The 218,484-nt window shown below is 39.1% G+C and carries 197 protein-coding genes, 3 tRNA genes, 2 other RNA genes and 1 pseudogene; 82 read left to right on the forward strand and 121 right to left on the reverse strand.

Annotated elements, in window-relative coordinates; translation table 11 throughout:
• Window positions 1-165: 165 nt before the first annotated feature.
• Complete coding sequence (locus F968_RS13650) at window positions 166-1,275, forward strand: META and DUF4377 domain-containing protein (RefSeq protein WP_004793936.1); 1,110 nt, start codon at window positions 166-168, stop codon at window positions 1,273-1,275.
• 54 nt (window positions 1,276-1,329) lie between these two features.
• Here the strand turns inward: F968_RS13650 and gdhA are convergent, their stop codons facing one another.
• Window positions 1,330-2,733 (reverse strand): NADP-specific glutamate dehydrogenase, encoded by a 1,404-nt coding sequence (gene gdhA, locus F968_RS13655; protein WP_081399550.1) that lies wholly within the window; start codon window positions 2,731-2,733, stop codon window positions 1,330-1,332.
• Window positions 2,734-3,005: 272 nt separating this feature from the next.
• Here gdhA and F968_RS13660 point away from each other — a divergent pair, with 272 nt between their 5' ends.
• Window positions 3,006-3,797 (forward strand): RnfABCDGE type electron transport complex subunit B, encoded by a 792-nt coding sequence (locus F968_RS13660; RefSeq protein ID WP_004793938.1) that lies wholly within the window; start codon window positions 3,006-3,008, stop codon window positions 3,795-3,797.
• A complete protein-coding gene (nth, locus tag F968_RS13665) occupies window positions 3,798-4,487 on the forward strand; it encodes an endonuclease III (RefSeq protein ID WP_002117539.1) in 690 nt (229 codons plus the stop codon). It abuts the gene before it with no gap.
• A 37-nt stretch (window positions 4,488-4,524) separates the two neighbouring features.
• Here the strand turns inward: nth and F968_RS20830 are convergent, their stop codons facing one another.
• The 4 genes from F968_RS20830 to F968_RS13680 form a co-directional block, all read right to left on the reverse strand.
• On the reverse strand, window positions 4,525-4,662 hold the full coding sequence (locus F968_RS20830; RefSeq protein WP_004793939.1) for a hypothetical protein: 138 nt from the start codon (window positions 4,660-4,662) through the stop codon (window positions 4,525-4,527).
• A 71-nt stretch (window positions 4,663-4,733) separates the two neighbouring features.
• On the reverse strand, window positions 4,734-5,387 hold the full coding sequence (gene adk, locus F968_RS13670; RefSeq protein WP_004793940.1) for an adenylate kinase: 654 nt from the start codon (window positions 5,385-5,387) through the stop codon (window positions 4,734-4,736).
• An 86-nt stretch (window positions 5,388-5,473) separates the two neighbouring features.
• Complete coding sequence (locus F968_RS13675) at window positions 5,474-6,787, reverse strand: DUF445 domain-containing protein (protein ID WP_004793941.1); 1,314 nt, start codon at window positions 6,785-6,787, stop codon at window positions 5,474-5,476.
• A 61-nt stretch (window positions 6,788-6,848) separates the two neighbouring features.
• Entirely contained in the window at window positions 6,849-7,367 is a 519-nt protein-coding gene (locus F968_RS13680; RefSeq protein ID WP_004793942.1) for a hypothetical protein, read from the reverse strand.
• 235 nt (window positions 7,368-7,602) lie between these two features.
• Between F968_RS13680 and mrdA the strand changes: the two genes are divergently transcribed.
• Together mrdA and rsmD are read left to right on the forward strand one after the other, a co-directional pair.
• The gene (mrdA, locus tag F968_RS13685; RefSeq protein WP_004793943.1) at window positions 7,603-9,624 is read left to right on the forward strand and encodes a penicillin-binding protein 2; all 2,022 of its coding nucleotides are present in this window, start codon (window positions 7,603-7,605) and stop codon (window positions 9,622-9,624) included.
• Entirely contained in the window at window positions 9,624-10,169 is a 546-nt protein-coding gene (rsmD, locus tag F968_RS13690; RefSeq protein WP_004793944.1) for a 16S rRNA (guanine(966)-N(2))-methyltransferase RsmD, read from the forward strand. Before mrdA ends, rsmD begins: the two co-directional genes overlap by 1 nt.
• Before the next feature lie 74 nt (window positions 10,170-10,243).
• On the opposite strand, the gene F968_RS13695 is transcribed toward rsmD, so the two are convergent.
• The 9 genes from F968_RS13695 to F968_RS13735 all read right to left on the reverse strand — a co-directional run bounded on the left by F968_RS13695 (window position 10,244) and on the right by F968_RS13735 (window position 16,518).
• Entirely contained in the window at window positions 10,244-10,699 is a 456-nt protein-coding gene (locus tag F968_RS13695) for a hypothetical protein (protein WP_034596341.1), read from the reverse strand.
• Window positions 10,700-10,757: 58 nt separating this feature from the next.
• Window positions 10,758-11,327 (reverse strand): HupE/UreJ family protein, encoded by a 570-nt coding sequence (locus F968_RS13700; protein WP_004793947.1) that lies wholly within the window; start codon window positions 11,325-11,327, stop codon window positions 10,758-10,760.
• Between the two features lie 9 nt (window positions 11,328-11,336).
• Window positions 11,337-11,951: an urease accessory protein UreG gene (ureG, locus tag F968_RS13705; RefSeq protein WP_002117800.1), complete on the reverse strand. Its 615-nt coding sequence runs from the start codon at window positions 11,949-11,951 to the stop codon at window positions 11,337-11,339.
• Window positions 11,952-11,975: 24 nt separating this feature from the next.
• Window positions 11,976-12,641 (reverse strand): urease accessory protein UreF, encoded by a 666-nt coding sequence (locus F968_RS13710; RefSeq protein WP_004793948.1) that lies wholly within the window; start codon window positions 12,639-12,641, stop codon window positions 11,976-11,978.
• Window positions 12,628-13,110, reverse strand: coding sequence for an urease accessory protein UreE (gene ureE, locus F968_RS13715; RefSeq protein WP_004793949.1), 483 nt, complete (start codon window positions 13,108-13,110; stop codon window positions 12,628-12,630). Before ureE ends, F968_RS13710 begins: the two co-directional genes overlap by 14 nt.
• A 71-nt stretch (window positions 13,111-13,181) precedes the next feature.
• Window positions 13,182-14,882: an urease subunit alpha gene (gene ureC / locus F968_RS13720; protein ID WP_004793950.1), complete on the reverse strand. Its 1,701-nt coding sequence runs from the start codon at window positions 14,880-14,882 to the stop codon at window positions 13,182-13,184.
• A gap of 37 nt (window positions 14,883-14,919) precedes the next feature.
• Window positions 14,920-15,228 (reverse strand): urease subunit beta, encoded by a 309-nt coding sequence (locus tag F968_RS13725; RefSeq protein WP_004793951.1) that lies wholly within the window; start codon window positions 15,226-15,228, stop codon window positions 14,920-14,922.
• An 11-nt stretch (window positions 15,229-15,239) separates the two neighbouring features.
• A complete protein-coding gene (gene ureA / locus F968_RS13730; protein WP_004793952.1) occupies window positions 15,240-15,542 on the reverse strand; it encodes an urease subunit gamma in 303 nt (100 codons plus the stop codon).
• Between the two features lie 100 nt (window positions 15,543-15,642).
• Window positions 15,643-16,518: an urease accessory protein UreD gene (locus F968_RS13735; protein WP_034596342.1), complete on the reverse strand. Its 876-nt coding sequence runs from the start codon at window positions 16,516-16,518 to the stop codon at window positions 15,643-15,645.
• A 201-nt stretch (window positions 16,519-16,719) separates the two neighbouring features.
• On the opposite strand from F968_RS13735, the gene F968_RS13740 reads away from it, so the two are divergent.
• On the forward strand, window positions 16,720-17,043 hold the full coding sequence (locus F968_RS13740) for a hypothetical protein (RefSeq protein ID WP_004793955.1): 324 nt from the start codon (window positions 16,720-16,722) through the stop codon (window positions 17,041-17,043).
• Window positions 17,044-17,230: 187 nt separating this feature from the next.
• Window positions 17,231-17,701 (forward strand): copper resistance protein NlpE, encoded by a 471-nt coding sequence (locus F968_RS13745; protein WP_004793957.1) that lies wholly within the window; start codon window positions 17,231-17,233, stop codon window positions 17,699-17,701.
• Window positions 17,702-17,759: 58 nt separating this feature from the next.
• On the opposite strand, the gene F968_RS13750 is transcribed toward F968_RS13745, so the two are convergent.
• Window positions 17,760-19,364 carry an isocitrate lyase gene (locus tag F968_RS13750; RefSeq protein ID WP_004793960.1) on the reverse strand — a complete coding sequence of 535 codons (1,605 nt, stop codon included), beginning with the start codon at window positions 19,362-19,364 and terminating at the stop codon, window positions 17,760-17,762.
• Window positions 19,365-19,951: 587 nt separating this feature from the next.
• Between F968_RS13750 and F968_RS13755 the strand changes: the two genes are divergently transcribed.
• The 3 genes from F968_RS13755 to F968_RS13765 all read left to right on the forward strand — a co-directional run bounded on the left by F968_RS13755 (window position 19,952) and on the right by F968_RS13765 (window position 24,286).
• Complete coding sequence (locus tag F968_RS13755) at window positions 19,952-20,941, forward strand: LysR family transcriptional regulator (RefSeq protein WP_004703082.1); 990 nt, start codon at window positions 19,952-19,954, stop codon at window positions 20,939-20,941.
• Window positions 20,942-21,053: 112 nt separating this feature from the next.
• A complete protein-coding gene (locus tag F968_RS13760; protein ID WP_004793961.1) occupies window positions 21,054-22,379 on the forward strand; it encodes a polyamine export protein PaeA in 1,326 nt (441 codons plus the stop codon).
• Between the two features lie 569 nt (window positions 22,380-22,948).
• Window positions 22,949-24,286 carry a CitMHS family transporter gene (locus F968_RS13765; RefSeq protein WP_004793962.1) on the forward strand — a complete coding sequence of 446 codons (1,338 nt, stop codon included), beginning with the start codon at window positions 22,949-22,951 and terminating at the stop codon, window positions 24,284-24,286.
• A 41-nt stretch (window positions 24,287-24,327) separates the two neighbouring features.
• Here F968_RS13765 and F968_RS13770 read toward each other — a convergent pair whose 3' ends face one another.
• Window positions 24,328-24,840: a hypothetical protein gene (locus F968_RS13770; RefSeq protein WP_004793963.1), complete on the reverse strand. Its 513-nt coding sequence runs from the start codon at window positions 24,838-24,840 to the stop codon at window positions 24,328-24,330.
• Window positions 24,841-25,062: 222 nt separating this feature from the next.
• On the opposite strand from F968_RS13770, the gene F968_RS13775 reads away from it, so the two are divergent.
• Window positions 25,063-25,611, forward strand: a complete 549-nt coding sequence (locus F968_RS13775; RefSeq protein ID WP_004793964.1) for a DUF2239 family protein — start codon at window positions 25,063-25,065, stop codon at window positions 25,609-25,611.
• A gap of 52 nt (window positions 25,612-25,663) precedes the next feature.
• Here F968_RS13775 and cysN read toward each other — a convergent pair whose 3' ends face one another.
• The 5 genes from cysN to lysS form a co-directional block, all read right to left on the reverse strand.
• Window positions 25,664-27,277 carry a sulfate adenylyltransferase subunit CysN gene (gene cysN, locus F968_RS13780; protein WP_004793965.1) on the reverse strand — a complete coding sequence of 538 codons (1,614 nt, stop codon included), beginning with the start codon at window positions 27,275-27,277 and terminating at the stop codon, window positions 25,664-25,666.
• A gap of 30 nt (window positions 27,278-27,307) precedes the next feature.
• Entirely contained in the window at window positions 27,308-28,216 is a 909-nt protein-coding gene (cysD, locus tag F968_RS13785; protein ID WP_000140408.1) for a sulfate adenylyltransferase subunit CysD, read from the reverse strand.
• Entirely contained in the window at window positions 28,209-28,340 is a 132-nt protein-coding gene (locus tag F968_RS19900) for a hypothetical protein (protein ID WP_002117520.1), read from the reverse strand. The genes cysD and F968_RS19900 overlap by 8 nt, the downstream gene beginning before the upstream one ends.
• 254 nt (window positions 28,341-28,594) lie before the next feature.
• Window positions 28,595-30,049 carry a capsule assembly Wzi family protein gene (locus tag F968_RS13790; protein ID WP_004793969.1) on the reverse strand — a complete coding sequence of 485 codons (1,455 nt, stop codon included), beginning with the start codon at window positions 30,047-30,049 and terminating at the stop codon, window positions 28,595-28,597.
• A gap of 186 nt (window positions 30,050-30,235) precedes the next feature.
• Window positions 30,236-31,765 (reverse strand): lysine--tRNA ligase, encoded by a 1,530-nt coding sequence (gene lysS, locus F968_RS13795; RefSeq protein WP_004793971.1) that lies wholly within the window; start codon window positions 31,763-31,765, stop codon window positions 30,236-30,238.
• A 258-nt stretch (window positions 31,766-32,023) separates the two neighbouring features.
• Here lysS and F968_RS13800 point away from each other — a divergent pair, with 258 nt between their 5' ends.
• Entirely contained in the window at window positions 32,024-32,512 is a 489-nt protein-coding gene (locus F968_RS13800; RefSeq protein ID WP_004793973.1) for a YqiA/YcfP family alpha/beta fold hydrolase, read from the forward strand.
• Window positions 32,513-32,564: 52 nt separating this feature from the next.
• Here F968_RS13800 and F968_RS13805 read toward each other — a convergent pair whose 3' ends face one another.
• Window positions 32,565-33,005, reverse strand: a complete 441-nt coding sequence (locus F968_RS13805) for an SRPBCC family protein (protein WP_004793974.1) — start codon at window positions 33,003-33,005, stop codon at window positions 32,565-32,567.
• A 435-nt stretch (window positions 33,006-33,440) separates the two neighbouring features.
• Here F968_RS13805 and rubA point away from each other — a divergent pair, with 435 nt between their 5' ends.
• From rubA to oxyR, 4 genes are all read left to right on the forward strand, one after another.
• On the forward strand, window positions 33,441-33,605 hold the full coding sequence (rubA, locus tag F968_RS13810; RefSeq protein ID WP_000760495.1) for a rubredoxin RubA: 165 nt from the start codon (window positions 33,441-33,443) through the stop codon (window positions 33,603-33,605).
• Between the two features lie 94 nt (window positions 33,606-33,699).
• Window positions 33,700-34,881 carry a rubredoxin reductase RubB gene (gene rubB, locus F968_RS13815; RefSeq protein WP_004793976.1) on the forward strand — a complete coding sequence of 394 codons (1,182 nt, stop codon included), beginning with the start codon at window positions 33,700-33,702 and terminating at the stop codon, window positions 34,879-34,881.
• Window positions 34,882-34,934: 53 nt separating this feature from the next.
• Window positions 34,935-35,879 (forward strand): esterase EstB, encoded by a 945-nt coding sequence (gene estB, locus F968_RS13820; protein WP_004793978.1) that lies wholly within the window; start codon window positions 34,935-34,937, stop codon window positions 35,877-35,879.
• A gap of 6 nt (window positions 35,880-35,885) precedes the next feature.
• The gene (gene oxyR / locus F968_RS13825; protein WP_004793979.1) at window positions 35,886-36,794 is read left to right on the forward strand and encodes a LysR family transcriptional regulator OxyR; all 909 of its coding nucleotides are present in this window, start codon (window positions 35,886-35,888) and stop codon (window positions 36,792-36,794) included.
• Between the two features lie 30 nt (window positions 36,795-36,824).
• On the opposite strand, the gene F968_RS13830 is transcribed toward oxyR, so the two are convergent.
• Entirely contained in the window at window positions 36,825-37,415 is a 591-nt protein-coding gene (locus F968_RS13830) for an SPOR domain-containing protein (protein ID WP_051075350.1), read from the reverse strand.
• A gap of 57 nt (window positions 37,416-37,472) precedes the next feature.
• On the opposite strand from F968_RS13830, the gene F968_RS19905 reads away from it, so the two are divergent.
• Window positions 37,473-37,616 carry a hypothetical protein gene (locus F968_RS19905; protein WP_081399552.1) on the forward strand — a complete coding sequence of 48 codons (144 nt, stop codon included), beginning with the start codon at window positions 37,473-37,475 and terminating at the stop codon, window positions 37,614-37,616.
• A 44-nt stretch (window positions 37,617-37,660) separates the two neighbouring features.
• Here the strand turns inward: F968_RS19905 and ppk1 are convergent, their stop codons facing one another.
• Entirely contained in the window at window positions 37,661-39,742 is a 2,082-nt protein-coding gene (gene ppk1, locus F968_RS13835; protein ID WP_004793981.1) for a polyphosphate kinase 1, read from the reverse strand.
• 105 nt (window positions 39,743-39,847) lie between these two features.
• On the reverse strand, window positions 39,848-40,525 hold the full coding sequence (mtgA, locus tag F968_RS13840) for a monofunctional biosynthetic peptidoglycan transglycosylase (RefSeq protein ID WP_004793982.1): 678 nt from the start codon (window positions 40,523-40,525) through the stop codon (window positions 39,848-39,850).
• A gap of 76 nt (window positions 40,526-40,601) precedes the next feature.
• On the opposite strand from mtgA, the gene F968_RS13845 reads away from it, so the two are divergent.
• Window positions 40,602-41,411, forward strand: a complete 810-nt coding sequence (locus F968_RS13845) for a rhomboid family intramembrane serine protease (protein ID WP_004793983.1) — start codon at window positions 40,602-40,604, stop codon at window positions 41,409-41,411.
• A gap of 1 nt (window position 41,412) precedes the next feature.
• On the opposite strand, the gene F968_RS13850 is transcribed toward F968_RS13845, so the two are convergent.
• Together F968_RS13850 and F968_RS13855 are read right to left on the reverse strand one after the other, a co-directional pair.
• The gene (locus F968_RS13850; protein WP_004793985.1) at window positions 41,413-43,875 is read right to left on the reverse strand and encodes an ABC transporter permease; all 2,463 of its coding nucleotides are present in this window, start codon (window positions 43,873-43,875) and stop codon (window positions 41,413-41,415) included.
• 3 nt (window positions 43,876-43,878) lie between these two features.
• Window positions 43,879-44,571, reverse strand: coding sequence for an ABC transporter ATP-binding protein (locus tag F968_RS13855; protein WP_004793986.1), 693 nt, complete (start codon window positions 44,569-44,571; stop codon window positions 43,879-43,881).
• A 44-nt stretch (window positions 44,572-44,615) separates the two neighbouring features.
• Here F968_RS13855 and F968_RS13860 point away from each other — a divergent pair, with 44 nt between their 5' ends.
• On the forward strand, window positions 44,616-45,239 hold the full coding sequence (locus F968_RS13860; protein ID WP_004793988.1) for an arylesterase: 624 nt from the start codon (window positions 44,616-44,618) through the stop codon (window positions 45,237-45,239).
• A 35-nt stretch (window positions 45,240-45,274) separates the two neighbouring features.
• On the opposite strand, the gene F968_RS13865 is transcribed toward F968_RS13860, so the two are convergent.
• Window positions 45,275-45,889: a carbonic anhydrase gene (locus F968_RS13865; RefSeq protein WP_004793989.1), complete on the reverse strand. Its 615-nt coding sequence runs from the start codon at window positions 45,887-45,889 to the stop codon at window positions 45,275-45,277.
• Between the two features lie 285 nt (window positions 45,890-46,174).
• Here F968_RS13865 and F968_RS13870 point away from each other — a divergent pair, with 285 nt between their 5' ends.
• Both F968_RS13870 and F968_RS13875 read left to right on the forward strand, forming a co-directional pair.
• Window positions 46,175-47,200 carry an alpha/beta fold hydrolase gene (locus tag F968_RS13870; protein WP_004793990.1) on the forward strand — a complete coding sequence of 342 codons (1,026 nt, stop codon included), beginning with the start codon at window positions 46,175-46,177 and terminating at the stop codon, window positions 47,198-47,200.
• A 26-nt stretch (window positions 47,201-47,226) separates the two neighbouring features.
• Window positions 47,227-48,234, forward strand: a complete 1,008-nt coding sequence (locus F968_RS13875; protein WP_004793991.1) for a hypothetical protein — start codon at window positions 47,227-47,229, stop codon at window positions 48,232-48,234.
• A gap of 23 nt (window positions 48,235-48,257) precedes the next feature.
• On the opposite strand, the gene F968_RS13880 is transcribed toward F968_RS13875, so the two are convergent.
• Together F968_RS13880 and nfuA are read right to left on the reverse strand one after the other, a co-directional pair.
• Window positions 48,258-50,522, reverse strand: a complete 2,265-nt coding sequence (locus tag F968_RS13880) for a TonB-dependent siderophore receptor (protein WP_004793992.1) — start codon at window positions 50,520-50,522, stop codon at window positions 48,258-48,260.
• 169 nt (window positions 50,523-50,691) lie between these two features.
• Entirely contained in the window at window positions 50,692-51,330 is a 639-nt protein-coding gene (nfuA, locus tag F968_RS13885; RefSeq protein WP_004793993.1) for a Fe-S biogenesis protein NfuA, read from the reverse strand.
• Between the two features lie 157 nt (window positions 51,331-51,487).
• Here nfuA and F968_RS13890 point away from each other — a divergent pair, with 157 nt between their 5' ends.
• The 5 genes from F968_RS13890 to F968_RS13915 all read left to right on the forward strand — a co-directional run bounded on the left by F968_RS13890 (window position 51,488) and on the right by F968_RS13915 (window position 57,330).
• Complete coding sequence (locus F968_RS13890) at window positions 51,488-52,105, forward strand: rhomboid family intramembrane serine protease (RefSeq protein ID WP_004793994.1); 618 nt, start codon at window positions 51,488-51,490, stop codon at window positions 52,103-52,105.
• A gap of 170 nt (window positions 52,106-52,275) precedes the next feature.
• Window positions 52,276-53,952, forward strand: a complete 1,677-nt coding sequence (locus F968_RS13900; RefSeq protein ID WP_004793995.1) for an arylsulfatase — start codon at window positions 52,276-52,278, stop codon at window positions 53,950-53,952.
• Window positions 53,949-54,953, forward strand: coding sequence for an SUMF1/EgtB/PvdO family nonheme iron enzyme (locus F968_RS13905; RefSeq protein WP_004793996.1), 1,005 nt, complete (start codon window positions 53,949-53,951; stop codon window positions 54,951-54,953). The genes F968_RS13900 and F968_RS13905 overlap by 4 nt, the downstream gene beginning before the upstream one ends.
• Window positions 54,954-55,062: 109 nt before the next feature.
• Window positions 55,063-55,227, forward strand: a complete 165-nt coding sequence (locus F968_RS19910; protein ID WP_004793999.1) for a hypothetical protein — start codon at window positions 55,063-55,065, stop codon at window positions 55,225-55,227.
• A 555-nt stretch (window positions 55,228-55,782) separates the two neighbouring features.
• A complete protein-coding gene (locus tag F968_RS13915) occupies window positions 55,783-57,330 on the forward strand; it encodes a hypothetical protein (RefSeq protein WP_004794001.1) in 1,548 nt (515 codons plus the stop codon).
• A gap of 46 nt (window positions 57,331-57,376) precedes the next feature.
• Here F968_RS13915 and F968_RS13920 read toward each other — a convergent pair whose 3' ends face one another.
• Both F968_RS13920 and F968_RS13925 read right to left on the reverse strand, forming a co-directional pair.
• Complete coding sequence (locus F968_RS13920) at window positions 57,377-58,711, reverse strand: D-serine ammonia-lyase (RefSeq protein WP_004794002.1); 1,335 nt, start codon at window positions 58,709-58,711, stop codon at window positions 57,377-57,379.
• A gap of 164 nt (window positions 58,712-58,875) precedes the next feature.
• Window positions 58,876-60,507, reverse strand: coding sequence for an inorganic phosphate transporter (locus F968_RS13925; RefSeq protein WP_004794004.1), 1,632 nt, complete (start codon window positions 60,505-60,507; stop codon window positions 58,876-58,878).
• Window positions 60,508-60,970: 463 nt separating this feature from the next.
• Here F968_RS13925 and metH point away from each other — a divergent pair, with 463 nt between their 5' ends.
• Window positions 60,971-64,657 (forward strand): methionine synthase, encoded by a 3,687-nt coding sequence (gene metH / locus F968_RS13930; protein ID WP_004794005.1) that lies wholly within the window; start codon window positions 60,971-60,973, stop codon window positions 64,655-64,657.
• An 80-nt stretch (window positions 64,658-64,737) separates the two neighbouring features.
• Here the strand turns inward: metH and F968_RS13935 are convergent, their stop codons facing one another.
• The 4 genes from F968_RS13935 to F968_RS13950 form a co-directional block, all read right to left on the reverse strand.
• Complete coding sequence (locus F968_RS13935; RefSeq protein WP_004794006.1) at window positions 64,738-65,742, reverse strand: transketolase family protein; 1,005 nt, start codon at window positions 65,740-65,742, stop codon at window positions 64,738-64,740.
• 10 nt (window positions 65,743-65,752) lie between these two features.
• Window positions 65,753-66,598: a transketolase gene (locus F968_RS13940; protein WP_079748303.1), complete on the reverse strand. Its 846-nt coding sequence runs from the start codon at window positions 66,596-66,598 to the stop codon at window positions 65,753-65,755.
• 20 nt (window positions 66,599-66,618) lie between these two features.
• Window positions 66,619-67,920: an MFS transporter gene (locus F968_RS13945; protein WP_034596344.1), complete on the reverse strand. Its 1,302-nt coding sequence runs from the start codon at window positions 67,918-67,920 to the stop codon at window positions 66,619-66,621.
• Window positions 67,921-67,998: 78 nt separating this feature from the next.
• Window positions 67,999-68,748 (reverse strand): SDR family NAD(P)-dependent oxidoreductase, encoded by a 750-nt coding sequence (locus F968_RS13950; protein WP_004794009.1) that lies wholly within the window; start codon window positions 68,746-68,748, stop codon window positions 67,999-68,001.
• A gap of 184 nt (window positions 68,749-68,932) precedes the next feature.
• On the opposite strand from F968_RS13950, the gene F968_RS13955 reads away from it, so the two are divergent.
• Window positions 68,933-69,808: a LysR substrate-binding domain-containing protein gene (locus F968_RS13955; RefSeq protein ID WP_081399678.1), complete on the forward strand. Its 876-nt coding sequence runs from the start codon at window positions 68,933-68,935 to the stop codon at window positions 69,806-69,808.
• Between the two features lie 12 nt (window positions 69,809-69,820).
• On the opposite strand, the gene F968_RS13960 is transcribed toward F968_RS13955, so the two are convergent.
• Window positions 69,821-70,267, reverse strand: coding sequence for a hypothetical protein (locus F968_RS13960; RefSeq protein WP_004794012.1), 447 nt, complete (start codon window positions 70,265-70,267; stop codon window positions 69,821-69,823).
• A 172-nt stretch (window positions 70,268-70,439) separates the two neighbouring features.
• Here F968_RS13960 and F968_RS13965 point away from each other — a divergent pair, with 172 nt between their 5' ends.
• A complete protein-coding gene (locus F968_RS13965; protein ID WP_004794013.1) occupies window positions 70,440-71,585 on the forward strand; it encodes an aldose epimerase family protein in 1,146 nt (381 codons plus the stop codon).
• Window positions 71,586-71,652: 67 nt separating this feature from the next.
• Here F968_RS13965 and F968_RS13970 read toward each other — a convergent pair whose 3' ends face one another.
• A complete protein-coding gene (locus F968_RS13970) occupies window positions 71,653-72,873 on the reverse strand; it encodes an MFS transporter (RefSeq protein ID WP_004794014.1) in 1,221 nt (406 codons plus the stop codon).
• Window positions 72,874-72,978: 105 nt separating this feature from the next.
• Here F968_RS13970 and F968_RS13975 point away from each other — a divergent pair, with 105 nt between their 5' ends.
• On the forward strand, window positions 72,979-73,767 hold the full coding sequence (locus tag F968_RS13975; protein WP_004794015.1) for an AraC family transcriptional regulator: 789 nt from the start codon (window positions 72,979-72,981) through the stop codon (window positions 73,765-73,767).
• On the opposite strand, the gene F968_RS13980 is transcribed toward F968_RS13975, so the two are convergent.
• Together F968_RS13980 and def are read right to left on the reverse strand one after the other, a co-directional pair.
• Entirely contained in the window at window positions 73,734-75,056 is a 1,323-nt protein-coding gene (locus F968_RS13980; RefSeq protein WP_004703144.1) for a glutaminase, read from the reverse strand. The genes F968_RS13975 and F968_RS13980 overlap by 34 nt on opposite strands.
• A 177-nt stretch (window positions 75,057-75,233) precedes the next feature.
• Window positions 75,234-75,716: a peptide deformylase gene (gene def / locus F968_RS13985; RefSeq protein WP_004794016.1), complete on the reverse strand. Its 483-nt coding sequence runs from the start codon at window positions 75,714-75,716 to the stop codon at window positions 75,234-75,236.
• A 235-nt stretch (window positions 75,717-75,951) separates the two neighbouring features.
• On the opposite strand from def, the gene F968_RS13990 reads away from it, so the two are divergent.
• The gene (locus F968_RS13990; protein WP_004794017.1) at window positions 75,952-77,250 is read left to right on the forward strand and encodes an MFS transporter; all 1,299 of its coding nucleotides are present in this window, start codon (window positions 75,952-75,954) and stop codon (window positions 77,248-77,250) included.
• Window positions 77,251-77,308: 58 nt separating this feature from the next.
• Here the strand turns inward: F968_RS13990 and F968_RS13995 are convergent, their stop codons facing one another.
• The 14 genes from F968_RS13995 to F968_RS14060 form a co-directional block, all read right to left on the reverse strand.
• Window positions 77,309-78,505 carry a hypothetical protein gene (locus F968_RS13995; RefSeq protein WP_004794018.1) on the reverse strand — a complete coding sequence of 399 codons (1,197 nt, stop codon included), beginning with the start codon at window positions 78,503-78,505 and terminating at the stop codon, window positions 77,309-77,311.
• A gap of 155 nt (window positions 78,506-78,660) precedes the next feature.
• On the reverse strand, window positions 78,661-80,301 hold the full coding sequence (locus F968_RS14000) for a thiamine pyrophosphate-binding protein (protein ID WP_004794020.1): 1,641 nt from the start codon (window positions 80,299-80,301) through the stop codon (window positions 78,661-78,663).
• 40 nt (window positions 80,302-80,341) lie between these two features.
• Window positions 80,342-81,808, reverse strand: a complete 1,467-nt coding sequence (locus F968_RS14005) for an aldehyde dehydrogenase (protein ID WP_004794021.1) — start codon at window positions 81,806-81,808, stop codon at window positions 80,342-80,344.
• Window positions 81,809-81,821: 13 nt separating this feature from the next.
• Window positions 81,822-82,613: an aspartate dehydrogenase gene (locus F968_RS14010; RefSeq protein ID WP_004794023.1), complete on the reverse strand. Its 792-nt coding sequence runs from the start codon at window positions 82,611-82,613 to the stop codon at window positions 81,822-81,824.
• 15 nt (window positions 82,614-82,628) lie between these two features.
• Window positions 82,629-83,423, reverse strand: coding sequence for an SDR family oxidoreductase (locus tag F968_RS14015; RefSeq protein ID WP_000009973.1), 795 nt, complete (start codon window positions 83,421-83,423; stop codon window positions 82,629-82,631).
• Window positions 83,424-83,438: 15 nt separating this feature from the next.
• On the reverse strand, window positions 83,439-84,263 hold the full coding sequence (locus F968_RS14020) for an alpha/beta fold hydrolase (protein ID WP_004794025.1): 825 nt from the start codon (window positions 84,261-84,263) through the stop codon (window positions 83,439-83,441).
• 36 nt (window positions 84,264-84,299) lie between these two features.
• Window positions 84,300-84,821: a cupin domain-containing protein gene (locus F968_RS14025; RefSeq protein ID WP_004794027.1), complete on the reverse strand. Its 522-nt coding sequence runs from the start codon at window positions 84,819-84,821 to the stop codon at window positions 84,300-84,302.
• A 23-nt stretch (window positions 84,822-84,844) separates the two neighbouring features.
• Complete coding sequence (locus F968_RS14030) at window positions 84,845-86,068, reverse strand: MFS transporter (RefSeq protein ID WP_004794029.1); 1,224 nt, start codon at window positions 86,066-86,068, stop codon at window positions 84,845-84,847.
• A gap of 42 nt (window positions 86,069-86,110) precedes the next feature.
• Entirely contained in the window at window positions 86,111-87,322 is a 1,212-nt protein-coding gene (locus F968_RS14035) for an NAD(P)/FAD-dependent oxidoreductase (protein ID WP_004794031.1), read from the reverse strand.
• Between the two features lie 28 nt (window positions 87,323-87,350).
• Window positions 87,351-88,280: a VOC family protein gene (locus F968_RS14040; protein ID WP_004794032.1), complete on the reverse strand. Its 930-nt coding sequence runs from the start codon at window positions 88,278-88,280 to the stop codon at window positions 87,351-87,353.
• Between the two features lie 11 nt (window positions 88,281-88,291).
• Complete coding sequence (locus F968_RS14045; RefSeq protein WP_004794034.1) at window positions 88,292-89,056, reverse strand: SDR family oxidoreductase; 765 nt, start codon at window positions 89,054-89,056, stop codon at window positions 88,292-88,294.
• A complete protein-coding gene (locus F968_RS14050; RefSeq protein ID WP_004794035.1) occupies window positions 89,049-90,116 on the reverse strand; it encodes an aromatic ring-hydroxylating oxygenase subunit alpha in 1,068 nt (355 codons plus the stop codon). Before F968_RS14050 ends, F968_RS14045 begins: the two co-directional genes overlap by 8 nt.
• Window positions 90,117-90,132: 16 nt before the next feature.
• The gene (locus F968_RS14055) at window positions 90,133-90,432 is read right to left on the reverse strand and encodes a recombinase-like helix-turn-helix domain-containing protein (RefSeq protein ID WP_004794036.1); all 300 of its coding nucleotides are present in this window, start codon (window positions 90,430-90,432) and stop codon (window positions 90,133-90,135) included.
• 27 nt (window positions 90,433-90,459) lie between these two features.
• Window positions 90,460-90,765, reverse strand: coding sequence for a non-heme iron oxygenase ferredoxin subunit (locus F968_RS14060; protein ID WP_004794037.1), 306 nt, complete (start codon window positions 90,763-90,765; stop codon window positions 90,460-90,462).
• Between the two features lie 273 nt (window positions 90,766-91,038).
• On the opposite strand from F968_RS14060, the gene F968_RS14065 reads away from it, so the two are divergent.
• Window positions 91,039-91,851, forward strand: coding sequence for an IclR family transcriptional regulator (locus F968_RS14065; protein ID WP_004794038.1), 813 nt, complete (start codon window positions 91,039-91,041; stop codon window positions 91,849-91,851).
• A gap of 46 nt (window positions 91,852-91,897) precedes the next feature.
• Here the strand turns inward: F968_RS14065 and F968_RS14070 are convergent, their stop codons facing one another.
• Window positions 91,898-92,197 carry a hypothetical protein gene (locus F968_RS14070; RefSeq protein WP_004794039.1) on the reverse strand — a complete coding sequence of 100 codons (300 nt, stop codon included), beginning with the start codon at window positions 92,195-92,197 and terminating at the stop codon, window positions 91,898-91,900.
• Between the two features lie 14 nt (window positions 92,198-92,211).
• Window positions 92,212-92,793, reverse strand: a complete 582-nt coding sequence (pnuC, locus tag F968_RS14075; protein ID WP_004794040.1) for a nicotinamide riboside transporter PnuC — start codon at window positions 92,791-92,793, stop codon at window positions 92,212-92,214.
• A 407-nt stretch (window positions 92,794-93,200) separates the two neighbouring features.
• On the opposite strand from pnuC, the gene F968_RS14080 reads away from it, so the two are divergent.
• On the forward strand, window positions 93,201-94,145 hold the full coding sequence (locus F968_RS14080; protein WP_004794044.1) for a DMT family transporter: 945 nt from the start codon (window positions 93,201-93,203) through the stop codon (window positions 94,143-94,145).
• Between the two features lie 197 nt (window positions 94,146-94,342).
• Window positions 94,343-95,131: a crotonase/enoyl-CoA hydratase family protein gene (locus tag F968_RS14085; RefSeq protein ID WP_004794045.1), complete on the forward strand. Its 789-nt coding sequence runs from the start codon at window positions 94,343-94,345 to the stop codon at window positions 95,129-95,131.
• A 109-nt stretch (window positions 95,132-95,240) separates the two neighbouring features.
• Here the strand turns inward: F968_RS14085 and pgaD are convergent, their stop codons facing one another.
• From pgaD to F968_RS14110, 5 genes are all read right to left on the reverse strand, one after another.
• The gene (gene pgaD / locus F968_RS14090) at window positions 95,241-95,660 is read right to left on the reverse strand and encodes a poly-beta-1,6-N-acetyl-D-glucosamine biosynthesis protein PgaD (protein ID WP_004794046.1); all 420 of its coding nucleotides are present in this window, start codon (window positions 95,658-95,660) and stop codon (window positions 95,241-95,243) included.
• Between the two features lie 89 nt (window positions 95,661-95,749).
• Entirely contained in the window at window positions 95,750-97,006 is a 1,257-nt protein-coding gene (gene pgaC, locus F968_RS14095) for a poly-beta-1,6-N-acetyl-D-glucosamine synthase (RefSeq protein ID WP_004794047.1), read from the reverse strand.
• A gap of 13 nt (window positions 97,007-97,019) precedes the next feature.
• Complete coding sequence (gene pgaB / locus F968_RS14100) at window positions 97,020-99,014, reverse strand: poly-beta-1,6-N-acetyl-D-glucosamine N-deacetylase PgaB (protein ID WP_004794049.1); 1,995 nt, start codon at window positions 99,012-99,014, stop codon at window positions 97,020-97,022.
• 244 nt (window positions 99,015-99,258) lie between these two features.
• Complete coding sequence (locus F968_RS14105) at window positions 99,259-99,597, reverse strand: FKBP-type peptidyl-prolyl cis-trans isomerase (RefSeq protein ID WP_002117532.1); 339 nt, start codon at window positions 99,595-99,597, stop codon at window positions 99,259-99,261.
• An 87-nt stretch (window positions 99,598-99,684) separates the two neighbouring features.
• Window positions 99,685-100,215: a YaeQ family protein gene (locus tag F968_RS14110; protein WP_004794050.1), complete on the reverse strand. Its 531-nt coding sequence runs from the start codon at window positions 100,213-100,215 to the stop codon at window positions 99,685-99,687.
• Between the two features lie 188 nt (window positions 100,216-100,403).
• Between F968_RS14110 and dctA the strand changes: the two genes are divergently transcribed.
• Window positions 100,404-101,666: a C4-dicarboxylate transporter DctA gene (dctA, locus tag F968_RS14115; protein ID WP_004794051.1), complete on the forward strand. Its 1,263-nt coding sequence runs from the start codon at window positions 100,404-100,406 to the stop codon at window positions 101,664-101,666.
• 42 nt (window positions 101,667-101,708) lie between these two features.
• Here dctA and F968_RS14120 read toward each other — a convergent pair whose 3' ends face one another.
• A complete protein-coding gene (locus tag F968_RS14120) occupies window positions 101,709-102,707 on the reverse strand; it encodes a CobW family GTP-binding protein (protein ID WP_004794052.1) in 999 nt (332 codons plus the stop codon).
• A gap of 499 nt (window positions 102,708-103,206) precedes the next feature.
• On the opposite strand from F968_RS14120, the gene F968_RS14125 reads away from it, so the two are divergent.
• Window positions 103,207-103,407 carry a hypothetical protein gene (locus F968_RS14125; RefSeq protein ID WP_000761577.1) on the forward strand — a complete coding sequence of 67 codons (201 nt, stop codon included), beginning with the start codon at window positions 103,207-103,209 and terminating at the stop codon, window positions 103,405-103,407.
• Window positions 103,408-103,538: 131 nt separating this feature from the next.
• Here F968_RS14125 and F968_RS14130 read toward each other — a convergent pair whose 3' ends face one another.
• From F968_RS14130 to F968_RS14145, 4 genes are all read right to left on the reverse strand, one after another.
• Window positions 103,539-104,054, reverse strand: a complete 516-nt coding sequence (locus F968_RS14130) for an acyl-CoA thioesterase (RefSeq protein ID WP_004794053.1) — start codon at window positions 104,052-104,054, stop codon at window positions 103,539-103,541.
• Window positions 104,055-104,307: 253 nt separating this feature from the next.
• Window positions 104,308-104,922 (reverse strand): MarC family protein, encoded by a 615-nt coding sequence (locus F968_RS14135; RefSeq protein ID WP_004794054.1) that lies wholly within the window; start codon window positions 104,920-104,922, stop codon window positions 104,308-104,310.
• Window positions 104,923-104,933: 11 nt separating this feature from the next.
• On the reverse strand, window positions 104,934-107,000 hold the full coding sequence (locus F968_RS14140) for a choline transporter (protein WP_004794055.1): 2,067 nt from the start codon (window positions 106,998-107,000) through the stop codon (window positions 104,934-104,936).
• Window positions 107,001-107,120: 120 nt separating this feature from the next.
• The gene (locus F968_RS14145; RefSeq protein ID WP_004794056.1) at window positions 107,121-108,743 is read right to left on the reverse strand and encodes a BCCT family transporter; all 1,623 of its coding nucleotides are present in this window, start codon (window positions 108,741-108,743) and stop codon (window positions 107,121-107,123) included.
• Between the two features lie 265 nt (window positions 108,744-109,008).
• Between F968_RS14145 and betI the strand changes: the two genes are divergently transcribed.
• The 7 genes from betI (at window position 109,009) to F968_RS14180 (ending at window position 117,999) form a co-directional block, all read left to right on the forward strand.
• Window positions 109,009-109,632, forward strand: a complete 624-nt coding sequence (gene betI / locus F968_RS14150; RefSeq protein WP_004794057.1) for a transcriptional regulator BetI — start codon at window positions 109,009-109,011, stop codon at window positions 109,630-109,632.
• Entirely contained in the window at window positions 109,625-111,097 is a 1,473-nt protein-coding gene (betB, locus tag F968_RS14155) for a betaine-aldehyde dehydrogenase (RefSeq protein WP_004794058.1), read from the forward strand. Before betI ends, betB begins: the two co-directional genes overlap by 8 nt.
• 95 nt (window positions 111,098-111,192) lie before the next feature.
• Window positions 111,193-112,851, forward strand: a complete 1,659-nt coding sequence (gene betA / locus F968_RS14160; protein ID WP_004794061.1) for a choline dehydrogenase — start codon at window positions 111,193-111,195, stop codon at window positions 112,849-112,851.
• 510 nt (window positions 112,852-113,361) lie between these two features.
• Complete coding sequence (mqo, locus tag F968_RS14165) at window positions 113,362-115,002, forward strand: malate dehydrogenase (quinone) (RefSeq protein WP_004794062.1); 1,641 nt, start codon at window positions 113,362-113,364, stop codon at window positions 115,000-115,002.
• A 91-nt stretch (window positions 115,003-115,093) separates the two neighbouring features.
• On the forward strand, window positions 115,094-115,564 hold the full coding sequence (locus F968_RS14170) for a hypothetical protein (RefSeq protein ID WP_034596352.1): 471 nt from the start codon (window positions 115,094-115,096) through the stop codon (window positions 115,562-115,564).
• A 216-nt stretch (window positions 115,565-115,780) separates the two neighbouring features.
• Window positions 115,781-116,659, forward strand: coding sequence for a homocysteine S-methyltransferase family protein (locus tag F968_RS14175; protein WP_004794064.1), 879 nt, complete (start codon window positions 115,781-115,783; stop codon window positions 116,657-116,659).
• A 5-nt stretch (window positions 116,660-116,664) separates the two neighbouring features.
• Window positions 116,665-117,999 carry a basic amino acid/polyamine antiporter gene (locus F968_RS14180; protein WP_004794065.1) on the forward strand — a complete coding sequence of 445 codons (1,335 nt, stop codon included), beginning with the start codon at window positions 116,665-116,667 and terminating at the stop codon, window positions 117,997-117,999.
• Between the two features lie 51 nt (window positions 118,000-118,050).
• Here the strand turns inward: F968_RS14180 and F968_RS14185 are convergent, their stop codons facing one another.
• The 3 genes from F968_RS14185 to F968_RS14200 all read right to left on the reverse strand — a co-directional run bounded on the left by F968_RS14185 (window position 118,051) and on the right by F968_RS14200 (window position 123,162).
• Complete coding sequence (locus F968_RS14185; protein ID WP_004794066.1) at window positions 118,051-119,964, reverse strand: esterase/lipase family protein; 1,914 nt, start codon at window positions 119,962-119,964, stop codon at window positions 118,051-118,053.
• A 149-nt stretch (window positions 119,965-120,113) separates the two neighbouring features.
• Complete coding sequence (locus F968_RS14190) at window positions 120,114-120,821, reverse strand: YoaK family protein (RefSeq protein WP_004794069.1); 708 nt, start codon at window positions 120,819-120,821, stop codon at window positions 120,114-120,116.
• A gap of 2,071 nt (window positions 120,822-122,892) precedes the next feature.
• A complete protein-coding gene (locus tag F968_RS14200; protein WP_004794071.1) occupies window positions 122,893-123,162 on the reverse strand; it encodes a hypothetical protein in 270 nt (89 codons plus the stop codon).
• Window positions 123,163-123,571: 409 nt separating this feature from the next.
• Here F968_RS14200 and F968_RS14205 point away from each other — a divergent pair, with 409 nt between their 5' ends.
• Window positions 123,572-123,847, forward strand: coding sequence for a hypothetical protein (locus F968_RS14205; protein WP_004794072.1), 276 nt, complete (start codon window positions 123,572-123,574; stop codon window positions 123,845-123,847).
• A gap of 13 nt (window positions 123,848-123,860) precedes the next feature.
• On the opposite strand, the gene F968_RS14210 is transcribed toward F968_RS14205, so the two are convergent.
• Window positions 123,861-124,751, reverse strand: a complete 891-nt coding sequence (locus F968_RS14210; RefSeq protein WP_004794075.1) for a LysR family transcriptional regulator — start codon at window positions 124,749-124,751, stop codon at window positions 123,861-123,863.
• Between the two features lie 187 nt (window positions 124,752-124,938).
• Between F968_RS14210 and F968_RS14215 the strand changes: the two genes are divergently transcribed.
• From F968_RS14215 to F968_RS14235, 5 genes are all read left to right on the forward strand, one after another.
• On the forward strand, window positions 124,939-125,883 hold the full coding sequence (locus tag F968_RS14215) for a dihydrodipicolinate synthase family protein (protein ID WP_004794076.1): 945 nt from the start codon (window positions 124,939-124,941) through the stop codon (window positions 125,881-125,883).
• A 172-nt stretch (window positions 125,884-126,055) separates the two neighbouring features.
• Window positions 126,056-127,441 carry an MFS transporter gene (locus F968_RS14220; protein WP_004794077.1) on the forward strand — a complete coding sequence of 462 codons (1,386 nt, stop codon included), beginning with the start codon at window positions 126,056-126,058 and terminating at the stop codon, window positions 127,439-127,441.
• Between the two features lie 77 nt (window positions 127,442-127,518).
• Window positions 127,519-128,865 carry an OprD family outer membrane porin gene (locus tag F968_RS14225; protein ID WP_004794078.1) on the forward strand — a complete coding sequence of 449 codons (1,347 nt, stop codon included), beginning with the start codon at window positions 127,519-127,521 and terminating at the stop codon, window positions 128,863-128,865.
• 646 nt (window positions 128,866-129,511) lie between these two features.
• The gene (locus tag F968_RS14230) at window positions 129,512-129,796 is read left to right on the forward strand and encodes a hypothetical protein (protein ID WP_004794079.1); all 285 of its coding nucleotides are present in this window, start codon (window positions 129,512-129,514) and stop codon (window positions 129,794-129,796) included.
• A gap of 256 nt (window positions 129,797-130,052) precedes the next feature.
• On the forward strand, window positions 130,053-130,958 hold the full coding sequence (locus F968_RS14235; RefSeq protein ID WP_004794080.1) for a hypothetical protein: 906 nt from the start codon (window positions 130,053-130,055) through the stop codon (window positions 130,956-130,958).
• A 142-nt stretch (window positions 130,959-131,100) separates the two neighbouring features.
• Here F968_RS14235 and F968_RS14240 read toward each other — a convergent pair whose 3' ends face one another.
• The gene (locus F968_RS14240; protein ID WP_004794081.1) at window positions 131,101-132,051 is read right to left on the reverse strand and encodes an APC family permease; all 951 of its coding nucleotides are present in this window, start codon (window positions 132,049-132,051) and stop codon (window positions 131,101-131,103) included.
• 297 nt (window positions 132,052-132,348) lie between these two features.
• On the opposite strand from F968_RS14240, the gene F968_RS14245 reads away from it, so the two are divergent.
• The 3 genes from F968_RS14245 to F968_RS14255 all read left to right on the forward strand — a co-directional run bounded on the left by F968_RS14245 (window position 132,349) and on the right by F968_RS14255 (window position 135,127).
• Entirely contained in the window at window positions 132,349-132,807 is a 459-nt protein-coding gene (locus F968_RS14245; RefSeq protein ID WP_004794082.1) for a very short patch repair endonuclease, read from the forward strand.
• Between the two features lie 147 nt (window positions 132,808-132,954).
• On the forward strand, window positions 132,955-134,046 hold the full coding sequence (locus tag F968_RS14250) for a DNA cytosine methyltransferase (RefSeq protein WP_004794084.1): 1,092 nt from the start codon (window positions 132,955-132,957) through the stop codon (window positions 134,044-134,046).
• A 1-nt stretch (window position 134,047) separates the two neighbouring features.
• Window positions 134,048-135,127, forward strand: a complete 1,080-nt coding sequence (locus tag F968_RS14255) for an HpaII family restriction endonuclease (RefSeq protein WP_004794085.1) — start codon at window positions 134,048-134,050, stop codon at window positions 135,125-135,127.
• A gap of 224 nt (window positions 135,128-135,351) precedes the next feature.
• Here the strand turns inward: F968_RS14255 and F968_RS14260 are convergent, their stop codons facing one another.
• The 8 genes and pseudogenes from F968_RS14260 to F968_RS14290 all read right to left on the reverse strand — a co-directional run bounded on the left by F968_RS14260 (window position 135,352) and on the right by F968_RS14290 (window position 144,730).
• On the reverse strand, window positions 135,352-136,344 hold the full coding sequence (locus F968_RS14260; RefSeq protein ID WP_004794086.1) for an FRG domain-containing protein: 993 nt from the start codon (window positions 136,342-136,344) through the stop codon (window positions 135,352-135,354).
• Window positions 136,345-136,465: 121 nt separating this feature from the next.
• Window positions 136,466-137,176 carry a hypothetical protein gene (locus F968_RS14265; protein ID WP_228128906.1) on the reverse strand — a complete coding sequence of 237 codons (711 nt, stop codon included), beginning with the start codon at window positions 137,174-137,176 and terminating at the stop codon, window positions 136,466-136,468.
• Window positions 137,142-138,300, reverse strand: a pseudogene (locus F968_RS14270) (tyrosine-type recombinase/integrase). The gene F968_RS14265 and the pseudogene F968_RS14270 overlap by 35 nt, the downstream one beginning before the upstream one ends.
• A gap of 175 nt (window positions 138,301-138,475) precedes the next feature.
• Window positions 138,476-138,834: a transfer-messenger RNA gene (gene ssrA / locus F968_RS19920) on the reverse strand.
• 160 nt (window positions 138,835-138,994) lie between these two features.
• Window positions 138,995-140,977 carry a gamma-glutamyltransferase gene (gene ggt, locus F968_RS14275; protein WP_034596674.1) on the reverse strand — a complete coding sequence of 661 codons (1,983 nt, stop codon included), beginning with the start codon at window positions 140,975-140,977 and terminating at the stop codon, window positions 138,995-138,997.
• 303 nt (window positions 140,978-141,280) lie between these two features.
• Window positions 141,281-142,807, reverse strand: coding sequence for a DHA2 family efflux MFS transporter permease subunit (locus tag F968_RS14280; protein WP_004794097.1), 1,527 nt, complete (start codon window positions 142,805-142,807; stop codon window positions 141,281-141,283).
• 6 nt (window positions 142,808-142,813) lie between these two features.
• Complete coding sequence (locus tag F968_RS14285) at window positions 142,814-143,965, reverse strand: EmrA/EmrK family multidrug efflux transporter periplasmic adaptor subunit (protein WP_004794098.1); 1,152 nt, start codon at window positions 143,963-143,965, stop codon at window positions 142,814-142,816.
• 267 nt (window positions 143,966-144,232) lie between these two features.
• Window positions 144,233-144,730 carry a thioesterase family protein gene (locus tag F968_RS14290; RefSeq protein WP_004703260.1) on the reverse strand — a complete coding sequence of 166 codons (498 nt, stop codon included), beginning with the start codon at window positions 144,728-144,730 and terminating at the stop codon, window positions 144,233-144,235.
• A 142-nt stretch (window positions 144,731-144,872) separates the two neighbouring features.
• Here F968_RS14290 and hemB point away from each other — a divergent pair, with 142 nt between their 5' ends.
• Both hemB and F968_RS14300 read left to right on the forward strand, forming a co-directional pair.
• Window positions 144,873-145,886: a porphobilinogen synthase gene (gene hemB / locus F968_RS14295; protein ID WP_004794101.1), complete on the forward strand. Its 1,014-nt coding sequence runs from the start codon at window positions 144,873-144,875 to the stop codon at window positions 145,884-145,886.
• Window positions 145,887-145,911: 25 nt separating this feature from the next.
• Window positions 145,912-147,027 (forward strand): NAD(P)/FAD-dependent oxidoreductase, encoded by a 1,116-nt coding sequence (locus F968_RS14300; protein ID WP_004794102.1) that lies wholly within the window; start codon window positions 145,912-145,914, stop codon window positions 147,025-147,027.
• On the opposite strand, the gene F968_RS14305 is transcribed toward F968_RS14300, so the two are convergent.
• Complete coding sequence (locus F968_RS14305; protein WP_004794104.1) at window positions 147,019-147,924, reverse strand: TIGR01777 family oxidoreductase; 906 nt, start codon at window positions 147,922-147,924, stop codon at window positions 147,019-147,021. The genes F968_RS14300 and F968_RS14305 overlap by 9 nt on opposite strands.
• A gap of 86 nt (window positions 147,925-148,010) precedes the next feature.
• Window positions 148,011-148,460, reverse strand: coding sequence for an ABZJ_00895 family protein (locus tag F968_RS14310; protein ID WP_004794106.1), 450 nt, complete (start codon window positions 148,458-148,460; stop codon window positions 148,011-148,013).
• Between the two features lie 381 nt (window positions 148,461-148,841).
• On the opposite strand from F968_RS14310, the gene F968_RS14315 reads away from it, so the two are divergent.
• Window positions 148,842-149,219: a VOC family protein gene (locus tag F968_RS14315; protein ID WP_004794108.1), complete on the forward strand. Its 378-nt coding sequence runs from the start codon at window positions 148,842-148,844 to the stop codon at window positions 149,217-149,219.
• A 67-nt stretch (window positions 149,220-149,286) separates the two neighbouring features.
• Here the strand turns inward: F968_RS14315 and F968_RS14320 are convergent, their stop codons facing one another.
• Window positions 149,287-149,760, reverse strand: a complete 474-nt coding sequence (locus F968_RS14320) for an OsmC family protein (RefSeq protein WP_004794109.1) — start codon at window positions 149,758-149,760, stop codon at window positions 149,287-149,289.
• A 163-nt stretch (window positions 149,761-149,923) separates the two neighbouring features.
• On the opposite strand from F968_RS14320, the gene F968_RS14325 reads away from it, so the two are divergent.
• Together F968_RS14325 and F968_RS14330 are read left to right on the forward strand one after the other, a co-directional pair.
• Window positions 149,924-151,192 carry an exonuclease SbcCD subunit D gene (locus F968_RS14325; protein WP_004794111.1) on the forward strand — a complete coding sequence of 423 codons (1,269 nt, stop codon included), beginning with the start codon at window positions 149,924-149,926 and terminating at the stop codon, window positions 151,190-151,192.
• Between the two features lie 9 nt (window positions 151,193-151,201).
• Window positions 151,202-154,798, forward strand: coding sequence for an AAA family ATPase (locus F968_RS14330; protein ID WP_004794113.1), 3,597 nt, complete (start codon window positions 151,202-151,204; stop codon window positions 154,796-154,798).
• 120 nt (window positions 154,799-154,918) lie between these two features.
• Here F968_RS14330 and F968_RS14335 read toward each other — a convergent pair whose 3' ends face one another.
• Both F968_RS14335 and F968_RS14340 read right to left on the reverse strand, forming a co-directional pair.
• Window positions 154,919-155,761 carry an undecaprenyl-diphosphate phosphatase gene (locus F968_RS14335; RefSeq protein WP_004794114.1) on the reverse strand — a complete coding sequence of 281 codons (843 nt, stop codon included), beginning with the start codon at window positions 155,759-155,761 and terminating at the stop codon, window positions 154,919-154,921.
• Window positions 155,762-155,868: 107 nt separating this feature from the next.
• Window positions 155,869-156,561 carry a YggS family pyridoxal phosphate-dependent enzyme gene (locus tag F968_RS14340; RefSeq protein WP_004794116.1) on the reverse strand — a complete coding sequence of 231 codons (693 nt, stop codon included), beginning with the start codon at window positions 156,559-156,561 and terminating at the stop codon, window positions 155,869-155,871.
• A 126-nt stretch (window positions 156,562-156,687) separates the two neighbouring features.
• Here F968_RS14340 and F968_RS14345 point away from each other — a divergent pair, with 126 nt between their 5' ends.
• Both F968_RS14345 and F968_RS14350 read left to right on the forward strand, forming a co-directional pair.
• The gene (locus tag F968_RS14345) at window positions 156,688-157,725 is read left to right on the forward strand and encodes a type IV pilus twitching motility protein PilT (protein ID WP_003653239.1); all 1,038 of its coding nucleotides are present in this window, start codon (window positions 156,688-156,690) and stop codon (window positions 157,723-157,725) included.
• 19 nt (window positions 157,726-157,744) lie between these two features.
• Entirely contained in the window at window positions 157,745-158,863 is a 1,119-nt protein-coding gene (locus F968_RS14350) for a PilT/PilU family type 4a pilus ATPase (RefSeq protein WP_004794117.1), read from the forward strand.
• A gap of 69 nt (window positions 158,864-158,932) precedes the next feature.
• Here the strand turns inward: F968_RS14350 and fur are convergent, their stop codons facing one another.
• Window positions 158,933-159,370 (reverse strand): ferric iron uptake transcriptional regulator, encoded by a 438-nt coding sequence (fur, locus tag F968_RS14355; RefSeq protein WP_004794120.1) that lies wholly within the window; start codon window positions 159,368-159,370, stop codon window positions 158,933-158,935.
• 111 nt (window positions 159,371-159,481) lie between these two features.
• On the opposite strand from fur, the gene F968_RS14360 reads away from it, so the two are divergent.
• Window positions 159,482-159,880, forward strand: coding sequence for an outer membrane protein assembly factor BamE (locus tag F968_RS14360; RefSeq protein ID WP_003653245.1), 399 nt, complete (start codon window positions 159,482-159,484; stop codon window positions 159,878-159,880).
• A gap of 64 nt (window positions 159,881-159,944) precedes the next feature.
• On the opposite strand, the gene F968_RS14365 is transcribed toward F968_RS14360, so the two are convergent.
• From F968_RS14365 to F968_RS14410, 10 genes are all read right to left on the reverse strand, one after another.
• A complete protein-coding gene (locus F968_RS14365) occupies window positions 159,945-160,259 on the reverse strand; it encodes an RnfH family protein (RefSeq protein WP_004794121.1) in 315 nt (104 codons plus the stop codon).
• Window positions 160,259-161,326, reverse strand: a complete 1,068-nt coding sequence (locus tag F968_RS14370) for a hypothetical protein (protein ID WP_004794123.1) — start codon at window positions 161,324-161,326, stop codon at window positions 160,259-160,261. Before F968_RS14370 ends, F968_RS14365 begins: the two co-directional genes overlap by 1 nt.
• A 151-nt stretch (window positions 161,327-161,477) precedes the next feature.
• Window positions 161,478-161,933, reverse strand: coding sequence for a bacteriohemerythrin (locus F968_RS14375; protein ID WP_034596359.1), 456 nt, complete (start codon window positions 161,931-161,933; stop codon window positions 161,478-161,480).
• 251 nt (window positions 161,934-162,184) lie between these two features.
• Entirely contained in the window at window positions 162,185-163,033 is an 849-nt protein-coding gene (locus F968_RS14380) for a class II glutamine amidotransferase (RefSeq protein WP_004794127.1), read from the reverse strand.
• Window positions 163,034-163,140: 107 nt separating this feature from the next.
• A complete protein-coding gene (locus F968_RS14385; RefSeq protein WP_004794129.1) occupies window positions 163,141-163,923 on the reverse strand; it encodes a GNAT family N-acetyltransferase in 783 nt (260 codons plus the stop codon).
• A 122-nt stretch (window positions 163,924-164,045) separates the two neighbouring features.
• Window positions 164,046-164,951 carry an acetylglutamate kinase gene (gene argB, locus F968_RS14390; protein ID WP_004794131.1) on the reverse strand — a complete coding sequence of 302 codons (906 nt, stop codon included), beginning with the start codon at window positions 164,949-164,951 and terminating at the stop codon, window positions 164,046-164,048.
• Window positions 164,952-164,970: 19 nt separating this feature from the next.
• Complete coding sequence (locus tag F968_RS14395) at window positions 164,971-166,389, reverse strand: phosphomannomutase/phosphoglucomutase (protein WP_004794134.1); 1,419 nt, start codon at window positions 166,387-166,389, stop codon at window positions 164,971-164,973.
• A gap of 197 nt (window positions 166,390-166,586) precedes the next feature.
• A complete protein-coding gene (gene dut, locus F968_RS14400; protein ID WP_003653255.1) occupies window positions 166,587-167,039 on the reverse strand; it encodes a dUTP diphosphatase in 453 nt (150 codons plus the stop codon).
• 24 nt (window positions 167,040-167,063) lie between these two features.
• Window positions 167,064-169,103, reverse strand: a complete 2,040-nt coding sequence (locus F968_RS14405) for a UvrD-helicase domain-containing protein (RefSeq protein ID WP_004794135.1) — start codon at window positions 169,101-169,103, stop codon at window positions 167,064-167,066.
• Window positions 169,104-169,296: 193 nt separating this feature from the next.
• Window positions 169,297-169,950 (reverse strand): YiaD family glycine zipper/OmpA-like lipoprotein, encoded by a 654-nt coding sequence (locus F968_RS14410; protein ID WP_004794137.1) that lies wholly within the window; start codon window positions 169,948-169,950, stop codon window positions 169,297-169,299.
• 245 nt (window positions 169,951-170,195) lie between these two features.
• Between F968_RS14410 and F968_RS14415 the strand changes: the two genes are divergently transcribed.
• The 6 genes from F968_RS14415 (at window position 170,196) to F968_RS14440 (ending at window position 174,561) form a co-directional block, all read left to right on the forward strand.
• Window positions 170,196-171,122: an acyltransferase gene (locus F968_RS14415; protein WP_004794139.1), complete on the forward strand. Its 927-nt coding sequence runs from the start codon at window positions 170,196-170,198 to the stop codon at window positions 171,120-171,122.
• A 16-nt stretch (window positions 171,123-171,138) separates the two neighbouring features.
• Window positions 171,139-172,185 carry a hypothetical protein gene (locus tag F968_RS14420; protein ID WP_004794140.1) on the forward strand — a complete coding sequence of 349 codons (1,047 nt, stop codon included), beginning with the start codon at window positions 171,139-171,141 and terminating at the stop codon, window positions 172,183-172,185.
• A 121-nt stretch (window positions 172,186-172,306) separates the two neighbouring features.
• Window positions 172,307-173,035 (forward strand): septum site-determining protein MinC, encoded by a 729-nt coding sequence (minC, locus tag F968_RS14425; protein ID WP_004794142.1) that lies wholly within the window; start codon window positions 172,307-172,309, stop codon window positions 173,033-173,035.
• A 66-nt stretch (window positions 173,036-173,101) separates the two neighbouring features.
• Complete coding sequence (gene minD, locus F968_RS14430; protein WP_004794144.1) at window positions 173,102-173,914, forward strand: septum site-determining protein MinD; 813 nt, start codon at window positions 173,102-173,104, stop codon at window positions 173,912-173,914.
• Between the two features lie 2 nt (window positions 173,915-173,916).
• The gene (minE, locus tag F968_RS14435) at window positions 173,917-174,189 is read left to right on the forward strand and encodes a cell division topological specificity factor MinE (protein WP_000896934.1); all 273 of its coding nucleotides are present in this window, start codon (window positions 173,917-173,919) and stop codon (window positions 174,187-174,189) included.
• 84 nt (window positions 174,190-174,273) lie between these two features.
• A complete protein-coding gene (locus F968_RS14440) occupies window positions 174,274-174,561 on the forward strand; it encodes a PA4642 family protein (protein ID WP_003653274.1) in 288 nt (95 codons plus the stop codon).
• 40 nt (window positions 174,562-174,601) lie between these two features.
• Here the strand turns inward: F968_RS14440 and rhtC are convergent, their stop codons facing one another.
• Window positions 174,602-175,222 (reverse strand): threonine export protein RhtC, encoded by a 621-nt coding sequence (gene rhtC / locus F968_RS14445; RefSeq protein WP_004794146.1) that lies wholly within the window; start codon window positions 175,220-175,222, stop codon window positions 174,602-174,604.
• A 156-nt stretch (window positions 175,223-175,378) separates the two neighbouring features.
• Window positions 175,379-178,420 carry a DNA translocase FtsK gene (locus F968_RS14450; RefSeq protein WP_004794147.1) on the reverse strand — a complete coding sequence of 1,014 codons (3,042 nt, stop codon included), beginning with the start codon at window positions 178,418-178,420 and terminating at the stop codon, window positions 175,379-175,381.
• Between the two features lie 269 nt (window positions 178,421-178,689).
• Here F968_RS14450 and trxB point away from each other — a divergent pair, with 269 nt between their 5' ends.
• The 3 genes from trxB (at window position 178,690) to F968_RS14465 (ending at window position 181,326) form a co-directional block, all read left to right on the forward strand.
• Window positions 178,690-179,637 carry a thioredoxin-disulfide reductase gene (gene trxB / locus F968_RS14455; RefSeq protein WP_004794149.1) on the forward strand — a complete coding sequence of 316 codons (948 nt, stop codon included), beginning with the start codon at window positions 178,690-178,692 and terminating at the stop codon, window positions 179,635-179,637.
• A 123-nt stretch (window positions 179,638-179,760) separates the two neighbouring features.
• Window positions 179,761-180,492, forward strand: coding sequence for a leucyl/phenylalanyl-tRNA--protein transferase (gene aat / locus F968_RS14460; RefSeq protein WP_004794152.1), 732 nt, complete (start codon window positions 179,761-179,763; stop codon window positions 180,490-180,492).
• 18 nt (window positions 180,493-180,510) lie between these two features.
• Window positions 180,511-181,326, forward strand: a complete 816-nt coding sequence (locus tag F968_RS14465; RefSeq protein ID WP_004703325.1) for an arginyltransferase — start codon at window positions 180,511-180,513, stop codon at window positions 181,324-181,326.
• Here the strand turns inward: F968_RS14465 and rimI are convergent.
• The 8 genes from rimI to F968_RS14505 form a co-directional block, all read right to left on the reverse strand.
• Window positions 181,312-181,773 carry a ribosomal protein S18-alanine N-acetyltransferase gene (gene rimI / locus F968_RS14470; protein ID WP_004794154.1) on the reverse strand — a complete coding sequence of 154 codons (462 nt, stop codon included), beginning with the start codon at window positions 181,771-181,773 and terminating at the stop codon, window positions 181,312-181,314. The genes F968_RS14465 and rimI overlap by 15 nt on opposite strands.
• 107 nt (window positions 181,774-181,880) lie before the next feature.
• The gene (locus tag F968_RS14475) at window positions 181,881-182,756 is read right to left on the reverse strand and encodes a metal-dependent hydrolase (protein ID WP_004794157.1); all 876 of its coding nucleotides are present in this window, start codon (window positions 182,754-182,756) and stop codon (window positions 181,881-181,883) included.
• A 239-nt stretch (window positions 182,757-182,995) separates the two neighbouring features.
• On the reverse strand, window positions 182,996-183,877 hold the full coding sequence (locus tag F968_RS14480) for a metal-dependent hydrolase (RefSeq protein WP_004794158.1): 882 nt from the start codon (window positions 183,875-183,877) through the stop codon (window positions 182,996-182,998).
• Window positions 183,878-184,081: 204 nt separating this feature from the next.
• On the reverse strand, window positions 184,082-185,272 hold the full coding sequence (gene tuf, locus F968_RS14485) for an elongation factor Tu (RefSeq protein WP_004794160.1): 1,191 nt from the start codon (window positions 185,270-185,272) through the stop codon (window positions 184,082-184,084).
• A 94-nt stretch (window positions 185,273-185,366) separates the two neighbouring features.
• On the reverse strand, window positions 185,367-187,505 hold the full coding sequence (gene fusA, locus F968_RS14490; RefSeq protein ID WP_004794161.1) for an elongation factor G: 2,139 nt from the start codon (window positions 187,503-187,505) through the stop codon (window positions 185,367-185,369).
• Window positions 187,506-187,682: 177 nt separating this feature from the next.
• Window positions 187,683-188,153 carry a 30S ribosomal protein S7 gene (gene rpsG / locus F968_RS14495; protein ID WP_004638185.1) on the reverse strand — a complete coding sequence of 157 codons (471 nt, stop codon included), beginning with the start codon at window positions 188,151-188,153 and terminating at the stop codon, window positions 187,683-187,685.
• Window positions 188,154-188,313: 160 nt separating this feature from the next.
• Window positions 188,314-188,688, reverse strand: coding sequence for a 30S ribosomal protein S12 (gene rpsL, locus F968_RS14500; protein WP_002050319.1), 375 nt, complete (start codon window positions 188,686-188,688; stop codon window positions 188,314-188,316).
• 200 nt (window positions 188,689-188,888) lie between these two features.
• Complete coding sequence (locus tag F968_RS14505; protein WP_004794164.1) at window positions 188,889-190,208, reverse strand: EcsC family protein; 1,320 nt, start codon at window positions 190,206-190,208, stop codon at window positions 188,889-188,891.
• 300 nt (window positions 190,209-190,508) lie between these two features.
• Here F968_RS14505 and F968_RS14510 point away from each other — a divergent pair, with 300 nt between their 5' ends.
• From F968_RS14510 to F968_RS14530, 5 genes are all read left to right on the forward strand, one after another.
• Window positions 190,509-191,738: a beta-ketoacyl synthase N-terminal-like domain-containing protein gene (locus F968_RS14510; RefSeq protein ID WP_004641618.1), complete on the forward strand. Its 1,230-nt coding sequence runs from the start codon at window positions 190,509-190,511 to the stop codon at window positions 191,736-191,738.
• A gap of 18 nt (window positions 191,739-191,756) precedes the next feature.
• Window positions 191,757-192,209, forward strand: a complete 453-nt coding sequence (locus F968_RS14515) for a CopD family protein (protein ID WP_004794166.1) — start codon at window positions 191,757-191,759, stop codon at window positions 192,207-192,209.
• A gap of 117 nt (window positions 192,210-192,326) precedes the next feature.
• Window positions 192,327-192,887: a hypothetical protein gene (locus F968_RS14520; RefSeq protein WP_004794167.1), complete on the forward strand. Its 561-nt coding sequence runs from the start codon at window positions 192,327-192,329 to the stop codon at window positions 192,885-192,887.
• Window positions 192,888-193,272: 385 nt separating this feature from the next.
• Complete coding sequence (locus tag F968_RS14525; RefSeq protein ID WP_004794169.1) at window positions 193,273-194,898, forward strand: NAD+ synthase; 1,626 nt, start codon at window positions 193,273-193,275, stop codon at window positions 194,896-194,898.
• Entirely contained in the window at window positions 194,891-195,919 is a 1,029-nt protein-coding gene (locus tag F968_RS14530; protein ID WP_004794171.1) for a hypothetical protein, read from the forward strand. The genes F968_RS14525 and F968_RS14530 overlap by 8 nt, the downstream gene beginning before the upstream one ends.
• 43 nt (window positions 195,920-195,962) lie before the next feature.
• On the opposite strand, the gene F968_RS14535 is transcribed toward F968_RS14530, so the two are convergent.
• The 7 genes from F968_RS14535 to F968_RS14565 all read right to left on the reverse strand — a co-directional run bounded on the left by F968_RS14535 (window position 195,963) and on the right by F968_RS14565 (window position 203,645).
• Window positions 195,963-196,039: transfer RNA gene (locus F968_RS14535), tRNA-Met, on the reverse strand.
• Between the two features lie 157 nt (window positions 196,040-196,196).
• Entirely contained in the window at window positions 196,197-197,153 is a 957-nt protein-coding gene (gene cntB / locus F968_RS14540) for a carnitine monooxygenase, reductase subunit CntB (protein WP_004794173.1), read from the reverse strand.
• 47 nt (window positions 197,154-197,200) lie between these two features.
• A complete protein-coding gene (locus F968_RS14545) occupies window positions 197,201-198,652 on the reverse strand; it encodes an NAD-dependent succinate-semialdehyde dehydrogenase (RefSeq protein ID WP_004794175.1) in 1,452 nt (483 codons plus the stop codon).
• A gap of 63 nt (window positions 198,653-198,715) precedes the next feature.
• The gene (cntA, locus tag F968_RS14550) at window positions 198,716-199,831 is read right to left on the reverse strand and encodes a carnitine monooxygenase subunit alpha (protein WP_002120432.1); all 1,116 of its coding nucleotides are present in this window, start codon (window positions 199,829-199,831) and stop codon (window positions 198,716-198,718) included.
• A gap of 42 nt (window positions 199,832-199,873) precedes the next feature.
• Window positions 199,874-200,848: an alpha/beta hydrolase gene (locus F968_RS14555; protein WP_004794177.1), complete on the reverse strand. Its 975-nt coding sequence runs from the start codon at window positions 200,846-200,848 to the stop codon at window positions 199,874-199,876.
• An 11-nt stretch (window positions 200,849-200,859) separates the two neighbouring features.
• Window positions 200,860-202,512 (reverse strand): BCCT family carnitine transporter, encoded by a 1,653-nt coding sequence (locus tag F968_RS14560; protein WP_081399556.1) that lies wholly within the window; start codon window positions 202,510-202,512, stop codon window positions 200,860-200,862.
• A 20-nt stretch (window positions 202,513-202,532) separates the two neighbouring features.
• Window positions 202,533-203,645 (reverse strand): tartrate dehydrogenase, encoded by a 1,113-nt coding sequence (locus F968_RS14565; protein ID WP_004794180.1) that lies wholly within the window; start codon window positions 203,643-203,645, stop codon window positions 202,533-202,535.
• Between the two features lie 103 nt (window positions 203,646-203,748).
• Between F968_RS14565 and F968_RS14570 the strand changes: the two genes are divergently transcribed.
• On the forward strand, window positions 203,749-204,729 hold the full coding sequence (locus F968_RS14570) for a LysR family transcriptional regulator (RefSeq protein ID WP_004794182.1): 981 nt from the start codon (window positions 203,749-203,751) through the stop codon (window positions 204,727-204,729).
• Window positions 204,730-204,782: 53 nt separating this feature from the next.
• Here the strand turns inward: F968_RS14570 and F968_RS14575 are convergent, their stop codons facing one another.
• The 5 genes from F968_RS14575 to coaD form a co-directional block, all read right to left on the reverse strand.
• The gene (locus F968_RS14575; protein WP_004794183.1) at window positions 204,783-205,967 is read right to left on the reverse strand and encodes a porin; all 1,185 of its coding nucleotides are present in this window, start codon (window positions 205,965-205,967) and stop codon (window positions 204,783-204,785) included.
• Between the two features lie 148 nt (window positions 205,968-206,115).
• Window positions 206,116-206,192, reverse strand: a tRNA-Met gene (locus F968_RS14580).
• 63 nt (window positions 206,193-206,255) lie between these two features.
• An RNA gene (gene rnpB, locus F968_RS19460) (RNase P RNA component class A) lies at window positions 206,256-206,611 on the reverse strand.
• A gap of 27 nt (window positions 206,612-206,638) precedes the next feature.
• A complete protein-coding gene (locus tag F968_RS14585; RefSeq protein ID WP_004794186.1) occupies window positions 206,639-206,902 on the reverse strand; it encodes a YfhL family 4Fe-4S dicluster ferredoxin in 264 nt (87 codons plus the stop codon).
• A gap of 1 nt (window position 206,903) precedes the next feature.
• Window positions 206,904-207,395, reverse strand: a complete 492-nt coding sequence (gene coaD / locus F968_RS14590; RefSeq protein WP_004794188.1) for a pantetheine-phosphate adenylyltransferase — start codon at window positions 207,393-207,395, stop codon at window positions 206,904-206,906.
• Between the two features lie 134 nt (window positions 207,396-207,529).
• Here coaD and smpB point away from each other — a divergent pair, with 134 nt between their 5' ends.
• A complete protein-coding gene (gene smpB, locus F968_RS14595) occupies window positions 207,530-208,006 on the forward strand; it encodes an SsrA-binding protein SmpB (RefSeq protein ID WP_004641603.1) in 477 nt (158 codons plus the stop codon).
• Window positions 208,007-208,055: 49 nt separating this feature from the next.
• Here the strand turns inward: smpB and F968_RS14600 are convergent, their stop codons facing one another.
• The 3 genes from F968_RS14600 to rluD form a co-directional block, all read right to left on the reverse strand.
• Window positions 208,056-208,607, reverse strand: a complete 552-nt coding sequence (locus tag F968_RS14600; RefSeq protein WP_004794190.1) for a flavodoxin family protein — start codon at window positions 208,605-208,607, stop codon at window positions 208,056-208,058.
• Window positions 208,608-208,830: 223 nt separating this feature from the next.
• Window positions 208,831-209,568, reverse strand: a complete 738-nt coding sequence (gene pgeF / locus F968_RS14605) for a peptidoglycan editing factor PgeF (RefSeq protein WP_004794191.1) — start codon at window positions 209,566-209,568, stop codon at window positions 208,831-208,833.
• A 10-nt stretch (window positions 209,569-209,578) separates the two neighbouring features.
• Window positions 209,579-210,631 carry a 23S rRNA pseudouridine(1911/1915/1917) synthase RluD gene (rluD, locus tag F968_RS14610; protein WP_004794192.1) on the reverse strand — a complete coding sequence of 351 codons (1,053 nt, stop codon included), beginning with the start codon at window positions 210,629-210,631 and terminating at the stop codon, window positions 209,579-209,581.
• A gap of 71 nt (window positions 210,632-210,702) precedes the next feature.
• Between rluD and F968_RS14615 the strand changes: the two genes are divergently transcribed.
• Together F968_RS14615 and F968_RS14620 are read left to right on the forward strand one after the other, a co-directional pair.
• The gene (locus F968_RS14615; RefSeq protein ID WP_004794193.1) at window positions 210,703-211,866 is read left to right on the forward strand and encodes an outer membrane protein assembly factor BamD; all 1,164 of its coding nucleotides are present in this window, start codon (window positions 210,703-210,705) and stop codon (window positions 211,864-211,866) included.
• A 157-nt stretch (window positions 211,867-212,023) separates the two neighbouring features.
• Window positions 212,024-213,898 carry a DNA primase gene (locus F968_RS14620; protein WP_004794194.1) on the forward strand — a complete coding sequence of 625 codons (1,875 nt, stop codon included), beginning with the start codon at window positions 212,024-212,026 and terminating at the stop codon, window positions 213,896-213,898.
• Here F968_RS14620 and hemA read toward each other — a convergent pair.
• Window positions 213,895-215,178 (reverse strand): glutamyl-tRNA reductase, encoded by a 1,284-nt coding sequence (gene hemA / locus F968_RS14625; protein WP_004794195.1) that lies wholly within the window; start codon window positions 215,176-215,178, stop codon window positions 213,895-213,897. The genes F968_RS14620 and hemA overlap by 4 nt on opposite strands.
• Window positions 215,179-215,266: 88 nt before the next feature.
• Between hemA and F968_RS14630 the strand changes: the two genes are divergently transcribed.
• The 4 genes from F968_RS14630 (at window position 215,267) to F968_RS14645 (ending at window position 218,484) form a co-directional block, all read left to right on the forward strand.
• Window positions 215,267-216,976 (forward strand): tetratricopeptide repeat protein, encoded by a 1,710-nt coding sequence (locus tag F968_RS14630; RefSeq protein WP_004794196.1) that lies wholly within the window; start codon window positions 215,267-215,269, stop codon window positions 216,974-216,976.
• 4 nt (window positions 216,977-216,980) lie between these two features.
• On the forward strand, window positions 216,981-217,559 hold the full coding sequence (gene lolB / locus F968_RS14635) for a lipoprotein insertase outer membrane protein LolB (protein ID WP_004794197.1): 579 nt from the start codon (window positions 216,981-216,983) through the stop codon (window positions 217,557-217,559).
• Window positions 217,560-217,577: 18 nt separating this feature from the next.
• Window positions 217,578-218,411, forward strand: a complete 834-nt coding sequence (gene ispE / locus F968_RS14640) for a 4-(cytidine 5'-diphospho)-2-C-methyl-D-erythritol kinase (protein ID WP_004794198.1) — start codon at window positions 217,578-217,580, stop codon at window positions 218,409-218,411.
• A tRNA-Gln gene (locus F968_RS14645) sits at window positions 218,410-218,484 on the forward strand. Before ispE ends, F968_RS14645 begins: the two co-directional genes overlap by 2 nt.

Consider the following 218,484-nt stretch of genomic DNA (forward strand, 5'->3'; position numbering starts at 1 on the left):
TTAGCAAATACCCCGTTTCGCGGGGTATACCATTATTTTTGTTGAAAATTAGAATAACTTACAAACTTATACATTTTAAAAACCGAAACAATCAAATGTTTACATTTTCTTTTTTTAAGAATGTTTTAAGCTTATTGCTGTTGTTTTTTTACTTGAAGTTTTTAAATGAAAATTAAATATTTAATTCTTGCGTTATTACCTTTTTCTTTGATGGCGTGTCAAACAGTTACTAATACTCCTGCTCCAATTGTATCTGAGCAACAACAAAACCTTGCAGCCACTTTAGGTGAATATGCTTGGACTTATCAAAATGTAAAAGCTTCTAAACCACTTATCCTTAACTTTAATGCAGATGGCAAATTAGCAATCAATACAGGTTGTAATGGCCAAGGCGGTACTTGGAAAGTTGAAGGTAACCAACTTGTTACATCTAACCTTGTTTCAACAATGATGGCTTGCCAAGATGATTTAATGAAACAAGAACAATTGTCGAATAGCATCTTTAGTGACGCAAAATTACCAATCGAAATTAGTAACAATAATGGTCAGGTGATTTTAAGCGTGACAGACAAAACTGGTCAAAAGCATATTTTCCAAGGTCAAAAAGCAGTGAATACTCAAGCTTTAACAGACTACTCTTGGTCTTATCAGCCTGAAAATACAAAAAAACCTATCGTTCTTAACTTCACCAACGACCGTTTATCAATCGCAACAGGCTGTAACCGCCAAGGAACAACTTGGAAAGTTGAAAACAACACCATCGTAACTGCTGATGTAATGTCAACAATGATGGCGTGTGAACCTGCTTTAATGAAACAGGAACAATTTTCTAGCAGTCTTTTCCAAAAACGTGCGATTCCATTTGAACTCAATACCACAAACGTTGATCAACCAACACTAACGGTATCTGATGCTCAAGGTCAAAAATATACCTTTACTGGTAAAATGACACCTGAAGCAAAATATCAATCTGAAGGAAAAACTGTTTTCCTAGAAGTTGCTCCACAAACTAAATCATGTACTGGTGTTGCCCCACAAACTTGTATGCAAGTTCGTGAAATTAAATATGATGACAAAGGCGTTAAAACTTACGCTGACAAAAACTGGTCATTATATTATGGCCAAATTGAAGGTTTTGAACACAATCCAGATCAACGCGTAATTTTACGTGTAAAACGTTTTGAAGTGAAAAACCCAGCAGCAGACCAATCTAGTCAAGCTGATGTATTAGATATGGTTGTTGAGCAAGAATTAGTTAAAAAACCTAAAAAATAAGTTTTTAGACTAAAAAAATCCGATGCTTTTGCATCGGATTTTTTATTTCTATTTTTAGAAAATACCTTGAGCAAGCATTGCATCAGCCACTTTTACAAAACCTGCAATATTGGCACCATCAACATAATTAACAGTGCCGTCTTCTTTAGTACCATATCTTACACAATTCGCATGAATGTCTTTCATAATTGCATGTAAACGTTCATCGACCTCAGCATGCGTCCAGCTTAAACGTATTGCATTTTGAGACATTTCTAAACCAGATGTTGCTACCCCACCCGCATTAGATGCTTTTCCTGGTGCATACAAAATTTTAGCTTCGATAAAGTGTTCAACTGCTTCAAGTGTAGATGGCATATTAGCGCCTTCAGCCACACAAATTACACCATTTGCAATAAGCGTTTTAGCATCTTCACCTGTTAATTCATTTTGCGTTGCACATGGTAAAGCAATATCGACAGGAATATGCCAAGGCGTTTTTCCTTCAAAATATTCAAAACCATGTTTAGAAGCAAACTCGGAAATACGACCGCGCTTAACGTTTTTCAGCTCCATAACTTCAGCTAGCAACTCATCTGTAAAACCATTTTTTACATAAACCGTGCCGTTAGAGTCAGACAAAGTAACAACTTTTGCCCCTAAGAACATCGCCTTCTCTGCTGCATATTGTGCAACGTTACCAGAGCCAGATACTGAAACAGTTTTACCAGCAAAAGATTGTCCACGTGCTTTGAGCATTTCCTCTGCAAAATAAACCGTACCATAGCCAGTTGCTTCAGGACGCATTAAGCTACCACCAAATGAAATTCCCTTACCAGTAAAGACACAAGCAGTGTCATTACTCAGCTTTTTCATCATGCCTGCCATATAACCGACTTCACGCGCACCCACACCAATATCTCCCGCAGGAATATCCGTATTTGGTCCTAAATGGCGATAAAGCTCAATAATTAGTGCCTGACAGAATCGCATAATTTCAGCATCAGATTTACCTTTAGGATCGAAATCTGAACCACCTTTTCCCCCACCCATGGGTAAGGTGGTAAGTGAGTTTTTAAAAGTCTGCTCAAAACCTAAAAATTTTAAAATTGATAAATTGACTGAAGGATGGAAACGCATTCCCCCTTTGAATGGACCAATTGCTGAATTGTATTGAACACGGAAAGCTCGGTTAACTTGAGTCTGACCTTGATCATCCATCCATGAAACACGAAATTGAATCACACGCTCAGGTTCAACTAAGCGTTCTAACAAACCCTGCTCTGCATATTCCGGATTTTTTTCAATAAATGGCCACAAACTCGTCATTACTTCTTCGACAGCTTGTAAGAACTCAGGTTGATGCGGATCACGCGCTTGCACGTAATTCAGGAATTCATTCAGGTTGTTATATTTCAATGCACGGTCCTCAGCATAGTAATGAATTAAATTGGTGCAATACATTATTAAATGCATCATTTAGCAGCAAAATATTAAATCCCTTTCCATCAATTTTAACAATAGTTATTTTAAATTATTTTATTCACCTTAATTATCAAAAAGTTATTTTTAGAAAAACTACTCAAAAATAAGAAATAGTCATTTAACTTTTCATTTTTATTGATCTATTATTGTGCAGAATTAGCGACATTTTAGGTCAATTAAAAACCCGATAAATTCGTTAAAATCCATTGACCTTACTTAGGTTTTTCTTCATTATCGCATCGTTTTAACCAAGCTATTTGCCCACTATGAATTCATCTATTTCTCTCATACGCGAGATTGATGCGTTATTACCACAAACACAATGTGGTCTATGTGGACATCGTGATGGATGTCTACCCTACGCAAAGTCGATTGCTGAAGGTGAAGAAGCAAATAAATGTGTTCCAGGTGGACAACCTGTTGCTGATGCACTCGCAAATCTATTAAATCGCTCTCCATTAACTGCTGAAAGAAGCGTATGGCCTGTACAAACAGATGGTCGTCCACAGCGAATGAAAGCAATTATTCGTGAAGATGAATGCATTGGCTGCACCAAATGTATTAGTGCTTGCCCTGTAGATGCTATTATTGGCAGTGGTAAGCTCATGCACACCATCTTGACTGACTTATGTACAGGTTGTGAGTTATGCATTCCACCGTGTCCCGTAGATTGCATTGATTTGGTTGAAGACACGCAAGCTTTACCAAATGAACAACAACGTACTGCAGAGCAAAATGATTTAAGACAACGTTATTACGCTCACATTCAGCGTGAAGAAAAGCGTCGCAGTCACCGTAAAGGTCCAGTGGTACGTGCTGAAATTGATACTCAACTGTTTGCGCAATTTTCTCAGGCACTTGATGAATTACCTTCAATTGAACTCATTGAGAAACCTAAAGAGACTGTGCCAACTGATGCTAAAACTACAATTGAGTTAGCTAAAATTCGTACACAAATTAAGAAACTGGAAAAACAGTTAAGTGTACGTGAAGATGCTAAAAAACGTCTTCAACTCGAAGAACTACAACAGCAACTCATGCAACTACAGGAGGTCTGAATGGCCGTCAAGAATATGACGAAAAAGCAGATTCAAATTTTCTTTGAACGTCTTCGCGAACAACGACCTTCACCTCAAACCGAATTAAAATATTCCTCTCCATTTGAGCTACTTATTGCAGTTATGTTGTCAGCTCAAGCGACCGACGTAAGTGTTAATAAAGCAACAGATAAGCTCTACCCTGTGGCGAATACCGCCGAAAAAATCTATAACTTAGGCGTAGATGGATTAAAGGAATATATTAAAACAATTGGCCTTTACAACGCTAAAGCCGAAAATGTCATTAAAACCTGTAAGATTTTAATGGAACAATTTAACGGCGAAGTTCCAAGCAACAGAAAAGACTTGGAAGCTTTACCTGGTGTCGGGCGTAAAACCGCAAATGTTGTTTTAAATACAGCTTTTGGACAACCGACTATGGCTGTTGATACCCATATTTTCCGAGTGGGAAATCGAACTGGTTTAGCCGTAGGTAAAAATGTACTTGAAGTTGAGCACCGCTTAATTAAGGTCATTCCTAAAGAATTTATTTTAGATTCCCATCACTGGCTTATATTGCACGGTCGTTATTGTTGTATTGCCCGTAAACCTAAATGCGCTGAATGTGTAGTTGCAGATGTTTGCAACTGGCCTGATCGCTTTGAATTTGGTGCACAAAAGCAAATTGCTATTAAAAATATTGAAGCCTAAAAATATGGTTGGGTATAGGGATCATACCCAATCAAATCTACTTTAGACGTTTTTTCTCATTACGCTCTTCTTTTGCTTGTTTTTGTACCTGCCTAAGCATTTTATAGCTCTGATAACTTAAAAATATGACGAGTGCCAGACTTAGCAATACCACCAAAATCAATATGATTTTCATATCGTTCTCCTGCACTGAATGAAAGAAAAGAGCCCTCACAAAGAGGGCTCATTATCACAAATAATATTAAATTATTTGTCTAAGATGTTGAACAAATCTTTTTGTACATCTTCAATTGTACGCAGGCCATCAAGCTTGTCATAAGTCGGTGCATTCTCACCAGATGCAGCACGGCTTTGATAGAATCCAACCAATTGCTCAGTTTCTGTATGATAAGACGCTAAACGCTTACGGATTGTTTCTTCTTGGTCATCTGGACGTTGAACAAGATCTTCACCAGTTTCATCATCTTTACCTTCCACTTTAGGTGGATTGTAAACTGTATGATAAACACGGCCAGAAGCTGGATGCTGACGACGACCTGAAAGACGTTGTACGATTTCTTCGTCAGGAACATCAATTTCAATCACGTGATCAATGCTAATCCCTTCTTTTTCCAAAGCTTCAGCTTGTGGAATAGTACGTGGGAAACCATCGAAAATGCAGCCATTTACACAGTCAGGCTGAGCAATACGTTCTTTTACTAAACCGATAATAAGTTCATCTGAAACCAAACCACCAGATTCCATTACACTTTTAGCTTTTAGACCTAATTCAGTACCTTCACGAATTGCAGCACGGAGCATATCACCGGTTGAAATTTGTGGGACATTGTAGCGCTTACAGATCAACTGAGCCTGAGTCCCTTTGCCTGCTCCAGGTGGTCCGAGTAAAATAATGCGCATAAAAAACATCCTCATTTAAAACAATGAATATGAAGTCCGGCAGAAAAAGTCTCGTTAATCTTCAATAGATCCTGCCCGACATCGAATTATAAGAAAGCCACAAACAAATGTATTGTACCAGCAATAAATCCGGTTACCCCACCTAGTACAATAAGAATCCACTCATCCTCCTGAAATGCAGGACGCAATAAATTCTGAAACTCTTTTGGTGTCAGTTCGCGAATACGCTCTTTAAACATTTGAAAAATCTTCTGTGCCCGGCTTGCGTTCAGCGCTGGGTCACATACGGGTCCCATCGTAATTTCAATTGAACGATCAATCAAGTCCGTCTTTAATCTTGCGTACTCTCTTGGCCCTAAAGAAAGCTGTAAAGATGTACGAACTAATGGTGTTTCCATAATTTCGTTAATATGACGCTTCACAATGCGGCGGGTCTTATCTTTACGCGGCCCATACATCATTTCGGTCATAATCGATTTTAACGTAATTAAATCTTCTGTTACTACGCTTGAAAACACGTCAGAGACTTCCTCTTGACGCTTCATGAACGCACCTTGGAAATTATAAGTCCCAATTCGAAGAACGGGTACAATCCAAGGGAACTTACGATCTTTTGTTAATCTAAAAATCTGTGGGTAACGAATATAATGTGGTTCAATCGGATTAAATACCATCCAGATCGCAATCCAGTTCGTTAAAAAGCCCCAAATTGAAGCCCAAAACGGTACAGTCCAGTGCCAAGGTACGACAAACCAAACAATCATTTGGAAAATACCAAAGAACATTCCAATTAAAGCACTAATATGCCAAATAAAGTTGATTTCTTTTTGCCCAACTTTTAAGAACATGCGTACCATTAAACGGCGGTCACCTTCCATCTGGCTCACTACCATTTCACGCATATTAACCAGTGACTCAACGTTCATGGTCAGCTCAGTCACTAATTCTCTTAATACACCTGGTAATTGTTTATGCGCCTGAGCATAAATACGGCGTTTAATTGAATAAGGTAAATTTTCCCAAAGTACGGCATTACGATCGATCATGACTTCATCAATCAGATGTTCAAGTTCAAATCCAACCTGCTCACCAATAATACGTGCCATATCTTCAGGATCCATTGCCTCTAAAAATTCACGCAATGAACCTAACTTAGATAATGTATTGTCGGTAATAATACCCGAGATACGTCCAGCTTTACGTGGCACAATACCTTGCCAACCTACGGGTAATGGACCTAAATGGAATCCCCAAAATTTAATTGGGTAAAACACCATTTTTAAAGCCATCCACACGTGTGCCCATGTAACAAAGGCAGTGACTGGAATGATACTCAAAACGGCCCAAAAATCAGGTCTGTGTAAAAAGGTCTGCCACAATCCGCTGACGTACTCTAACATGTAAGACTCTCGTATTTATTTGTGCTCTGCTTATGGCGAGTTAAAGATAAACTGCTTTGTTTTATAAACCAAAACTTAGAGAATAAGAAAATTGAATTTGTGGTTTAGTATCCGCAGCAACTGCCCCATTCTGGTCAGTTAGTTTTTCCGCCGCGCCAATACCCACACTAAAAGTACTAATTCTTTCTGAATTCAACAATACATAGGCCAAATCGACACCAGCGCCTAAACGGGATTTATAATCACCATCGACCTCTTTACTATCGAGATGCCCAGCATAAAAACCAATATAGTAACCATTTTTATCTGTGCCGGTAAGATAATAAGGATATCGAAACCCGACTTGGCCACCAGCAGTTTTGTCACCATTCAAAAATGCGCCAACTTTGGCATAGGCAATACCATAAGGGTTTACCCATTCGCCGTTTAAATGTAATAGTTTTTGTGTAAAACCAGCACCCACATTCCACGTAGATGCAGTATGTCCTGCTAATTTTGCTTCTGGAAGGAACGAATAATCTTGAGCATGAGCCCAACTACTTACCGTCAGAACTGCAAGTAAGGGATAAATTTTTCTCATTATTTTCTCCATTTTCCCTAATCGTATGGTGAGAACAACCCTATTCTATTGAATGAGAGACTTTAACAGAATTATTTTGCTTCTTATATACAAGTATCTACAATTTTGTTGTCTGCAAAGTCAAAACGTATCTTATCGAAATGCACGGAAACTTTGAAAATTATGCAATATTTTAAGCGCTCTTGCGTTAGAATAAGCAGCTATTTTTCTACCCTATGTCACTAAGTCGATCCTTATGAAGCAGCACTTTCCTTTAAAAGATATCCAGCAAGAAAAGCGCATTTATCGAGGACGAATCTTTTTTGCCGTAGGTCTTGTTATCGTTTGTTTATTAGTGCTGATTAGCCGATACGCTTATCTGCAAATTTTTCACTATGACGAATTTTCTACAGCATCTGATAAAAACCGAATTCGCTTGCAACCACTTCCACCTGCTCGTGGTTATATCTATGATCGAAATGGCGTATTACTGGCAGATAATTATCCTGTTTTTACAGCAACTTTAAGTAAAACAGATGTAGAAGATGTGGATGGTGTTGTTGAGCAGCTACAACCTATTTTAGATCTAACACAAGAAGATATTGACCGTTTCAAAAGTCGTATAAAAACTGCTCGAAAAACTGAACGTGTCGCAATCAAACTTAATCTAACTGAAGCCAATATTGCCAAGTTCAGTGAAGCTAAATATAAATTTCCCGGCGTAAGAATCGAAACACAAATGACTCGTTACTATCCACACGGTGAGTTATTTGCTCATGTGATTGGTTATGTAGGGCGTATTAACGATAAAGAATTAAAAAGTATTGATAAAGATTTATATGCTGGGACCAATTTAATTGGAAAGATTGGTGTTGAGAAAAGCTATGAAGATTTGCTGCACGGAACACCAGGTTATGAATCTGTTGAAGCAGATGCTCACAGTAACATATTGCGCCATTTAGGTCGTAAAGATCCTACTCGTGGCAATGACCTCTATTTATCTCTAGATTATGGTTTACAGGTTGTTGCATCTCAACAGCTCGCAGGCCGTCGTGGTGCCATTGTTGCTATCGACCCTCGTACGGGTGAAATTCTGGCTTTAGTATCTAGTCCAAGCTTCAACCCTAATTTATTTGTGACTGGTATTAACCATAAAGATTATAGTTCTTTACGTGATAATTTAGATCAACCGCTTTATAACCGTGCGGTACAAGGTGCATACCCTCCAGGTTCTACCATTAAACCAATGGAAGCGATGGGCGGCTTACACTACGGTATTGTAAACTGGTCAACAGCCATTTCTGACCCAGGCTATTTCCACTTACCTGGCGATTCGCATAAGTTCCGCGACTGGAAAAAAACCGGTCATGGTATCGTAAACATGCATAAAGCCATCATTATGTCATGTGACACCTATTTTTATATTCTTGCCCATCAAATGGGGATTGATCAAATGAACCAATGGATGCGTCAATTTGGGTTCGGTCAGAAAACAGGTGTCGATCTACCAAGTGAAAGCGAAGGACTTTACCCAAATCCTGAATGGAAAATGCGTACTCGCAAAGCCAAGTGGATGAAAGGTGAAACGATTTCTGTGAGTATTGGTCAAGGTGCATTTACAGCTACACCTTTACAACTTGCTATGGCGACTGCAATTACAGCCAATCATGGTTCTCATGTCACCCCTCATGTTTTACGTGCAACGCATGGTGCAAAACCATTTACTGTACGTAATGCACCTGATGGCAAAATCGACTTCAACGGAACAGATGAAGACTGGATTCAAATGCGCGATGCTATGATTGATGTAATTCAATCAGGTACTGGTCGAGGCATTCGTACACCTCTCTATCAAATTGCAGGAAAGACAGGAACTGCGCAGGTTAAAAGTATTGCACAGGGTAAACGCTATAATGAAGCAGCCCTGAGCGAACGCCAACTTGACCATGGTTTATTTGTTGGATTTGCACCTGCTGATAAGCCAGAAATTGCGATTGCCGTGATTTGGGAAAATGGTCGTCATGGTGGTTCTGCTGCTCAACTTGCAAGACCTATTTTTGATTACTGGTTATTAACTCGTAAGAAAAACCCAGTCCGACCAGCAAACCACCAAGTCAATGGTGGACTAATGACCGCTGGAATTAAGCCAGGTGAGCTATCAAGCGGCGGCGAAGTTGCGAGCTCTACTCCAGCAGCATCAGCTACTTCAACTGCACCCGCAGCCTCAACACCACAGGCTACACCAGCTCGCCCTGCAACCAATGAGGTCGATGAATAATGAAGAATCAATTACGCATTATTGGTGGCGAATGGAAAAGACGAGTACTTCCCTTCGCTAGCATTGAGGGCTTACGCCCAACGCCAGACAGAGTGCGTGAAACTCTATTTAACTGGCTCATGTGGGATATTCAAAATGCGCATGTCCTCGATGTTTGCACAGGCTCTGGCGCATTAGGTTTTGAAGCGTTGTCACGTGGTGCTGCGTCAGTTTATATGATTGAACCAGACAAAACTCAGGCACGTTTCTTAAAAGATAATGTTGAGCTATTAAAAGCCAAAAACTGTCATTTAATCAATGCGACTGCTCAGCAAGCTTTACCCCGTTTAAAAGAACAGTTTGATGTTGTGTTTTTAGATCCACCTTATAGTCTAGACTTATGGCAAGAACTTTCGAACTTGGCAGAACCCCATATTAAAAAGAATGGGTATGTTTATGTTGAAGCTGATCGAGATTTATCTCAACTTCTCCTCCCTTCAACATGGCAACAAGTTAAAACAACGAAAGCTGGAACTGTTCACGCAGGGCTTTATCAGAAGATATAATCATGTAGTTTTTTTATCAAAAATTAATTTACCTGATCTATTTATTTGAATTAGATTATTTTAATTTTGTATTTTCAGAATAAATAGATCGTAAAAAATCGTATGAGTTGACCTCGATCATAAGGAAAACTCGAAATATATTCATAACCAATTTTCAGTCTTGGATTAACACTATAATTAAATCCATACCCAACTGAAATGGATAAATCTTGAATATTAATATGATTCGTTAAGCCATTAATGTTTTTATTCTGAAGTTGCCCTGTATCATAGGCTGTATAATTATAAATCACCCAACGCTCATTTGAATAAAACTCATTTTTGAGCACATTATAGTTATTAACTTCATCATCATGCTCAATGGCTAACCGCCTTTGTTCCAAGTTTAAATCTGATTGATCCAACAACTGGTCTGTATTTAGTAAAGTAGAATCACTTTCTGATTGAAAAAAATCATAGGCTTGAACATATCCACTATAAAAGATAATCAGAGCTGTAAAAATAGTATAAATATTCTTATGCACACACATTTTATTTTGCAAATCCAAAAAGGTAGCCTAGTGCTACCTTTTACTCTCGAAATGATGACTAACTTAATCCAATCACTGCAACAACTGCTGCACAGGCGCCAACAATTTTTTTGCCATATGGCACATATCGTGTAAGTGCAGCACCCAATGCTAAACCACCACAATAAATTAAAGCCATAGCTGAAACCATACCCATTACTAATGCAACGACATGGCCTGAGTGTGCTAATTCAACACCATGTGCTATACCATGAAAACTCGCAAGTAATGCCGCAGCGATAGGTAAAATTCGATTTGATTTTGTCCATAGTGCAATTGCTGTAACGACTAAAGAAGCAATAATTCCATATTCAGCAACATTTACAGGGACTAAGCCTTGAGCACCGATTAAAAAGCCAATAATGAGGGTTACACTTAAACTTATGACACCTGCTATTTTCCATTGCTTAGCTGCTGACCAGAGTAGAACACCAAAAGCCAAAGCCATGACTAAATGATCTAAACCAGTAAATGGATGAATAAAACCCGCTATAAAACCAGAATGTTCATGATCATGTCCTGGGTGTGCCATTGCAAGTGCCGGCAATAATGCAAGGAGCCCTATGCCCCATTTTTTAATGAAGTTCATAATCTCTCCTTAAGCTTTAAACAGCCCTTGTTTCTCAATAAATTGAATAATTTCTTCAAGACCATCTTGGGTTTTCATATTTGAAAATAAGAATGGCTTTTCTCCGCGCATGCGTTTCGCATCTTGATCCATCACATCAAGATTTGCACCGACCATTGGTGCAAGGTCTGTTTTATTAATAATAAGTAAATCTGATTTGGTAATGCCGGGCCCACCTTTACGAGGGATTTTTTCTCCGCCTGCGACATCAATCACATATAGAGTTAAATCAGAAAGCTCCGGACTAAATGTTGCAGCCAAATTATCACCACCGCTTTCAATGATAATAAGTTCTAAGCCTTCGAATTTTTCACACAAATCATCAATTGCAGCCAAGTTAATTGAAGCATCTTCACGAATTGCTGTATGAGGGCAACCACCTGTTTCTACACCCACAATACGATCTGGCGACATCGCTTCGTTACGGGTTAAAAAGTTTGAATCTTCTTTGGTGTAAATATCATTTGTCACCACAGCCATATTGTATTTATTACGCAAGGCTAAACATAAATTAAGTGTAAGCGCAGTTTTACCCGAACCTACTGGTCCGCCAATTCCAACTCGTAATGGACTACGTTCTGTCATGATTTTTATCCTTCTTTCCTAAACTTAAGATCTGAATAACCGTGAATATTGTGTTTCATGTTTCATACTCAGCATTGCATAACGAGGTAAAGCGCTACTCAATTGCTCATCAACAAGTTGCAAGGCTTTTTCCACAGCTTGGGGCACTAAACCATGTAAGTGCCATAAAATTCTTTGTCCGGCCATTTGCCCTAAAGGAACAGTTTTTACCGCAGCCAGAACCTGATTTTCTAAAACGGTAAAGGTATAAGCTGTGAGCACGTCAATGTCGGCAAGCCCAAGTCGCCCACAGAGTTGTGCATAAACAGGCACAAAACCAAACTGCTTTTTAACTTCAACAGGTTTTTTTAAAACATCTCTAATCCACGCATTTAAAGAAAATGCCAGCTGTTGAGACTCAGCTAAAAGCTCTTTAGTTTCTCGACTCGCCTTATATAAATTTGCCCAAACCAGAAACTGATCTTGGTCATCATGATATTGCATAAGACGTTTTAATACTGGTAGCTCAAACCGCACTAACAGCATCTCAAGCACTTCTTCGAAATAAGCAATCGCCGAAGTTTCATCATGTATTAAGCCAATATCAAGGGCTGTTTCTACACCTTGTGAATAACAATATGCTCCAACTGGCAATGCCGTAGAAGACAATGTCAGCAATTGAAGTAATTGCGTTGCGTTATGAGTGGACATGATGCAAAGCTTTGATTGGGCTTAAACGGTGGTCATGACTATGCTGTGCATAGGCACCGCTTTCAGGTTCAAACGGATGATCGGTTTCTGAGACTGTAAGCCCCAACCCTTCTACCATTTCTGCAAGCACATGATCAGGTTCAAAATATAAAGCTCTAGGCGTCAACATTAATGGCACATGTCTGTTACCTAAGTGATAAGCCGCTTTAAGCAAATCAAAATCACTTGCTGCACTGACTTGCATCAGACGTTCAGGCTTAGCATCTACACGTAGTACATCACCTTGTTGAGTTGCAATATATGAACCACTACGCAAAATGCCAGTACGAGGTAAGTCAACACCAATATCTACACCACTCGCTAAAGTCGCCCGAAAGCGGGATTTTTGACGTGTATCAAAAGTCAGTTCAACCGTTTCAAATGCTTGATCAGGAGAAATATCTTCAAGGCGTTGTGTATAGATTTTCATTTAGCTTCTCTCTCCTTATTTATTTCATATCTACAAATACAGCAATGAGGCAAATCACCTCTATAAAATCATCAAAACAAAAAATAACGCTGTGCCATTGGCAATACTTCAGCAGGTTCACAGGTTAATAACTCACCATCTGCCCTCACCTCATAAGTCTCAGGATGAACCTGCATGACAGGACAATATGTATTGTGTTTCATATCAGCTTTGCTAATGGCGCGGGTGTTTTTACATGGACTAATTAACTTTTTAAGGTTTAGTTTTTCAGCAACATTTGCATCAATCGCTGCTTGAGATAAAAAGGTAATGCATGTGTTGTGTACACCACGTGGATAAGCACCAAACATTGGACGGTAATGCACTGGTTGAGGTGTCGGAATTGAGGCATTAATGTCGCCCATCGGTGCTGCTGCAATCATGCCGCCTTTAATAATCATGGATGGTTTCACACCAAAAAAGGCAGGCTTCCATAACACTAAATCAGCAAGTTTTCCGACTTCAATTGAACCGATTTCATGACTTAGACCATGGGTAATTGCTGGGTTAATCGTATATTTAGCAATGTAGCGTTTAACGCGATTGTTATCATGAAATTCATTGTCACCCTCTAAAGGACCACGTTGAATTTTCATTTTATGGGCAGTTTGCCAAGTACGTAAAATCACTTCACCTACACGCCCCATCGCCTGAGAGTCCGAAGACATCATGGCAATCGCGCCTAAGTCTTGTAAAATATCTTCAGCGGCAATGGTTTCACGGCGAATACGGCTTTCTGCAAAAGCGATATCTTCAGCAATTGCAGGGTCTAAGTGATGGCAAACCATGAGCATATCTAAATGCTCATCAATGGTATTAATCGTATAAGGTCGCGTTGGGTTGGTCGAAGACGGTAATACATTACTTTGCCCAATCGCTTTTAGAATATCAGGCGCATGCCCACCACCCGCACCTTCGGTATGGTAGGTATGAATCGTACGATTTTTAAATGCAGCTAGAGTTTCTTCTAAAAAACCGCTTTCATTTAAAGTATCTGTATGAATTGCCACCTGCACATCAAACTCGTCCGCAACACTCAAGCAGTTATCAATAGCTGCCGGTGTTGAACCCCAATCCTCATGCAGCTTTAAGCCAATTACTCCAGCTTTAATTTGCTCACGAATGGGGTCAGGTAAACTCAAATTTCCTTTGCCTAATAGACCAATATTCATAGGCAAATCATCAATCGCCTGTAACATGGTCGCAATATGCCAAGGACCGGGAGTCACTGTCGTTGCAGAGGTTCCAGCTGCTGGCCCTGTACCGCCACCGACCATAGTTGTTGTCCCTGACATTAACGCAGTTTCAACTTGCTGAGGGCAAATCCAGTGAATGTGGGTATCAATACCGCCTGCAGTTAAAATTTGTCCTTCACCCGCAATCACTTCTGTTGCAGCCCCTAAAGGAATCGTAATGTCTGGTTGAATATCTGGATTTCCAGCTTTTCCTATTTTCCAAATTCGGCCATTTTTTAAGCCCACGTCAGCTTTAACAATTCCCCACCAATCCACAATTAGAGCATTGGTAATGACCGTGTCAGCAACTTCATCAGCTAAAAGCTGTGATTGCCCCATCCCGTCACGAATAACTTTTCCGCCACCAAATTTAACTTCTTCACCATAGGTCGTTAAGTCTTGCTCAACTTCAATAAAGAGCTCTGTATCTGCCAAACGAATACGATCACCAACCGTTGGACCAAACATCTCAGCATATGCACGACGTGACATTTTCATAACTTATTACTCATCTCTTTCATTATCGTTGTTATGTTTAATCCAACTTACCCATGACGCGACCTGCGAAACCATAAACTTCTCGTTTACCGACCAAAGCAACAAGCTCCACTTCTCGAGTTTGTCCCGGTTCAAAACGAATTGCTGTACCAGCTGCAATATTCAGTCGAAAACCTTTGGCTATTTCGCGATCAAACTGTAATGCATCATTTGCTTCATAAAAATGAAAATGAGAACCCACCTGAATAGGTCGATCACCAATGTTGGCAACTACAACTTTTAAAGTTTGTCGCCCAACATTCAGTTCAATATCAGCATCTGGAGTAATGATTTCACCGGGGATCATAAGCGTTCCTTTTATATGATTGGCTGATGGACTGTGACTAATTTCGAGCCATCTGGAAAAGTTGCCTCGACCTGAACCTCAGCAATCATTTCTGGTACACCCTCCATCACATCTTCGCGCTTTAATAAAGTAGTACCGTAATGCATCAAGTCACTGACCGTCATACCGTCTCGTGCACCTTCAAGTAAAGCTGCTGAAATAAAAGCAATAGCTTCTGGATAATTCAGTTTCAATCCACGCGCTTTACGACGCTCAGCCACTAAACCTGCAGTAAAAATGAGTAACTTATCTTTTTCTGTTGGATTGAGTTCCATTTCTCTTTCCTAAATTGCATTTATATTCTTTAAGCAAAATACGTGCTCAAAAGTAGCATACTTGTTTTAACTGTTTTTTAAATACGCAATTTAACGTAACTTAAGTCTTCCAAATTCTTGGAAATTCTTCATCTAAATCAAACCAATAACGTCTTAATTTTGCTCGTATAGCTGCAAAAGCATCATGACAATGTCGAACATCATTTCCCAAGAAACGCGCACAAACCACATCATCTAATAGTGTTAAAGTTACAGGCGCTTGCATACGCATCATTAATTCACGAATGAGCTCTAGCTGTTGTTCTAAATAAAATGAAGACCGATATTTCTCTGGTGGCACAGCCCAAAAGCTTCCCATCACGGCTTGATTATTCATACCTAAACATGAACGAAGCCAGCGATCTTCGCCTTCAAAAAACAGTGTGTCTGCGACCAATAATTTTTGCTCTCGCCACAACTTAAATTGGTTGTGGTAGCTTCCCTGCACAAAACGCTCTGCACGTGCCTGCCGCCCAAGTACCAACATATCCCAACCAATAAAACTCGCAGCATTATCAAGATGAATATGAGTTTCTGAATGTGCTAAAGCTCCATTAAATAGCATCGTTTCTTGTGGAACCCACTCTAAAATGGACTGATCTTTCACGTGCAAATGAATATGTTGAAAAGCTTGCTTACCATTGGTTTTGTACCATTTCCCTGCGCCCGGAGTAGTTACTACCGCATGAGCTTGGTCTTTGGTTTCAATTTCAAAAGTAAGATGATCTCCTCCTGCAATTCCTGCTGGAGGATGAACAATAATGGCATGACATACACCCGTTCTTTCAGGCCAGAGCATTTTTTGCACCCTAACAGGGCCATGATGCTTTCTATGACTCATTATGGTGCGTGAATTTTCAAAACAAAATCCGAGCTCTAATCGTGCATACCAAAATGGTGCTAAAGAGTTTTTTGAAAACGTTTGTACCTGATTCATTCTGGTTCATATGTTCAAAATAAGTGCTTAAAGTTATAAGCAAAATACGCACCAAATATGAAAATAAGCCAACCGATAAAATTAGATACAATTTTTCGATTTTAATGAGTTAAAAAATCATCAATGTCTAACATAAAACCACAGTAACTTATGGAATTGTTTATACAATAGCGCCCACCGTTGCTTCCATACTTGCTCTCCATGAAACTTTTTTTCGTGTTAACCCCACTTGTCTTTTTAACTGGGTGTATTTTTGGCCAATCTAATGAGGTCAAACGTGCAGAAAAAATCCTGCACAATTTCGAATGTAAAAATGTTGAGACAAGCCAGCTTGCAACAAGCTCGATTAATTCTTATTACCAGCAATCTTTAGCGGTAAGCAAAGAAAAAGCAACTTCATACGTAGAAAGCTACAAAAATGGTGAAGAATTATTCGACATGCCATTAGATGAAGTTTTAAAGCAACAATACCAACTCTATAAATCAGCATGTGACTCTCTAGGCGGAGTTTCAGCGCAACCCTAATTTATAAGGTATTCATTAAATCGTTTTAATGAATGCCTCCTTTTTATTTTTGTTTTAATAATTATTCCAAAATTTACTCACTTTACCTTTTGTTAAAATTAAATTACATACTTAAACTTTTATTAAGCTCTCATATTTCATAGCCTGTTATTTGCTTTTTTATTTATTTTCCGAGGTTTAGATCATCATGAAAAAAACATTATTATCAGTTGCACTTGTAAGTGCCCTTCTTGTTGCTTGTAGCAAAAACGAAAATAAAGCCGATACAACAACACAAGCCTCTGCTCCAGCTCAAACCACTGAAGCGAATAACAATGCAGTAGATACTGCTCATACAGCTGAAAACTCACTAGATTGGAATGGCACATATAAAGGCACTCTTCCATGTGCAGACTGTGAAGGCATCAAAACTGAGTTAGAGTTAAAAGATGATAAAACTTATGAATTGACCGAAACTTATCTCGGCAAAGGTGATAAGAAACCATTTGAAACCCATGGTACATTTACTTTTGACAAAGATAATACTTCAGTCATTACGTTAGATGATAAAGGACAAAACCGTAAATTCTTTATTGGTGAAAATACGGCAACTGCTTTAGATATGGAAGGTAAGAAAATTGAAGGCTCTTTAGCTGAGCATTATGTTTTGAAAAAATAATTATTTTTAATATAAAAAAACCCGCTCATGTGAGCGGGTTTTCTTTTGAAATCAATTCTTAGTGAGCTGCGAATTGGTTCATTGTGTTCTTAGCATCATCATGTGCTTTAAGAGCGTTGTCACCAGAGAAGATTTCTTTGTGATCATCACCGATGTCAGAACCAGCCATTGCTTGGTGTTTAACACAAGCGATACCACCACGGATTTCTTTACGTTGTACGCCAGCAACATAAGCCAACATACCTTCAGAACCGAAGTAACCTTGTGCAAGCTCATGTGTAGAAAGAGCAGCAGTATGGTAAGTCGGAAGTGTGATCAAGTGATGGAACACACCCGCTTCACGAGAAGCATCTGCTTGGAATGTACGGATCTTAGCATCTGCATCAGCAGCTAATTCAGTATTATCATATTCAGCGCTCATTAATTTAGCACGGTCATATGCAGAAACGTCTTTACCTTCAGCAACCCAACGGTCGTAAGCTTGTTGACGGAAGTTTAAAGTCCAGTTGAATGATGGGCTGTTGTTATAAACAAGCTTAGCATTTGGAACAACTTCTTTAACACGGTTAACCATGTGTGCAATTTCTTCTACGTTTGGAGTCGCAGTTTCGATCCAAAGAAGGTCAGCACCATTTTGAAGGCTAGTCACACAGTCAAGTACAACGCGATCAATTTGTGTGTCAGCACGGAACTGATATAAACCAGAAGGTAAACGCTTAGGACGGTGTAATTTACCATCACGTTTGATCAAGATTTCATCTTCTTGAGCATCAGCAATGTCAATTTCAACAGTGTCTAAGAAACCGATATATTGAGAAGCAATATCACCTGGCTCTTTAACTACTGGAATTTTTTGAGTCAAGTCAGCGCCTTCAGAGTCAGTACGCGCAACGATGATACCGTCATCAAGACCCATTTCTAAGAATGCATAACGTAATGCATGGATTTTAGAGATGAAATCTTCATGTGGAACAGTTACTTTACCAGCTTGGTGACCACATTGTTTAGCATCAGATACTTGGTTTTCGATTTGAAGCGCACAAGCACCAGCTTCAATCATTTTACGAGCAAGTAAGTAAGTCGCTTCTTCGTTACCGAAACCAGCATCGATGTCAGCAATAATTGGCACGATGTGAGTTTGGAAGCCGTCGATTTGAGCAGTGATTTCAGCAGCTTTAGCAGTATCACCCGCTTCTTGCGCTTTTTTAAGCGCACGGAATAAATCGTTTAATTCTTTTGCGTCAGCTTGACGTAAGAAAGTGTAGATTTCTTCGATTAATGCAGGTACTGAAGTTTTTTCGTGCATAGATTGGTCAGGAAGTGGACCAAATTCTGAACGAAGAGCAGCAACCATCCAACCAGAAAGGTAGATATAGCGACGTTCAGTAGTACCGAAGTATTTTTTGTTCGCAATCATTTTTTGTTGTGCGATAAAACCGTGCCAGCAACCTAATGATTGAGTGTATTTGCTAGAGTCAGCATCATAAGCAGCCATATCACGACGCATAATCGCAGCTGTATATTTAGCAATATCTAAACCAGTTTTGAATTGGTTTTGCATTTGCATACGTGCAGCATCTTCTGGGCTAATATCGCGCCAAGTGCTACCGAATTTTGCTTTTAGTTCGCGGATTGCATCAATCGCTGTTTGATATGTAGTCATGATATTGTCCTGTATTCATTTTAGGATTTCATCGATTGAAGCGTAGAGTCATGTACTTAAATTTCTTATGACACCAGCTGCTTCGTCATGAACACAGCTTAGACTTAGCCAATCAATTAATCCAATATCCTTTATTAATCTTCAGTATTTATTTAAAAAATATACCGATAAATCGATATTATAGATAAAACCAAAAACATTAACACTTTGTTTATAAAAATAAAATTATTCTAAAGGAGTATAGAATTTTATTCTAAAAACCGAGTAAGTCTTATTTTTATACATTTTTTGAAGTTTTTCTAGCCATTTTTAATTTAAAAAGTCAATTGTAAATTAGGCTATTTTCGCCAATGTAAAAAGTCAATTTACATGCTAGAAAGTAATGAGTTATATATAAATATATTCTATTTATCACCTTCATACTTAAAAACGTAGCAAAGACAATAAAATCGAGCCTTTAAAGCACCTCTCACTCCTACTTAATTCCTACAAAAAATGTCGTTTTTCTCATCATTTTTTCACACAATAGTTATTAGATATGGCATAATTTGAAACAATTTCAGGGTTTTATTTTCGGTATTTTTTTTATGAATCTGGAGCGAGTAGATCTTAATCTATTAATATATCTTGATGTACTTCTTCGTGAAAAAAATGTTACACGCGCAGCCGAACAGCTTGGGGTAACTCAGCCTGCAATGAGTAATATTTTACGTCGTTTGCGTAATTTATTTAATGACCCTCTTCTTATCCGTTCATCTGAAGGGATGACACCAACAGAACGTGCACTTGAATTACAGCCTCGTATTCGTGATGCCCTTTCTGATCTCTCCATGATTTTGGAACCCCGTACCGAATTCCGCCCTTATACAAGTAATCGCGTTTTCCGCATTATGACATCTGACTATGCTGAGGCAACTTTAGTTCCTCGTCTTGTCAAAGCGCTCCGCTCTGAAGCTCCAAACGTTGTTCTTGATTTTCTTACACCGAGTGATGTGTCTTATAGAGATATGGAACAAGGTAAAGTTGATCTTGCAATTAATAGATTTAATGAAATACCGCAAAGTTTCCATCAGGTTTTAGTTTGGCGTGATAGTTTCAGTTGTATTCTGAACGACAAACATCCTGCTGTGACGCATTTAAATTTAAAAAGCTATTTAGATGCACAACACATCTGGGTTTCTAAAACAGGTATGGGTGTAGGTTTTGGGGTAAACCCAGATAAACAAGGTGGTTTAGGTTGGATTGATCAGGCATTAGAACGTATTGGTCAACGTCGTAAAATTTCTGTATTTACTCGCCACTACCAAATGCCTGCATTACTTGCTCAAAATGTAGATCTTATTGCCACATTACCAACACGCATGGCACGCCTACAAACACAGAACCCTAAACTGGTTATAAAGGATCCTCCTTTTTATATTCCAGAGTTCGAACTTAAAATGGCTTGGTGTCCGTTGTTACATCATCACCCTGCTCATCGCTGGCTGCGCCAACTTATCTTATTTGTTGCTCGTCAAATGATTGAAGAAGAAAACCGTGAATTTCTAACCAATAATTCACAATTTTCTCACTATTAAATAAATTTTAATTTAATTGTCCTATCTTCAAGCGCTGAGCAATCAATCTGATTACCTCAGCGCTTTTTTATGTTAAAACATAGTCATAATAATGATGAACCTCAGGTGATTTGTGAGTCTCTTTCAAAATATCATTATCATCGTACTGCTTATCATCGGAGCAGGCTTTTTATCTTTAACTGAAATTGCACTAGCAGGTGCCAGAAAAGTTAAGCTAAAAATTCTAGCCGAAGCGGGTGAAGAACGGGCCCAACAAGTACTAGATTTACAAGAACAATCTGCTGACTTTTTTGCAGCCTCTCAAATTGGTCTAAATGCAGTTGCGATTTTAGGCGGTATTTTGGGTGAAGCTGCTTTTCGTCCTTATTTCGTCACTTTAGTAGACCGCTTTTACACAGGCCCTTGGACACAAACGATTGGCTTTGCCCTTTCCTTTACCCTAGTGACCTCACTCTTTATTTTATTTGCCGATCTTATGCCAAAACGTTTGGCTATGATTGCACCTGAAAAAATTGCAATTAGTGTTATTAACCCAATTCAAGTTTTTATTAAGATTTGCAAACCTTTAGCTTGGGGAATTAACGCAATTGCCAACTTGCTATTCCGTTTGTTTAAAGTGAATACAACGAGAGAAGACAATATTACTTTTGATGATATTTCAGCAGTCATGGATGCAGGTGCTCAAGCGGGCGTACTTCAGAAACAAGAACATCACTTTATCGAGAATGTTTTTGAATTAGAAGAACGTAACGTACCTTCGAGCATGACCACACGTGAAAATGTTGTTTATTTCACTTTAAATGAACACGAAGATAGCATTCGCCAAAAATTAGCAGAGTATCCATATTCAAAGTTTTTGGTATGTAATGAAAATATTGATCAAGTCATTGGTTACGTCGATGCCAAAGACTTTCTTGTTCGCATTTTAAATAACCAATCCCCAACTCAATTGAATGAATCAACCATTCGTACTGTCTTGATGATTCCTGACACACTCACTCTCTCGGAATTACTTGATCGTTTCCGTTCTACAAAAGAAAAGTTTGCGGTTGTGATAAACGAATATGCGCTTGTCGTAGGTGTTATTACTTTAAGCGATATTATGATTACGGTTATGGGCGACTGGGTAACACCAATTGATGAAGAACAACAAATCATTAAACGTGACAATAACTCATGGTTAATTGATGGCAGCACACCGATTGATGACTTAAGACACGCACTTGAAATTGACGAAATGCCTGATGAAGAAAATTATGAAACTTTAGCAGGCTTCATGATGTACCGCCTGCGCAAAATTCCACGTCCAGCAGATTTTGTAGAATTCGGTGGATACAAGTTTGAAGTAGTCGATGTCGATCATTTTAAAATTGACCAACTTCTTGTAACTCGAATTTTAGAACAGACAGAAGTACATTCATCAATTGATGACAACTAATTTATATTAATTTAAATACCTCACAATTTTATGTGGGGTATTTTTTTAATCTAAATAAATATTTCAAATATGTGTAATAATTATTTTAGATTCATAAATTCAAGTTGCTCTTTTAATCTAAAAGCAATATTATTTAAATCATCATTTATATTAAATCTTAAATACTGAAAAATAATAGAATAATCTATATATCTCAATTATCACTAAGCAGTTAAGTCCCGATTTACATTACCTCAGAACTTATGCAACTTAGTTCAAAGCAAGTATTTAAATGGTTCTTCTTCTCATTTCCCCCATCAAACCATATATAATTTTAAAAAATATCATATAATTTTTATTTTTATAAAACCTTTATAATCTAATATAATGAATAATATTTATTATATGCTTACTATAATCTTAATATATATGTTCAGTATTTCGCTTAAATATACCTCTCCAACTGAATATATATTAACCAAATAAACTAAATATATTATTTGTCTTTTTAATAAAAATTAATAAGAATAACCAAGGTCAGAGTTTTGAATAAACTTGTTCAGTAAAACTATAGGCAAAGGATTGATTGTATGCTGACATTACTTGGTGTTGGCATGATTTTGTGCTTCATGTACTTAATCATGTCCAAACGTTTAAGCCCTATTATTGCTTTAATTCTCATCCCATTTATTTTTTCACTTGTTGCTTGGGGCCTAGGTCACTACTTTGAAAGTTTAAGTCACATTGAACTCAAAGGTCTCAGCGAGATGATGCTGGATGGCATCAAAAAATTAGCGCCAACTGGCGTAATGCTTTTATTCGCAATTTTATATTTTGCCTTAATGATCGATGCAGGTCTTTTCGATCCACCGGTTAAATGGATTTTAAAAAAGGTTAAAGGTGATCCTCTAAAAATCACACTAGGAACTGTGTTCTTAACCACAATGGTTTCTTTAGATGGCGATGGTTCAACAACCTATATGATCTGTGTAGCTGCAATGCTGCCACTTTATCAACGGTTAGGAATGAATACTCTCATCATGACTGCACTTATGCTGTTATGTAGTGGTGTAATGAATCTAACACCATGGGGCGGCCCTACAGCTCGTGCTGCAAGCGCCCTGCAAGTTGACCCAAGCCACATTTTCGTACCAATGATTATCCCGATGGTCATTAGTATTGGCTGGTTATTCTTCTTGGCGTACCTATATGGTCGTTACGAGCAAAAACGTTTAGGCGTTATTGAACTTGAAACTCACCATGGTGACAACATTACCGTATCGAAAGATCCTGAAGCGACTCGCCCACATTTACGCAAAGTAAATATGGTGCTTACAATCCTTCTTATGATTGCTTTGATCAAAGGCATTTTGCCTATGTCTGTGTTGTTCATGATAGCGTTCTGTATTGCAATGCTCATTAACTATCCAGATGTTGATATGCAGAAAAAACGTATTGCAATGCATGCAGACAGTGTCTTAGCTGTTGTGGGTTTAATTTTCGCAGCAGGTATTTTCACAGGTATCTTATCTGGCACAGGTATGGTTGAGGCGATGTCTAAAGAATTCGTCGCAATGATTCCTCCAAGCATGGGTCCATACCTTGCACCGATCACAGCTTTAGTGAGTATGCCTTTGACCTTCTTTATGTCAAATGATGCTTTCTTCTATGGCGTTTTACCTATTCTTGCTGAAGCTGCTTCACATTATGGTATTAGTGCAGAAGCGATAGCTCGCGCTTCGATTGTAGGTCAACCTGTACACTTGCTATCACCTCTTGTTCCATCAACCTATTTGTTATGTGGTCTTGCTAAAGTCGATTTTGCCGACCATCAAAAGTTCACTTTAAAGTGGGCATTCATAACTTGTATGGTATTAATGGGTACTGCTTTAGTGATTGGTGTTTTCCCACTTTTTAGCACGCTTTAATTACTCTTCCACAATAAAAAAAGCCCCAATCGGGGCTTTTTTTATTTCTGTACATATTCAATTAAGTGATCTAACACAATTTGAAAATGCAATGTAATGTCTTCTTCTAAAATTTTATAAGCATTATCAAACTGAACCATTGGCCAACCTTCTTTCCAAAATGGAAAAATATTGTGTAGGCCTTCAGTCACGATCGCATCTTCACGACTAATCGCTTGAGCAACTTGGGCTAAAACCTGAGCGGTTTCTGCACCATCAATAGCTAAATAATCAATACCACGTGCTTTAAAAATACGGATACGGTCTTTTTTATAACGAATTTTTTTCGCCTGACCTGAATTCAAGCCTAATGCCAGCGTAGCAGCTTCTACAAACTTTTCTTCAAAGTTTGCATTCAATGCAACTAAAGCCTGTTTATGTGCTTCTTGACGCCCAGCTTTCCCCCCATTACGGATAATCTCATTTGCTTCCGTATCCAGCTTATCTTTTTTCATAGACTGTAAAATGTCTAAAATTTCGATATCGCTTAAAGATTCAGGAGATTGCTCAATCATGGGAGTCCTAATACACAAAAATAAAAAAACATTGTCTCATAAAAGCGATATCAAAGCAGAATAAAATTTTAAATAGCCTATTATCTTGACTATTTTTATAGTCCTAACTTCATAGACTACACTCATAAAATCAAATAATTCTTTGGTTATAATTTTAATTATTTGCCGAATTAATTTTACCCTGATAATATTATTTTACCCAGATAAAAATATACGGCTAAAATGAATACTAAAATCACCTATACTGCTTTCACTGGAAGCACGCTTATTGCGAGTGACTCCCTAATTGAACTTGCAAAAAAACTTAAAGATCTTCCGAAAACAACGGAAAATATTCTGATTTTTAATGATCAAACAGGTCAACAAATTGATCTTGATCTTTCTGGTTCGGAACAAGAATTTCAACAACGTTATGCTGAACCGGAAGAAATTAAAAAAGTTGGACGGCCTAAACTCGGAGTAATTTCGCGTGAAATCACTTTACAGAAAAAACATTGGGAATGGTTAGATCAACAAAGTGCGAGTGCATCAGCAGTAATTCGTAAGTTAATTGATAAAGAGTTAAATAACCCAAGTTCTGAAGGCAATATTATGCTGGCCAAACAAGCCATCGACCGTTTTATGTCTGCCATGTTGGGTAATATGCCAAATTACGAAGAAGCAACACGCGCCTTATATCAAGGCGATCGAGATATATTTTTAAAGATGATTCAGAGCTATCCTAAAGATTTAAGGGAATATTTAACTTTAAAAACTCAAAATATTTTCTGAACCCAATAAAAAAACCCGCTTACGCGGGTTTTTTCAAAATTAATTCAGTCTATTAAAGACGGACTAATTCCACAACTTTTTCAACTGCTTCTTCAACGGTTTCAGCAGTAACTTCTGTATCTGTGCCATCCACAGCCGTAGTGATAACCACAACACCTGTCTCACGCAATAAAGTAATTTGCTCAGCAGTTAAGTTAGCTTTTGCAATCGCAACTACACCTTGTTGGATCAATAAGCTTTCTAAAACTTGAGCTTTCTCGATTAACTGTGCAGAAATTCCAATCACCGCAGGTTTTTGACCTAAACGTGCAGCACGATCTTCAGCAGTAACAGGATTGCTATGTGCAGTCCACTCTACCGCAGACTCAACCATACCCGCACCAACCGTTACATTACTTAAACGATCAATGAAAATAAATGAACCTGTGTATCGTGAATCTTGATATTGATCAAATACGACTGGTGCATCAAACTCAACCACAACGTCCGCAATTGCATTTAACTCAAGCTCTTCAACCTGAGTATGCTCAAGCGTATTCACATTCACACGATAGTGAATGTTAGTTACTTTGGCAGGAACAGTCTGTGTACCAATCTTAACGTTGTACAGCTTACCCTTCACCAATGGATGTTCATTCATCCATACTACTGAAGCACGAACACTACGTGAAATTAATGGCTGTTCACCAGCACGTACCAATACATTGCCGCGGCTAATATCAATTTCATCGTTCAATGTTAATGTAACAGCTTGACCCGCAACAGCTTGGTCTAGATTTCCATCGAATGTTACGATTTCTTTAACTGTTGAGCGCTTACCTGATGGTAATGCAACAATTTCATCACCAACATTGATTTCACCTAAAGCAACAGTACCAGCGAAACCACGGAAGTCGAGGTTTGGACGGTTCACATATTGAACAGGGAAACGGAATTCGTGTTTGTTTGATTCACGACTAATTTCCACAGATTCAAGAATGTTCATCAAGGTTTGACCCTTGTACCAAGCTGTATGCTCAGAAACATTTACTACGTTATCGCCATTTAAAGCAGAGATCGGTACAAACTGAATATTGGCTGGACGACGGTCACCTAACTGACTTACGAAAGCATCATATTCAATCTGAATTTCAGTGAAACGTTCAGGAGAGTACTCAACCAAGTCCATTTTATTGATAGCAACAACGATATTTTTAATACCAAGTAAACTAGCAATAAACGTATGGCGACGAGTTTGAGTTTGTACACCGTAACGTGCATCAATCAAGATAATTGCCAAGTCCGCAGTTGATGCACCAGTTGCCATGTTACGCGTATATTGCTCATGTCCTGGGGTATCAGCAATAATAAACTTACGCTTTTCAGTTGAGAAATAGCGGTAAGCCACATCAATGGTAATACCTTGCTCACGCTCAGCTTGTAAACCATCTACAAGTAATGCCAAGTCTGGTGCATCACCCGTGGTTCCTACTTTTTTACTATCGCGCGTTACAGCTTGCAATTGATCTTCATAAATCAATTTTGAATCGTAGAGTAAACGTCCAATAAGTGTACTTTTACCATCATCTACATTACCGCAAGTCAAAAAACGCAGAAGGTCTTTTTGTTCATGTTGCTTCAAATAGGCCAAGATATCTTGACTGATTAATTCTGATTGATGAGACATTGCTCAAACTCCACAAATTTAGAAATTGTCTTAGAAATAGCCTTCTTGCTTTTTCTTTTCCATTGAGCCCGCTTCATCATGGTCAATCATACGACCTTGACGCTCAGAACTCGTGGCTAAAAGCATCTCTTGGATAATTTCAGGTAACGTATCTGCTTCAGACTCAACTGCACCAGTTAATGGATAACAGCCAAGCGTACGGAAACGTACAGACTTCATCTGTGGAACTTCACCTTCTTTTAAACGCATACGTTCATCATCAACCATGATTAATGTACCGCTACGCTCTACTACTGGACGAACAGCAGAGAAATAAAGAGGAACGATTTGAATATTTTCTAAATAGATATATTGCCAGATATCCAACTCAGTCCAGTTAGATAAAGGGAATACACGAATACTTTCACCTTTGTTCACTTTACCATTGTAAAGATTCCAAAGTTCAGGACGCTGGTTTTTAGGATCCCAACGGTGTTTACTATCACGGAATGAGTAAACACGTTCTTTCGCACGTGATTTTTCTTCATCACGACGTGCACCACCAAAAGCAGCATCAAATTGATATTTATCCAAAGCCTGTTTCAGAGCTTGGGTTTTCATAATATCTGTATATTTTGAACTACCATGATCAAATGGATTAATTCCAGCTTCACGGCCTTCTTTGTTCTGGTGAACAATTAAATCAAAACCATGTGTTTTTGCCATGTTATCGCGAAACGCGATCATGTCTTTAAATTTCCAGCCCGTATCTACGTGTAATAATGGGAATGGAAGTTTAGCTGGATAAAATGCTTTTAACGCAAGATGAAGCATGACAGCTGAGTCTTTACCAATTGAGTAAAGCATGACTGGATTTTCAAATTCAGCAGCAACTTCACGGATAATATGAATACTTTCAGCTTCAAGTTGCTTGAGATGTGTGAGTCTTGATTCAGTCATGAACACGTCCTTCTCTATCCATTTTGCCCATAAAATCTAGAAGTAGTATTAAACCACCACCTAGAAGACCATGTGGAGGAACGAGTGCCATAACAACTCCAATTTTTCGTGATAGATAATCCAACCATAAACCTATATATGGCTTATAGCATTAGTTATGCATTATAGTGATTTAAAACCGATTTCTTTTGCTTGTTTTTTCATATTGATATTCGATTTCATCATATACATATAATATGCTGATTCACTTGCACAACTTTGCAATCGTAGCTTGTGTAGCGAACTTAAGCAAATTATGTTCTAGCCTTTAGATTTCTCTAAAAACCATAAAAAAAGAGAAGCTTTGATCGCTTCTCTTTTCTAAAACATGATCTATTCTTAGAAACCGAACATTTTACGTTCTAATGGAATTTCAATCCCAATAGATGCACCTGCGTCATTACCTTCTAGATCAGAATCACTTACCCAACCATTAATTTTTAACGGAAGATCAGGTTTGATGAAATGTGACCAAGTTAAATCAAGCGCTTTAATTTCATCGTCTTTAGGGAATGCTTTATTGATTGCCAAGTTAGATTGATTAACCTTAACCACCATAGCACGGCCACTTAAACGGTTCATGACATCAAAGCGGATATTACCACCCACTGAGTACATTTGTCCATCACCACCCATCGCATGGCCTAATGGGTAACCATGTTGGTAATAGCCATCTGTATATTGGTGGTGATTATATGAAATTCCTCTTACATCACCATTGGTACGTGTATCAGCCCATTCAGCATAGAGTTGATAAGGCATATTATTAACTATTGAAGAATAATCAGCACCAGCCAAATACATTTTTTTAGATGGCAAACCACCTGCCTCATCTTCCCCTACATATTGCCCGTAAACACTGGCTGGGATATTAAACAACGGTTGTAATTGCAAACGAGCATCAAAACCTGCTAACTGATTAGATGCATTATCTTCGCCTACACAACTATTTTCAGTACAACCATTATCTTTACCGATAATCGCATTCCAATAAGCTTTAAAACTATTTGGCTGCCCATCTCCACCAATTTGAATCGCTCTAGAAGCACCAAGTTCTAAAGCAGGAAATGGTTGTGCCGTTAAACGCATCCCAATTAATTTTGCATTATGTATTTTATAATCATCTAACTGACCAGCAAAAGCTTGATATTGCCAAGGTCCAATCCAAGATAACCATTTTGTATCAAACGCATTTTGCACAGCACGTTGTGCCGTTACACCATAAACTGGGCGACTAGCATCCCCACGAATTAAGCTACCATCATGGCCAGGACCCCACCATGTTGGAATTTGACCCGCAACTATCCACTGATTCCAAAGTTTACCAGCGACATATGAGCCTTCAACATTCACATCTTGCCCATTATCAATTTGTGGATCTTTTTCTGCATTTACTCGGATTTTTGCATCCCAGTTTTCACCACCAGCATTAAACTCTAAAGAACCTTGATATTGAGCTTTTTGGTTATCACCGAATGCTTGCGGAATATTTTTGCTATCGGTCTCAGCAAAAGCGCCCACTTTAACCGTATTGTTATCTGCTTTTAATGCATCAAGAACTGAATTAATAACTTTTTGTTGAGCTGGATGCGTCACTTGTGCTTGAGAGAGTGCTCTCTGGATTTCATCACCACTTAACGGCCAAGTTGAGGTGCTAATCTTGATAACACCTTGTTGATTTAACCAATTTAAGTCTGTACGTAAGTCCTCATTATTTAGCACTAAACCTTGTGCAAAAATAGCGGATGAAGCAGTTGCCAATATTGCAATCGAAAGTGTTTTTCTTAGAAACATGCCAGCCAATTCTCAAAGTTATTTATGAGCAACACCTTAAATTTTTTATCACAACTTTGCAATTGTTAAACTGTGCAATTACATTTTTTAACGCTATTTTAAGATTAGTATAGATAGGTAAGTTTTTGAGATATAAAAGTAATAAAAAAAGGCAGTATAAATACTGCCTTTTTTACCTTTAGAAGATTAACCTTCTTTACGGCGCATATGAGGGAATAAAATTACATCACGAATACTTGGAGCATCTGCAAATAACATAACCAAACGGTCAATACCAATACCTTCACCTGCGGTAGGTGGTAAACCATACTCAAGCGCTTCAACGAATTCTGCATCGTAATGCATTGCTTCATCATCACCAGCGTCTTTTTCAGCAACCTGAGCTTGGAAACGTTCAGCTTGATCAATTGGATCATTTAACTCGCTGAAACCATTTGCCAATTCACGGCCACCAATGAAAAACTCAAAACGATCAGTAATATGTGCATTGTCATCATTACGGCGAGCGAGTGGAGAAGTTTCAGCTGGATATTCAGTAATAAATGTAGGCTGACGAAGTTTGGTTTCAACAGTTTCTTCAAATACAATCGTTTGAAGCTTACCTAAACCAAAACCTGGCTTAACTTGTTCTTTTAATTCTTCACGAATAAATTGAGCAAGGAACTCACGATCACCAACATTTTCAGGCGTAAATTGTGGGTTATTCTCTAAAATCGCATCAAACATAGAGATTTTCTTGAATGGCCCTTTGAAGCTAAACACTTCACCTTGATAAGGGACATCAGTTGTACCCAAAATATCCAAAGCCAACTTTTCAAGCATGTTTTCAGTTAATTGCATCAAGTCTTTATAATCAGCATAAGCTTGATAAAACTCGATCATCGTAAATTCAGGGTTGTGACGCGTTGATACCCCTTCATTACGGAAGTTACGGTTAATTTCAAACACACGTTCGAAACCACCAACAACCAAACGTTTTAAATAAAGCTCAGGTGCAATACGTAAGAATAAAGGCATATCCAAAGCATTATGATGTGTTTCAAACGGACGCGCAGACGCACCACCTGGAATTACATGCATCATTGGCGTTTCAACTTCCATGAAACGTTCATTGTTTAAGAATGCTCGAATACCAGCAACGACTTTGGCACGGATTTCAAAAGTTTTACGTGTTTCTTCATTCACAATTAAGTCTAGGTAACGTTTACGGTACTTAACTTCTGTGTCATTTAAGCCATGGAATTTATCTGGTAACGGACGAAGAGATTTTGTAAGAAGTTCAAAACCTTCAAGATGAACATATAAGTCACCTTTTCCTGAACGTCCGATATAACCTTCAGCAGCAATAATGTCACCAAGGTCTAAACCTTTAATGGTCTCAAGAATATCTTTTGGTAAACCTTTACGGTCAACATATAGCTGAATACGACCTGTCATATCTTGAATAACCATGAAAGAACCACGGTTTAACATGACACGGCCAGCCACTTTTACATAGACATGTTCAGCGCTTTCAATTTGTTCTTTCGACTGATCTTTAAATTGTTCTTGTAGATCAGCTGCGTAGTGTTCACGCTTAAACGTATTCGGCCAAGGACTCTTTCCAGTTTCCTTCGCAACATCTTGGATTTGCTTTAATTTGGCATGACGCTGTGCAATTAAATCGTTTTCGGAAATAGTTGGTTCAGAAGTCGATTGAGCGTTTTGTTGCGTCATCTCTGCCTCGATTAAGTAAAAATTAAGTGCTATATCCTAACAGATTGCGGGAGTTTTTCGAATGATTTCAATCAAACAAAAATGAAAAAAGACAATTTTATAGAACAAAACACCACTTTTTAAAGGCAAAGTGACTTAGACCAATCGCTAAGATCATTTTTTAAAGCATTTAGTAAAATATAAAAAAATCCAAATAACCTCGATATTCAAAAGGCCCGATTTGCCTTTTATTTTATCAATGAGATTGTGTCGTAAATAATGAAAATTCTATTTTTACATGGCTTGGATTCTTCCCGGGAATCGACAAAGTTCCATGCCATTTTACATCCTGAAAAATTTTGTATTGACGTCGATTATCGTAACTTAAGTTATGCATCTGTTGAGTATTTTTACCATCAGGCTATTCAGACGATCAAACCCGATTTATTGGTAGGTCATAGCATTGGAGGCTATTGGGCCCTAAAAACTGCTGCTCAACATAAATTAGCGGTGATAGTGGCAAATCCAAGTCTCACCCCTAATTTTCGGGCAGACTACCCTCAGCTTTCTGAAGATGAACTCATGCTCTCTAATCCTAAAATGGCCTATTTAGAATTAGGAGATGAGCAACTTGATATGTATCAGGTTCAAGAAAAACTTGCACCCTACATGAATATTGAAACGTTTGAAGGTGGACATCATCGCTTGGCCTATCCTTCTCGAATTAATGATCTGATTATAAAAATTTATAAAAAATATTTGGCCTAGATTTATATCGCTTGATTATAAAAAACTGGTTTATATCTGATGTAAAGAAGCTTTATTTTGCTTCTGCCATTTTTTTAACCACATCAAAACCTTGAACGAAGCCACTTTTCAACATACCCATATATTCGGGCAAGGTGGCCAATTCAACTTTCAAAGTGGTTATATTATCTTTTTGGTTTAGAAAATATTTTTCTTGAGAACCACTCCAACCTTTAACTTCTTCACTTTCTAAATCTTCTTTACCCTCCTTAATCATGCCTAAATGTTTAAAAATCAATATTTCCGGTTTTTGCATTTGTTCAATGGTAGAAACCATCCCATTTCCTTCACCATCAAGAAAATAAGTTTTTCCACCTACTTGCCAGTCGGTACGCATAGAAGAATCTGGCGCAAAGAATTTCGTCCAAGCGTTATATGTCTCACTATTCCAAAGTATGTTCCACACTTTTTCTATAGGAGCATCAATTTCCACTTCATATACTAAATTTTCCATATTTCACTTCCCTGATTTATACCGTCTTAATGCCAGCAAATTTTAATTTTCGGTTTTAATAATGACATTCTGTAGCAACGTAGTTTGTTGTTATTTAGCTTTCGTATGAAGTGAATCTTTTAACTGATGAGGTAATCTTTATTTCATGATATTTTCACAAATAAAATTAATTGTAAGAATGCATTAGTTATTATTAATTTATGGCGAAGTTTTGCCTAAATAACCACTTATTTGTCCTAACCTGCCATTCATCTTTGCTTACGAATGATTAAACTCCGTTATTTACTTTACTTTGAATGTAGAACTGCGTAAAAATTTGATATCCGATCAAAGGCACATTGGTTATTATTGACCGGATCGTAGTTACATTATTAATAGATGGAATAGTTTTACTGAAAGGCAGCTTTGAGCAAACTTATCAGTGCGGAGAGTCTCATGAAAAAATATCAATGTATCGTTTGTGGATGGATTTATGACGAAGCGGAAGGTTGGCCACAAGACGGCATTGCAGCTGGAACAAAATGGGAAGATATTCCTGATGACTGGACTTGCCCTGATTGCGGCGTTTCAAAAGCTGACTTCGAAATGATCGAAATCTAAGAATGCAAAGTAAAAGGCCATGATCGACATGGTCTTTTTTACGAATATTACCAATCACTGTATTAAATAAATAATTCTAACTCTGGAGAAAAAAATGCATCCTATCGTCATTATCGGATCAGGCATGGCGGGTTATACCTTGGCACGTGAGTTCCGTAAGCTTAGCCCAGAGCAAGAACTTGTGATGATTTGTGCGGATGATGCAGTGAACTATGCAAAGCCAACATTATCAAATGCATTTGCAGGTAAAAAAGCACCAGAACAAATTCCTTTAGGTGATGCTGCTAAAATGAGTACTCAACTCAATATGCGTATTGAGTCTTTTACTTTTGTAAAAGAGATTTTAGCTGAACGCCATGAACTTGTTTTAGAAAAGGATGGTGTAACTTCCCAGCAACCCTATTCAAAACTGATTTTAGCCGTAGGTGCTAACCCAATTCGCCTTGCAATTGCAGGTGATGGTAGCGATGACATTCATGTCGTGAACTCATTGATTGATTACCGCGCTTTTCGTGAAAATCTAGCTCAGCGTAAAGATAAACGTGTTGTTATTTTAGGTGCTGGTTTAATTGGTTGTGAATTTGCTAACGACTTACTGCATAGTGAATATGACATCACTGTGATTGATTTGGCTCCTCAACCATTAGGCCGTTTACTTCCAGGACATATTGCTTCTGCTTTCCAACAAAATCTTGAGGAAGCTGGAGTAAAATTTGCACTTGGAACCACGGTTGAAAAAGTAAGCAAAATTAATAATGGCGAAGACTATGCGATAACACTCGCAAACGGACAAACATTGGTTGCAGACCTTGTTCTTTCTGCAATTGGTTTACAGCCAAATATTTCACTTGCTAAAAGTGCGGATATTCAAACTAGCCGTGGAATTATTACCAATGGCTTATTGGAAACAAATCAAGCAGACATCTACGCAATTGGGGATTGTGCAGAGGTAAACGGTACTTTACTTCCATATGTAATGCCGATTATGCAACAGGCTCGTGCTCTCGCTAAAACACTCAGCGGACAACAAACAGCTGTGCACTACCCTGCTATGCCAGTTGCAGTAAAAACGCCAGCTGCTCCACTTACAGTTTTGCCAGCGCCGGTTGATGTAGAAGTGAACTGGGAAACAGAAGAGTTCGACGATGGTATGCTTGCCAAAGCAATTGACAATGAAGGAACATTGCGTGGTTTTGTATTGTTAGGTGCAACCGCAGGTAAACAACGCTTAACTTTAACAAAGCTTGTTCCAGATCTTATTCCAGCCCAAGCATAAGGTTTGTATCAGGAATACTCAGTTAGAGAGTATTCCTTTAAGGAATGAATAACATGAATAGCGCCTTACAGTTTAACATTTCACCGTACACATCTTTCATGCAAGAAACCAAAGTCAACTTAGGCAATGGAATTGAGTTGCATGTAGAAGTCGGTGGAAAGCCAGAGCATCCAACCATTTTGCTGATTATGGGTCTTGGCGCCCAGATGCTTTTTTGGCCAGATTTTTTCTGTAAATCGCTGATTGATCAAGGATTTCGTGTTATTCGTTTTGATAACCGTGATATTGGCCTTTCTTCAAAAGTACGCCACGAAGGTAAACGCTTAAATACTGTCAAATTGATGGGCCGCTTCGCACTGGGACTAGCTAATCAGGGTGCACCTTATACGCTGCATGATATGGCAGATGATGTATCTATGCTGATTGATCGTTTAGGTGTGAACAAAGCGCATGTAATTGGTGCATCAATGGGCGGGATGATTGCTCAAATTCTTGCAGCAAAATATCCAGAAAAGGTTGAGAAGTTAGGGCTTATGTTTACAAGCAATAACCAGCCTTTTCTACCACCTCCTTTTCCGAAACAACTTTTGAGTTTAATTGGTAAACCCGAGTCACGTGACGAAGAAGGTATTGTTAATCATAGTTTAAAACTATTTCAATTGATTGGTTCACCTGGTTATATCAACCAAATTGAAGCAATACAAACAGCGCGTAGACTTTATCAACGTAGCTACTATCCTGCTGGTGTACTTCAACAGTTTTTAGCAATATTATGTACAGGCTCTTTACTACAACTCGACCGTGAAATTAAGCAACCCGCTTTAGTCCTACATGGCTCTCGCGATCGCTTACTTCCGCCTAGCCACGGTAAGGCTGTAGCAAAAGCAATTTCCGGTGCTAAGTTTGAATTAATTGATGGAATGGGGCATGATATCCCTGCACATTTTATTCCACAGCTTAGCGGTTTATTTGCGCATCATTTTAAATCATCAGACTAGGACACTATGGCTGCATTACCCTCATTAAGACAGCTATCATATTTAGTTACGTTGTCGGAAACTTTGCATTTTACTGAAGCAGCACGCCGCTCTTTTGTCACTCAATCGACTTTATCAGGCGGCATCATGGAGCTTGAACGGTTATTAGGTGGCGTTTTGGTAGAACGTGATCGCCAGAATGTGCGTTTAACACCTTTAGGTGAACAAGTCGTTGCTCGCGCCCGTGTACTACTAGCAGATGCTCAAGATTTAATGCGTTTGAGCCGTGAAATGAGTGAGCCGTTAACAGGTGATTTGCATTTGGGTGTTATTCCAACAATTGCACCTTTTATCCTGACACGGTTACTTGATGAAGTGCATCAGCAGTTGCCTAAAATTCAGCTGCATTTGCATGAAGCACAAAGTGAAAAAATTGTAGAGCGTTTAGAACACGGTAATCTAGACATGATCGTTCTTGCTCTACCATTTGACACTAGAGGCCTAAAAGTAGCTGAAATCTCGAAAGAAAACTTGTACCTTGTATGTAGTAAGCAAGATACAAATGCTCTTCAAGCAAACTCTCTAGATGATCTTGATTTATCAAGATTAATTTTGCTTGAAGAAGGTCACTGTTTACGTGACCACGTTTTAAGTGCGTGCCCTATCGGTGAGCGTAAAAACGACAACCGTTTAAAAGCAAGCTCTTTACCAACGTTAGTTGAAATGGTTTCTTCTGATTTAGGCTTTACGCTTTTACCAGAAATTGCAATTGAAAATAGTATGATCAAGTTTAATGATCAGATTACTGCAAAACCAATTGAAGATGCTCCAAGCCGTACTTTAGCTTTAGTGACTCGTAAAAGTACACCATTGCAAAGTGAGTTCGATGTATTACTGCAAATTATGCAGAAAATCACTACAAGAATACATGAATAAAAAAAAGGAGTCTTCGGACTCCTTTTTATTTTATTGCGGCGTTAAGGATGCCCACTTAAACACCCAAGCAGATGGCATATTCAAACTATTATCAGCAATAATTTTTTCTCTAATAATTTGTGCAATGGCATAGTCATTTGCAGGGTCTACCATGACTCGTATGCCTTTAGTCGTTGCACTGGTTACAACCTTGTACCCTTTTGCTTCTAACTGCGACTGAACCGTATTTGCTTTATTTTGATTAGATGCTAGCGCAACTTGTACCATCCATTTCTTTTCACCATTTTCCAAGATTTCTTTAGCGACAGCTGCATCAAGTTGCTTTTTACTGTCAAAATTTTTCTTTTCTTCTATTTTCTTGGTGTGGACATCTTCAACTTTCTTTTGGGCTAAAAACTCATCTTGTTTTGGTTTTCTTTTTTGGATGATTATTTTTTTATTTTTCTCTCCACTTTTGTTAGCTTTATCATTAGAAGGATTTACAAAATAAGGATATATCGCTTGATCATTAAATCTTTGAAATACGATTATATCTCCATAACACTTCTGATCTGCGTAAGCGGTCACTGGTATTATCCCCAAAAGTATTTTAATAAGTAAACTTCTAATAAAGCATTGCATCTTATTCATTTACCAAAGTTAAGTATATTTAATGCGGCGTATTAAAGTAGATTTCTCGTGATTTGTATATTTTTAAAATTCAATGTTTTATGTAAAAAATCACATATTTTCCAAACATATTGCAGTACTTCAAATTATTATCGTTTATCCAGCAACCATTTAGAAAAACTAACTAAATTACTTGGAATTTCAGTCAATTAAAAAAGCCGACAAAATGTCGGCTTTTATTTAGTCTTGAAAGTTCATTATTTAATGATTTCCAATAATGCTCTTTGAGCATTATGCAATTTTTCACCCTCTGCTGGCTCAGCACGAATCCACGTACCATCACCTTGAAGCAACCAAGCCTGTTGATTATCTTGTAAGTAGTTCACTAAACCTTGTTGATAAATTCGTTTTTTCAATGCTGGGTCTTCAACAGGGAAACACGCTTCTACACGATTAAATAAATTACGGTCCATCCAGTCTGCACTTGAACAGTAAATACGTGCATCGCCATTATTACTGAAGTAATAAACACGAGTATGCTCAAGGAAACGTCCTACAATTGAACGCACCCGAATATTCTCCGACAGGTTCGGCAAACCTGGACGTAAGCAGCAAATCGAACGGATAATCAGGTCAATTTGAACACCCGCCTGAGAAGCTTCATACAATTTATTGATTAACTGGACTTCGGTTAATGCATTTACTTTAACAATGATCTGAGCTTTACGGCCTGCTTTAGCATTGGCAATTTCTTCATCAATAAAGTTAATAAGCTGAGCATGTAGGGTAAACGGTGCATGTAATAGCTTTTTCAATTTCGCCATTTTGCCCATGCCGGTCAACTCTTGGAATATACGGTGTACGTCTTCACACAGATCTTTATCTGTAGTCATGAGACCATAATCGGTATAAATTCGGGCATTCATCGCATGGTAGTTACCCGTTCCTAAATGAACATAACGCACCAATTTATTATTTTCACGGCGCACCACCATAATCATTTTGGCGTGAGTTTTATAACCTACAATACCGTAAACAACGACTGCCCCTGCTTCTTGTAAAACGTTTGCTACTTCAATATTTGATTCTTCATCAAAGCGAGCACGTAATTCAATAACGGCAATAACTTCTTTTCCATTACGCGCCGCTTCTGCCAAAATTTGCACAATCTCAGAATCAGCACCACTACGATATAACGTCTGCTTAATTGCTAATACTTGCGGATCGCGAGCAGCTTCACGAAGTAGCTGAATTACAGGAGCAAAAGATTCAAACGGATGATGCAGTAAAATATCTTGCTTCTGCATTGCCGAGAAAATGCTCTCGGTCTTTTTAAACACTTTAGGCACAACCGGCGTATGCGAGTCATAACGCAAATGAGGACGTTTAAAGTTTGAAACCAGACGAGCTAAATTTACTGGGCCATCAACTTTATATAATTGTTCATCAGTTAAATCGAACTCTTCAAGTAAGTACTCATAAATATGCTGCGGGCAGTTATGGGTTACTTCCAAACGAACTGCACGGCCAAAACGTCGAGAACTTAATTCACCTTTTAATGCTTTAGCTAAGTCTTCAACATCTTCATTCAGTGCCAAATCTGCATTACGTGTAACACGGAATTGATAACATCCAGTTGCTGTCATTCCTGGGAATAAATCAGACACATGTTCATGGATAATTGCCGACAACATCACATGATGTTCTTTTCCACCTGTTAATTCGTCTGGTAAGCGTACAACGCGAGGTAATGAACGTGGTGCAGGCACAACAGCCAAATCAATTTGACGACCAAAAGCATCTTTACCTTCAAGCGTAATAATGAAGTTCAAGCTTTTATTAACAAGTCGAGGAAACGGATGTGCTGGATCTAGACTAATTGGTGTTAAAACAGGTGCGACTTGTTCCTGAAAATATTTTTTCACCCAAGCAGATTGGGCTGGAGTTAACTCACCACGACGTAGGAAACAAATATCTTCTTCACGTAACTTAGGTAAGATTTCTTCATTTAAAATTCGATATTGACGCTCAATCGCAGCATGAGCAGTTTCAGAGATTTTTTGTAAAACCTGTCTTGGGGTAAGACCATCTGGGCTACGACTTTCGTTGCCCAGAGAAAATTGTTCCATTACCCCAGCAACACGAATTTCAAAGAACTCATCGAGATTACGCGAGAAAATGAGCAAGAAATTCATTCGCTCAAGCAATGGATGTAAAGGGTCTACCGCTTGCTCCAATACACGCAAATGGAAGTCAAGAATAGACAATTCACGATTTATATAACGGTCATTATAACTATATTCTATTGGGGTCGTTGTTGCTGTAATCGCTGTATTCATGTCTAACTCTATTCTCTATCCAGCCAAAATCTCTATAAACCAGTATGCTGCAAAAATATGACAATTTGGTAAAAACTAAAAAATTTACACATCTTTAAAACAGCTTTATTCAGGAATCTGGGTGCTATTCATATAACGTAAAATAACGCGTTTTCTATATTGTAGTTTATGATCGTTACGATGATCTTGATAATATTTCGGATCAGGCAATAACGCAGCTAAGAAAGCGGCTTGTTCACGCGTTAAGCTTTTAGCACTTTTACCATAATAATGATGAGCGGCTGCTTCAACACCATACAAATTTTTGCCAAATTCAACTGAGTTCATATATACCTCAAGAATTCGGCGTTTTGACCACATCCGCTCCATCATCCAAGTCGCGACCGTTTCTTGGCCTTTACGAATAAATGAACGTTTGTTGTATAAAAACAAGTTCTTTGCAAGCTGTTGAGACACGGTAGAACCACCCGCAACCACTTCACCCTCTTCATTATTTCGCTCAAGGGCAAAACGGATACCTTGCCAGTCAAAGCCATGATGATGGATAAACTTTGCATCTTCGCCCGCTAAAATTGCATGTTTAAAATTATCGCTAATATCATCATAGTCAAGCCACTGATGGACAATTGGCTCAGATGTATCAGACCAATAATCAATTCGCATGAACATGGTCGTATCCACTTCATGTGTCCGCCACCAGACCAAACTCGAAAAAATCCAAAGTTGAATAAGGAGAATCGCCCCAATAAAAATTAACAACACGCGAACAATAAAAGCTTTCATGTTCGTCCTGATCTCCTGTATTCAACTTTTTTCATGTTAAGCTGTAAAGCATGTTCATATATAACAAAAGCATAGCATGACTCAATATCAGCCTCCGCACATTAATCGTAAACTCAATGTACAAACTTGGTGGCTGACTGCCCTGCTCATCGCAATCAATGTAGGTTTGTTTGTCTGGCAAATTCTATCTGGCGTCGATATTAGCGATCCAGCCATGAAAGATGCTATTCATTGGGGAGCTGATTTTACACCACTTACTTTTTCTGGGCAGCCTGAACGTCTATTTACCAGCATGTTTTTTCATTTTGGTTTAGTCCATCTCATGCTCAACATGTGGGCCCTCTATATTTTCGGTAATGTTGCCGAGTCCCTATTTGGTCGCTTCTATTTTATAGGCATGTATTTACTTGCTGGTTTATTTGGGAGCCTTTTAAGTAGCTATATGACCATTCAAAATGGACATGAATTACTGCAACATTTTGACCAGAGCTTACTCCCTCATGTCAGTGCAGGTGCTTCAGGTGCCGTAATGGGATTAGGTGCTGCGTTAACAGTACTTTCCTTATTTCCACCACTTCCGCATCAAACCTACATACTCGATAAAAAAGCATTATTAATGATTATGGCAATCAACCTTATTTTTGGTTTTGTCGCAACTGGTATTAATAATGCCGCACATATTGGCGGCATGGTTATTGGAGCATTCCTTGCACTGATGTGGTACTTAAGCTACGTCAGTAAGTTTAAAAGTGTGCTCAAAATTTTAGGCTTATTAGGCGCAGTAATCATTACGGGTGGTTTTTATATGTACTGTGTACAACTCAACTCACCCTTACTTCCGCTATGGCATGAAATCATCATCCAAAATCCTGGAATTATTCCTTAAGTTACAGCTGATTTAACTCTCTTAAACTTTGTAAAGGCGGCAAATTACAGAGATAACCGAGTCGATAACGACCTATCAACGCACAAATCAGCATCATGCCAAGAGGTAAAATCAGCCATATTTCAAAATGCCACTGTATTGCCATATTCATTTTATAACTAGCAATCGCACTAATCACTTCCGCAAAACAGCAGGCAACTATGCCTGCTAACAGACCAAGAAACCCAATCTCAAAACTGAGCATTTGCTTCATTTTATTTTTAGATAACCCAAATGAGCGTAGTAAAGCAACCTCACGGCGTCGCTCGTCCATTAATAGGTTTAAACATGCAATCAATACCAATATTCCAGAAAAACCGACTAATGCTGCCAGTACAGTCACAATTTTGACCAAAACATTCATTAACCGTTTTACTTCATCTAAAATTCGGTCAACATCAATAAATACGGTATTGGAAAACTGCTGAATAATATTGATCATCTTTGGTTGATCTTGCTTAGGTACATAGAAACTACCCAAATAACTTCCAGCATTTTCATCTGAAGTTTTCGGTGAAAAAATAAAGAAAAAGTTAGGGCTAAAGCTTTCCCACTCTACGCTCCGGAAATTTACAACCTTGGCTTGTAATGTGCCTTCGGGCAAGCTAAAGGTCAGCTTGTCTCCAATTTGGATTCCTAAACTTTCGGCAGTTTTACTTTCGACTGAAACTTGCCCCACGCCATTAAACTGAGTTTGTCCTTTTGTAATGGCATTGTCATTCGGCAATTGATTTGATTGCGTTAAATTCAATTCACGGCGCAAAGAGTTATTTTGTTTTATGGCTTCTTCAGAAAAAGGCACATCATTTTTCGCCAATAATCGCCCTCGGATATTTGGATATAACGGCGTGCTTTGCCAACGATGTTGCTTTAATTGTTGCTCAAAAGGTTTTAAATCGAATGGAGGTAAACCATAAACAAATTGATTCGGGGTTCCTTCAGGAAGTTGTTGCTGCCAACGCTGTAATAAATCTGTTCTTAATACGCTTAACACTGTAATGAGGCTTAAGCCTAAAGCCAGTGCAGTAATTTGTAAGGCACTTTGCGAGGGTGAGCGAATATAAAAAGATAAACGATTTTTCATCTTTTTTAGACTACGAAGCAAGAGCCAAACAAGGGTATACAGCAAAATACAAAGCACGATAATTGCAGCCAAAACCATAATGCTGAGCATCAAGTTTTCACTCAACACCAAACTAAAAACAATCAGACTGCTAATGCCAGCAAAAAACATAAAGAATAATGATTTACGAGATTTGGCTTCTTCGCGAATCACCCGAATTGGAGGTGTATTTAAAAGCTCCCAAATGCTTGGCAAAATAAAACCGAGCAGCACAATCACACTCGTAAAAATAGCGATTGGTAAAGGCCCAAGTAAAAGTGGTATGAGCGAAAAACTTAACGCTAATTGAGGAATCAATTGCAGCATAAGTTGCAGCAGGCCATAACCCATTATCAACCCTAAAAGGCTGCCCATCACAATTGAAATCGCACTGACAATACAAAGCAATCCAATATAGACCCATAAAATTTGGAACTTACTGGCTCCTAAGCATCTAAGAAGTGCAATATGATCTTGGTTTTGCTGAACATATCTTTGACTCGTTAAAGCAATGGCAATCCCACACAACAAAATCGTTAAAATATTGGCCAGTTGCAAAAAGGTATCTAGGTTTTCAAGCGGGCGTAATAACCGACTATTTGATTCGCTCGCATCACGTAAACGCAAACCTGCCGTTTCATCTAATTCTTTATTTGTCGTTTGATGTTGCTGTTTAAACTGCTTAGAAAAAGTCTGAACCTGTTCAGGTTGACCAGACATTAATAAACGATAGTCAATTCTGCTTCCAGTCTGAATTGCATGTGTTTTAGCAATATCGGCTTGATGAATAATAACTGTTGGAGAAAAGCCTGAAAACCCGAGTTCCTGATTTGAATCACGCACAATCACGCCGCTAAAACGGAAGGTGCCATCTGCTATAGAAACGATATCTCCTAATTTTACTTTCAGCAAATCGGCTGCTCTCTGACTTAGCCAAACTTCTCCAGATTGAATCGCTTGAGTTTTGGGAGCAATTTCAAGCTGTCCTCTGAGTGGAAACGCAGGTTCTATTGCTTTTACATTGACCATGACAAACTGATCTTGTGTATGAGCCATAGAACTAAATAGAGTGACATTGGTTTGCTTTAAACCAAGCTGATCTGCTCTTTTTTTCCACGGCTGTTCGATAGGCTCGTTATTCGACAGAACCAAATCCGCACCCAGCATTTGCGAAGCTTGCAGACTGACTGCCTGTTTAACTTGGTCGTTACTAAATTTCAGGGCTGTGGTTGCACTAATCGCAAGCGATAGAGCAATAATGAGTAGATATAATCCACCTGTACGAAAACTTTGTAGCAAAAGTGGTTTTAAAAGATTACGCATAATTTAACCACCCTGTACTGTCTTTAGTCGGCCATCATCTAACTCAACATGACGCTGACAAAGGGTTGCTAAATTACGATCATGGGTCACTAAAATCAGAGTCGTACCTAACTCTCGGTTTAAATCAAAGAGCAAACTTTCAATTTCTTGTGCTGTCTGACCATCTAAGTTTCCGGTAGGTTCATCCGCAAAAATAATTTGTGGTTCTGCAATAAGAGCTCGTGCAATCGCCACACGTTGTTGCTCCCCTCCAGATAAGACTTTAGGCGTTTGTTCAACCTGACGACTAAGACCTACTCGATGCAACCAATCTAAAGCTTTTTTCTCGGCAGTTTTATAGTCAAAATCTTTACGTAATCGTAAGGGCAACATTACATTTTCAAGCGCACTCAACTGAGGTAAAAGTTGAAAAGACTGAAATACGAAACCAATATGCTGCATTCTGATTTGGGCACGTTGTTCCTCTGTTAATTGATGAACAGCTTGACCGCACAACCAAACTTCGCCTTCAGATGGTTGATCTAAAGTTGCCAAAATTCCCAGTAATGTTGATTTACCTGAGCCAGAACGCCCAGTAATTGCCACCTGCTCCCCTTCAAAAATCTTTAAATCGATATCTTTTAAAATCGTAAACTGATTTTGGTTAATCTGAATAGTTTGTGTAACTTGATGGGCAGCAATGATGGGTTGTGGCATGATGTAAAAAGTCCTATGTATTCAGAATCAGGGTCGAAGTACAAATGTATAAATCTTTTTTGATTGGTTCTAAAAGCATCATGCTCATCTCATTAAGTATGCTGCCTATGCTTGTATCGGCGAAAACTATTTTAATTTTAGGAGATAGTATTAGTGCCGGTTACGGAATTGATCCCAAACAAGGTTGGGTACAATTACTGCAAAAACGCTTAGACCAACAGTATCCCAAACAACACAAAGTGGTCAATGCAAGTGTTAGTGGAGAAACAACCAGCGGCGCTTTAGCCCGACTACCTAAGCTATTACAGACCTATAAGCCAAATGTGGTCGTGATTGAATTAGGTGGAAATGATGGCTTGCGTGGTCAACCGCCTCAAATGATTCAAAAAAATCTGGATCAGCTCATTCAATTAAGTCAGAAACAAAAAGCCCAAGTTATTCTTTTTGGCATGAAAATTCCGCCAAATTATGGGGCTGCATATAGCAAAGCTTTTGAAAATAACTATAAAGTTGCAAGCCAAAAATATCAGGTGAAATTACTACCATTTTTTCTTGATGGAGTCGCAGGTCAAAAACAGCTTATGCAAAATGACTTGATTCATCCCAATGCTCAAGCACAGTCAAAATTACTTAATTTAGCTTATCCATATATAAAAGGTGCCCTGTAGGCACCTTTTAGTTTTAAGCATTATTATTAATATAATCAGAAATCAAAGAAGGTTACTTCACCAGTTTCTAGCGAATATTCTGCACCAACAACAATCAACTCACCTTTCGCAATCAGGCTCTCTAACACAGCCGAACCATGACGTAATTGATTGACCGAAGCAAAAACGTTTGAACGTACCGCATGACATGAAAGTTTTTTCAAATCATTTTTTAAATCAGTTTGCATTAAAATTTCAACTGACGGACGAACACGGTTCACAATCGACATTAAGTTAGATGATGGTGGGTGATCAGGATTCATTAACGTATCAATTGTTGCTTGAATAGCACCACAATGACTATGTCCCAACACAACAACAACTGGACAGTCATAGCGTTCTGCCGCGAACTCAACACTACCGACTTGTGAAGGAGCAACCACATTACCAGCAACACGAATTACGAATAAGTCACCAAGACCTTGATCAAATACCATTTCTGCTGGAACACGTGAATCTGAACAACCTAATACAATCGCAAACGGATTTTGATCCTTTGCCATTTCAGCGCGTTCATGATGCGATAAGGTTTTTGCAAGGGAACTATTTCCATTTACAAATCGTTGATTACCAGCTTTCAGACGATCTAAAACTTCTTGCGCGGTAGGCATTTTATATTTCCATTGTTTTTTCAAGGTTGGAAATCATTTTAATGTGTCAAAATTTGAATGTCACTGACAAAAAATTAAATCCTTTTCCATGAAAGATTTTAAAAATACGTTCTCTATTTGAATGGAATGTTTATCGCAAATTCCTTACTGTTTAGCGAAAAAATAGACATACTTTGGTTCTCGGATTGACTATAATTTTTCTCCTTTTGATCATTTGGCAAATGACTCATTGGCAAAGTTTTTCAATAATTTTCAAACTCGCTTATGCCTCAAGGATGAAATCTTATGACGACGCTGTTTGTATCAACCAAAACGACCATAAAGAAAACAGCTATGGCACTTGCCTTGGCTTGTAGCCTTACAACAATAACAGGTGTTTTTCAGACGCAAGCAGCTGATACTATAGATATAAACTTTCAGAATATTTTACAGCAAGAGCGTAGCTGGGCAGGTTTACAAAGTAAAAGTTTAAAAGTCGGTGAGGTGACATGGTCATATAGTGAAGGTGGTTCTACCGCTAAACCGACGTTGCTCCTTATTCATGGATTAGGAGGGAGTCGTGATAACTGGAACCGAGTTGCGCGTTATCTCACAGCAAATTACCACGTTATTATTCCAGACTTACCAGGAAGTGGGGAAACCTTAGTTGCACAGGATTTCGACTACTCAGTACCCAATCTTGCCGAAAAGTTACGTCGATTTGTTGAAGCTGCAAATTTAAAAGGCCCAATTCACATTGCTGGCCACTCACTTGGTGGCTCAATTGCCCTACTCTATGCTGGACAATATCCATTTGAAACCAAAAGTCTATTCTTGGTGGATAGTGGCGGTATTTTCCGCTCTGCAAATACAATTTACCTAAAAGATCCAGCCTACTTAAAACAACTTTTAGTATCTAAAAAAGGTGATTTCAACTATTTGTTAAAGCAAACCATGTTTAATCCTCCATTTATTCCTAAAGAGTTCCTTCAAGCTCAAGAAAAGCTGATGATTAATCAGGCGCCTCAAACGCAGAAACTGGTTGATCAACTGATTGCACTCAATAAAGTCTATACGCCAGATTCATTTGCAGTGCTCACCAAGACAATCGATGCACCGACACTGATTTTATGGGGTAAGCAAGATAAAATTATTAACGTAGAAGTAGCAAGTGAACTAAAACGACTTTTAAAAAATGCCCAACCTCCGGTTATTTTAGAGAATGTCGGCCATATGCCAATATTGGAAGCCGAGCAGCTGGTTATTCAACAATATGTACCGTTTTTACTTAAAGTAGAAACAAATCAGTCTTCTAAAATGACTACACCTTAAATAAAACTTCGGACTTGTGAGACCTTATGTCTACCCAACCGCTTATAGAAAAACTCATTGAAGCTCATCTTGATTTTTTAGATGAGGAATTTGCTCAGCCCCAAATTATTCAACAAGAATTTGAGCAATTTTATCATTGGTTGGGTAGTCGGCAACTACAGCACCTCTGGACCTTTGAACAAATCCAGCAACTGATTCAAAAGCAGATTTTAGAAACTCCTGCTTCTGATTTTCTGCTTGAACAAATTGCAGAACATATTCGCTTTGCACTTATTCATCCAGCCAATGAAAATACAACAATTGAAGATGTTATTCCTGTTTTAACAATTGATAGAATTGCGCAATACGTTGCAAGTAAAGAAGAGCATCGTAAAAAAATCATTAAAACGATTGTGAATAATCCTGCATTTTCAGCACTCTTGACTCAATTGATTCAACAAACAATGCATGATTACTTAGATGAATCTATGTCAAAGCGTGTGCCCGGTGTAGGCCGTTTTATGAAAATGGGGAAATCTGTTCTGGAAACAGTGACTGATTCAAATCTAGATGACACGATTAATCATTATTTGCAAAAGAATATTTTAAAACTGAGTCAAATGAGTGAGCGCGTTTTAAATCAACATTTTGACAATGACAAGCTCTATCATTTTCAGGCAAATATTTGGCATAAAGTTAAATCTATGCCACTTTCTGTTTTGAAAAACTATGTAGAAGTTCAAGATTTATCAAAGACTGTAGGTTTAGGACACGAGATTTGGGATCACATTCGCCAAACTTCTTACCTGAAACAACAAGTCCATGATGGTGTTTATACGTGGTATGTTCGAAATCAGGAACGTAATTTTGACTTGCTACTTCGTGATCTCAATATTAATGAAAGTTTAATTCAACATGAACTGACTCAGTTGCTTGTGCCTGTATTACAGCAATTAGTTACAACGGGGCATTTAAGACGCCGTGCTCGTGTTTACCTAGAGAAATTTTATTATTCTGAAAAAGCATTAAATATTATAAATAACAAAGGCGCTTAAAGCGCCTTTGTTATTTGTCTTGATTAGAAAGAATATTTTAAAGAAGCGTAATAAGCTCGACCTGGCTCATTGTAGGTTTGGCTGATCGAATTGCTGTCTCTTAAAATTTGTTTATCAAACAAGTTACTTACGCCAACACGCGTACTTATATTATCTGAAATTTTATATCCAACATTAATTCCAGCAGTACTATAGCTTTTTACAGTACTTGGCTTAATCGCAGAATTTGTTCCACCTGAACCAATGCCCGATTCGATTCTATTTTCAGCAAACTGACGCGACTTTTGGCGGCCATATTGAGTGAAGACAAAATTCACATCTAACTGATCTGTGATGTCATAATCGAAAATTGAGTTAATCGTATAGTTTGGAACCAAAGATAATGGGTTACCCGTTTGCTTATCTTTCGAGTCCATCATGTAAGTAAAGTTATTGGTCCAGCGAATGTCGCCAAAGTCTAAGCCTAAACTTCCTTCAAAACCTTGAATTAATGCTTTAGGCGTATTTTCCCAACGTAAGATATTCCACTTGGTGTTGGTCACAGCGCCTGTATTTGCGTTGGTACTTGAGCCATCCACTGTTCCAACAACGTTTGTACCAGCCACAATCTTATCTTTATAGTCATTGCGGAACCACGTTAAGCTCGCATTCACGATATCTTTTTGGAACTGGATACCAAGCTCTTTGTTTACCGAAGTTTCTGGTTTTAAATCACCATTACCTTGCAATAAACAACGTGACTCAATATTAGATGGACAACCATTGCCGTTCGTACTGAGTAAGTACCCTTCGGCATTTTGATACATATTTGGTGCTTTATACGCTTTTGCTACCCCACCTTTTAAAGTGAAATAATCATTGAGTCTTTGAGTAACGTTTAAGCTTGGGCTCCAGTTAGAACCAGATTTACTGTGATCATCGAAACGTAAACCTAATACAGCATCGGTGCTATCAGTAAGTTTTAAGTTATCTTCGATATATGCAGAAGCAATACGTGATTCCATTTTACTACGATTGCCTTTAGCTAATTGATCGCCGTAACCTGAACCACTACTGTCTGTACCTTGAGTTGTGGAAACATTATCTTTAAATCTGTCTTCAACCCATTCAGTACCAAGTGTTAACACGTGTGGTACATAATATTCAAAAGGAATATTGGCTTCACCATTTAACCGAAGAGTTTCTAAACGTGAAGTAGCTTTATTATCAAGATTATTAATTTTTCCTTCTACACTTCCAGCAAGGCCTTCAGGCAAACGTTTATTATGAGTTTTATCATATTGAGCAACTAATTTACTCTTACCCCAAGACCAATCCCCTTCATGCGTCAATGCATAACTATCACGGTACATGGTATTGGTTTCTTTACCAATAAGTTCAGAAAGAATCGCATCTGCTTCAGCATTTGCATTTAACTGAGAATCACCAGAATAAATATTACCCTGTTTACTAGAAGAGACATCGAGCAAGACAGTTTGTTGGTCTGTTGCTTGCCAAGCTAAACGGCCTGAAATATCTTTATTTTTAACGCCTTCACGGCCAGCTGCGGTACTGCCTATTGATTTATTAATATCGACATCGTCAGCTTCTGTTTTATTGTAATTACCATATAAACGATAAGACAAAACGTCTTTAATCAATGGCCCACTTACGTTAAAGCCAACACGATTTGATGCACCTTCTTTAGAGTCTTCAGGTTGTGAAGTATAAAACTCTACTGAGCCATGGGTTTCATTCGTCACTTTTTTAGTAACGATGTTAACCACACCACCTGCTGCCCCCGAGCCATAGCGAGCTGCGGCAGGTCCACGTAAAACTTCAATCGATTCGATTGCTTCTGCGGGCACCCAGTTTGAATCACCTCGTGTATCACGCTCTCCTTTCCAGCCATAACGAACTGAATTACGAGAGTTAATTGGTTTTCCATCCACTAAAATGAGCGTGTTTTCAGGCCCCATTCCACGAATATCAATTTGTCTATTATTACCACGCTGCCCCGTTGCACTATTGCCTGTTAAATTAACACCCGGCATACGGCGTACATAGTCAGAAATATCATTGCGAACTGGTAGTTTTTCTAAATCTTCTTTGGTAATAACCGACACACCGAGCGATTGCTTCACTTGCTCTTCAGCAGTTACGAAAATTGTTTCCAATTTCACAGGTTCAGCAGGCTTTTCTAATGCTTGTTCAGCTTGTTCTTGCTCATTTTGTGCAGCATAAGCCATAGACATCATACTTGCCAGTACTGAAACAGAAAGCACTGACTGGATAATACGCTTCGACATAAGTATTCCCAATATATTGATTTATTAAACATCTCTCATTTTAAGTTCGGCATTGTAACAAATATAAATAAAATTACAAATGATATTGATAATAATTATCATTATTTATATTGAATAATAAAAAAACCTCATTGCGAGGCTTTTTTATTTTACTTTTCAAATAATTTAATTATTTGAAATAAGCACCTTCAGCTTGTGTATGGTCTGTTTGGTCGACCACACGTTGAAGCTCAGGAATCTGCTCTCTTAAAGTAGTTTCAACGCCCTGTTTCAAGGTAACGTCAATTGCCGAACAGCCTTGGCAACCACCACCAAATTTTAATACAGCAGTTAAACCGTGTTCTGGGTCATCTTGTACTTCTACCAAACTACAATTTCCGCCATGCCCTGCAAGACCTGGGTTAATTTCTGCTTGAAGAATGTAAGTAATACGTTCTTCAATCGAAGCATCTGGACCAACACGTGGAACTTTAGAATTTGGAGCACGGAAGGTAAGCTGACCACCAAAACGGTCCTTGTTGTAATCGATTACAGCATCTAAAAGATAAGGAATAGATGGCGCATCAATATACGCAGGAAAATCAGGATAGTCCTGTTTATAATCCGTTGGGATCACTTCTTCTGGTGCACTATATGCCATACAACATTCTGCACGTGGCGTACCCGGATGTTCAACAAAAACTCGAACGCCAATTCCCGGAGTATTTTGCTTCGTTAATAAATCGTGCAAATACTCTTGTGCAGATGGTGTAATCAAAAGGTTTGGAATTTCTTCTGCAACAGCAGTGTTGGTGTTCTCAGTCGACATAACAATATTCCTCAAGCTGATGCCTTTATATTAACCGAAGATGAGGTGGATTTAAAAAAAATCAACTAAATTTGTCGGATTTATACACAACAGGGTTTCAACTTAAGTTTTTAATGGCATTATTGAGCCAGTATTGATCATTTTTTAAATATTTCTTATGTTGCATTTGCCATTTAACCATACAGTTACTCTTATTATTATTACGGTCATTATCTCTTTAATTGCTTTTAGCAACCAAAACGTGATGAACCGGCTGATTTTTTGGCCACCTGCAATGCAACGTGGACAGATTGATCGCTTCATTACTCATGGCTTTATCCATGCCGATGGAACACATCTACTTTTCAACATGATTACCCTGTTTTTCTTTGGCAGTATTATTGAAAGTTTTTATCGCCAATATTTCTACGACATGGGTTTTGTGTTGTTCTATTTAGGTGGCTTAATCTTCGCGATTTTACCGAGCTATTTACAGCATAAAAATGATGCGAACTGGGCAAGCCTAGGTGCCTCAGGTGCTGTTTCAGCAGTGTTATTTGCTTATATCCTATTCCAACCGTGGAAGCTGATTTTCGTATTTTTCATTCCTGTACCCGCTATTATTTTTGCAATTTTATATGTGGCATACAGTATTTGGGCTGGTAAGCGTGGTAATACCCATATTAACCATAGTGCTCATTTATGGGGTGCGGCTTACGGAATCATCGTAACAATTTTACTTGAACCAAAAGTTATTCCGCATTTCTTAGACCAACTTACTCGCCTTCCTTTCTAAACAAAATAAATTAAAGAAAGGCCCGTTGTGGGCTTTTCTTTTTTTCTCATTAATTTATCACTATAAATTCTCAGTCTTTTTTCTGATTTTCTTTGATCAATTCGTTGTTTTGATTGCAAAAACCATCTGATTAAACTCATGCCAGTTCTTTTAATAATTCAGATGATACAATGAAGTACAAAGCAATTTTATCTAGCCTTTCCATTGCTTTATTTAGCTTATCTTTGGCTGGATGTAATGACAACGATAATCAAGAAAATGTAGCAACCACACCTAAGCAACCGAATATCTTATTTATTATGGCTGATGACTTAGGCTATTCAGATTTAGGGGCTTTCGGTGGTGAAATTCATACCCCTAATATTGATAGTTTGGCTCAAGAAGGCCGCCTTTTAACGGATTATCATACTGCCCCGACCTGTTCTCCAACACGCTCTCAACTCATTTCTGGTACTGATCACCATTTAGCTGGTATTGGGGCAATGGCTGAACTCACACCAGAACATTTGAAAGGACAACCAGGCTACGAGGGATATTTAAATGAACACTCTCTATCTATCGCTCAAGTACTTAAAGATAATGGTTACCGCACGTACATCAGCGGTAAATGGCACTTAGGGCTAACTCCGGAAACAAATGCACATGCAAAAGGTTTTGATCATTCATTTACTTTATTACAAGGTCTAGATCACCACTTTAAGCAAGCGCCAAGTGCATTTAAACGAAATTCAACTTATACAGAAGATGGTCAAGTTATTCCTGTTTCCGCTTTGCCAGATGACTTTTTCTCGACAAATTATTTTACCGATAAATTACTGAGCTACTTAGACTCAGGCAAAAATAGTGGCAAACCGTTCTTTGCTTATGCTGCCTATACGGCGCCTCACTGGCCAATTCAAGCACCTGCTGAATACCGTGAAAAATATCGCGGAGTTTATGATGTCGGTTACGATGCTATACGTAACGCACGTATTGCTAAGCAAAAACAGCTTGGTATTATCCCTACAAACTTTGAGGCAGCAGAACCAATTGCAACTCAAAATGCCCCACAAAAATATGGAAAATGGGATGAGTTAACAGCCGAACAAAAGGCTCTAGAAGCCCGTAAAATGGAAATCTACGCAGGCATGGTAGAAAACCTCGATGCTAATGTAGGCCGTATTATTCAATATCTCAAACAAAATAATCTTTATGACAATACTTTAATTTTCTTTGTTTCTGACAATGGCGCAGAAGGTTTTGTACGTGGCGGATATGGTAGTGAATCTGGTTTTGATAACTCTGTAGCAAATGTGGGAACAACAACTTCATATCACTATATTGGACCACGTTGGGCCGAGGTCAGTGCGGCGCCTTTCCACTTATGGAAAGATACAGCTGGTGAAGGTGCAACGACTGCCCCTGCTATTGTGAAATTACCGAACCAGAAAAAAGCAGAAGAAACCAATCATAGCTTTGCATCTGTACTCGATGTTTTCCCAACCCTATTAGAATATGCTCATATTCCAGTACCTCAAGGCCAATACAATGGTCGAACCATTAATACGCCATCAGGGATTTCATGGAAGCCTTTACTTGAAAATAAAACCACTACCATTCGCCCTGCTAATTTCAGCTTTGCTGATGAATTACATGGCAGTAAATATGCAAAACAAGGCGAATGGAAAATTGCCCTTCAAGGACGCCCTGAGTTAGGTACAGAAACTTGGGAGTTATATAACATTAAAGCAGATCGGGGTGAAAATCACAATGTTGCACAGCTTTACCCAGCAAAAGTTCAAGAATTATTATCGGTTTATCAAAAATATACTGAGAAAAATGGTGTGCAGGAATATAACGCCAAATGAGATTAAAACTATTTTTAGTTACCGCAATCAGCCTGTCTTTTATGACAGGCTGTAGCCAATCTTCAAAAGTTTCTGAATCAGCACCCTCGCATCAACAGCCGACGTCTTTAGCTGACCTAGGTTCTATTGAAAAGTGTAAAAACTACTCTGGACTACCTCAAGGTTGGCTCAAACAACCTACAGCTGGAATGGTTTTAATTGCCGATGGGAATTTTAATTTTGGTTCTGAGAAAGCCTATCCCGATGAACTTAATTTTGGAAAAAAACAACGAGAAGTCAAAGGATTCTGGATTGATCAGACTGAAGTTACCGTTGCTCAATTTGCAAGTTTCGTAAAAGCAACGGGCTACATTACCGATGCCGAAAAACAAAAGCAGGCTGCTGTTTTCTCACCAGATCCTCATCATCCACAGCAATGGTGGCAGCTAAAATCAGGGTATACATGGAAAACCCCCAATGGCAGTAATGGTGCAGTAGCTACTCCGAATGAACCTGTGCGATATGTAAGTAAAAACGATGCTGAACATTATGCAGTCTGGCTCGGACATGATTTACCAACAGAACTAGAATGGGAATATGCAGCTAAAGCCAATTCAAAAACTGATACGCCCTTACATCAAGCGCCTACCGATGAACACCAACATCCACAAGCAAATTACTGGCAAGGTGAATTCCCTTTTCAAAACCTAAATCAAGATCACTTTAAAGATGTGGCACCCGTTGGATGTTTTGCGCCAAACGATTTCAAACTATTTGATACGATTGGAAATGTATGGGAATGGACATCTTCACCGTATCAAGGTGCCCATGACCAACATATGGGAAATTATTCTGATTTAAGACAACAACAAATTGCGAGTACTGAGTATGTAATTAAAGGCGGATCTTTTCTTTGTGCACAAAATTATTGTTCCCGTTATAGAAACAGCAGTCGCTACCCTCAGGATTTTGATTTAGCTGCAACGCATGTTGGATTTCGAACTATTTTACGGTCTCCTTAATTTCTTCTTAATTAGATTTATTAAAGATGTTTTTTAACCAAAATTAGATCGAAAAATAATCAAAATGTTTTTATAGTACAAGTGAGAATGATAAAAAAGTGAGAACAAGATGAAAACTTTACTTCTTTGTGCAGCAGCAATTTTCACAATGTCACTATCAGCCTGTGCAGTCCATACACCTGAAGGTAGTATTGTGATTGATCCAGATTCACCTTATCACAATCATCCGGGAGACTTTTGCCCACCAGGACAAGCTAAAAAAGGACGCTGTTAGAACCACTCCATTCTTAAAGTAATTTTGAAGTTACGTTAAAGAAATAGAGTTTGATTAAATGATAAACTGAGTACAAAAATAGTGGGTTCCAACCCAAAAATAGATGGGATGAAACTAGAAAATTATGGTGTAAAAAAATCACCATATCCCCAAGATTTTTAAAAGACAATCTTACGTTGTCTTCTATCTAGTTTCACCCCAATTCTTTCTTATTCCGTCTGACTTCTCTTATCCTTTAAGAAAAAAGTCTAGTTTTTAATCATTTCTGCATCTGTATTATTGATACATTTTGAACATTTTACCTTCAGGTTAAAACTGATGTATTTGCTTAATACAAAATAATCATTTATGTAACGTAAGTCTATAAAAATGTTCTAAAAATGTGAAAAAAATTAAGGCCAAAATGAGATGGATTTATCATAATAAATCGCTCTTTCATGTTTCATCACATAAATAATCAATATTATTTTGTCAGTTATTGCCACTCGTTTCCTTTCATTGGCATAGATAATGTATACATCTGTATATTAACCCAGTCGTATAACGAGATATTTTATGTCCAGCACAAGTCAAGTCGAAGGTCTACAATTTCCAGTACACGCCTCAACAAAAAAACAAAGCACATCTCTTACCGGCCAAGAGATTTTGTCAGAGGCTTTATCTGTTGTGGATAATAAAACCGCGCAACAAGTGTTGAATGAAAAAAACTGGCGAAAAAACTACCCTATTTATTTTAAAGCGCTTGTTAAGCAAGGAATTTCAAATAGTAGCAACCCAATTACTATTGCTAAGCAAGGTTTGCATAAAGCTCACCATATTTTTGACTATTATCGTGATAGTAAGCATTACCTTTTAAAAGATGCGGTTCATATTGCTTCATCTACGCCCCTTCACACAGTAAAACTTAAAGGTGAAAGTGATACAGCTCCAGAGTGGTATGTTCCTTACAAAGGACAAAAACTCAGTGGACAAAACTTACTAGACCAAATTCAACTTTGGGAAGAGGCTGGTATTATTGAACCAAGTCATGCAAAAGCTTTGCGTGAAGCTACTGCTCATCCAGAATGGTTTGATTTATCTGACCGTACCATGGTGTTGTTTGGCGCGGCTTCAGAAGCTGGTCCTCTACCTTGGTTAGCAAAGTGGAAAGCGAATATTATTGCTGTCGACTTACCAAACCCACGTGTCTGGGGCAAAATTTTAAATACGATTCAAGAAGGAAATGCAACGCTCATTGCTCCAAGCGTTGAACAAATTGATTCCTCAGCAAAAGCTTCTGAACTAAAAGATAAATTGGGTGCAAATTTATTAACTCAATTACCAGAGATTGCACAGTGGCTAGTGCAGTTTCCACAAAAGTTAGATTTAGCTGCAATTGCCTATTTAGATGGTGAAAAGCACGTTCGTGTATCCATGGCAATGGATAGCATTATGCAATTTGTGAGTGAGCGTAAGTCTGATACGAGCCTTATGTTTATGTGTACACCAACTGATGTTTATGCAGTTCCTAAAGAAGTAGCAAAAGCTGCTCAACAAAAATTTAAATCACGCACAAAACTACAAAAATTGGCGGTGAAAGGTGTTTCTACACTTTCCTTAAATCGCTTTTTCCAAGCGCCTTATCAAGACCTGATTGATTGTGAAAATGGAAAAACTTATGGTATTGCCGACTGTCTAGTGGTTGAACAAGGCCCAAACTATGCTTTGGCAAAACGCATTCAACAATGGCGTGCTATTTTGGCCCGCCATCAAGGACAACACGTAAGTATTAATATTGCTCCATCTACAACGACTCACTCTGTGACTAAAAATCCATTATTGAAAGCAGCTTTTAATGGTGCAGAGCTTTTTGATGTAGAAGCGTTTAGTCCTGAAACGACCAATGCCATTATGGCGGCACTCTGGATTCATGACTTAAGAAATGAGTCTTCTGTGGCAAATCCTGAAACTGAACTGGATCATCCACTTGAACTCATGATGGAAGGTGCTAACCACGGCGGCTTATGGCGTGTTGCTTATTTAGCAAGAACCGCCCTGCCTTTTGCTGCAATCTATGGCTTTGCAACCGAAAAACTACCTTTTGGAAAATCATCTAAAAAATAGTTTAATTAAAGCCCAATTCTAGAATTGGGCTTTTTTCTGAGTTTATCTATTTATTTTGAAAATATGATAGATATTTTTGCATTTCATCAGGTGGCACCATACCGCCTCCTGTCGCCCATATCACATGATTTGCCTGTTTTAATTTATCAGCTGATAGTTGATGTAAAGCCAAATAATCAGGACTCGTCTGAACATAATATGGACCCATCATTCCTGCCACTGCTGAAGGCTCAAGCTGAATATTTTCAGTTTGATTTAGAAGTGCTATGAGTTCATACAAACGTTCATCGTGAATGGTGTAATAGCCATCAATTAGCTGTTGCATAGCACGCCCAACAAAACCTGAAGCACGCCCTACTGCAAGTCCATCTGCGGCGGTAACGTTATCAATGCCAATGTCATTTACTGAAATCTGATCATGCAAGCCTGTGTGCACACCAAGTAACATGCAAGGCGAATGGGTTGGTTCAGCAAAAATACAATGTACATTCTCACCAAAAGCCAGTTTCAACCCAAAACTCACGCCACCTGGGCCACCACCGACGCCACAGGGCAAATAAACAAATAATGGATGCTCAGCATCAACTTTAATCTGTTTTTGCTTAAATTGCTGTTTTAGGCGTATTCCTGCAACTGCATAGCCTAAAAATAATGTTTTTGAGTTTTCATCATCAATGAAAAAACAGTGTGGGTCTTGCTCTGCGGCTTTTCTTCCCTCTTCAACCGCTACGCCATAGTCACTGGCATATTCCACAACATTGACGCCTAGTGAACGTAGTTTGTCTTTCTTCCACTGTCTCGCATCGGCAGACATATGGACTGTGACTCTAAAACCCAGTTTGGCGCTCATAATGCCGATAGAAAGCCCAAGGTTGCCTGTAGAACCTACTGCAATTTGATACTTAGAAAAAAACGTTCGAAATGCGTCTTGGTCGAGTTTAGTGTAATCGTCTTCAAACTTGAGAAGCCCTGCCTCAATCGCCAATTTTTCAGCGTGAGCCAAGACTTCATAAATACCACCACGCGCTTTAATTGAACCAGAAATAGGTAAATGACTATCTTTTTTTAGCCAGAATGCTCCACTCAGTTGCACTTTTTGTGTTGAAGAAAGTGCTTGCTGCATTTTCGGAATTTCAACGATATCTGATTCAATTTTTCCATGTTGTGCTTGAGTTTCAGGAAACACTTTTGCTAAATAAGGCGCAAAACGCGCTAGTCTTGCTTCCGCGTCACTTACGTCCTCGGCTGTGAGTCCAACTTTTTCTAAAGCTTCTATTAAAGGATAGCGATGAGGTGTAAACCAAAATATCTCTTGATAGGTTTGCAGTGTCTCAATAAGTGGAAATTGCTGTTTTAGCTGATCTATTTGAACCGCATCCATAATCTATCCTGATCTCAAAGTTTTAAGCCCAGCTTTTAAAGCTGCTTGATGCTATATAACGACTTGTTAATTTATAATTGAATGTACATGAAAATAGACTGAACTTAAAAAAGAAACAAATAAAAAAGCCACTGTGTACAGTGGCTTTAATGTTTTAAATGCTTTTATACAAACTGTAAGAATAACCAGTACAAACCGCCTGATAAACAGATTGTTGCAGGAAGTGTAAATACCCATGCAGATAAAATTGTTTTAACTGTATTGAAGTTTAAGCCTGATCTATTCGCGACCATGGTACCTGCAACAGCACTATTTAAAACGTGTGTTGTTGAAACAGGCATACCTAAACCATCAGCAGCAGCAATTGTACTCATTGCTACAAGCTCAGCAGACATCCCCTGACCATAAGTCATATGATGCTTACCAATACGCTCACCTACAGTCACAACAATACGTTTCCAACCTACCATGGTGCCTAAGCCAAGTGCCAAAGCAACTGCTACTTTCACCCAAGTTGGAATGTATTGTAAGAATGAATCTAAGCTACTACGGTATTCTTTCACAAGTTTTTCTTGTGACTGATCCATTTTTGGTAATGCATTCGCTTTATCCAAACGCTTAAACGAGGTTGTACTTAAATACATGTCATTACGAATTTCGCTAATTGCAGCTTCTGGAATGTCTTTTAAGTTGTTATAGCTAGAAACTCGCTCACCCAAGTGGTCAGTCATGCTTGCCAATGCAGGCACTACTTCTGGAGTTTGCTCTTTAGTTTGAATATATTTAGTCAGAATAACACGCGCTTTTTCATCGGTTAATTCTGGCTGATTTTGATTCAAAAATACGGCAGTTTGAGAAGAAAGCTGATGGAATGATTGAACTTGTTGTGTATCAAGGTTTTTATTTAATGAATAAGCCAACGGCACCAGACCAACCAAAATCAGCATGATGAGACCCATACCTTTTTGACCGTCATTAGAACCATGTGCAAAACTTACACCTGTACAGGTAAAGATTAAAATTGCACGAATGATTGCTGGTGGTGGTTTATTACCTTCTGGCGGTTGGAATAATTCTAATTGGCGTTTAAAAACAGTTTTAACCAACAAGAAAACAATCGCTGCAAAAGCAAAACCAATTAAAGGCGAAAATAATAATGCCTTACCGACTTTAATCACCTGATCCATATCAACACCACTGGTGGTTACGCCAGTCGATGCACTCAACAGATGGTTCATAATGCCCACACCCAAGATTGAACCAATCAAGGTATGAGAACTAGAAGCAGGAATACCCAAGAACCAAGTACCTAAGTTCCAGAGAATTGCAGCAATAAGGAGCGCAAAAACCATTGCGAAACCTGCACCGCTACCCATGTTCATAATCAGTTCAACAGGCAACAATGCAATAATGCCGTAAGCGACTGCGCCGCTTGCAACCATTACCCCAAGAAAATTACAAAAACCTGCCCACATGACTGCAACTGGTGCAGGTAAAGCATTGGTGTAAATCACTGTTGCTACTGCATTTGCAGTATCGTGGAAGCCATTTACAAACTCAAAGCCTAAAGCAATCAAGAGTGCAGTAGATAAAAGGATAACCGAATAAAGACTCAAAGGTGGTACATGTGCTAAATCAGCACTCACCTGAAATCCAATATAAATAAGTGTTGCAACAATAATCGTCAGAAACACCGGCATAAAAAACTTAGGTGTCGGGACATGCACATTCGTCGATTTGACTTGCAGGTTTGCCGCAAGTTTTGAATCCGAAACAGGGGGTAGATTAGAATTCATGCAGACGGTAAGAGGATAAAAAAATCCTCTGTATTCTTAAATTAAATTATGACAATTATATGACAAAGCAGCGCCTGATGAAGTCAATTTTTCATATTTTGACCTCATTTGATGCACCTTTCCTCTATAAAATTTATTTTTTTATTAAAATACAATAATTTAAATCAATTTACATCTTCCTTATTTATGACTATTTTTAAAGCAAAAATATATAAAAAATCACTCGAATGCTTGTTTTTTAAACAGAACAATTGTCATAAAACGGAATATTGGAGATGAAATATTTCAATATCATGATCATTTTATGAATATTTGATGAAAAAACAGTCTTCATTTGTCATAAAAGCCGTTTTTTAATGAATCTATTACAAGTGAATGACGGGTCGTTATAGCTCATCAAATGCGCAACTATTCTGTTACAATAGCGCGGCATTTTTAAATTTGTACAATATCGGGGTTTTATATGTCCACGCTTGCCACCCTAAAAGCGCTTCTTGCCAAACGCATTCTGATTATTGATGGTGCGATGGGTACCATGATTCAACGCCATAAACTAGAAGAAGCCGACTACCGTGGTGAGCGTTTTGCGGATTGGGCACATGACCTAAAAGGTAACAATGACCTTCTTGTGCTGACTCAACCCGAAATCATTCAAGGTATTCATGAAGCTTATCTTGATGCAGGCGCAGACATTATTGAAACAAACAGCTTTAACGGCACACGTGTTTCCATGTCTGACTACCACATGGAAGATCTTGTTCCAGAGATTAACCTTGAAGCAGCACGTTTAGCTAAAGCAGCTTGTGAAAAATATTCAACTCCTGATAAACCGCGTTTTGTGGCAGGTGTACTCGGTCCAACATCGCGTACCTGTTCAATTTCACCGAATGTAAATGACCCTGCTTTTCGTAACATTACTTTTGATGAACTAAAAGAAAACTATATTGAGGCAACTCATGCGCTGATTGAAGGCGGTGCAGATATCATTCTGATTGAAACCGTTTTTGATACATTAAACTGTAAAGCTGCAATTTTTGCGGTGAAAGAAGTCTTTAAACAAATTGGTCATGAATTACCACTCATGATTTCAGGGACCATTACCGATGCCTCAGGCCGTACCTTAACAGGTCAAACTGCCGAAGCGTTCTGGAACTCTGTACGCCATGGTGACTTACTTTCAATTGGTTTTAACTGTGCACTTGGTGCAGATGCTATGCGTCCTCACGTTAAAACCGTGTCTGATGTTGCTGATACTTTTATTTCTGCTCATCCAAATGCTGGCTTACCAAACGCATTTGGTGAATATGATGAAACACCTGAACAAACTGCGGCCTTCTTAAAAGAATTTGCAGAAAGTGGTTTGATCAATATTACCGGCGGTTGCTGTGGTACGACACCAGACCATATTCGTGCTATTGCCAATGCTGTAAAAGACATTGCACCACGTCAAATTCCTGAAACTAAGCCAGCTTGCCGCTTAAGTGGTTTAGAACCATTTAATATTTATGATGACTCATTGTTCGTTAACGTGGGTGAACGTACTAACGTTACTGGTTCAAAAAAATTCTTACGCTTAATTCGTGAAGAAAACTTTGCAGAAGCTTTGGAAGTTGCACAGCAACAAGTGGAAGCTGGCGCTCAGATTATCGACATTAACATGGATGAAGGGATGCTCGATTCGCAAAATGCGATGGTACACTTCTTAAACCTTGTAGCCTCTGAGCCAGATATTTCACGTGTGCCTATCATGATTGACTCATCGAAATGGGAAATCATTGAAGCAGGCTTAAAATGTGTACAAGGTAAACCTGTTGTTAACTCGATTTCGTTAAAAGAAGGTTATGACGAGTTTGTCGAAAAAGCTCGCCTGTGTCGCCAATATGGTGCTGCGATTATTGTGATGGCCTTTGACGAAACAGGTCAGGCCGACACTGCTGAGCGTAAACGCGAAATCTGTAAACGTTCTTATGACGTTTTGGTTAACGATGTAGGCTTCCCCGCTGAAGATATTATTTTTGACCCGAACGTGTTTGCGGTGGCAACTGGTATTGAAGAACACAATAACTATGGCGTCGATTTTATTGAAGCCACAGGTTGGATTAAACAGAACTTACCTCATGCCATGATTTCTGGTGGTGTATCGAACGTTTCGTTCTCATTCCGTGGAAATGAGCCTGTTCGTGAAGCGATTCACTCTGTGTTCTTGTACCATGCCATCAAACAAGGCATGACCATGGGGATTGTAAATGCCGGTCAAATGGCCATTTATGACGATATTCCAAAAGAACTCAAAGATGCAGTTGAAGATGTTGTTTTAAACCAGAACCACGGTGAATCTGGTCAACTTGCTACTGAAAAACTACTTGAAGTGGCTGAAAAGTTCCGTGGTCATAGTGGTGCTCAACGCGAAGCAGAAAACCTTGAATGGCGTAACGAACCTGTAGAAAAACGTCTTGAATATGCATTGGTTAAAGGTATTACCACCTACATTGACGAAGATACAGAAGAAGCCCGTCTAAAAGCTAAACGACCTTTAGATGTAATCGAAGGCGCTTTGATGGACGGTATGAACGTTGTTGGTGACTTGTTCGGTTCAGGCAAAATGTTCTTACCACAGGTTGTGAAATCTGCACGTGTAATGAAGCAAGCTGTGGCTTGGCTCAACCCGTACATTGAAGCTGAAAAAACAGGTAGCCAATCTAAAGGTAAAGTCCTGATGGCAACGGTTAAGGGCGACGTGCACGATATTGGTAAAAATATTGTAGGCGTGGTACTGGGCTGTAATGGTTACGACATTGTGGACCTTGGCGTGATGGTGCCTTGCGAGAAAATCTTGCAAACTGCAATTGATGAAAAATGTGACATCATCGGGTTATCAGGTCTGATTACGCCATCTTTAGATGAAATGGTATTTGTTGCGAAAGAAATGCAGCGTAAAGGCTTTAACATTCCTTTATTAATTGGTGGTGCAACAACTTCAAAAGCACATACAGCAGTAAAAATTGACCCTCAGTACCAAAACGATGCGGTGATTTATGTTGCTGATGCTTCACGTGCTGTGGGTGTCGCAACTACCCTGCTTTCAAAAGAAATGCGTGGAAAATTCATTGAAGAGCACCGTGCTGAATATGTCAAAATTCGTGAGCGCTTAGCCAACAAACAGCCTAAAGCTGCCAAGCTAACTTATGCAGAGTCTATTAAAAACGGCTTTAAAATTGATGAGAGTTATGTTCCTGCAAAACCAAATCTTTTGGGAACACAGGTCTTAACAAATTACCCACTTGCAACACTTGTAGAATATTTTGACTGGACACCATTCTTCATTTCTTGGAGCTTGGCAGGTAAGTTCCCGAAAATTTTAGAAGATGAAGTGGTTGGTGAAGCTGCAACAGATTTGTACAACCAAGCTCAAGCAATGTTGAAAGATATTATCGACAACAACCTTTTTGATGCACGTGCTGTATTTGGTATGTTCCCTGCTCAGCGCACAGATGCTGACACAGTGAGTGTATTTGATGAAGCCGGTCAAAATGTTACGCATACTTTTGAGCACTTACGTCAGCAATCTGACAAAGTCACAGGTAAACCAAACTTGTCTTTGGCAGATTACATTCGCACTGACCGTGAGCAACAAGACTACTTGGGCGGATTCACTGTATCGATTTTTGGTGCAGAAGAACTGGCTAATGAGTACAAAGCTAAAGGTGATGACTACTCTGCAATTTTAGTGCAGTCATTGGCTGACCGTTTTGCTGAAGCTTTTGCTGAACATTTGCATGAACGCATTCGTAAAGAGTTCTGGGGCTATAAAGCGGATGAACAGCTCAGCAATGAAGAACTGATTAAAGAGAAATATGTCGGTATTCGCCCTGCACCAGGTTACCCTGCTTGCCCAGAGCACTCTGAAAAAGCAGTGTTGTTCGACTGGTTAGACTCTACCAACAAAATTGGTACTGAACTGACTGAACACTTTGCAATGATGCCACCATCTTCTGTAAGTGGTTTCTATTATTCTCATCCACAAAGTGAATACTTTAACGTAGGTAAAATCTCTCAAGACCAACTTGAAGATTATGCAAAACGTAAAGGTTGGACACTGGATGAAGCGAAGCGTTGGTTAGGACCGAATTTAGATGATTCGATTGCTTAAGTTATTAAATAACCCTGTTTAAAAAAGAGGGCGTGAAGGAAATTCCATCACGCCCTTTTCAATTTGGAAAGTTAAGATTTCTACTTCAAATGTGACTTAATTTTGTCTTTAACTGCTTCTGTTGAAATACCATATCGATCATGCAAGGTTGGTAATGCCCCTGCATCTAAAAATGCATCTGGCAAACCAATCATGTCAAAACGAGGATGTTGTCCATTTCTTAAGAGTAAGGACCCGACAGCTTCGCCTAAACCGCCAATGACTGAATGATTTTCAGCAGTTAAAACAGGACGGCCACCTTTTGCGACTTCATCCAGAATGGTTTGTTCATCTAAAGGCTTAATCGTAGGTACGTGCAACACTGAAACCTCAATGCCCTCTTTTTCAAGCTCTTCCGCTGCCTCAAGCGCACGCATGGTCAATAAGCCAGTCGAAATAATGAGTAAGTCTTTACCCGGTTTAATTACCTGCGCCTTACCCAATTTAAACTGGTAATTGTATTTATCGAGTACTAATGGAACCTGCCCACGCAATAGACGCATATATACAGGGCCATTATGAGCGGCAATTTGAGGAATTACTTGTTCGATTTCCAAGGCGTCACATGGATCGATAACCATCAAGTTCGGCATAGCGCGAAAAATCGCAATATCATCCGTTGCCTGATGGCTTGGGCCGTAGCCCGTAGTTAACCCCGGAAGTGCTGCCACAATTTTGACATTGAGGTTATCTTCTGCAATCGCCATACAAATAAAGTCATAGGCACGGCGTGATGCAAACACGGCATAGGTGGTCGCAAAAGGAACAAATCCTTCACGAGCGAGTCCTGCTGCTGCGCTCATTAAAAGTTGTTCTGCCATGCCCATTTGGAAAAATTTGTCTGGATTTTCTTTAGCAAAAATATGTAGGTCAGTGTATTTGGATAAATCTGCTGACAACCCCACAATATCGTCACGCTCGTTTGCCAAGGCATTCAGTGCATGTCCGAATGGTGCAGGTTTGGTCGGTTGTCCCTCGGCAGCAATAGAAGCAATCATTGCCGAAGTGGTTAGTTTTTTCTTAGGAGGATTGGCTAACTGGCTCATGGTGTATTCCTTACTGTCCGTAGTGGGTCAAAATATTTAAAGCGTCATCCCATTCATGTTCATCAACACGAATGAAGTGAGTTTTTTCACGGCTTTCCAAGAACGACACGCCCTTACCCATCTTGGTGTCACAAATAATGACACGGGGGCATGTTCCCTCATGGTTTCGTGCTTGGTCGAATGCCTTAAGTAAAGCTTCCACGTCATTGCCATCTACGCGTTGGGTGTACCAACCAAATGACTGCCAACGGTCTACAATGGGCTCAAACGCTAAAATTTCGCTGGAGTGCCCATCTGCCTGCTGATTATTCACATCAATAATCGCAATCAAGTTATCTAGTTTCCAATGAGAAGCAGACATTACAGCTTCCCATGTTGAGCCTTCATTTAGCTCTCCATCGGAAAGTAAGTTATATACAAAAGCATCCGACTTTTTCTGTTTCAGCCCTAGACATGCACCGACTGCAATTCCAAGACCATGACCCAATGAGCCACCTGTAATTTCCATGCCCGGTGTATATGAAGCCATGCCCGACATTGGTAGACGACTGTCATCAGCTCCATAAGTTTCAAGTTCTTCAAGCGGGATAATTTTTGCTTCAATTAAGGCTGCATAAAGTGCAATCGCATAGTGCCCAATAGAAAGATAAAAACGGTCACGGCCTTCCCACTCAGGGTTTTCTGGCTGATATTTCATTGCATGGAAATAAGATACGGCCAGTAGATCTGCGGCACCTAAAGCTTGCCCGACATAACCTTGACCTTGTACTTGCCCCATACGTAAAGCATGTTGGCGAATGTGGTAGGCACGTTGTTGCAACTCGGCAATTTGGCCTGCTTTATCAACATTTAACATTGTCATTTACTATTTCCTTATTAACGATTGACCAGTTTTGCTGGAACACGCAGAACCAGACTGGCACCGAAAATTAATACTGCTGTGATTAAGAACATGCCGATTGCATTTGAACCAGTGTTGGTGGTGATCCAACCAATTAAATAAGGCGAGCAGAAGCCTGCGAGGTTGGCGAAGCTATTAACTGCGGCAATACCTGCCGCTGCGGAAACACCACCTAAAAAGTTGGTCGGTAACATCCAGAATAAAGAAGATGCCGTCAGCACACCTGAAGCTGCGATGCAAAGGCAAATTAAAGAGAGCGTTAGATTTGAAGCGAATAAGGTCGCAAATGTGAGTGCTATAGCGCCTGCACACATCGGGATAATTAAGTGCCAGCGGCGTTCTTGAAAATGATCACCGCTACGCCCTGCCAAAATCATTACCACAATGGCACACATATAAGGCAGGCTGGTGAGCAAACCGATATGCCAGTTGTCACTAATGCCTGAGTTGCGAATAAGAGTTGGTAGCCAAAAGGTAATAGCGTATTGGCCCATCACTACACAAAAATAGATGCCCGCCAGTAACCATAAGCGTTTATCTGCGACAAACTCTTTAACGCTCGCATGACCTTCTTTGTGCTGGTTATCTTGAGCAAGCTCTTGCTTCACCAAGTTTTTTTCATCTTGGGTTAACCAGTTGGCGTCTTGAACTGAATCTTTTAAAACAGCGAGTACCAATAGGCCAACAAGTACAGTAGGAATGGCTTCAATAAGAAACATCCACTGCCAGCCAAACCAACCATGTACACCGCTCATTCGGTCCATGATTAAGCCTGAAAGTGGCCCACCAATCATTCCCGAAATTGGAATCGCGATAAACCAAAGAACTGTCATACGTGCACGGCGGTAAGACGGGAACCAATAAGTGAGGTAAAGCAACAAGCCCGGAGCCAAACCAGCTTCAGCAACACCGAGCAGAAAACGTAAGGTGTAAAATTGCCATTCGGTTTGAACAAAGGCAAAACAACCTGACAAAATGCCCCAAGTAATCATGATACGGGCAATCCAACGTCTTGCCCCTACCTTATGGAGTACGATGTTGCTTGGTACTTCACAAAGAAAATAACCAATAAAGAAAATCCCTGCGCCTAACCCATATACAGCTTCACTAAACTGTAAATCGCTCATCATCTGGAGCTTGGCAAAACCCACATTTACTCGATCTAAATAGGCACAAAAATAACAAAGCATTAAAAATGGCATGAGCCGAAATGCAATTTTTCGATAGGCAGATTTACGAACCACCGTATCTACTTCAGATGAAAATACTGTATCCATCATGCGAATCCCTTTACATTTGGCCACAGTATCCTCTTGTGACCATCATTCTATTTTTAGTTTTTAAATGGCGAGCGATTAATGAATCAGCATGCCACCATTTACATCGAGTGTTACGCCAGTTAAGTAAGCTGACAGATCACTTGCCAAAAATAATGCTGCATTTGCAACGTCTTGCGCTTTGCCTAAACGCCCTAGTGGAATACCAGCAAGAATGTCGTGACGGCGGTCATCATTCATTAAACCTCCAGTAATATCAGTATGGATTAGACCCGGAGTAAGTGAATTTACACGAATTTGGTCAGGACCAAACTCTCGAGCCATCGCTTTTGCTAGACCTAACACGCCTGCTTTGGCAGCGCTATAATGTGGCCCGCCAAAAATACCACCGCCGCGTTGCGCTGAAACTGAAGATAAGCACACAATGCTTCCACCACCATTTGCTTTCATGGATGGAATAACAGCTTGAGACATAATCAGTGTTCCGCGCAGGCTAACATCTAAAATACGGTCATAGTCATTGCGCTGAATATCGAGTGTTTTAACTGGCTGAGTAATCCCTGCATTGTTAATTAAAATATCAATCTTGCCGTAGTGCTGTAGTGCTTGTTCAACAGCTGCTTTGACCTGTTCTTCATTTGCAACATTTGCAGCAAGACCTAAATGTCCTTCACCAATTGCCTTTGCCGCGTTTTGGCTTTGAGTAAGATCTAAATCAACAATAATGACTTTAGCACCTTGTTGTGCAAAGATTTCTGCAGTTGCTCGCCCAATTCCACGTTCTGATGCTGCACCGGTAATTAATGCCACTTTTCCTTGTAGTAACATGTTCAATCCTCTTTTACGCTTTATATCCTGAGTTCTGACTTAGAATCTCTTTTTTTACCAAGACCAGCAATCAGCTCGAATTCAACAAGGCATGAAAAAAATTCATGCCTATGCTATTTTTAAATAACTTTTAGGGATAAAAACGGATCATTTCATGGATAGCAGTGAAAACAATTTCAATCAGATGCCTTCAATTAAAACATTACAGGCTTTTGAACAAACCGCCCGTTTCGGCAATGTTGCCAAGGCAGCCGAGAATTTAAATCTCACGCCATCAGCAGTGAGTCACCAAATTGCTAAGCTTGAAGAAATGATTGGGCAGAGTTTATTTATTCGTGGTGCCCGTGGTGTGACGCTGACTCCTTCTGGCGAACGCTATTTTCAAGATGTCACGACCATTTTGCATAACCTGATGTTAGCCACTGAAAAAGCTGCCGATAAAAGCCCGAAAGACAGTTTATACATTCATTCATCTCCAAGTTTTGGTTTGCTTTGGTTATTGCCACGCCTTGAATCATTTAAAGAAAAGTTCCCAATGATTCAGGTCAACTTGTCATGTTCATATGAAAATTTGCACTTTACCCGTGACAAGATTGACATTGATATCCGTCATGGTTTGCCCAACTGGACAGGGGTAGAAATCAGAACGATTCGTAATGAAAAGCTAGAAGTACTTGCATCCCCCAAACTACTTGAACGTAGTCCAGTAAATAAACCTCAAGATTTATTAAAAAAAGAACTGATTTTATCCCGCTCAACCTTGGTTACTTGGCCACAATGGTTTGCCCATCAGGGTCTAAGTATTCCTGAGTTTCCCTACACTTTGAGTTTTGACCGCTCTTATATGTCACTTGAGGCAGCCACACACGGACTAGGATTTGTTTTGGAAAGTAATTTACTCACTCAAAATTACTTAGAATCTGGAAAGTTGGTTAGAGTTTTCGCAGATGAGCTATCAATTCCTATTTCTGCTCATCATTTGGTGTATCCGCGAACACATCAATTTATTCCTAAAATTGAGCTGTTTTTAAACTGGATTCATGATGAGTTGGCGGATTGAGAAAATGATTTCTTAAAGGATCTGAATTTCCTCAATTCTTAAGTGATGCATCATCTCTCGAACAAATACAAAGTAGGTAAAAATATAAAGCTGATCTGGAGACACTTGGCTTGTGTAGTAGCTCAAACGCTCAATAAAATCATTGAATCTATGTTCAAGCTCAATACGGCTGATTTGCTTTTTAGCACTAAAAAATAACTGACTGAGTTGTTTCATGGCTACATCAGATGTAACAGCTACACCGCTTATATTTAAATTTCTCAGGGGTTTTGACTCGATGATTTCTTCAATGAAATAAATCATCTTTTCAATAGCAAGTTCATCAATAACCCCATGGAGAATACTGTTCGAATCAACAAAATCCAAGCCCTGTTCGAGCTGAATGTGCTGGTTGTCTATGTCAAATGATAAGCCATTAAGACCAAGTGAAAATTTTAAAACCGAGTCGGGATGATTCATAAAAATAGCTTACCATTGAGTTTTATTAATAGGATTAGTGCCAGCTTATTCAATACTTAGCGTTAACAGCGCTAATCATCATTAACACTATATATAATAAAAAACTCTTTAAAAAGACGAAAAATCAATCTTATATACATCTAAACCTAAGATTAAAAAATAGAGTATAAACATGAAAAAATTAGTAATTTTAAGTTTCACCCTTTATAGCTTTGCACAAATTACAAATGCGGCCACATTAAACGTAAAACCATATGGTACAACTCAAGATGGTCAAAAAGTTGATCTATACACCATGAGCAATAACAAAGGAGTCTCGGTTTCTTTTATTAGCTTCGGTGGTGTAATTACCCAGATTTTGACTCCCGATGCACAAGGTAAACAAAATAATATTGTTTTAGGCTTCGATGACCTAAAAGGCTATGAAGTCACTGATACCAAGGAAGGCATTCATTTTGGTGGGTTAATTGGTCGTTATGCGAACCGTATTGGTAATGCTAAATTTAGCTTAGATGGAAAAACGTATAATCTTGAAAAAAATAATGGCCCGAATTCATTACATAGCGGGAATCTGGGTTTTGATAAACGTGTTTGGCAAGTTAAGCCCCTCGTTTCTAAAGGTGAAACCGTTAAAGCTTCTCTTAAGTTAACCAGTCCGAATGGAGATCAAGGTTTTCCCGGAAAATTAGATGTGGAAGTGGTCTACAGTCTTTCAGATCAAAATGAATTTAAAATTGAATATAAGGCCAAAACTGATCAACCTACAGTCGTTAATCTTACCAACCATAGTTATTTCAACTTAACAGGAGCTGGTAATAACCCTTATGGCGTACTGGATCATGTTGTCCAGCTAAATGCAGACCGTGTATTGGTAACCGATCAAAACTCTTTACCCACAGGTGAAATAGCTTCGGTTGCAGGTACGCCTTTTGATTTTCGGACGCCTAAAGCAATTGTGAAAGATATTCGAGCGAATCATCAGCAATTGGCCTATGGATATGGCTATGATCAAACTTGGGTAATTAATCAAAAGTCTCAAGGGAAATTAAATCTTGCAGCTCATGTGGTTGATCCAAAATCTAAACGGACACTGCAAGTCTTAACCACTGAACCAAGCGTTCAAATGTATACAGCCAATCATTTATTAGGAAATGTTGCTGGTGCAAATGGCGTACTCTATCGACAAGCAGATGCGTTAGCATTAGAAACACAGCATTTTCCAGATAGCCCGAATCAACCATCTTTCCCTTCTACACGTTTGAACCCAAATCAAACTTATAACAGTGTCACCGTATTTAAGTTTGGTATTCAGAAATAGTCTTTTTACTTGGAACTATAGTTATCTAAAAAGACTCTCAGCCGAATATGACTGAGAGTCTTTTCATTTATTTAACTTTTGTGTTTGGTAAAAATGCGGTGGCAAACCCAAGTAATGGCAAGAATGAACATAAACCAAATACCCATTCAATGCCGTTAATATCGGCTAAATGTCCTAAGCCTGCTGCGGCAATACCACTTACCCCGAACATGAGTCCAAACATTAAACCGGCAATCATACCCACACGGCCTGGAACAGCTTCTTGTGCATACACTACCATCGCTGCAAAGGCCGATGACAACACCAAGCCTGCAATAATTGAGAAAACTGTGGTCCAGAATAAGTTTGCATACGGCATCATTAATGCGAACGGCGCCATACCAATAAATGAAACCCAAATAACTGCTTTACGGCCAATTTTATCACCAATTGGGCCACCCGCAAATGTACCTAAAGCAACAGCAGCCAAGAATGCAAACAAATGCAATTGAGCGGTCTGGATGCTGATATGGAACTTTTGAATAAGATAAAAAGTAAAGTAGTTACTAATGCTGGCAATGTAGGTAAATTTGGCAAACATCAACACACTAATTGTGCTTAAGGCAATAATCAGCTTACGGCCATGCAATTTACTTTGTGCTTGAGTTGCACGCGCAGCCACCTGATTTTTAGCATGACTCACTGTCCAGCGGCTTACGCCAAATAAAACCCAAATCGCTAAAAGTGCAAATATCACTAAGCCCGCAACTGCATGCTGCCCAAACGGTACAATCAATAACGCTGCTAATAATGGGCCAATGGCAGTACCTGTATTTCCGCCTACCTGAAAAGTCGACTGTGCTGTACCGAAGCGCCCACCCGATGCCATTCGTGCCACCCGTGAAGCTTCAGGGTGAAAAGTTGCAGAGCCTACTCCAATAAGTGCAGATGCACATAACAACACTGTAAAGCTTGGTGAAAATGCTAACAAGATAATCCCGCAGAATGTGACCATCATTCCGAGCGGAAGAAGATATGGTTTTGGATGTTTATCGGTATAAAGTCCAATCCAAGGCTGGAGCAGTGAACCTGTAATTTGATATACAAACGAGATCAGGCCAACTTGAGCAAAACTCAGCGAAAAGTTTGCTTTTAGCATTGGATAAATAGCGGGTAGTACTGCTTGAATCAAATCATTCAGTAAATGTGCGACCGCCACGGCGCCTACAATTTTAATAATCATTCCTTGAGGCTGATCATTTGCAACGGTATTGGCAATACCATCTTTCAATTGTATTGAAGACGTCATACCTGAAAAACTCCAATATTCTAAGTAAGATGCTTATTGTAAATTGTCGCTTATAAAGTTATCTTCCAATAATCATTGTATAAGTGACAATTTTTAGGGTAGTTTATGTCCGATTCTCTTATTCAGTCTGATTTGTCTGAACTTGTGATTGGACTCTCTTCTGAGCATTCTTACCGAGAAATCACGCCTACACACACACATACACGTGCGCAGTTTCTGTATGCATCAACAGGGAACATTCAGGTGTTTACACCGAACAATGTCTGGATTGTGCCGCCGATGTGTGCCTTATGGATTCCGGCGAATGTTGAACACAGTGTAATTTCACTGAGTCACGTGAAGTTAAATACGGCGTTGGTTGAAGTAAATGCAGCCGCTCTAATGGGGCAAGATTGCTTTATTATTCGAGTAAGCAACCTGTTGCACGAGCTTTTGATTCGCTTAAATGAAATTGAACGAGAAGACATGCCAAATACTGCAACGTCTCAAGAACTTTCGCGTTCTTTACAAATTTTGATTTTTGAAGAAATCCATCGGGCCAATTTGTTGCCTATTCAGATTCCATGGCCGAAAGACAAACGACTATTAAAAATTTGCCAAGAGTTATTACATACTCCTGACCATTCAAAAGACTTAACAGATTGGGCTGATGATATAGGTGCGAGTTCTAGAACCCTAATGCGCATGTTTCAAAAAGAAACGGGGCTGTCTTATCGGGCCTGGGTCCAACAAATGCATATTGCACTTGCCTTAAGTAAAATTGCGAATGGTGAATCTATTGCTCGAATTTCTGAATCACTGGGGTATAACAACCCCAGCGCGTTCAGTGCGATGTTTAAGCGACATCTAGGAAAAACACCTCAGCAGTTTAGAAGTTCTGCGATGTCGCTATAAGTCTTTTTTTTTGCAGGTAGGTCATGCTTTTCGAGCAAATCATCAAAGTCGTGGTAGACATGAAGCTCACGATCTTTACCAGTTCTCGCATGATCTAATCGTTGTTCAGGGTCCACTAAAACAAGGGTATGGCCATCATCAATCAGACGATCAACGCCTTCTAAGAACATACGTTTACCTACATCGTGGATAAGTGAAATCTGGGTTAAATCAATGACGATTGTGCTTTGGTCAGTTGTCTCGTCTTGTAAAATGCGCAACAACATTTCAGCTTCAGTAAATTTCAATACACCGCGAAGCACATATACACTTAATGAAGCATCTTTTCCTGTACGGTAATGACTTTGTACAATCGTTTGTGCAGAAGGTGTACCTTCCATGAGGTGTAACCCCATGTCACGAGATAACCGTTCTAAAATATCGATACCTCGAATACTGTGACCATGCTCATCTAAACGAGGAGAAAAAGCAGCAATACTGACCTGCCCCGGCAGCACACCTAAAATACCACCTGCTACACCACTCTTAGCAGGAATACCTACAGTCGACAGCCAGTCACCCGCGGCATCATACATACCACAGCTCATCATGACACTGAGCACTTGTCTAACCACAGATCGGTTTAACAAACGCTTTCCAGTTTTAGGGTCGACCCCGCCATTGGCAAGTACACTGCCCATACGTACCAAGTCTTTAACTGTAACCATGATCGCACATTGACGAATGTAACCATTCACAATATCGACAGGGTCAGTTTCCAAAATCCCGACAGTTCGCAACATATAACCGATCGAAAGATTACGGTAGGCAGTTTTGACTTCCGAATCATAGACAGACTCATCAAAACTTAATTCACGTCCTGCAAGCTCGCTCATAAAACGGCGTAGAATTTCTGCACTATGTAAACCATGCTTGACCTGAATCAAGGAATGTACAGTAATTGCGCCAGAGTTAATCATCGGGTTTTTCGGACGTCCGTCTTTACCCAATGAAATTTCATTGAAGGCTTCCCCCGAAGGCTCTACCCCTACTTTCGCAAGTACTGCATCAATGCCAAGCTGTTGTAAAACATAGGCATATACGAACGGTTTAGAAATCGATTGAATGGTGAATTCAACATCATCATCTCCAATCGAATAAATTTCGCCATCTACCGTAGACATGGCCAAAGCTAATCGATCTGGATTTGCATTTGCTAACTCTGGAATATAGTCAGCTAGATGTCCGCTATTATCTACCTCACAGGCTTCTATCACATTTGCCAAATAATCTGGGAGAGGGGTTTTCATGGTCAGTAACCTTAAATGAGGAGATTTACACTTTCGATCATTTTTTCAGCACAACCTGCTGATAATATTAAAATTATAATTTTTTAGTGAAATAAAAATCACGATATAAGTATTGTAATTGCTATGTCTTATTCATTTCAAGCTCATTATAGGTTTTTCAAAACTTTAAACTGAAGATTAGCTTATTCTTTCTACAAACAAGATTCCATTTAAATGATCGACCTCATGTTGAACAATACGAGCAGGAAAACCATGAAAAATCGTTTCAACAACTTCACCCCGAAGTGTTGAATATTTAATCTTCACCATTTCTGCACGTTCAACTTGTCCGCGCTCATCAGGCACACTTAAACAACCTTCTTCCCCTAAACACACTTCGTTTGAGAACTCTAATATTTCAGGATTTACCATCACCACAGCATCCATTTCAGGTGCATCGGGATAACGTGGATTTGGTCGAGATGCCACAATAATGACGCGTTTAGAGATATAAACTTGCGGTGCAGCAATCCCCACCCCATTGCGTTCAAGCATGGTTGCTTGCATAGCGGCTGCCAACTGATAAAGCCAATCACTGTTTAACTCATTTGCCGAGACAGGAGCCGCAATCAGTTTCAAAATATCTTCACCACGCTTTGCGACTGGTAAAACTACGCTCATTCTTTGAATCTCTCATTAAATTGGCTATGACGAGTTTTATTGTGTCGCTGAACAGCTCAAAAGAAAAGTCATTCCTACATCTGTTTTTGTTTCATCTAATGCGTTTTTTGTTTTAAAGCTTTTTTATTTAAGTGATGAAAATCTACACCTCTTCATAGAACAAATTTCCTCCATTTACTTTTACTTCACTTTTCCATTAATATCCAAGCTTCAATTACAACAATTAAGTAAAAAAATGGATCAGGACTTAACTTTGCAGGATGCGAACTATCTTAATAAAGAAGATAAACGAACCCTTGCTCTTTCTTCATTGGGCGGTGCTTTAGAATTTTACGATTTCGTGATTTATGTGTTTTACGCCAAAATCATTTCCGACCTGTTTTTCCCCAGCACGCTTAGTCCATTTTGGGCCATGCTCAACACTTACGGCATTTTTGCAGCAGGTTACTTTTTCAGACCCTTAGGCGGGGTTGTCATGGCCCATTTTGGTGATTTGGTCGGACGTAAAAAACTATTTTCACTTTCTATTTTGCTGATGGCGCTACCTACCCTGTTTATCGGGATATTGCCTACCTTTGAAAATATCGGATATTTGGCACCGCTACTTCTATTACTCATGCGTGTGGTGCAAGGGATTGCGATTGGGGGTGAAATTCCAGCTGCTTGGACCTTTGTGTCTGAACATGTACCCGAAAGAAAAATTGGACTGGCAAATGGTTTATTAACTGCCGGACTGTCTTTAGGAATTTTACTAGGTGCGCTCATGTCTCTATGGATTTCACTGAATTTTAGTGAAGGACAAATCCATGATTGGGCATGGCGTATACCTTTCATTGCAGGTGGTATTTTTGGTCTGGTTGCACTTTATTTACGGACCTATTTAAAAGAAACACCGGTGTTTAAAGCTATGCAGGCTCGTAAAGAAATTTCTAAAGAAATGCCAGTCAAGCAAGTATTAAAAACGCATAAAACAGCCGTTGCGATTGGCATGTTATTTACATGGTTTTTAACAGGCTGTGTGGTGGTGGTGATTTTAGCCATGCCCAACCTACTGATTGGTTCATTTGGTTTTGAACGTGCACAGACTTTTGAAATGCAAAGCGCAGCTATTGTCATGCAAATGGTCGGCTGTATTTTGGCAGGTTATTTTGCTGATCGTTTTGGCTGTGGCAAAGTCATGATGTTCGGTGCGCTTGCCGTGGCACTTACAGCAGCAGTTTTTTATAACAGTTTGGGTCATGCCGCCCATTCAACCATTTTTGGTTTATATATGTTGTTGGGTCTATGCTCAGGTACTGTCGGCATGGTGTCGAGCAGTATGGTCAAAATGTTCCCCGCGCCTGTGCGCTTCTCGGGCATTTCATTTTCTTATAATTTGTCTTATGCGATTGTTGGTGGTATGACACTGCCTTTAGTGCATTGGCTCAGTCAATATAGTGATATTGGTGCGATGTATTATATTTTCGCCCTAACCATTTTAGCCTTTGTGACTGCCTTTGTGTTTTGGAATAAGTTTGAAAAAAACAGATATTAAAAGCTTTAACCTATGAAAAAACCACGGCGATTGCGTGGTTTTTTTAATGCTGCTTACTTTAGAAAGTAAACCCGATATTAAAGTTAATACGGTATAGCCATTTATCACTATTTGGTGAAGTTGCAGAGGTATACCCTGTTGAGTTAGTCGAGCCACCAATGATGTTGGAATTTTTACCCCAGGTATAATCTGCCCAAACCATAAATGGCGAAGCAATAAACATCATACCTGTGGTGTTCATTTGCGAGTCGGACCAATCATCACGTTTTTTATCAAGGTAACTATAGTCATTATAAAACTTAATGGATTTTAGCTTACCCATATTGGTGACAGGCAACGTATAGGCAAGGTTTAAACTGGCAATCGTCCCTTCTGAAGCAATGAAATAAGCAGGTGTAAGTCCATTTGCCCCCATTAAAGTCATATCACTATTTACACCATCTGGATTTTTAGCATCGTATTGATAATGAATGACCGAGCTTTGTAAATTAAAGCGTTTGTAGTTGTTTTCGGTGTGCAAACCGACTGCATAATATTTGCCGTCTTTATCGGTAATATCATTATGCAACTGGGCAATTGCACCCGAAACACCAAACTCTTGTTTACCGAAATCAGTTTCTAACTTGCGAACAATACGGGTGTTAACCTGATTACGCTTTTCATTTTGATAGGCTTTTTGAGATGGAAATGCATTTCCTGCCAAGTCGTCATAAGTTGCACTTTCAGGTGAATAACGCAAATTCGTCTCTAACATTTGCGGGTAATAACCAAGTTTTAAATCCCAGTCTTTGTCGTGATAATTCCAGTTAATCCCCGGTGCAATGTTATTGCCATAACCTAAAAAGAATGGAATGTGATAGGTCCAGCCATTTTGTGGATAGGGATAAATCGTGAAAGGCTTATAAACCAGACCTGCTTCAATGCTGTTATTCGCATCTAAGTTATAGCCGACATATGCTTTTTCAATGGACGTTTTCTGTTGGTCTTGAACCATATAACTGGCATTGATATAGGCATCATCAAACTTTCCTTTGAGATCGACCCTGAAAATATCAAAATGAAGTTTTCCAAAACCACGGTTTGGCCCTTCCCAATCTTCATAGCGCTGATTTAACCGAACCACCCCACCTAACTTTAACGAGTCGGTGCCATCATCACTTTTCCATTCAAGTAATGAATCTTTTGCAAATGCATTGACGCTTACCCCCAGCGTAAGCGGTGCAATGAATGCCATGATCAATGAAGTCTTTTTCATCTCTACATCCTTGATTGAGTTCCAGCGTCCTGCTGGAACTTTATTTGTTTTACCTGTAAAACTTCGTTTTTATTGTTTTTTAGATAAAAAAATTTATCTAAAAAAAGGATGGCTTAGCAGCTCCCATCGCATATGTACTAAACCATCCAAACTGGTTAATACAGTTTCTTTTGCGGTGGACCCGCGAAGTTTAATGGCCCAATCGAGTTCATATCGAGCTCGATCACGGTTGGCCCTTCAAAAGCGACAGCCTCTTGAATAACCGTTTTAAACTCATCTGCACTACCGACTTTCCAGCTCTTCACACCCATTGATTCGCCAAGAAGTTTGTAGTCTGGTGTATGCAAATCATTGAAATATTGACGACCCCCAAAGTAGTTATTTTGAATGCCACGCATTACGCCATAACCACCATCATTCATAATCATGAGGACCATGTTGGTGTTTTCTTGCACCATGGTTGCAATCTCACCAATGCCAAGCATTAAGCCGCCATCGCCGACCAAACCAATCACTTTTTTGTCAGGGTTAGCTACCGATGCACCGATTGCTGTTGCAAGACCTAAACCAATTGCACCCGCAAGTGAGTGGATGTTTTGGTTTGGTGCCTGGACAGGGAATAAACGACTGCCCCATGTGCTACCCGACATGGTAATGTCTCGTACAAAAATACCGTCTTGCGGTAAAGCTGCACGCAAGTGATCACAAATCAAAGCGTATTGGTCGATTTGTTTACGCAGCGCATCAATTGCAGCTTGTTTAGCAGCCACTACAGCAGCATCGTAGTCAACATCAACTTTTGAAGTGCCTTGAAGCTGTTCTAACACACGTGTTAAGACATCTTTGGCATCGCCACAAATGAAGTTACGAATTTTGTAATTACGTTGCTGAGCCACTGGGTTTGCATCCACCTGAATAATATTCTCAGGGAATTCAACCGAATAGGTTTTAGTTTCATTACTACGTAAACGGGAACCCACCACAACCATTAAGTCAGCATCTTTTAATAGTTGCTCAACACCTGCCGAGTTATGGAATGCACCTAAACTACGTGGATGATCATCTGCCAACACACCGCGGCCGTGCGTAGATGAAACAACCGGAATACCTAAATCTGCAATTGCTTTAACTTCGGCAACGCTATTTAAAGTTCCACCACCAATCCAGAAAATCGGGCGTTTTGCTTTTTTGATTTCACTCACAAGAAAGTCAATTTCAGCTTGCTCCGCCTGTGGCAATTCAAGTGCTTTCACTGGCCCCAAGTTAAGTGGTAAATCAATTTCTGCTGCCTGCACATCAATTGGTAGCTCGACACTGACAGGTCCCATTGGAACAGTCGTTGCAACACGGATGGCTTCACGAATCACACCAACAGCATTGTCTGGACTGGTAATGCGAAATGCCGCTTTGCTTGATGCGCGCAAGAATGTAAGTTGGTCTTTGGTTTCATGAATGAAGCTTGCATCACGGTCGAGATATTCACGCTCAACTTGACCCGTTAAATGCAATACAGGGCTACCCGCATTCATTGCTTCAATTAGTGAACCTACTGCATTACCTGCACCAGCACCCGTACTGGTCAACGCTACACCTAGGCCTTTAAAGCGTGAGTGTGCATCTGCCATAGTGACTGCGCCAGCCTCACCACGGGCTGCAACAAAGCGCATTTTTTCACGGCGCCCTACCGCATCGGCAATAGGTAAATTGTGGATGGAAATAACACCATAAATACTATCAACTTGGTGCGCTTCTAATACTCTTGCGATTGCTTCGCCTACATTTACACGTTCAGTCATGTCTGTTCCTCAAAATTTGTTTTTTCAGTCCTTGAATTTATTAATCGCACCAAGGGTTAGGCTGTTCATTCAGCCCCATATAAATACTCTTTTGTTGCATGTACGATAAAATGCCCAAACGGCCTTTTTCGCGCCCGATTCCACTATCTTTAAAGCCACCAAACGGCGCACTAATCGAGAATTTTTTGTAGGTATTAATCCATACCGTTCCCACTTCTAATGCACGTGCAATACGCCAAGCTTTACGATAGCTTTCAGTCCAAATACCTGCGGCAAGACCAAAACAGCTGTCATTGGCTTGGGTAATTAAATCTTGCTCATTGTCATATTTCATAACGACTAAAACAGGGCCAAAAATTTCTTCCTGACAAGTTTGAGCACTGTTACTTAAGTCCGTGATAATGGTCGGTAAGTAATAGCTTCCTTTAGCATAGTCACCAGTGGTAAGCGCTTCACCACCAATCAGAACCTGACCACCTTCGCTTTTGGCAAGTTGCACATAACGGTCAACCGACTGCAAATGTTTGTCATTCACTAGTGGCCCTAAATGCACACCCGCCTGTTCTGGATGGCCCACACGTAAACCTTTGGTAATTTCAACCAAACGTGTTAAAAACTGATCGTAAAGACTGCTATGAATAAACAAGCGAGAACCTGCAATACACGCTTGGCCTGCCGAGCTAAAAATACCGTACGCGACACCTTTAGCTGCCAGTTCGACATCTGCATCAGGTAAAACGATGGTTGGTGACTTTCCACCCAACTCAAGTGAAGTGGTAATCAGTTTGTCAGCGGCAATATGTGCCAAATGACGCCCTGTGGTTGTTCCACCTGTAAAAGAAATTTTACGAACCAATGGGTGTTGAGCAATTGCATCACCAATCACAGAACCACGACCAACCAACACACTCAGCAACCCTTTTGGTAAACCTGCCTCTTCAAAAATTTTGGCAAGTTCTAAAGCAATCAGTGAAGTCGCTTCAGCTGGTTTTAACACCACGGCATTTCCTGCTGCTAAAGCTGGAGCAAGCTTTTGAACTTCACTCGCAATTGGAGAGTTCCAAGGAGTAATGGCTGCTACTACGCCTACAGGTTCATGCACACTCATGGTCATGAAGTCTGGAGCACGCTGAGTGGTGAGCTCATCATTCATTGTTTCACATGCCGCTGCAACATAACGTGCAGTCGCCGCAGCGCTCATCACCAAACCACGAGTTTCGGTTAAAGGCTTACCATTATCGCGTGTTTGTAATTTTGCTAATTCATCGACACGCGCTTCAATAATGTCTGCAACTTTGTAGAGAATACGTGCGCGCTCATGCGGCAAGCTGTTTCTCCAGTTCGGTTGACGCCAAGCCTGATCTGCTTTTTCAATTGCTTCATTTACATCTTCAAGCGTTGCTGTTGAAAGCTCAGCGTTTACCGACTGATCTGCCGGAAACAGGCTCTGAATGACTGCACCACGGCCTAATCGCCATTCACCTGCAATATAAATTTCCTTTGCCATGATCAAATCCTTCTTAAATCTGTATTGCTTCTACACTGTTGCGACAAGCACGAATCACGCTAAGCGCAGCCAACGTTGATGTTTTTGGGTTACTTGGCAACGGCACACCCACCAGTTCAATGGTCATTTGTCCAAAGCCACCTTCTGCCACAATGGTGTGTTTGTTTTTGCTGATGGTTGGATCAACAGTTAACTCAACCATGGTTTCATCCATACCAAGTCCTGCAAGTGCAATGGTTGCTGCAACGTTGGCATTGGCTGGAAATTTCATGGCAGCCTCACGGGCAGTTCCAGTAAAAAAGACCGTAGGTTCTGAAACATGGTCTAAATCGACCAATTGCTCTGCATAACTGCCCTTCCAGCTTTTTGGACTTTTACAGCCTTTGTAAGTGACTTTTTGCAAGCCACCTTCTTTGGCTGCAGAAATACCGTCAATACCTGCAATAGCGCCTGCCAGTAAATGCAGATGTGCATCATTTTTCTCGGCAGTTTGCTTAAGCTGAACCAGAAACTCGTTATCAGCTAAAGTACCGACCGAGATCAAACCAATGGTCCAGCCTTTCGCTAAAACTTTTTGAGCATGCTCTTTCACTGCTGCTTGACCTGCCACCTCAATAACATAGTCTGGCGTACCATCGCATTGCTCAATATCGGAAATCACCTGAATCTCGGAGGAGACTTGTGACTGCACTTTTTCAATACTGCGAGATGGCACGACAATCCATTTGAGTTGCAGATCTTGAGGCAAGTGCGCATACACTTCTGCTGCCATTGCGCCAAAACCAATCATCATCAACTTTTTCATGACAGCACCTGATATTTATAAATGTTTGTTAAAACCACCTGAGACATCTATTGCCGAACCTGTGGTGTAAGATGCCAATGGTGATGCCAAGAAAACTAAAGCACGTGCAGGTTCTTCTGGACGACCTAAACGCTGCATTGGGATACCGCGGTTTTTTGCGATATTGCCTGTCCACTCTTCCCATGACAGATTTAAATCTGAACGGGTTTCATAGCGGCGTTTCCACTGCGCAGATTCGACCATACCCAATAAAATCGAGTTCACACGAACACCATATTGAGTAAATTCATGCGCCAAAGAATGGGTTAAATTCAATAAAGCAGCGCGTGCAGATGAAGTCGCAATCATGTGTGGTTCTGGTTGCAATGCCAGTAACGAGTTCACATTGGTAATTGAGGCATTTGCCGACTGTTTTAAGTCATCAAGAAAAGCCCGTACCGGATGTAATACACTGAAATATTTCAGCTCGATTTCTTTCATCCAGTCTTCATCTTGCGTATTTTCAAAATTTGAAACACGGCCTTGCCCAGCATTGTTAATGAGCATGTCCACATTGCCCAAATTGAGTTTGACCTCTTTGGCAAATTGCTGAACTTCTTCTTTTTTCAACACATTACATGCTTTAGTAAAAATGTTGGCATGCGGAAATTTTTCTAAAATATAGTGTTTAGACGCATTTAAACGTTCTTCATCGCGACCACACCACGCTACTTTTGCACCCTCTGCAACTAGTATTTCAACAGCAGCCAGCCCAATCCCAGATGAGCCACCGGTAACAACTGCAACTTTTCCTTCAACTTGGAAGCTCATAATCCTTAATCTCTCTTACGATTGTTCCTGAATCGTCAACATAATTTGGTTAAATGCTTGCGGTTGGTCGACATAACTTAAATGTCCTGCGTCTTCTATGACGAAGCGCTGTTCCAACTGCAATTCCTGAGCAAGCTCTTGTATACCTAACGCAGGAGTGATTTGATCTTGCTGCCCTGCAATGACTGTGCATGGGACTTTTAAATGGGTTAAGTAATTACGTATTTCGTCATAGGCAAGTAAGTACGATGCATGGGTAAAACCCTGTAGAGTCAACTGTTGCATCACTTCTGAAACTAAAGCTAAGGCTTGTGGCTCTTGTTTATAAATCAAATGGGGTCCACGGCTTTCAGCCATGCCTTTAGCACCTAACTCTTTCAACATTTTTGGTCTTTTTTCAAAAACCTGAATTTGTGTCTGTTCATCGTGGCGTTGGTAGCCTTGAGCTAAGTTAGCGACAACCAAGTGTTCCACTCGCTCTGGGTAAAGTGCAGCAAATGCACTCGCCTGTAAGGCACCTAATGAGTGTCCAACCACAATGGCTTTTTCAATTTTTAAAACATCAAACAATGCAGCTAAACGCTTTGCGTAGTCGGTTGCATTAGGTTGATCAGTTAAAAGTTCATCTGATTTGCCATAGCCCGGTGCATCCCAGGCAATGACATGAAAATGATGAGACAACACTTCAAGTTGGTTCACCCATGAAGCAGAACCTGAACTAATGCCATGCAACAGCACAAGGTACTCGCCCTGACCAGCTTCCCGATAAGCTTGTTGCTGACCTTGAACAGTCATGGTTTTCACCGGAAATTCTGCTAACTTTTCAATGAGTGTCATCATTTTTAATTCTTTCCTTTCATTCACTTCATCAAACAATTAACGTTTGATTTGAGACAATGGATGCTCTGGTGGATAGTTCGGAATGGTTGGTTTACCTGTTCCCAACATCACACACATCAAGGCATCTTCTTGACCTGGGTTAAATAAACCACGGTAAATTCCCGGTGGAATTGAAATCAGGTCACGCTCTTTTAAGCGGGTCTCAAATTTTTCGCCGTTGTGCTCAATAAACAAATCAATTTCGCCGCGGAGCATAAAGAAAACTTCTTCAACATCGTGGTGAATGTGCAAAGGGCCTTCACACTGTGGTGGCAGAACCATGGTTGAAAATGTGAAGTTTTCTGCCGGAACGGTGTTACCGTCATTTGCAACACCTGTTGCACCCGTACCCATGTAACGCATTTGTGCACGGCGATATTTCGGGTCGTAATCTGCTTGGAACTTCAAAGCATCGAAGTCATATTTACGTGTCTCAAAGCGAGCAATACGCGTGTTTAACCACTCTTCTAATGAAGCATTTTCTGGTTGTGCCCACGATTCGAATTGTTGTGTAGTCATTTTTTAAACTCCTATACAGTGAATTAATAACGTTTTAAAAGAGGAACCAAGAACAACGACCCAATGACAGCGACAGCAGCCAAGAAGGTAATTCCTAAATTAAAACTGTGTGTTTGCATCACGATGTAACCGATAAGAACAGGCGCAATTGCACTTGCAAAATTACCTAACCCATTAAATATTCCACCCGCAGTCGCCCCTACATTTGAGGTCGTCACTCTTGCAAGCAGAGCAAATACAGCTGCGACTCCAAAACCCCACGCCATCGCGCTTAAAGACATGGCAGCAATAATCAATAATGGCTCAGTCATAATGACCATCACATACATGAAGATGCCCGCGAGTAATAAACCGCTAAATACTTGAATTGCTCGACGGCCTAACTTGTCAGATAAGAACGCACCGATGATTTCGCCAATTAACATGGCAATGAATGGAAAGCTTGAATACATCCCAAACTCTTTGAGATTGAATCCTTTGTCTTGCATAAGATAAGAAGGAACCCAACTGTTTAAGCCCCACAAATACGTCATCAATGCAATGTTAAAGAGACACACCAACCAGAATGCGCTGTTGCTTAAGAGCAATTTAGTATTGGCAATGTGACCTTTGAAATTGGTACGTTTACTCTCACCATCAATTTCGACAGTTTTCTTGAGCTGCAAGTTACGTAAACCAAAAACAATGCTGAAAATGGCAATCAGGGTTAGTGCAGCCATCACAAAAAAAGTAGTGTGCCAGTCATGGTGAGCTAAAACATTTGCAGTGATCGGGAAACCAAGGAATGCACCTATTGGCGTTCCAAGTAAGAACATGGTAGAAGCGCGTGCCTGCTGACGGTCTGTGTAAGTCTGCTTAACAATGGTGTATGCCAAGGCAAATAAAGGACCTTCTGCTAAACCAAGCAGTACACGTAAAACCAACATGCCTGAATAACTAGTGGTGAACCCCATGCAAAACATGAGTATTCCCCACGACGTTACGCTCCAGAACAGCATTTTCTTTGGGTTAAAAATGTCACCTAAAAAGCTTAGAAAGACCGATGAAAAACCATAAGCAAGCAAGAAACTTGTCATGAGCCATCCAAGCTTGGCCTTATCTTCAGCAATTCCCATTGCACTTTGAAAATGAGGATCTGAAAATAAAACCGCAATACTAATCTTGTCGAAAAATGCCAGTACCACACACACCATAAGGACAAAAGCAGGTACCCAATGCTTCAATCCACTTTTTTCTTCATTACTCATGTGTCATTCCTTCGATTTGGTAATGAGAACCAGATTTAATGTTTACGGTTTTAACTTCATGACATTAAATTCAGCATCTGCTAATAGTTTTGGATCTAAAACGGTGTTGGCTTGCATCCAACGTTTTGCCAGTTTGACCAGTTTAGAATCATTAATGGCAATCATGTTGAGCAAACGATTTTCATGGTCCAGATATAAATAGCTCACCTGATCTTCACCACCTTGGCGAATCACCACTTCTTTGGTTTTTTCAGGCTGATACGTCCCTAAAATCTGGATATTGAAGTGGTATTGATCAGACCAAAGCCATGGAATATCAGTATATTCAGTTTCAATTCCGAGCATCGATTTTGCTGCGGCAATCGCCTGATTTTGCGCATTTGCCCAAGACTGAATGCAATAACCCAAACCCGGATGAATCGCGACATCGCCTGCGGCATAAATGTTTTGATCTGAAGTTTGCCCAAAACAATTCACCACAATTCCATCTTTCACATCGAGACCAGCGTGTACACCTAACTCTTTGGCAATTTCAGCGCCTGCACCTACCACAACACAGTCAAATAACTGGCTATTTTGAGGATGGTTCACCACTTCAACTTTCTGATTCGGCGCTTCAACTAAATGAAGGCTCTTGCTGTCTAAATGAATTTGTGTACCTTGAGTTTCGTGCATATTTTTTAAAAATGCAGAAACTTCCGGACTCACACTTCTTGCACATAAACGGTCGCCATATTCAAAAATATGAACTTCTTTACCTTGCTTACGTGCAGTTGCAGCAATTTCAAGACCAATCCATCCGCCACCAATCACAGCAACATTCTTTGCATTCTTTAAAATTTTAGCCAAGCGTTCACAGTCATAGACATTACGTAAGGTCACAACATTTGGAATGAACTGCCATGTATTCACTGGCACACGTGCACGACTTCCGGTTGCAATCAGCAATTTGTCATATGGCAAAACCTGACCACTCTCTAAATGAACCTGTTTTTGTTCACGGTCGACTTTTGTCGCAATTTCCGGCTTGTGCCAATGAATATTGAATTCTTGAACTTGCTCCGGAGAAAACAGATTCAAACTTTCATAAGTTGCTTCTTTTGAAAGTACTTGCTTAGACAGTGGCGGACGCTCATAAAACACTTGATTTTCATTTGAAACCACGTGAATTTCGCCAACATAACCATTTTGACGTAAGGTACTTACTGCCCAACCCGCTGCCTGACCGGCACCTACAATTACGATCTTTTCCATAGCCATCTTCCTTGTTCAGCAATACCCGTTAAACAGGCTTCACCTGACGGCGGGTTGTGTCATCAAGACCACCTTCAATCGCCCATTCGGTGAAAAGCTCTAGACGATGTTCTTCTACACGAGGTTGCCATTCTTCTGTCAAATAATCATCGTTGGTGTAATATTCAAATGCACCACCTAATGGTGAGTTGACGTACCAGAAATAAGCAGAAGAAATTGGATGACGTCCCGGTCCAATGAAAGTTGACCATTCCGAACGATTCATATTTAAACCGCCCCCAATTACTTCATGGATATCACGAACAACAAACGCAACGTGATTTAAGCCAGCAGGTTTATTTGGAACACTGAGCAAGAATAAATCATGGTGATAACCTTCACCGCGGCAACGCAAGAATGCACCACGATTTTTGTAGGCATCCGATAAATGAAAGCCAACTTTTTCAATATAGAAGTTTTCAGTTGTTGCCAAATCTGGTGTGAAGAACACCACATGTCCAATCGCAACAGGTTGACCTTTTTCATAGACAGGACTTGCTGCATTCACACGTTGAATGTTGCCGTATTGATTAATACCTTCCGTTTTAAGTTCTGGTACCTCTTTTACAAAACTTTGTTGAAAACGAATGGTCATGCCATTTGGGTCAAGACACTGAACTGTACTTTCAGAACGTTTAAAACCTTCTACATCAGCCAAACGTGCTGCCAAGTCTTCGAGGTCTTGAGTACTTTCAACACCCCACGTGACTTCACGTAAAGTTGAACCTTGTTCAATGGCAGCAGGCAAACGGTCATCATCACAATTAAATAAATAAATTTTGCTACCGTTTTGAGTCTGGTAAAGATCAGCGCCTTCAATATCTGAAGTACTTTGGCTTAAACCAAAATCTGCTAAAAACTTGTTTGAAGCGGCTCTATCCTCAACTCCAAACTTTAAAATCTCGATCCCTGTAATCATTTGACTACTCCTTAGTTAAAGACAAAACCGCCATTGACCGGAATATTTTGACCTGTCACAAAAGAGGACAAATCCGACAGTAGATACAATGCTGTTCCATTTAAATCTTGTGGAAGTTGCTGACGTTGAATCGCTCTTCCATTCACATATAAATCGTGACGTTCCTGTGGCACGTACTCGGTTGCTTCAACCAAAGTTAACCCCGGCGACAATGTGTTGACACAGATATTGAACTGCCCCAACTCTCTTGCCATTGAACGTGTCATGGCAAGAATTGCACCTTTACTTGCCACATAAGCCATCAAGTTCGGTGCGCCCCAAAGTGCTGTATCGGAAGCAACATTAATAATCTTGCCCGCAGCCGATTGTTTTAGATGGGGAACGCATGCCTTACTGATTAGCCATGTGCCTTTCACATTAATATTCATGACCCGATCCCAAAGTTCAGGATCATAATCAATCATATTTTTTCCACCAACATTGGTTGCCAGCGCTGCACAGTTCACAAGGCCATCTAGTCCTTGTAAAATGTCCACGCTTTTTGCAACCGCATTTTCAATAGAGTCTGCATTGGCAAGGTCAACGGTGACAGCATGAACGTTTAACCCTTGTTTCTGTAAAGCTTGTGCTTCTTGTTGTACCAAGTCAGATAAAATATCTGCCATAACAACTTCAGCACCAGCCTCGGCAATGGCTTGAGCAAAATCTCGGCCTAAACCACGCGCAGCACCAGTCACTAAAACTTTTTTGCCTTGCAACAACGCTACATTAGCCATGAGCTTCTTCCTGCATCTCGATACGGTTTGATGCATTTAGCGCAGCAATTTTCTTTAATTGCTTCTCAGCTTCTTTCTTCATTAAACGGCGTAAACGTGCAAGGCCAACATCGTGTTGATAGAGGAACTCTTTTTCACGCGCATTGGGCGCAAGGTTTTCTAAAATAATGCGATCTTGTTCCAATACATCCCAATGCAACTGTTCTAAATGATTGCGATATAAGAAACGCCATACATTACGCTGCCAGCCACTCACCTTACGGCAGCGCCAGAAAAATACGCGAGTATTATTGGCATCAATTGGCGTTGCATAACCTACAATCCAGAATTCGCCACCTGGGCCAAATTGTTTGCGGTATGGAATTGAAAGACGTAACCAGCTTGCACCTGTTGAACCATATTCAACCCAGTCAAAGTTCACACCTGTTTGACCTTCTTTTTCAAAAACAAAGCCATTATCGGTGGTGCGGTGCTTCATCTCTGCAGTACGTTCACCATCTGCCATCGAGTGGGATGTCGCGTGTAAATAGGTCCCATGCATTGGGTCCATCACATTATCAATCGCGTATTGATGGTTTACTTTCCAGTCTGCTTGGCAAAGGAATGCACTCCACTCTTCACTTGCGAGTTGCTCTGGAAACTCAAGCGGTGCTGGTTGTTCATTTGCATCAATACCAAACCAAATGAAAATTGCACCATGTTGCTCAATTACTGGGTAGTTCTTTAAGCATTTAGTTCCAGTCATTGGACATTCATGAACGGCTGGCACATCAGCAACCACACCATCAGCACGAACTTCAACACCGTGATACCAACAAGCCACTCGGTCGCCTAAGTTCCAACCAAGTGAAAGACGTGCACCACGGTGTGGACAGCGATCTTCAAGTGCATGAACCTGACCTTCAGAATCACGCCAAACCACAATGTTTTCGCCTAAACGGGTAATCCCGACTGGATTAGCCGCGACTTCCCAACTTGCTAAAACCGGATGCCATTGGTCACGTAAACCAAGTTCTAAATATTCTTCAGCGCTTTGTGAAGTTGATACGATTGCGTTCATTTTATTCTTCCCTGAATCAATAACCTAAACGTTGCATTTCTTCTGTAAAGCTTGCAGAAGTCCATTCATCACCAGATTCACAGCGGAAACCCTGCTGATTAAGTGCAGAAACAACGTCACCTAACTCTGTTGCGCCCGCAGAAAATGCCTGAATCAAGTTCTTTACAAAATCTTGTTCGTATAGGGTTGGTTCTTTATAACGTGTTTGCCAAACCAACAATTCAGATTGACCTGGAACTTGAATATTGTTGATGCCTGCTTCGGTTGCTGGCGTTGCATGAATCCAGCTTGCCAACTTTTCATTAAATGTCTTCATTGTTCTGCTTCCTTGTACATGAGAGGACTAGAGTTGAATTTGAATATCCTGTCCTTCAACACGAACTGGGTAAGTACATAGGTTTCTACACCCGGGTCCACTTTTTAGCTCACCTGTCTGAATGTCAAAAATTGCTTCGTGCAATGGACATTCAACAGTTTGATCTTCGATAAATCCTTCGGTTAATAAGGCATACGCATGAGGGCAAACATTTTCGATAGCAAAGTAATTTTCATCGACGAAAAATACGCCTATTTTCTTTCCTTCAATTTCGATGGCTTTCGGCTCATCTTCGCTAATGTCACCCTGCTGACAAACTGAGATCCAACTCATACCTTGCATCCTCATTTTGTTTTATATACAAAACATAATTTGATTTTCAAAACACAAGCTAAGCATAATCCCCTTGATCATTTTTTGTCAAAGTAAAAATAAATATAAAATTCATTTATTTAGTAAATTTTAAATATTTTGTTACGTTTCAAGAAGGAAACAAAGTTTTAAATATAAAAATTGTTTTATGCATTTTTAACAATTACAATAGTTATAAAATAAAGCAGCATGCCCCAAATTGAACCTTGTTTTATTTATAGGAAAAAGACACGAATGAGCCTAGCGATTGAAGAAGATTCTCAAGAATCAGAAACAACAAAAAATGATGATCGATATTTAGTACCCGGACTTGTGCGGGGTTTAGCTATCTTGCAAGCATTTAACCAACAAGCGCAAGAAATGACCATTACAGAAATTGCTGAAATTTTAGAAGTGAACCGTTCTAGTGCATTTCGTCTGATCTATACACTCGAATCTTGTGGCTATTTAAGAAAAGCATCTCAAAAAACTTATGCTCTCGATTCCAAAGTCATGGAGCTTGGGTTTAACAGTTTATCTAAACTTTCATTACTCGATTTATCGACACCATTAATGAAAGAACTACGTGACCAGACCAAACTTGCGGTACACCTTTCAATTTTAGAAGGCACTCATATTGTCTTTGTAAATAACATTCAGTCGATGGGAACCTTCACGAGCAACATTAGCTTAGGGACTCGCTGGCCAGCTCATGCCACTGTGATTGGTCAAATGTTATTGTCTGATTTACCTGAAACAGAAGTACGTCAGCGTTACCGTAACTTTAGCGATTGGGACAGTTTCTCTGACCTGACGCCAACCAATTTAAAAGCTTTATTGCAAAGGCTGTCGTACGTAAAAACTCAAAAAACCATGGTGAGTTGGGGTCATTATAATCATGATATGGCAGCCTGTGCGGCACCTATTTTTAAACAGTCAAATGGTAAAATGGTTGCTGTTATTTCTGTAAGTTGCCCAATTACGACGTATGATGAAAGAACATTCAAAGAAGATATCGCAAGTCTCGTAATTGAAACCGCAAATAAAATTTCCAAATTTATTTATTAAAAAAAGCGACGTTAAGTCGCTTTTTTATGAAAGTTTATTTTATAAATTAGAAGTTACTTTCAAATACTTTCCCATTCATATCCTGAAAAACAAGTATCGAATGATGCTCTTTAATATCAAACTTTACATACTGCTTTTTAAACTTAATAATTGCATAAAACTCTTCAGCACCATCATCTAAGCCAGTGGCAGAAATCTGGCTGCCTTGTGGAAAATCCTTAAGCCATGCAGCGTTATAAAAATCTGATACAGAATTAAATTCACAATACTGTTTTGGCTCTGCCATTATTTTTGCAGCAATTTGATCAAACTGTTGTTGTTTATAAACATCTAAGCTTAACAGCATGATCGCTCTCCAAATTAAAGCTGGTTTGAGGCCAAAAGCTGTTTCTTTTTAACCTTTTCCCATTGATACCAACCATAAGCTGCCATCAATACAAATGCTGCATACAAAGCGGCTGTTAAAAATAAATCTTTATAGATAAACATCCCGACATAAATAATATCGACAAATACCCAAAGTATCCAAGTCGCAATATGCTTTCGACTGGTCCAATACGTTGCGAGCAAACTAAATGCTGCAAGCTGTGAGTCAAGCATTGGTACTGCTGCATCGGTAAAGTTTTTAAGAATTAAACCAAACAGTAAACCACCTACCGCGGCAATAACCATTTGAATGATAGCGGTTTGAACTCTAATTGGTTCAATTCGAATGTCGTGATCTTGCTGTTTTCCCTTAAGCCAGTAGTAAAAGCCATAAAAATTTACGACCATAAAAAAGAACTGCAAAATTGTTTCGCCATATAGCTTAAATTCGTAAAACAAATAGGCATATAAAACAAAGGCAAAGAAATTAAACAGCCAACACCACATATTACGGATGACAGTTAATCCGACTCCAATCAGGCTAATCAAGACCGCGAAAATTTCTAGAGGTGACATAAAAACAGCTGCTTATTGAGATCAATTTGACGAGGTATTATGAGAAAAATATGAAGTTAAGCAAACTACTAATTTAATATAATCAAAAAATCTATGGTTTCTGTTTGAATATAATTTGTACTTTTCTATTTCTATGTTATAAAAATTACATCTGTATTTTTAATATACTTATCATGTTTTTATCTAAAGCCCAATACTGTCTAGCGCGTCAATTATACGCCCCAAAGATTAAGTTCTATGTGGTCAATTGGCGACATCCTAATTTTGGACAATTTGGCGCTTTAGATGCGAAAGTCGAGATATTTAATTTCTAATATATCCCCTGATTTTCATGACAAGCCGCCATAAAACGCGGCTTTTTTTATGCCCTTTTAAAACACCAAAGAACAAACTTTCTGGAGCTTTATATGAAGCCATTATTTGAACAACAGAGTATATCCACCCCGCAGATTCAGCCGGCTGTAGCATTATCTTCATCTCCGACTCGCCTTGCTACAGCCGGCCAATTTATTGCTGTCGTCATTATTTGGTCGCTTACTCCACTCGCGGCTGTCTGGACAGTACAAGAAATTCACTGGGCATGGGGATTATTTATTCGATTCAGTTTGGCCATTCCAATCGCCTTGCTGTGTCTAAGATTTTTTCGCTTAAAGCTCATCTTTAGTAAAAAAGCTGTTTTAAGTTATTGTGCTGGAGCCATTGGCTTATTTGGCTCTATGGCCTTTTGCTACATGGGTGCAGATAAAGTTCCCTCTGCTATTATTTCAATTATTTACGGCACCTCTCCGTTGGTATCTGGACTGATTAGCTCCTTTTTATTAGGACGCGAACGATTTTCAGTATGGCAATGGCTCGGACTCGGTATTGCTCTTGTCGGAATGAGTTTTACTTTAGGACTGTCTTCATCAGGTTTTCAGCTCAACCGCATCGGTATTATGTTAGAACTGATTGCGATGCTGTTTTATGTCTTGTCAACGTTCGCCGTGAAATCTGTCGGAGCACATATCCCACCCATTACACAAATGACAGGTGCTACCCTTGTCTCATGGTTAGGTTATGTATGTTTGTTACCTTTCTTTTGGTCACATCTTCCCACTGAATTTCCAAGTCTGAAAATTTCGCTAGCAGTACTCTACAGCGCAGTTTTTTCATCGGTGCTTGCCATGATTTTTTATTATCAACTCATTAAGATACTACAACCGACGACTGTGCTCCTTATTACCATTATCACCCCAGTCTTAGCTACATTTTGGGGAACATGGTTCAACCATGAACAGCTCAGCTCACATCTCATTTTAGGTTTAACCATGTTATGCCTAGGACTAGTGATGTATTCACGGCGCTCTGCATAATTTTTTAAAACCTGACAATTTATTTGTCAGGTTTTACTTTTAAGTATTATTGGCAACATTCACCATAAAGTAAGAACTTATTTTTTATTTCTATCATCTCTTATTTTTTGCTTACTAAGTATTCAATAAATTGTATTTGATAGTTTTTAAACGATCGTTTAAAAACTTATTAAAGATAAATAAAGGACATCGGAAAAATGTCAAATCAAGCAGGAAAAGTCAGCCGTGAAACTCGCGGTCATATTTTTTTAATTGGTCTAGATCGAGCAGCAAAACGCAATGCCTTTGACAGCCACATGATCAAAGACCTATCTCAAGCCCTGACAGAATATGAAAATAATGATGCCCTACGCTGTGTAATTATCTTTGCTCATGGCGACCATTTTACGGCTGGTTTAGATTTAGTTGAGTTACAGCCTAAACTTGCTACGGGTGTTTTTGATTTTAAAGATGATGAGATTAACCCATGGGGTACAGTTGGGCAAAAACTGAGTAAACCTTTGATTGTTGCAGTACAAGGCTATTGTTATACCGCTGGTATAGAACTATTTCTTAACGCAGACATTGCTTTAGCAAGTGAAAATACTCAGTTTGCGCAAATGGAAGTTCAACGTGGCATCTTACCTTTTGGTGGAGCAACTGCACGCTTTACTCAAACTGCGGGTTGGGCCAAAGCCATGCGCTATTTACTCACCGGTGACTCTTTTGATGCAAAAGCTGCCTTTGATATGAACCTGATTACAGAGATATGCCCAGAAGGTACTCAAATCAACCGTGCAATAGAACTGGCTGAACATATCGCTCAAGCTGCACCACTTGCTGTAAAAGCCACTCTCGCCTCTGCCCGTGAAGCTATGAATGAAGGTTATGAAACTGCTTTTAGACAATTACAGGGCCATCTTCAGCCTTTACTCACCACAGAAGATGTACAAGAAGGAGTCTTTGCTATGTTGCAAAAAAGGCCTCCGGTTTTTAAAGGTAAATAATACCTTTTCAAACTTTGCGCTCTACAGCTTAAAACCTATAGTTCCACCTAAATGAGCCTAGAAAAAAAATAAAGCCCACTTAAAGTGGGCCTTATTTTATTGATAAAGCTTATTCGACTCTAACGATTTTACCTAATTCATCGTGGTGAACGACTGTAATTTTTTGGCTACGCCCCTGCTCAATTTCATGTTCAGGTAAATCGAAGTAACGCGCATAATCATCAGTCTGTTTTGCTTTAAGTGCACTGCCACCGACACGGCGCTCTGGTAGTAAATGGCTCCATAACAATAAGCAAATTGCACAAGCAATTAATGCGGTAAGGCCATGTTCAATTCCTACACCAAAGGCACTAAATAAACGGTGTACCAAATGAGTTTTTTGTAGTTCAACCAATAGCCATACAAACACGAACGGACGCCACAACAACAACCAAACCGCCCACATCATGGCTGTGCTTGTTGTAGAAGCATAGCGTTTATGCCATGGTAATTGACGGCGTAAATCAATAATCAACGAATTTGTCTTCATTTCTCTCTTTACCTAACGAAGTGCTGTGGTTTTTCCCCAGACATCAATACAGCACGATCTTTAAAATCTCATGACTCTTGCATTTCATTCTAGCGAATGCCCCGATCCGGGCTCACCCAACGTGCTCGTTTCTCATCTCCACGTCGTAAGACTTTTGGAAATGCCACAATGGTTGCTGAAATAGTGATTAGCCAAAAGACCAATGGATACCAGATCATCCAGAAATAGTTTTTTCCTAGATGCGGTTCATAACGACTATCCATCCATTTGCTTAAAGCAAACTGAATTAGACAGGTTGCCCCCAATAAAATACCGGTACCATACGGTAAAAATGGGGAGCTCACAACAGCTAATGCAGGAACTGGTAAAATAAAATGTACCAACCACAACAAAGCCATCGCTAGCATTAAATATGACCAGACTAAAGTTAAGCAAAGCTCAAACATTAACGGCCATAAAAAATTCAATTTTGGTTTAGTGAACACATCAATATTTTTAATTAATACTTGTGCGCCACCCATTGCCCAACGTAAACGTTGTTTCCACAACCCATTGAGGGTTTCCGGCATTAAAATCCAAACCAAAGCATTCGGTTCAAACTCAATATCCCAACCTGCACGCTGTAATTTCCAAGTAATATCGATATCTTCAGTCAACATATTTGGTGACCAATAATCGACTTGGTGAACGGCACTTTTACGAAAAGCCGTAATTACACCCGACACGGTAAACAAGCGACCGAAGGTACGCTGTGCACGTTTAATCATGCCCACAATCGAAGAAAACTCACCAACCTGAATACGCCCTAACAAAGTTGAGCGAGTACGAATGCGCGGGTTTCCAGTAACAGCTGCAACCGTTGGATTTTCAAGGAAATGACGAATCATCCACTTTGCTGCATGTGGATCAAGTAAAGCATCACCATCAATACCAATTAAAAACTCGGCATCGGTCATTAAGCTTCCGGCTTGCAACCCCATGGCTTTACCTTGGTTTTGCGCCAAATGAACAACACGCAATTTTTCATGTTGTTCTGCTAAACGATCAAGTACTTCACCTGTATTATCTGAGCTGCCATCATTAATCGCGATGACTTCAAAATGAGGATAGTCCAGTTTTAAAGCATGACTAATGGTTTCCTCTGCATTATCCCCTTCATTAAAACAAGGAACTAATACAGCGACTTTTGGATAACTTTCCAATGGAGCGGGTTGATCATAAGGCGGAGCCTGACGTTCTCTCCAATAGAAAATGATCGCACCCATCATCCATAAATACGACATGAATAATGGATAGTAAAAAACGAATTTTAAGGCATGCGACCATATTGCAGCAAAGATTGTCATGTTTCAGCCTCGACTACGGCACAAGACGAGATGATTTTTCAGCAAATGCTTTATGCATTACGTCAACATCCGGGTGATCTTTGATTGGGTCATCAGGGTAATATCCGACATGCATTACACCTTGCTGATACAGTGAATGAATTGTTGCTGCCATTTCAGTTGAAGGTACCTTTTCATTTTTACGCCAGTCGGTGGCCTGTAATTCAAAAACAGTTTTCTTGAGGCCATTAGGATATTGTTTCACGCGATCAATCATGTCTTTATAGAACTGATCTGAATTATCGACCTGCTCCATATAAGGCATTGCCATAATAGCTGTAAAATCATAATGCTTTAATGACTCTTCAAGCGATTGTGAATACCAGTTTTCTGCATATGGTTTTAAAGCCACCTGCGCATATAAGTTACGTGCAGTCACCAAGAACGGCTCATATTGTCTCACGTCATCAACGAGTTGCATTGCAAAATCATCTAAATATTTTGTCTTATATGCAGTCCATTTCTGCAAGTCTTGATCGTTCTCACGAATTTTTGCTAAATCTGTTGGCAAACCTTGTTTTGCGTAGGCTTTTAAAGCATCAGGGCTTGCATCTTCATAATCAGATAAGGTGACATCATCGTGGAATAAAATTCCATTGAACGAAGCTGACTTAGCCAAGTCCTGATAAATTTCACGAACCGTTTGACGTGCATCGGCTGAGAACGGACTTAAACGGATATAACCCATATTAAGATGTTCACCCGCCTTTTCCTGCTGAGTCACCACCAAGTCTTTAGAAACAGGATCAGTTTTTGGTAGTTCCCACGCCAATAACGGCATCCACGCATAAATACGGCTTACAGGAGTGCGCGTTTGAATTTGCCATGCAACACGGTTAAACAAGTCTGCACGCATAGGAATATGACGATTTGGGAAATAGACCATATCCGCAGAACCATTCGCATCTGGATCTGAAAATGCCTGTAAATAAACTGTATTTACACCCATGCCATTAATTCGATCTAACAAGTGTCCTAAATTACGCTCTTGTTGTTTCGGGTCTGGATCATAAATATAGTCCAAATCGATATGCATGATTTTTTGCGGACGATTATTATCCGTTAAATTTAATTCACGGTTTTTAATTTCTTGAGCCAAATCATCAGTTGTCATTCCGCCTTCTACCAAAATACGGCTCATATTTTGTAGAGATTGTTTTGCATGGTCTGCCCCATCATCAAGCGTAATGGTCACTGGCATACCCAATTTTTTTGCAATTTGGACAGTTTGCATATTATAGCGACCGTATGGCCACACCATAACACGTGGCGAACGTAAGCCATGCGCTTTTAATAAGTCATTATTCTTTTTCAGGTCGTCATAGATTCGTGCCTGATATTGTTTATCGTTTTCATAAGTTTGAGTTTTAACATCATAAAAACGAGTCGTTGCAGCAGGTTCAGAGTTACCTTGCGGGTTACCTGTAATACCACGATGCAAATGATAGCTATGATTAGCGATTTCTACAAAACCACTATCTTGCATCTCTTTAAGTTCATTCCAGCTTAAGATTTTATCACGTGGAATTTCTTCCCCTGAAAAATCTACTTTTTGGCCAGCTTTTGGTTCTAACCATGAACCCACTACAGCCAAAACAACCGGAATCTTTTTAGCTTTAAGAACTGGATAAGCATTTTGATAAAAAGACTGATAACCGTCATCTACAGTTAATAAAACCGGTTTTGTAGGCAGTTGAAATTTGCCCTGATGAGCACGGATCAACTGATCAACCGTAATAAAATGGAACCCGTTTTTCTGTAGCCACTCAACGTGCTGCGTAAATTGTTGAGTCGTCACTGCATATTGAGGAATTAACGCATTTTTAGTATCGGTAATTTCATGATAACCAATCACCGTGAGTGTTGAAGCGTCCAGTTTAGGTGGTTTGGCTAATGCCATGCCTGACAAACCTGCCAAGGCCAAGCCAAGTGATATGTTCAACAAAGGAGATGCAAAGCGGATAATCATGAAATAGCGTCTCAATAACAATATAGATTACTTATGTGAAATTTGATGTTAGGGCACAAACTTTTTGAAAGTTGGTCTTAATATCACACTGCTCACAAATGAACAGTTTTTCAGTCAGCATTTATAATCAAATAATCTGAAAATAATCTTAAATATTCAAAAAGCTAAAATATAAATTAATAATGTATTTATATTTAAAGCTCATATAAACAAGAAAGCCCCCTAAAGGGCTTTCAGTTTTTCACTAGTCACGAGTTTTGACATCGAATAATTCAATTTCAAAAATTAAATTAGAATTCGCTGGAATAATCTTACCCATTTTACGCTCGCCATAAGCTAAATGAGCAGGCACGATTAACTTACGCTTGCCACCAACTTTCATTCCCATAATGCCTTGGTCCCAGCCTTTAATTACACGGCCTGTACCAATCACGCATTCAAAATAGTTACCGCGGTCAATTGAAGAGTCGAATTTGGTACCGTCTTCTAACCAACCTGTATAGTGAGTTGTAATCAAAGCACCTTTAACCGCTTCTTTGCCTTCACCTACTTTTAAATCGATAATTTCTAATTCATTTGACATGGTTTAACCCTTAAACTGAATTTCTAAAATCGCAATTAGTACTTAGTGTACCAACTGAATCTGTAGAATTTGTTGCGCTTTTCTAAATTACTGTAACTGTGTCCAAACAACATTTGCCTGACCCTTTTCACCTAAAAGCGTCCACTCGTTGTCCATCACATTTAATTGTAGTTGCATCGTACGTTCACAGAGCTGTTCAAGCTCGGCTGTACTTTGAGGAGCAATTTGCCACACCTGAACGTTACTTAAGGTTTTAATTTTACTGTTTCGCTTCCACCAGTCTTCAACTTGTGTGCCATAGACAACAACTGCAACTGTTTTACAGCGCGAACTGGCTTTTTTGACTTTATCTTCAGACGGTAGACCCACTTCAATCCATGCTTCTAACTGACCTGTTAAATCTTTTTGCCATAACGCTGGTTCGTCAGTTTCAAAAAGATCTTTAGTAAACTCAAGCTCATCACTTGCGAAACGGGCAAAAGCCATCAAACGAACCATTAAACGTTCTAAAGTTTCCGAAGGATGCAAGGCAAGTGTCAGTTGATAATCACCATAAATATGGTCATCCATATTGGCAATATTCAAGTCTGCCTTATAAATTGTTGCTTTAAGCGCCATGATTAATATGTTCCAAAATTTGGCGCTAAGGATACTCGATTTTAGGTAAAAATTATAAAAAAACTAAGCAATCCACCGCATAGTCATTGGAAATTTGCATATTCTTCCAAAACGCTTTGCTTGCTTTAGAGTTGGCCGGCTTTTTGCTTGAAAGAGAAATATTCTCCTCTTGCTAAAATTGATGACTTATGTGGCAGAAGCTTAAACGTAGTTTATTTTTACAGGTTCTTTGTGCTCTCTTTCTAGGAGTTGCAGTTGGGGCTGGTTTTCATGATTTCTCCCTATCTTTAAAGCCATTGGGCGATGGTTTTATTTCTTTGATTAAAATGCTGATTGCACCCATTGTGTTTTGTGTCGTTGTACTGGGAATCTATGGTGCAAATGACATCAAAAAAATGGGCAAAGTCGGTGCAAAAACCATTCTCTATTTTGAAGTGGTCACCAGTATTGCTTTAGTTTTAGGCATTATTGTGGCTTATGTATTTAAACCGGGCGTCGGTATGAATATCGATATCAGCCATTTAGATGCAAAAGATTTAAGTACCTATACCGAACGCGCTCATGAAATGCACACAGGTTCGGAATTTCTACTCAACATTATTCCAAAAACATTCACTGCCGCTTTTGCAAACGGCGATATTTTACAAGTTTTACTCATCGCTATTTTATTTGGTGTATCACTACTTTTAATTCCAAAACATTTGGCAGAGTTAGTACGTCAGGCGCTTGAAGCTTTTTCAGAAGTATTCTTTAAAATTATGGGTCTGATTATTCGTTTAGCACCGATTGGGGTATTCGGATCTGTGGCCTATACCACCGCCAAATTTGGTTTAGATTCACTTCTACAATTGGGCTATTTGGTTCTACTGTTTTATGCGACCTGCATTTTATTTGTTGTGGTTGTCTTAGGTTCAATTTTAAAACTTGCCGGTCTCAACATCTTCAAATTTGTGGCTTATTTTAAAGATGAGTTAGCGATTGTTTTAGGTACAGCATCTTCTGATTCTGTTTTACCCCAAATTATGAAAAAGCTCAGAAATCTGGGAATTAAAGATTCAACGGTAGGTCTGGTCATTCCTACGGGTTATTCTTTTAACTTAGATGGGTTTTCAATTTACTTAACTTTAGGGGTGATCTTTATTGCACAAGCCTGCAATATTGATTTATCCACTCACGACCTGTTGGCTATTTTGCTGGTTTCACTCATCACTTCTAAAGGCGCCCACGGTATTCCCGGCTCAGCTTTAGTTATTCTTGCAGCAACACTGTCAGTTATTCCAAGCCTTCCTGCGATTGGCTTAGTACTTCTACTGTCCGTAGATTGGTTCATTGGCATTATTCGTGCGTGTACCAACTTAATCGGTAACTGTGTTGCTGCTGTAGTGATTGCACACTGGGAAAAAGATATTGACCATGCTCAAGCCAAAGCAGTGTTAGATACAAAACCTTAAATCCATTATGAGAACATTAAATCGTCTTTGGTTTAATGTTCTCTATTTTTCAAGCTGACAAGCAAGTAACGCCGTTTCAAAAGCCAACCAATCGTGATGATGTGCGCTAATGATTTCAATACGGTTATCAATACCCTCTTCACCAGACTTATAATTAAACTGATCAGGATTAAAGTTAAAAACTTTCCAACCTTGATCTGTATTAAAAATTCCCTTAATTCGAAGCCAGTCTTGCTGCACACATAATAAATCTAGCAAATTATAAAAATCGAATTTCCAGCGTTTAGGTAATTTCCAACCTGCGACAATATAGCCTTGCGCCGACTCGACATAATGATAAGGTAATTGCTGAATTTCCTTCTTAACTTCGGTTTCAGTCATTTGCTTTTGAAGTTTAAGTAAAGGCTGTATAGATCGCTCAGTTAAACGAGCAGCTACATCAATTTTATTTAAAGCTAACTGACCATTTTCAGTTTTAATCCACTCTTGGTGATAAGGCTGATATTCTTCTTTTAATAACTCAAGCGCCTGATCATCTTCAAAAGTCATCACATCAGTATGTGACACCACCACAATCTGGGCAGCTTTTAACTGATCTTCATAAAGGTTTTGTTTAACCCAGTTTGTATCGTGCAAACGGCTACCATCAACAACAGTGATTAATGCTCGCATGGCTAAACTACTTTGCCAATGAGGTTCAGTCAGTTGGTCAAATAATTGAGAAGGATGCCCAAGTCCTGTCGGTTCAATAAAGAGTCTATCTGGCTTTTGTTCACTCAATAGACGGGCTAAAGCAATATGCATAGGCAATTGACTGCTACAACACAAGCAACCACCTAATAATTCTTTGACCGCATATCCTTCATCTTGAGGTAAGAGTTGTTGGTCTACTCCAATTTGCCCAAACTCATTCATTAATACCGCCCAAACCTCATCTTTAGGCTTCTGACTTAATAAATGCTGTAATAATGTGGTTTTGCCTGCCCCTAAAAAACCGGAAATAATATGGGTAGGAACAGTTTTTTGGGCAATAAATTTCACAAGCGACTCAAATCAACAAGGTTTCAAAACTAAGAAAGGTATATCACTGTTTAAGTACCATGAAAATGATTTTTCACTTTGAAGATATACTTTTCAATTATCAGGCTAAAACACTTAATATGTGACATACATCTCACTCAAAATCTAAATTAACTTTTGACAATTAAAATTCAAACGGAATATTCTATTTATGCGCATTCACAATTCATGCCAGAGTGTTAGGTTTACGTAACTGATTTGGTTTTTTTTCACTCAGAAGGAAATATTTTTTCACATTTTAAGGTGTATTTAAGCCCCTTAATTTTACAGATTGCTCACATAAATGATCCGTATATTTCATATTGTTAAGATAGCCGTAATAGATTGTTAAGTTAATTGATGTAATTCGAAGCTCAGCTTAGCATGTGTCCTAGCTTAGTCATTCAGCCATACAGGTTTCATGTAGGTACGAACGATTAGGTTTAATTTATTTTTAAATGAAATTTAAGGATGCCATAAAATGAAATTAGCTAAAACTTTACTCGCTACTACACTTGCTTTAACTGCTGCTTCAACTTTCGCTGCTTCTAAGCACGACCAAGCACATAACACTGCTGGTGAAGAAAAAGTTGTTGTTTCAACTCAAGAACAAGCAAACACTGCAAATGCTGCATCTGATGCTGTAGGTTCTGCTTCTGAAGCTGCTCCTGCAACTCGTTAATTCTCTAAGCACTCTCCTCCAAGCTCAGAGATAATTTTACTGAAATGAAAAATGGACGCTGAATTTTAGTAAAGAAGAGAAAGGATCGAGCCATGCTGCGGTTCGGTCCTTTTTTAATTCGATCTGTTTTTTTAAGAAGTTTTCTTATACATGCTACAAGATGGATTATGGTTTTCTTGTAGACGTAAAACTTTACGGTGCTCAGCTGCTTCAAAGCGGCAACGCTTCCACTCTGTATCAAGTTTTAAATGAGGCACTTCACATGGCTTGCCCTGTTCATCAACAGCAACCATCGTGAAATAACAGCTATTGGTATGGCGCACTGTGCGCTTCTGAATATTTTGGGCTTCAACACGTATTCCGACTTCCATTGAAGTACGGCCTACATGGTTAACACTTGCCAAGAAGGTTACCAGCTCACCTACATAAATAGGTTCTTTAAAATTTACTTTATCTACAGATAAAGTCACCACGTAGCCACCCGAATAACGACTTGCGCAAGCGTAAGCGACTTGATCTAGTAGTTTTAGAATCGTACCACCATGAACATTACCTGAAAAATTCGCCATGTCAGGCGTCATCAAAACTGACATCGTCAATTCAGACTGATCATCAGTTGCTGTGGTTATTTCATCTAATGTAGGCATAGCTAAACTCTGTGTCTTAAAACAAGCTCAGACAACATTATGGTTGATAATTCACAAAAAAAACATGCTTAAATCCACAACATAGCATTGTATTTTTTAATATCTTTGATTGTTTTTTAAAATTTAAATTTTTAAGACATTATTTTTAAAGTTCTTTTTTAAAGATTTTTTTTATTTATCTTAGTTTTTTTAGAAGATGCTATGCCATTTTATTCCACGCTTAATGGCATAGCAGGATGTTATAGGCCACTCGCTATACTTTAGTAATAACGCCTGTCACACCATTAATGATCATATCAATGGCGATCGTACCGATTAATAAAGCGGATAAACGCCCGACAATATCAAAATAGCGGTCGATATGCTTGGCATGTTTATAGCGTAAATGATCATGTGAAAATTTCATCAAAATCAAAATACTGCATGTTAAGAACAAGGTGAAGGCAATCACTAGGGCTGCCTCACCAATTGACATTTCAATACCTGTGACCACAGCCGCACTAATGGTACCCGGGCCGATCATAAATGGCATGGCAATGGTGCCGGCCAGATGCTCTGGTGCACCACGCATTTCACCAATCGTATCGGCACCCTGAAAAACATAGCGATAGCCAATCACCAAAAAGATGAGGCCTCCAAAAATCTGAAAGGCTTCAAAACGTACATTCAGATATTTACTAAAAATTGTTTCGCCGCCCCATGCAAATAGCATGAACACGACAAAAGCAATCAAACTTCCCTGAATCAGTGCTTTATTAAACACCTTGGCTTCTGAATGACGGATCAGGCCAATCATGTAGATGCTCATTAGAAATGGATTGAGCAACGAGAAAAATAAAGCAAAAGAATGTAGATAAGGAGAAGCCATGCATTTTCCTCTTAAGCTTGTGGATCTGGGAACAATGGACGATTCCCTGGGCTAATACGATTAATATGTAAGAACGTCATATGTCTTTCATATTTATCTAAAATGTCATTAATAACCTGTTCTTTACTGTAACCGACCAGATCGTTATCTTGAGAGCCATCATAAAGATAGGTTTCAAGACGGTAATAGAACTGTTTACCTCGTTTCACACGTTGACTGAAATTCGGTGCGCTATAACGTACAGGCCAGATCTGGTAAACGAAGTTTTGTTCTTCTTCCAAATGAATAGTGAAATCCAGATGGAAAAGCGTTTCTTCATCTTCAAGCGGCGTTTGCTGCACATCTACATTCATGCCCTGCTTAATAAGCTCACCAGCAACGGCTTGAACAGCAGGTAGACAAACTGCATCTAACATGCGTTGGGTTTCAGTGGTTCCCGGATGATGCATCACTCGAGTTAAACGCTGTTTCCAATTCAGAATATCGACATTACCTACCACTGGAGCTGCGTTCATACTTCGACTGGCTTGCCTATAATCTTCAAGCCTCAGCGACTTATAAAGCCCTGCCATCACAAGGAACATTACGAAACTAAACGGTAGTCCCATAATGATGGTCGCGTTTTGCAAAGCAGTAATTCCGTTGGTCATGAGCATGGCAAGCGTTAATAAACCAATAGCCACTGCCCAAAATACGCTTAACCAACGCGGAGCATCATTATCGATATTCGTGAGTTTAGTCGTGAAGTTACCTAAAACCAGCGCTCCCGAATCGGCAGAAGTCACGTAGAACAAAAGCCCTGTTACGGTGGCAATTGAAGCGATAAAGGTAAAGCCTGGATATTGCGCTAACAGGTCATAAAAACCATGAGCCGGATTTGCTAATACAGTCGCTGCTAAGGTTTGGTTGCCTTCAAAAATAACGCTGTGCAGTGCACTATTACCAAAAATGGATAACCAGGTGAGTGTAAATAGAAGCGGAATAATTAAGGTACCGCATACAAACTCACGAATGGTACGCCCTCTTGAAATACGTGCCAGAAAGAGTCCTACAAATGGAGACCAAGCAATCCACCACGCCCAGAAGAAGAAAGTCCAACTACTCATCCACTCTTTAGGCTGTTCAAAAGCAAAACTTTGTAATGCTAAAGCAGGGAAACGAGTTAAATAGTCACCAATATTTTGGACAAGGGCATTAAGTAAAAACTCAGTATTTCCCAAGAATAAAATAAATAGCAATAACCCGACCGAAACATAAATATTGATTTCAGATAAAATCCGCAGGCCTTTATTGACCCCAGATGTCACCGAAATAACACTAATACCAACCGCGACAGCAATCAGGATAAATTGCATCCAGATATTTTCTGGTAACCCCAATAACACATGTAGGCCATAATTCAGCTGTACCACTCCAATCCCGCAGGTCGTTGCAATACCAAAAATTGTCCCGATCACGGCAGCCGTATCAACACTATGCCCAATTGCTCCATTAATTCTGTTCCCGAAAATTGGGTAAAGTGCAGAACGAATGGTAAGTGGTAAGTTATAACGATAGCTAAAGTATCCCAATGACATGCCAATCAAGGCATACATACACCAACCGGTTAAACCATAGTGGAATAAGGTCCAGACCATACTCTGGCGTGCTGCTTCATAAGTCTGGCCTGCTCCGACCGGAGGTTGCATATAATGAGATAATGGTTCAGCGACCGAGAAGAACATCAGATCGATACCGATACCAGCCGAAAACAGCATCGCAGACCAACTGAGTAAACTAAACTCAGGTTTTGAATGCTTAGGTCCTAATTTAATACTGCCGTATCTTGAACAGGCAATAAAAATCACAAAAACCATATATAACGTTGCGGCAAGCAGATAATACCAACCAAAGGTTGAAGTTACCCACTGGAGTACGGTGTTCATGACTCTATTTGCAAAATCATTGAACAAAAACGTGACGAGAGAAAAAATTAAAATAAGTACAGCTGAAAAATAAAAAACCACACGGTTGAGCGGGTCTTTTTTAGATTTAGATAATGTTAAATCATCAACTGCTCTTGGATTATCTGTTGCCATACAATCCTCAAGGAATAAAATAAAAACAAAATATTTAATTTCGTCTTTTCACTCTTATTTAAAACAATGAAAAGACGACTTTAAACGCAAAAAATAATATATAGATGTGATTGGTTGGGGTTATAAAACCTCAGTCACTTTATTCTGGTCACAATTCGACGGAACCGAAATGTCTTTTGAAACAGCTAACTGTTTTTTCACTAATTGAGGGTCAAAATCATCTTGCTTTAACGCTTTGGCTAAACCAAACATATAAAGCAAAATAATGACTGAAAATGGTAAACCACATAACACCACAGCACTTTGCATGGAGTTAAAACTACCGGCTAAAAGCAAGCCAATACTTACAATGGTAATTACCACAGACCAAAAAACGCGTAACCAGATCGGTGAATCACTATCATTGGTGCCCCCTTTTGAGGACAAATTAGCGATCATTAGTGTACCAGAGCCAACTGGTGTCAAAAATAAAACGAAACAAATTACAACAACAATGCCAGCAACATACGGATTAAACGGCAGATATTCGAGTAACTTAAATAAAGATAATGCCGGATCAGTTAAAACCATATCGCCCAAAACTTTCTGTTTCTGGTTCAAGATAAAGTAAATGGCCGTATTTCCAAAAACCGAGATCCAAGCCAGCGTAAAACCTAGAGGAATCAGGCATACACCTAATACAACCTCACGAATCGTACGTCCTTTTGAAATGCGCGCAATAAACATGCCGACAAAAGGCGCCCAAGCAATCCACCAAGCCCAATAAAATACGGTCCACGAACCTAGCCAGCCACTGGCTTTTTGATTGTATAAATACATATCAAAGCTTTTACCAATAAAATTGCTTAGATAATCTCCCATATTCTGTACAAGACCATTTAATAAATGATTTGTAGGACCTGTTAAAAATACAAATAAAAGTAAGGCATACAGCAGACGTAAATTAATACGTGATAACCACGCCAAACCTTTTTCAATCCCAACCACTGTCGTAATCGTGGCAACACTCATCATGATGAGAACAGCAGCAATTAAAGTCACTGAGTTATTAGGAATTTGCGGAAGTAAATAACAAATGCCTGATACCAGCACCAATGCTCCGATTCCCAAGTTGGTGACCAAGGAAATAACCGTCGCTAAAATTCCAAAACCATCGACGAAATCACCAACCAACCCATGGACTCGCTCGCCAAAAATTGGATAAAGCGCCGAACGCAAAGCTAGTGGTAAATTTTGTCTGAAAGCAAAATAACCTAAAGTAACTCCGAGCAATGCATAGAGTACCCAGCCATGGATGCCCCAATGCAAAAAGCTATAAGTCATCGCATTACGCGCTGCCTGAATTGTTCCTGACTCACCTTCTGGCGGTCTTAAGAAATGATCAACAGGTTCAGCAACACCATAATAAAGTAGTGCAATACCAATCCCTGCCGAGAACAACATTGAAGTCCAAGCCAGATAACTAAACTCTGGTTTGTCGTCGTCTTTTCCTAAAGGAATCTGCCCTACTTTTGAAAAAGCAAGCCAAGCGACAAAGCCCAAACACAGCACAATAACCAACATGTAATACCACCCAAAAAAGTGATTTACCTGCTCTTGTACATAGGTCAGCCAAAACTGACTTTTTTCTGGAAACAGCACAAAAAGTAGGCCAAAAATGCCAATACTGATGGCTGAACTCCAAAATACAAAACGATTTAACCGAATATGGTCTGAAGAATATTTATCACTTTTCAACACCATCTTATTGCTCCTTGCAATCGGTGTATTTTCTCAAAATAACGTGATAAGTAATGTACTTATGCGCATCATCCTATTCTTAACAACTCTTGATTTCACCTCTTTATTCCTAGAGGCAATCTTCAAAAATTCATTGATTTTTACATATCATACTTGTTATTGATTGAACGTTCAATCAATAACAAGTATGATAAAAAAAGTGCTATGATGCTCTGCAAGTTAACATGCTGAATTTAAAGCACCACTAAAAGTGCTGATGTGGAAAAACATGACAAAACGCAGAGTAAAACCAGAGCACGTGCGACGTGAAGAAATTATGAATGCCGCACTCGACGTAATTTATGAAGTGGGGTTATCCAATACCACCATTGCTCAAATTGCAAAAAAAGCCGAGCTGTCGACCGGCATTGTCAGCCATTATTTTGGTGACAAACAAGGGTTGATAAATACCTGTATGCAAGAAATGTTAAATGTTCTGCGTCGTAAAACCGAACAGTACAGAACAGAAGCAGATTCGCATCCAGAGAGCCAAATTAAGGCCATTATCGACTCGAACTTTGACATTAGTCAGGTCAATGAAAAAGCAATGCGGGTCTGGTTAGACTTTTGGTCAGCAAGTATGCATGTACCAGACTTAAGCCGCTTGCAAAAGATTAATGATCAACGCCTGTACTCTAACTTGAAGTTTTATTTCCTCAAGTTAATGAATGAACAACAGGCCAGTGTTGCCGCTAGAGGGTTGGCAGCATTGATTGATGGATTATGGTTACGAGGCAGTTTAAGCCGTCATAACGAATTTGACAGCAATCTTGCCCGTTCCATTGCTTACGATTATGTACAAACGCAAGTTCAATTTGCGAACAAGCCTTTGCAGGAGAGACAAAATGAGTGATGCACAAGTTCATCAACTGTATATCCATGGACGCTACGTTAAAGCAACCAGTGGTAAAACATTTAATAGTATTAACCCTGCCAACGGCGAGACAATCGCGACTCTTCAGCAAGCTTCTGAACAAGATATTGAAGCTGCTGTACAAAGTGCCCAACAAGGACAAAAAATCTGGGCTGCCATGACTGCCATGGAACGTTCACGTATTTTACGTCGTGCTGTCGACATTCTTCGTGAACGTAATGATGAGCTTGCCCGTCTTGAAACACTCGACACAGGTAAAGCTTTTAGCGAAACATCTACAGTCGATATTGTGACTGGCGCAGATGTACTCGAATACTACGCAGGACTTGCAACAGCTATTCAAGGCGAACAAGTTCCACTTCGCGAATCAAGTTTCTTTTATACACGCCGTGAACCTTTAGGCGTAGTTGCTGGTATTGGTGCTTGGAACTATCCAATTCAAATCGCTTTATGGAAATCTGCCCCTGCCCTTGCTGCGGGTAATGCCATGATTTTCAAACCAAGTGAAACCACTCCACTCACTGCATTTAAACTTGCAGAAATCTATACAGAAGCAGGCGTTCCAGACGGCGTATTTAACGTGGTGCAAGGTGCTGGTCGTGAAATCGGTCAGTGGCTCACTGAACATCCTGTGATTGAAAAAATCTCATTTACTGGTGGTGTGGAAACTGGCAAAAAAGTCATGGCAAGTGCTGCTGGCTCTACGCTAAAAGAAGTGACTATGGAACTTGGCGGTAAATCTCCACTCATTATTTGTGAAGATGCCGACCTGAACCGTGCAGCAGATATTGCAGTCATGGCGAACTTCTTTAGCTCAGGTCAGGTATGTACTAACGGTACACGCGTATTTGTTCCAAAATCACTTTTAGCCGACTTTGAAAAAGCTGTTGTAGAGCGTGTAAAACGTATTCGCATTGGCGATCCAATCGCTGAAGACACGAACTTTGGTCCGCTCACTAGCTTCCCTCATATGGAAAAAGTGTTGTCTTTCATTGAGTCAGGCAAACAACAAGGCGCTAAAGTGTTAATCGGTGGTGGGCGTGCGACTGAAGGCGAACTTGCTAAAGGCGCTTATGTACTACCGACTGTATTTAGCGACTGCACTGACCAGATGGCGATTGTTCAAGAAGAAATTTTTGGGCCTGTCATGAGCATTTTAAGCTATGAAACCGAAGAAGAAGTCATCCGTCGTGCCAACGACACGACCTTTGGTTTAGCTGCTGGCGTTGTTACGCAAGACATTAGCCGCGCTCATCGCATTATTCACCAAATTGAAGCTGGTATTTGCTGGATTAACACGTGGGGCGAATCGCCTGCCGAGATGCCAGTGGGTGGCTACAAACAATCTGGCGTGGGCCGAGAAAATGGCTTGACCACACTTGGGCACTATACCCGTATCAAATCTATTCAAGTTGAACTTGGCGATTATCAAAGCATTTTTTAATGCCTAAATCGCTCTAAACACTTCAACCTAAATCACATATGCCGAGCAGTCTTTATAGATTGCTCAGGCAAACTGTTAGTAAAAAAAGGATAGTTATGAATATTAAAGAATATGATTACATTATTATTGGCGCAGGATCTGCCGGAAATGTACTCGCTGCGCGTCTGACTGAAGACAAAGATACCACCGTTTTACTCTTAGAAGCGGGTGGCCCAGATTATCGATTGGATTTCCGTACACAAATGCCAGCAGCTTTGGCCTACCCTCTTCAAGGTCGTCGCTATAACTGGGCTTATTTAACCGACCCTGAACCGCACATGAATAACCGTCGTATGGAATGTGGTCGTGGTAAAGGTTTAGGTGGCTCATCTTTAATTAATGGCATGTGCTATATCCGTGGTAACGCAATGGATTTAGAACAATGGGCAACTCATAAAGGCCTTGAAAACTGGACTTATGCCGATTGTTTGCCTTACTACAAAAAAGCCGAAACTCGTGACATTGGTGGCAATGACTACCATGGTGATAACGGCCCGGTATCCGTTGCGACACCTAAAAATGGTAATAACGTTTTGTTCCATGCCATGGTTGAAGCAGGTGTACAAGCAGGTTACCCACGTACTGATGACTTAAATGGTTATCAACAAGAAGGCTTTGGTCCAATGGACCGCACGGTTACTCCAAAAGGTCGCCGTTCAAGTACCGCACGTGGTTATTTGGATATGGCAAAAAGTCGTCCGAACCTGACTATTTTGACTCACGCGACAACCAATAAAATATTGTTTAATCAAAAACAAGCGGTTGGTGTTGAATACATTATTGGTGCTGACCAAAACAATTTACAACGTGCATTGGTTAAACGCGAAGTATTACTGTGTGCGGGCGCAATTGCATCACCACAAATTTTACAACGTTCAGGTGTAGGTCAAAGTACTTTCTTAAAATCGATGGACATTGATGTCGTTCATGATTTACCGGGTGTAGGTGAAAACCTGCAAGACCACTTAGAAATGTACTTACAATATAAATGTAAGCAACCCGTTTCTTTATACCCTGCCTTGAAATGGTATAACCAACCTGCCATTGGTGCCGAGTGGTTATTTAATGGTACAGGTGTTGGCGCAAGTAACCAGTTTGAAGCGGGCGGATTTATCCGTAGTTCGGACGAGTTCAAATGGCCAAACATTCAGTACCATTTCTTGCCAGTTGCTATTAACTACAACGGTAGTAATGCCGTGAAAGAACATGGTTTCCAAGCACACGTAGGTTCAATGCGTTCCCCTTCACGAGGCCGTATTAGACTGAAATCAAAAGATCCGTTTGAGCATCCAAGTATCTTATTTAACTACATGTCGACTGAACAAGACTGGCGTGAGTTCCGTGATGCGATTCGAATTACACGTGAAATCATGCAGCAACCTGCGCTTGATCCATATCGCGGTGAAGAAATTAGTCCGGGCAAACATGTGCAAACCGATGCAGAGCTTGATGATTTTGTTCGTAACCATGCTGAAACCGCTTACCATCCGTCTTGTAGCTGTAAGATGGGCGAAGACGAAATGGCTGTCGTAGATGGTCAAGGCCGTGTCCATGGTATGCAAAGCTTACGTGTGGTCGATGCCTCAATCATGCCGCTGATTATTACCGGTAACTTAAATGCAACCACCATTATGATTGCCGAGAAAATTGCAGACCAGATTCGTGGACGTGAAGCTTTACCACGTTCAACTGCACCATTCTATGTAGCATCATAAAATCTTAAAGGGCATATTTCTTATGCAGAGATATGCCCTTAATTTCATATTTATTGAGCCAATATTAATAAGAACTATGTATGACAGAAAATAAGCATGTGTAAGGAGCGTATTTACATAAAAATGCCATGAAATAAAAAATAATCTATTTTTATAGACAAATATTCTTCAAATGATCCAACTTTAATCAAATAAATATTATTATTTTAATTTCAAAAACTTAAGACAAAACAATTAACTTAAACTATCTTATAAACGCTCAATTTGATTAAATATAAATCATATTTATGATTTTAATGAACCCCATTTATTATAAAAATTGTCTTGTCAATGCAAAATTAGTCTAAAATATAGAGTGTTTGCGATAATCCCAAGTTATTTTTCTTTTTTTAAAGTTCTCTGTTTTGGAGAATTTTATTTTCGCATTTATATCCATTTTGTCTGGATACGCTGTCTAGGTTTCCTCACACCTTAAGTGACTCAAATAACTTATTTTAAGGTCCCCCTTACATGAAAAAGTTTTTGAAATACCTTCTGGTATTAATCATTCTTATTTTAATTGCAGGTATCGTTTTCTTGTTTAGACCAACTGCGTCAAAACAAGTCGAAACTGCTAAAGATGAACCAGTTGTTGATGCTGTTCTTGTTGGCGGCGGCATCATGAGTGCCACTCTCGGTACTTATTTCACTGAGCTTGAACCAAACTGGCAAATTCGTATGTATGAACGTCTTGACCAAGTTGCTCAAGAAAGTTCAAACGGCTTTAACAATGCCGGAACAGGCCACTCTGGCTTTATGGAAATGAACTATACCGAAGAGAAAAACGGTAAGATGGAAATTGCCAAAGCTGAAAAAGTTGCTTCTCAATTTGAAGTCGCTAAACAGTTCTGGTCACATCAGGTAAAACAAGGTGTTTTAGCTGAACCAAAATCATTCATTAATCCAGTTCCGCACATTGCTTTCGTTTGGGGCGATAACGTTCAATTCTTAGAAAAACGTTATGCTGCCATGATTCAAAGCCCGCTGTTCAAAGGTATGAAATTTACTGAAGACCCAGCTGTAATTAAACAATGGGCACCTTTAGTCATGAACGATCGTGACCCTAGTCAAAAAGTTGCAGCAACTCGTATGGATGTTGGCTCTGACGTTAACTATGGTTCAATCACTAAACAATTAGTGAGTCATTTAAATCAAAATCCTAATTTCAAATTACAGACTTCAACTGAAGTGACTGGCATCAGCCAAAATGATGACAAAACTTGGACTGTGTCTTTCAAAAATTTGAAAACTGGTAAAGTAGATCACGTTAAAACACGTTTTGTATTTATTGGTGCAGGTGGTGCAGCGGTTAAATTATTGCAACTTACTGGTTTACCAGAAGCTAAACAATATGCAGGCTTCCCTGTAGGTGGTGAGTTCTTAATTACTGACAACCCAAAAATTACTGCTGAACATACTGCAAAAGTATATGGCCGTGCTGAACTTGGTGCGCCTCCAATGTCTGTACCACATATTGATACACGTTATATCGACGGTAAAAAATATGTATTGTTTGGACCATTTGCAACTTATTCAAACAAGTTCCTAAAAAATGGTTCTCAGCTTGATTTGCTTGCATCAACCAACAAAAACAACGTTTTACCAATGACCACTGTTGGCTTGGAAAACCTTGATCTTGTTAAATACTTGGTAAGCCAAGTAATGATGTCAGACAAAGACCGTCTAAATGAACTTCGTAAATACTACCCAGATGCGAAAGCTGAAGACTGGCGTTTAAGCCAAGGTGGTCAACGTGTTCAGATCATCAAGAAAGAACCGGGTAAACCAGCAACGCTTCAATTCGGTACAGAAATCTTTGCGTCTAAAGATGGTGCTGTAACTGCATTGTTAGGTGCGTCTCCGGGTGCTTCGACTTCTCCATACATCATGCTTAACTTACTTGAAAAAGCTTTCCCTCAGCAAACTGAAGGTAAGTGGAATCAGAAGCTTCATGAAATTGTAGTGTCTTATAAACAAGACTTAAGCAAAGACCCTGTGTTACTCGACAAAGTTCGTCAATACACAAGTTCTACACTTGGCTTGAACTATACATCTCCGTTCAAAGCTGCAAACGATGAAACTGCTGCTGCACCTGTTGCAAAAGCAAACTAAGTTTGATGATGTATAAGTAAAATATCAAAAGGATGAATTTCGATTCGTCCTTTTGTTTTTTAAGACCTTAGTTGAGATATTTAGACTAATCATGACACCTTTAAAATCATCACCTCACCTCTTATCATTTTGTTTTAAGCTCGTACTTGTTTTACTACTGGCTTATCTTTTGTTGAGCGGTTTTTATATGTGGATGATAGGTGGTACCGCCATTTATGTCAGTTCGGCCGTGTTACTTATCATGACTGCTTATATCTTTAAGCTCGGTAAATATCAAAAGCTATGTGCTGTTTTAAATCTGCTCATCAGTGCTACCACGTTATATTTCAGCACGGCTCATCTATTTTTCTCACCTGTTCAATTCTTTATATTTTTACCTGCCCTGTTTTTTGTTTTATTGGCTTTTGCTCGCCTAGAAAAAGTTCGCGCTCTATCTAAGTTTCTAATATTACTTAGTTTATTGATTTGGTGTAGCATACACTTTACCCAGCTCAAGCAGCTTCAAGCCTATTATCAAACCCAGCACACAGGGGAAAGCTGGCAGCAATTTGGTGCGCTATAAGATTATTTTTTATTCTATATTCTCAAAAAAATACATACTCTTTTTCACATGAAGTTCATCAGTAAAACTGAACATCATCTACAGAAATCCTTTTAAGAAAAAATATTCATAACAATCTAATTTATTTAGAAATATATCGAGCATATTAGCGATTGAACACGGCTCATCTACACGCTAGATTAATCAAATATTTTTTCTCCCTTTATGTTGTAATTTATGAAGATTTTAGATGGCGGTTTAGGCCGTGAATTGGCCCGTCGTGGCGCTCCGTTTCGTCAACCAGAGTGGTCTGCGCTTGCACTGATTGAAGCACCAGAAACAGTAAAAGAAGTACATCTCGATTTTATTAACGCGGGTTCCGAAGTTATTACGACTAATAACTACGCTGTTGTGCCTTTTCATATTGGACAAGAACGCTTTGAAACTGACGGCGTGCGTTTAATTCAAGTTGCTATTGAACAAGCGAAAAATGCAGTTAAAGAAAGCGGCAAAAATGTCAAAATTGCAGGCTGCTTACCACCGTTATTTGGTTCTTACCGTGCAGACTTGTTCCAACCTGAACAGGCTAAAAACCTTGCTGAGCCAATCATTAACACATTGGCACCAGAGGTTGATTTCTGGCTCGCTGAAACTCAGTCTTGCTTAAAAGAAGTTGAAACAGTACACGCGTTATTGCCACAAGATGGTAAGGACTATTGGGTATCCTTCACGCTGCAAGATGAAGTTAAACAAGAGCAAGCACTACTTCGTTCAGGCGAAAACATGCAACAAGTGGCTGATTTCATCAAACAATCAAATGCCAAAGCTGTATTGTTTAACTGTTGCCAACCTGAAGTGATCTTGCAAGCGATTAATGAAATTAAAGGACTTATTCCAGAGTCTGTACAAATTGGTGCCTATGCAAATGCTTTCCCACCTCAAGATAGCAGCGCAACCGCGAACGATGGTCTTGATGAAGTTCGTAAAGATTTAGATGCTCCAGCTTATCTTGGTTTTGCTAAGCAGTGGCAGCAAGCAGGCGCAAGTTTGGTAGGTGGTTGCTGCGGTATTGGCCCAGAACACATTGCCGAACTTTCTCAATTTTTTAAAGAATAAATACCATGTCTGCTGCCAAAATTGGATTATTGTCTCTTACAGCGCTGGTCTTTAGTTCTATGGTGGGGTCAGGCGTATTTAGCCTACCCCAAAATATGGCTCAAGTCGCTAACGGCTCTGCCCTTCTTGTTGCATGGCTCATTACTGGGGTCGGCATTATTTTCTTGGCTCTCACGTTATTACATTTAACCCGCCAACGACCAGATCTAGACGGTGGTATTTATAACTATGCGCGGGAAGGTTTTGGAGACCTGATTGGTTTTTGCTCGGCGTGGGGTTATTGGTTGTGTACCACCATTGGTATTGTCGGCTATGTCGTAATTGCCTTTTCAGGTGTCGGCATGTTTACCGATAGCAAAGACCACGTTATTTTTGGTGAAGGCAATACCTTTTACGCACTGATCGGTTCCAGCATTTTTGTATGGCTGGTGCACTGGTTAGTGAGTCGAGGCATTAAAGAAGCTGCGATTGTGAATTTATTGGCAACCATTGCCAAAATCATTCCAATGGTGGTTTTTATCTTCTTTACCTTCATTGCCTTTAAGTTTGATTTGTTCAAACTCAACTTAAATGACTTCTCTTTAAAAGTTCCGCTTTGGCAGCAAGTAAAAGACCTGATGCTCATTACCCTTTGGGTATTTACTGGTATTGAAGGTGCTGTGGTTTTATCATCGCGTGCGAAAAAACGTCATGACATTGGTAAAGCGACCATTTTAGGTGTGTTACTGGCGTTAACTTTTTACGTCATGGTGACCGTATTGGCTTATGGCGTAGTGAGCCGTGAAGCACTTGCTGGCATGCACAACCCATCAATGGCGACTATTTTGCAGCAACTGATCGGTTTGCCGGGTACTATTGTTATTACCATCGGGCTTATTATTTCAGTTTCTTCGTCTTATTTAAGCTGGACTTTATTCGCCACAGAAATTCCCTATTTGGCTGCAAAAAATGGTGCATTCCCGAAATTATTTTTAAAGAATAATCAAAATAATGTACCCATTTCATCACTTTGGCTAACCACCATTGTCGTGCAAGGTGCATTGATTGCGGTGTATTTTTTCAATAAAAATTACACGCAGCTTTTATTAATTTCATCGGTGATGATTTTGCTGCCTTATTTTCTGGTGTCGGCTTTTTATCTTAAAGAATCCATTCGCCATAAACGCACGCCGCATATTGCCATTGCAAGTGTCGCTTCAATTTATGCACTTTGGTTGCTCTATGCAGCAGGATTAGATTTATTACTTCTGTCTGTAGTGTTGTATTTGGTCGGCTTGATTATTTTTTCAATCAGCTATTTTGAGCATAAAAAATCGCTCAAACAAAATCAGCTTAATTAATCATTTCAACCACTGTTGAGTCATTTCAGCAGTGGTTTTCTAAAAAAAATTCTATTTTGAAGGCTGTGACTGCTTTAAATGCAACCGTAAAATACGGCGTAATTCTAAAATCGCTTCTGGGGTAGTTTGAATCGAATGGCCACCTTTAATGATCAGCTCCGACTGCTCCCCACCTAAATGTGAACTTTGATACGGCACAATTCCATCGCTGCTTTTTAACTTATCAGTCGTCCCATTTATGTTCCCCATAATCGAGTGATAGACCACGCTGGACGATGGCTGAATGGCTTGCGTAAGCTGCATAAAGCTAGAAGAACGACTTAAATTACTCGCCCCATTTTCAATTAAACCTTTTCTGAGCTTTGTGTTTTTCTCATCTCTCATTTCGACCGCAATAAAGAAATCAGCTGGCAAACGAATAATACGGCGGGCAATTTGGGTAAACCATCGGTCAGCGTAGTCAGTGCCATGATGCGGTGCCGAAACAAAAACAACCCGCTTAAAATAAGGCAAAGCTTTGAATTGAAAACGCTCTAGCACCACAGGATTTTCTTTTAAACGGTTTAGCTGGGCTTCATTCATTTTTTGCATGGCTTGCTCTGAAACATCGGCATCACTTACCAATAAACGGCTAATCACTCCGCCCATACTATGTCCAACCAGCACTGCATCGTGTGCAGCGTAGCTGTCTTTAGCAACATTTTGAAAAGCCTGATTCAGCAAAGAATAAATCTGAAAACGACTTTCAAAAATCGGCATATTGGTTGAATAAAACACCTGCCAAACTTGATAGTTATTCCTTAATTCGGCATCGCCCATAATGTCATTGGTTAGACTCACCCACGCCTCTGGGCTACTTGCCAAGCCATGAATAAATACAATGATTTTTTTATTTGGGTTAAAGGGTTCCAGCATATATAAATGCGGCATGATCAAATTGTTTTCTTTATTAATTAAAGACCAATAACCTGCTGCCCCTAAATTATATTTCGACAACCAAAGCCCATAAGGCGCCGAATAATTTGCAGTGAGCGGATAATCCACACCTTCAACCTTTACACGGTCTTGTCGATATGGATCAAACATCGCAATTTCTAAATCTGCTCCAGCAATGACCTGCTCTGCTGTGGCTTTTTGTTTTGGGTAAGCAATCGCAGTGACTGGAAAGAAGCGTGGTAAATGTATATTCGGATTATTCTGGTGAGCATAAAAAGCATCGGGGTCTAAAATGAAGCCGTGATTTACATCATTTTCTTTACGCCCGACAATAAACTCTGCTCCTAAACCATCCTTACGGTTAACGGTATTAAAGCCAGAAAAGTTCATGTTATAGCTTGAGCGAAAAGTATCGACTTCAATTTTTTGTACATCTACAGCATGGTCAAAATTGACGTGGTACTCATGCCCATCTGCTTTAAGCAACGGTGGAAAGCGATGCGTATTTAAATGATTAAAATACGTGGTCATGAGCTTCGATAAAGCCACGTTATAAAAAATACGCACCTGATTCTGGCGATGGTCAAATACCCGATCGAACGGCGACTCTTCAGAGTCAAATAAATAGACATAACTATAGCGCAAGCTTTTATCAAACAGCGCTAACTCTTGCTCAAGGCAACTACTACTTTTATTAATGACATTACATTGGCTATTACGTCCGACGTCTAAAGCTTTTGCCAAATAAATTTCACTGAGCGCAGCATAGCGTTCTTCGCGGCTACTATTTTCAGATAAGCTTTGAATTTTATTTAAACAATCATCAAAATTTTGCAGACAAGATTTTTCATTTTTTTTAACTAAATACAGCAAGTTTTGAGTTTGATGACTTAAGGTGCCATCGGTCAGAATACTTTCATTCTTACTTTTTAATGCATTGCTTAAATTACTTTCTTTTAAATGAATAACCTGACAGCCACTGAGCAAAGCCATTATTGTTATGATTGAATAATGATAAGACTTTGTCATTGTGCATTCCTTAATCGAATGTATTCCCCATCTGGTCATTATGCCTGTAAAGCAGTGAACGAACAATTTCAGCTCAGCTTCCATTTTCCTTTATTACGAAAAAAAGCCTGAACTCATTTTAATTCAGGCTAATTTGTTATTTTTTCTAATCAAGCTTGGTTAAACTTTTGCTGTGAAGCTAAATATGAGAAATACAAAATAGGTAAGATAAATGGCGCTACACTCCAGAAGTCAAAATAGACATAAAGTATCGCTCCCAAGAAAGCACCAATGACAAAGCCAATCACAATACTGGCGCTTTTCAGAAAACTTGCTCGATTGGCTGCATTATTGTTTTTAAGCAAGTTGGCAATATCAATACCAAGCTGGGTAGTGTTACCTGTCATCATGGTACTTGGGCTAATATTTTTAATGAGGGTTTTGCTGGAAGTATTACGAATAGCCAAAGCAATTAAACCCAACCCGCCTGTTACTGCAACTGTTAATGCATCCGGATTTTTAAATGGCTCAAAGTAAAGTCCTGCAACCATAAAAGCACATAGAAAAATAGCTTCAAATAAAAATAAATAAGACAGTGTTTTGTGCTTAACCTGACTGCGGTCAATTAACAGTTTGGTAATAACAACGGTCAAAATAAATAGTGGAATAGCCGCAAGCTTTATCCATAAACCCGAGCCACCTTTAACCCATGCTGCCCCTGCCAACACTAAGTTTCCCGTCACATGGGCTGTGAAAAAGCCAAACAATGCAATAAAGCCAATAGTATCAATTGCCCCACCCACCATGGTCAGTAAAACAGGATCTCGACATATTGCCCAGGTACTTTCTGTTTCTTTTTTAATTGGGTTATCTGTCATATAAAATATCCTGTTAAATTAAAACTTTAAAGTAAGCAAGTTGTATATAAATGATTTAAAAATGAATAATACTAAAGCGTTTATGAAAGCAAAAAATCATGTAAAAAAATAGGGTGCGTAATGTCGTAACACTGTCTTTAAAATGGCAACAATTAAAATTGAGTGTTTCAAGGACAATAAAACAGTGATCATCTTCTTATAGGATTCATCAATATTTTTTAGTTCGCTTTATTACAACTGTGAGTTTCGCTATAGCTACCCCACGTTATACCGAATTAAAAACCGACAAAAAATGTTAGAACCAAATATAAAAGCCATGCGCAAGCTATAATTTTACCAAAGAGACGACTACTTTTAGTCTCTTTATAAAAATCTAACAATATAGAAACAATACTTAGAAAAGCTAAAAACCAAAAAAAATTTTTCATATCAATATAAATGCTTATCAAATTAATATCTTAATAAAAATTAACTTATACATCGCTTACGAGAGTCACTTATAAATTCAGAAACCATCCCAATTGCAATGACATCCTTCCCCTTGCTGATGAAGCTACTAAAAAATTAGCTAATAGATATAATCAACTAGAATAACAGCCCATCCCTACCTGATAGCATCAGTTAAGAAAAATCTTATCACCAATAAATTTAAATCAAAATGTACACTATGAATATATAATAGCTTAATTAAGTAGGACTCCCGCTAAAATAATTAATCTTTAAAACACCATACAAGACTATTAAGGGTTTAAATATTTTCAAACTGTATCAATACTCTCTTATTAAAATGCTAGCTTAATATCGAGTAGCATTTCAAAAGTCAAGAATGGTTCTTGTAGCCCCAATAATTTATCCACAAAAATTCTATATAACACAATAAAGAGTCAAAAATCCTCACTTACATTTTCACTTTCAACAATCAACATTCCGACAGTTAAAAGTGGAGAAAAAAAACTTTAACGACCTAATTAACCTCATATTTTTTATAATGTCTTGCAATATTAAATTTAAAAATTCAACATAAAACTCAATTAATACAATATAAACTATTAGTATAATTAAAAAATATAATAAAAACTATACTCCATAAAAACTTTATAAAACTAATTAAAAATGATTTAATTAGGAAAATAACTCCTACTCATATTGATATATACCAGCACTCAACCTACAGCTATAGACCTCCTACAATTAATCTTATCTAACAATTCATCAATATTATATAAACAGGCTTTAATCTTAAAACATTAAATCCAATTACTTAAAATTTAATCAAAGTAAAACTTTATTTTAATATTCAATTTCAACCTAAGGAATAGCATAATAATCAAAAAAATATCAAATACATAAAAAAAATATGAATAATCACTACCGAGTCTATAAAAAAAGACATACAGAAACATAAATACCATCATAAAAAAAGCTTTGGGCTTATGTTCACTATCTTTTAACAATATTATTTTCATAGCAAGCCTCTCAAATTTAACAATCCCACATAAAACATACAAAATCCATCAAACTATAAAATACAAAATTTTATTTGATATTTATATTAAAGTGACTAATTTCAACTACCATTTTAAAAGTCATGAAAATAAAAAAATATCAACAATTAAAATAAAAACTGCAATAAAACAAAAAATATCAACACCACTTATCTTCCATAAAACCAACAAAAAAACAATAAATAATTTAAAAAAAATATTATTCAACCATCACCCCCAAAACTCTTAAACAATAAAAAATTATTATTAATTAAAATCGTAAAACCTTTTTCAATTTAATCAATAAAACATTAAATCAAATTAAAAATCTTTCATTAAATACATTAAAGATAAATAAAAATCCAAAAGTGCTAAAATAAAAATTAAAACAGATAATTTGATTGAAAATCTTCTACTTTTCAAAAAAATGAATATTAAAAATATGGAAACAAATAAAGTAAAAAAACTTAAAAAAACAAAAAAATTTGGCAAATAGCCCCCTAAAAACATTAAAAAATAGCTATACCGTTCAGCATTAATTATAAATTAACATATTAAAATCTATATTAGTTTTCAATACCAACAACTTAAAAGTCTGTTCTCCAAACAGCAGCATATGGTATTACAACACTTACTAAAAAGTATAGACCAACATGAGTACCCATTAATGAAAGAAGAGCGACCATACTTATATTGCCAATAAAATACATTAAAATCATTACAAATAATGGGGCTCTTTTAACTTTAAAATTATTAATAGCAATATTGTAAGAAACAATATTTAATCCAAATCCAACTACAAAATAAAAAACACTGATGTAAATTGGCAAATTCGCCATATAAATATAATCAATCACACAATTTTATCCCTTCATTTTAACCGAAACGACCAGCCAGACAGATCAAAAATTAATCTAAAATATACTTATATGGGGTAGTTTTTAGGTTAAGTATAATTATAAGCAAAAAAAAATAAAAATAAGAAATAGTATATTTATATAAATCTTAAATACTTAAAAATTTTATTAAACTCATAAATAATTCGAACTACAGTCCAGAGTGTTTAATATCACAATATCACCCTCAAAACAGCAAAAATTGCATTGTTTATTTTTAAAACATTAAACACATCTCATCCTTAAATCAATTTGACCTCTAAAACCGTTCTAACTATGATGAAGCCTCTGGTTGATATCAACTGGTTTTGAACCTGAAAAAGTTATGCCAAGATATGGATAATGAAAAACAACAATCAAGAGTAGATATATGTCACTTTATAATTTTTCAGTTTTTCTAGGTGGATTATTATTTGTATCGATTGCCTCTGCTGACTATAAAAGTAATGCACACCGTGATTTTTACTCAAAATGCATCGCAGCTGGCCATAGCCGTGCAAGCTGTACATGCATTTATCATCGTTTAGAACGCCAATACTCTCCTAAGCTTATGAATAAAATTGGAAAGTTAAGTTTACAAAGCCCCGAAGTACCGCGTGATTTTGTAAAAACCATGATGCGTACTATGCAACAGTGCCGTTCTTAAATTTACCAGCGCCTTAAAGCAAATCAGCCAAATTCCTAATTTCTTCCATTACTGCCTTACACGCAGGTGTTAAATAGCCATGTTTAGAAATAGACAAAGAAATATAGCGCTTGAGTGCAGGATTAATAATTTTTGCGGCTTGAATTGAGGTGTATTGACTGGCCTTCTTTAACGCTTGCGGCCCCAGCATGGTGTACATGCGAGACTCGGAAACCAAATGGGTTTGTAAACTAATCGAGTCGGCTTCAAACACAATGTTTAGTTCTACCCCATTTTCATAGGCCATGTGGTCTAAAAAATTGCGCCAGTTACTTGGCCTACAAAAGGTAACCAGAGGTAACTCACTTACTGCTTTAAAGTCGACTTCATTGGCCTGAGTGAGCATATCTCCTTCACAGCCCACCAAATAGGTATCGGCTTCGGTAAGGTAAACATCGCCCTGTTTAGGCGTTGGGTTAAACCGATAGAGAATAGCTAAATCGACGCTGCCATCTTCAAGCCATTTTTCTAAATGCACCCCTTGCCCCTCACGCACCGACAGTTTAATTAAGGGATATTTTTGTTGAAGCACTTTATAAAGCGTCGATAACAATGGATGTGCTGTAGACGGCAAACTGGCAATACGCACCGTACCAATCGGGGTATCGGTCGAATGCAAAATTTCATTATTGAGTTGGTCGGTTACGTTTAGCCATGAACGAATTTTCGGAAGTAAATGTTGGCCTAAATCGGTGAGTTCTACGCCGCGGCCAGTTCGGTTAAACAAACGACCACCACATTGCGCTTCAAGCTCGTTCATTTGTCGACTGATTTGCGGTTGGTTGGTGTTATGCAGCATGGCGACTTTGCTTAAGCTACCGAGTTCCACCGCATCTAAAAATATTTTCCATAATTCATAATTCATCGATTCTTCCTAAATCGTAAATAGGCAACATTTTGAGCTATACATTTTCAGTATAACTGAAATTCAAGAATTGGTAATTCCTACATAGCTCACCTATTTCTATACTCCAATCATATTCTCTACAACACGATTTAAGTCAGATTAAGAACCAGAGAATATTTAATTACACTGTATAGGAAGTACGATTATGAGTTTAGATTTACGTGGATTAACCCCAGCACCTGTGACTCCTTTTACCCGTGACGGACAAGTAGACCATGATGCAATTCAACGTTTAGGTTCATGGTTAGGCAGTATTGATGGTGTGAAAGGCTTAGTTGTTCTTGGGCATGCAGGTGAAGGAACATTCTTGTCGCAAAAAGAACAAATGCAGGTCATCGAAAGCTTTGTTAAATCTGTAGATGACAAAATTCCGGTAATCGCAGGGATTACACTCGAAGGTACTTCGGTTGCAGCAGAAGAAGCAAAACGTGCAGTCAGCGCAGGTGCTTCGGCAGGTTTGATTTACCCTTCACATGGCTGGTTACGTTTTGGCTATCAAAAAGGCGCACCACAAGACCGCTATAAAGCGATTTATGAAGAAAGTGGTTTGCCATCTATTTTATTCCAATATCCAGATGCAACGAAAGCCACTTACGACCTAGAAACTCTACTCGATATTTCTGCACAGCCAGGCGTATTTGCCATGAAAAATGGTGTGCGTAATATGCGCCGCTGGGATGTCGAAATTCCAATTATTCGCCGTGAACGCCCAGACTTACAGGTATTGACTTGCCACGATGAATATTTGCTTCACACCATGTTTGATGTAGACGGCGCGTTGGTTGGCTACGGCAACATTGCCCCTGAACTGTTAATTGAAATGATTAAGGCAGGTAAAGCTAAAGATTACGCTAAAGCTCGTGCACTTCACGACCAATTATTACCAGTGACTCGCAATGTCTATCACCGTGGTTCACACATGGAAGGTACGGTCGCACTTAAACATGCATTGGTTGCTCGCGGAATTTTGGACCATGCCACTGTGCGTTCGCCACTGCTTCCACTGGCAGATGGTGCTGAGCAAGAAATTCATGATGCGATGCGTCAAGCCGGAATTGGCAAGGTCGATTTAACCCAAGCCGTTGCTTAAATTCTATTCGGGCTAGCATGTACGCTAGCCTTTTTTTCCTGTACGCTGCCTGAGGCCAAACATCGGGCATGTCTCTTAAAAACAATAATAAAAAGCATGCAAACTGTGGTGAACAGGTAGTGCGAAATAGAACAACAAAACTACGAGGAATGTAGTAATAAGGAGATAGAAGATGACAAATCTAGCGGATGTAGAACAAATTAGTCATCATCAAAAAAATGCGGAAATTATTGCAAGACTTGAACGACTACCCGTCACTGGTCGAATGCAATTTATGCGAATTACCATCGGTATCGCGACCTTTTTTGACGCTTATACTGTTCTTGCGATTGCCTTTGCTTTACCCCAACTCATTACCGAATGGCATCTGACGCCTGCCTATGTCGGTGCGATCATTGCCGCGGGCTATGTCGGACAACTGGTCGGCGCGATCTTCTTTGGTTCTCTTGCCGAAAAAGTCGGTCGCTTAAAAGTGCTGTCTTTTACCATTTTACTGTTTGTGGCAATGGACATTTCCTGTCTGTTTGCATGGAGCGGAATGTCACTGTTAATTTTCCGTTTCTTACAAGGTGTTGGAACTGGCGGTGAAGTGCCTGTTGCGAGTGCCTATATTAACGAGTTTATTGGTGCAGAAAAGCGCGGTAAGTTTTTCTTGCTCTATGAAGTTTTATTCCCACTCGGCCTGATGTTTGCAGGCATGGCGGCATTTTTCCTGATGCCAATTTACGGCTGGAAAGTTATGTTTATTGTGGGCTTAGTTCCATCTTTACTGGTCATTCCTTTACGGTTTTTCTTGCCTGAATCACCACGCTGGCTGGCTTCAAAAGGCCGTTTTAAAGAAGCAGATAAAGTCGTCAAAAGTTTTGAAGACAGTGCCATTAAAAGCGGTAAAACGTTGCCTGAACCTGTGGTTAAAGAAATTAACCCGCAAGGCATGGCAAAAACCGACTGGCGCGAGCTGTTCCGTGGCATTTACCGCAAACGTACCTTTACCCTGTGGGGCATGTGGTTTTGCGTGTATATGGTGAACAATGCCATGGTGACTTGGTTGCCATCTCTCTACAAACAACACTTTGGCCTATCGCTTCAAACCAGTTTAGGTTATGGCTGGATTACGTCGGGTGTGGGTGTTATTGCCTCTATTATCTGCGCGTTAATGATTGATAAAGTCGGCCGCCGCCCTTGGTACAGTGCAGCATTCTTCTTGGCAATTATTCCACTCATGAGTCTCTCGGTTTTAGGCGCAAAATCGGCGATGGAAGTTGTAATTTTCGCAACGATTAGCTATGCCATTTTGCAGACCATTTCTTTCTCTTTATACCTTTACGCTGCCGAACTTTACCCAACTCGCCTACGTGCAATGGGCATTGGTTTTAGTACCGCTTGGCTACGTGCCGGCTCTGCAATTGGGCCTGTTATGGTCGGTCTGGTTGTTGGTGGTTACGGCATTCAATATGTGTTTAGTGTGCTTGCGGTTGTGGCGCTCGTTGGTGGGCTTGTAACCTTCTTGTTTGCCATTGAAACCAAAGGCCAAGTGCTCGAAAAACTCTCTCCTTAATTCATCCATTTCATAAAAAGCTTGCCTAACCCAGCGTTAGGCAAAGGGCTTATTCATGCTTAAAAAAGGAATTTAAAATGAATAAATATTTGCTATGGGGCTGTATTGGTTTAGGCAGCATGAGCAATGCGTATGCAGAGCTTCCTCAAGAATTTGGCAAGTTAGAATTAAAACTTAATACCCGTTACTGGAACGATGAAGGCACTGCCCACCCCACGCTTGCCAACCCTTCGCCTTCGTCGAGTGAATATGAACAAAGTGCTTTAGGGCTTGAGTTAAATTATCAGTCACCGTACATGTGGGACTGGCTTGGAGTAGATGGCTCACTCTATGCAGTCACCAAGTTATTTGACTCTGGCAAGCCGAGCGCTCAGCTTTTAGAGGTTGAAAATAACGGCAAGCTTGACCAAAACTTTGCGACTTTAGGCCAGCTCTACATCAAAGCAAAACTGGGTGATCAAGGCGAAATTAAATTAGGTCGCCAGTTGCAAGACTCGCTCTTGCTTAAAAGCACCAACAACCGCGCAGTGCCCGACACTTTTTCGGGTGCGAGTGGGCAGTTTCAACTCAATGATCAGCTACAGACTTACATGGCTTACTATGACCGCTGGAAACCGCGCAGCATGGACTCTTTTGAAAAACTGGTGACTGAAAATGACGAGCGCATTGATTATGTTGGTTTAGTCGGTGCCAAGTATCAATACAAAAACTGGAGCATGAATGCCGAATATTTAAATAGCAAAGATTATTTAAAAAAGTACGGGGCGATTGCTCAATATAAATTGCCCTTGCATGGCCTTGTGTGGACATTTAACACAGGTGCTTTTTTCTCGCGTAATGATGGCAAGCTGTTTAAATGCGGTGCCGAAACCGAGCTGGACTGTGTCAAAGGCCAAGACATTAACAACCGTGGGAATGGTTATTTTGTCGATGTAAATGTAGCCAAAAATAACCTCGAAGGCGGCATTGCCGTTTCAAAGTTTGATGGTTTTTGGATTGAAGATAACTTTGCCGTGCACTCCGCCCGCGACTCGGTTTTGACACAAGACCATGGCACCAACCCATTTCCGACCTCTGCGACCATTGGTCCTGACTTTACCAATAATGATGAAACCGCTGTTGCCCTTCGCCTAAAATATAACTGGAAAGACTATGTGAAAGGTTTAAAAACCGAGGCGAAGTATATTTATGGCTTTGGCGCTCACCAAAGTAACATCAGCAGTGATATTGAGGGTAAAGAGCGTTACTTTGACTTTACGGTGAGTTATACCCTGCCGTGGGTAAAAAACTTAGATGTGCGTTATTCATTTTTACATTATGAGTCAAAGTTTGAAAATGCAAACCTAGGTGAAAAAATAAATGGTTTAACTCGGAAAGATTGGGACCAGCACCGTATATTTATTAATTATCGTTATACATTTTAAGCACAGGCTAAACGTTTAGTTTAACTTTATTATATTTATTAATTCACCGATTTAAATCGATAAACTTTTGAGTTTAATTAAAATATAAATTTATATTTAAAATTTTTATAATATTTTATTTAAATTGAATTGACCTGTTAAAAACTTATGATTATTATGGTCCCGCTGGCCTACATTGCCAGTCGGTTTTGACAGACCGTTTTACATACAGCACATCAGATTTATCCTTCTGAGGGAGAGATCTGTGTGAACCACCGTCCCCCTCATGTTGCGGTAGGGCGGAAGGGGGACACCTTCGGGTGTGCTGGTTCTGTATGTCCGGTCTGTCAACCCTCTTTCGTTCTACCACCATAATCAATTGACGGTGATTTTTGGTGGTAGAGCTCCATACATTTTAAGGAGTTGACCATGACCTTTTTTATATTAATCCCTTATCCTCTCTCGTAATTTTATTTATTTAAAATTTAGGCTTTCTCTCACCTAAAATATTTTAAATTTATAAATAATTTTATTTTAAAATTTTAATCATTTTATTTTCCTGTATTTCAGGCGGGTTAACTATTCCCTTTTTAAATGATTTTAATACTTTAAATATATGCGGCTTATTTTTTATTAATAACTTAGTGAAAATTATCACGAGAATAATATGAAACTTTATAAACCTATTTTGGCTTTAAGCCTTTTAATAGGCGATTACGGTGTTTCTGGTTGCGACATTCACACTCAGCAGGATTTTGAAGAAATTTGCCTGTCTGGTGGGCACACCCAAGCCAGTTGCGACTGTATTTACCAACGGCTTGAACAAGTGTATTCACACAAGCTTATGCAACGGCTAGAACATGTCAGTTTGCAAAGTCCTGCTCTCCCACAGGACTTTGCTCCTACTTTTTTTAGCGTGATGCGGCGGTGCGATAAAGAAGACATGGGCTAAGCGTTTGGCTTAGCTCCCTTATCTCTGTGTCGCAATGGTGGATTACTTTAAATCAGCGCAAACAATTAAAGTTCTGTTGTGGCACGGGGGCCTTGGGGGAAGTAATATATTTTTATTATATAAAATTAAGTTTCACTTAATAAATTTCATAAAATTTTCTGTCAAACTAATAAATAAAAATATTTTTCATAAAATATAATTTATTAGTTTTACTATATTTTATAGTATAATAAAAATTTTTGTAAAAGGATGAGCCATGACTCATTTAAGTGAAAACAAAATTCTTGAAAAACTACAATCTATAGAAAATGAAATTAAAGTTATAAAAAATGATAATATTTTAACTTTAATTGAGGAGGAAAAATTTACCTCTTTTTTTATATGGATTGGTGCAATTTCAATTATTATTATATTTAGTTATTATTTAAATATAAATGAAGAGTCTAATTTTTTTAGAATTTTTTTATTCTGGGGGAGTGTAGGAGGTAAAATTATTTTATCTATATTAATTTTAAATTACATTTTCCGTTTTCACTTCGTAGAGTACTTTTTTAATCTTAAATTTACAAAGCTTATTTCTGGATTAATTTTTTCAGCAATTATTTTATATTCAAATTCAAAGGCCTCTATTTTACTTAATGATATTTTCCATATATCAGCAACCAACTTTCCTTATAGTTTAACGTTTACCACTGCTCTTTATTCAATTAACTATATTTCTAATACTTTCTTTATAATAGCTTTTTTCCCATTAATTTTTCTAGCAACATTAGAAATTAATTACTATGTAAATGAAAAAAAAATTCAATCTTCAAAAAATATCTGGATAATTATTATATTAATATTTTCATTACTTTTTACATTAGGCCTTCAAAATAGAGAATTTTCTGATAATTCAATTAGGTATAAAGCATATCAATTAGCCTTAATGATGGATTTTGATAGTAAAAATTCATGTGAAGGCATTCCTAATAATTTAAGTGTTGCATATATAGGCTCTAACCAACAAAAAGTAATTATCAATCCTTATATATCAGAAAACAACAAACCACTGAATTTCGAGGATTTTTTAATGAACTCAAAAAACAATAGTATCAATTTATTATTCCCTATACAACCATGTATAAATAATATAAAAATAAATACTCCCCCCAACACCTAATTAATATAAAAAATTCTATTGGTTCATTTACCTCTAAAAAATGAACCAATATTTTTATTAGATTAATTAGTTTGTATTTATTAAAAATACAAAAAATTATTCCAGCTTTATTGAATTGGTTTTTTAAATCATAAAAATTATACTATTTATTAGTCTTTTCAGTTCGCTCTACAGTAATATATTCATTAGGAATCACTAATTTCTTTTCTATATCTTTCACTTTGTAAGAAACTAGAGTACTTTTACCAATCCCCTGAAATAATACTTTAACATCTTTAAAAATAAAGGTTTTATACTGACTCAGTTCTTTAGTAGTCGTTTTTGGCAATTCAATTAAATTTGCATAAGGTTCTTTAATATACAAGGTAGCTTTTTCTATTCTTACCCCAGTATTTTGCATTGTATAATTTAAGAATGCTTTACCAACATCGCCAATGAGAATTAGAGGTACAAGCGGAGTCAAGCTAATAAAAAAAGCTATTTCTAAGCTATCTTTAATATGCGTTTCTAATCTCTTTAATTTTTTTATTGCAAATGCTTTAAGATGTTCACTTGCATCAGGATCATCAACAATATCTGCTAGATTTTCAAATTTTATATTAAATTCTTTAATCTTCTGCCGATTCATGTAAAAGGGATAATACGCAAAGGCGATAAAAAATACGGTAATGCCTATGTACAGATTGACTTTCCAATGTAATAAAAATATGCGGTGAATAGCATAGAGAAGATAAAGAGAGCCAATTAACGTAATAATATTAATTTTTGGAAAAGGAAGTTTTTTCCCAATTCTAATATGTGGTGGTAAATACTTATCAACCCAACTTAAGACAAAATATGTCACTGGAGCTAAGGATGTGCCAAAGAAAAATAGCATAAACCCTAATACAGCGTAAGCAATAGAGAACGCAGCAAAAATCAGTAAAAAAATGAGTGTATCACCAAAGCTAATTTCCGACGGGATATAGCCAATTGTTAAAAGATACACAACTAAGCACAACACCCCTATTGCAACTATCGCTTTAGTCATTGTCAGTGCAACTTCATGCCACTGCCCCAGATTATTTAAATATCTCGTTATCATGTTGTTCATTTGATCTAACCAAATCTTATAAATTATTTAAGAATCGATGATTACCTTTTTCTTAAACCGCTCCCCAGCGGAGTAATCATGTTTTGAAATTTCCCCAAATTTCAGAGTATGTCTTCACATACTATTCCGTAATGCCACAGGTTTTTAGGCCATATATATTAACTTGTATCGCACTAGTTTCTATTCATTTTAAATCAGCACAAGAATAAAACTCTGTCTTGACATAAGGGCCTAAACAAAAATATTTTTGAAGATATACAATCTTCATACTATTTCCTAGAAAGAGTATCTTTTTTCATGGTGGATAAAGTAGATACAGAAACACGTAGCCGTATGATGGCGAATGTAAAATCAAAAAATACAAAACCTGAATTAGAAGTTAGAAGCCTTTTACATCGTAAAGGTTTACGGTTTCGCCTTCATGGGAAAGATCTGCCAGGTAAACCAGATATAATCTTGCCTAAATTCAAGGCTGTTATTTTCGTAAATGGCTGTTTCTGGCATGGTCATAAGAATTGTAAACTCGCTAAATTGCCCACTACTAGAATTGAGTTTTGGGAAAATAAAATTAATAAAAATCAGTTAAATGATGAAAAAAATATCGAAAATTTAATTAAAAACAAATGGAGAATCTGCATCTTATGGGGCTGCGCAATAAACGGTAATAAAGTAAATTTAGAAACTTCTATCAATACAATTTATGAATGGTTACATAGTGACTCAAATTTCATTGAAATCGAAAAACCTTTGTTTTAAAAGTATTTAAAATTTAATTTTATAAAGTAATAAGTTTAATTTTAAAGTTAAGTGCGACAAACTGTGTCTTAATACTAATGTCAAATAGAGACAAATTTGCTATCGTATACCAGCAATAAAATTAGTTTGTCCATTTCGAGGTATCCATTGAACTCAAGAAGTCAGAATTTTTCTACGATTCATAAAAATTCAGAAGATACTAACGAGGCAAATTTACAGTTGTTTCAGAAAGTTCCCTTTTTGCCAAAATATCCAGCCGATTTTAAATTTATTGACCTCTTTGCAGGCATAGGTGGATTTAGACTAGCATTTCAAAATTTGGGTGGTCAGTGTGTGTTTTCTTCGGAAATAGATAGCGAAGCTCAGAAAACATATATGGCAAATTTCGGTGAGCAATCGCATGGCGATATAACTCTTGAAAGCACTAAAGACGCTATTCCTGATAATTTTGATATCCTTTGTGGTGGTTTCCCCTGCCAAGCTTTCTCTATAGCAGGAAAAAGAGCAGGATTCGAAGACACAAGAGGTACCTTATTTTTTGATGTTGCGGATATTATTAGAAGAAAACAACCGAAAGCATTTTTCTTAGAAAACGTAAAAGGCTTAAGAAGCCATAATAAAGGCAACACTCTTGAAACTATTCTTAAAGTATTAAGAGAAGATCTAAACTATTTTGTTCCAGACCCGCAAATTATTAATGCTAAAGACTTTGGCGTGCCTCAAAATAGAGAGCGGATATTTATTGTAGGATTTCGCAAAGATCTGAATATTAATAGCTTCCAATATCCTGAACCTCTCAATCAAAAAGTATGCTTTGCCGATATTAAAGAACATGAAGTTGTACCAACAAAATATTACTTATCAACACAATATCTTGATACTTTAGAGAAGCATAAAGCTAGGCATGAAAACAAAGGGAATGGTTTCGGCTATGCTATTATTCCGGATAATGGAATTAGTAATGCTATCGTTGTTGGAGGAATGGGACGAGAGCGAAATTTAGTAGTAGATAATCGTATTACTGATTTTACCCCAACTACTCGTATTAAAGGTGAAGTTAACCGTAAAGGTATAAGAAAAATGACACCAAGAGAATGGGCAAGATTACAAGGCTTTCCAGATACTTTCCAAATAATCGTTTCAGATGCTTCTGCGTATAAACAATTCGGTAATTCTGTAGCTGTACCAGCTATTCAAGCTACAGCTTTAGAAATTCTTAGAAAATTGAAGTTTAAATAATATGATTACAGGCAATATAGGTGAATGGAGTGAGCTTTATGCTCTTTTTAAAATTTTAAGTGATGGTGAATTAGCCGCTGGAGATCAAGATCTAAATAAAATAAATAACTTGATTTATCCTGTTATTAAAATTTTAAGAATGGAATCAAATGAAAATTTTGAATTTACTCCGATTGTAGATAGTCCTAATATTGAAATTAAAAAAGCTAATGAAACTTTTATCATACCTACTGCTGATTTTGCAGCTATGGCAGAATATTTATTACTTGAATTAAAAAAGAAGCATTCTTCTGCCTCATTCTCTATCCCTTTAATAGAAGAATTCATACAAAAATATAAATCTAATAAAATTAAAGCAAAATCTAGTTCTAAGAGTGATATTAAAATTATCATTTATGACTTTAAACTTGGTATAACTCCAGAACTTGGCTTTAGCATTAAATCTCGTCTAGGCAAAGCTTCAACACTATTAAATGCAGGTAAAACTACTAATTTTGTATATTTAATTAATGATTTAAACATCTCTGATCAAAAAATTGAAGAACTTAATAGTTTACCCTTAAAAAATCGTGTTCAAGAAATAAAACATTTGGGGGGAAATTTTCAATTTTCTCATTTATGTAATAGAATTTTTCAAAACAATTTAATTCTTATAGATAGTCTACTACCAGAAATTATGGCACACGCTTTAGTAGAGTTTTATTCAACTAAGACTACTGCACTCTCCTCAATAGTAAAAGAACTAACTAATAAGAATCCTTTAAATTATATTTTAGATAATCAGCATCCATTTTATGAGTTTAAAATTAAAAAACTATTGTGTGAAACTGCCATAGGTATGATGCCAAATACTGTTTGGACAGGTAATAATATAGACTCCACTGGAGGATATTTAATTATTAAACAAGATGGAGAAATAGTATGTTATCACTTATATCATCGACAAGAATTTGAAGAATACCTCTACCAAAATACAAGATTTGAGACAGCCAGCACAAGTAGATATGAATTTGGAAATTTATTTAAAGATGACAATGGTCAATTATCTATCATTTTAAACTTACAAATTAGATTTAAATAATGTGCTCTATCTTTGATAGAATAAAATCCCTCATTGAGGGATTTTTCTTTAATATAATTTATTTCCTGAAATTCATTAAGTGCATTCATTTCTGATATTGTATTGTATTTTAACATAAATAAATTTTCTATTTTTTAGAAAATGTTTTAAAAACCTATAAAGGATGGACTTCTCAATCAGTTGCTAAAATTAAAGTTGCAATTCAAGGCGCTAAATAAGCGCCTTTAATCTTCCATAGGATATTTATAATCATCAAAATTTATTAAATCAGTTGTGTGCATTGCCGCACCACTGGCACCTCGAAATAAGTGACATGCATTAAAATTATGAAAATTACAATAATTAAATAATTCAACAATTAATTCATATCCTAAAGTTATTTTTAACAACCTGTATCCACTCTCATAATACTTTAGAATATCTTTCAAACATGGTCGAGTTCCAAATTCATTAAAAATTTTGATGTGATTTTTAGTGTAAGTTAAGATGCCTTGTTGATGAGAAATGTGTTGATTAAGGCCTTTAGGTGGATCAAGCACTTCAAGGACTTGATTCAACTCATTTGTAATACTTTCAGAATTTAGTACCCAAATGCAAAATTTTGAATTTGGATTATAATTCATTTTGAGTGCATGAGAACAAGCGAAATAACTAGCTACAAACGGGTTTTTGGACCAATCCAGCAATCTAGTTGCAACACCATAATGTTGCGCATACACTGCTAACTCAAAAAAATCATCATCAAACCAATCTATCTGATCTCTCCCAAACGATTTCTTATATTTATTTAACTTATTTTTTTGTCTTCTTCTCAATTGATCATTGTCAGATGGTAATTGAACACCAGTTAAATCACAGGAATCTTGAAATTTTAATAAAATTTCTGACTCAAAATTTTGATCTATACTCCAATTAGTCTTGATCCATCCAATATTTTTTTTATTACGATAAAAGGTTGGTTTTAAATCCCAGCCACTTTCTCCATGCCCCCGATAAATGATCGACTTGTCTAAAGTGTTATAACCTTTAAAATCTTTTATCTTGAAAAAAGGAAAATTAATAGTTGATGGATTAAATTCCATTCTTAATTGAGTCATAAGATCTTTTACATGTAATTTATCTGGACGAATAAAAGTTATAAACTCCTCAAAATCATTAAACGTAATTTCATAATGAGACTCTTTATTTATCAATTGATCAAAGTATTTATTTTCCACTTCAATTTATCCATTTTTCTATTACATTCATAAAACTTAGCCTATTTAGAATATTTAAAACTCAAATAGACTAGACTTCACATTAAATTACTAAAATCATATTCATATTAGAAAGCACTAATTATGCACCTTCATTAAATAAGTTAATTTTAAAATCAGATATCTCTTTTAACCATACTCTTGAAATCATAAGGATTTCAATCATATCTTCCATTAAATGCTTAGGTGTAAATATCCTTTCTTCCTCATGTCTTTCGCAATAGGAGCGAATGTTTCCGTGCATAAGATCATTTCTAATTTTCAATAAATATATTTTTTTCTTATTTTGTACTTTATGTAAAAAATTATTTTCATTGCTAAAAGCTAAATTCGAAATTGGTAATCCTTTGATATATGCTTCATGGATCAAATCCATATTCATTAATTTCTTTACATATAGTTGTTCTCCAGGATTTGTACTCATTAAATAAAGAGTTGATCTCAAAGAGGCTTCAATTCCGCATATACAACTTAATAAGGCTGGAAGAATAAGACCATTTGAATAAGCTTCGAAACCCTCAATGAAGTGCCAATGATATTCAGCTCCAGTACAATCTGTAATAAATAGATCTTTATACCTACTCTTCATTAAATTTATGTCTGAAATTCTTTTATAAAATTCATCTTCGCTCTCAAAATTATTGGGATCTAAACTTTTAACGAGAGCTGCTATTTCTCTTTCATATAAATACGGATTACTTATTTGCCTTAAGAAGTCTATCTCACTTGTACAACCAATAATCGTAAAGTCAATATTATCAATCATTTCCACCAATCCAACTTTCCACTTCATTAGCATACCAAGTCATTAGCTCTACTCGTTCATCCCAATACTCAGCACGATTATAAATTTTGCTCGTCTTATCAGCCTTTGTAGATTTATTTACATGAGCAATCTGATAATCGATCACCTCACCACGGAATAATTTACTTTCATTTGCATGGGTAGAAAATAAAGATCGAAAGCCATGAGTTACCATTTTATCTGTGTAACCCATTCTTTTTATCATGGTAAGTACTGATTCAGAGGTCATATATTCATAAGGCTTCTCACGCTTCTTAAAAATATAACCATCATCTGTTTTAACACTATCAAGTTCTTTGAAAAGTGCATAAATCTGAGGAACCAATGGGACCATTAATTCCTTTCTTTTTTTCATACGATCAGCTGGAATAATCCATACTTTATTTTCAAAATCTATTTCGCCTGAATCCCATCTGGCCTTTAACAACTCTGTTATACGTGTACCTGTATAACAAACTAAAAGCATGGCCATTTTAACTATTGAGCTAGAATGACTTGCTTTCATACGTCTAAAAAACTCAGGCATTTCACTTGCTGGTAAACAAGGATGGCTGTCAGATTCATATTCAGGAATTACATCTTCAACCAATGTACATGGATTTCGATCTGTATAATCTGAGGCAATTGCAAAATCAAATACCTGCTTGCCTAGTCTTAATGCACGGCTTGCTGTTTCTAAAGTACCCTTAGCAACGATTTCTTTAATTTTCTTCGATATGTGCTTTCTTTCAACTTCATTAATTGGAATGATTTTTAAAATCTTCGGTTAGATATGCAAGTCGATATTCGACTGTGTCATAGTATTTTTTGCTGGTCCATTGTGATTTCATGATACTCAACCATTCCTCAACAACTTTATGGACTGGTGGAGAATTGGCGACCTTGCCCTGATATTCTAATTTTAATTGTCTGGCCTGCTGACGTGCTTCCTTACACCCCATTAAAGGATACTCACCAAGCATTTTTTGATTTTGCTTTCCATTCTGACGATAAGACAAAACCCATTTCTTTTTCCCATTGGGAAATACTGAAATGTTTAATCCTTCACCATCGGCAACTGAGTATCTAGATTCTTTAGGTTTTAATGACTTTACTTGGGCATCCGAAAGCATAGTGTTATACCGTATAACAATTGTATAACAGCTTATAGTGATAAAGTTTGATTATCAATGATTAAGCTGAATCAAAAATGATTAAATCGAAGGCATTAAAAAAGCCCTAAATCATTAAGATTTAAGGCTTTTTGATCAACTCTAATCAATTGTGATTAACTTTGATCTTAGTATTTGGTGGAGATGGCGGGAGTTGAACCCGCGTCCGCCAGCATTACGCTCGAGAATACTACATGCTTAGATATCGTCTATTGTTTTAACACCAAGTGACCCGACGAACAGGGTACAAGTTGCGATCCTCTAAGTTTGGTATAAAGCCCCGAGGCTTGACTCTATACGGACTTGTGTGCGTGCGCTACGGTCGGGTTCCTAAACCACAAGTATTCTAGGAAGCGGACAAACTGCCCTTAGGCAGCTAGAGCGTAAGTTTCGTCGTTTGCGACTAAAATATGCAAATTTGATTTACGAGAGAAAATGCGCTCTCGGCATGCATCTATGAGTTTCATCACCAGCGTCGAAGCCAATAACATCCCCATGAATGTCTGAACATCATAGCATAACTAAAATAAAATACTGTGCATTTTATCAACAGTCTGCTACTGATGAACATATTTACATAATTGAGTGTCTTTTGTTTTTTTCAAGGGCCACATAAAAAAGCTGCCAAAAATGACAGCTTTTTTTAAAGTTTGGTCTATAAAGCACCATTGCCTAACACAATACCTTCACGGCGTGGGTCTACCCCACCTGCGTATTTACTCTGATTATTAATATTTACTTTCATAATCGTAGAAATACCGCTGGTTTGCGCAGTGTTGGCAACGCCATGCCCTTTTGCTTTTAAGCCTTCAATCAAATCAAGCAAAGAAAGCTGTACATTCGAGCTATCCACATTGGTGTTTTTGCTATTGGTCGCACCAAAGTTAACAAGCGAGGTCGCCTGCTGTGCATTTAAGTTCCAGTCCAGCGCACCCACCAAAGTTTTAACTACATATTGAATGATGGTACCGCCACCTGGTGAACCTGTTGCCATATAAAACTCATCTGGCGTGGTGCCTTTAAACACTAAAGTTGGCGCCATGGTACTCCGTGGGCGTTTACCACCTTCTACACGGTTGGCAACCAGTGCCCCAGTGCTATCCAGCGGGTTAGCGCTAAAGTCAGTTAACTGGTTTGACAGCAAGAAACCATCCACCATGTGGAATGAACCCATGCTCGATTCAACAGTCGATGTCATTGAAACCACATTGCCATAGGCATCTACAATCGTGAACTGAGTTGTACCATGTTCAACAGTGGTGTCAACACCCGAAGCTGGGTTGAAATTGCCTGCTGGCGCAACGCCCATACTTTGGTTCGGGTTAATCAGTGCTGCACGTTGTTTCAAGTAATTTTTATCAATAAAACTTGCAATACCCTGTGCTGGTAAAGCAACAAAGTCAGTATCTGCCACATATTTATCACGGTCGGCGTAGGCCAAACGTTCTGCCTCAGACACTAAATGTACGCCCATCACATCCGGCACACCACCTTCATTTTCAGGGTTTTTAGGTGGGTAAAGCGACATATCAAAGTTTTCTAAAATACCCAGCGTTTGCGCAACCGCAATCCCTCCCGAAGATGGAGGCGGCATGGTACACACATAGTAACGGTCACGATACGTCGTACAAATCGGGTCGCGTTTTTTAACCTGATAGTTCGATAAATCTTGCAAGGTCATTAAGCTTGGCGTAATTGGAGTTTTTGCTGGGTCATCCCCTAGTGTTTGGCCTGCTTTTGCCACAATCGCTTGAGCAATTGGACCCGTGTGCAGCGCATTTGCGCCTTGTGTGGCAAGTGCTTCTAGGGTTTTTGCATAGGCTTTATTGGTCATGGTCTCACCGACTTTACGAGGTGAACCATCTGTGTAGAAATAGGTTGCCATTGCATTTGCATCGAGCGCTAAGCTGTTTGCATTACTTGCAATGGCATCTGCCAAACGGCCCGGAATGCGGAAACCGTTGTCAGCTAAACCAATCGCCTCACCAAAAAGCTGTTTCCATTCAAGTTTGCCATGTTCTTGTTGTGCTTGTTCAAGCAAACGCATCACACCCGGCACACCAATCGAGCGCCCACTACGGCGGGCACTTGGTACAGGTGCTGGTGAATTTGGGTCATATATATCTTGGCGAATTAAATAATATTCGTTGGCTGCGGCTGGTGCGGTTTCACGACCATCATAAGCCGTAACTTTTTTGGTTTGGGCATCGTAATACATCATAAAGCCACTACCCGCAATGGTGCTCGATTGTGGCTCGACTAAACCTAACACTGCTTGTACCGCAACCGCCGCATCGACTGCACTACCGCCTGCTCTTAAAACATCACAGCCGGCTTTTACCGCCAGTGGCGTGTTTGCCACCACCATATATTTATCAGCGTATTTAACCGTATTACCGAGTCTATAACCCGATGCACCTTCAGGGGCTGCTGGGTCACCATTTTGGTTAGAACCTACGACCACGTTTGAACCGTCTTGTGCCAATTTGCTACAACTGGTCGGGTCATTATCAACAATTAAATTGGGCGGAGTTGTATTTGAGTCATCCTTGGGTTGATCTGAAGAATCATCTCCACATCCTTGTAATAAACCGACTGCTAATAAACTACTGAACAAAAATGAATATTTTATATTCACGTGATAACTCCAATATATACGCTTGCCTATCCATGCAATTGCCATGCAAGCTTCTTTGTTTTCAGGTATTAAGTTTTTTTAATCTTTGATAAAAATAAGGTTTTATAATATTGAATGTTTAAGGGCGTTTTTTCCTGTGCCCTGTCTTAAGCCTCCTTGCTTGATATCACACGCTTTTATATCTGATCTGCCCGATTCTGGCATGCTTTATTTAGTGAAATACAGGCAAAATCTACCATTTATAGACTCGTTCTATTTTTTAGTGGGCCTAAAAAAAGCACCTCCGAAGAGATGCTTTTATATTTAGTGAGATGGCATTCCGCTGACATCTCCTTTGGGTTTCGGACACAGCCAAATGACCAGTCCCGCAAAGACAAACACCATCGCAAACAGCAAAAATACATGGTTTGCCGACATGGTAATCGCTTCTTTATCAACGAGGTTTGAAATAATCCCTAAGGTTGAGTCAGCCGAAAAACCATTTTGCGCAAGGTTATTTTGAACTTCAGCAGTATTTAGGTTTGATACCATTTCACTGCGTGCAACTTTAGCGTGGTCATCCCACACGGTCACTGCAATTGAAGCACCAATCGCTCCTGCCATGGTTCTTAAGAAGTTCATGAGGCCCGCAGCAGATGCAATCTCTTGCTGGAGTACCGAACCAAGTGCAATATTCGACAGTGGAATAAAGAAGAAAGGTACAGCAAAACCTTGCAGGATCTGCGGCCAAGCCAGTGCCATAAAGTCGGCATCTGTGGTCCAGAATGCCCGCATTAAGGTCACACCACCCAGCAGAATCAAACCGAAACTCGCCAGTGCCCGTGGGTCATGTTTAGTCGAAAGCTTTGCCACGATCGGTGACATGGTCAAACTACCAAAGCCCATGGTTGCGGTTAAATAGCCTGCCCATGTTGCGGTATAGGAAAGGTTCATTTGCAGCCACTGTGGAATCAGTACAATACTGCCAAAGAATGCGCCAAAGCCAAGCGATAAGGCCAGTACCGAAATTGCAAAGCCCCTATGCCTAAAGACTTTGACATCCACGACGGGATGCTTATCGGTCAGCTCCCATATGAGGAACACCACAAAACCAATGGCGGCAGTTAAGCCTAACACCACAATGCTGGTGCTATTAAACCAGTCGCGTTCGTGCCCCAAATCGAGCATGAGCTGTAGCGCACCAATCCACAGAATTAACAGACCTAAACCGACAGTATCGATTCTTAAAGAAATCGTTTCTGTTTCGGCTGGTTTAAGCAAACGAATTGCCGCTAAAACACAAACAATGCCGACTGGTATGTTAATAAAGAAAATCCAGTGCCAAGACAGGTTATCACTAATCAGACCACCCAAAATTGGTCCTAAAATTGGCCCAACGACGGTCGTCATTGCCCATAGGCCCATGGCCTGTGCATGCTTTTCTTTAGGGAAAATACGCATCAGCAATGTTTGGCTAAGTGGCATGAGTGGGCCACCGCATAGACCTTGTCCAATACGGAAAAACACCAACATGCCTAACGAGTTTGCTAGCCCGCACAAGAAAGAAAAAATGGTAAAACCAATCAGGCCGAAAATAAAAACCCGAACGGTACCAAAGCGGCCCGCAAGCCAACCTGTTAAAGGTACACAAATCGCTTCTGCAACTGCATACGACGTAACAACCCATGTGCCTTGTGTACTTGAAACAGCAAGGTTACCGGTAATGTGCGGTACAGATACGTTGGCAATGGTCGTATCAAGCACGACCATAAAGTTCGACAAGGCAATAACGAACGCTGCCAGTAATAAACGGCCACCGCTTAGTTCGGCAAAAGGTGTTTGCGTTTTCATAAGCGTTTACTTCGCAGATAAGTCGACTTTTGCTTCCATCGACAAGCCAACACGCAGTGGGTGTTCAGCAAGTTCTTTCGGGTCAAGTGCAATACGAACTGGTAAGCGTTGAACCACTTTAATCCAGTTACCTGTTGCGTTTTGAGCCGGAATTAAGGCAAAGGCAGAACCTGTACCACCAGAGAAGCCCATCACTTTGCCGTGATATTCAACGTCATCGCCATATAAATCTGAAGTCAGCGTAACGATTTGACCCGGACGGACTTTTTTCAACTGACTTTCTTTAAAGTTCGCATCTACATATAAATCATTCAGCGGCACAATCATCATCATGCTGGTGCCCGGTGCAACACGTTGGCCAACTTGAATATTACGACGTGTGACCACACCATCAACTGGCGCACGAATCACGGTACGTTCTAAATCAAGCTGAGCTTGTTCAACATGTGCCTGCGCAACTTGTACATCAGGTGTTGAAACTTCGCTTACACCCTGAATTAAAGCTTCGTTTGCAGCTAAGGTACTTTCAGCAGCTTTACGACTTGAAGATGCTTGCGCTAAACCTGCTTTAGCAAGCTCGAGCCCTGCTTTCGCGGTTTCAACTGCACTTTGTGCCTTAGTGAGTTCTTCTTTAGACACTGCACCAGACGCGGCAAGTTGTGCACGGCGGTTGAGCTCTAACCCAGCTTTGTCGTAGTCGGCTTGCGCTTGAGCAACCTGTGCTTTGGCACTGTTAATTTCGTCAGCACGCACCACAACTTGAGAGTTTAAAGAACTACTGTTTGCCGCAGTTTGTTTGTATTGGCGTTTTGCTTTTGCGAGTTCCGCCTCAGCTTGCGCTAATGCAATTTTGGCATCACGGTCATCAATACGAACCAGCACGTCACCACGATGTACCGTTTGGGTATCTTTTACGACAACCTGAGCGACCTGACCGCTCACCATTGAGGTAATTTGCGCGGTTTCAGCACCGACATAAGCATTATCCGTACTCACGGAATGATTTAAAAATAATGCCCAAATTGCATATAAAATAGCGGCGATCAATAAAATCAGCGCAAAAAAACCAAGAAATTTTTTGCGCTTGTTTTGATTGTTGTCATCCGAGGCAGATGTTGTTGGCACTGTTTCTTCTACATTGCTTTGTGCATCAGTCATGGTATGTTCCTAAAGATGAGTTGGCTTTGCCATCAATCTCGCACTACACCTTGTTATAGAGTTTTTATTTTTCTATAAACAAGACATATCGCATTGTCAAAGGAGCTAATTTTAACGCTAAAACCTCATAATATGAGAATAAAAATTTATAACTCATGCGTTCGTTCTAATTAAATTAATGTTTATCTCAAAGTTTTTATGAAAATTTTAGCTTTTCAAACACTAAAAAAAGCGCACTTGGCGCTTTTAAATGGTTCAATTCATTGCTTAATAGGCATATGAAGCAATACCCGCAGCAATCGCTTTATCTTCATCATTGACCATGGTCATGCGCATGGTGCAGCCTTTACGACCTAAACGTAACACTTCGGCACGGGCAATAAAATACTTACCACGCCCCGGTGCTAAATAATCTACACGCATATCGACTGTTGCCAAACGCGACACTTGTTTAATGGTTTCAGTTAAAGTTTCTGGGGTCGAACGGCGATAGAGATGTTCCATTGCCACAATTCCACCAATACTATCGAGCAAGGTCGCAGCAACGCCGCCATGCAAAATCTGAAATGCCAGATTGCCAATCAGGTTGGGTTGCATCTCGATATAGCCTTCAATGTGCCCGTCCACCACACGCATAATCATTCCACTATGCTTAAAAAAAGGAGAGCTATTAAACGCTTTACATAATTGGTTGAGCACTACAGTTAGGTCTGTTTTTGCACCTAAATGGATGTTCCCAGTCCAATTTTTCTTTTCATCACTCATACATTGCCTAAATTTAAAAGCATGATAAACACCCATAATTTTGTACAAATCCAGCATTATGGGGCTACAATACAGCAGTCGGTTGACAGTAATGGAATATCCGCCAACCTATCCTAGTGTAATACCGAACATCGAGATTGTTATGACTTATACGTTCAATCGTCCTGCATTTCCAGCCACTCGCATGCGCCGTATCCGTAAAAATGACCAGTTGCGTGCGATGGTCAGCGAAACACAGCTCACTACCAATCACTTGATTTATCCAGTATTTGTATTACCGGGACAAAATCAGACCCAAGATATTCCAAGTATGCCAAACATTCAGCGTTTGTCGGCAGATTTGTTACTGAAAAAAGCTGAAAGACTTCTGGAATTGGGCGTATCAAAACTGGCTCTTTTTCCAGTTACCCCACAAGAAGATAAAAGCCTCACCGCAGAAGCTGCATGGCATGAAGATGGTTTAGTACAAACCACCTGCCGTTTGCTTAAAAAAGAATTACCAGAAATGGTGTTAATCACTGATGGTGCCCTCGACCCATACACCACGCATGGGCAAGATGGCATTATTGATGAAACTGGCTATGTGCTGAATGACGAGACTGTAGAATGCTTGATTAAACAAGCGTTAAGTCACGCAGAAGCAGGTGCTGAAGTGATTGCACCAAGTGACATGATGGATGGCCGTATTGGCGCAATTCGTCAGGCTTTAGAAGCCAATGGTCACATCTATACCAACATCATGGCCTACTCTGCGAAATATGCATCTAGCTTTTATGGCCCGTTCCGTGATGCTGTTGGCTCTGCATCCAACCTAAAAGGTGGTAATAAATATAACTACCAGATGGACTTTGCCAACCGTGCCGAAGCTTTACATGAAATCGCACTTGATATTCAAGAAGGCGCCGACATGGTAATTGTAAAACCGGGCATGCCATATCTGGATGTGGTACGTGAAGTGAAAGATACCTTTGGTGTTCCGACATTCATTTATCAAGTGAGTGGCGAATACGCCATGTTAGCTGGCGCAATTCAAAATGGCTGGTTATCAGATTCAGTCATTTTAGAATCACTCATGTGCTGCCGCCGCGCAGGTGCAGACGGAATCTGGACTTACTTTGCAGAAACTGCTGCCGAAAAACTCAAGGAAATGAACTAAGTTCGCAGAGAAAGGATAACACTGCATGCATATTGCAATTATTGGCGCGGGCATAAGTGGATTAATGTCTGCGCTGGAGTTGGTTGAACAAGGCTGTACCATCAGCATTTTTGATCAACAACAAGCGGGACAAGCAGCCTCTTGGGCTGGCGGAGGCATTCTCTCTCCAATGTATCCGTGGCGCTATGTGCATGCAGTGAACCAACTTGCTCAATTTGGCAAAGCCTCTTATCAAGCATGGAATCAAAAGCTCCACCCTGTTACAGGCATTGATTTTGAAATTCATGACACAGGCATGCTGATTTTTGATGAAGAAGATTTTGACGTTGGACTTTCTTACGCCGAGCAGCATCAAGAACCAATGCAACGCTGTGAATACTTACAGCGAGATGCGCTAGAACAAGTCAATCCACATATTTCCGATCAGTTTCAAGAAGCCATTTATTTCCCTGAACTGTCTAATATCCGTAATCCACGCGTTTTACAGTCCCTGATTAGTTATTTAAAACAACATCCCAATGTTGAGTTTTTTGAGCACTCTGCTGTTAAAAAACTGATTCAACAGGGCGATGTGATACAAGCCCTACAAACCGAAGATGGTCGCAAACATACAGCAGACCATTTTGTAATAACTTCGGGCGCTTGGAGCCATTACTGGAACTCACAATTACAACTCGAAATTCCAGTCGAACCTGTTCAAGGTCAAATGCTGCTATTTAAAACTCCTGCTCACTGGCTACCAACCATGTGTATGAATCGAGTCATGTATTTGATTCCACGTATGGACGGTCATGTCGTGTGTGGTTCTAGCATGGCGCATCGTGGTTTTGACACCTCTACCGATGAAACCACCCAGCACAATATTTTAGAAGCATGTTTAGAAATGGTGCCTGAACTGGCCGATTTCTCGATCGTACATCGCTGGGCAGGGCTCAGACCAAGTTCACCAAATGGCGTTCCGTACATTGGCAAAATGCCTGAAATGGACAACCTCTGGGCAAACTTTGGTCATTTTAGAAATGGTTTGTGTATGGGTGCAGGTTCTGCGCAATTGCTCCGTCAGCTTATGTTGGGTCAACCAACATTAGTGGATGCCAAAGCATATTCTCCAGAGCGCTTGCAAAATAGAATCTTAGCCTGACGCCAATATATTCTCTAAAGCCATTTTTAATTGAGGATAAGCAAACACAAATCCTTCTGCTTGCAGGGCTGCGGGTTTGACGTATTGACCATTTAAAATCAATTGAGACTGTTCACCCAACAAACAGCGAAAAACCGTGCTCGGTGCCGACAATATTGGTTTCTTATTGAGTACCGCGGCAGCTTGTTCAACAAAAGTTTGTTGAGTCACATTTTCTGGTGCGACCACATTATGAATTTGAGCAGATTGAGGGTGCTTAAATATAAACTCGATGGCGCTTAATACATCTTCAATGTGTACCCAAACCACAGGCTGACGCCCGTGACCAATTTGACCGACCAAATTGAGTCGAATCGGAAGTAACATTTTAGGCAAGATGCCACCACCTTGCCCAAACACCACACCTAAGCGAATAATTTTAGTATTTTGCTGAGTATCGGCTAAAGCAGCATGTTCCCACTCTTGGCAAAGCTCGGACATAAAAATAGGCTGTGGTGAACTTTGTTCAGTGCACGCTTCTGCCCACTTTTCTTGATCATCTATTCCGTAATAACCAATGGCCGAACCAGACACAATCACTTCTGGAAAAATTTCAGATTGCTTGAGCCACGCATATAACTTTCGTGTCGTGTTTACTCGGCTTTCAATGAGTTGTTTTTTACGCGACTCGGTCCAACGTTTTTCGCCAATATTTGCGCCTGCCAAATTCACCACATAGTCAATTTGCCGTGTCGTAATATCTTCGAACTTTTGCACCCACTGTAAGGCAGGATGGTCAGATATCTTTCCAGCCTGCCGTGTCACAGCAATCACGTTATAATTTTTTTGCAGCAGGAACTTAATTAAATGTGTTCCGATAAACCCACTGGCACCCGTGATTAATACATTCTTATTCATATTTCCTCCAAAACCGAGGACGCAAGTTTTATTTAATTATATAAGACTCATTTATATTTAATCGTAGCTGTTTATGTAGTGATCTATTACACATTAAACATTTTGTCTGCCATTCGCTGTGCCTGTTTGCCGTAAAACCAGTAGGTAATTAAATAAAGCGGGATAGCTAACATTAAAAGCATAATCACCATAATGCTCAAGAACTGGGGCTGTTTGAGATAAAGCATAAAGTTTTGCAAAATCTCTGGGTCTTTTCTAGCAAATAAAAACAGGCCAAATAAAACACCACATAAGTTATAGCCCCAAAAAATCAGGGTAAAACCTAAAGTAAATTTCTTTTTTTCTTGTACAGTCGGTGCACGGCGTTCTTTCTTTAAAAATTTAAATAAGACAAAAATCATTGCGCCTAAATATGGAACGGCTGTTAAAATACCGCCTACACTCGCTGGTAATAGTGCTGCAACCACACCTACAATTAAGGTAAGCACGATGCATAAACCAAAAAACCAGAGAAAGTAAGAACGTAATTTGGTCATATTTTTGCCTAATTTATGGGTTCAAAAAATAATTATAAATTTTTTTTCGATTTTTTTTCATTTTTCTGTCAACCAATTCGAATCTCTTGACGTTATATAGGGTAATAAGGTCGCAGCAACCGAATACTTCCTTTGCACGGCATCCGCAAAATTGTTTCGGTGACCTTTCATTACGACGCTTTTCTTCCTTCAGATTAGGTTTTGTTAGCAGCCGAAACCCTTGATGAAGTTTTTGACCGACGATTCTCTCATCACTCGAATCGTCGGTTTTTATTTTCTAGCACTTTCATTTATTTTACGCTCAGCATACACAATAGCCCTTTCGTGGCTATAAAAGCTATGCGTATACTTTTTGCACCATAAAAATATGTTTTAAATAATATGAACAACATTGCCTATTTTGAAATCCAGTCTTCAAACCCTGCCCGCGATGCGCAGTTTTATCAAGCTGTGTTCGGTTGGCAATTTAAACTTGATGAAAATTTACCAATTGAATATTATCGTATCGAAACGCCGTCACTCATGGGTGGACTTTTAAAACGTCCGGCTCAAACCCCACCCATGGAGTATGGTACCAATGCATTTACCTGTTCGGTTCAAGTAGAAAACTTTGATGAAGTTGCTGCCAAAATTTTAGCGCAAGGTGGCATTGTCGCAATGGATAAATTCGCTCTTCCCGGTCGTGCTTGGCATGGCTACTTTGTCGATTTAGACCATAACGTTTTTGGTATTTTCCAAGTCGATGAAAATGCAGCTTAAAGATATTATTTAACAATTTTATTAATTTATAGCCACCGTCTTTTAAATGGTGGCTATTTCATATTTATTATTCGGCAAAACTAAAAGTGGCTTCACATGTAATTGGGAAATTCACCGAATTGGCAATCATGCATTCATGATGAGCCTCTTCATGTAATTTTGCCGCAAGCTCTTGGTCTGCACCTTTTTCTAAAACGACTTCGGGTCTTAAAATAATTTGAGTAAAGTGACCACGTTTGACTGGATCTGTATCTTCCATAAATCCAAGTGCGTGATCGACATAACTCAGCACATGAATATGGTTGACTGCACAAAGGTGCAAGTACCAAAGCTTATGACAAGCTGAGGCAGATGCGACCAATAAATCTTCAGGGTTCCATCTGGTCACATCACCTAAATAGGCTGGGTCTGAAGAACCTTGAATCGTGGTTTTCTGCGGATGTTGAATACTAAAGTCTCTTTTATATGAACGGTAAGATGAAGTGCCTGTTCCTGTATTCCCTTCCCACTGTATTTTTACTTCGTATTCATGAATGGTCATTTTGTTCTCAAAGTTCATGGTTTAAGTCGATAGTAACAAAGCAAAGTTTAAAGTGAAAAATTAATTTAAGTTCCAACTTAGGCTTAAATAACGAGCACTTTAAAATGTCTTGATAAAATCTCCTGTCAATTTATGCTAACGTATCTGTGTTTATTTTGGCTTGATGTCTGTTTCTATGTCCGTACATTTTCTACATACTTCTGACTGGCATTTGGGGCAGTTTTTTTATAATCATTCACGACACTACGAACACCAACAATTTTTAAGCTGGTTACTCACTCAAATTCAAGAAAAACAACCACATGCCCTGCTTATTGCCGGCGATATTTTTGATGTCATTAACCCAGGTTCTCAGGCACAAAAACAACTCTACCAATTTTTAGCAGATGCGCACCGTATTGCACCACACATGCAAACGCTCATGATTGCGGGTAACCATGACTCAGGCTACCGTATTGAACAGGTCGAACCTCTTTTAGAAAAATACAATGCAAAAACCGTGGGCGTAGTTCGCTGGAATGAAGATAAAACCCTAGATCTCGATCGACTACTTTTACCTATTTATAATCAAAATCAGGATATTGTGGCGTGGTGTCTTGCCCTACCTTTTTTACGCTCAGCCGAAATTACAGGCTTTAATGAACATACCACCAATAGCAAAAATGCGATTGCCTATTTGCACCAGCAACTCATTGCCGAAGCCAAACGTCGTAAAACGCCAGACCAAGCATTGATTTTGATGTCGCATGCGCATATGCAAGGTGGAGAAACATCCGACTCTGAACGCCCAATCATTATTGGTAACGAAGAGGCACTTTCAACGACTTTATTTGAAGATGCTGTCGACTATGTTGCTTTAGGGCACTTACATAAACCACAAAAAGTAGGCCAGCCGCATATCCGTTATAGTGGCTCGCCTATTCCACTGTCTTTTAGTGAAATTAACTATAAGCACCAAGTGGTTGAGGTCAAAATTGACCCGACTCAAGAGGCAGATAGCCGTTTGCAATTTGAAGCTGTAGAAATTCCACGTTGCATACAGTTGCACCGCATTCGTGGTGAATTAAATGAAGTGCTGCAACAACTCAAAGCCTTGCCTCATGGTGTGATTGAAAATATTGACCACCGTGAATATGTCGATATTGAATATTATAGCTTAACGCCGCCACAGCCTAATCTACGTCAGCAGTTTGAAGCGGCCCTACCACCTGACCGCTATCGTTTAGTACGTATTTCACGTCAATATGTGAATAAAGACTCGACCGACTCAAATATTACTCAGAAAATCGCACTTGAACCACCAACACCAGAAAAACTCTTTCAAAATATCTGGGAAAAACAAGGTTACAACGCCGATGATGCAGTCTTAAAAGATTTTCTAAGCCTAGTACAAGAAGCACAAAAACATCTTGAAAATGATGCAACCCCTTAAGGATATGTCATGAAAATTTTATCCATTCGAATAAAAAATCTGGCATCTCTTTCTGATGAACATTTTATTGATTTTGAAAGTGCGCCTCTTGCCCATGCAGGTCTCATTGCGATTGTAGGGAAAACTGGTGCTGGTAAGTCGACTATTTTAGATGCCATGTGTCTGGCTTTGTTTAATCGGGTTCCTCGCCTTAAAGACAGCGATGGTAAATTAAAAGATGTCGATGGTTCTGAGTTACTGACCAATTCACCACTCACTGTCTTACGCCGTGGTACAGGACATGGTTTTGCGGAACTTTGCTTTGTCGCACAAGATCAAAAACGTTATTTGGCACGCTGGGAAATTAAACGTGCACGTGAAAACCCAAATGGCAAATTACAAAGTGTGCAGCGCCATTTAAAATGCCTGACCGATGGCGTGGTACTTGCCGACAAAGCCAAAGCGGTTGATGAAAAAGTTAAACAAATTACCCAGCTTTCTTTTGAACAATTTACGCGTGCCGTATTACTTGCTCAGTCAGAAGTGACCGCATTTTTAAAAGCACGAGACAGCGAACGTGGTGAGTTACTCGAGTACCTAACCAACTCCAGCATTTTCGCCAAAATTGGTGAGCTGGCTTTTCGTAAAACAGCAGATATTGCAAAGCAGCGTAAACAGCTTGAAGAGTTCTTAGGCCATATCGAAATTTTGTCTGATGAAGAGATTGCTGCATTTACTGAACAATATCAGCAGGCTGAACAAAATCATCAAAAGTTAGAACAACAAAAGAATGTCTTAGACAAACAGCAACAATGGTTTGAGCGCAAAGCGAAACTTGCCCAAGAAGTTCAAGCTAAACAGCAACAGTTTCAAACCCAGCAAAATCACCATCAGCAACTTGCGCCTGAACGTGAGCAATTACAACGGCTCGAAGTTTTCTCTGAAATACGCCAGCAGGTTTTTCAACAATCTCAAAATTTACAAACGCTACAACAACTTGAGCCGCATATTCAGCAAGCACAAACCAAGTTTAATGAGTTGGTGCAAGTGTTCGAAACGGGTCAAAAACAATATCAACTTGCAGAACAGCAGCTCAAACAGACGCTCGATTTTGAGCAACAGCATCAACAAGCTTTAAATCAAGTTCGACAGTCCATTCAAGAACGTGCCTTTATTGCCGATGAATATAAAAAGTGCAAAGAAAAGAAAAATGTATTTGAGCAAAAACTCGGTCCATTGCAACAGCAGCAAAACACTGTGCAACAGCATATTGCACAGCTTCAACAAGACCAAGTTCATCTACAACAGCAGCTTACCCAGACTCAGCAATACGCTGTATTAGACAAAGGCCTCTCAGCACATCTACATCAGCTCGGGCAGTTTATTCAAAACTATGAAGCGATTGAACAACAGCTTGGCAATCCTAGCCTTGCCCGCCAAAAGGTAACGGAAGCTAAAAGTGAACTTGAACAACTGACAGCTTCACTCGGCACAGTTGAACAAATTGAGTTAAAGCTTGAACAGCAACGTAAAGACAAAGAACAAAAGCTTGCTCAAATCACTCAGCTAGATCTTACTCAACAGAAAGTTAAAATTTATCATGAGTTATATGCTGAGCTTCAGCAATTCACTGAAAAACAAACTCAAGTCTCAGCCCAAGAACAGCAACTTAAAACCGTTTGCCAGTTAGCTGAACAAGACTACCAAACAGCAAAAACTGAACGTGAAAAGTTACAGCACATCCTGCAACAGCAGCGTTTATTACACACCGAAAATATTGAGCAGTTACGAGCCAATCTTAAAGATGGTGAAGCTTGTTTAGTCTGTGGAAGCACACACCATCCCTATCGTGTTGACAACAGTGCAGTCTCTAAAGCTTTATTCGACTTGCAGCAACAGCAAGAGCAACAAGCTATTGCACTCGAGCAAACTAAATTTAACGCATGGCAAAACCAACAACATTCGCTCACCCAGTGTAGTGCCGAGCTTGAGCAAGTTCAGAAGTACTTAACTCAACTTAAAACCAAACAATCAAGCTTGCAGCAAGAGCTTGAGCAAACGTTTAACCTCAATCAATTACATATTGAGCTTAATCAAGCTCCTGCGCAGATCTTGCAAACGCTGAACGAACTCAGACAAACCGCACAAACTGCCATAAGTTCATTTGACTCAGAAAACTTGCGTTTAGTCCAAGCGATTAAACAGCACAATCAGCTCGTTCAGTCTATTCAACGTAATGAAAGTTTGCTTAATACAGCACAACAATGGCAACAACAAGTTCAACATATTGTTGAGTGCTTGTCTGAAACAGAACAGCATGCATGGCAGCAGTCGAGTAGCCAAACGGCTAAGCAGACTTGGACTATTCTTGATGCACGCGCTAAGCAGCTTGAGCAACAAGAACAGCTTGCACAGCGTTTTGAACAGCAGCAACAAGACCTTAAAATGTTAGTTGCCAACCTTGAGCAAATGGTCAAACAAATTGATGAGGTCGATCAAAATCTCAAAGAGATTACGCTTAAAGGTCAGCAAAATAATGAAAAAGCGGTGTCGCTCATTCAGCAAATGACGGGCCGTGCTGACATTAAACCGCACGAATGGTTAATTGAACACGATGCTAAACGTCAGCAGCAACAAACCGCGTATCATGAAGCTAAACAGCGTTTCGAACAAACTAGACAGCACTTTGAGCAGCAGAAACAATCGCTCGATCAGCTCAAGCATCAACATCAACACACCTCGCAACATCAACAGCAGGTTGATGAGCAAATTCAAAACTGGTTAAAAGCGCATGCTGATTTTCAAGCCTCTGATCTTACGGCGCTCATGCAAATTAATTCAACTCAAGAGCAAGATATTCGTAATCGTCTTAATCATGCCGAACGTTTATTAAGTGAAGCTTCTTCTGCACTTAAGACCATGCAAGAGCAATTAAGCGAGCACTTACAAACTCAGCCAGATATTGAATATGAAAAGCTTGTTAGTCTCATTCAAGACAATATTGCAGAGCTCAAAGCACAGCTTGAAGTACGTGATCGACTGAAGCTTAAGCTTGAAGTACATCAGCAAAACCTTGCGAAGCAGCAACAATACGCTGAGCAAATTCAAAATATTCAGCATGAAGAGCATCGTTGGAGCAAAATTTCAGGTCTGATTGGGGATGCTAAAGGTAAAGAGTTCCGTGACTATGCCCAGCAATATCACCTAGATATTTTAGTTGAACATGCCAATCAGCAACTGGCGATGCTTTCTCAACGCTATACGCTAAAACGTCTTGATCAGTCCTTAAGCCTTGCGATTATTGACCACGATATGGATGGAGAAACCCGCTCCGTTGCATCTTTATCTGGCGGTGAGTCGTTCTTAACTGCCCTTGCCTTGTCTTTAGCCATTGCCAATATGGCCTCGGGTTCAATGAAAATTGAATCGCTGTTTATTGATGAAGGTTTTGGCACTTTAGATGCCTCATCTTTGCATATGGTTATGAATGCTTTAGATCAATTGCAAAATCAGGGTCGTCAGGTCATTCTCATTTCACACATTCAAGAAATGCACGAGCGTATTCCTGTACAAATTCAGGTGAAACCTCTTGGTGCGGGTGCAAGTACCATTGAAGTCGTAGGCTAATTTATTAGGATTTCATATCTTAGACTTGATTGAATCTTATATAACAAAGGGGCTTATGTTCTACGCCCCTTTTTCTTGTATGGTCTTGTACTAATTTTTTATTTTTAAAACATCAAAAAATTAATTCACGCAGAGTACGACGATTGCGAAACCAATACAGTACAAACCAAATAAATGCCAGCGCCCATGTTCTAACCATGAAGACAACCATTTTAGCGCTAAAAGACCAGCACCAAAGCTAAAGCACATGCCCAATAAGCTTGGAACCATCGAATGGAACACTTGTCCATGTGCCACTGTTTGTAAGCCTTGAGCGTGAATTAAACGATATAACTCTTTTACGATTACTGCTGGTGTTAGTACCACAGCCAGTGCAAAACTGAACTCTTCAGCCTTTTGGCGAGATACACCTAAAAATAAACCTGTAGAGATCGTTGCACCAGAACGTGAAAAGCCACGGAAAGGTAAACATAAAGCCTGCACCGCCCCAATAATACAAGCACTACGCAAACTGATTTCACCTTGTTGTCCGCGGTCTAAGCGCGAAGATAAAATAATCAGAACACCTGCCGAAATTAACGCAGCTGCCATGAGTTTTGAGTTACTAAACAAATGCTCAATTTCGAAACTGCTCGCGCCACCAAAAAACACATGTTTAATGATAGATTGAAGCGCTAAACCGAGCACACCTGTAATAAGCGTTGCCAAAATAATATAGAAGGCTTGTTTTTTGAAACTTTCCCAAGAAGAAAAATAGGTTTTTTTCCAAGATTTCCAAAAGTAGACAATCACTGCAAACATCGTACCCGTATGTAACATCACAAGTAAGAAAGTCATATCAGGTGCAGATGGATCATACCCCATTAACTTTTCAGCTAAAATAACGTGTGCGGAACTAGAAACTGGCAATAATTCAGCAAAACCCTGAATGATCGCCAGAATAAAAACATGCAATAAATCCATACATTACACACTCAAATATTAAAATATCTGGGTTATAAGCTAGGAAAATTAAATTTAAATTAACAAATTACAGTTACCCGACAAAACGTTGAGCTAAATTGTAAAAGTCATTTTTTCTCAACTGTATCACGCTTTCCAAATAAAGCCGTTCCTACACGTACCATGGTTGAACCTGCGGCAATCGCAGCGTCTAAATCACCTGACATTCCCATGCTTAATGTGTCCCAATCTTCTGGGTGGGTATGTTTTTCTTTCACAGCATCAAACAAGGCTTTAGCATCTACAAAAGCGGCTGTGTTATCTGGCGCTGGAATTACCATTAAGCCGCGTAATTTAATTTTTGCTAATTGGCTAATTTGAGCAACTAACTCGGCAACCTCATCTGGTGTACAGCCATCTTTACTGTCTTGCCCATCAATATTCACTTGCAAACAAATATTCAAGTCAGATTGATCTTGAAGTCTTTGATTAGATAATCGCTCCGCAATAATCAAACGATCTACACCATGCACCCAATCAAACTTTTCGGCCAAATGTTTAGTCTTGTTGCGCTGAACATGACCAATAAAATGCCATTCAATTTCTAAATCGTGTAAAGCTTCGATTTTTTCTAAAGCTTCCTGTAAATAGTTTTCACCAAATGCTCTTTGCCCTGCTGCATACATTTCACGCAAACTTTCACTCGGATGTGTTTTCGAAACGGCTAAAAGTTGCACAGTTTCAGGCGAACGCTGAGCATGTTCACAAGCACGTTGGATTTGCTGTAATACGTGCTGCCGCGCATCTTGCAGGTAATTCATTGACAAGGTTCTCATTTTCAAAAAACTTTTTTGCTTTTCACCTAAAGCGAGGTGTTGGTAAGCCTCGGTGAAAGCCGTATATTATTCTACAAAATAATGACATATTTTGATTTACTTGGGGAAATTATGGATATTACAGAGCTACTCGCCTTCTCTGTGAAAAATGGCGCGTCCGATTTACATTTATCTGCTGGCATGCCACCAATGATTCGCGTTGATGGTGAAGTCCGTCGCATTAACTTACCAGCTCTAGATCATAAAGATGTTCACCGTCTGGTCTATGACATCATGAATGATAAACAACGCCGAGACTACGAAGAAAAGCTTGAAACCGACTTTTCTTTTGAAGTGCCAAATGTTGCTCGTTTCCGTGTTAACGCATTTAACCAAAACCGCGGTGCTGGTGCAGTATTTCGTACCATTCCATCTAAAGTACTTACTATGGAAGATTTAGGCTTAGGTCAAATCTTTAAAGATATTTGCGACTATCCACGTGGGATTGTATTAGTCACTGGCCCAACAGGTTCGGGTAAATCTACGACGCTTGCAGCGATGATGGACTATATCAACGAAAATCGTTATGACCATATTTTAACGGTTGAAGACCCTATCGAATTTGTACACCAATCGAAGAAATGTTTGATTAACCAGCGTGAAGTACATCGTGATACACATGGCTTTAACGAAGCACTACGCTCGGCACTGCGTGAAGACCCTGATATTATTTTGGTCGGTGAGATGCGTGACCTTGAAACCATCCGTTTAGCACTTACTGCTGCCGAAACGGGTCACTTGGTGTTTGGTACACTCCATACGACTTCTGCTGCAAAAACCATTGACCGTGTGATTGACGTATTCCCTGCCGAAGAAAAAGACATGGTTCGTGCCATGTTGTCAGAATCTTTACAGGCTGTTATTTCGCAAACCCTGCTTAAAAAGAACGGCGGAGGGCGTGTCGCAGCACATGAAATTATGATTGGTATTCCTGCCATTCGTAACTTAATTCGTGAAAACAAAGTCGCCCAAATGTATTCATCAATTCAGACTGGTGCCAATCATGGCATGACCACACTCGACCAAAGCTTAAAAGGTCTAGTTTCTCGTGGTGTGATTAGTCCACAAACGGCTCGTACTGCTGCAAAACAGCCTGAATCATTCCTATAAAAATAATTAGAGAATAAATATGGATTTTAATGACTTACTCAACCTTATGGTTGAAAAAAAATCATCCGATCTTTTTATTACAGATGGCGTTGCGCCATCGATGAAGATTAACGGGCAAATTGTTCCAATTTCAAAAAATAGTCTTTCAGGCGATGTTATTGGTCAACTCTTACATTCCATCATGAGCGAAAAGCAACGCAAAGAATTTGCGGACACTCGCGAATGTAACTTTGCCATTATGAACCGTGATAAAACTGCCCGCTTTCGTGTGAGTGCTTTTCAGCAGCGTGACATGCCAGGCATGGTACTACGTCGAATTGAAACTAAAATTCCTTCAATTGATGACTTGCAGTTACCACCTGTTCTTAAAGATTTATCAATGACCAAACGCGGCATCATTATTTTTGTTGGTGCGACAGGTACAGGTAAATCGACATCTTTGGCTTCAATGATAAGCTATCGGAACCACAATACTAAAGGTCATATCATTACCATTGAAGACCCAATCGAGTTTATTCACGAACATGCGGGCTGCATCATTACCCAACGTGAAGTCGGAATCGATACGGACTCATTTGAAATTGCCTTAAAAAATACTTTGCGACAAGCACCAGATGTCATCTTGATTGGTGAGATTCGATCTCGTGAAGTAATGGACTACGCGATTGGCTTTGCTGAAACAGGTCACCTTGTATTGGCCACAATGCACGCCAACAACGCTAACCAAGCACTCGACCGTATTATTCACTTCTTTGAAAGTGACCGCCACAGTCAGCTCTACATGGACTTATCTCTTAACTTAAAGGCCATGATTGCTCAGCAACTTATTCCAACGCCTGATGGCAAATCTCGCCGCGCCGCAATTGAAATTTTAATTAACTCACCATTAATTTCAGATTACATTCGTAAAGGTGAAATTCATGAAATTAAAGATTTAATGAAACGCTCACGTGAACTTGGTATGCAAACCTTTGACCAAGCATTGTTTGATCTCTATAAAGCAGGCCAAATTACCTATAAAGATGCATTAAAACATGCCGACTCACCAAATGATTTACGTTTGACGATTAAGCTTGCTGAAGAAGGACCTGATCAAATTGCAGGCACAAATCAGCATTTAACTTTCGACCGACAGTAATTTCCTCATAAAAAAAGGAAGGTTAAACGTAACCTTCCTTTTTTATTTGTTTTCTTTGTGTGAAAACGATTATTTCTTGCGCAGAACTTCCTGACATTCAGGTTCGTTACAGTAACCGTAGAGGTTTAATGAGTGACCCGTTAAGGTAAACCCATGTTGGTCTGCTACAGCATGCTGTTCCTTCTCGATAACATCATTAGTAAATTCAATAACTTTGTTGCAATTATGGCAAACCAAATGATCGTGATGATCTTCTTGCATAATTTCGAAAACAGAATGATTATTTTCGAAATGATGACGCTGAATGATACCTGCAGCTTCAAATTGTGTTAACACACGGTAAACTGTCGCAAGGCCGACATCTTCCCCTTGTTCTAACAAAGTCTTGTAAATATCTTCAGCACTAAGATGATGTTGCTTTGAATTTTCTAATAATTCCAAAATCTTAATTCGTGGAAGGGTAACTTTAAGTCCAGCTTTGCGCAAATCTTGATTGGAAATAGGCATGAAAAAAGGTCTCTCAACAAATCTCAAGTTGGAATAGGCAATAGAATTTAGATGAAGTATGATCTATCCTTTGATCAAATGCATCATAATTTATTGGGATAGTGTAGCAAAATGCAAAAACTCGTGCTGACGTTATTAGTCACTTCACTCCTTGCTGGTTGTTCAATCTTTGGTGTATATAAGGTTGATATTCCTCAAGGGACTCCTTTGACCAAAGCTCAGGCCTCTCAAGTACAAGTCGGCATGAATTTCCAGCAAGTGCGTTTTTTGCTTGGTAGTCCAACTGTGACTGATCCCCTCAATCCTCAGCGTTGGGACTACATTTACAACTATATCCCGGGAACTTATGCTAAAAAGGCAAAAATCCCCGCAGCACATGGTCAGCATTTAAAAATTTACTTTGATGGCACTGGCACAGTAACTAAAATTGAAGGTTTAGAAACTATTCCAGAATCGCAACCAGGTTTACCTGCTTCTAAAGAAGCGATTTTAACTGCCCCACCACTATAATCGTTTTTTCTAATAAAAATAAACCCCTCAAGTGAAATACTTCGAGGGGTTTTATTTATGGGGCTTATTGCTTTAAGCGATTACTTTTAATATATCGCCCCACAGGATTTTTCTCAGCGCGGTTACGGCGTATATCCTTAGGATTAATCGTTAAAGGCCGATAGACCTCTACCCGATCACCTGCTTGTAATACTGCATCAGCTTCTACTTTTGCACCAAATATGCCAAGTTGTAATGGCTCAGGCAAACTTACTTGCGTCTGTAACCCACTCGCTTCAACTGCTTGTAATGCTGTCATTCCAGCTTCAAATGGAATAGCAACTAAAAACTGTTGCTCTGGGGCTGCAAAAGCAACCCACACTTGCTGAGCTTTTTCCATCAGATAATTTGTCCAACTACCGCAATCATGGCAATTACAATTGAAAGTGGTAAAACAATACGTACCGCAATACGCCACAAGTTATAGAACAATTCATTGCTAAAATTCATTGATTTACGCAAGTGGCTAATTTTCATAATCCAACCAGCAAAAATTGCATAGATCAAGCAAATGAGTAATCCCCAAAGCATCAAAATCAACGTAAAGATGCCGTGAAGTTCAGGCACAGCCCAAACTGCAATTGCTACAACAATAATCACCCATTGTAAAACGTACATCAGTTGACGTTGAGCAAGCTGTTCTTTAGCAAGTTGAATAAACAGAGCTGTTGTCATTACCGCAGTAAAAATCCAGGTAAAAACAGGAAGCTGTGCTTGAAGAGAAAAGAAACCAAACGCAACGACAGCAATTAACTGAGCTAACCAGATTGGAAGTACAGTTCGGGTAGCGCCTTCTTGAGAGTGAATTACAGACAAGCTATTTTGCCAGTAAAGTCCTAAGCCTAAACCACTCGCAACAAGAGCAAGCACAGTTGCATTACCCCACTCTTTAAACTCAACATTTGTCCAATGCCAAGGCTGTAAAGTCGTTCCCATCGTATTAGCTAAAACAATAGAAGCGATTACACCGACTGTCATTAACACAATTAAAATCTGACGTGGAATAAAAGATAAAATTAAAGCCGCAACTGCAAGACCAGCAAAAACAATTTGCCCAGAAACGCTATTATTGAGCTGTACTGTCAGTAAATTGCCAGCAGTACTCAGTACATTTCCGGCTAAAAATGGAATAAAAATAACTGCAAGCCAACCAGCCAAACGCCATTTTGGTGAACTATCTGCTTCACGAGTTAAACTCGATAAAGCATTTAAAGCAGTAGTCTTCGACCGTTTTGCTAAGGCAATTTCTAAATAACAAACTGGCAGAGCCAATAACAGCATTGTGCCCAACCACAATAACCAGAAATCGATTTGACGATCAATCTGGATCCCCATAGCGGGTGCCAATGTCGCCATAATGATGAAAGACAAGCAAAACGCCATCAGGGGCGATAACCATCGTGACATAGGTATGTCCTGCATTATGCATTCCTTGAAAAAGACTATAGATATTTTGCCCGTCTCATGCCTGAAAATCAAAGCTTGCTCAATAAAAAAAGCAAACTACCGAAACGATAGTTTGCTGCGCTAACTAAAATTATAAGTTTTGTTATTCAAGTTATGCGAAAAAACGAGCAAACCAGTTTTTCCCTTTCTTCTTTTCTTTTTCTCTAATAATCCCCATCATATTTTCTTTTACTGCCCCGACATAATCAGCATCATCATGTTGAATATGGTTAATTAACCATTTTGCTAAAATTTCTTGTAGCTCTTTTTCAACAGTATGTCCCATTTCAAAACGCTCACGATATAACTCTATTTTTTTAATAAACAAGTCATGTACACGTTTATGTGGTACACGATATTTATAATCGGCTTCCTCTTGTAAACTTTCTTCAAAAGTAAAATGTGATTGCGTATAATCAATAATATTATCTAAAACATCTTTAATTCGACGTCTATCTTCATCATCCTTTACATCATCAATTTCATTAATATAATCAAGTATTCGTTTATGTTGCTCATCAATAACATCAATACCCGTATTATATACTGAAGCCCATTTCATTTTCATACATCTCCCCAATGATGTTCAATGACTGTTGCATAAACCTCATGATATATTTAAAGAATATAAATAAAAACAAAGCTATTTTGTCGGGTTTATCTTATAAAAATCACAATCAACATAAATTACTGTTTTTATTTATTTTTTATAAACTTAACCAACTAAAATAATAAAGTATTTTTTAAACAAAATACTTTGTTATTAAATGTCTAATATATATAAATATCTCTACTTATAAATTTAAAATATACTTTATATTAATATTGATCTGCACGAGTAATACGCTTAAGTTCAGGATTTTCCAGCTCACGCTTTAATCTTTCTACATGAGTAATTGCTTTTTTAATTGGTTCACCATGTTGAAATAAAATCATTTCACCGGGTTGATAAGCTGTCCAGTTTTCATTATGTGTTAAAGGTTCAGTTGTTATTACCGCTACACGATCTTCAGGGGTTGTTACCTGACTAAAATCGACTTCAATATCTAGATCAATTAAATGAGCCTGATTAAATGGATATTCTCGAACCAACCAATGTAATTTAGTAATCGCATAACTAAATAATGCCTTGCCATTCGATAAGCAATAATTAAATGTACCGTACTCAGCAATTTGTGGCGAAATTTTTTCTAATACTTCAAATATCTGTTCAAGGCTTGGTTCTTCATAGCCAAAAGCTTCAACGAGTTGATCGAGCAAATAACAAAATGCGCGTTCACTGTCTGTATTGCCCACAGGCGTAAAACGTCCACTCAGCGGTGGATCAAAGTCATGTAAATCACCATTATGGGCGAAAATCCAATGACGCCCCCACAACTCTCGAATAAAGGGATGAGAATTTTCTAAAGTAATTTTACCTTGAGTCGCTTTACGAATATGCGCGATCACATTACGTGATTTAATAGGATAATTACGGATAAGATCGGCAATTGGAGATTCAACTGCCGACTGGTTATCGACAAATAAACGGCAAGCCTTATCTTCGAAAAATGCAATACCAAATCCATCACTATGGTCTGAGGTAATTCCTGCACGCTGTGAAAAACCACGGAAAGAAAAAGTAATATCCGTTGGTGTTGCACAATTCATTCCTAATAGCTGGCACATATCGCTTTTAAACTACTTCTAATTACCCCATCTGCTCTATTGTGCATGAGAGTAAAATTGCTTGCAAATCTCAATATGTGCTGGCTATTAGAAAATAGAACATATGATTAACGCTGACCCATTTTATTCATGACAAATGAAGTTGCCACTTTATTCACTTCCAGAAATACAAAATAATCTAGACAGTTAAATTCTTCATCAAAAAAAGCCTGTTTCGATAGTTTTGATTGCATGCTCAAATACATTTGAAATAGTTTCGGCATACGCTCATCTTGTGGAAAGCTAAATTCAGGATATTCAGGTTCGTAGATTTTTTTCGAACGGATATCAATGGTTTTACTTTCAGATAATTGCTGAATCTGGCGATGCGTGTAGTAAGCTCTAGCCAAATTATCTTGCAAATGAATACTGACACACCCCATCAAATATTTAGCGCGCATTGACCATAGCACTTTCGGCGCAAGGTTCAACCATAGTGTCGATAATGCTTTACCATTACGAAAGCGAGGATGAACACAGGTACGCCCTATTTCTAATACATTAGGAAGATGTGATAACTGAGGAACAATATCAAACTCATGTGCGCTGTAGCTTTGTGCAATCTCATGACCTTGAAATAGTTTTAGACGGGTATACGCGACAATCTCTCCAGTCCACTTTTCACGTAAGACTGCATGCTCACAACCAAAATCATAAATGTCTTGGTCTAAGTTATCTTCAAAATGAATTCCAAATTGTTGGCTAAATTGTTGTGCACGAAACCGCTGTACATCTTGTAATTCTTTTAAATTATCAACCCATTCAAAACGAAATTGTGTCTGATTTATTGCTTTATGACGATTTAAAGGTAAAGTCCAGGTTTGGCGATATTGATTAAATTTTTCCAGCATAATGAACGCTCCTAGTGACACCCCTTACACTAGTCAAAGCTCATGACAAAAAAATGACCAAATCAAGATGGTATAAAAAAAGACCACCTAGGGTGATCTTTTTATTGAGAATAACGAATTTCTTAAGCTGTTTTAGTGCGATTAGAAATGAGTGTTCCAACCCCATGATCAGTGAAGATTTCAAGCAATGTTGCATGTGGTACGCGACCATCAACAATATGTGCGCTCACAACACCACCTTTAACAGCATCAAGTGCACAGCCTACTTTAGGAATCATACCGCCATAGATCACGCCTGTTTCAATAAGGCGATCAACTTCTTGCGTAGTAAGGCCAGTTAATAGATTTTTATTTTCATCAAGCACACCCGTAATATTGGTAAGCAAAATTAACTTTTCAGCGCCTAGTGCTTCTGCAACCTTACCTGCAACTAAATCAGCATTAATATTATAAGTATTGCCTTCTTCATCTACACCTAATGGCGCAATCACTGGAATAAAGTCACTTTGAGTGAACATTTCCAATACATCGGTTTTAACGCCAGTTACTTCCCCAACCATACCCAAGTCGATATGTTTGATTGAACCGTCTTCTTCTTGCTTTTCCATAAGTAATTTACGGGCACGAAGTAAATTACCATCTTTACCTGTTAAACCAATTGCGCGGCCACCATGTTTATTAATCAGGTTAACAATTGATTTATTTACGCTACCACCTAATACCATTTCAACCACTTCCATGGTTGCAGCATCAGTTACACGCATACCGTCAATACGGTCAGACTCGCGGCCTAACTGCTTTAAAAATGAGTCTACTTGTGGTCCACCACCGTGAACAACAATCGGATTTAACCCGACAGTTTTAAGTAAAACGATGTCTCGAGCAAATGAACTTTCGAGCTCCGGATCAGTCATCGCGTTGCCACCGTATTTCACCACCAGCGTTTTACCAGTAAAACGTTGAATATACGGCAAAGCTTCAATCAAGATTTTTGCTTTGTCGACACCGATATGCTGATGTTGTGGCATTACGCCTCTCCTTAGTTAGTTAGGCCTCTGAAAGTTCTTGTGCAATTTGCGGATAATGTTCTTGCAACATATCTACAAATTTTTGCTGGATTTCCTTTAATCGTAAAGGATTATCCGCATCAAATCTTACAGTAAAATATTCACCAGTATTTGATGCTCGAATAATGCCAAAACCATCATCAAAATCAAGACGTACGCCATCGATTTTACTGATACGGGCACCTAAACGATGACTTAAAATTTCAATATCTTGTAATACATACTTTGGATCAGACTGATATGTACCAATATAAGTATCTTCTGTACAACATCTTTCTGGATAAGGAGCAAATAATTCAGAAATTGTTGTCGCACTCGATTGAGTAAAATATTCCATTACACGTAATGCAGCATATAGACCGTCGTCGTAGCCGAAACCACGCCCATCATTAAAAACGTAGTGGCCTGCATATTCTCCACCAAAAATGGCGCGTCCATTTGACTGAGATAGATAAGCTCTTAAGAAGCTACTTCCCGTGCGGATCATTTTTGCTTTTCCGCCGAGTTGTTCAACCGTTTTTTGAACCATGCGTGAACATTTCACGTCAAAAACAATTTCTTGCTCGGGGTGTTGTTCTAAGCACATTTGCGCAAAAAGTGATAACAAACGGTCTGCTGTCAATATCTGGGCTTTTTCATCGACTAAAACGACACGGTCTCCATCACCATCCAGAGCAATGCCGATATCTGCTTGCTGCTCAACCACTGCTTTACGCAAATTCGTTAAATGAGCTGCATGCGAAGGGTCTGGTGCATGATCTGGAAACTCCCCATTCGGATGAGTTCGTAAAGCAATGACTTCACAGCCCATTTTTTCCAAGATTAATTTTGAGCAGTGTCCAGCAGAGCCATGTAAACCATCTAAAATAACTTTTAAAGGACGTTTTAATTGAATATCTTTAAAAATGGCTTGCTGATATTTTTGACAAAACTCAGCTTTAAATTGAGGTAGGGTTAGCTCAAGTACAGAAATGGAATGAGTTGGTACATACGTTTGGGCTTTTTCCCCCACCTGCTGAATCATTTCAGGAGACGGCGGTTCACCTTTTAAAATCCACTTAATACCATTATCCGATTTTGGATTATGGCTTGCTGTCACCATAATGCCATTGCCACCAAAATCTCTAGCAATGTAATACATCATTGGTGATGAACAACAGCCAATGTTGGTAACGCTTAAACCTTGTTCTATTAAAATTTCTTCAATTAATTGTGCATAGGCTGGACTTGTGAGACGGGCATCATAGCCAATCACTAATTGAGTTTGTTCTGCTTGTTTGTATTGTTGTGCCAATCCGTAGGCAATCGAACGAACAACGTCCGCGGTTAAGTAAGAAAGTTTGCCTCTAATATCGTAAGCACGAAAAATACTTTTTGGAAATGAGTGTCTTACATTCATAGCGTATCTTCTATTTAAAGATCAATCCGATCTATCGCAAAAACATAGATTATTCAAAATTTTGAAAGGTTTGTTTGCTAAAAAAGTTAAAAGAATATGAGTAAAGCGTGTTGTAATATAATCCATTGTAACATTCAAGATATAAAAAGAAACGCCTGTTCAACAGGCGTTTGATTTTCGTTAATATTTTAAAAAACTTATTGTTTACCTGTGTGACCAAAGCCACCAGCGCCACGTAAAGTTTCTTCAAATTCTTCTACTTGCTCAAATTCAGCTTGTACGACTGGCACTAAAACATACTGTGCCAAACGCTCACCTGGTTCTAAACGGAATGTTGTTTGACCACGGTTCCAAACCGAAACCATCAATTCACCTTGATAATCTGAATCAATCAAACCAACTAAATTACCAAGCACAATACCGTGTTTATGACCTAAACCTGAACGCGGTAAAATTAAACCAGCAAAATTTACATCATGAATATAAATTGCCATACCTGTTTTAACTAAAACAGTTTGTCCTGGTTCAATATCAATTGCTTCATCGACGCAGGCACGTAAATCTAAACCCGCTGAACCTGCTGTTGCATATGAAGGTAAAGGCCATTCTTTACCTAAACGCGGATCGAGCAATTTCACTTGAACTTTCATGGGATTTCCTAAAAATTAAAAAAATTAACGCTTTAATAAAGCTTTTAAATTTGCCAGATATTGTTGAGCCTGTTCTTTAGGATCAACATTAGCCGCAATTTTCTTTTTACGCCCTAACCACTCCAGCTCATCTTGCGGAAGTTCATCAAGGAAACGGCTAGGTGTCATCTGTTTCATCTGTCCGCCATTTTTACGCTGTTCTGCCAGTGTTAACGTTAAACCTTGGCGTGCACGGGTAATTCCCACGTACATGAGACGGCGTTCTTCCTCAATGGTTTCTGCTGCAATCGAGTTTTTATGCGGTAAAAGTTCTTCTTCGAGTCCCATAATGTACACATATGGGAATTCCAAACCTTTTGCAGCATGCAGAGTAAGTAAGTTAACTTTGTCCGTATCTTCTTCTTCCTGTTGCTGTTCTAACAGGTCAAGCAGAACCAGTTTTCGAATGACACTTTCAATATTCTTTTCATCAACGTCTTCAGCACGGTTAATGAGATTTTGAATACTGGTAAATAAATTCTCAATGTTATCGAGCTTACTTTTCTCTTGTGCAGGTGTTGCAGACTGTTCACGAACGTAATCCATATAACCCGCTTCGTTCATCATTTGACGAACTTTAGGCACAGGTTCATCGTCTTCCAACAATTCACGCGTAAATGTCGCGATAAAGTCAGCAAACTCATGAAGCTGTGTTTCTGCCTTTTTAGGAAGCACCATGCTTAAACGTTGATCAGCAGAAGCTCCAAGTAAAGACAAATTATTTTCTTGTGAGAATAAACCTAACTTCTCAAGAGTAACTGGGCCAATCGCACGTTTAGGCGTATTAATAATACGCAAGAAAGCACTGTCATCTTCTGGGTTAATAATTAGACGTAAATAACTCATCACGTCTTTAATTTCTGCACGAGCGAAGAACGAAGTACCACCAGATAATTTATACGGGATTTGCATTTGGCGAAGCTGTGTTTCTAATACACGTGCCTGAAAGTTCCCACGATATAAAACAGCATAATCTTTCCAGTTTTTACCGTTCATGAGCTTATGAGTAAGTAAGTCTTTGACCACGCGCTCTGCTTCATCGTCATCATTACGACAGGTAATAATTCTGATGACTTCACCATGCCCTTTATCACTCCACAATTTCTTATCAAAAATATGTGGGTTATTTTGAATCACACAGTTCGCTGCTTTTAAAATACGGCTCGTTGAACGATAGTTCTGTTCAAGTTTAATAATTTGTAAATTTGGGAAATCCTGCTTAAGCAAAGCCATATTTTCAGGCTTGGCTCCACGCCATGCGTAAATCGACTGGTCATCATCACCTACTGCGGTGAACTGTCCCATTACCCCAACTAAAAGTTTCACCAAAATATATTGGGCGGTGTTGGTATCTTGATATTCATCGACCAATAAATAGCGAACACGGTTTTGCCATTTATCACGTACTTCTGCATTTTCTTGCAGTAAACGTGTTGGCATAACAATCAAGTCATCAAAATCAACAGCGTTGTAAGCACGTAAATTACGTTCATAAAGCTGGTAAAGATGGGCAAACTGTACATCTTCAGGTGTTTCACAAGTTGAATGTGCTTGCTCTGGCACGATCAGATCATTTTTCCAATCTGAAATTTTCTTCATTGCCTTAGCAATTAATTCTTTGCTTTCTGCACCTGACAAATTGTCGCGATGCATCAAATCCATCAAAATACGTTTACAGTCATCTGCATCTAAAATCGAAAAATTAGCTTTTAAAGGTAAATTTTTAAGTTCTAAACGTAAAAGGTTTAAACCAAAAGTATGGAAAGTCGAAACAGATAAACCTTTTGATTCTTCACGTGACAAAAGCTTGGTCACACGCTCTTTCATTTCACGGGCAGCTTTGTTTGTGAAGGTCATCGCGGTTATACGATGCGCTGGAATACGGCAATGCTGCACCAAATAGGCAATTTTACGCGTAATTACCGATGTTTTACCTGAACCAGCACCAGCAAGCACCAATAAAGGGCCCTGAGTATATTTCATGGCTTCTTCTTGCTTGTTGTTCAATTGACTGGCAGATGACATCGTGTATTACCTCTTAATTTTTCGAGCATGATTATAGTCATCTCTGTTTTAGAATCCCAATAGTAAATCTATGGATATGTATAAATGATGTCTAATAATGCAATTTATGCGCCGTAGAATGTCGTGATTATTTCTTGTACTGCACCCATAAAAAAACCACCCGAAGGTGGTTTTTGAAACAATAAACTAAATCTTATTGTTTAGCATAAATGCTGATTTCTACACGACGGTTTTGTTCACGGCCAGTTGCAGTTGAGTTATCTGCGATTGGGTTAGATGAACCAAAACCTTGCGCGTCGATACGGCTAGCAGATACGCCTTGGCTAGCTAAATAACTACGTACTGATTGAGCGCGTGCTTGTGATAATGGAATGTTAATTGAATCATTACCAGTGTTATCAGTATAACCTGTTACAAGAATTGCACTCTTGTTATCTTCAGCCAAAGTTTGAGCAACTTTGTTTAAAGTTGAGTAGAAGTTTGGCTTGATGTTTGATTTGTTTGTATCAAAAGTAATGCTACCAGGCATAATTAATTGAACAGAACCATCTGGATTACGGCCAACGTCTACACCAGTACCCGCCATTTGTTGACGTAATTTTTTCTCTTTTTGGTCAAGGTATAAACCACTAGCACCACCTAAAACTGCACCAATTGCTGCAGCACGGTTGTTTTGACGGCTAGAGTTTGCACTTGATTTAGAAATACCGTAACCAGCTGCTGCGCCGATTAATGTACCTAATGCGGCTTTATCGTATTCAACGCCACCAAGGTTGTTACCTGTTGTTTGACAACCAGAAAGTACTACTGCTGCCCCTACCACTGTTGAAATAACTAATGCACGCATTGCATGCCTCCTCACTTTGAGTGTTTTGTTGTTGAGTGAATAATGAAACAAAAAGGAAGTATAAAACATTGATATTTTGTTAATAATAAACAGTTTAGTTATGTTTTTGTAATATTTTGATGCACTTTAAGATGCTAGCTCATCACAATTTCTTCATTGTTGTCTAAGATATCGTTGTATTTCATATTATGACAGTTATAGTTGAACAACTTTTCTATGGATTTTAGACATTCGGGGTCATTCATATGTCAACTGCACCCAATAAGCAATCTGCGCTAAAAAAAATTACACGTGGACTCACTGTAGGTACAGTCATTACAGGAAGTACGTTTTTTCATGGTCCACCTGTTCTTGCACTTGGTCTGACCAAGCTTTTAAAAAAATCATCTAAAATAGATGAAACCAATATTCAAATTACAAATAGCTGGTTAGGGGTAAATAATTGGTTAATTGACCATGTTTTACCAAATCTAAAATGGGATATCACGATTGATGATGGACTTGATCTAAATATGCAAGGTCGTTATCTCATGACGTGTAACCATCAAAGTTGGGTTGATACGACGGTAAATCAATATTTTGGTTTAACCCGTATGCCACTCACCCGCTTTTTTACCAAATGGGAACTCATCTTTATTCCTTTCGTTGGACAAGCTTTTAAAATTCTTGGCTTCCCGATGATGAAACGTCACACCAAAGAACAGGTTGCAAAGAATCCTGAGCTCAAAGACCGTGACATGATGGAAGCACGTAAAGCCTGCGAGCAGCTTTTAAGTCAGCCCTTCACATTATTGAATTATTTAGAAGGTACTCGTTTTACTCAAGAAAAACATGACCAGCAAAAATCGCCATATAAGCATTTGCTTAAACCCAAAGCAGGTGGCTTGGCACTTGCCTTGAATATTTTGGGTGACAAAATTGATGCCTTAGTTGACATGACAATTGTCTATCCAAATGGTGTCCCTGGATATAGCGATTTCTGGCTCGGTGATGTTTCAAGAATTGCAGTAAATTTGCGTAAAATTGAAATTCCAGATTGGGTTCTTGGTGGAAACTATGAAGACGATGCGGTTTATCGTGAACGTTTCCAACAATGGGTGCATGAAATCTGGACCGAAAAAGATCAACTTATTGAGCAAATGAAATCTCAATATACCTCTACAAATATTTAAGAAAGCATCCGTTATTATGCAAAACAGCGCTGGGAAAAAAACGAAATATCATCATGTAGATCCAAACAGCCTTTCGTTTAAGCTGTTTTTGATCTATGACATCTTTATGGTGTTTATTATTATTTTTAACCTGTTCTGTCTTGCTACAAATTTCTTTTTAATGAGCAGTATTGGGGCATGGTTCTTTGAACACATTCATTTGCCCCAGATACTGAGCTTTTACCGTAATTCACTGCACCCATGGGTAATCACATCGGAAGCTTGGTTTATTGGTTTTTTAATTGTTGAGCTGCTCGTGCGCTGGAGCATTGCGATCATCAATAAACACCATAAACGTTGGTTCTTTTTCCCTTTTATTCACTGGTATGAAATTTTAGCCATTATTCCTCAGCTTCGTTTTCTACGTTTGTTCCGAGCTGGAATTATTGCTTATCGTTTACACGAAATGGGCTATCGAGTTATCCCGGAAAGCTGGAGAAAGACGGGATTATTTTACTATCGTGTTGTCATGGAAGAACTTTCCGATCGTGTTGTTATTACCGTGATTGATGGCATTAGATATGAACTTCAAACCAGTTCTAGCCATAAACAGATTATTCACGACTTAGTTAATCATCATCGTGAGCAATTTACTGCTACCCTAACAGCATTATTACAAGAGTCTTTAGCGACTGCTTTAAAAGAACAAAAACCGGCAATAACAAAAGGTGTTGGGAAAATTGTAGATCAGGCCATAGTAGATACACCTGAGCTGACCCAATTATTACGCTTAATTCCTTTAGTCGGTGGTCGTATTGAACAGCAAATTCAGAGTATTGGCCAAAGATTAGGTGAAAATATTAGTGCAGGTTTAATTGAACCTTTAATTGAGGGTTCACCAAACACTCCGAGTCCTACTTATCAATTAATTTCTCAAAAAGTGAGTGAAATAAATATTAATAATCGCCAGCTTGAGCAATTGGTTGAATCTGTCGTGTTCGAGACACTGGAGTCTGTACGAAAACAGGTCAAGGTCAAACAATGGCAACAAACGCTTGCGGAGTATGATCGAATCAAAGAATAAGCATTTACTTAATTTTTTATTAAACACGCTAGAGAATTGGCACGATTTGTTCTAGCATTTGCTCTATTTACAATAAACTTAACGATATTACAGCTCGTTTTAACGCCTTGAAGGAAGACTTATGGCTGATATCCGGATTACCGGCAGAATGGTTAACTTTAGCAGGATAACCTTCGATACCAATGATCATGATGTGATCCGCCAGCAATTATCAAATATATTAAATGAAGGTTCCTATCAAGGAACTTTAGTGATTATTGATAGTACGGTTGAGCAAGAGTTAATTGCATTAATTCAACTTCTGGTGAGCTTGGGTCTACAACCTATGGCGGTAATCGATGGCATTTTAGGAGATGAAGCTCGCGCTATTCAATTCCCTGTTTTACCAGCAGATCAACCATTACAGCGTATTAAAGCCACAACAGAACAAGTCGCAATTGTAGAAAAACCTGCTACCGCTCCTGTATCGTCTTCAGCAGAAACAAAAAAACCACTAAACAAGATAGCGGTTGCTCATATTACCTCTTATCATGATGAAATTTTGCGTACAGGCCAATCCCTTGTACAAGATAACGGCGATATTATTTTAAAGGCTGGCATGAATAGTGGTTCCGAGGTGATCGCTTCAGGAAATATACATATTTATGGCACAGTTCGTGGTAGAGTCATTGCTGGTGCGGGCGGGCACGCAGCTGCACGCATTTTTTGCCAATCTTTAGAGGCTGAGCTCGTTTCCATTGCCGGAACGTATTGTGTCGCAGATGATATCCCTAAACATGTGGTAAAAAAGCCAGTACATATTTATTTAAATGAAAAGCAAGAGCTTGAATTCGAAGCGATTGAACTTTAGTTTATTAAGCAAATCACCAAAAAACAGCCCTTTTAAGGGTGAATGACCATAATAGGAGTGGATTCGGTGGCCAAAATTGTTGTCGTAACATCAGGCAAAGGTGGTGTAGGTAAAACTACAACGAGCGCATCTTTTGCAACAGGTTTAGCCCTTCGTGGTCATAAAACTGTTGTGATTGATTTTGATGTAGGCTTACGTAACCTTGATTTAATTATGGGTTGTGAGCGTCGTGTTGTTTATGATTTTGTCAATGTTATTAACAACGAAGCACGTCTGCAGCAAGCCCTTATTCGCGATAAAGATATCGAAAACCTTTATATTTTACCGGCTTCACAAACACGTGATAAAGATGCGTTGAGCGACGATGGTGTTGCTCGTGTTATTGATGAGCTATCTCAAGAATTTGATTACATCATTTGTGACTCACCTGCTGGTATTGAACGTGGTGCGATTTTAGCCATGTATCATGCAGATGAAGCAATCATTGTAACAAACCCTGAAATCTCTTCAGTACGTGACTCTGACCGTATTATTGGTATGTTAGATAGCAAAACCAAAAAAGTTGAACAAAACGAAGGACGTATACGTAAACATTTATGTATTACACGCTTCAACCCTGAACGCGCAGACCGTCAGGAAATGCTGACCATTGATGATATTTCTAAAGATATTTTACGCGTACCGACATTAGGCGTTATTCCTGAATGTCCAAGTGTATTACAAGCATCAAACGAAGGTAAGCCAGTAATTCTGTATTCAGAAACTAAAGCTGGTCAGGGTTATGATGATTTGGTTGCTCGCTTTCTTGGTGAAGACCGTCCTTATAGACACATCACAGCTCAACCTAAAGGCTGGTTAGCACGACTATTTGGAGCGTAGATATGGCAGGATTCTGGAGTAAATTATTTAGCAGTGAAGAAAAACCATCAAGTGCTCAAACTGCCAAAGATCGTTTGAAAGTTATTGTTGCTTCTGAACAAGGTTTAGGCCGCCGTTTAAGCCAAGACAAGATTGATCAGATGAAGAAAGAAATCATGCAAGTGGTTAGTCGTTATGTCAGCGGTGTAGGTGAACAGCATATCCAAATGCAGGTTCGCTCTGAAGCTAATATCGAAATGTTAGAAATGAATATCAATTTACCTGAAGAACGATAATTCTATTTCTGACTATTCAATAAAACAGAATCAAGGCAAAATAACGCAAGTTATTTTGCCTTTTTTAAAACTGAGGAGATTGTCATGGCATTATCACAGCCAGCAACTTTCAATGAAGAATGGTCCGATGAGCGTGTTTTTGCCTACCTCAACCAACTTCCGCCAGCGGGTGTGAACGCAGATTTTCATGTGCTCTACCATGCATTCAAACATATGCGTCCAACAGACTATGAACGTCTTTTGACTCAATTTATTGCGGACGGACGCGATATTAATGCCAAAGACCCTGAAGGCCAACGCATCCATGATGTGATTGCCAAATTTCCGCGTCAATCGGCACCATTTTTAGAAGTTCTAGCAAAGTTTGCTTAAAATAAAAAGCCTCTTCAAGAGGCTTTTTTCTTATCTAAATTTACCGATTACCAATGAGGAAAATACCAAATACGGTAAAAATGCCACCGGAAATACCATCAATCCATTTTGAAAAATTACGATAAGCTGATCTAAAACTTGGTAACGAAAAAATAAAAGTCACAAAGCAGAACCATAAAATTGTTTCGACTGTGACAATAATAAAGAGCAGCCAGTGAACCTGATCAAGTTGAGGATTGGCTAAAAATAAAGAAAAAACACTACCAAAATAAATAACAGCTTTAGGATTTGATAGATTGGTTATCAGGCCTTTAATAAAAAATAGGTAAGGTGCTTTTGGGAGCTCTACAGCAACATTATCTTCTTGCTGATTTTTTGAAAATGCCGAACGCAACATCTGATAGCCTAACCAACATAAATATAAGCCACCAGCGATGAGTAAACCTTGCTTTAACCAAGCCATTTTCTCAAAAATAAGATTTAATCCCATCAGTGCTAAACATGCCCAAAACATAACACCTGCTGTTATTCCTGCAACCACTAACATAGCATCTTTACGTGAACGACTAATCGCTGTTTGAGATACAAGGAAAAAATCAGGTCCTGGAGTAATAAGTGCACAAAAATGGATAAAAGCTAAAGTAATTAGAGCAAGTAACATGTTTTCCTCCAGATTTAATTCGTTGTTATTTATTTAGGAAAAATACATTAGCATTTTTTACTATACGTTAAAATCTTTAAGTCATTTTATAAATAGATTCAGTCTATTTAAATTATAAAAAAAGCCTCCGGAGAGGCTTTTTTTAGGGGTGAGTTTTTAAACTAAAATATCTCGCTTACCATTAGGCCCCATTGCGCTCACAATGCCGTTCTCTTCCATTTGATCAATGATACGGGCAGCACGGTTATAACCAAGGCTAAATTTACGCTGTAGTGACGATGTAGAAGCTTTACGAGTTTCTAAAACAAATGATACACATTGATCATAAAGTGCATCACGGTCAGAACCACCCTCACCCTCTTCAAAACCACGTGAAGTTGGTTCTTCGTCAAATGGAGTCAAGATTTCGTCGACATAATCCGGCTCACCACGTTCACGCCATGCATCACAGATACGGTTAACTTCATCATCACTAATGAATGCACCATGCACACGCTCAGGTTCGATTTTACCAGGCCCCAAAAACAGCATATCACCATGACCGAGCAAATCTTCTGCACCACCAGCATCCAAAATAGTACGCGAATCAATTTTACTGTTTACACGTAATGCGACACGCGTTGGAATATTGGCTTTAATCAAACCCGTGATCACATCAACAGATGGACGTTGAGTTGCAAGCAATAGGTGAATACCCGCAGCACGAGATTTTTGCGCTAAACGCGTAATCATTTCTTCTGCTTTTTTACCCACCTGCATAATCATGTCGGCAAACTCATCCGCCACAATCACAATAGATGGTAATGGTGTTAAACGAGGTGCACGTTCTTGTGTCGCCGAATCACTTGGTTTCCAAGTTGGGTCAATTAGATCTTCCCCATTCGCAATTGCTTCTTCAACTTTACGGTTGTAGTCACTTAATTTACGAATTTTAAGAAATGACATCAGCTTATAACGACGTTCCATTTCATTCACACACCAGTTCAATGCGCTTACTGCATCTTTCATGTCAGTAACAACTGGAGTTAATAAATGCGGAATATCATTATAGTTGGCAAGTTCAAGCTGTTTTGGATCGATTAAAATCAATCGCAACTGGTCAGGTGTATATTTAAGCAACATCGATAAAATCATCGAGTTTACCGCAACAGATTTACCAGAACCCGTTGTACCAGCAACTAGCATGTGTGGAGCTTTGGCTAAATCAGTTAATACTGGATTACCTGAAATATCTTTACCCATCGCCATACTGATTAATGCACTTGGATCGCGATATGTTGGCGTTTCCAATAGCTCAATCAAACGCACCATTTCACGGGCACTGTTTGGTACTTCAATACCAATATATGGTTTACCAGGAATGACTTCCACCACACGAACAGATGCCATCGACATTGAACGGGCTAAGTCACGCGAAATATTGGTTACCTTAGATGCTTTAACACCTGGTGCCAAATCTAACTCAAAACGGGTAACTACCGGTCCTGGTTGAGCTTCAACAACTTGAGCCTTAACATTAAATTCTTGTAACTTAATTTCAAGTAATTCAGATAAGCGCGAAAGCTGCTCTTCAGTGAAGTTAACTTTCTTATTTGGATCAACCTTATCAAGTAGATCCAGACCTGGCAAAGTTGGCAAATCCAAACGCTTCTTAGCAACCTGCATTGCACGAGACATTGGTCGACCAGCTGCATCTGTTAATGGCGCATCTAAATCGAAATCATCTTCATCAATATCAAGATTTTCTTGAGGTTTCCCAGCAGTTTCCTGCCATGCCTCAATAAACTCTTCTTTTGAAAGTTTATCGGCTTGAATAGTGGTTTGAATTGGAGCTTTTACAAATGCTGAAGATTGCGCATAACTACTTGCTCTGACAGGTTCAGCAGGTGCAATATCTTCATCTATTAATAAATCATCAAAGTCTTCAAAAACTTGTTCATTTGCTAAATTTTTAGGTGACTGATTTAAATTTGATAAAGGTGAAGATGTTTCATTCGCAATATTCACAGATTGCGAAGTTGGTTCTACTTCTACATGTTGATCTTGAACAAATGGTGTATGCACATCTGTTGCAGTTTTACTGTTTGGAACCGCAGCAAGCAACTCATCAAAAATTTCATCATCATTCCAGTCAAGACCATGTAGGTCTTGTTTAACTGTAGGTTGAGTTTGATGAACTTGTGAAATAGTTTGCTGGAATTGATCATGAGCAGGAGCTTGGTCTGTTGAATCATCAGCTGCTCTTAAAAGTGCATCAATTTCTTGCTTATGGCTCGCATCATCACGTTGTAAAGCACGCCATACTTCACCCGTAGCCACTAAACGTTGGCTATCTTTTTCAAGCTTATGGGCTTGCTCAAGCGTATGTTCAAAGTTTTGAGTATTTGCAACTGGCTCAACTGCTACAGGTTCAGGACGACTCTGCTCTTTCGCTAATACATCAGCAAATAATCTTTCAGCAACCGCATCATGTCGTGTTGCTGTAAGTTGTGACTGAGTAGCTTCAGATTGAACTGGCACTTCTTTTTCACCTGAAGCATTGGCTTCAGTGTTTTGTGCAACTTTAACTGCCGCTGCTTTGTTAGCAGGCTGAGTTGTTAAGTCATAATCAGATTCGTTTGGTGATACGTTTTTATAAAATAAATCTTGTAAATAGCTTGGTGTCGCTTTGAGCGTAACCCATGTTTTGCTCCATTGCACCCCAAATGCAAGAGTAAACAAAACTACTCCGAAAACGAGTAAGAATAAAGTCGCACCGTAAATTGTTAGCAATTGAGATAGGCTTTGACCTAACTCATAACCAATAATTCCCCCAGCCGCATTATCTAAAGTATCTGCCGGCACATTCCAATGTAAATAAAGCAGGCTAGACACAACCAAAATTAAAAAAAATTGTGCAGCATAACGAAATGGGCGGTTTAAAAAACTACGTGGCCACCACACTTGTATTGCTTCAATAAAAAGGAAAATTGGAATAAGCAAACTTGCCCATCCTAAAAAACCAAACAGCAAATCTGCAATCCATGCGCCAGCAATACCACTTGCATTGGATACTTGCTGAGTATCACTGGAAATATGCATCCAGCCCGGATCAAATGGTGTATATGTTACTGTTGCCAGAAACATATAAATCCCAAAAGAAACCAAGAATAATGTCATCAATAAGCGCTGTGCATAAACACTCGACACCGCAGTCATATACTGTCCTGTAACCCATTTAATTATTGGTTTAGAGATGTGAAGAACTACATTCTAGATCTTCAACGAATGAACTTTATATTATGCACCTGTTCTTACAAAAAAGGTGCATGATTCTTTACAGTTGTTGTTAACATGAGGCACTTCTATATTGTTATATAACTTAATTCGATTGACCTGATCAATATTATCCACATTGATTTAACGCTATTGATCGGCAATTTCACGTATAATTTTCAAAATTCTCGAAATAAATAAGGATACCCTCAATGAGTGCTCGTCATTCTCGGTTAATTATTCTCGGTTCTGGTCCTGCGGGCTATAGTGCAGCTGTCTATGCAGCGCGTGCAAACCTTAAACCTACTTTGATTGCAGGTTTACAACTAGGTGGGCAACTTACAACAACAACCGAAGTTGACAACTGGCCGGGCGATCCTGAAGGTTTAACAGGTCCTGCATTAATGGATCGTATGCAAGCACATGCTGAACGCTTTGGTACAGAACTCGTCTATGACCATATTAACGAAGTGGATTTAAACGTACGTCCTTTTGTTCTAAAAGGTGATATGGAAGAGTACACATGTGATGCTTTGATTATTGCAACTGGTGCTACAGCTCAATATCTTGGCCTAGAGTCTGAACAAAACTTTATGGGACAAGGCGTAAGCGCATGTGCAACATGTGATGGTTTCTTTTACAAAAACCAAAAAGTAATGGTTGTAGGTGGTGGTAACACTGCTGTTGAAGAAGCGCTTTATTTATCAAATATTGCTTCACATGTAACGCTAGTACACCGCCGTGATAGCTTACGTTCTGAAAAGATTCTGCAAGATCATTTATTTGCCAAAGAAAAAGAAGGCAAAATCAGCATTATCTGGAATCATGAAGTTGAAGAAGTATTGGGTGACAATACTGGTGTAACAAGCGTTCGCCTTAAATCAACTCAAGATGACTCTAAGCAAGATGTAGAGGTTCATGGTCTATTCGTTGCAATTGGCCACAAACCAAATACTGGAATGTTTGATGGTCAATTAAACCTACGTGATGGCTATATTCAAGTACAAAGTGGTACTTCGGGTAATGCAACAGCGACTTCTGTAGCTGGTGTTTTTGCTGCAGGTGATGTCGCGGATAGTATTTATCGTCAAGCGATTACTTCTGCTGGGTCAGGCTGTATGGCTGCTCTAGATGCAGAAAAATATCTAGATAATCTTTAAATCATAGATTTCTAGAATTTAAAAAATAGCCGTTTTTATAACGGCTGTTTTTTTAGAATAATGACTAGCTGACATATATTAATTTTTATAGCATAACCTTAAAGCTGATCTTATTTTGTTTTTATGAATACACTTCCACTTTCCCAATTCATTTTCCCTGACCCCATTGAATCCGATCCAGATGGGCATGGTTTAATTTGTATTGGAGCCGATCTCTCCCCTTCTACGCTATATGAAGCTTATACGCATGGTCTTTTCCCATGGTTTAATGAAGATGAACCCATTTGTTGGTGGAGTCCTGAGCCTCGTTGTGTGATCTACCCTCAAAACTATAAACCAAGTAAATCGCTCATTCGGAACATGAAAAAGTACGATTACACCATTACGGTAAATCATGCCTTTGAACAAGTTATTCGCTCTTGCTCTCTACCAAGAAGTTATGCAGATGAAACATGGATTAGCGAAGATATTATTCAGGGCTACTGTGAGATGTTTAATGCTGGCTATGGATATAGTGTGGAAGTCTGGGATCAAAAAGAACTTGTCGGAGGTCTATACGGCATTACGATTGGCAAAGGATGCTTCGGCGAATCAATGTTTAGTAATGAAACTGATGTTTCAAAAATGGCTTTTTATACATTAATGCTGATTGGACAAGAAAATCAGCTACCATGGATAGACTGCCAACTCGTAAACAGTCACTTAATTAGTCTGGGAGCTTGTACACTTTCTCGTCAAGACTACTTAAAATCGTTACAAGATGTAATTATTCACCCCTCTATCAATTGGAAAAAGTATCAAGAACGTGTATTTTCAAGTAAAACAATAGCATTAGATGCAAAATTAATGGAATGATAACAGGAGGGACCAATCATGAAATCATATCACCCGAAGTCCCTTTTAAATGATCTGCAGTATTATATTACTCCACCTCATGATTGCAGCTACTTAGAAAATAAATCTGCACGTATGGTGTTTTTAGACCCCATCCATCGAATTGATGTGGTCACTCTTTCAGAACTTTCTCGTTTAGGCTTTCGCCGTAGTGGTGACTTTGTTTATCGCCCTGAATGTCACTTATGTCGACAATGTTTGTCTTGTCGTGTTCCAGTGGCCGATTTCCAAATGAACAGCATGCAAAAAAAAGCATGGAAACGAAATCAAGATCTCACCATGACTGTTCTGCCTACGCGACAGGCAGCACAAATCCATTATGATTTATACGAACGCTATATTAATGAGCGCCATGCAGATGGCGATATGTTTCCACCTAGCTTAGATCAGTTTGAAAAATTTTTAGTGCATAGTTGTACAGATAGTTTTTTTCTTGAGCTTTGGAAAGATAACCGTTTAATCAGTGTGTCTACCTGCGATCTAATGGATGATGGACTGTCTGCGGTCTATACGTTCTTTGATCCAGACGAGCATCGCAGATCACTTGGTGTGTATTCTATTTTGAACCAAATTGAATATGTGAAATCGCTCGGTTTAGAGTACCTTTATTTAGGCTATTGGGTACCGCACTCAGCCAAAATGAATTATAAATCGCAATATACACCTTTAGAACTTCTACTCGATGGACAATGGCGCCGTTTAAACCGATCATTGTCACCAGAAGAAATTCAACAGTTAGGTACGTCGCTTATGACAACGTTACCTTCTGAATGGAACAATTTAATCATTAAATAAAGATGCGAAATCATCTGTGCAGGTTTTTACCATAATGACTGCGTGTTCCCGCCCGCCTTCTTGAGTAGGATAATAATTGCGGCGCAAGTCAATTTGGTGAAAGCCTGTTTTTTCGTATAAACCGATAGCAGCTTTATTACTTTCACGAACTTCTAAAAAGATTTGCACTGGGTGATTTTTTAATTGATCAATTGATGCATTTAATAATTCATATCCTAAGCCCTGCCCTTGCATTTTAGGATCAATTGCCATGAGCAATAAATTCGCTTCATCTAAAACAGGCTGTAAAATACAAAAACCCACCACTCTGTTTTGTGACTCAATCACTGTACATTGATAAGAATTCAAAGATTCAATAAATTGCTGTTTTGACCATGGGTGTGTTTGCACTGATTTTTCGATTTGTACAACAATATCAACATCAGTGTTTTGCATAATACGAATCATGGGGTTCAGCACAATCAAAGTTCTAAAGTAATGCGTATTATAAAAACTTCACAAGAAAAAACGAGTAAAAAAAAGGACAATTAAATTGCCCTTTTTTACTATCCTTTTTAGAGACCTAGTTTTTCACGCCAAGTTGCTAACAGCGCTGTAGTATCAGAATCATTTGGATGAAATTTTGGTCTTAAGAAATCAAGTAACTCTGGAATTTGACGTGTCATAAAACCTTTACGACCATACATAAACTTAAGCATGTACTTCGTGTCTTTCCAAGTTAACTTTCCATCGGTTTTTAATAGCTTGGCGGTAAAATGTGTCTGAGTTGCAAAAATTAATGCCATTGCAATAATTAAAGCTGTTGAACGCATGAAATAAGCTTTCGGACCTTGCCCATACATGCTTGTGTACACATCAAATGCCACAGCTTTATGTTCATTTTCTTCAACTGCATGCCACATCCATAAATGATACATTGTGTCATCTTGGAACATCGCCTGAATTTCAGGGTTCTGTAAAAGTTCAGCTGCAATGGTAGAGGTAAAATGTTCTAGCGCACATGTCCCTGTTAAATCAATCATTTCTTTAGTGTAGCCAAAAGGTTTCATTAATTTGGTTACAACAGCCGTACCCATCTTAATGACTTTTCCTGTTTGCTTTTCCATATGGCGAACATCATAACCATAAGCTTGCGCTGAAGCATTAAATGCTAAATGCTCTTTCGAATGCATCGCCTCTTGACCAATAAAAGCGCTAATTTCTTTTTGAAGATCTGGATCAGCAAGCTTTGGATCATTTCGAACAGCACGAGTACTATTTACAAAGAACTGCTCACCTTCTGGGAAAAGGGCCGATAATGCTGTCATAAAATGTGTTAATGCAGCATCATAATTCGCCCAATAGCGTGGGACCTGAGTAAATTCAAAGTCCATACGACGCACAGGGAAACTAGCACCAGCACGATTGGAAATATTTACCTTAGCATTCATCTCAGACTCCTTTTAAGTGAATAGCTAATTCACATATAACTTTATTTATTTTCTTAATATTTATAATCATACGTCTTTCGGTGTACCAATTAAGTGCAGATGAGGACAGAGAAATATCAGATGAGGTCATTAATAACCCCATAAAGGTGCATAGACTTACTTATACTCATGGTTAGCAAATAATACTTAAAAAGAAAAAGGGCTACTCATGAGCCCTTTCAAATAAACATAGATTTAAATTACAAACCTAATTTTGCTTTCCATGTTTTCAATAGACCAACTGTATCTAGGTCATTTGGATGAAAACCAGGTTTAAAGTAAGCTAACATTTCTTTAGCCATACCACTAATAATGCCTTTAGATGGGCTGTATCCATATTTATAAATTACTGATAGTTCAGTTAAATTCAACTTATTGTCTTGCTTTAATAAACGAAGTACAAAAGATGATTGAATCAAAAAGATTAAAGTCATAGCAAACACTAAAGAGCTGGTTCGTAAGGCATAAGCTTTTACACCTTTACCAAATACACCTTCGTATACGTCAAAAGCTACAGCTTTATGCTCATTTTCTTCTATAGCATGCCAATACCACATGGTTGACATTGTCTCATCTGTCATCAACTCTTGAATGTGTTTATTAACTAATAACTGTGAAGCTATAGTAGCCGTAAAATGTTCAAGTGCTGTTGTAGCTGTCAGATCAACCATTTCTTTGGTCATACCGAAAGGTTTAACAATTTTTACAAAAGTTTTAATTGCTGTTTGAATCGCCGTGTCGGTAAACTTCTCTAGTGTTTCTACATCGTGACCAAACTTTTGAGCAGAAGCATTAAAATTTACATGCTCTTGAGTATGCATTGCTTCTTGCCCAATGAAGGCACTAATCTCTTTTTGCAATGCTTCATCATCTTTAATTGATGGGTGATAACGTACAGCACGTACACTATCTATGAAGAATTTTTCACCTGCCGGAAACAAGGCCGACAATGCTGTCATAAAGTGTGTGAGTCCAGCAGAACCATTCATCCAATATTCTGGTACATCATTAAAGTCAAAGTTCATACGACGTACAGGAAAGCTCGCCCCTGCACGATTCGTAATATTCACTTTAGCATTCATACCCAAAGCTCCTTATTAAGTAATCCAAATTACTCAAACTTTATTGTTCGTTTTCTTGATTCTTATCATACAAATTTCATAAAAAGGATTAAGGGTAAATAAGGACATTGAAATATCAGTTAAGGCCAGCTTTTATAGTGATTGTTAGACAATTAAATATAAAAAAAGCGCTCTAAAAAGAGCGCTTTTTTTCACTGAAAGTGATTATGCAGTTACTTTCGCAACAACACCAGCACCTACAGTACGACCACCTTCACGGATCGCAAAACGTAGACCTGGGTCCATTGCGATTGGGTGGATTAATTCTACTGACATTTCAACGTTGTCACCTGGCATAACCATTTCAACGCCGTCTTGTAATTGGATTGCGCCAGTTACGTCAGTTGTACGGAAGTAGAACTGTGGACGGTAACCGTTAAGGAATGGAGTATGACGACCACCTTCTTCTTTAGAAAGTACGTATACTTCTGCATCGAATTTAGTGTGCGGCTTGATTGTACCTGGTTTAGCAAGTACTTGACCACGTTGTACGTCTTCACGCTTAGTACCACGTAAAAGAACACCACAGTTCTCGCCTGCACGACCTTCGTCAAGAAGTTTACGGAACATTTCTACGCCAGTTACAGTTGTTTTAACTGTATCTTTAATACCAACGATCTCTACTTCTTCACCAACTTTAACGATACCAGCTTCTACACGGCCTGTTACTACAGTACCACGACCAGAAATTGAGAATACGTCTTCGATTGGCATTAAGAATGCTTTATCGATAGCACGTTCTGGTTCTGGAATGTAAGAATCAAGCGCTTCAACAAGAGCAAGAACTGAAGACTCACCATATTGACCAGCATCACCGTTAAGAGCAGCAAGAGCTGAACCACGGATAACAGGAGTGTCATCACCTGGGAAGTCATAAGTAGAAAGAAGTTCACGAACTTCCATTTCTACTAATTCAAGTAATTCTTCGTCATCAACAAGGTCACACTTGTTCAAGAATACGATGATGTAAGGTACACCAACCTGACGAGAAAGAAGGATGTGTTCACGAGTTTGTGGCATTGGACCATCAGTCGCAGCACATACAAGGATCGCGCCGTCCATCTGAGCAGCACCAGTAATCATGTTTTTAACATAATCGGCGTGGCCCGGGCAGTCTACGTGAGCGTAGTGACGGATTGGAGAATCGTATTCTACGTGTGAAGTATTAATTGTAATACCACGTGCTTTTTCTTCAGGTGCTGAGTCGATTTGTGAGTAATCTTTCGCTTCACCGCCATAAGTTTTTGCACAAATAGTTGCAATCGCAGCAGTTAAAGTTGTTTTACCATGGTCAACGTGACCAATTGTGCCCACGTTTACGTGTGGCTTATTACGTTCAAACTTGGCTTTAGCCATGATGATCTTCCTTTATAAACTGCTCATGCAGGGTCACTGCACGAGCGCTTGGTTTTTAACTAAGAATTAGTTTGGGCTTATAGTAATCGAAAGATTACTCGTCGTCACCTTTTTTACCGCCAGTCTGGAACTTAGCGATGATGCCTTCAGCCACGTTACGTGGAGTTTCAGCGTATTTAGCGAATTCCATAGAATAAGTCGCACGACCTTGAGACATAGAACGCATTTGAGTCGCGTAACCAAACATCTCAGCCAATGGAACTTCTGCTTTAATTGCTTTAGTTCCACCAGGAAGATCATCCATACCTTGAACCATACCACGACGACGGTTTAAGTCACCCATGATATCGCCCATGTAGTCTTCTGGAGTTTCTACTTCAACTTTCATGATTGGTTCAAGAAGGATAGGATCAGCTTTCATGAAACCGTCACGGAAAGCGTATGAACCAGCCATTTTGAACGACAATTCATCAGAGTCGACATCATGGTAAGAACCATCGAATAATGTCGCTTTGATACCCACAACAGGGTAACCAGCTAATACACCATTCTTCATACGTTCTTGAATACCTTTGTCAACAGCACCAAAGAATTCTTTAGGTACTGTACCGCCGACAACTTCTTCAGCGAATTGGTATTCTTTACCAGCTTCTTCAACATCCATAGGCTCTAAACGAACATATACATGACCGAATTTACCTTTACCACCTGTTTGACGAACAAATTTACCTTCTTGTTCAACAGACTTTTTGATCGTTTCACGGTAAGCAACCATTGGTTTACCAATATTCGCCTCAACACCGAATTCACGCTTCATACGGTCAACGATGATGTCAAGGTGAAGCTCACCCATACCAGCAATAATTGTTTGACCAGATTCTTCGTCTGTACGAACGCGGAACGATGGATCTTCTTTAGCCAAACGACCTAAAGCAATTGACATTTTTTCTTGGTCAGCTTTAGTTTTTGGTTCAACAGCCAATGAAATTACTGGCTCTGGGAATTCCATACGCTCAAGTGTAATGATGTTTTTCTCATCACATAATGTATCACCAGTAGTAACGTCTTTAAGACCTACACACGCTGCGATATCACCTGCACGGATTTCATCAAGATCTTGACGCTCGTTCGCATGCATTTGCACGATACGACCGATACGTTCACGCTTAGATTTAACTGGGTTATAAACCGGATCACCTTGTTTAAGAACACCAGAGTAAACACGTACGAATGTTAAGTTACCTACGAATTTGTCGTTCATGATTTTGAACGCAAGCGCAGAGAACGGAGCTTCGTCAGATGCTTCACGAGACGCTTTAGTTTCGTCTTTGTCGTCAAGGATACCTTCGATCGCTTTAACTTCTGTAGGTGATGGTAAGAATTCAATTACAGCATCCAACATACGTTGAACACCTTTGTTTTTGAACGCTGAACCACAAAGCATTACTTGAATTTCAGAAGCTAATGTACGAGCACGTAAACCTGCAATGATCTCTTCTTTAGAAAGATCACCTTCTTCAAGGTACTTGTCCATTAATTCTTCAGAAGCTTCAGCCGCAGCTTCAACCATTTTGGTACGCCATTCGTTAGACGTATCAACAAGGTCAGCTGGGATGTCAGCATATTCAAACTTCATACCTTGAGATGCTTCATCCCAGATAATCGCTTTCATTTCGATAAGGTCAACAACACCTGCAAACGTATCTTCTGCACCGATTGGCACAACGATAGGTACAGGATTACCACCTAAACGAGTTTTAACTTGCTCAACAGCACGGAAGAAGTTTGCACCAGTACGGTCCATCTTGTTCACGAATGCTAAACGAGGCACTTTATATTTGTTTGCTTGACGCCATACAGTTTCAGACTGAGGTTGTACGCCACCAACTGCACAGTAAACCATGCACGCACCGTCAAGAACACGCATAGAACGTTCAACTTCGATTGTGAAGTCTACGTGTCCCGGGGTGTCAATTACGTTGATACGGTGTTGTTCGAATTGGTTACCCATACCAGACCAGAAACAAGTTGTAGCAGCAGAGGTAATTGTAATACCGCGCTCTTGCTCTTGTTCCATCCAGTCCATTGTTGCTGCACCATCGTGTACTTCACCAATTTTGTGAGATACACCTGTGTAGAACAAAATACGTTCTGTTGTAGTTGTTTTACCTGCGTCGATGTGCGCAGAAATACCGATGTTACGGTAATTACTAATTGGGGTTTGGCGAGCCATGATGTCTACATTCCTAAATGTTATATTTAAAACAGGACGCATCAATTAAATTGATGCGCACAAATATCCAAGCAGGCAACTTAAATACCCGCAAAGCTCCCACTTTGATAAAGAGCAATGTTGAATCGAGCTGCGGTACGCATGAATATTCTCCTGATTAGGGACTGTTTTATCCGCTTAGAAACGGTAGTGAGAGAAGGCTTTGTTGGCTTCAGCCATACGATGCACGTCTTCACGTTTTTTGATCGCTGCACCTTTACCTTCAGCTGCATCAAGCAACTCACCAGCAAGACGTAAAGCCATCGTTTTTTCAGAACGCTTAGCAGCAGCATCTACTAACCAACGCATTGCTAAGGCAGTACGACGGGATGGGCGTACTTCCATAGGTACTTGATAAGTAGCACCACCAACACGGCGTGCTTTTACTTCAACCATAGGACGAACTTTTTCAAGAGTAGTCTCGAAAAATTCAACTGGGTCTACTTTGTTTTTTTCTTGAACACGTTCTAAAGCACCGTAAACGATACCTTCAGCAACAGATTTTTTACCATCTTGCATTACGTGGTTCATGAATTTAGCGATTGTTTGGCTGCTAAATTTTGGATCTGGAAGGATCTCACGAGCAGCGACTACGCGACGTCTTGGCATTTTAATACACCTAATAATATGACACTTCAGGATAATCCAGCAGTTTGTACAAGTGTCATGTACACGACGCTGGCCTTACTATACGTCGCTTGAATTACAAATCTATGAAGAATTCAAACAAGCGAAACGCTAAAGGGCTTATTGGACTAGTTTCCTAGAATTACTTCTTAGGACGCTTAGTACCGTATTTAGAACGTGATTGATTACGATCTTTAACACCAGCACAGTCTAATGAACCACGAACGGTATGGTAACGTACACCTGGTAAGTCTTTAACACGACCACCACGGATAAGAACAACACTGTGCTCTTGTAGGTTATGACCTTCACCACCGATGTAGCTAGATACTTCAAAACCTGAAGTTAAGCGAACACGGCAAACCTTACGCATAGCTGAGTTAGGTTTTTTAGGTGTAGTTGTATAAACACGTGTACAAACACCACGACGTTGTGGACAAGCCTTCAACGCAGGAACTTTGGATTTTTCAACCAAAGTCGTACGACCCTTACGGATCAACTGATTCGTTGTTGCCATATGGCAATTCTCCCGTTATTAAAAAACCTTAAAAAGAAAATACCTCTTTTTAAGGGCACATAATTGTAAGCTAAGATGCAAAAATGGTCAACACGGCAATACGTACCAAATGTTGACCATATCAATCTTTGACAGGATAACTTACAAATCTAAATAGAGTTCAAATTTTATTTTTAAACCTCTTATTTGTAAGCGTATTGTTAAGAGTATTTTTTATCATTCAACTCCTCTTCATCTTCCTCAGGAGTTAAAGCCGGTTTTTGCTCAGTATGCTCATGTTCCTCAACATGTTTATCAGCAAGTTGCTCGATACCTTGGTGAACATTTTCCTGAATTTTTTCTTCACTCTTTTTACTTTCTGTAGGCTTTAAAACAATAGATACTTTTGAAATGACATCATGGTTTTCTACTTTATGATGATGTGCTGCATGAATATTGCCATCTTCACCCACATTTAAAAGACGTGGACTCGCCTTTTGGATAAGCGTTACTGCAGCATAATAGGCTTGTAGTGGAGATAAATGCTCACTTGGATGTTCATTTAAATAATGTCTTGCAGCACCAAAAATGGCTTGTGCTTTATGACCAACATCTTCTTGTAGTTTCCAACTATATACGGCACTTAAAACAGCACCAGCAACTGGTGTAACTTTGCCAAAGGCTGAAAGTTTAGGAATACGATTTAACCAACCCCATTTAAACTCTCCCTCTTCATCGACTAGCCAGTTCTTTAAAGTATCAAAATCGGTAGTTGAACCTAACACTTGCTGAAATTGATGAATATCTTGCGTTTCCAACATATTTCGTAATGTTTTTAAAGCGATCAATAAAGTTTGCTTTTCAGCAATCAAACTAATATCAACTTCTTTAAAGATAAACTCAACAACGTCTTGGTCTGTAACTTCTAGAAGATCAAAACCATGTGATCTACCAGTCTGATAAATCGTTCTTAAAACCAGCACGAGTGAAACAGGAATATCTACAGCAGCACCAACCACACCCGACACGCCTGTAATTGCACCTTGTACAGTTGCAATTAATTTATTTTGTTCGATAAGTGCCTGACTTAAACGTTGAGAACGGCCCGTATCTTTAGTGAGCTCAAATAAATCTTTAGCGCCCGCTTCTTCTAAGATTTTTTCAGTTAAGGTGCTTTTTGAACTAAAGTCATTCAGCCAATCAAATAAATAACCTGAGATTTTTTCGTCCCAATCTGGGGAAAGAAATGTAGCTACACCATTTACTTTTGTGAAATGTCGCCCAAAGACCTGACGAGTTACTTTCGGCAATTGTTCACGTAGCATTTGTTGAGGACTTTCATATTGCTCAACTTCAAATGGGCTTTTTGTTCTCGATTTTCCTTCAACCGTTTTATCAGTTGGAATTGGTTCAATTACCTTACTAACGTCACCTGATTGGTTCTGTTGCAAGATACTCAATCCTGTAGAACTGAGCTTTTTAGCCACTCCGAAGACCTGAGAAAACAAATTGTCAGATTGATTATTATTAAATTTTGTCATCAAGTACCTCGATTTTTTAATTTATCTAATTAGACATAAATACTAGGTGGAATGTGGATTTATCTCAACTTGAATGTGTGTATTTTAGTTAACCCTAAATGCAACATACTATGTATTTGGTTATTTTTTTTAAATGTAAAATTGTCATAAAGATTTGCCATAAGAAATAAAAATCCTTTCTGCTATCATGTTAACAACGAAAAAACATGAGTCTTGTTTTCTTACAGCTATATTCTCCTATTCGTTTTCGTAGCTGTTGATCACCATAGACTCTTAATATCACCATAAAGGGACCTGTAGATGAAACGTGTTGTAATCACTGGTATGGGTATTAACTCATGTATCGGTAACTCTTTAGAAGCAGTTACTCATTCACTTCAAAATGGAATCTCCGGGACACGTTTTAACCCAACTTATGCTGAACTCAATTTTAAAAGTCATGTGAGCGCTGCTGCAGAACAAGATTTTGATCATATTGACCGTAAGTTAAAACGCTTTATGGGCGTATGTGCAATGTACGCTTACAATGCTGCTGTAGCTGCTGTTGAACATGCAGGTCTTACTGCTGAACAAATCGGTGGTAATCCACGTTACGGTATCGCAGGCGGTTCAGGTGGTGGTTCAACTGCATCTGTTGTTGAAATGACAGAGCTTTTAGAAACTAAAGGTGCACGTAAAGTAGGACCTTTCTTCGTACCACGCAACATGTCAAACACTATTACTGCAAACGTAGGTGTTGCATTCAAACTGCAAGGTATTGCTCATACAATTACAAGTGCTTGCGCAACTTCTGCTGACGCAATTGGTTATGCGTACAACCTTATTCAACTCGGCAAACAAGATCTTATGCTTGCTGGTGGTGGTGAAGAAGATCATTGGTCTCAAAGTTTATTGTTTGATGCAATGGGTGCACTTTGCTCAAAATATAATGAAACTCCAGAAACAGCATCTCGTCCATATTCAGCAGACCGTGATGGTTTTGTTATTGCTGGCGGTGGTGGTTTCGTAGTACTTGAATCACTTGAACACGCTCAAGCACGTGGTGCCAACATTTTAGCTGAAGTCGTTGGCTATGCTGCAAACAGCGATGGTGCAGACATGGTTGCTCCAAGCGGTGAAGGTGCTACACGTTGTGTATTAATGGCGCTTGAAGAAGCTAAGCAACATGGCGTAGATAAAATTGACTATGTAAATACACATGGTACATCTACTCCAGCTGGTGACATTACAGAACTTAAAGCAATGGAACGTGCATTTGGCGAAGGCAATGTACCTCCTCTTAGCTCAACTAAATCTATGACAGGTCATAGCTTAGGTGCAGCTGGTGTACAAGAAGCTATTTACTCTGTTCTAATGATGCAAAACGACTTTATTGCACCAAACATCAATGTAACTGAACTTGATGAAGGCGCAAAACCGTTTGATATCGTACTTGAAAAACGTGATGCAAAATTGAATACTGTAATGAGTAACAGTTTTGGCTTTGGCGGCGTTAACGCTTGCCTTATTTTCAAGAAGTGGGATGCATAATCCCACCTAGGATTATCGATGGATGCACCTTCTGATGCTTTTTTGTGGGTAAAAGCATTACATATTATTGCCGTGGTTTGTTGGTTCGCTGCTTTGTTCTACTTACCACGTCTATATGTTTATCATGCTATGAGTGAAGATGCTGTTAGTCATCAACGCTTTGAAGTAATGGAACGTAAGTTGTATCGTGGAATTATGTGGCCTTCTCTGATTGCCACATTAATTACTGCTCATTTTCTTGTGGATTGGGGCGATGCAACTCGACATTACCATCAGGCAACATGGTTTTACCTTAAAGTTGGATTAGTCGCTTTGTTAGTCATCTACCATTTGGTATGTGGCTACTACCGTAAAAAACTTATCGGAAATGCTCACTATAAATCACATAAGTTCTGGCGCTTCTTTAATGAAATGCCGACCTTAATTTTATTTGCTGTTGTGATTTTAGTTGTCGTAAAGCCTCAGTTTTAACTGGGGTTTTTGCTTTTCTTATCCAAGAACTCTTTTATTCACAGCAATAAGAAAACTAATGAATAACCACCCCTCTTTATTTCGCGATATCTAACCTATAGTATGCTAAAGAAATAGATGAACTCATTTAATGGCAAAGCTATGCTACTTTTTAATGCCTTTAAACGCTTAATTCGCAAACAATTTATTCTTCTTACACTTTTTATTTTCCGTCACTTAAAAAACTACCCAATTAGGCATTTGACTGCTCAAGAAAAAGTATTAGCACAAATGGTCTTTGGCGACATGCTCAATTGTGAGCAACCTAAAATTATTGCTACTCGCTACCTTCCTTGGCAGTCTTACGGTATTTTTATGGCTCCAAACGGAAATATTTATGTCAATCTTTCCGATTACAGTGAAAATTATGCTCTAGAATCTAGATTTATGCAGGGTATTTTTATTCACGAACTCACTCATGTCATGCAGTATCAAAAAGGTATTCATGTACTACTTAAAGGCGCCTTGCTGCAATCAGCCTATTATCTGAGCTTTAAAAGTTACAACCCCTATAAATATACCTACTCTCCCCACAAGGCTTTTAGCTCTTATAACATTGAACAACAAGGTGAAATTGCCCGTGACATTTGCTCCGGAAAAATCCCCAATATCATCTGTTCACCTCAACTTGATTTGTAACTAAATAATCAATCTAGCTTTGAACGTAACATTTCTTGCTTAATGTAAATGAGAATTCTTATAAATCAGAAATACCTATCTAGACGCTGAAATCGTACTTATTCATTTCAAATTATTGAAAAAAATATAGAAGACTTATTCCAAATTAGCTTGTGATAAGGCAGTATACAGACAATAAAAATAATGAAGCCTGTTTCTATTCTATACAGAAAATCTCGTTATTTTTACGCAGAAAATATGTGATTGGTATATATTATTGATCTTGACATTTTTGTTTACTATTTTAATTGTTTAATATCGTATCATACACATCGTTGAAAAATTATATCCATAAAAATCAACACTATGTGTATCTATATTCGTTATGATCTAGGATTAGGTTTGAATGAAAAGTTTTAAAGTTGCCCTTGCTCAGTTTTCTCCGCATATTGGCAATATTGACTCAAACACCAAAAAGATGATTGAGCAAGTAAATCAGGCGAAAAAACAAAACGCTGACCTGATTATTTTTCCCGAGCTTTCTGTTATTGGTTATCCAGCTGAAGACTTATTGCTACGTCCAAATTTAAATAAACGTATGCAAAAGGCTTTTGCTCAACTTGCCGAAGTTAAAGATATTGTCATGGTTTTCGGATTTGTGAACCAGACAGAAGATGGTCAACGTTATAATTCTGCTGCTGTCATGAAAGACGGTCAAGTTCTGGGTGTTTTTAACAAACACAATTTACCAAACTATGGCGTCTTTGATGAAAAACGTTATTTCCAAAAAGGACATCAGCATTTGGTGTTTGAATATCTTGGACATAAGTTTGGCGTATTGATTTGCGAAGATATCTGGTCAATTAATACTGTAAAACAGTTAAGCCAATTAAATGTTGATACTGTTCTTGTACTCAACTCATCACCATATGAAGTCGGTAAACCTCAGCACCGTACACAAACCTTGAGTGAACTTGCAAAACAACTTCACCTCAACATTGTGTACGTTAACCAGGTGGGCGGACAAGATGATTTAATTTTTGATGGCACAAGTTTTGTCAGCAATAAAGATGGTGGAATTGCTTTACAAGCACCAAGCTTTAAAGAAGACCTCTACATCGCTGAATTTGAGCCAAAAAATAAAGTATTTAAAGTCACAGAATCAGCTCCTGCTTTAGAAACATTTGCAGAGATCTATCAAGGTTTAGTTCTGGCAACACGTGACTATGTAGAGCGTTCAGGTTTCCCCGGTGTAATTTTAGGTTTATCTGGCGGTATTGATTCTGCCCTTACACTTGCTATTGCTGTTGATGCAATTGGTGCAGAAAAAGTACAAGCCGTAATGATGCCTTATACTTATACTTCTCAAATTAGTGTAGAAGATGCGGCAGAACAAGCTCGTCGTATGGGTGTAACTTTCGGTATTGCTGAAATACATTCAGTTGTAAATAGCTTTATGCAAACCTTGTATCCTTTCTTTGGCAACTCACCAGCAGATGCAACCGAAGAGAATTTGCAAGCGCGCGCACGCGGCACATTACTCATGGGCTTATCAAATAAATTTGGTAATTTAGTACTCGCTACTGGCAACAAGTCTGAGCTTTCAGTTGGCTACTGTACACTTTACGGTGATATGGTTGGTGGCTTTGCAGTTCTAAAAGATGTTTATAAAACTATCGTGTTTGAATTAGCAAAATACCGTAATAGCTTAAGTGAAACTCCTGTTATTCCTGAACGTGTTATTACTCGTCCACCTTCAGCAGAACTTCGCCCAGACCAAAAAGACCAAGACTCTTTACCAGCATATGATGTATTGGATGCCATTCTTTACGCATACATTGAAGAAGATTTAAGTCAGGCAGATATTATTGCCAAAGGTTTTGATAAAGAAGTAGTTGAAAAAGTTATCCGTTTAGTTGATCGTAATGAATACAAACGTCGTCAAGGCGCGATTGGGCCGAGAATTACTTCTCGTGCATTTAGTCGTGAACGACGTTATCCGATTGTCAACGGTTGGACAGCGAATGACTGAGCAGGAAAACTCATCAAAAACTACAGCACTTGCTCAAGCACTTTTGCTTGAGCAGGTGGAATTTTTTAAAAAACAATTATCTATAGAAAACTCACCTATTTATTTCCAGCAGTTCATTCAACTGTTTATGCAACATGCTGACGAAATAAAACTTCATGAAGTTGTTGATTTAGAGCAACTACAAGCCGTTGTGAAACGTTATGCTTTTGAAATGCAGCTAGGTGCTGGCTTACTTGAGTTTATTGGGGAAATTGCGCAGCGTATTTATCTATCTGCCATGAAGTCTCCAATTCAGCTACAAGATTTGGTATCTGACCACCAATTTGAAATGTGGCTCTCCAAATTTTTAGAAATGGAACATATTCCTCTTTATCTCAATCAGTTTTTAAGAAGCAGTCCTTCTGTACAACAACTTTGCCAATATATTGCAACTTCAACATTAGAACAAAAATTACCAAAATTTCTAAGCGCATCTAGAGTTGATGACTATCACTTTGAATGGCAACACAAACTCAAAAAATTCTCCTTTCTACAGCAACAACGTCTTGAGCATAAACTTGAAACTTGGATTGCCAGCTTTATTCATGAGCAACTCACAGAATTAAGTCTTTTATCGAGTGAAGATTTAGAAAGCCTAGTACGCCATGTGTGGGAAGATATTAGATATAAAAAAATGTATGAGTTTATGAAGCAACTTACTCCTCTCGATGTTGAAGAGTTTTTTGTTTTAATTTACGAATACTGGAAAGAATTACGCCAATCGCAATTCATGCAAGATCTGATTTTGTATGGTGTCGAAGTTTTTTATGACTTTTATAAAGACCAGAGTTTATTTGAAGTATTAAGTGAGATTGGTTTAACCGAAAGCGACTTACAAACTGAAGCTTTACGTTTTTATCCGAAGGTTATGAATGCCTTTAATGAACACGGTATTTTAGAACCGTTATTACAAACGCTTTTAGCTCCTTTTTATCAAAGCTCAAAAACACTCGATACGATTGAAAAACATTTTAATATGTAAAAAGCAGATAAAAAGAAACCATGCATGAGCATGGTTTTTAAAATGGTGGCTATGACGAGACTTGAACTTGTGACCCCCGCATTATGAGTGCGGTGCTCTAACCAACTGAGCTACATAGCCGTAAACTGTGTGCGCATTATCTATAGTTCTGTATAGCAGGTCAAGAGTTCAAAACCACTAAATTCCATCAAATGAACAAATAAGATTCAGATCATCATTATTTGTTCATTTTTTAGCAAATTTGTACTTTAAACAATTGATCAACCAAAGAAATATATTAGAGATCTAATACTAGTTTTTTTCCTTTTGATCTTGATACACAAATCATCATGCTCTTTTGTGAAGCCTTTTCTGCATCACTTAAGTATTGATCGAAGTGCTCTGCTTCACCTTCTAAAATAGCAGTTTCACATGTACCGCAAACCCCTTCGCGACATAAACATTCCACATCAATATTTAATGTTTCGATGGCTTGTAAAATGGTCTGGTTACTTTGTACTTCAATTTCCTGATTAGACTTAGCAAGTACCACTGTAAACGCTTCACCATCTTCTGGAACTGTTGAAGCAAATTGTTCCCAGTGGATATATTCATCGCGATAACGATGCTTATTACAGCAATCAATCACAGCATCAATCATAGGTTTCGGCCCACAGACATAGACATGTGTACCTTTAGGTTGTGATGAAATCAGTTCATCCAAATTTAATGCGCAACCTTCTGAGTCAACATAGCTAAATACATGCTCCGTATGTTTCTGCTTAAGCTCATCTAACAAAGCCGCGTGTTCAGGTGAACGGTAGGCATAATGTAGCTCAAACTCAGCACCACGTGCTGCAAGCTCATCCATTTGTGGCAAGAATGGTGTAATGCCAATACCACCTGCAATTAAAATATGTTTATTGCCTGTTTCAGCTAATGGAAATAAATTTTTTGGTTCTGAAATCTGAATTTCACAGCCTTCATTACATTGATCATGCATGAAAATCGAACCACCCTTACCTTCCACATCCTTACGAACACAGACTTGGTAAGTCGATAAATCTTGTGTACAACTCATCAATGAATACGCATTTGAAAGCTGTTCATTCATTTTGACAATAATATGGCTTCCCCCACTAAATCGAGGAAAGTTCTGCCCATCTTGACGTTTGAACGTAAACCGTTTGATTAAAGGGGTTAGCTGTTCCACATGAGTAACAACCGCTGGGAACATTTTATAATGACTAGCCATATTAGAATCCTTCTTTTACCGCATATTCTTGTTGTTAGGGCTTATCCTTAAAGCCCTAAACACATGTATTTAATAGTCATGAACTCTTCAAGACCATACTTTGAGCCTTCACGCCCAACACCTGATTGCTTCACGCCACCAAATGGTACAACTTCATTTGAAATTGCTGTGGCATTCATACCGACCATTCCATATTCAAGCTGTTCTGACACTCGCCATAAACGTGAAATATTTTCGCTATAAACATACGCTGCCAAACCAAAAATGGTGTCATTGGCCTGAGCAACAACATCAGCTTCATCTGTAAAGCGAATGAGCGGCGCAACTGGACCAAAAATTTCTTCTTGGACAATTTCCATCGTACGGTCAACGTTAGTTAAAACCGATGGCTCATAGAAGGTTTGACCTAAAGCATGTTGTTTACCGCCACAAGCAATTTTAGCTCCTTTACTGACTGCCTCATCAATCAATTGCTGTGCTTTCAAAACTGCTTTTTCATTAATTAATGGGCCAATTTGCACGCCATCCTCAAGGCCATTACCGACTTTAAACTTTTGTACTTCTTGAACAAACTTCTCAGCAAAAGCTTGATAAATATTGTCATGTACATAAATACGGTTAGCACAAACGCAAGTTTGGCCCGCATTACGGAACTTAGCAAAAATCGCGCCTTGTACAGCTTTATCTAAATCTGCATCATCAAATACAATCAGAGGTGCATTACCACCTAACTCAAGCGCCAATTTTTTAATGGTGCTTGAACACTGCTGCATCAGTAAGCGTCCCACTGGCGTTGAGCCAGTAAAGGTCAATTTTTTCACTTTTTCATGTGAAGTAAATACCAAACCAATTTCTTGTGATTTACCAGTCACGACATTAATCACACCAGCCGGAATACCAGCTTTTTCTGCAAGCTTCGCAATCGCTAAAGCACAATAAGGCGTTTCATTCGCTGGCTTAATCACGACCGTACATCCAGCTGCTAAAGCTGGTGCCGCTTTACGAGTAATCATGGCAATTGGGAAATTCCACGGCGTAATAGCAGCCACGACACCCACAGGTTCTTTACTAATAATAAAACGCTGCTGGTTATTTACGGTTGGAATCACATCACCATAAATACGCTTACCTTCTTCGGCAAACCATTGAATAAATGACGCAGCATAACGCACCTCACCTTTCGCTTCTGACAAAGGTTTGCCTTGTTCAATAGTCATGATTAAAGCAAGTTCATCGGTATGATCGAGAACCAGTTTGTACCAAGCTAATAAAATATCTGCACGGTTTTGAGCGGTCAAAGCTTTCCAGCTTTGCAAAGCAGTATAAGCAGCTTCAACCGCTTGTGTAGCCTCGGCCGCTCCCATATTTGGAATTGTGCCAATTTCTTCGCCTGTTGCTGGGTTACTTACCGGAACCGTTGCATTTGACTGTGCAGCTAGCCATTGCCCGTTAATATAGGCTTGTTGCTGAAATAATTCAGTGCTTTGTAAACTCGACATATTATCTTCCTAACTGAAGAATCAGGTGCAAGTCATCTTTACACCTGAATAAATCCATTTGTTTTACTTGTGATGCTGCGCCACTAAATGTTGGAAGTAAGCAATACCATGTTCACTAATTCCTGAGCGTTGCTTGTCAGTCATAATACGGCCTTGTCCACGATAACCACGTGATTTCAAACCGCGTTGCACACTTTCCACTAAGTTCAAATCTTCAGGACGGAATACATTACGATACCACTCAATTAAGTCTTTCTGATCTTGAGTGAGTTCTTCGTTCGTGAAGTAAATATCGTAATGCTGCAAAGTCGTTTCTGCATCTACTGGAAACTCATAGATTACCGTCATGAAATTACTGCCTGGCGGTACGTTGAACATGGTACAAGGCCAAGTCCAGAATCCATGAAACTCAGGATCTGTTACTGATGGATCAAGCTTAAATGACTTCTCAGATGAACGCGCAAAGCCATATTGTAGTGTCCAGTTTTGATGTGTGGTGTGCCAATATTTATCGACTTGTACTGAGTCAGCAAAGCCCGGATGTGCAGGCCCACAGTGATAACATTCTAAGTAGTTATCGACAATAACTTTCCAGTTTGCTGGAGTTTCTGTCACAAAGCGTGCTGCCAATTTTAAATCTTTAATTACACTACATGCTTGATTTAAACGCTCAGCAAATTCAGGAAGTTGGTCTTCTACGCATGTCGCATTTTCATCCATATTAATGAAAACAAATCCTGCATATTCCTCAACTTTTAAAGGCACCATGCTTGAGTTTTCTTTGTCAAAAGATTCAACATGGTCACAGTTACGCGCCAAAGCCAAGCTACCGTCTAGCTTAAAAGTCCAAGCATGGTATGGACAAGTAATTACATTTTTTGCTTTACCACTGCCACTTAAAAGCTCGTGACCACGGTGCGGACATACATTATAAAAAGCTCGTAAAACACTATCTTTACCACGAATGATGACAATATTTTCGCCAATTACTTTACGGGTAATATAGTCATTCGGTTGTGCCAATTCACTGCCATGTGCAACACAAATCCAGCTTTTAGCAAAGATTGCTTCTTTCTCATGCTCAAAAACTTGCGATGAAGTATAAAAAACTTTAGGGAAAGTCCATGCAACATCTGGGTTTGCACAAAAATCTTCAGGTAATTTTTCAACTGCACTCATGTTCTTACTCCATTAAATTCTTTTCGTCCAAATGACTCGATATTAAATTGATGTCTTTTCGACACTGCCAAACATGTGACGTATCGCAATCAGCATGTTTTGATATAACTGTTGAACTTCTGGGCAGTCACGCATGAGACGTAAACTGCCATGTAATAAACCTTTGCCTAAATGGAACTTGTTAGGGATACCTGCTTGTTCCAATTTTTGGGTAAGGAAATAACCGTCATCACTTAAAGGGTCGTATTCTGCAACGGCTACAAAACTGGCAGGTATATCTGAAAAATCCGTTGCCAATAAAGGCACTAGGCGCAAATCCTGCCAATCTTGTGAGTTAGGTGCATATTCCTTTAAATAAAAATGCATATCTTCAGTTGTTAATAACGGCGCATGGGCATGCTTTTGTGCGGCTAGTGTATCAAGCGCTGTAGTTAAACACGGATAAACCAAAGCCAGTCCTTGAGCTTGCATACCACTATGCTGTAGATGCACTGCAAGGGCTGCTGCTAAATTACCGCCAGCACTATCGCCTGCTAGAACGATATTTCCGCTATCAATCTGCCAGTCAGAACCATGTTGTTTAAGCCATTGATAGACTGCTAAACAATCTTCAAAAGCTGCTGGAAAGCGATGCTCTGGTGCCATGCGGTAATCCACACCAATGACAATTGCATTTAAGTCCTGACACAAATAGCTGGTAATAAACTCATGTGAATCGAGTCCACCAACCATCCAACCGCCGCCATGTAAATACAACACACACGGCCAACCTGACTCAGGTCGATCAGTTTTTGGTAAATACACACGAACAGGAACTTGATGCTCTTTATTGGCAACAAAGCGATCTTCTACTTCAATCTTGCCATCACGTGGCAAAGTGTAGTGTCGACACATCGCGTCATAGGCCGCACGGACTGAGTCAATATCTGCATCTGCTGGTGAATAAATGCTGCTCCAATACACAAGGCTTTGCATTTCTTCACTTAAGGCATAAGTGGTTTGTTCATGTGTAGTCATTACCGTTCCCTCTAGCTGGTTTTTCTGTCCAGTTTGATTGAGCTTGCAAGCTCAAGCTGCATCCGTTTTGCATGTTCATCTTGAGACTGGTTTAAACCAATTTCTTGCTCATCATAACCTTGTTGTTCAATTAAATGCGATGGGACTTTGGCATAATCCTGAATCAGCCATTTCACTAAGCCATAGGTTTGAATCAGAATAATCACGATGAATGGTAAAGCCGTCACAATGGTTGCCGTTTTCATGGTGTCCAAAGGTGCTTTACTAAAGATCATGGCAATTGGAACTAAAGTCAGCATGACACACCAGAACAGACGTGCATTTGGCGATGGATCTTGTCCTTCACTTAAACCACGTGTACATGTTGCTGAAACCGCATAGCCTACTGCATCCATGTGTGCTGCCAAGAACACCACCATAATGCCGAGGAAAATCCACATCATCAGCTTTCCAGCAGGTAACAGGCTGAGTAATTGACCAATCGCAACCTCACCACCTTGTTGGCTTAAGATTTGCGGTACATTTACAGCCCCATGAATAAAGCTATAAACACTGTAGTTTTCAAATACACCGAAGATGAACCAAAGACCGACACTACCGCCAATCACCATGGCAAAGATCACTTCTTTAATGGTACGGCCTTTCGAAACACGCGTTACGAACAGTGCCACACCCGGTGCATATGAAATCCACCATAACCAATAAAATACAGTCCATTCACGAGTAAACTTGCCATCACCCATTGGGTCGGTAAACAGGCTCATATCAACGAAGTTGGTTGCCATTAATCCAAAACTCATTAATGAATTATTCAAAATGAATTGCGTTGGACCAAAGCAAAGTACATAAATTGCAAATAACACCACGCCCAAGCACACCAAATGGCTTAAACGCTGCATACCTTTATCCATACCCACGTAAGAGCTAAGTGCAAATACAACCGAGACACCCAAAATAATGATAACCTTGGTCATAAAGGTATTTGGGATACCTGTGAGTTGAGACAAAATATTGGTAAATGTCACGGCGGTGAGTACCAACGAAATCGTCAGAGCACCAAACATGCAAAGCAAGAACATGAGGTCGACTAAACGTCCAACCACACCTGTTGATTTAAAACCCGTCACTGCCTCAATCACAGAAGCTAGACTTAAACCTTTGTTTTTTCTCACATGGTAGCTATAGCATAAAGAAATTGATGCCAAAGCATAAATTGCCCATGCACTTAAACCTGAGTGGAAAAAAGAGTAAGCCACACTGTATTTCAATGCTTCTGCTGACTCAGGCGGTAAACTCAAACCCGGAGTTTGATAATAGTAAGCCCAGTCCAAGAAGCCCCAGTACAGTGTAGAAGACCCAATACCTGACAAGATGAACATAAAAATCCATGACATCGTGCTGTATTGAGGCTTTCCCTCACCCAGTTTAATTTTGCCGTATTTACTAAAGGCTAGACCAAAAGTAAAAATAATGGCTAAAAAAGCAAACAGTAATACTGGTGTTGTAAACATCGATGTTGTCCACTGCATCCATGTTGCAGCAATCTTGATCGACTCTTGCGAATAAATTGCCAAACCAGCAACTGAAATAAATACAAACAGTAAGCTGGTTACGGCAAGAACTTTATCCGTATAAATTTTTGTGTTTTGATTATCCATATCCATACATCCATTTTTGGATGGCGTTATTCCATAGCGAACACGTCCATTTTAGTTTGGGCTACACACGATGCAATTGCATCTCCTACCTCATAAGTTTTTGCCTCACCGCCAATATCAGCTGTTTTTGGTCCATTAATTAATACATTCTCAATCGCCTGCATAATGTCCTGACCTGCTTGAATGCAGCGTTCGTCTTCTTCACCAAAGAATTCGAACATCATGGCACCCGACCAAATCGCAGCGATTGGATTGGCAATTTGTTTACTGTAAATATCTGGTGCTGAACCATGTACAGGTTCAAACAATGATGGAAATTTTCTTTCAGGGTTTAAGTTGGCTGAAGCAGCCAAACCAATGGTTCCAGTACAAGCAGGACCCAAATCAGAAAGGATGTCGCCAAATAAATTTGATGCTACAACCACATCAAAACGCTCAGGTTGTAGAACAAAACGAGCTGCTAAAATATCAACGTGCTGTTTATCAGCTTGAATTTGTGGATATTGTTTCGCCATCGCGTCAACGCGTTCATCCCAATACGGCATGCTGACCGCAATACCATTTGATTTGGTCGCTGCTGTAATTTTTTTCGCTTCACGCTGATTTGCAAACTCAAATGCATAACGCAAAATGCGATCTACACCATGACGTGTAAATACGGCTTCTTGTAAAACAAACTCGCGGTCTGTTCCTTCAAAAGCTTTACCACCTATGGCTGAATATTCACCTTCACTGTTTTCACGGACCACGTAAAAATCGATGTCACCTGGTTTTTTACCTACCAATGGACATTTCACACCAGGCATTAAGCGCACTGGACGTAAATTCACATATTGGTCAAAACCACGACGGAACTGGAGCAGCGAACCCCAAAGTGAAATATGGTCGGGCACTTTATCCGGCCAGCCTACAGCGCCAAAATAGATCGCATCGTAACCTTGCAAAGTTTCAAACCAGTCATCTGGCATCATTTTGCCGTGCTCAAGGTAGTAATCGCAGCTTGCCCAATCGAAAGCATCTAACTGAAGCTCAATGCCATGCTTCTCTGCTGCTGCCTTTACAACCTTAATGCCTTCTGGTAGAACTTCTAAACCAATGCCATCGCCTGCAATCGTGGCAACTTTATATCTTTTTGCCATAAGCTTCCTTCACACCTTCGACTAATATCCTTGTATGGCTTAAACATGATGTTTTAAGCAAAAATGATCAATAACGGAACTATCACTCCAATGGACACGGATCGTGAACAATCTACCTAACCTATCGGATTTAAAGGTTTTTTGCACAGTCGCCAAACTCAAAAGTTTTGTCGAATCTGCTGAGGAACTCGGGACATCGCCAGCTTTTATTAGCAAGCGAATTAATATTTTAGAAAACACGTTAAGCTGCAAACTCTTTCATCGCAGCACGCGTCATGTCAGCCTAACGGAAGATGGCAAACTCATCCTTGAAAGAGTTTCAAATATTCTTGAAGAATTTGATGAAGTCTGTGAATTGGTTAATAACCCGCTCAGTACACCCACAGGTCGTATGGATATTATTAGTAGCTTTGGTTTTGGCAGAAAGCATATCGCCCCAATTCTATCTAAATTAATGATGCTTTATCCAAAGCTTCAAATTCATTTTGACACCATCGACAATACTAAAGACCTGATTCAACACAGTATTGATTTAGACATCAGAATTGGTAATGAAATTGCTCCAAACATGATTGCGAAGAAGTTAGCTTCTAATTTTCGAATTTTATGTGCAGCACCGAGTTATTTACTTAAACACGGCGTACCAGACAGCATTGAAGATTTGCAAACACATGATTGTTTGACGATTAGTGAGCGTGATCAATCATCTGTGCTATGGAAATTTCGACATACTTCTGAAGATGTCTCGGTTCATGTCAAACCACGCTTTGTTTCTAATAACGGCGAAATTATTCATCAGCTTGCCATAGAAGGCCACGGTATTATTTTCCGATCAATTTGGGATGTTGCAGACGAATTGATTACTGGCCAACTTCAGCATATTTTGCCTGAGTACTGGCAAGATGCAGACGTCTGGGCAGTTTATCCATCACGACTCAAAAGCTCGTCTAAATTACAAACTTGCATTTTGTTCATTCAAAATGAATTGCTTAATCGATTGCAACATGTGCAAAACTTAAGTCGAGGACAACTCATTTCACCCGCAGTCAAACGTGAATCTCCCCCTGAAAAAGTCTTTCTATAAAAAAAGCCCTAAGTGAAGCCTATTCACTTAGGGCAATAAATTGCTCTTAAATTTTAGAAATAATATCCAATTGAGAGATAAAACAATTTATCCCATTCATTACTACTACCTTGTGCCAAACCATTCGCTCCACCTCCCACCATTGGGTCATTTTTACTCATAATATATTCACCCTGAATACCAATGGCTTTGTAATTAAAATAAACCCCTGCAATTAAGCGTTCAGAGTCTTTATAACCATTTTCGTCTTTAAAGAAGCGGCTATGAGAGATATAAGGTTTAATATTTTCAAGTTTGTGAAATGGCTGAGCAAAGGTATAGTTAATTTCATTGACCAAATATTTACCCTTATTGGCGACTTGATATGGATAATCAAAAGCTCCGATGGTTGAGCTATTTGGAAATAAATTATCGCCATTCGTGATATCTTGCTTCCCAGCTAAGAACATCCATTGCCATGCTTGATATTGCGTTTGAGCAAAAACGTTCCATGACTTACGATGACCATCTTCATCAGTTCTTTTATTTTCTAAATCAGAGTACCAGACTGAACCACCTAGCTCAGTCGAAAAATTTTGAGTCTTATCTAGTTCAAATTTTCTAGATGCTCTCGCAATCCACATATTCTTTTCTTCAATATTGGTGCCATTGGTCAAATCATCAGCTTCAACAAAATTACCACTGTAACGGCTTGAGTCTTTTGAAGTTCCCTTATAATTTCCACCATCAGTTGGATAGAATCCTAAGGTCAAATTATATTTATCATCTGCAAATTTATATTTGATACCCAAATTATCGATATCTTCTAAACCAACTGTATTTAAAAGTGTTTCGTAATAACTACTTCCCCAAAATTCGCCAAAACCAAAATCAACGGGTTGCAAACCTGCCGTGATTCTCTGCTGGTCAGATAACTTATAACCTACCCATGCTTTTTTTAGAAAAATTGCATCGCATAAGCGATCATATTGATAACAACGAGCATCCGCCCCTGCAATCCAATCTGGATTTTCATAACCTAACACTAATTTAATATCGGTTAGCCGCCAGTCATCATTTTGAGAACCTTCATTTGCATCAACCACATAATCTTTATGCAAATATCGGGAGCGTACCGCGCCAGAAATTTTAAATTGACCCGAGTCTAAAGTTGGATCTCCCCAACTCAAATCAGCTGCAGAAACTTGAACTCCCGCCGTTAAACTTAAAATCCCTAAAAATAATAATGACCTTTTCATGTCTTCAACATCCTTGTTAAGTGTTATAAGAACATGAAGAAATTGACGTAGACAAACAATGCCACAACTATAAAGTCGGTCTTTACAAACTGTGTTTAATCAAAAAACGAGCATAAAAAAAGACCACGCAGGAGCGTGGTCTATAAAATGGTGGCTATGACGAGACTTGAACTTGTGACCCCCGCATTATGAGTGCGGTGCTCTAACCAACTGAGCTACATAGCCGAAAACTGTGCGCGCATTATCTTAGTTTCTTTAATGCACGTCAAGAAAAATTTTAAATAAATTAGGTGAAGTGAGCCTATAAGCCGGGTTCTGTCGAGGATGGTCATTCCTCTAGGCGTACAATCACTCATACGCTCAAGCGACCTACCCGAATCCAGTACGGGCCGTACCTCAGGATTCCTATTTGGTCTTGCTTCTGGTGGGGTTTACCATGCCGTGAACTGTTACCAGACACGCGGTGCGCTCTTACCGCACCCTTTCACCCTTACCTCACGAATGAGGCGGTCTACTCTCTGCTGCACTTTCCGTCGGCTTTCACCGCCCAGGCGTTACCTGGCACCCTGCCCTATGAAGCCCGGACTTTCCTCCCCTGCTTCAGTCACGAAGACCTCCACAGCAGCGACCATCCAGCTCACCTCAGGGGCGCATATTAACAAATTTATTTACTAATTGCTCGTGCTTTTTTGAGCAATTAATTTTTTATATTTGTCGAAGAGCTGTTCTTCTGTTTCCTCATGCTGTGGATCTTTAGGAATACAATCTACAGGACAAAACAACTGACATTGCGGTTGGTCATGATGACCAACGCACTCAGTACACAAATCTGGATGAATTTCATAAATCACTTCACCCATAAAAATTGCTTCATTGGGGCAAACTGGTTCACAAACATCACAGTTTATACATTCATCGGTGATATATAACGACACGTTACCAACCTTGTTGATGTTTACGTTCAAAGGCTTCAACCACAGCTTGCGGAACAAACTTGGTTACATCCCCTTTTAAACGAGCAATTTCCCGAATCAATGTCGAAGAAATAAATGAATACTGCTCAGATGGTGTTAAAAACACCGCTTCAAAATGTGGGTCAAGTTGACGGTTCATATTAGCCAATTGAAATTCATATTCAAAATCAGAAACCGCTCTTAAACCACGAAGTACTGCTGTTGCCTTTTGTTCTTTAAAAAAATTAACCAGTAAACCATCAAAGCCTACAAACTCAACATTTGAGAGGTGACCTAAAGATGATTGTGCAAGTTCAACTCTCTCTTCTAAACTGAACAAAGGATTTTTATGATGTCCAATTGCAATCGCTACTACAACCTCATCAAACATTCTTGATGCTCTAGTAACTAAATCAACGTGTCCATTCGTGATGGGGTCAAATGTTCCAGGATAAATTACACGCGTTTTAGACATCCGCTAGTACTCTAATTGTATTGTGAATCTATTTTAGCAAAAGTTATACATGAGGCGAAATATTCATGTGCAGGAAAAACTTCACCTTAGCATCAGTTTACGGCACAATAGACATAATTGTGGAAGTTTGAATTATGGCGAAAGCAACAGTAGTAAAGAAACATAATGGCGGAACAATCGCACAAAATAAACGTGCCCGTCATGATTATTTTATCGAAGAAAAATTTGAAGCAGGCATGTCACTTCAAGGTTGGGAAGTAAAATCCTTACGTGCTGGGCGTATGACTTTGACGGAAAGTTATGTCATTTTCAAAAATGGCGAAGCATTTTTACTTGGTTCACAAATTCAGCCTTTATTATCGGCTTCGACCCATGTTGTGCCTGAGGCAACACGTACCCGTAAACTATTGCTCTCCCGACGTCAGCTTGAACACCTAATGGGCGCAGTTAACCAGAAAGGCTACTCATGCGTTCCTTTAGCGTGTTATTGGAAAGGGCATTTAGTCAAACTGGAAATTGCACTTGTGAAGGGTAAACAGCTTCATGACAAACGTGCAACCGAAAAAGACCGTGACTGGCAACGTGATAAAGCCCGTATATTTCATAAGTAATTTAGTAAAAAAGCCTCTTTTAGAGGCTTTTTTATATCGCATGATTTACTTAATTTAATCTATATAAAAGACCAGCGATATATTCACCAAACCATTTAGCAGTATCTAAATCACCTTGTGGCGGGGTAATCTCAACAGGTGCATTATCTGACTGTGTCATTAAGCCCAAACAACTTGATAAACGGTTTAAATCAGTTTCAGTATGACCAGTTGTCATTAAAGGCAAACCAGACCACAGCATGCCGTGCTGCATAGCAAAAATATTTAGCTGTTGTAAAACTGCAAGCTTATCACCACTTAAACCACCCGAATTTGCAAAACCAGCAGCCAACTTGCCTTGCCATAACCGATTTTTCCAACGTTTGGATGTGCTATCCATAAACTTTTTAAAATCAGCAGTTACACTGCCCATATAGGTTGGCGAGCCAAAAATAATTCCCTGTGAAGCGTCTAAAACATCCCAGTCAATGTGCTCAATATTCATCACATGTACTTTAATGCCCATCACTTCCGCTCCAGCAGCAATAGCAGAAGCTACCTTTGCAGTGTGGCCATAAGGGCTGTGGTAGACAATTGAGAGATGTTTTTCAGGCAAAGACATAAGTTTAATAATTTGAGCGATTTTTTGTATTTTAGCATTTTATTAAAACTTGCTAAACCACGATCTGTGAATATCAAAGATTAGCTTTTTAACGGCTTATTTGAGTCAATATTAAAAATCCAAAAATAAAAAAATCTCCTATATTATTTAAACGTCTAAATAACATAAGAGATTGATATCATAACAACCGCACTTTCTTAAAGTGAATTGCGATTTTTATAAATTACATAAAAACAAAGGTAGCCATACGCCCAGTCTTCGCATCACGACGATAAGAAAAATATTCATCGCTCTGTTGATATGAACATTGGTCTCCGCCTAAAACCTGCTTCACACCAAGACTCTGCAAAATAAAACGTGCAATTGCATATAAATCTGCATGAAATTTATTTGGAGCCGCCCCTTCAACAAAAGCTGTTTCCAACTCAGGATATTTATCACAAAAAGCAGCTTTTACTTCAGCCCCAATTTCAAAACAAGGTTGGCTAATTGCAGCTCCTAACCATGCCCAAGTTGGAGGATTTTGCATAGCAGCAATCGTGTTTTCAACAATCCCACCAGCTAAACCACGCCAACCCGCATGTAAGTTTGCGACTTCGGTACCTTCGGCGTTACCTAACACGATAGGTAAGCAATCAGCAGTCATCATCATTAAAGCATGGCCTTTGGTTTGAGTGACCAAACCATCACCAATTAAAGCCTTAAAAGGAATTTGTTCATTTACTGTATGGCAAATCGTACTATGTGTCTGAGTCATCCATGTCATTTTTTTAACACCGAACTTAGCAAAATCATCTAGCAATATCATGCGATGTTGCTGAACACGTTTTGCCTCATCATTAACATGTAAAGCCAGATTAAAGCCAGACAGCTCATGTTGATCCGTTGCTAATGCTAAAGGATGTTGAACACGTGTCTGTCCTACATATACGCCTTGAGGTAAACCTTGAACAAATTCCATATACGCGTCCTTAATATGCAGCGTTTTCTGAACGTAACGCATCTACTAAATGCGTAAAATCTTCAGGCCACGGCGCTTCAAATAGCATTTCTTCACCAGTACGAGGATGTTTTAAGCCCAATTTAGCTGCATGTAATGCTTGACGTTTAAAACCACGCAAAGTATCAATGAGTAATTCAGATGCCCCTGCTGGTACACGTACACGGTTCATATAAATCTGATCACCGATCAGTCCATAACCGATATAACTAAAATGCACACGAATCTGATGAGTTCGACCTGTTTCAAGACGAGCTTGTACACGAGTAAAATCTTTAAAGCGTTCTTTTACATTGTAATGGGTTACAGCATCTCGTCCGCCCGGTAAAATCGCCATTTTCACACGGTCAACTGGATGACGTTTGATCGGTTCATCAATAGTACCGCCAGCAATAATATTTCCATAAACAACTAGGTCATATACACGGTAAACCGATTTATTTGCCAACTGTTTACTTAAAGAAAATTGTGCTTCAAGGCTCTTGGCAACGACTAACAAACCGCTTGTATCTTTATCAATACGATGTACTAAACCCGCACGAGACAGTTCCGACAATTTTGGGAAGTGATAAAGCAAGGCATTCACTAAAGTTCCAGAACTATTGCCTGCCCCTGGATGTACTACCATACCTACTGGTTTATTAATGACTAAAATGTCGTCATCTTCATAAACAATATTAAGTGGAATATTCTCAGGTTGACTTGTGGTCTGCGCTTCGAGCTCAACTTCGAGTGTAAGCAGCTCTGTCCCTTCACAACGGTGCTTCGGCTTGACAATGTTACCATTCACCAACAGATGGCCATCCTTCAACCATTGTTTAAGCTTTTCACGTGAAAACTCATTCCACACCAAGGCCGCAACCTGATCGATACGTTGTCCCAGATAGGTTTCATCTAACTGAACTTGCAACGATAAACGTGTTGCAGTTGTATCAGAAGTATGGTTATCTGCATCCTCAGAATCTTCAAGTAAATTGAAGTCGGTTTCAGATAAGTTTGTGTTTGAAGATTGTGCTGAAGTCATTTGATCATTGAGATAAAAGTGGTTTAATAGCGCAATTGTAGCTCATTGCCCAACATAACAGAGGAGTTTTTATGTCGCTACCACGTTATAAAATTACGATGCTTGCCTTATCTTTAGGTGTAGCGTCTGCATTTGTGGGCTGTAGCAGCAATCCAAGTAAAAAAGAAGTGGTCGATAGTGGCCCACAATCTAGTGAACAAGCTTACTTCGAAAAGGCCCAAAAGTCGCTTGACCGTGGTCAATATCTTGATGCGACCAAGTCTTTAGAAGCAATCGATACTTATTATCCGACTGGACAATACGCACAACAAGCACAACTTGAACTTCTATATTCAAAATTTAAACAAAAAGATTATGAAGGTGCGATTGCCTTAGCAGAACGTTTTATTCGTTTAAATCCTCAACATCCAAATGTAGATTATGCTTACTATGTTCGTGCTGTATCGAATATGGAGCAAAACTACGACAGTTTGATGCGCTATACATCTCTGCAACAATCTCATCGTGATGTGAGTTATTTGAAAGTTGCTTATCAGAACTTTGTTGATTTAATTCGTCGTTTCCCAAGTAGCCAATACTCTGTTGATGCTGCTCAGCGTATGAAGTTCATCGGGCAAGAACTTGCTGAAAATGAAATGACTGCTGCACGTTTTAACGTTAAACGTAAAGCTTGGATCGCAGCTGCTGAACGTTCGCAATGGGTAATTGAACACTATCCACAAACTCCTCAAGTTCCAGAAGCATTAGCGACTTTGGCATATAGCTATAACCAATTAGGTGATAAAGCGACTTCACAACAATATATTGAAGTTTTAAAGCTTAATTACCCTAACTTGGTGAAAAAAGATGGCACAGTTAACATGCGTGCTGCTCGTAAAGAAGGTAACTGGATTAACCGTGCGACTCTGGGTATTTTCGGTCGTGAATCTACGGCTGCAACGCCAGAAAGCACAGCTGAAGCAGAAGCTCCAAAACGTGGTTTCCTCAATCGCGTAAGTTTTGGTTTAATTGGTAACTCAGATAAAGAAGAAACTGAAGAACCAGAAAAAACAACTGTTGAAGCTCCAAAGTCAGAGCGTAGTTGGACAAATCGTTTAAGCTTCGGTTTATTAGATAAACCTGAGCCACAACCAGCAGAAAATACAACTGTTGCTCCAGCTGTTAGCTCTACAGATGTAACGACTGACACTCAGTCAGATGATGCAACGCAAGGTACTAGCGACGCTGCTCAATAAGTTACAAATTTTAAAAAGCACCAATAAACAGGCAAGTGATACCACTTGCCTGTTTGTTTTTATAAAATATTAAAATATTTATTGTGTAGATCTTGCCTCATCATGTCAGAATATTCTGACTCACTCTCTCATCAGTTTTAATACGGTTATCTGAATTATGGCAATTCCACAACATACGATTGATCAAATTTTAGATCGCACAGATATTGTCGATCTGATTGGTCAACGTGTGAAACTGAAAAAGACGGGACGTACATATTCCGGCTGTTGCCCTTTTCATCAAGAAAAAACGCCATCGTTCCATGTCTACCGCGACAAGCAGTATTATCACTGCTTTGGTTGTCAGGCTAACGGGAACGCGATCCGTTTTCTTATGGACATCGATAACCGAAATTTTATAGATGTCATGAAGGAGTTATCGAGTAGCGCTGGAGTCGAACTACCGAAAGATAATACTGAAAATAAAAAGCTGTCTTATACCCGTCAGGTTACGAAACCACCAGTTGCTAAAGCAAATACGGCGGAGCCTGTAACTCCAACTCCGCAACAACCAACTGATGAAAGCTACAACACGCTTGAACCTGTATTTTTTGATGACCCATTTGCTCAGTTTGAGCAGCCTTTTAGTTTTGATGAACCAGTTCAAGAAGGTAATTTATATGACTTACTGGAAAATGTTGCTCAGTTCTATGAGCACCAATTACCTAATAGTCAAAAGGCAAAAAACTACTTTAAACAACGTGGCTTAACTAATCAGACTATTCAGTTTTGGCGCTTGGGCTATGCACCAGAAGACTGGCAACACTTAGAAAAAGCTTTTCCGTATGATATTGATGGTTTAAAACAACTTGGACTTATTCGTTCAAGCGATAATGGGCGTGATTTTGACTTATTACGTGACCGTGTCATTTTCCCGATTCGAGATCCTAAAGGCCGCGTCGTTGGTTTTGGTGGACGTGCCTTAAATGATGAAATCAAACCTAAATACATCAACTCACCTGACTCAGAGGTCTTTCACAAGAATCAGCTACTTTACGGACTTTATGAAGGTAGAAAACTTAAGTCTAGCGACTGGTTAATGGTTGAAGGCTACATGGATGTCATTGCGCTTCAGCAATATGGCATTACAGGAGCTGTTGCAACTTTAGGGACTGCAAGTAATACAGAACATCTTAATATTTTATTTAAACAAAATAGCCGAATTACCATTGCTTTTGACGGTGATGCTGCGGGTCAAAAAGCAGCACGCAGAACATTAGAAATTGCTTTACCACTTCTCAATGATGGCCGTGAACTCAAATTTTTTGTTCTACCAAATGACCACGATCCGGACTCTCTTATCCGTCGTGAAGGGCTTGAAAATTTCCAGAAACTATTACAACAGGCCCCTCTTTTGTCTGATTTTGTGTTTGCCCATTTAACAGGTCAGCACGACATTAGCACTCCTGAAGGCAAAAGCTTGGTCATGGGTGAACTCAGGGAACTAACTGAACTATTACCCAAACAGGGCTCTTTTCGTTATTTACTTAATCAATCTTTCCGTGAAAAACTCGGACTAGGTAAACGTTTTACCCCACAAGTTAGTCACGATGCATCGTTATCATTTAATATTCAAACGAAAGATGAAGACTTTGCTGTCGCAATTTTGATGAACCATCCATTCCTTTATATTCATTTTGAAGGATTACGTGCCTATATTCCCCAAGATGAGTTATTGGCAAAAATATTAGCAACTTTAAACCGTATATTTGATGAATTGCCTGATGACCAAGAGCTAGCAACTTATTATGTTTTAGGTGCATGCAGCAGTTATTGCCATGAAATTGCAGATATTATGCAAAGAACCAATATACAGGCATTAACTCAAGCACCTGAAGTGGCTGACAAGTTAGCTCAAGAATATGCGTTAGGCTTAAAAGAAAGATATTTACGTCAAAAGCTTAAGTCACCGATTTCTCTGATTGAATCAAGAAATCTAAGACAGCAACTCAATGAACTAACAAAACAAATTAGTTTAAGGCTGTTGTCTTAATGTTTTGGCTTACGCTCATGATCAAAGACATCCTGTAAATGCTGTTGTAGCCATTCTAAATAATCAGGATTTTCTGCCTTGGCAGCTTCGCGTAGCAAAATAGATGTCGGATGCATAAGCTTTTGCGTCAAACGATGCGCGAATTGCTGTAATACTTGTTCAGCATTTTCACCATGATGCAAAGCCTCTAATGCGTGCGTAAGCTCTTGTTGACTAATTTCTTCACTATGTTGGCGGTAAGCATGAATTGTACTACCTGCCTCTTTAACTTTTTGATGAGTAATAAGCTGGGTAGCTAACTGATTAACCATAACTTCTGCTTCAACAGCGGCCTGACGTCGTTGAGCAAGATTTTCATCTATCACACTTTGTAAATCATCAACCCCATACAAATAGACCCCATCAAGCGCTTCAACTTTAGGATCTATATCACGAGGCACGGCTAAATCAACCATTAACATTTGTTGATAGCGACGTTTCTTTAATGCAGCCTTAACATCTGGATAAGCAATAACTTGATATAAACTACCAGTACAACTCGACACAACATCAGCACGATATAAGTTTTCAGCCAATGCTGAAAAATCAATAATTTCAACTTCAACTTGATGTGAAATCTCTTGAGCCAATTGGTCAGCACGCTCACGACTACGGTTACAAATAATAATTTTGGCAACACCCATTTCAGCCAGATGCTTAGCAACCAAACTATTCATTTCACCTGCTGCAACGACCATTACAGTAAGTTTTTCGGGCTTACTAAAGACTTGTAAAGCTAATTGTGCAACGGCATACCCCATCGAAACGGCATGACTACCCACTGCCGTTTCGGAACGTACACGTTTAGCAGCATAAAAAGCATATTCAAAAACACTGTTTAATTCAGGAGAGACCGTTTGAGCTTCTTTAGACAATGCTAAAGCACTTTTAACCTGTCCTAAAATTTGCGGCTCACCTAACATGAGAGAGTCAAGACCACTCGCTACTCGCATTAAATGTGTAATTGCCTGCGTGTTCTCGTAACGATAAACATGATGAATTAAGTGCTGTACATCAATATTATTGGCATCGGCTAACCATTTCAGCAGGCTTTCGGCATTTTCTGCCATGGCATACACTTCTGTACGGTTACACGTCGAGACGACCACCAAATCCTTTAAGTTCTGGTGATGGTTTTGTTCGGCAAGCAAACGACTTAATCGCTCTGCATTGAAAGCAATTTTTTCGCGGAGTTCGACAGAAGCTGTTTGATGGTTGACACCCAATGCAAAGAAAGACATATCAGATCATCATTTCGCTAAATTTATGCTATTGTGCAACATCGGTGTCATAAAAAGCATTACTTTGGATCAATAAAAATTGCGTCAAATGAATAGCCGTATTAATTTTAACGGTGCTTCGATAAGACAGTATTCTACCACATTCTTATTGTTAGGTAGCATGTCCTCGCATGTCTATGCACGTCCTGTGCAAGAGACCTATGCCGTGCATTCATTTGATCAGGCCTTAGAACAAACTATGGTCGCTGAATTTGCTCTGGCTTATGATGATATTCCTAACGCTTTGCACAATTACACAGTGCTCGCAATTAAAAGCAACTCTACCTCAATTAAACAACGAGCTTTAGACGTTGCTCTTGAATATAATGACTTACAAGCCGCTTTAAATATTGCTACACATTGGGTAGCTCAAGAGCCCAAAGATGTGCCTGCTTTATTCTATTTGTCACATATTGCTTTAAAAACACATGAATACCAGCTTGCCGCTGAAACATTAGATAAAATTTTAAAAATAGATCCGACTGCTGATTTAGAACAAATTTTAGCAAGTATTGCTCCGGAAAATGCTCAAGATCGAGATGTACTATTAACAGCTTTACGCTCTAGTGCTGAAAAAGATAACCCTTCTATTTTAGCACTCATCGCCAACTTAGAAGCCCAAAATGGCCAATTGGAATCTGCTCTAACCAACATCAACAAGGCATTACGCCGACGCCCTAAAGTGACGAGCTTTATTTTAATGAAAGCGAACCTACTCATTGCTCTTAGCGATCAAGAAGGTGCGCTTAAATGGTATGCAAAGTCCAGCCGTAAATATAAGAAAAATTTAGATATTCGTTTAGCTGAAATCCGCTATCTCATTCAAATTAATCAATCTCAACTTGCGTTAGAAAAGCTCGAAAACGTTATAGAAGCTAATCCTAAAGCTGAAGAAGCATTGTTTATTGCAGGCTTAACCAGTATCGATTTAAAGCAATATGACAAAGCAGAACAATATCTTGTTGATCTACGAAACTCTGCAAAATATCAAAATGAAGCGTATTACTATTTAGCCATTAATGCAGAACGCAAACAACATTATGAAACTGCAAAAGCTTACTATCGTTTAGTTGATGGCAGCTTATATGTCGTTTCCAGACGCAATCTGATTGCAATATATGATAAACAAGAAAATTTACATGATGCTTTACGATTTCTCACGCAAGAACGCGTAAATTATCCCCAACATGCAAGTTTCTTATATCAAGCTCAAGCTGAAATCTTAAAGAAAATGGGCAATAAAAAAGCTGCATTAAATTTATTAGATGAAGCGATAAAGAATTTACCCGATGATCCTGAACTCATTTACGCAGAAGTTTTACTACTCGATCCATATACTGACCGAGATAAACTCGACAAAACATTAAAGCAATTATTACAACTTGAACCTAACAGTCCAACTTACCTCAATGCATATGCTTATACACTAGCCCTACAAAACCGTCGGCTAAAAGAAGCACGTCAATATGCAGAGCAAGCTTTAGAATATGCGCCGGAACAGGCCTCAATTCTTGATACGCTGGGCTATATCGCATTTTTGCAGAATGATTATGAAGCCGCGGCAGAGGCTTTAGGCAAAGCTTATGAACTTAGTCACAATATAAATATTGGCGTTCGCTATGCTAAAGCATTGTATATGCAAGGATCATTAACTCAATTTAGCGCTGTGTTACAACAACTGAAACAAAAACATGCCAATGATCCACAATTACAACAGCTTGATGCGTTAATTTTACCTACATCTGCAAAAAAGAGTTAAATATATGAGCAAATTTGCCCAACTGTGCACAGCGATCTGTGGATCAAGTGTATTATTTCTAACCGGTTGTCAGCATTTTACTCAACCAAAACCTGCGGTTACCCAGCAAGTTCAAGATGAAAAACACTTTAATTTACAAGGTAAAATCGGGGTTCGCACACCACAGCAAACTGGTAGTGCTTTTTTCACCTGGGTTCAACAACAAGATAATTTTGATATTGAATTAAGCGGTATTTTAGGTGTAGGAAAAACTCAAATTCAGGGTAAACCCGGTGAAGTGAAGTTAAATAGTGCAAAAACTGGATTAATTACTGCTGCCTCTCCAGAAGAGCTTTTAGAGCGCGCAACTGGTTGGCAAGCACCAATTACTCATTTAACGAGTTGGATTTTGGCCAAACCTGCAACTTTAAGTGCTCAGATCAGTAAAGATAGCGAAAATCGTGTAAACCAACTGATTGAAGATGGCTGGACAGTTAATTTTAGCTATGATGGCGAACAAACTTTGCCAAACAAACTGGTTTTAAAGCAAGCTCTTGCTGAAGATAAAGAAAACCGTATTACAATGGTCATCCAAAACCGCTAAGTCTAATTATATAAATCTATGATTCGAGTTCCTTCTCCAGCTAAGCTCAACCTGTTTTTGCATATTACAGGCCGACGCGAAAATGGTTATCATGAGTTACAAACCATTTTCCAACTTATTGATTTATATGACTGGATGATATTTACGCCGACTTTGGATGAACAAATCGAAATTGATGGATTGAATGAAGTCAGACCTGAAGAAAACCTGATTTATCGGGCTGCTCAAATACTAAGAACGCATGCAAAAAAATTCTGCGGTCTACACATCAAAATTGAAAAAAATATTCCAATGGGTGCAGGTCTGGGCGGAGGTTCATCCAATGCTGCCACAACCCTGATTGTGTTAAATCAATTATGGGAATGTGGACTAAATCAAGAACAACTTGCGGACTATGGCGTTAAGCTTGGTGCCGATGTTCCTATTTTTATTTATGGTAAAAATGCATGGGCTGAAGGTATTGGTGAACATTTATCATTCATAGACTTAGATCAAAAACAGTTCATTATTTTAAAACCTGATTGTTTTATCAGCACTCAATTGCTTTTTTCACAAAAAACATTGACAAGAGACTCTAAGACCACTAAATTTTGCGCCTATCAGTTAGAACCTTCTAATTTTGGAAATAACTTTGAGCCATTAGCTCGGCAGTTATACCCTGAAGTAGAAGAAGCAATGCGATATTTAGACCAGTTTGGTCAAGCAAAGCTTACAGGTACAGGTGCTTGTGTTTTTATTGAAGTAACGAATGAAATGAATATTGATGAAATTCTTAACCATTCACCTTGTAAATCTTACTTGGTAAATAGTTTAAAAGAATCTCCTCTTAATCATTTTAAGGTTACACGTTAGGGGCGTCGCCAAGTGGTAAGGCACCGGGTTTTGATCTCGGCATCCGTTGGTTCGAATCCAGCCGCCCCTGCCA

Source organism: Acinetobacter sp. NIPH 817, from assembly GCF_000368405.1.
In the GTDB taxonomy this organism is placed as follows: Bacteria; Pseudomonadota; Gammaproteobacteria; order Pseudomonadales; family Moraxellaceae; genus Acinetobacter.

Bases quoted from the DNA above. Each gene is read 5' to 3' on its own strand.
- F968_RS14180 (WP_004794065.1), top strand. From the start codon at position 116,665: ATGTCTGCTGCCAAAATTGGATTATTGTCTCTTACAGCGCTGGTCTTT.
- F968_RS13675 (WP_004793941.1), bottom strand. From the start codon at position 6,787: ATGTTAGAGTACGTCAGCGGATTGTGGCAGACCTTTTTACACAGACCT.
- F968_RS14410 (WP_004794137.1), bottom strand. From the start codon at position 169,950: ATGCGTGCATTAGTTATTTCAACAGTGGTAGGGGCAGCAGTAGTACTT.
- rluD (WP_004794192.1), bottom strand. From the start codon at position 210,631: ATGACTTCAGCACAATCTTCAAACACAAACTTATCTGAAACCGACTTC.
- F968_RS14080 (WP_004794044.1), top strand. From the start codon at position 93,201: ATGAAGCCATTATTTGAACAACAGAGTATATCCACCCCGCAGATTCAG.
- F968_RS13995 (WP_004794018.1), bottom strand. From the start codon at position 78,505: ATGAAAAAGACTTCATTGATCATGGCATTCATTGCACCGCTTACGCTG.
- pgeF (WP_004794191.1), bottom strand. From the start codon at position 209,568: ATGGAATTTGTTCAAGGTTTACCTCAAGGCGTATATGTAGGACAGACA.
- mtgA (WP_004793982.1), bottom strand. From the start codon at position 40,525: ATGAAAGCTTTTATTGTTCGCGTGTTGTTAATTTTTATTGGGGCGATT.
- F968_RS14210 (WP_004794075.1), bottom strand. From the start codon at position 124,751: ATGAATTATGAATTATGGAAAATATTTTTAGATGCGGTGGAACTCGGT.
- metH (WP_004794005.1), top strand. From the start codon at position 60,971: ATGTCCACGCTTGCCACCCTAAAAGCGCTTCTTGCCAAACGCATTCTG.
- F968_RS13735 (WP_034596342.1), bottom strand. From the start codon at position 16,518: ATGAATCAGGTACAAACGTTTTCAAAAAACTCTTTAGCACCATTTTGG.
- F968_RS13710 (WP_004793948.1), bottom strand. From the start codon at position 12,641: ATGTCCACTCATAACGCAACGCAATTACTTCAATTGCTGACATTGTCT.
- F968_RS13695 (WP_034596341.1), bottom strand. From the start codon at position 10,699: ATGTGTGTGCATAAGAATATTTATACTATTTTTACAGCTCTGATTATC.
- F968_RS13775 (WP_004793964.1), top strand. From the start codon at position 25,063: ATGAATACTAAAATCACCTATACTGCTTTCACTGGAAGCACGCTTATT.
- cysD (WP_000140408.1), bottom strand. From the start codon at position 28,216: ATGACTGAATCAAGACTCACACATCTCAAGCAACTTGAAGCTGAAAGT.
- nfuA (WP_004793993.1), bottom strand. From the start codon at position 51,330: ATGTCGACTGAGAACACCAACACTGCTGTTGCAGAAGAAATTCCAAAC.
- F968_RS14620 (WP_004794194.1), top strand. From the start codon at position 212,024: ATGGCAATTCCACAACATACGATTGATCAAATTTTAGATCGCACAGAT.
- F968_RS13940 (WP_079748303.1), bottom strand. From the start codon at position 66,598: ATGTTAAATGTTGATAAAGCAGGCCAAATTGCCGAGTTGCAACAACGT.
- F968_RS14185 (WP_004794066.1), bottom strand. From the start codon at position 119,964: ATGACAAAGTCTTATCATTATTCAATCATAACAATAATGGCTTTGCTC.
- F968_RS13875 (WP_004793991.1), top strand. From the start codon at position 47,227: ATGTCTACCCAACCGCTTATAGAAAAACTCATTGAAGCTCATCTTGAT.
- F968_RS14290 (WP_004703260.1), bottom strand. From the start codon at position 144,730: ATGAGTGATGAAAAGAAAAATTGGACTGGGAACATCCATTTAGGTGCA.
- F968_RS14085 (WP_004794045.1), top strand. From the start codon at position 94,343: ATGTCAAATCAAGCAGGAAAAGTCAGCCGTGAAACTCGCGGTCATATT.
- F968_RS13890 (WP_004793994.1), top strand. From the start codon at position 51,488: ATGTTGCATTTGCCATTTAACCATACAGTTACTCTTATTATTATTACG.
- F968_RS13935 (WP_004794006.1), bottom strand. From the start codon at position 65,742: ATGAGCCAGTTAGCCAATCCTCCTAAGAAAAAACTAACCACTTCGGCA.
- F968_RS19910 (WP_004793999.1), top strand. From the start codon at position 55,063: ATGAAAACTTTACTTCTTTGTGCAGCAGCAATTTTCACAATGTCACTA.
- rpsL (WP_002050319.1), bottom strand. From the start codon at position 188,688: ATGGCAACAACGAATCAGTTGATCCGTAAGGGTCGTACGACTTTGGTT.
- hemB (WP_004794101.1), top strand. From the start codon at position 144,873: ATGACTTATACGTTCAATCGTCCTGCATTTCCAGCCACTCGCATGCGC.
- F968_RS14505 (WP_004794164.1), bottom strand. From the start codon at position 190,208: ATGACAAAATTTAATAATAATCAATCTGACAATTTGTTTTCTCAGGTC.
- F968_RS14615 (WP_004794193.1), top strand. From the start codon at position 210,703: ATGTCGCTACCACGTTATAAAATTACGATGCTTGCCTTATCTTTAGGT.
- F968_RS14475 (WP_004794157.1), bottom strand. From the start codon at position 182,756: ATGAATGCTAAGGTAAATATTTCCAATCGTGCTGGTGCTAGTTTCCCT.
- F968_RS13990 (WP_004794017.1), top strand. From the start codon at position 75,952: ATGGATCAGGACTTAACTTTGCAGGATGCGAACTATCTTAATAAAGAA.
- adk (WP_004793940.1), bottom strand. From the start codon at position 5,387: ATGCGCATTATTTTACTCGGACCACCTGGAGCAGGCAAAGGGACTCAG.
- F968_RS13945 (WP_034596344.1), bottom strand. From the start codon at position 67,920: ATGGATACAGTATTTTCATCTGAAGTAGATACGGTGGTTCGTAAATCT.
- F968_RS13920 (WP_004794002.1), bottom strand. From the start codon at position 58,711: ATGGATGCGGTTCAAATAGATCAGCTAAAACAGCAATTTCCACTTATT.
- rpsG (WP_004638185.1), bottom strand. From the start codon at position 188,153: ATGCCAAGACGTCGCGTAGTCGCTGCTCGTGAGATCCTTCCAGATCCA.
- F968_RS13900 (WP_004793995.1), top strand. From the start codon at position 52,276: ATGAAGTACAAAGCAATTTTATCTAGCCTTTCCATTGCTTTATTTAGC.
- F968_RS14175 (WP_004794064.1), top strand. From the start codon at position 115,781: ATGAAGATTTTAGATGGCGGTTTAGGCCGTGAATTGGCCCGTCGTGGC.
- ureE (WP_004793949.1), bottom strand. From the start codon at position 13,110: ATGAAAATCTATACACAACGCCTTGAAGATATTTCTCCTGATCAAGCA.
- cysN (WP_004793965.1), bottom strand. From the start codon at position 27,277: ATGTCTCATCAATCAGAATTAATCAGTCAAGATATCTTGGCCTATTTG.
- trxB (WP_004794149.1), top strand. From the start codon at position 178,690: ATGAGTGCTCGTCATTCTCGGTTAATTATTCTCGGTTCTGGTCCTGCG.
- F968_RS13950 (WP_004794009.1), bottom strand. From the start codon at position 68,748: ATGTTACTACAAGGAAAAGTGGCATTAATTACCGGTGCAGCATCAGAA.
- F968_RS13960 (WP_004794012.1), bottom strand. From the start codon at position 70,267: ATGAATCATCCCGACTCGGTTTTAAAATTTTCACTTGGTCTTAATGGC.
- lysS (WP_004793971.1), bottom strand. From the start codon at position 31,765: ATGACGCAACAAAACGCTCAATCGACTTCTGAACCAACTATTTCCGAA.
- nth (WP_002117539.1), top strand. From the start codon at position 3,798: ATGGCCGTCAAGAATATGACGAAAAAGCAGATTCAAATTTTCTTTGAA.
- F968_RS13870 (WP_004793990.1), top strand. From the start codon at position 46,175: ATGACGACGCTGTTTGTATCAACCAAAACGACCATAAAGAAAACAGCT.
- F968_RS13955 (WP_081399678.1), top strand. From the start codon at position 68,933: ATGCCTTCAATTAAAACATTACAGGCTTTTGAACAAACCGCCCGTTTC.
- F968_RS14010 (WP_004794023.1), bottom strand. From the start codon at position 82,613: ATGAAAAAGTTGATGATGATTGGTTTTGGCGCAATGGCAGCAGAAGTG.
- mrdA (WP_004793943.1), top strand. From the start codon at position 7,603: ATGAAGCAGCACTTTCCTTTAAAAGATATCCAGCAAGAAAAGCGCATT.
- hemA (WP_004794195.1), bottom strand. From the start codon at position 215,178: ATGTCTTTCTTTGCATTGGGTGTCAACCATCAAACAGCTTCTGTCGAA.
- F968_RS14300 (WP_004794102.1), top strand. From the start codon at position 145,912: ATGCATATTGCAATTATTGGCGCGGGCATAAGTGGATTAATGTCTGCG.
- F968_RS14050 (WP_004794035.1), bottom strand. From the start codon at position 90,116: ATGAACGCAATCGTATCAACTTCACAAAGCGCTGAAGAATATTTAGAA.
- F968_RS13925 (WP_004794004.1), bottom strand. From the start codon at position 60,507: ATGAATTCTAATCTACCCCCTGTTTCGGATTCAAAACTTGCGGCAAAC.
- F968_RS14005 (WP_004794021.1), bottom strand. From the start codon at position 81,808: ATGGCAAAGGAAATTTATATTGCAGGTGAATGGCGATTAGGCCGTGGT.
- F968_RS14230 (WP_004794079.1), top strand. From the start codon at position 129,512: ATGAAACTTTATAAACCTATTTTGGCTTTAAGCCTTTTAATAGGCGAT.
- F968_RS14110 (WP_004794050.1), bottom strand. From the start codon at position 100,215: ATGGCGCTTAAAGCAACAATTTATAAGGCAGACTTGAATATTGCCAAT.
- betI (WP_004794057.1), top strand. From the start codon at position 109,009: ATGACAAAACGCAGAGTAAAACCAGAGCACGTGCGACGTGAAGAAATT.
- F968_RS14330 (WP_004794113.1), top strand. From the start codon at position 151,202: ATGAAAATTTTATCCATTCGAATAAAAAATCTGGCATCTCTTTCTGAT.
- F968_RS14305 (WP_004794104.1), bottom strand. From the start codon at position 147,924: ATGAATAAGAATGTATTAATCACGGGTGCCAGTGGGTTTATCGGAACA.
- F968_RS14370 (WP_004794123.1), bottom strand. From the start codon at position 161,326: ATGTCACGATGGTTATCGCCCCTGATGGCGTTTTGCTTGTCTTTCATC.
- F968_RS14600 (WP_004794190.1), bottom strand. From the start codon at position 208,607: ATGTCTTTGCCTGAAAAACATCTCTCAATTGTCTACCACAGCCCTTAT.
- F968_RS14040 (WP_004794032.1), bottom strand. From the start codon at position 88,280: ATGATTACAGGGATCGAGATTTTAAAGTTTGGAGTTGAGGATAGAGCC.
- F968_RS14190 (WP_004794069.1), bottom strand. From the start codon at position 120,821: ATGACAGATAACCCAATTAAAAAAGAAACAGAAAGTACCTGGGCAATA.
- F968_RS14225 (WP_004794078.1), top strand. From the start codon at position 127,519: ATGAATAAATATTTGCTATGGGGCTGTATTGGTTTAGGCAGCATGAGC.
- F968_RS14105 (WP_002117532.1), bottom strand. From the start codon at position 99,597: ATGTCAAATGAATTAGAAATTATCGATTTAAAAGTAGGTGAAGGCAAA.
- F968_RS13680 (WP_004793942.1), bottom strand. From the start codon at position 7,367: ATGAGAAAAATTTATCCCTTACTTGCAGTTCTGACGGTAAGTAGTTGG.
- F968_RS14235 (WP_004794080.1), top strand. From the start codon at position 130,053: ATGACTCATTTAAGTGAAAACAAAATTCTTGAAAAACTACAATCTATA.
- F968_RS14020 (WP_004794025.1), bottom strand. From the start codon at position 84,263: ATGATGACACTCATTGAAAAGTTAGCAGAATTTCCGGTGAAAACCATG.
- F968_RS13880 (WP_004793992.1), bottom strand. From the start codon at position 50,522: ATGTCGAAGCGTATTATCCAGTCAGTGCTTTCTGTTTCAGTACTGGCA.
- F968_RS14030 (WP_004794029.1), bottom strand. From the start codon at position 86,068: ATGAGTAATGAAGAAAAAAGTGGATTGAAGCATTGGGTACCTGCTTTT.
- cntA (WP_002120432.1), bottom strand. From the start codon at position 199,831: ATGAGTGCAGTTGAAAAATTACCTGAAGATTTTTGTGCAAACCCAGAT.
- ureG (WP_002117800.1), bottom strand. From the start codon at position 11,951: ATGACAGAACGTAGTCCATTACGAGTTGGAATTGGCGGACCAGTAGGT.
- F968_RS14310 (WP_004794106.1), bottom strand. From the start codon at position 148,460: ATGACCAAATTACGTTCTTACTTTCTCTGGTTTTTTGGTTTATGCATC.
- F968_RS13800 (WP_004793973.1), top strand. From the start codon at position 32,024: ATGAAAATTCTATTTTTACATGGCTTGGATTCTTCCCGGGAATCGACA.
- F968_RS14065 (WP_004794038.1), top strand. From the start codon at position 91,039: ATGAGCCTAGCGATTGAAGAAGATTCTCAAGAATCAGAAACAACAAAA.
- F968_RS14000 (WP_004794020.1), bottom strand. From the start codon at position 80,301: ATGACTGAACGTGTAAATGTAGGCGAAGCAATCGCAAGAGTATTAGAA.
- F968_RS13700 (WP_004793947.1), bottom strand. From the start codon at position 11,327: ATGAACTTCATTAAAAAATGGGGCATAGGGCTCCTTGCATTATTGCCG.
- F968_RS13750 (WP_004793960.1), bottom strand. From the start codon at position 19,364: ATGACTACATATCAAACAGCGATTGATGCAATCCGCGAACTAAAAGCA.
- F968_RS14255 (WP_004794085.1), top strand. From the start codon at position 134,048: ATGATTACAGGCAATATAGGTGAATGGAGTGAGCTTTATGCTCTTTTT.
- rimI (WP_004794154.1), bottom strand. From the start codon at position 181,773: ATGATTCGTATTATGCAAAACACTGATGTTGATATTGTTGTACAAATC.
- pgaD (WP_004794046.1), bottom strand. From the start codon at position 95,660: ATGAAGACAAATTCGTTGATTATTGATTTACGCCGTCAATTACCATGG.
- rsmD (WP_004793944.1), top strand. From the start codon at position 9,624: ATGAAGAATCAATTACGCATTATTGGTGGCGAATGGAAAAGACGAGTA.
- F968_RS13660 (WP_004793938.1), top strand. From the start codon at position 3,006: ATGAATTCATCTATTTCTCTCATACGCGAGATTGATGCGTTATTACCA.
- F968_RS14035 (WP_004794031.1), bottom strand. From the start codon at position 87,322: ATGGAAAAGATCGTAATTGTAGGTGCCGGTCAGGCAGCGGGTTGGGCA.
- F968_RS14350 (WP_004794117.1), top strand. From the start codon at position 157,745: ATGGATTTTAATGACTTACTCAACCTTATGGTTGAAAAAAAATCATCC.
- dctA (WP_004794051.1), top strand. From the start codon at position 100,404: ATGTGGCAGAAGCTTAAACGTAGTTTATTTTTACAGGTTCTTTGTGCT.
- F968_RS14280 (WP_004794097.1), bottom strand. From the start codon at position 142,807: ATGAAAACGCAAACACCTTTTGCCGAACTAAGCGGTGGCCGTTTATTA.
- F968_RS14565 (WP_004794180.1), bottom strand. From the start codon at position 203,645: ATGGCAAAAAGATATAAAGTTGCCACGATTGCAGGCGATGGCATTGGT.
- F968_RS14045 (WP_004794034.1), bottom strand. From the start codon at position 89,056: ATGGCTAATGTAGCGTTGTTGCAAGGCAAAAAAGTTTTAGTGACTGGT.
- cntB (WP_004794173.1), bottom strand. From the start codon at position 197,153: ATGGCTAGTCATTATAAAATGTTCCCAGCGGTTGTTACTCATGTGGAA.
- F968_RS14375 (WP_034596359.1), bottom strand. From the start codon at position 161,933: ATGAAAATGAAATGGGCTTCAGTATATAATACGGGTATTGATGTTATT.
- F968_RS14345 (WP_003653239.1), top strand. From the start codon at position 156,688: ATGGATATTACAGAGCTACTCGCCTTCTCTGTGAAAAATGGCGCGTCC.
- F968_RS14510 (WP_004641618.1), top strand. From the start codon at position 190,509: ATGAAACGTGTTGTAATCACTGGTATGGGTATTAACTCATGTATCGGT.
- F968_RS14630 (WP_004794196.1), top strand. From the start codon at position 215,267: ATGAATAGCCGTATTAATTTTAACGGTGCTTCGATAAGACAGTATTCT.
- F968_RS14575 (WP_004794183.1), bottom strand. From the start codon at position 205,967: ATGAAAAGGTCATTATTATTTTTAGGGATTTTAAGTTTAACGGCGGGA.
- F968_RS14440 (WP_003653274.1), top strand. From the start codon at position 174,274: ATGGCATTATCACAGCCAGCAACTTTCAATGAAGAATGGTCCGATGAG.
- F968_RS14525 (WP_004794169.1), top strand. From the start codon at position 193,273: ATGAAAAGTTTTAAAGTTGCCCTTGCTCAGTTTTCTCCGCATATTGGC.
- F968_RS13765 (WP_004793962.1), top strand. From the start codon at position 22,949: ATGCTGACATTACTTGGTGTTGGCATGATTTTGTGCTTCATGTACTTA.
- F968_RS13865 (WP_004793989.1), bottom strand. From the start codon at position 45,889: ATGCCTACCGCGCAAGAAGTTTTAGATCGTCTGAAAGCTGGTAATCAA.
- F968_RS14170 (WP_034596352.1), top strand. From the start codon at position 115,094: ATGACACCTTTAAAATCATCACCTCACCTCTTATCATTTTGTTTTAAG.
- ppk1 (WP_004793981.1), bottom strand. From the start codon at position 39,742: ATGAATACAGCGATTACAGCAACAACGACCCCAATAGAATATAGTTAT.
- F968_RS14420 (WP_004794140.1), top strand. From the start codon at position 171,139: ATGCAAAACAGCGCTGGGAAAAAAACGAAATATCATCATGTAGATCCA.
- F968_RS14320 (WP_004794109.1), bottom strand. From the start codon at position 149,760: ATGACCATTCATGAATACGAAGTAAAAATACAGTGGGAAGGGAATACA.
- F968_RS14365 (WP_004794121.1), bottom strand. From the start codon at position 160,259: ATGGAAAAAGCTCAGCAAGTGTGGGTTGCTTTTGCAGCCCCAGAGCAA.
- smpB (WP_004641603.1), top strand. From the start codon at position 207,530: ATGGCGAAAGCAACAGTAGTAAAGAAACATAATGGCGGAACAATCGCA.
- F968_RS14135 (WP_004794054.1), bottom strand. From the start codon at position 104,922: ATGGCTTCTCCTTATCTACATTCTTTTGCTTTATTTTTCTCGTTGCTC.
- aat (WP_004794152.1), top strand. From the start codon at position 179,761: ATGAATACACTTCCACTTTCCCAATTCATTTTCCCTGACCCCATTGAA.
- F968_RS13755 (WP_004703082.1), top strand. From the start codon at position 19,952: ATGAATCTGGAGCGAGTAGATCTTAATCTATTAATATATCTTGATGTA.
- minE (WP_000896934.1), top strand. From the start codon at position 173,917: ATGGCAGGATTCTGGAGTAAATTATTTAGCAGTGAAGAAAAACCATCA.
- F968_RS14530 (WP_004794171.1), top strand. From the start codon at position 194,891: ATGACTGAGCAGGAAAACTCATCAAAAACTACAGCACTTGCTCAAGCA.
- F968_RS14015 (WP_000009973.1), bottom strand. From the start codon at position 83,423: ATGAGCTTCCAAGTTGAAGGAAAAGTTGCAGTTGTTACCGGTGGCTCA.
- ispE (WP_004794198.1), top strand. From the start codon at position 217,578: ATGATTCGAGTTCCTTCTCCAGCTAAGCTCAACCTGTTTTTGCATATT.
- pgaB (WP_004794049.1), bottom strand. From the start codon at position 99,014: ATGATTATCCGCTTTGCATCTCCTTTGTTGAACATATCACTTGGCTTG.
- F968_RS14130 (WP_004794053.1), bottom strand. From the start codon at position 104,054: ATGCCTACATTAGATGAAATAACCACAGCAACTGATGATCAGTCTGAA.
- F968_RS14520 (WP_004794167.1), top strand. From the start codon at position 192,327: ATGAACTCATTTAATGGCAAAGCTATGCTACTTTTTAATGCCTTTAAA.
- F968_RS14545 (WP_004794175.1), bottom strand. From the start codon at position 198,652: ATGTCGAGTTTACAAAGCACTGAATTATTTCAGCAACAAGCCTATATT.
- tuf (WP_004794160.1), bottom strand. From the start codon at position 185,272: ATGGCTAAAGCCAAGTTTGAACGTAATAAGCCACACGTAAACGTGGGC.
- F968_RS14145 (WP_004794056.1), bottom strand. From the start codon at position 108,743: ATGGTGTTGAAAAGTGATAAATATTCTTCAGACCATATTCGGTTAAAT.
- F968_RS13790 (WP_004793969.1), bottom strand. From the start codon at position 30,049: ATGTTTCTAAGAAAAACACTTTCGATTGCAATATTGGCAACTGCTTCA.
- pnuC (WP_004794040.1), bottom strand. From the start codon at position 92,793: ATGTCACCTCTAGAAATTTTCGCGGTCTTGATTAGCCTGATTGGAGTC.
- F968_RS14285 (WP_004794098.1), bottom strand. From the start codon at position 143,965: ATGACTGATGCACAAAGCAATGTAGAAGAAACAGTGCCAACAACATCT.
- oxyR (WP_004793979.1), top strand. From the start codon at position 35,886: ATGGCTGCATTACCCTCATTAAGACAGCTATCATATTTAGTTACGTTG.
- F968_RS14340 (WP_004794116.1), bottom strand. From the start codon at position 156,561: ATGAATTACCTGCAAGATGCGCGGCAGCACGTATTACAGCAAATCCAA.
- F968_RS13860 (WP_004793988.1), top strand. From the start codon at position 44,616: ATGTATAAATCTTTTTTGATTGGTTCTAAAAGCATCATGCTCATCTCA.
- F968_RS14405 (WP_004794135.1), bottom strand. From the start codon at position 169,103: ATGTCATCTGCCAGTCAATTGAACAACAAGCAAGAAGAAGCCATGAAA.
- coaD (WP_004794188.1), bottom strand. From the start codon at position 207,395: ATGTCTAAAACGCGTGTAATTTATCCTGGAACATTTGACCCCATCACG.
- ureA (WP_004793952.1), bottom strand. From the start codon at position 15,542: ATGGAACTCAATCCAACAGAAAAAGATAAGTTACTCATTTTTACTGCA.
- F968_RS13970 (WP_004794014.1), bottom strand. From the start codon at position 72,873: ATGACGTCTTCAATACAATTGAAAGATGGTATTGCCAATACCGTTGCA.
- def (WP_004794016.1), bottom strand. From the start codon at position 75,716: ATGAGCGTAGTTTTACCAGTCGCAAAGCGTGGTGAAGATATTTTGAAA.
- F968_RS13805 (WP_004793974.1), bottom strand. From the start codon at position 33,005: ATGGAAAATTTAGTATATGAAGTGGAAATTGATGCTCCTATAGAAAAA.
- F968_RS13745 (WP_004793957.1), top strand. From the start codon at position 17,231: ATGAAAAAAACATTATTATCAGTTGCACTTGTAAGTGCCCTTCTTGTT.
- F968_RS13725 (WP_004793951.1), bottom strand. From the start codon at position 15,228: ATGATCCCCGGTGAAATCATTACTCCAGATGCTGATATTGAACTGAAT.
- F968_RS14515 (WP_004794166.1), top strand. From the start codon at position 191,757: ATGGATGCACCTTCTGATGCTTTTTTGTGGGTAAAAGCATTACATATT.
- F968_RS14315 (WP_004794108.1), top strand. From the start codon at position 148,842: ATGAACAACATTGCCTATTTTGAAATCCAGTCTTCAAACCCTGCCCGC.
- F968_RS14480 (WP_004794158.1), bottom strand. From the start codon at position 183,877: ATGAATGCTAAAGTGAATATTACGAATCGTGCAGGGGCGAGCTTTCCT.
- F968_RS13975 (WP_004794015.1), top strand. From the start codon at position 72,979: ATGTCCGATTCTCTTATTCAGTCTGATTTGTCTGAACTTGTGATTGGA.
- mqo (WP_004794062.1), top strand. From the start codon at position 113,362: ATGAAAAAGTTTTTGAAATACCTTCTGGTATTAATCATTCTTATTTTA.
- F968_RS14205 (WP_004794072.1), top strand. From the start codon at position 123,572: ATGTCACTTTATAATTTTTCAGTTTTTCTAGGTGGATTATTATTTGTA.
- pgaC (WP_004794047.1), bottom strand. From the start codon at position 97,006: ATGACAATCTTTGCTGCAATATGGTCGCATGCCTTAAAATTCGTTTTT.
- F968_RS14125 (WP_000761577.1), top strand. From the start codon at position 103,207: ATGAAATTAGCTAAAACTTTACTCGCTACTACACTTGCTTTAACTGCT.
- gdhA (WP_081399550.1), bottom strand. From the start codon at position 2,733: ATGATGCATTTAATAATGTATTGCACCAATTTAATTCATTACTATGCT.
- F968_RS14465 (WP_004703325.1), top strand. From the start codon at position 180,511: ATGAAATCATATCACCCGAAGTCCCTTTTAAATGATCTGCAGTATTAT.
- estB (WP_004793978.1), top strand. From the start codon at position 34,935: ATGAATAGCGCCTTACAGTTTAACATTTCACCGTACACATCTTTCATG.
- betA (WP_004794061.1), top strand. From the start codon at position 111,193: ATGAATATTAAAGAATATGATTACATTATTATTGGCGCAGGATCTGCC.
- F968_RS14335 (WP_004794114.1), bottom strand. From the start codon at position 155,761: ATGGATTTATTGCATGTTTTTATTCTGGCGATCATTCAGGGTTTTGCT.
- F968_RS14395 (WP_004794134.1), bottom strand. From the start codon at position 166,389: ATGAATGTAAGACACTCATTTCCAAAAAGTATTTTTCGTGCTTACGAT.
- F968_RS13650 (WP_004793936.1), top strand. From the start codon at position 166: ATGAAAATTAAATATTTAATTCTTGCGTTATTACCTTTTTCTTTGATG.
- F968_RS13855 (WP_004793986.1), bottom strand. From the start codon at position 44,571: ATGCCACAACCCATCATTGCTGCCCATCAAGTTACACAAACTATTCAG.
- F968_RS14560 (WP_081399556.1), bottom strand. From the start codon at position 202,512: ATGGATATGGATAATCAAAACACAAAAATTTATACGGATAAAGTTCTT.
- lolB (WP_004794197.1), top strand. From the start codon at position 216,981: ATGAGCAAATTTGCCCAACTGTGCACAGCGATCTGTGGATCAAGTGTA.
- F968_RS14265 (WP_228128906.1), bottom strand. From the start codon at position 137,176: ATGAAGTGGAAAGTTGGATTGGTGGAAATGATTGATAATATTGACTTT.
- F968_RS14450 (WP_004794147.1), bottom strand. From the start codon at position 178,420: ATGACTGCGGTGTCGAGTGTTTATGCACAGCGCTTATTGATGACATTA.
- F968_RS14140 (WP_004794055.1), bottom strand. From the start codon at position 107,000: ATGGCAACAGATAATCCAAGAGCAGTTGATGATTTAACATTATCTAAA.
- F968_RS14240 (WP_004794081.1), bottom strand. From the start codon at position 132,051: ATGAACAACATGATAACGAGATATTTAAATAATCTGGGGCAGTGGCAT.
- F968_RS13845 (WP_004793983.1), top strand. From the start codon at position 40,602: ATGACTCAATATCAGCCTCCGCACATTAATCGTAAACTCAATGTACAA.
- F968_RS14220 (WP_004794077.1), top strand. From the start codon at position 126,056: ATGACAAATCTAGCGGATGTAGAACAAATTAGTCATCATCAAAAAAAT.
- fur (WP_004794120.1), bottom strand. From the start codon at position 159,370: ATGCCTATTTCCAATCAAGATTTGCGCAAAGCTGGACTTAAAGTTACC.
- argB (WP_004794131.1), bottom strand. From the start codon at position 164,951: ATGCCACAACATCAGCATATCGGTGTCGACAAAGCAAAAATCTTGATT.
- F968_RS14245 (WP_004794082.1), top strand. From the start codon at position 132,349: ATGGTGGATAAAGTAGATACAGAAACACGTAGCCGTATGATGGCGAAT.
- fusA (WP_004794161.1), bottom strand. From the start codon at position 187,505: ATGGCTCGCCAAACCCCAATTAGTAATTACCGTAACATCGGTATTTCT.
- F968_RS14215 (WP_004794076.1), top strand. From the start codon at position 124,939: ATGAGTTTAGATTTACGTGGATTAACCCCAGCACCTGTGACTCCTTTT.
- F968_RS13830 (WP_051075350.1), bottom strand. From the start codon at position 37,415: ATGCAATGCTTTATTAGAAGTTTACTTATTAAAATACTTTTGGGGATA.
- F968_RS13740 (WP_004793955.1), top strand. From the start codon at position 16,720: ATGAAACTTTTTTTCGTGTTAACCCCACTTGTCTTTTTAACTGGGTGT.
- F968_RS14055 (WP_004794036.1), bottom strand. From the start codon at position 90,432: ATGAAGACATTTAATGAAAAGTTGGCAAGCTGGATTCATGCAACGCCA.
- rubA (WP_000760495.1), top strand. From the start codon at position 33,441: ATGAAAAAATATCAATGTATCGTTTGTGGATGGATTTATGACGAAGCG.
- F968_RS14070 (WP_004794039.1), bottom strand. From the start codon at position 92,197: ATGCTGTTAAGCTTAGATGTTTATAAACAACAACAGTTTGATCAAATT.
- F968_RS13980 (WP_004703144.1), bottom strand. From the start codon at position 75,056: ATGAAAACCCCTCTCCCAGATTATTTGGCAAATGTGATAGAAGCCTGT.
- F968_RS14025 (WP_004794027.1), bottom strand. From the start codon at position 84,821: ATGACTACACAACAATTCGAATCGTGGGCACAACCAGAAAATGCTTCA.
- betB (WP_004794058.1), top strand. From the start codon at position 109,625: ATGAGTGATGCACAAGTTCATCAACTGTATATCCATGGACGCTACGTT.
- F968_RS14385 (WP_004794129.1), bottom strand. From the start codon at position 163,923: ATGCTGGAAAAATTTAATCAATATCGCCAAACCTGGACTTTACCTTTA.
- F968_RS20830 (WP_004793939.1), bottom strand. From the start codon at position 4,662: ATGAAAATCATATTGATTTTGGTGGTATTGCTAAGTCTGGCACTCGTC.
- F968_RS14360 (WP_003653245.1), top strand. From the start codon at position 159,482: ATGCAAAAACTCGTGCTGACGTTATTAGTCACTTCACTCCTTGCTGGT.
- F968_RS13770 (WP_004793963.1), bottom strand. From the start codon at position 24,840: ATGATTGAGCAATCTCCTGAATCTTTAAGCGATATCGAAATTTTAGAC.
- F968_RS14325 (WP_004794111.1), top strand. From the start codon at position 149,924: ATGTCTGTTTCTATGTCCGTACATTTTCTACATACTTCTGACTGGCAT.
- rhtC (WP_004794146.1), bottom strand. From the start codon at position 175,222: ATGTTACTTGCTCTAATTACTTTAGCTTTTATCCATTTTTGTGCACTT.
- ureC (WP_004793950.1), bottom strand. From the start codon at position 14,882: ATGAAAATGTCACGTCGTGCATATGCTGAGATGTTTGGTCCAACGGTT.
- F968_RS14415 (WP_004794139.1), top strand. From the start codon at position 170,196: ATGTCAACTGCACCCAATAAGCAATCTGCGCTAAAAAAAATTACACGT.
- F968_RS14555 (WP_004794177.1), bottom strand. From the start codon at position 200,848: ATGACTACACATGAACAAACCACTTATGCCTTAAGTGAAGAAATGCAA.
- dut (WP_003653255.1), bottom strand. From the start codon at position 167,039: ATGAAAGTTCAAGTGAAATTGCTCGATCCGCGTTTAGGTAAAGAATGG.
- F968_RS13915 (WP_004794001.1), top strand. From the start codon at position 55,783: ATGTCCAGCACAAGTCAAGTCGAAGGTCTACAATTTCCAGTACACGCC.
- F968_RS14060 (WP_004794037.1), bottom strand. From the start codon at position 90,765: ATGAGTTGGATCTCAGTTTGTCAGCAGGGTGACATTAGCGAAGATGAG.
- minC (WP_004794142.1), top strand. From the start codon at position 172,307: ATGGCTGATATCCGGATTACCGGCAGAATGGTTAACTTTAGCAGGATA.
- rubB (WP_004793976.1), top strand. From the start codon at position 33,700: ATGCATCCTATCGTCATTATCGGATCAGGCATGGCGGGTTATACCTTG.
- F968_RS13905 (WP_004793996.1), top strand. From the start codon at position 53,949: ATGAGATTAAAACTATTTTTAGTTACCGCAATCAGCCTGTCTTTTATG.
- F968_RS13850 (WP_004793985.1), bottom strand. From the start codon at position 43,875: ATGCGTAATCTTTTAAAACCACTTTTGCTACAAAGTTTTCGTACAGGT.
- F968_RS13965 (WP_004794013.1), top strand. From the start codon at position 70,440: ATGAAAAAATTAGTAATTTTAAGTTTCACCCTTTATAGCTTTGCACAA.
- F968_RS14380 (WP_004794127.1), bottom strand. From the start codon at position 163,033: ATGTGCCAGCTATTAGGAATGAATTGTGCAACACCAACGGATATTACT.